We start from the raw sequence: 173,511 nt of genomic DNA, 5'->3' as shown, positions 1-173,511 counted from the left end.
GCAAACTTCCACCGGCAACAAGCAGGTCAGGCCATGGCGGCCTGACTTAAACGAAACAGCCTCCACGAAACCCGGGGCGATTCACTGCGCCAGCTCGGCGAGCACCTGCAGCGCCAGCAACAATCACAGGAGCAGGTGGACAAGCTGCTGCAGCCGTTCCAGGCGCTGGTCGACGATACCGATTTCTGGAACCACAACCTGGATGGCCTGGCGGTATTCGGCGGTCCGGACTTCTTCCAGGTCTATCGCCTGCAACAAGACGTGCCGGAGCTGGCGATAGTTAACGAACGGCCGAACATCCAGCCGCTGCTACGCATCGCCCAGTCAGCCGACCGCTACCAGATCCTCTGCCTGACCCGGGACTCGGTGCGCCTGCTGGAAGGCAACCGCGATGCCCTCGACGAGGTGCCGCTGGCTGCGCAAGTGCCGCGCACCCTGGAGGAAGCCCTCGGCCGAGAACTGACGGACAAGGGCCAGTCCGGCTTTCCCCAAGGCTACAGCCGCGCCAACGAGCGCGGCGACTCGATGCAGACCGAAGCCGGCGGCAGCGGCAAGCAGGCGGAGATCGACAAGGACACCGAGCGCTATTTCCGGGCCGTCGACCGCGCAATCCTCGAGCACCACTCGCGCCCGTCGGGCCTGCCGCTCTTGTTGGCGGCACTGCCGGAGCAACAGGCGCTGTTCCGTCGCCTCAGCCACAACGACCTGCTGCTACCGGACGGCATCGACAGCGGTCCCGGTCTGCTCAGTCTCGAGGAGTTGCGCGAGCGGAGCTGGCAGGTCATGCAACCTCACTCACTGCGGCATCTGGAAGAGCTGATCGAGCAGTATGGCGAGTCCCACGGCCAGGGCCTGGCCAGCGACCAGCTGGAGGAAATCGGTCGGGCCGCGGTGGGCAACCGGATCGCCACCCTGCTGGTGGAGGCCGGCCGGGAGATACCCGGCCACCTCGACCAGGAAGAAGGCGCGACGCAACTTGCCGACCCCCAGGGCATCAGCGCCCCGGACCTGCTCGACGAGCTGAGCGTGTGGGTAATGGAACACGGCGGCGACGTGCTGGTGATTCCCCCGGATCGCATGCCGACGCGTAGCGGCGCGGCGGCAATCTATCGCTTCTAGTCGTTAAAGGCAGGCCGACCGGCGAACCCGGACTGATGGCAGGAGCAGGCCACGTGCGCGGAAACCTGGCGTGCCGGCATGGCCGGCTCCTACCTTCAGCCAGCCCCTGCTATCAACCGCGCCGCCAGCGCTGCTCCAGCCAGAGCAGGTCTTCCGGACGGGTGATCTTCAGGTTGTCCGCGCGGCCCTCGACCAAGCGCGGCGCATGCCCGACCCATTCCATGGCGGACGCCTCGTCGGTGATCGCCACGCCGGCAGCCAGGGCATCGGCGAGCGCGTTCTGCAACGTGGCCAGGCGAAACATCTGAGGCGTATAGGCCTGCCAGATCACCGTGCGGTCGATGGTCTCCCGTACCCGCCCGTCCGCCCCGGCGCGTTTGAGGGTGTCGCGCGCGGGGACCGCCAGCAGGCCGCCAACCGGATCGTCGGCCAGGCAGTGCAACAGGTTGTCCAGATCATGACGCGCCAGGTTCGGCCGCGCGGCATCGTGCACCAGCACCCAGTCCTCGTCACGAGCACCCAGCTCGCTCAGGCGCAACAAACCGGCGAGCACCGAGTCCGCCCGCTCGGCACCGCCCTCGGCGCGCTGGATGCGAGGATCGCCGGCACAGGACAGCGCTGGCCAGTAAGGGTCATCCGGAGCAAGGCAGACCACTAGCCCGTTCAGTCGAGGGTGGTCGAGAAAACAATCGAGGGTATGTTCGAGAATGCTGCGCCCGGCCAGCGGCAGGTACTGCTTGGGCCGGTCGGCACGCATGCGGCTGCCGATGCCGGCAGCGGGAATCACCGCCCAGAAGGCGGGCAGCTCGGCGAGACTCATTCGGCGAGCTGGTAGAGGGTTTCGCCCTCTTTGACCATGCCCAGCTCGTGGCGGGCACGCTCTTCGACGGTTTCCATGCCTTTCTTCAGCTCCAGCACCTCGGCTTCGAGGATGCGATTGCGCTCGAGCAGGCGCTCGTTCTCGCCCTGCTGGTCGGCAATCTGCCGCTTCAATTCGGCGACCTGGGCCAGGCTGCCGTCGCCGACCCACAGGCGATATTGCAAGCCGCCGAGCAGTAGCACCAGCACAACGAACAACCAGTAAGGAGCTTTCGGCATCGAAACACTTCTATTCAGAGGTAGAAAGGGCGGCCAATGCCGCCCCTTTTTACCATCGCTCGCTTAGCCGCGGAACTCGGCACGGCCACGATAGGCGGCCTTTCCGCCCAACTGCTCCTCGATGCGCAGCAGTTGGTTGTACTTGGACACGCGGTCGGAACGGCACAGCGAGCCGGTCTTGATCTGGCCGGCAGACGTGCCTACAGCCAGGTCGGCGATGGTGCTGTCCTCGGTTTCGCCCGAGCGGTGAGAAATCACCGCGGTGTAGCCGGCAGCCTTGGCCATCTGGATGGCTTCGAGGGTCTCGGTCAGCGAACCGATCTGGTTGAACTTGATCAGGATGGAGTTGGCGATCTTCTTGTCGATGCCTTCCTTGAGGATCTTGGTATTGGTGACGAACAGGTCGTCGCCCACCAGCTGTACCTTCTCGCCGATCTTGTCGGTCAGCGCCTTCCAGCCGGCCCAGTCAGACTCGTCCATGCCATCTTCGATGGAGATGATCGGGTAGCGCTGGGTCAACCCGGCCAGGTAGTCGGCGAAACCGTTGGCATCGAATACCTTGCCTTCGCCGGCCAGGTCGTACTTGCCATCCTTGTAGAACTCGGAGGAAGCGCAGTCCAGGGCCAGGGTCACGTCGCTGCCCAGTTTGTAGCCGGCCTTCTCGACGGCCTCGGCGATGGCGGCCAGGGCATCTTCGTTGGACGCCAGGTTGGGCGCGAAGCCACCCTCGTCGCCGACCGCGGTGTTCAGGCCACGTGCCTTCAGCACGGCCTTCAGGTGATGGAAGATTTCGGCGCCCATGCGCAGCGCTTCGGCGAAGTTCTTCGCGCCAACTGGCTGCACCATGAATTCCTGGATGTCGACGTTGTTATCGGCATGCTCGCCACCGTTGATGATGTTCATCATCGGCACCGGCATGGAGTACTGGCCGGGGGTGCCGTTGAGGTCGGCGATGTGCGCGTAGAGCGGCACGCCCTTGGCCTGGGCGGCAGCCTTGGCGGCGGCCAGGGACACGGCAAGGATGGCATTGGCGCCCAGCTTGGCCTTGTTCTCGGTACCGTCCAGCTCGATCATCGCGCGGTCCAGGGCCTTCTGGTCGGCTGCGTCCTTGCCTAGCAGCAGGTCGCGGATCGGCCCGTTGATGTTGGCCACGGCCTTCAGCACGCCCTTGCCCAGGTAGCGGCTCTTGTCGCCATCACGCAGTTCCAGCGCCTCGCGGGAACCAGTGGAGGCACCGGACGGCGCGCAAGCACTGCCGATGATGCCGGTGTCGAGAATTACATCGGCTTCCACGGTGGGGTTGCCACGGGAGTCGAGAACTTCACGACCCTTGATGTCGACGATCTTTGCCATTGTTGTTAGCACTCCAAGGTTTGACGGAAACAGGCGATAGCCGCGTATCGGATCAGGGCACGCCGAACGACCCGCCGACTGACCAGCGAGTCAGAATATGTCCGCGCAGCACTTTACCGGAGAAACCGCCGCTTAGGCAGTCTCGATCGGCGGAAAACTCTTGACCAGGTCATCCAGCTGCTTGAGCTGGCTGAGGAACGGCTCCAGCTTGTCCAGGCGCAGGGCGCAGGGGCCGTCGCACTTGGCGTTGTCCGGGTCCGGATGCGCCTCGAGGAAGAGGCCTGCCAGCCCCTGGCTGAGGCCGGCCTTGGCCAGGTCGGTGACCTGGGCACGACGGCCGCCGGCGGAGTCGGCGCGACCGCCCGGCATCTGCAGGGCATGGGTCACGTCGAAGAATACCGGGTACTCGAACTGCTTCATGATGCCGAAGCCGAGCATGTCCACCACCAGGTTGTTGTAACCGAAGGAGGAGCCGCGCTCGCACAGGATCAGCTGGTCGTTGCCGGCTTCCTCGCACTTCCTGAGGATGTGCTTCATTTCCTGCGGAGCGAGGAATTGCGCTTTCTTGATGTTGATCACCGCGCCGGTCTTGGCCATGGCCACCACCAGGTCGGTCTGCCGCGAGAGGAAGGCCGGCAGCTGGATGATGTCGCACACCTCGGCCACCGGGGCCGCCTGATGCGGTTCGTGCACATCGGTGATCACCGGCACGCCGAAGGTCTTCTTCACTTCCTCGAAGATCTTCATGCCCTCTTCCAGGCCGGGGCCGCGGAAGGAGGAAATGGAGGAGCGGTTGGCCTTGTCGAAGCTGGCTTTGAACACGTAGGGGATGCCGAGCTTTTCGGTGACCCGCATGTAGGCTTCGCAGGCCTGCATGGCCAGGTCTCGGGATTCCAGTACGTTGATGCCGCCGAACAGCACCATCGGCTTGTCATTGGCGATTTCGATATTGCCGACGCGAATAGTCTTCTGGGTCATGCCTTGCGAGCCTTCTGTGCCAGCGCCGCGTTGACGAAGCCGCTGAACAGCGGGTGACCGTCGCGCGGGGTGGAGGTGAACTCGGGGTGGAACTGGCAAGCGACGAACCACGGATGGTCCGGGGCCTCGACCACTTCGACCAACGCGCCGTCGCCGGAGCGGCCGGTGATCTTCAGACCGGCCTCAATCAATTGCGGCAGCAGGTTGTTGTTCACTTCATAGCGATGACGATGACGCTCGACGATCACCTCCTTGGCATAGCAATCGTGCACCTTGGAGCCCGCTTCGAGCTGGCATTCCTGGGCGCCGAGACGCATGGTGCCACCGAGGTCGGAACTCTCGCTGCGCTTCTCCACCTCGCCGGTGGCGTCCTGCCATTCGGTGATCAGGCCGACCACCGGGTGGGTGCTGGACTTGTCGAATTCGGTGGAGTTGGCGTCGGTCCAGCCGAGCACATCGCGGGCGAACTCGATCACCGCGACCTGCATGCCGAGGCAGATGCCGAGGTAGGGAATCTTGTTCTCGCGGGCGTAGCGCACCGTGGCGATCTTGCCTTCCACGCCGCGCAGCCCGAAGCCGCCCGGCACCAGGATGGCGTCGACGCCCTCCAGCAGGCCGGTGCCCTGGTTCTCGATGTCTTCCGAATCGATATAGCGCAGGTTGACCTTGGTGCGGTTCTGGATGCCGGCGTGGCTCATCGCCTCGATCAGCGACTTGTAGGCATCCAGCAGTTCCATGTATTTGCCGACCATGGCGATGGTGACTTCCTGCTCCGGATGCAGCTTGGCATCGACCACCCGATCCCACTCGGAGAGGTCGGCGCCGCCGCATTCCAGGCCGAAGCGCTCGACGACGAAGTCATCCAGGCCCTGGGCATGCAGCACGGACGGAATCTTGTAGATGGTGTCGACGTCTTCGAGGGCGATCACCGCGCGCTCTTCGACGTTGGTGAACAGCGCGATCTTGCGCCGCGAGGACATGTCGATCGGGTGGTCGGAGCGGCAGATCAGCACGTCCGGCTGCAGGCCGATGGAGCGCAGTTCCTTCACCGAGTGCTGGGTCGGCTTGGTCTTGGTCTCACCGGCGGTGGCGATGTAGGGCACCAGGGTCAGGTGCATCAGCATGGCGCGCTTGGCGCCGACTTCCACGCGCAACTGGCGAATGGCCTCGAGGAACGGCTGGGACTCGATGTCGCCGACGGTACCGCCGATTTCCACCAGGGCCACGTCGGCATCGCCGGCACCCTTGATGATGCGGCGCTTGATCTCGTCGGTGATGTGCGGGATCACCTGGATGGTCGCCCCCAGGTAGTCGCCGCGACGCTCGCGACGCAGCACGTCTTCATAGACGCGGCCGGTGGTGAAGTTGTTGTTCTGGGTCATGGTGGTGCGGATGAACCGCTCGTAGTGGCCCAGGTCGAGATCGGTCTCGGCGCCGTCGTGGGTGACGAACACTTCGCCGTGCTGGAACGGGCTCATGGTGCCCGGATCGACGTTGATGTAAGGGTCCAGCTTGAGCATCGTGACCTTCAGGCCCCGCGCCTCCAGGATGGCCGCCAATGATGCCGAGGCGATGCCTTTCCCCAACGAAGAAACAACACCACCCGTGACGAAGATGTAGCGCGTCATAAGAACCCTAGAAGTCTGCGTTTAAGCGGTCAGCGCCGCCGGGGAGAGCGAAGGAGCGATTGCGCACTAGGCGGCAATAGCAAACTCCCACGGACACCTGGAGGGCATCCGCAGAAGCAGTATCAAGACGGGAGCGTAGTCTACCGGAAAGGCGGATTCAGCTCAAACCTTGGTCATTCGTCGGCGGCTGCCAGGCCAGCCGCCAACCCTCCGCGACGGGGCCGTCGAGGCCCGGCAGGTTGGCCACGGCAAGCAATTCCTCGCCGCGATAGAGCAGCGGCAGGCGGTTGCGGGCGAATACCGGCACCCCGTGTTCGTTGAGCAATCGCTTCAGGTCGCGCCGCCCTCGACCTGGCAGACGCAGCGTCTCGCCTCCTTGCCGATAGCGCACGCGCAGCACGCCGCTAGGCACCGGCCCTTCCAGGCTGAGCCGGCCGTTACCGGGCAAGTCGAGCGATTGCGAGGGATCGGCCCAGGCCGGGGGCGCGTGCAGTGGCTGCAGCCAGGCACCGCCGAGCCACCATAACCGCCCGTCGGCTCGCCGCAGCTCCCCCCTCGCCAGCCGCCAAGACGGTGTTGCATCGGGCGCCGCATCGCGTAGATCGCTCCAACCGGCCCAGCGGTCGCTGTCGGGCATGTCGGTCAGCGGCGCCAGCCAGTAACGCAAGGCATTGCGCTGGCGGGCAGCCGACAGTGCAAGTAAGGGTTCGAGCTGCAGAGACGGCAGCGGTAGCCAGGGTGTGGTCGGTGCGGCCTTGGCCGCCGCCAGGTCCAGCTGCGCCAGTTCGCCTAGCAGCTCCTCTGCCTCACGCAGGTGGCCAGCGCTGCGGGTGATGTTGTTCAGCGCCTGCGGCCAGCGCGCCGTCAGCAATGGCAGGACCTGTCGACGCAAATAATTGCGCGAGTATTGACTGTCGGCATTGCTGGGGTCCTCCACCCAGGTTAGCCCTTGTTCGCGGGCGTAGGCCTCAAGCTCGCGGCGCGAACAGGCCAGCAACGGACGCAGCAGGTGCCCGCGACCGAGTGCGCGGCACGCCGGCATGCCGGCCAAGCCACGCACCCCGGCGCCGCGCAGCAACCGGAAGAGCACGGTTTCCGCCTGGTCGTCGCGGTGCTGGGCGGTCAGCAGCAGCTCGCCCTGCCCCAGCACCTCGGCGAACGCCGCATAGCGTGCCTCGCGCGCCGCCCGCTCGAGGCTGGCGCCGGCTGGCACCGCCACCGAACGCACGATGAGCGGCACAGCGAGCCGCTCGCACAGCTCCCGACAATGCCGCGGCCACGCCTCAGCGACAGCCTGCAAGCCATGATGCACATGAATGGCGGAGATGGGCGGCACAGCTTCACGCTGGGCCAGCCGTACCAGCAGATGCAGCAGCACCGTGGAGTCGAGACCGCCCGACAGCGCAACGCGCCAGGCGGATGCTGTGTACCACGGAGAGAGGGATTGCAGCAGGCGGTGTTCGAGGTTCATCACGTGGTGCCAAGCGGCGAGCGCCAGGCCTCAAGCATAGTGCCGGAGATCCTGCGCCCGCAGCTGGCAGGCGAGATCACGCCACGCCGTAGCTCATCAGGCGCTCGTAGCGCTTGGCGAGCAGGCTGTCGGTGTCGAGCTTCTGCAGCTCGTCCAGCTGGCTACGCAGCGCCTGGCGGATCAGCTCGGCGGCGGCGGCAGGATCGCGATGGGCGCCACCCAAGGGCTCGTCGATCACCTTGTCGACGATGCCCAGACCCTTCAGGCGCTCGGCGGTAATGCCCATCGCTTCGGCGGCTTCCGGGGCCTTCTCGGCCGTCTTCCACAGAATGGATGCGCAACCTTCCGGGGAAATCACTGAATAGGTGGCGTACTGCAGCATGTTCAAGCGATCGCATACACCGATGGCCAAGGCGCCGCCGGAGCCGCCCTCGCCGATCACGGTGGCGATGATCGGGGTCTTCAGCCGCGACATCACGCGCAGGTTCCAGGCGATGGCCTCGCTCTGGCCGCGCTCTTCAGCGTCGATGCCGGGGTAGGCGCCGGGGGTGTCGATAAAGGTGAGGATCGGCATCTTGAAGCGCTCGGCCATTTCCATCAGGCGGCAGGCCTTGCGGTAACCTTCGGGACGCGGCATGCCGAAGTTGCGCCGCACCTTCTCGCGCACCTCGCGACCCTTCTGATGACCGATCACCATTACCGGCTGCCCTTCGAGACGAGCCACGCCACCGACGATGGCGGCGTCGTCGGAGAAATGCCGGTCGCCGTGCAGCTCTTCGAACTCGGTGAACAGGTGCTGGATGTAGTCGAGGGTATAGGGACGCTTCGGATGACGCGCCATCTGCGCGATCTGCCAGCTGGTCAGTTCGCCGAAGATGCTCTCGGTGAGGGCGCGGCTCTTGTCCTGCAGGCGGGCAATCTCGTCGCCGATGTTCAGAGAATTGTTATTGCCAACCAGGCGTAGTTCTTCGATCTTGGCTTGCAGGTCGGCGATCGGCTGTTCGAAATCCAGAAAGTTCGGGTTCATAGGCATCCGTTTTGCGTCGACGGCCAAGTGGCCGGGGCTGCTGTTCCGTATGGCGCCCTACCTTACGGGATCGGGCGCCGGGGGTCGAGACTGATGCGGGCCCTTGCCCGTCATCAGCGGTAGTGCAAAAAGACGTTGTCGCGGCCGAACTGGTCACGCAAAGCCTGAATCAAGCCATCGGCCGGGTCGATTCGCCAGTCTTCGCCGAACTGAAGCAAGGCCCGTGCCTCACTGCCCAGGTAATCGAGGGTCAATGGGCACGCCCCGCGATGGCGGCTACACAGCTCCGCCAACCAACGCAGACGGTCGCCCTTCAGCGCATCGTTGGCCACGCGCAGGCGCAAGCTCTCGGCCAGGCCGGTGCGAGCCTCCTCCAGGCTCATCACGCGTTTGGCCCGCAGACGCAGACCACCGGAGAAGTCGTCGTTGCTGACCTCACCCTCCACTACCACCAACGCATCGGTCTGCAGCAATGCCTGGGCGCCGTTGAAGGCGTCGGCGAACAGGGAAGCCTCGATGCGTCCGGAGCGGTCGTCGAGGGTGATGAAGCCCATCTTGTCGCCCTTCTTGTTCTTCATCACCCGGAGGTTGACGATCAGACCGGCAACGGTCTGGGTGTCGCGGGCCGGCTTCAGCTCGACGATGCGCTGCCGGGCAAACCGGCGAATCTCGCCTTCGTATTCGTCGATCGGATGACCGGTGAGGTAGAGGCCGAGGGTTTCCTTTTCGCCGCGCAAGCGCTCTTTCAGCGAGAGTTCCTTGGCCTTGCGGTGATTGGCATAGACGTCCGCCTCGGGCTCGGCGAACAGCCCGCCGAACAGGTCCATGTGGCCGCTGTCGTGGCTGCGCGCGGTCTGCTCCGCCGCCTGGATCGCTTCCTCCATGGCCGCCAGCAGCACCGCGCGATTGAGATCGACGGTCGCCTGGTAGGCCTTCAGTTCGTCCTGGTAGTAGGGCCCGAGGCGGTCCAGCGCACCAGAGCGGATCAACGCCTCGAGCGTGCGCTTGTTGATGCGCTTGAGATCGACGCGGCTGCAGAAGTCGAACAGGTCCTTGAACGGCCCACCGGCGGCACGGCATTCGGCGATGGCTTCCACGGGCCCCTCGCCGACGCCTTTGATCGCCCCCAACCCGTAGACGATGCGGCCATCGTCGTTGACCGTGAACTTGAACTCGGAAGTGTTCACATCCGGCGCATCGATACGCAATTTCATGTGGCGGCACTCCTCGATGAGGATCACCACCTTGTCGGTGTTGTGCATATCCGCCGACAGTACCGCCGCCATGAACGGCGCCGGATGGTGCGCCTTCAGCCAGGCGGTCTGGTAGGAAACCAGGCCATAGGCGGCCGAGTGCGACTTGTTGAAGCCGTAGCCGGCGAACTTCTCCACCAGATCGAAGATGTTGCCCGCCAAGTCCGCATCGATACCATTCTTCGCGCAGCCCTCGATGAAGCCACCGCGCTGCTTGGCCATCTCCTCGGGCTTCTTCTTGCCCATGGCGCGGCGCAGCATGTCGGCACCGCCGAGGGTATAGCCAGCCATCACCTGGGCAATCTGCATCACCTGCTCCTGGTACAGGATGATGCCGTAGGTGGGCTTGAGCACCGGCTCCAGGCCAGCGTACTGGTAGTCCTGATGCGGATAGGAAATCGGCTCGCGACCATGCTTTCGGTTGATGAAGTCGTCCACCATGCCCGACTGCAGCGGGCCGGGGCGGAACAGCGCCACCAGAGCGATCATGTCTTCCAGGCAGTCCGGCTTGAGCTTCTTGATCAGCTCCTTCATGCCACGGGATTCGAGCTGGAACACCGCAGTGGTCTCGGCCTTCTGCAACATGGCGAAGGTCGGCTTGTCGTCCAGCGGAATGAAGTCGATGTTGACCGGCTCCAGGCCCTTCTTGGCCTGTTCGCGGTTGATCGTCTCCATCGCCCACTTGATGATGGTCAGGGTGCGCAGGCCGAGGAAGTCGAACTTCACCAGGCCGGCCTGCTCGACGTCGTCCTTGTCGAACTGGGTCACCAGGCCGCCGCCCTCCTCGTCACAGGCGATCGGCGAGAAGTCGGTGAGCTTGGTCGGCGCGATCACCACGCCGCCGGCGTGCTTGCCGGTGCCACGGGTGATGCCCTCCAGCTTGAGGGACATTTCCCAGATTTCCGCCGCTTCCTCGTCGGTTTTGAGGAAGTCCCGCAGCACCTCTTCCTGCTCGTAGGCTTTTTCCAGGGTCATGCCGACTTCGAAGGGGATCATCTTCGACAGGCGATCGGCCAGCCCATAGGACTTGCCCTGGGCGCGGGCCACGTCGCGCACCACCGCCTTGGCCGCCATGGTGCCGAAGGTGATGATCTGGCTTACCGCGTTGCGGCCGTACTTTTCGGCCACGTAGTCGATCACCCGGTCGCGGCCGTCCATGCAGAAGTCGACGTCGAAGTCGGGCATGGAGACCCGTTCGGGGTTAAGGAAGCGTTCGAACAGCAGGTCATAGGCCAGCGGGTCGAGGTCGGTGATCTTCTGCACGTAGGCCACCAGCGAGCCGGCCCCCGAGCCCCGGCCCGGTCCAACCGGCACGCCGTTGTTCTTGGCCCACTGGATGAAGTCCATCACGATCAGGAAGTAACCGGGAAAGCCCATCTGGATAATGATATCCAGCTCGAAATTCAGCCGGTCGATGTAGACCTGTTTCTTCGCCGCGTAGTCGGGCGTATCCGGGGGCAGCAGGACTTGCAGGCGCTCCTCCAGCCCGTCGAAGGAGACCTTTCGAAAGTACTCGTCCATGGTCATGCCGGCGGGCACCGGGAAGTCGGGCAGGAAGTACTTGCCCAGTTGCACCTCGATGTTGCAACGCTTGGCAATCTCGACGGTGTTTTCCAGCGCCTCGGGAAGGTCGCTGAACAGCTCCCACATTTCCTCGGGGCTCTTCAGGTATTGCTGGTCCGAGTAGAGGCGTAGGCGTCGCGGATCATCGAGGGAACGGCCTTCGCCGATGCATACACGGGTTTCGTGGGCCGCGAAGTCGTCCTGCTTGATGAAACGCACGTCATTGGTCGCCACCAGCGGCGCGCCGACCCTATCCGCCAGGGCCACGGCTGCGTGCAGATGCTCTTCGTCATTGACCCGGTTGGTGCGTTGCACTTCGAGATAGAGGCGATCCGGGAAGACCACCAGCCACTCGCGCAACAACGCCTCGGCGCCGGCCTGGTCGTCGTTGAGCAGCGCGCGACCGATCTCGCCCTCCTTCGAGCCGGACAGGGCGATCAAGCCTTCGGCCGCTTCCTTGACCCAGTCGCGCTGGATGATCACCTGGTCGTTGTGCTGGCCTTCGGTCCAGCCACGGGAGACCAGCTCGGTCAGGTTGCGATAACCCTTGGCATCCATCGCCAGCAGCGTCATGCGGCTCAGCGGGCCGTCCTCGTCCGGGCTCGCCAACCAGATATCGGCGCCGCAGATCGGCTTGATGCCGGCCCCCATGGCCGCCTTGTAGAACTTCACCAGCGCACACATGTTGCTCTGGTCGGTGACCGCCACCGCCGGCATGCCCGCCGCCGCGGTCGCCTTGACCAGTGCCTTGACGCGCACCAGGCCATCGACCAGGGAGTATTCGGTATGCAAACGCAGATGAACGAAGGAGACAGGCATCGGCTGGTCCAAAACGGGAAGCGAGGGCGGATTGTACTGGGGTGAGCGGCAAGCTTGAAGCGTTCAGCGGCAGCCCGGCCGACACGCCGGCCGGGTGGCTCAGACCGCGGCGCTATCGACCACAACTGCGAGGGAGACGCTCTGTTCGACCATCTCGAGCAGATTGCGCACGGGAGCGAACGAACGCCGATGGATCGCGGTCGGCCCCAGGCGCTGCAAGGCGGCAAGATGCTCTGCGGTGGGATAGCCCTTGTGCCCAGCCATGCCATAGCCCGGGTACAGCTGGTCGAGCTCGCGCATCTCGCGGTCGCGGCTGACCTTGGCCAGGATCGAGGCGGCGGCGATGGCCGGCACCCGGGCGTCGCCCTGTACCACGGGCGCCGAGGGCACGGAGAGCTTCGGACAGCGATTGCCGTCGATCAGCGCCAGCCTGGGCGCCACGCTCAGACCCTCGACGGCGCGCTGCATGGCCAGCATGGTGGCGTGCAGGATGTTCAGCCGATCGATTTCTTCCACTTCGGCACGGGCAATGCACCAGGCCAGGGCCTTCTCGCGGATTTCATCGAACAGCAGCTCGCGCCGCGCTTCGGTGAGCTTCTTCGAATCGTTGAGGCCGACAATCGGCCGCGCCGGATCGAGGATCACTGCCGCAGTCACCACCGGCCCGCACAGCGGACCGCGCCCGACTTCGTCGACGCCGGCGACCAGCTCCTCGACCAGGCTGAAATCCAGACCCAGCTGCATCAGGGTCGCCCCGCCACGTCCAGCACCGCCTCGGCGGCCTGGCTGGATGCGTCGCGACGCAGTGCGCGATGGATCACGTCGAAGCCGTGGGTCTGCACTTCCCCACCGCCCAGGAGCGGCGCCAGCAACTGCGCCAGGGCCTCGGGCGTCGCGGCATCCTGCAATAGCTCCGGTACCAGCAATCGCTCGGCAAGCAGGTTGGGCAGGGAAACATAGGGGCTCTTCACCAGCCGCTGCAGGATGCGATAGGTCAGCGGTGCAACGCGGTAGGCCACCACCATCGGCCGCTTGAACAGCAATGCCTCGAGGGTCGCGGTACCCGACGCGATCAACACTGCATCGCAGGCGGCCAGCGCCTCGTGGGACTTGCCGTTGAGCAGGCGAAGCGGCAGGTCGCGGTCGGCCAGCATGCGCTCCAACTGCGCGCGCCGCTCCGGAGTGGCACAAGGCACGACGAACTGCACGCCGGGCCGCAGGCTGCGCAGCCGCTCGGCGGCGTCGAGGAACAGCTCGCCCAGGCGCGCCACCTCACCGCCGCGACTGCCCGGCATCAGCGCCAGAACATAGTTGTCCTGCGGCAGATCCAGGCGCTCCCGTGCGGCAGCCCGATCGGCCTGCACCGGAATGGCATCGGCCAGCGGGTGACCGACAAAGCGCACCGGCACGTTCTGGGCGTCGTAGAACTGCGCCTCGAACGGGAACAGGGTGAGCATCAGGTCGCAGGCTTCACGGATCTTCAATACGCGCTTCTGCCGCCAGGCCCAGACCGACGGGCTGACGTAGTGCACGGTCTTGATGCCGGCACGGCGCAGCTTGAGCTCCAGATCCAGATTGAAGTCGGGTGCATCGATGCCGACGAAGACATCGGGCCTGGCCTCGACCAGGGATTTGAACAGGCGCTTGCGGCGGGACAGCAGCTCGGGCAGGCGACCCAGCACCTCCACCAGCCCCATGACCGCCAGGCGCTCCATCGGAAAATAGGACTGCAGCCCCTCGGCCTGCATGAGCGGACCGCCGACGCCGATGAATTCGACTTCGGCATGCTTGGCCTTGAGGGCTTGCATCAGGCCGGCGCCGAGCACATCCCCGGACGCCTCGCCTGCGACGAGTGCGACGCGCAGTCTACCAGCCATGATCAGCGGGTTATGCCGCGGGTCGACGCCTGCACGGAGTCGCGGAAGATAGCGACTTCCGGGAACTGTGCGGCGGCATCGGCCAGTTCGACCAGCGCCTGCTCGACCGTCAGGCCCTGGCGGTAGACCACCTTGTAGGCGCGACGCAAGGCAGCGATGGCATCGGCACTGAAGCCGCGCCGGCGCATGCCTTCGAAGTTCATGCTGCGTGCCTCGGCCGGGTTGCCGAATACCGTGACGTACGCCGGCACGTCCTTGCCGATGGCTGTTCCCATGCCGGAAAAGCTGTGGGCGCCGATACGGCAGAATTGGTGCACCAGCGTATAGCCGGAGAGAATCGCCCAGTCATCGATGTGCACGTGCCCGGCCAATGCGGTGTTGTTGACCAGGATGCAATGGTTGCCGATCACGCTGTCGTGGCCGATGTGGGCATAGGCCATGATCAGGTTGTGATTGCCCAGGGTGGTTTCCGAGCGATCCTGCACGGTGCCGCGATGGATGGTCACACCCTCGCGGATCACGTTGTGGTCGCCAATCACCAGCCGGGTCGGCTCGCCTTGGTATTTGAGGTCCGGAGTGTCTTCGCCAACCGAGGAAAACTGGTAGATGCGATTGTGCTTACCGATGCGCGTCGGCCCCTTGAGGATCACATGGGGGCCGATGACAGTACCCTCGCCGATTTCCACATCGGGCCCGACGATGGACCAGGGCCCGACTTGAACGTCGTCTGCCAGCTTGGCCGTCGGGTCGATGATCGCGCGAGGGTCGATCAAACTCATAGCTTGCGTTCCGCACAGATGATTTCAGCGGAACAGACTTCCTTGCCGTCTACGCTGGCGACACATTCGAACTTCCAGATGCTGCGCTTGTTGCTCAGGTAGCGGGCCTCAAGGACCAACTGATCCCCCGGCAGTACCGGAGAACGGAAGCGCAGCTTGTCCGAACCGACAAAATAGTAGAGGGTGCCGTCCGAGGGCTTCACACCCATCATCTTGAAACCGAGGATGCCGGCGGCCTGGGCCATCGCTTCGATGATCAGCACGCCCGGCATGATCGGGTGCTGCGGAAAGTGCCCATTGAAAAACGGCTCATTGATGCTGACATTCTTGTAGGCGCGAATGCGCTTGCCTTCAACATCCAGTTCCGCCACACGATCCACCAAGAGGAAAGGGTAGCGATGCGGCAGGTATTCGCGAATCTCGTTAATGTCCATCATGTCCGGGGAAGCCTGTGATTAAGAATGGAGACACGCGACAAGCGCGGGTCACGCATCAGATGAAGCATCCTGGTCGGAGGTCACGGCCGGCAGGCGTTTTTCCAGGGCTTGCAGGCGACGCGCCATATCGTCGAGCTGGCGAATGCGCGCCGCGCTCTTCTTCCACTCTCCGGCAGGCTGCATGGCGGTACCCGACGAGTACGCCCCCGGCTCGCTGATCGAGCGGGTCACCATGGTCATGCCGGTGACGAAGACGTTATCGCAGACCTCGATATGGCCAACCATGCCGACGCCGCCGGCAATCATGCAGTGCTTGCCGATCCTGGTGCTGCCGGAAATGCCGACACAGCCCGCCATCGCGGTGTGATCGCCGACCTGCACGTTGTGCGCGATCATGATCTGGTTGTCCAGCTTCACGCCGTTGCCGATCAGGGTATCGGCCAGGGCACCACGATCGATGGTGGTGTTGGCACCGATCTCGACGTCGTCGCCAATGCAGACACCACCGATCTGGGCAATCTTGCGCCAAGTGCCGCGGTCGTTGGCGAACCCGAAACCTTCGCCGCCAATCACAGCGCCGGACTGGATGACCACTCGCTTGCCGATTCGCACGTCGTGGTAGACGGTGACCCGCGGGGCCAACCAGCCACCCTCGCCAATCCGACTGCGCGCACCGACGACGCAATGAGCACCGATGGTGACACCGGCTTCGATGCATGCACCCGATTCGATCACAGCATAGGGCCCGATACTGGCACTGGCATCGATCTGTGCATCGGCCGCCACCAGCGCCGTCGCGTGCACACCAGCAGTGGCCTGCGGTTTGCGATCGAACAGGTGGGACAGTTCGGCATAGGCCAGATAGGGGTCAGCCACCAGCAGCGCGTCGCCGGCATACGCCCCTGCATCCGCGGCCTTCAGCAGGACCGCACCGGCACGGCTGTCGGCCAGGTACTTGCGATACTGGGGATTCGCCAGGAAAGTCAGCTGATCGGGGCCGGCTTCCTGCAAGGTAGCCAGCCCGCTGATCGCCCTCTCCGCACTGCCCCGCAGGGTGGCGCCCAGGCGCTCGGCCAGCTGGCCGAGGGTAAAGACTGTCGCGGCCATGATCAGCGCAGCTGATTCATGCGCTCGATGACCTGACGGGTGATGTCGAACTGGGGTTTGACATCGATCACCGCACCGCGCTCGAGCACCAGGTCGTATCCGCCCTTCTTGATCACTTCCTCGACCGACTGGTCGAGCTTCGGCTTCAGTTGCTTGAGCATGTCGCGGTCGGCGATGGCCTTGGCTTCGTTGAGTTCCTTGGACTGGAACTGGAAGTCACGGGCCTTTTGCTTGAATTCGAGTTCGAGACGCTCGCGCTCGGCCTGCTGCATCTTCTCCCCGTCCTTGACCAGGCGATCCTGAATGCGCTTGGCATCGCTCTCGAGAGTCTTCAGCTTGTTCAGCTGCGAACCAAACTTCTTCTCCGCATCCACCGCATACTTCTTGGCCGCATCGGATTCCAGCAATGCCATCTGGTAATTCAGCACCGCGATCTTCATCTCGGCAAATGCCGGAGTCACTACCAGAGCCAGGCTGAACAGAGCCAATCGAGTCAACTTACGCACGCTACACTCCTGCAAGAAGCAAGTATTGGCCGACCTTAGAAGGTCTGGCCGAGGGAGAATTGAAACACCTGGGTTTCGGCATCGTCCGGTTTGACGATCGGCATGGCCAGGCTGAAGCTCAACGGGCCGAGCGCGGTGATCCAGGTCAAGCCAAGGCCGACGGAACTGGCCAGCTCGCCAGCATCGATGCCATTGCAGTCGTTGCGCGAACCACAATTGGTATCGAACACGTTACCCACATCCCAGAAGAATGCGGTACGCAGGGAACGCTGGTCCTTGACGAACGGCATCGGGAACAACAGTTCGACCCCGCCCTGCACCAGAACATTGCCACCGAACGGCCGCGGGTCCTGGTCCGGATCGCTGAGCGTGCCGGGGTTGCTGCCGTCGCTCGGCGTGCTGCGAGGGCCGAGGGTGCTGTCCTTGAAGCCACGCACGGAGTTGAAACCGCCCGCGTAGTAGTGCTCGTAGAACGGCAGATCGGAGGTCGAGCCGTAGCTGTCGCCATAGCCCAACTCGGTGTGCAGGCGCAGCGTGTAGTTGTCGCTCAGTGGCTTGAACAGCTGGCCACGGTAATCGAGTTTGTAGAACGACAGGTCGCTACCCGGCACGGTGGTTTCGAATACCAGGCTCTGCGAATGGCCACGGTTGGCCAGCACACCGCGGTTGAGGGTCGACTCGGACCAGCCAGCAGAGGCCTTCAGGTTGAGGTAGCTGTCCCCTTCCTGCTCGAGGAAATCGAAAATCTCGTCGACGGTATAGCGACCGGTGTTGATCGAGTCGTTCTGCACCGTCAGGCCAAAGGTCAGGCGCGATGTCTCGCTGATCGGATAACCGATGCTCAGGCCACCGCCGTAGCTGTCGACCGCGTAGCTGGATACGTCGACATCAAGTTCGTCGTAGTCGGTGCTGCGGTAGAAGGCGTTGTAGCCGAGGCTGACACCATCGACCGTCCAGTAGGGATCGACGAAGCCGAAGTTGTAGCGGGTCTGGTACTCGCTACGGGTCAGGCCGACGCTGACCTTGTTACCGGTACCGAGGAAATTGTTCTGGCTGATCGAGCCGCCAAGGATCAGACCGGCATTCTGCGCGAAGCCGATGCTCGCAGTGATCGAGCCGGAGGGCTGCTCCTCGACGCTGTAGTTGACGTCGATCTGGTCGTCGGTGCCCGGCACCTGCGGCGTTTCGACGTTGACTTCCTTGAAGTAGCCCAGGCGCTCCAGGCGGGCCTTGGATTGATCGATCAGGTAGGTCGACGCCCAGCCACCTTCCATCTGACGCATTTCACGGCGCAGCACCTCGTCTTCGGTCTTGGTATTGCCGCGGAAGTTGATGCGATTGACGTAAGCGCGCTTGCCCGGATCGACCACGAAGGTGATGGCGACGGTATTGTCTTCGTCGTTGGCTTCAGGCACGCCGTTGACGTTGGCGAAGGTATAACCCTCGTTGCCCAGGCGCCGGGTGATCAGCTCGGAGGTGGTGGTCATCACCTTGCGCGAGAACACCTGACCGGGCTGCACCAGCAGCAAGGCGCGAACGTCTTCTTCCGGAACCTTGAGGTCACCGGACAGCTTGACGTCGCTGACGGTAAATTTCTCGCCCTCGTCGACGTTGACGGTGATGTAGACGTGCTTCTTGTCTGGCGTGATGGATACCTGGGTGGAGGAGATATCCATATTGATGTAGCCGCGATCCAGGTAATAGGAGCGCAGGCGCTCCAGGTCACCGGACAGTTTCTCGCGGGCGTACTTGTCGTCGTTCTTGAAGAAGGACAGCCAGTTGGTGGTTTTCAACTCGAACAGCGACAGCAGGTCTTCGTCAGGGAATACCGAGTTGCCGACCACGTTGATGTGCTGGATCGCAGCGACCGTGCCTTCGTTGATATTGATCTTCAACGCTACGCGGTTGCGCGGCTGCGGGATCACTTCGGCCTCAATCTCCGCCGAATAGCGGCCCTGGGCTACATACTGGCGCTGCAGTTCGTTACGCACGCCCTCGAGGGTCGCGCGCTGGAAGATCTCGCCTTCGGAGAGGCCGGACTGGTTCAGGCCCTTGAGCAGGTCTTCTGTGCTGATCGCCTTGTTGCCCTCGATCTCGATGCCGGAAATCGACGGACGCTCGACCACGTTGATCACCAGCACGTCGCCGTCGCGGCCCAGCTGGATATCCTGGAAGAAGCCGGTCTTGAATAGCTCGCGGGTCGCTTCCACCAACTGGCGGTCGTCGATCTGCTCGCCGACGTTCAGGGGCAGCGCCCCGAATACGCTACCGGCGGAAACCCGCTGCAAGCCGTTGACGCGAATATCGGAGATGGTGAAGGACTCGGCGTGAACTTCGGCGATCATCAATGCGGCGAGCGCCACAGGTAGCAGCAGACGTTTCATGAAGTCCTTTCTTATTCCAACTGATAATAAAATCTGCCGCAGAAGCGGCAGATTCGGAACTCAGCGATGCGTTACAGACGGCTTAAATCGTTGACCAGAGCGAGCAACATCACTCCGAGGACCAAGCTGATGCCGATCTGTACCCCCCAAGCCTGCACCCGCTCCGACAAGGGGCGACCACGCGCCCACTCGATCAGATAAAACAGCAGATGCCCCCCATCGAGAACAGGGATAGGCAACAGATTGAGAACCCCCAGGCTTATGCTCAGATAGGCGAGGAAATTCAAAAAGTTCCCCACTCCGGACTGGGCAGAAGCGCCCGCCACTTTAGCAATGGTTATCGGCCCGCTCAAGTTTTTTACCGAGAGCTCGCCGAAGAGCATTTTCTTCAGCGAGTCCAGGGTCAGCAGGCTCATGCTCCAGGTACGCTTGAGTCCCTCCCCCAGGGCTTCCAGGGGGCCGAAGCGCACATCGCGCAGCATTTCGTCAGGCCAGTCGACACCCTGCACACCCGCCCCGAGGTAGCCTCGAAGGGCCTCGCCCTCGCCCCGCGCAGCGAGCGTCAACGGCACCTCGATAACCTGCCCGCTGCGTTCGACCTTGAAGACCACCCGCTTGCCCGGATTGCCCTGGATGCGATCGACGAACTGCTGCCAATCGTCCAGTGCCTCGCCGTCCAGGCTCAGCAACCGGTCGCCGTTGCGCAGCCCGGCGGCGTGCGCCGGACCCTCTTCGTCGAAGCTTGCCAGCAACGGCGGAACCGCCGGGCGCCATGGCTTGATACCCAGCCCGGCGATCGGGTCGGGCTCCGTTGCACCGCGCATCCATTCGTTCAGCGCCAGGCGACGAGGGCTTTCCAACGTGCTGCCCGGCTCGCGCACGCTCAGGTCGAGCGTGCCGCTTTCACCCAATCGCCGGACCAGTTGCAGATTCACCGCCGCCCAGCCACTGGTCGGCTCGCCATCGACCGACACGATCTCCTGGCCCGGCGCCAAGCCACCCTGAGCCGCCAGGCTGCCCGGCTCGACCGAGCCGATGACCGGCCGCACCTGCTGGCTACCCAGCATGGCGAGAATCCAGAAGAACAATATGGCAAGCAGGAAATTGGCAATCGGCCCCGCCGAAACGATGGCGATGCGCTGCCCCACAGGCTTGCGGTTGAATGCTTGGTCAAGCTGCTCGACAGGCACGTCACCCTCGCGCTCGTCCAGCATTTTCACGTAGCCCCCGAGGGGAATGGCTGCAATGACGAATTCGGTACCGCGGCGATCATGCCAACGCAGCAGGGGCGAGCCGAACCCCACGGAAAAACGCAGCACCTTCACGCCACAACGCCGCGCCACCCAAAAGTGGCCGAACTCGTGAAAGGTAACCAGGACACCCAGTGCCACCAGGGTACCCATGAACATATAAAGCAGATTCATCGATTTCCTCCGGACTCAGCGCCCGTGGCGTTCCAGCCATTGCCTGGCAAGGGCTCGCGCTTGGCTGTCGGCCGCCAGCACCACATCGAGGCCTTCGACCGCAGCGGCAGACTGAAGATTCAGTACTTCCGCGATGATACTCGCGATCTCGGGGAAGCGAATACGCCGTTCGAGAAAGGCCGCGACCGCCACTTCGTTGGCTGCGTTCAGCAACGCCGGCGCGGTACCGCCCGCGTCGGCGGCTTGCCGGGCAAGACGCAGGCAAGGGAAACGCTGCTCGTCGGGCGCCTGGAAATCCAGTCGGGCGACCGCGAACAAATCCAGGGGCGCGACGCCGGAGTCGATGCGCTCGGGCCAGGCCAGGGCATGACTGATCGGAGTGCGCATGTCCGGGTTGCCCAACTGCGCCAGCACCGAACCGTCGACATAGTCGACCAGCGAATGGATCACGCTCTGCGGATGGATGACCACTTCCACCTGCGCGGGGCGAGCATCGAACAGCCAACAGGCTTCGATCAGCTCCAGGCCCTTGTTCATCATGCTCGCTGAATCCACCGAAATTTTTCGCCCCATCGCCCAGTTCGGATGGGCGCAGGCCTGCTCGGGAGAAACCTCGGCCAGCTCGGCCAATGGGGTTTCGCGGAACGGCCCGCCGGAGGCGGTGAGCAGTATCCGCCTTACGCCGATGGCGGCCAGGCCATCGCCGTGATTGGAGGGCAGGCACTGGAAGATGGCGTTGTGCTCGCTATCGATCGGCAGCAGGATCGCGCCGCTGCGCTTGACCGCCTGCATGAACAGGGCACCGGACATTACCAGCGCTTCCTTGTTGGCCAGCAACACCTTCTTGCCGGCCTCCACCGCCGCCAAGGTAGGCTTGAGCCCGGCAGCGCCGACAATGGCCGCCATCACCGCATCCACCTCGGGATGGGCCGCCACTTCGCAAAGCCCACCCTCGCCAGCAAGCACACGGGTATTCAGACCAGCCGCAAGCAGGCCGCCTTGCAGGTGGCGAGCCGCTGCTTCGTCGGCAACCACCGCGTAGCGCGGTCGGTATAGCAAGCACAGCGCCTCCAGCTCAGCCAGGCGACTGAAGGCACTGAGGGCGAATACTCGGTAGCGCTCGGGGTGACGAGAAATCACATCCAGGGTGCTGAGGCCGATGGAGCCCGTCGCCCCCAGCACCGTTATCTGCTGCGGCTGGCTCACAGCGTCGCCCAGCCGGCCGCCCAGAGCAGGACGGCAAACAACGGTACCGCGGCGGTCAGGCTATCGATGCGATCGAGCACGCCGCCATGACCGGGCAACAGGCTGCTGCTATCCTTCATCCCGGACTGGCGCTTGAACATGCTCTCGGTGAGATCGCCGATCACCGAGACCAGCACCACCAAGGCTGCACCGCCGAGCGCCAGCACCAGCTCACCCACTGCCCACTGGCGATAGAGGCCGACGCCCAAGGTGATCAGCAGGCTGGCCAACAGGCCGCCGACCAATCCTTCCCAGCTTTTCCCCGGACTGACGCGCGGCGCCAGCTTACGCTTGCCGAACGTCTTGCCGGCGAAATAGGCGCCGATGTCGGCACCCCACACCAGCACCATGACCGCCAGGATCAGCCAGTTACCCAGGGGCCACTGCTTGAGCAGCACCAGGCCCTGCCAGGCCGGCAGCAGGATCAGCAGACCGATGGCCAGGCGACCCGGCGCACCATCCCAGTAGCGACTGCTGTCCGGGTAACCAAGCACCAGGGGAATCGCTGCCAGCCACCAGAGCATGCCCACGCCCAGCACGAAAGGCGCCAATCCCGGCAAGACGTAGAGCACGCCCAGCAAGGCGCCAACCAGCACAGCGTAGGCCACACGCGACGCCTGCCCCTCGACGCCAGCAAGACGCGCCCACTCCCAGGCGGCCAGGACCACCACGGCAGCAATGAACAACGCGAAATACAGCCCCTGCAGGAAGAAGAAGCCACCCAGCGCGATGGGCAGCAGCAGGAGTGCGGTAATGATTCGTTGCTTCAGCATTGAGCCCGAGCCTCGGCTTCCACCTGCTCGCTGGTCTTGCCGAAGCGGCGCTGGCGGGTAGCGAAATTGGCCAGCGCCTTGCGCATGGCGTCGTGTTTGAAGTCCGGCCAGTACAGCTCGGAGAAATACAGCTCGGCATAAGCCAATTGCCAGAGCAGGAAATTGCTGATGCGGTGTTCTCCCCCCGTGCGAATGCACAAATCCGGCAGCGGTAGATCTCCTGTGACCAAGCGGCTCTGCAGCAGTTCAGGCGTGATCTGCTCCGGCTGCAGCCGGCCGGCCTGGACTTCGCGCGCCAATTGCTGCGCGGACTGGGCGATATCCCACTGGCCGCCATAGTTGGCAGCGATCTGCAAAACGAAGCGCTGATGGCCCGCCGTCAACGCCTCGGCCTCCGCCATCGCCGCCTGCAGCTCCGGGTGGAAGCGCGTGCGATCACCGATGATGCGCAGGCGGATATCGTTTTCGTTCAGCTTGCGCGCTTCCCGGCGCAACGCGCCAAGAAACAGCTCCATCAGCGCGCCCACCTCTTCGGCCGGGCGCTGCCAGTTTTCGCTGGAGAAGGCGAACAGGGTCAGCACCTCGACACCGGCCTCCGCACAGACTTCGATCACCGCGCGCACGGCATCCACGCCCGCCTTGTGCCCGGCGACACCGGGCAGCAGGCGCTTGCGAGCCCAGCGATTGTTGCCATCCATGATGATTGCCACATGGCGCGGCACAATCGCCTTGGCGGGCTGTTTCGTCTTATCCATGGAAAAGGTCCCCGCGGCCGTCAGACAGCCATCAGATCGGTTTCCTTGTTCTCGAGCGCCTTGTCGATGTCGCTGACGTACTTGTCGGTGAGCTTCTGCACCTCATCGGCGGCACGGCGCTCTTCGTCTTCGCTGATCTCCTTCTCCTTCACCAGATCCTTGAGCTGGGCCAGCGCATCGCGACGGATATTGCGCACGGCAACCCGGGCGTTTTCCGCTTCCTGGCGCGCCTGCTTGGTGTAGCCCTTGCGGGTTTCCTCGGTAAGCGCCGGCATCGGCACGCGAATGGTGGTGCCAGCGGTGGCCGGATTCAGCCCCAGATCGGAAGTCATGATGGCCTTTTCCACCGCCTGGATCATGCTCTTGTCGAACACGGTCAAGGCCAGGGTGCGGGAATCTTCCGCCACCACGTTAGCCACCTGGCGCAGCGGCGTGTCGCTGCCGTAGTAGGACACCATCACGCTGTCCAGGATGCTGGGATGGGCACGCCCGGTACGGATCTTGGCAAAAGCATGGTCCAGCGATTCCAGGCTCTTCTTCATGCGCTCCTGCGCGTCTTTCTTGATCTCGTTGATCATTCGTTCGACTCCTCGATCAGGGTTCCTTCGGCGCCACCCAAGACAATGTTCAGCAGGGCGCCCGGTTTGTTCATATTGAAGACCCGCAACGGCATCTTGTGGTCGCGGCACAGGCAGATGGCTGTCAAATCCATCACGCCGAGCTTGCGGTCGAGCACGCCGTCGTAGGTCAGACGCTCGAACTTCTCGGCGTTGGGGTCTTTGAAAGGATCAGCAGTGTACACGCCATCGACCTTGGTCGCCTTGAGTACCACATCCGCATCGATTTCGATGGCGCGCAGGCAGGCGGCCGAATCGGTAGTAAAGAAGGGATTGCCGGTGCCGGCGGAGAAGATCACCACTTCGCCGCTTTTTAGGTGGCGCATGGCCTTGCGCCGATCATAGTGGTCGGTCACCCCGACCATGGAGATCGCCGACATCACCAGCGCTGGAATATTCGAGCGCTCCAGGGCATCGCGCATGGCCAGGGCGTTCATCACCGTGGCGAGCATACCCATGTGGTCGCCGGTGACCCGATCCATGCCGGCGGCGGACAACGCGGCACCGCGGAACAGGTTGCCGCCACCGATCACCAGGCCGACCTGCACGCCGATGCCGACCAACTGGCCGACCTCAAGCGCCATGCGGTCGAGCACCTTGGGATCGATGCCGAAGTCTTCGGAGCCCATCAGGGCCTCGCCGCTGAGTTTGAGAAGAATGCGTTTATAGCGAGGTTGACGACCACTCACCTGCTGAGCCATTACCAGTCTCTCCTGCGGCGTTCAGATTCTGTACGGGCTTGTGGCGCCCGCGCTTTGTTCGAGTGACACGCACGGTGTCGACGGGGCTGGGTGCACGCACCGGGAAGCGCCCCAAAAACACCTTCCCAGTTTGACGAAAAGGCCGCACGCGTGAGCGGGCAGCCTCTTCGAAACGACAGTCGTAAGCGCCTTACTGCTTGGTCGCGGCGACCTGGGCAGCAACTTCGGCAGCAAAGTCGACCTCGACCTTCTCGATACCCTCGCCCACTTCGTAGCGCACGAAGGAAACGATCTCGGCACCGGCTTTCTTGGCCAGATCGCCAACCTTGACTTCCGGGTCCTTGACGAAGGGCTGCTCGACCAGGCTAGCCTCGGCGAGGAACTTGCTGATGCGACCCTTGACCATGTTCTCGACGATGTTTTCCGGCTTGCCGGCGATCTTCTCGGCGTTCAGCGCCAGGAAGATTTCCTTCTCCTTGGCCACGGCCTCTTCGGAAACCTGGGACGGGTCGAGGAACTGCGGGTTGCTGGCAGCCACGTGCATGGCGATATCCTTCGCCAGGTCCGGGTTGCCGCCTTTGAGGGCAACCACGACGCCGATGCGATGGCCGTGCAGGTAAGCACCAACCACATCGCCCTCGACGCGGGTCAGGCGACGGATGTTGACGTTCTCACCACACTTGGCAACCAGCGCCAGGCGGGCTTCTTCGCGGGACTCGACCAGCGGAGCGGCGTCGGTCAGCTTCTCGCTGAAGGCCTGATCCAGGCTGCCGGCGACGAACGCCTTGAAGTCGTCCTGCAGGGCCAGGAAGTCGGTCTGCGAGTTGACTTCAATGATCACGGCGGCCTTGTTGTCGTCGGCCACCTTGACGGCGATGGCGCCTTCGGCGGCGATGTTGCCGGCCTTCTTGGCGGCCTTGATGGCACCGGCGGCACGCATGTCGTCGATAGCCTTCTCGATGTCGCCACCGGCGGCGGTCAGCGCCTTCTTGCAATCCATCATGCCCAGGCCGGTACGCTCGCGCAGTTCTTTAACCAGGGCTGCAGTAATCTCTGCCATGTTCGCAATCCTCTTGGATAGGTCTTCAACCATTCCACCCGGCGTGCCGGGCGCTTTCAATTCGAAAGGTGGCAAAAAGGGGGCCTAGCCCCCTTCTTGCGCACCGGGTATCGCTAGATGACTCGACCTCAGCCTTCGGCGGCCTCGGAAGCGGCTTCCTCGACGAACTCGTCAGGACCGCCGGCAGCGTTCTGGCGACCGGACAGCACGGCATCGGCCATGGCGGTCAGGTACAGCTGGACGGCGCGAATGGCGTCGTCGTTACCCGGGATGATGTAGTCAACGCCTTCCGGGCTGCTGTTGGTATCGACGATACCGATGACCGGAATGCCCAGCTTGTTGGCTTCGGTGATGGCAATGCGCTCGTGGTCGACGTCGACGACGAACATGGCATCCGGCAGGCCGCCCATGTCCTTGATGCCGCCCAGGCTGCGATCCAGTTTTTCCAGGTCGCGGGTGCGCATCAGGGCTTCTTTCTTGGTCAGCTTGGCGAAGGTGCCGTCCTGGGATTGGGTTTCCAGGTCACGCAGACGCTTGATGGACGCACGGATGGTCTTGTAGTTGGTCAGCATGCCGCCGAGCCAGCGGTGATCGACGTAGGGCATACCGCAGCGGGTGGCTTCTTCGCGAACGATCTTGCCAGCGGAGCGCTTGGTGCCGACGAAGAGGATCTTGTTCTTCCCGGAAGCCAGCTTCTCGACGAAGCTCAGGGCTTCGTTGAACATCGGCAGGGTCTTTTCCAGGTTGATGATGTGGATCTTGTTGCGCGCGCCGAAAATGTACTTGCCCATTTTCGGGTTCCAGTAGCGGGTCTGGTGGCCGAAGTGCACACCGGCCTTCAGCATATCGCGCATGTTGACTTGGGACATGGTCATTCCTCGATAAGTCGGGTTAGGCCTCCACGCATCCCGATATTCAACCCTTTCGGGCACCCAGAATACCGTGTCGATGCGTGTGCGGATTAAGGCTCGACGGGTGGGGCCCGTTCGAGCGGCGCGTTTTATACCATAAAAGACCACCACGCGCTACAAGCCGCACACCTCGCCACCGGCCAGGGCCGCTCGCCGCTTGTTAGCTTGGCGCTCTAAGCTGTTACCATAACCCCTTTTCCGCCTGCGCCTGAGAGCCCATATGACCGTCAACATCAAGACGCCCGAGGAAATCGAAAAAATGCGCGTGGCCGGCCGCCTGGCCGCCGAAGTGCTGGAGATGATCGGCGAACACGTCAAGCCCGGGGTGACCACCGAGGAACTGGACCGCATCTGTCATGACTATATCGTCGATGTACAGAAGGCCATCCCCGCCCCGCTGAACTATGGCGCCGCCCCTGGGCGCCCCGGCTTTCCCAAGTCGATCTGCACTTCGATCAACCATGTGGTCTGCCACGGCATTCCGAACGAGAAGCCGCTCAAGAACGGCGACATCCTCAACATCGACGTGACCGTGATCAAGGATGGCTACCACGGCGATACCAGCAAGATGTTCATGGTCGGCACCGTGCCGGAATGGGCCGAGCGCCTAGCCAGGATCACCCAAGAGTGCATGTACAAGGGCATCCAGCTGGTGCGCCCGGGCGCCCGCCTGGGGGATATCGGCGAGGTGATCCAGAAGCACGCGGAGAAGAACGGCTTTTCCGTGGTGCGCGAATTCTGCGGCCACGGCATCGGTAAGGTCTTTCATGAGGAACCGCAGGTGCTGCACTATGGCCGCGCCGGTACCGGCGTGGAACTCAAGGAAGGCATGACCTTCACCATCGAGCCGATGATCAACCAGGGCAGGCCGGAAACCAAGGTGCTCGGCGACGGCTGGACCGCCATTACCAAGGACCGCAAGCTTTCCGCACAATGGGAACATACGATCCTGGTCACCGCCGACGGCTACGAAATACTCACCCTGCGCAGCGACGACACCCTGCCGCGCACGTCGGCCTGATCGACCAAGGGAACGAGTACGCCGATTCGCTGAAGATCGTTCGCTCAACCTTATAGAAGGAAGGCCGCACCATGCCGCAGGTGGATCCCGAGCTGTTCGACCGCGGGCAGTTCCAGGCGGAGCTTGCCCTGAAGGCGAGCCCGATTGCCGCCTTCAAGAAGGCCATTCGCCGCGCCCATGAAGTGCTCGACGGACGCTTTGCCGCCGGGCGGGACATTCGCCGCCTGGTGGAAGATCGCGCCTGGGTGGTCGACCAGATCTTGCGCGAGGCGTGGAACCACTTCGACTGGAGCGAAGACGCCGACATCGCCCTGGTGGCGGTCGGCGGCTACGGCCGGGGCGAGCTGCATCCGTACTCGGATATCGACCTGCTGATCCTGCTCGACAACGAGGATCACGAGACCTTTCGCGAATCCATCGAAGGTTTCCTTACCCTGCTCTGGGATATCGGCCTGGAAGTCGGCCAGAGTGTGCGCTCGGTGAGCGAATGCGCCGAGGAAGCCCGCGCCGACCTGACGGTGATCACCAACCTGATGGAAAGCCGCACCATCGCCGGCCCCGAGCGCCTGCGTACACGTATGCTGGAGGTCACCGGCACCGACCAGATGTGGCCGAGCAAGCACTTCTTCCTGGCCAAGCGCGACGAGCAGCGCGCCCGCCATGCCAAGTACAACGACACCGAGTACAACCTGGAACCCAACGTCAAGGGCTCGCCCGGCGGCCTGCGCGACATCCAGACCATCCTGTGGATCGCCCGCCGCCACTTCGGCACCCTCAATTTGCACGCGATGGTCGGCCAAGGCTTTCTCACCGAGAGCGAATATGCCCTGCTCTCCTCCGCCCAGGAGTTCCTCTGGAAGGTGCGCTATGCCCTGCACATGCTCGCCGGTCGCGCCGAGGATCGCCTGCTGTTCGACCACCAGCGCAAGATCGCCAGCCTGCTCGGCTACCAAGGCAGCGATGCCAAGCAGGCCATCGAAGAGTTCATGCAGAAGTACTACCGGGTGGTGATGAGCATTGCCGAGCTCAACGACCTGATTAACCAGCACTTCGAGGAAGTCATCCTGCGTAGCGCCGACAGCGGGCCGACCCAGCCGCTGAACAGCCGCTTCCAGTTGCACGACGGCTATATCGAGGTCACCCACCCGAACGTATTCAAGCGCACCCCGTTCGCCATCCTGGAAATCTTCGTGCTGCTCGCCCAGCACCCCGAGATCAAGGGCGTGCGCGCCGACACCATCCGTCTGCTGCGCGACCACCGGCACCTGATCGACGACGAGTTCCGCCGCGATATCCGCAACACCAGCCTGTTCATCGAACTGTTCAAGTGCCAGGAAGGCATCCACCGCAATCTGCGGCGCATGAACCGTTATGGCATTCTCGGCCGCTACCTGCCGGAGTTCGGCGACATCGTCGGGCAGATGCAGCACGACCTGTTCCACATCTATACCGTGGACGCGCATACCCTCAATGTGATCAAGCACCTGCGCAAGCTGGGCAAGCCCGGCGTCGGCGAGAAGTTCCCGCTGGCCAGCAAGCTCATCGCCAAGCTGCCCAAGCCGGAGCTGATCTACCTCGCCGGGCTGTACCACGACATCGGCAAGGGCCGCGGCGGCGACCACTCGGAACTCGGCGCCGTGGACGCCGAAGCCTTCTGCCAACGCCACCAACTGCCGAACTGGGATAGCCGTCTGGTGGCCTGGCTGGTGCAGAACCACCTGGTGATGTCCACCACAGCCCAGCGCAAGGACCTGTCCGATCCGCAGGTGATCTTCGATTTCGCCCAACAGGTCGGCGACCAGACCCGCCTGGACTACCTTTACGTGCTGACCGTGGCCGACATCAACGCCACCAACCCCAGCCTGTGGAACTCCTGGCGTGCCAGCCTGTTGCGCCAGCTCTACACCGAGACCAAGCGCGCCCTGCGTCGCGGCCTGGAGAACCCGCTGGACCGCGAGGAGCAGATCCGCCAGACCCAGAGCGCCGCCATCGACATCCTGGTGCGCAGCGGCATCGACCAGGACGACGCCGAGCAGCTGTGGAGCCAGCTGGGTGACGACTACTTTCTGCGCCACACCGCCAACGACGTGGTCTGGCACACCGAGGCGATCCTTCAGCATCCAGCTACCCACGACCCGCTGGTGCTGATCAAGGAAACCACCCAGCGCGAATTCGAGGGTGGCACGCAGATCTTCATCTACGCCCAGGACCAGCACGACTTCTTTGCCGTGACCGTGGCAGCCATGTCGCAGTTGAACCTGAATATCCACGATGCGCGCATCATCACTTCGACCAGCCAGTTCACCCTCGACACCTACATCGTGCTGGATGCCGACAACGGCCCGATCGGCGATAACCCGGCGCGCATCAAGGAAATCCGCGAGGGACTGGTCAGCGCCCTGAAGAACCCCGACGACTACCCGACCATCATCCAGCGCCGGGTGCCGCGCCAGCTCAAGCATTTCGCCTTCGCTCCGCAGGTCACCATCCACAACGACGCGCAGCGCCCAGTGACCGTGCTTGAGCTGATCGCACCGGACCGCCCCGGCCTGCTGGCACGCATCGGGCTGATCTTCCTCGAGTTCGACCTGTCGCTGCAGAACGCCAAGATCGCCACCCTCGGCGAGCGCGTAGAGGACGTGTTCTTCGTCACCGACGCCAACAACCAGCCGCTATCCGACCCGGAACTCTGCGCCCGCCTGCAGGATGCGATAGTCACCCAGCTATCCCAGGCCAACGGCGGCGGCGAACCGAAACAGATCGACATCTGAAGCAGCCCCCTGCGGCAAGCTCCGAGCAGCCAGCGACTGGCTAGCCGGATTTGCCGCCGAGGACTCGCAGCCTGGAGTTTGAAACCGATGAACCCTGCACTCGACCAGCTACAGCCCTACCCCTTCGAAAAGCTGCGCGCCTTACTCGCCCACTGCCAGCCGCCCGCGGACAAGCAGCCCATTGCACTGTCCATCGGCGAACCCAAGCACCGCTCGCCGGCGTTCGTCGCCGAGGCGCTGGCGGCCAACCTGGACAAGCTGGCGGTCTATCCGAGCACCCTCGGCCTGCCCGAACTGCGCCAAGCCATCGCCGCCTGGTGCGAGCGGCGCTTCGCCATGCCGAGTGGCTGGCTGGATGCAGCGCGCCACGTGCTGCCGGTGAACGGCACCCGCGAGGCCTTGTTCGCCTTTACCCAAGCGATGATCGACCGCGAGCGCAACGGCCTGGTGGTCAGCCCCAACCCGTTCTACCAGATCTACGAAGGTGCCGCCCTGCTCGCTGGCGCTCAACCGCACTACCTGCCGTGCCTGGCGGAAAATGGTTTCAATCCGGACTTCGCGGCGGTGCCGACGAAGATCTGGCAGCGCTGCCAGATCCTGTTCCTTTGCTCGCCGGGCAATCCCACCGGCGCGCTGGTTCCGCTGGATACCCTGAAGCAGCTGATCGCCCTGGCCGACGAGCACGATTTCGTGATCGCCGCCGACGAATGCTACAGCGAGCTGTATTTCGACGAGCAAAGCCCGCCACCGGGCCTGCTGAGCGCCTGCGCCGAACTCGGCCGCAGCGATTTCAAGCGCTGTGTGGTCTTCCACAGCCTGTCCAAACGCTCCAACCTACCAGGGCTGCGTTCCGGCTTCGTCGCCGGCGACGCGGAGATCCTCAAGCGCTTCCTGCTCTATCGCACTTACCATGGCTGCGCCATGCCAGTGCAAACCCAGCTGGCCAGCATCGCCGCCTGGAACGACGAAGCACACGTTCAGGCCAACCGCACGCTGTATCGCGAGAAGTTCGATGCCGTACTGGAAATACTGTCACCGGTTCTGGAGGTACAGCGTCCAGATGGCGGCTTCTACCTGTGGCCGAAGACGCCGACGGATGACGCCATCTTCACCCGCGATCTGTTCGCCCAGGAGCACGTAACCGTAGTGCCGGGCTCCTACCTGTCGCGGGAAGTCGACGGTTTCAATCCCGGCGCGGGACGCGTACGCATGGCGCTGGTCGCACCGCTGGCCGAATGCGCGGCGGCAGCCGAACGCATCCGCGCTTTCGTCGAACGCCACTGACGACAAGCCCCGACGACACGAGGCCCGCTTCGCAGCGAGCGAGGCGGGCCTCGTCGTTCCCAGCAAAAGGGTCACTGGCTGTGCTTGACCCGCAGGTCGTGGAACACCACCCGCCCGCCCTCGTCGCGCGGCCCCTCGTTATCCAGGGTGTAAACGCCGGCCTTGAAGTAGAACCGCTTATCGGCCCAGGCAGGATCGATCTTGTCCTTGTAGACCACATCGTTGATGCCGATGCGCAAGTCGCCGTTCTTGGCGACGTCGAAGCCGTAGCTGAAGCGGGTATCCAGCGGCATGCCCTTGTAGGACATGACCTCCGGACTTTTCAGATCATCCGGCTTCCTGCGCAACTCCACGGTGACATACCCGGTACCGCGCACCTGCCGATAGATCACCTTCACGAACGGCGTCGGGTTGTCCTTGTTGTGAATCTGGCCAATGACGATGCGCTCGCTGGACGGCACCTGCGTGACGGTCACTGCGGCGCGCAGCTGGTGCAGACCCTCGCGGTAATACCAGTTGCGCTGCTTGCCATTGCTGAATGTCTCGCGCAGCTCGCTGCGCGGATAGGCACTCCCCTTGGTGGTGGTGCCGCTGACCGGGGCCCAGAACACGATGTCCGAACCGGAACGATAGAAATACTGATCGAGATAACCAGCCTTGATCACGCGGGTTTCGATGGTTTGGGAAGGCACCTGTTCGGGAATGGTGAGGTTCCACACGCTCAAATCGATCATTGTCGATATCCGTCATACATGCCTGCACAGCGCGTCCGGCTACTACGTGCAAGCCATTCGAGGAAAGGCGATCACCTGATCGCCCTCACGGTCTCCGCCGCTCAAAGCGTAACGACTTTGACGCCAATTTCATGACCCCATGCCCGACGAGTGACACGCCACTCGTCCGGGAGCCCCCCCCCTGGACACCGCTATTTATGGGATACCCCCAACTCCTGGAACTCTGCACGCCCGCCCTCTTTCGTCGTACCCTGGTTGTCGAGGGTGTATACCCCCGCCTTGAAGTAGAGACGCTGCTTGGCCCAGGTGGAATCGATCCTGGCTTCCTGCACCAGGCTATTGACGGCCACTCGCAGGCCCCCGCTCTTGACGATCTCGATGGCATAGGTGAAGCGCGTATCCAGCGGCATGCCCTGATAGGTCAGGATGGCCGGACTGACCGCATCGCCGGGCTTGTTGCGCAGCTCGACTGTGACGTAGCCGGTACCGCGGGCCACCTGGTAGATCACCTTCAGCAACGGGGCCGGGCTGTCCTTGCTATGGACCTGACCGATGACGATGCGGCCCGTCGAAGGCACCTGCTTGACCATCACCGACGCCCGCAACCTGTGGGTGCCTTCGCTGTAGTACCAGTTGCGCAGCGTGCCGTCGCTGTAGGTCTCGCGCAGTTCGCTGCGCGGATAGTTGCTGCCCTCGGTCGAGGTCCCGGTGACCGGCGCCCAGAAGATGACGCCGGAGTTGGTCCGATAGAAGTACTTGTCCTGGTATCCCGCCTTGACGACTTTGGTTTCAATGACACGGGCAGGTTCTTGCTCGGGAATCGTCAGATTCCAGTGGCTGAGGTCGATCATCTGGCTTGCTTCGATGGATGCCCGCACGAACCGGCGTCCGACTACGAGGTGCGAGCAATGGGTAAAGACGATCACTCTCGACCGCCGCTACGCTCTGGGCGCCGGCGGAGAATAATTATTTTTTGACGTCAAAAAACCATGCAAAGACAAACGGTCCTACCGCTCGTCAACTGCACCCCTGCTTGTCGCCATAATCATGAAATTTGCCATCAAAATCCCACCATTTCGCCATCAAAACACCCCCATGCGCGCCGTAGCCTGGCCACTCCGACCGGCTCGGCGACGCGACGAGCAAGCGCACGCAACCACTCGGCGATGTCGTGGCATAATTCGTTCTTTGCAAGAAATAAGCTCAAGGGCCCAATGACCGTGAACGGTAAAGCGCTACGACTTTTCGGCATCAAAGCGTGCGACACCATGAAGAAAGCCCGGACCTGGCTCGAAGCCCAGGGCCTGGACTACGAATTCCACGATTACAAAACCGCCGGCATCGACCGCGCCAGCCTCACCCGCTGGTGCACCGAGCATGGTTGGGAAACCGTGTTGAATCGCGCCGGCACCACGTTTCGCAAACTGGACGAAGCGCAGAAGGCCGATCTCGACCAGGCCAAGGCCATCGACTTGATGCTCGCCCAGCCGTCGATGATCAAGCGCCCGGTGCTCGACCTCGGCGACCGTACCCTGGTCGGCTTCAAGCCGGACCTGTACGCCGCCAACCTGAACTGACCCATGAACCTCGCGGCCATGCCCTGCCCGTACTCGCGGTTCTGCCGCAGGCGGGTGCCTGGCGCGCGACAACGATCGTCACTGCCTGACTGCGTCTTCCGGCGCACCGCGCGCGACCGGTACCTCTTCCGATCTTTTGCATAGGAATCCACCATGTCACAGTCCCTCTACAGCCTGGCCTTCGGTGTCGGCACCCAGAACCGCCAGGGCGCCTGGCTGGAAGTGTTCTACGCACAGCCGCTGCTGAATCCGAGCGCCGAACTGGTCGCCGCCATCGCACCGCTGCTCGCCTATGCCGGCGGCAACCAGGCCATCGCCTTCAGCACCACCCAGGCGTCCGACCTGGCCAATGCACTCAAGGGCATCGATGCCGCGCAGGGCGCGCTGCTCACCCGCCTGGCCGAAAGCCATCGGCCGCTGGTCGCCACGCTGCTGGCCGAGGATGCCGCACCGACCTCCACGCCAGAGGCCTACCTCAAGCTGCACCTGCTCTCCCACCGCCTGGTCAAGCCCCATGGCCTGAACCTCGGCGGCATCTTCCCGCTGCTGCCGAACGTCGCCTGGACCAGCCAGGGCGCGGTGGACCTGGCCGAACTGGCCGAGCGCCAGCTGGAAGCGCGCCTGAAGGGCGAGCTGCTGGAGGTGTTCTCGGTGGACAAGTTCCCGAAAATGACCGACTACGTGGTGCCGGCCGGCGTGCGCATCGCCGACAGCGCCCGCGTGCGCCTGGGTGCCTACATCGGCGAAGGCACCACGGTGATGCATGAGGGCTTCGTCAACTTCAACGCCGGCACCGCCGGCCCGGGCATGATCGAAGGCCGCGTCTCCGCAGGCGTGTTCGTCGGCAAGGGCTCGGACCTTGGCGGCGGCTGCTCGACCATGGGTACCCTGTCCGGCGGCGGCAACATCGTCATCTCCGTCGGCGAAGGCTGCCTGATCGGCGCCAACGCCGGCATCGGCATTCCGCTGGGCGACCGCAACACCGTGGAGTCCGGCCTGTACGTCACCGCTGGCACCAAGGTGGCGCTGCTCGACGAGCAGAACAACCTGGTGCGGGTGGTCAAGGCGCGCGAACTGGCCGGCCAGCCGGACCTGCTGTTCCGCCGCAACTCGCAGACCGGCGCCGTGGAATGCAAAACCCACAAGTCGGCCATCGAACTCAACGAGGCCCTGCACGCACACAACTAAGAGGAGCGGCGGCAAGCTGCAGGCGACGAGCTGCATGTTGTTTGCAGTCGGCTTGCGGCTTGTGGCTTGAAGAAGCTTATGGCTCTCGACTCGCCCTGGCGTAGCGACTTCCCCGGCATCCTGGCCCTCGAAGGCGATGGCCAGACCTACCTGGACAGCGCCGCCACGGCGCAGAAACCCCAGGCCCTGCTGGACGCACTGCATGGCTATTACGCTGGCGGCGCCGCCAACGTGCATCGCGCCCAGCATCTGCCAGGCGAACGCGCCACCCGTGCCTTCGAGACGACCCGCAGCAAGCTCGCGTGCTGGCTGAACGCGGTCGCGCCGGCAGAAATCGTCTTCACCCACGGCGCCACCGAAGCCTTCAACCTGCTGGCCTACGGGCTGGAGAAGCAGTTCCGGCCCGGCGACCAGATCGTCGTCAGTGCGCTGGAGCACCACGCCAACCTGTTGCCCTGGCAGCAACTGGCACGGCGTCGCAACCTCAAGCTGGTGGTGCTGCCGCTGACTGCCGCCGGCCTGGTCGACCTGGATGCCGCCCGCGAGCTGATCGGCGACAGGACCCGGCTGCTGGCGGTCAGCCAACTGTCCAACGTGCTCGGCCGCTGGCAACCGCTGACCGAGTTGCTGGCGCTGGCCAGGGCCCAGGGCGCGCTGACCGTGGTAGACGGTGCCCAGGGCGCGGTGCATGGACGGCACGACATGCAGGCGCTCGGTTGCGACTTCTACGTGCTGTCCAGCCACAAGCTCTACGGCCCCGACGGCCTCGGCGTGCTCTACGGTCGCAGCCAGGCCCTGGAACGCCTCGCCCACTGGCAATTCGGCGGCGAGATGGTGCGCCTCGCCCACTACCAGAGCGCAGAGTTCCGCGGCGCGCCCCTCGGTTTCGAAGCCGGCACCCCGCCGATTTCCGCGGTGATCGGCCTAGGGGCCAGCCTGGATTACCTGGCCGGCCTGAACGAAGCCGAGGTGGCCGGGCACGAGGCCGCCCTGCATTTGAAACTGCTCGCCGGCCTGGCGGCGCGCGACGGCATTCGCCTGCTCGGCGAGCCGCAGGTCGCGCTGGCCAGCTTCGTCGCCGACGGCATTCACCATGCCGACCTTGCCCACCTGCTGACCGACCAGGGCATCGCCGTCAGGGCCGGCCACCATTGCGCGATGCCGCTGCTCGAGCGCCTCGGCCTGGCCGGTACGCTCAGGGTGTCGCTGGCGCTATACAACGATTTCCACGACCTCGAGCGCTTCTTCGCCGCCCTCGACAAGGCCCTGGAGTTGCTGCGATGAGCCTGCCCTGCGCCGCCCAGGAAGCGCTGAAGGCCTTCGCCGGTTGCGCCGGCTGGGAACAACGGGCCCGTCTGCTGATGCAATGGGGCGAGCGACTGGAACCGCTGCGCGACGAGGAAAAGCAGGCCATCCACCGTGTGCACGGCTGCGAAAGCCAGGTCTGGCTGGTGGGCCAGGTGCAGGACGGGCACTGGCACTTTCGCGCCGATAGCGATGCGCGACTGTTGCGCGGCCTGCTCGCGGCGCTGCTGGCGCGGGTCAATGGATTGAGCGCAGAAGAACTCGAAGCAGTGAACCTGCCCGACTGGTTCGCCCGGCTCGGCCTGGCCCGGCAGCTTTCGCCGTCGCGCAGCAATGGATTGAACGCCGTGCTGGTGCGCATGCGCGAACTGGCGCTCAGCCCCTGAGCCCAGCCGCTCTAAGGCTGCCAGTAGGCGGCGCGCCCCTCGTCAAGGGCACGCTGCAACGCCTGCAACCGACCGTTCTCGCGCAGGGGTTGCAGCGCCTGCTCGAAGGCCTGCAGCAGTGCCTGGCCACGAGCGTCCTTGCGCAACAGCAGGGTCAGCTCGTTCTGTCCGAGCAGGCGTGGGTGGTGTACCAGCCGCAGGCGTTCCGCCTCGTCGAACTGCCGCTGCAACATGCTGTAGCCCACCGCTCGGTCCTGAGGATGCAGATCTGCGCGACCGGCGAGCAGCAAACGCAGCCCGAGATCCTCGCGGCTGTTCTGCAACAGCGTCAGACGCCCGGCGGCACGGGCGTCGTCGAACGCAAAGCCGTAGGAATAGCCCTGGGTCACGGCGATCCGGTAGCGCTCCAGGTCGGCGATGCCCTGCCAATCGAAGTCCAGGTCGCGCCGGTGGAACAGCACTGCCTGGGAGATCGCCAGTGGCTTGGCGCATAGGCTGAACCGGCTGCGCTCGGCGGTGCAGATGTACGGCATGATGCCGTCCAGCTCGCCCCTCTGCAGCAAATGCGCATCCCGTTCCCAGGGGTAGAAGTGGAACTGCACCTGGTAACCGGCCCGAGCGAACGCGGCGCGAATCAGCCTTCCCATGGGGCCGGCATCCTCGCGTTGCGACTCGACATAGGGTGTCCATTCGCCCGTCCCAATGCGTACCAGCCGATCCTCGGCCGCCTCGACAAGCTGGACCGACAGGAGCAACGACACGAAAATGCTGCCGATCAAGCGACCTGGTCTCAACCGCCACCTCCGCCGGAACCCGGCTGCGCCGTAGGTTTTGCCTATCAGTATCGCGGCTTTGGCGCGCGCCGCCAGTCACCCGAGCGACGCCGGCGCCGACTGACCGAGTCAGCCGGTCGATAGACGCTCCGCTGGCCGCCGCGCACCCGCCACCAGCTTGTCCACCGCCCTGGCGGCGGCAACCATGCCGAAGCTGGCGGTGACCATCATGGCGGCGCCGAAGCCGCCGGCGCAGTCCAGCTTCACCCCTTCGCCGACGAAGCTCTTGGCCTGGCAGACGCCACCGTCCGGCTTGGGATAGCGCAACTGCTCGCTGGAGAACACACAGGGCACGCTGTAGTGGCGACCCGGCGTGCGGGAAAAGCCATAGTCGCGGCGCAGCGTCGAGCGCACCTTGGCGGCCAGCGGGTCGTTGAAGGTCTTGTTCAGGTCGGCAACCTGGATCTGCGTGGGATCGATCTGTCCGCCTGCACCGCCCGTGGTGACGATCTGGATCTTGCGCCGCTTGCACCAGGCGATCAGCGCGGCCTTGGCCGGAACGCTATCGATGCAGTCGATCACCGCATCGAGCTGTTCGGTGATGTACTCGGCCATGGTCTCGCGAGTAACGAAGTCGGCGACCGCGTGGACCACACAGGCGGGGTTGATGGCCCGGATGCGCTCAGCCATCACCTCGACCTTGGCCTTGCCGACGGCGCCTTCCAGCGCGTGGATCTGCCGGTTGGTGTTGGTCACGCAGACATCGTCGAGGTCGAACAGCGAAATCTCGCCGACGCCGGAACGGGCCAGCGCCTCGGCGGCCCAGGACCCTACGCCGCCAATGCCGACCACCGCCACATGGGCCGCAGCCAGGCGCGCCAGTCCCGCCTGGCCGTACAGCCGGGCGATACCGCCGAATCGTTCGTCAGTGTTCATGCTCATTACCTCGCGATCAGGCGCGCATTATAGGAACCCCGGCGGCGCCTCCCAAGCGGCATCGCCCCGAACCTCGCGCAGGGGTCGCCGCCCTGCGCCTGGCATGAAACTTACCCCGCCCATGGCTGCCCAACCTCGGCAAGCGACCCTGCCTTGGCGCTCGCTGGAAGGGAGCTAGGCAGGTTTCAAGAGCAAGAGTAGGATGCGCGCCAGCGGCGCTCGCCGTTCCTTATTCCGTTCCGTCCTTGGAACCTGAAATCCAGATGCCTGCACATAAATTCGGAATCAACCTGGTGGTGGTCCTTGCCGTGGCCGCCTTGTTCACTGGCCTGTGGGCGCTCTACAACCGCCCGGTACCGGTACCGGACTGGCCGGAACAGATCGCCGGCTATTCCTTCTCCCCGTTCCGGCTGGACCAGAATCCTCAGCAGAACCGCTATCCGACCGAAGAGCAGATGCTCGAGGACCTGGAGCTGCTCAGCACGCAGACCGACAACGTGCGCACCTATTCGGTGGAGGGCAGCCTGGCGGCCATTCCCCGACTGGCCGAGGAGCTCGGCATGCGCGTCACCCTGGGCATCTGGATCAGCCCGGACAAGGAACGCAACGAGCGGGAGATCGCCAAAGGCATCGAGTTGGCCAACGAATCACGCAGCGTGGTGCGCGTGGTGGTCGGCAACGAGGCGCTGTATCGCGAAGAGGTCACCCCCACGGAACTGATCGGCTACCTCGACCGGGTGCGCGCCGCGGTGAAAGTCCCGGTGACGACCGCCGAGCAATGGCATATCTGGAACCAGTATCCGCAACTGGCCAAGCATGTCGACCTGATCGCCGCGCACGTCCTGCCTTACTGGGAGTTCGTGCCGATGGAAGACTCGCTGGACTTCGTGCTGGAGCGCGCCAAGGAACTCAAGCAGACCTTCCCACGCAAACCCCTGCTGCTCGCCGAGGTCGGCTGGCCGAGCAACGGCCGCATGCGCGGCGGCGCCGATGCCTCCCAGGCGGACCAGGCCATCTACCTGCGCAAGCTGGTCAACAAACTCAATGCCAAGGGCTACAACTACTTCATCATCGAAGCCTTCGATCAGCCGTGGAAGGCCAGCGACGAGGGCTCGGTCGGTGCCTACTGGGGCGTGTACAACGCCGAGCGTCAGCCCAAGTTCGCCTTCGAAGGCCCGGTGGTGGCGGTGCCGCAGTGGCGCGTGCTGGCCGTGGGCGCCGGGGTGCTGGCGCTGCTCGCCCTGGCCCTGCTGCTGATCGACAGCAGCGCACTGCGCCAGCGCGGCCGCACCTTCCTCACCGTGGTGGCGTTCGCTTGCGGCTCGGTACTGGTGTGGATCGGCTATGACTACAGCCAGCAATACAGCACCTGGTTCAGCCTGACCGTCGGGCTGCTGCTGGCACTCGGCGCGCTGGGCGTGAGCATCGTGCTGCTGACCGAAGCCCATGAGCTGGCCGAGGCGGTCTGGACACGCAGCCGCCGACGGCCGTTCCATCCCGTCACCGGCAGCGACGCCTACCGACCCAAGGTCTCGATCCACGTGCCCTGCTACAACGAGCCGCCGGAAATGGTGAAACAGACCCTCAACGCCCTGGCCCGGCTGGATTACCCGGACTTCGAAGTGCTGGTGATCGACAACAACACCAAGGACCCGGCGGTCTGGGAGCCGGTGCGCGACTACTGCGAGGCCCTCGGCCCGCGCTTTCGCTTCTTCCATGTCGCGCCCTTGGCCGGCTTCAAGGGCGGCGCGCTGAACTACGTGCTGGAGCGAACCGCGCCGGATGCCGAGGTGGTGGCGGTGATCGACTCAGACTACTGCGTGAATACCGACTGGCTGAAGCACATGGTGCCGCACTTCGCCGACCCGCGAATCGCCATCGTGCAATCGCCCCAGGACTACCGCGACGACCGCGAATCGCTGTTCAAGAAGCTCTGCTACGCCGAATACCGCGGCTTCTTCCATATCGGCATGGTGACCCGCAACGACCGCGACGCGATCATCCAGCACGGCACCATGACCATGACCCGCAAGAAGGTGCTCGATGAGCTGCGTTGGTCAGGTGACTGCATTACCGAAGACGCCGAGCTGGGCCTGCGCATCTTCGAGCGCGGCTACTCGGCTGCCTACTCCTCGCAGAGCTTCGGCAAAGGTCTGATGCCGGACACCTTCATCGACTTCAAGAAACAGCGCTTTCGCTGGGCCTATGGCGCCATCCAGATCATGAAGAGCCATGGCCGTAGCCTGCTGCTGGGCAAGGGCAGCCAGCTGACCCGCGGCCAGCGCTACCACTTCCTCGCCGGCTGGCTGCCGTGGATCGCCGACGGCCTGAACATTTTCTTCACCATCGGCGCCTTGCTCTGGTCGGCGGCGATGATCATCGTGCCGCAGCGGGTCGACCCGCCGCTGATGATCTTTGCCATTCCGCCGCTGGCGCTGTTCTTCTTCAAGCTGGGCAAGATCCTGTTCCTCTACCAGCGCAGCGTCGGGGTGAGCATGAAGGACGCCGCCAGCGCGGCCCTGGCCGGCCTGGCGTTGTCCCACACCATTGCCAAGGCAGTGCTCTACGGATTCTTCACCCGCGGCATCCCGTTCTTCCGCACACCGAAGATGCGCAGCAACAGCGGCCTGGCAGTGGCCATGGCGGAAGCCCGCGAGGAGCTGTTCGTGATGCTGCTGCTGTGGGGCGCGGCGGCGGGCATCACCCTGGTCGAGGGATTCCCCGGTCTCGACGTGATCTGCTGGGTGGCGGTGTTGCTGGTGCAGTCGCTGCCTTATGCCGCCGCCCTGGCCATGGCTCTGCTGTCTTCATTGCCCAGGGCAGCGGAGCAAACGCAGCCGGCAACCGCCTGACACCCGAGCCGGCGCGACCCCGCCCAGCGCGCAGGTCGCGCGCCCCATCGCCCGCACAGACGGTGAACAAGCAGCACGGGCCGGGACGATACTGGCCCGCGCGGGGGCGCAGGCGAAGCAGCAGCGTTTGCGCACTGCCTACGCGCATTGCGAACCGTCGAATAACCGAGCGCTGCCGTTTGCACGCAGCCTGAAAGGCGCCATTTTGCTTTAACATGGCGAGCTTTCCGCCAGCCGCTTTCGGAGCCGTAATGACCACCGCCGCCCTCTCCCCCACCTTGGAACTCGCTTGCGAGCTGATCCGCCGCCCCTCCGTCACCCCCCTGGACGAGGGCTGCCAGGAGTTGATGATGCGCCGGCTGGCCGAGCTGGGCTTCGCGGTGGAGCCGATGCGTATCGAGGACGTGGACAATTTCTGGGCCCGCCGTGGCGGTGCAGAGGGCCCGGTCCTGTGCTTCGCCGGGCATACCGACGTGGTGCCGACCGGTCCGGAACAGGCCTGGCAGCACCAGCCCTTCGATGCGCTGATCGACGAGCAGGGCATGCTCTGCGGCCGCGGCGCGGCGGACATGAAGGGCAGCCTGGCGGCGATGCTGGTGGCGGTCGAACGCTTCGTCGGCGATCATCCTAACCACCGGGGCGCCATCGCCTTCCTCATCACCAGCGACGAGGAAGGTCCGGCCCACCATGGCACCAAGGCGGTGGTCGAGCGCCTCGCCGCACGCAACGAGCGGCTGGACTGGTGCATCGTCGGCGAGCCGTCGAGCACATCGCTGGTCGGCGATGTGGTGAAGAACGGCCGTCGCGGCTCGCTCGGCGCCAAGCTCATGGTGCGCGGCGTGCAAGGCCATGTGGCCTACCCGCACCTGGCGAAGAACCCGATCCACCTGGCCGCCCCGGCCCTGGCCGAGCTGGCCGCGGAGCACTGGGACGACGGCAACGCGTTCTTCCCGCCGACCAGTTTCCAGGTTTCCAACATTCTCTCCGGTACCGGCGCCACCAACGTGATTCCTGGCGAACTGACCGCCATCTTCAACTTCCGCTTCTCCACCGAGTCCACGGTCGAAGGCTTGCAGCAACGGGTTGCCGCGATTCTCGATAAACATGGCCTGGACTGGCACGTTGAGTGGGCGTTGTCCGGCCTGCCGTTCCTCACCGAACCCGGTGCGCTGCTCGACGCGGTGGCCGCCAGCATCAAGACGGTCACCGGCCGCGATACCACGCCCTCCACCTCCGGCGGCACCTCCGATGGCCGCTTCATCGCCACCCTGGGCAGCCAAGTGGTCGAGCTCGGTCCGGTCAATGCCACCATCCACCAGATCAACGAGCGGGTGCTGGCCAGCGATCTAGACCTGCTGACCGACATCTACTACCAGACCCTCGTGAAGCTGCTCGCCTGATGCTGATCTGCCCGCTCTGCCAGGCGCCGCTGCAGGCGGTCGACAATGGCGTCGCCTGCCCAGCCAACCACCGTTTCGACCGCGCACGCCAGGGTTACCTGAACCTGCTGCCGGTGCAGCACAAGAACAGCCGCGATCCTGGCGACAACGCGGCCATGGTCGAAGCCCGCAGGAGCTTTCTAGAAGGCGGCCACTATGCGCCGCTGGCGCGGCGTCTCGCCGAACTGGCCGCCGAACGCAGCCCGGCGCGCTGGCTGGATATCGGCTGCGGCGAGGGCTACTACACCGCACAACTGGCCGACGCCCTACCCCAGGCCGACGGCTATGCCCTGGACATCTCCCGCGAGGCCATCAAGCGTGCCTGCCGCCGTGCCCCGCGATTGAACTGGTTGGTCGCGAGCATGGCCCGCGTGCCACTGGCCGACGCCAGTTGCCAACTGCTGGCCAGCGTGTTCAGTCCGCTCGACTGGCAGGAAGCCGAACGCCTGCTCGCCCCTGGCGGCGGCCTGCTGCGCATGGGACCGACCCAGGAGCACCTGCTGGAACTGCGTGCCCGCCTGTACGACGAGGTGCGGCCCTACGACGACCGCAAGCATCTGACGCTGATCCCCGACGGCATGCGCCTGGCCCATAGCGAAACCCTGAGCTTCAAGCTGCAACTGGCCAGTGCCGAGGCCCGTGCCGATCTGCTGGCGATGACCCCGCATGGCTGGCGGGCCAGCGCTGAACGTCGTGCGGCAGTCACCTCCGAAGCCTTCGAGGTCACTGTAGCGATTCGCTACGACTGGATCGAAAGAATGCCGTGAGCCGGGATTTTCCCGGCCGACAACCAGGTACAGAATGCTTCACCAGGCCATCACCGGCCGACCGACATTTCACGGGAATTGCCATGCGCCAACCGGATATCGAGATCTACCTGAAGGATGCCGACCACCAAGCCATCACCGGCTGGTTGAGCGAAGCCCTTGGCCCCTGCTCGGACTGGCGACAGAAAGGCCAGACCTACAAGTGCATGGCCGGCGACATACCCGTCACCTGGCTGCCGAAGGCCGTGGGTAAGTGGCATAGCCTGCTGCTGGAAAGCGATGCCACACCCTGGGCCGACGACCTTGCCTGTGCCCGTGCGGCCCATGCCGCTCTGAACGTGGAAGTCCGCTGCGCGCCGGGTGGCTGGCAGGAAGATGAAGGTGTGGAGCAGGCCGACCGCTGGATGCGCGTCAGCGCAGATGGTGAAGAGGAAATCACCTGGCGCACCGACTGACCGCCAGGCATCAACCGCAGAAAGCGAAAGGCCCGTCAGTGACGGGCCTTTTGCCGGGGGTCTTAGACTCTGGCGACGTCTTCCGCCTGCAAGCCCTTCTGACCTTGAATCACCGAAAACTCCACTTGCTGGCCTTCGACCAGGGAGCGGTGCCCCTCGCCGCGGATAGCACGGTAGTGGACGAACACGTCCGGGCCGCTTTCGCGCTGAATGAAGCCATAGCCCTTGGAATCATTGAACCACTTGACGGTTCCGATCTCACGATCAGCCATTACCACTCTCTCCAACTCGCATTGTTTTTATTGCCCCCGGAAGGGCCTCGACGGTTCGGCAAAAACGTTCTTCTTATTTATATCCAACCCCGGCCGAAGCTAACTTGGAGCGGGTATAGGAATCGCGTTCTCAAATTCGACCGCTTCGGCAGTATAAAGCAAGCACTCCGACTGAAAAGCACTTTTTTCCGAAAGCCCGCACGCTTAGTGCCGCAAGGGGTTCAGCCGTTTTCCGGGGCTTCTTTGGCAAGCAGGTCGCGCAACTTCTTGGCTAATGCCTGGTATTGATAAGTCTCCAGGCGATAGGCCCAATCCGCTTTACCGGGCAACTGTTCGGCAGGTATGTCGTGGCGCTTGTCGACAACCAACCAGTACTGTTCGCCCTGTTGATGCAGCGCTCCGTCGAGCTCACCGCCGGAGAACGTCCGCAGGCTGAACTGCAACTTCGGTTTGCCTTCGAAGCGCACCTGCGCCAGCGGCGCGGCATCGGCGAACTCCAACCGGGCGAACAGCGTGGCCATGCCGTTAGCCGCCGCCTCGTAGGCCAGGCTCTTGCCCTTGGGCAGTTGTTTGACCTTGAGGTTGGGCTCGTCCTCGCTGTCGCGATAGAGCGTCAGGCGCTCGCCATCGGCATAGCGCACGTCGAGCGCCTTGACGCTGGCAAAGGGAATGGCGGCGACGCGCCGGTCGAGCCAGGCCAGCTCGTTCTCCGGCACGTCCAGCGTGCGGTCGATCAGCCAGACCTGGTTCTCGCCCGCCAGCCGCACCAGTTGGCCGCTGCCCTGCTGTGCCGGGTTGCCCAGATAGACGCGCAGCGGCGCAGCATCGTCCCGCTCGATGCCGACCAACGTGGCCCGCTCGCCGTCGTCGCCGGTTTCGGCCAGGCCAAGGCGGCCGTGGTACAGCGGGTTTGAGGTCTTAGCCTCGACCTTCTTCGCCTCGGCCAGACCACGCAACAGCGCCACCAGCGGCTCGCCATCCGCCGGATAGCCGGCCTTGGCCGGTACCACCCAGGCGTCGCCCCGGCGCTCGAGGCGCACCGCCGGCTGTCCTGGGCGCTGCACGTCAACGGCGCTGACCTCGCCCAGTTGGCCCTGCAGGCCGGGCAGCAGCGGCGCGCTGGCAGCCGCGTCGGGCTGCCGCTCACGCTGCAGCCAGGCAAAGGTCACGATCAGCACCACGGCGGCCAGCGCCAGCCATATCAGACTCTTGCGTCCCATTTCGCTCTCCTTCTCAACCGCGACGCCGGCGCCACAGCCACAGCGCCAGCACGAGGAATGTCAGCAACAACGGCACCAGGGCGATGTTGACGAACTTCAGCGTGCGCCCCAGCGCCTCGATATCGGCGTTGAGCTGGTAGCGCACTTCGCGCAGCTCCTTGCGGATCTTCAGCTTCTCCTGGATGAACTGCTGCACCGCGGCCTGCTGTTCCGGAGTGAGTTCCAGGGCCTTGGTCGGGTCGTCGCTCTGCTGCAGGGCGGCAAGCTTCTGCTCGGTGTCGGCCAGGCGCTGCTGCAGGGCCTGCTCCTTCTCGCGGAAGCGCACCTCGGCTTCGCGCTGCAGCTCCTCGACCACGTCGAACGGGCGGCTGAAGCGACCGCGGGAGCGAATGCTGATCAATGCATCGGAACCAGCCAGGTTATCCAGCGCATTGATGGCGAAGCCGGCGTTGTCGGCGAACGGCTGCGGAATGCGCTGGCCGAAGAAGTCCTGCACGCGCACCCACATGCGGTCGGTGAGCAGGTCGGTGTCGGCCACGGCGATCACGTTGATCTGCTCGGCTTCCTTCAGGCCGTCCTTGCGTCCTTCGATGCCCTCGGGGAACGCCGACTTGGCCGGGCCGCTGAGGCGCGCGGCAATCGCGTAGCGCTCGCCGGTCGGATCGAGGTCGCGGATCAGCTCTTCCGGGTTACTCAGCATGGCCAGCCGCTGGGCGTCGAACGGCATGGCGTATTCGGAGCTTTGCAGCAGCGGGTGGAAGGTGGTCTTGGCGCCCTCGATGGGTTCGAGGATACCGGCGGTGGCGACCGTCACGCTCTCCAGGCCGGCGGTAGTCACGTCCTGTTGATCCAGCGCGCGCTGCGGCAGGCTCAACCAGGCGGCATGACGTACCGGGCGCTGGCCCTGGCCCATGCTCACGGCCATGGCATAGGACCCGTCGCCAAGCACCTTGGCGGGGAGCAGGCGCACACCCCAGGCCTTGAACAGCGGCTCAAGATCGGAAGACCGCGCGCCGGCCGGCTCGCCGGGCATGTCCATGCCATTGTCGGCCTCGCTGAACGGATCGACGAACACCAGCAGCTTGCCGCCACGCAGCACGAACTGGTCGATGGCGTAGAGCGTCTGCTCGGGCAACTGCTTGGGATGCACCAGCATCAGCACCGACACCTTCTCGGGGATCTGGTCGACGCCGCTCTTCAGGCTCTCTATGGTGAACAACTGGCGAATCTCTTCCATCACCATCCACGGCGGGGTCGGCTGGCGGGCGGCCATATCGAAGCCGCCGTTGAGCTGCAGGCCGGACAGAACACCGACCACCGGCCTCTCGGGCTTGGCCAGGCTCTGCACCAGGCGGCTGATTTCGTATTCGAGGAACTCTTCCTGATCCATCGGGAAGAACGGAATGATCTGCGTATTGTCCAGACTGTTGGTTCCGGCCAGGCCGAAATAGACCTGGTCGCCGCCCTGGTTCAGCGGTACCGCCTGCAGGCCGAACTCGGCGGCCTTGTCCTCGTCCTCGGAGAACGGTTCCGGATCGACGATGTGCAGCTTGATCTTGCCGTCCGCCGCGCGCTCGTAGGCTTTGAGCATTTCCTCCACGCGCTTGGCGTAGTTGCGCAGCACCACCAGGTCCTTGGCGGTCTTGTCGGAGTAGAAGAAGTACAGGTTGATCGGCTCGTCCAGCTCGTTGAGGATGCGCTTGGTGCCGTCGGAAATGGTGTAGAGCTTCTGCTCGGTCAGGTCCAGGCGGGCATCGGTGAAGGCCAGGCTGGACACCATGTTGAAGGCAAGGAACGCCAGGGCGATCAACAGCAGCCCGGCGCCGGAGTACATGAGTTTTTTCATAGGTCAGTCAGCCTTTTTCAAGTCGACCACCACGGCGGTGGCGGCCAGCCAGGCGGCGATCAGGGTGACGAAATAGAGCAGGTCGCGCAGGTCGATCACGCCCTTGCTGATGGCATCGAAGCGAATCAGGAAGCTCAGCGAGGCCACCGCGTCGATCAGCCATTGCGGCGCCCAGGCATTGAACGCATCCAGCACCAGCGGGAAGCCGCTGACGATGAACAGGAAGCACACGCTGACGGTGAGGATGAAGGCGATCACCTGGTTCTTCGCCAGCGCCGACATGCACGAGCCGATGGCCAGGTAGGAGCCGGCCAGCAGCCAGCTACCGAGGTAGGCGGTGAAGATTGCGCCGTTGTCCGGCTCGCCCAGGTAGTTGACGGTGAACACCATCGGGAAGGTCAGCAACAAGGCGATGCCGGCGAAAGCCCAGGCCGCGAGGAACTTGCCCAGCACCGCTTCGGCGCGGGTGATCGGCAGGGTCATCAGCAGCTCGATGGTGCCGGCCTTGCGCTCCTCCGCCCACAGGCGCATGGCGATAGCCGGCACCAGGAACAGGTAGAGCCACGGGTGAAAGTTGAAGAACGGCGCCAGATCGGCCTGGCCACGCTCGTAGAAGCCGCCGAGGTAGAAAGTGAAGACCCCGGACAGCACCAGGAAGATGAGGATGAACACATAGGCCAGCGGCGTGGCGAAGTAGCTGGCCAGCTCGCGCTTGAAGATCACCGACAGCTGCTTCATAGCGCCACCCCCCGGGTCAGGTTACGGAACACTTCGTCCAGTCGGCCGCGCTCCACGTCCAGCTCCTTCACTTTCCAACCGCGTTGATGAATCAGGGCATTGACCTGCGGGAAGATCACCTGGCCGGGCTGCGCCAGCAGGGTCAGGCTATGGTCGATGGGGTTTTCCTCGACCCCCGCGACACCCGGCAGGGCGCTCAGGGCGGCCTGGTCCAGCTCGCCCTCCGCCACCAGGGTCACCGCCTGGTGATAGCGCGAGCGGCTCTCCAGCTCCAGCGGCGTGCCGTCGGCCACCAGCTTGCCATTGGCGATCACCACCGCGCGGGTGCAGACCGCAGTGACTTCTTCGAGGATATGGGTGGAAATGATGACGATCTTGTCCTTGGCCAGGCTCTGGATCAGCCCGCGGACCTGATGCTTCTGGTTGGGGTCGAGGCCGTCGGTGGGCTCGTCGAGGATCAGCACCTTGGGATCGTGCAGGATCGCCTGGGCCAGGCCGACCCGGCGCTTGAAGCCTTTGGACAGGGTCTCGATGGACTGGTCGAGCACCTTCTCCAGTTCCACCTGGGCGACGGCCCGGTCCACCCGCTGGCGCTTCTCGGCACCACGATAACCGCGCACCTCGGCGATGAACTCAAGAAAGCCGCGCACACGCATGTCGCCATAGCAGGGCGCGCCTTCGGGCAGGTAGCCGATCTGCCGTTGAGCCTTGAGCGTGTCGGTCTGGATATCGCAACCGAGAATGCTCGCCGTGCCGGAGGTCGGCGCCAGGAAACCGGTGAGCATCTTCATGGTGGTGGACTTGCCGGCGCCGTTGGGGCCGAGAAATCCCAGCACTTCCCCCTCGCGAACGCTGAAGGACAGCCCGTCCACGGCGGTGTGTTGTGCAAAACGCTTGGTCAGGTTTTTTATTTCGATCATGGCCTCTCACCATTACGGTAAAAGCCCACCCGTTCGCCAGGGCGGCACCGGGCCGGGCCTTCTGCAACGACGCCGGACTATATGGGGATGGCCGAAGCCATTGCAAGGCATTGCAGTTGCAACGCATTTCCACGCCGAGCCCTTGCCAGGCCCTGTCGGCCGGGCGCTGGGGTTTTGCCGGATGTCGACGGATGCGGCACACTAGCGCCCCCGAGCAAATGCTCGTTTTTTCAGTCACAGAATTCGTATGACCCGCTCCCCGTTCCGCCGCCTCGCCTTCGGCAGTCTGCGCCGCCTGCTGTACCTCTGGGTTCGCTCGGAGACCATCAATCAATCGGCCTTCAGCCTCCGGCTCGACCCCGGCAAGCCGGTGTTCTACGTGCTGCAGCAACCATCGATGAGCGACCTGGCGGTGGTGGATACCGAGTGCACCAAGGCCGGGCTGGCGCGGCCGGTGCTGCCGGTGGTGACCGCCGGGCTGGACGAGCCGGCGGCGTTCTTCTACCTGGCGCCGGAAGCCGACTGGTTCGGGCGCCGGCAGGACAAGCGCGGCGTGTCGCCGACCCTGGTGCGCCTGCTCGACGCCATCGGCAAGGACGCAGCCGAGGATGCGCAGATCGTGCCGGTCAGCGTGTTCTGGGGCCAGTCGCCGGATCGCGAGACCAGCCCGTGGAAGCTGCTGTTCGCCGACAGCTGGGCGGTTACCGGGCGTTTGCGGCGCCTGGTCAGCATCCTGATCCTCGGCCGCAAGACCCGCGTGCAGTTCTCCGCACCGATCCATCTGCGCGAGCTGGTCGACCAAGGCAAGGGCGAGGAACGCACCCTGCGCATGGTCAACCGCATCCTGCGCGTGCACTTCCGCAACCAGAAGGCGGCGGTCATCGGTCCGGACCTGTCGCATCGACGCAACCTGGTGAAGGGCCTGGTACGCGGCCCGCTGGTGCGCCAGGCGATTGCCGAGGAGGTCGAACGGGAGAAGATCTCCCCGGAAAAGGCCGAGGCCCAGGCACTGAAATACGGTAACGAGATCGCCTCGGACTTCGCCTATACCGCCATTCGCTTCCTCGAAGTGGTGCTGTCGTGGTTCTGGAACAAGATCTATGACGGCATCAAGGTTCACCATATCGAGCGCGTGCAGGACGTGGTGCATGGCCACGAGGTGATCTATGTGCCCTGCCACCGCAGCCACATCGATTACCTGCTGCTGTCCTACCTGCTGTTCCGCAACGGCCTGACCCCTCCGCACATCGCCGCCGGCATCAACCTCAACATGCCGGTGATCGGCGGTCTGCTGCGCCGCGGCGGCGCCTTCTTCATGCGCCGCACCTTCAAGGGCAACCCGCTTTACACCGCGGTGTTCAACGAATACCTGCACAGCCTGTTCAGCAAGGGCTTCCCGGTGGAGTACTTCGTCGAGGGCGGGCGCTCGCGCACCGGGCGTATGCTGCAGCCGAAGACCGGCATGCTGGCCATCACCCTGCGCAGTTTCCTGCGCTCCTCGCGCCTGCCGATCGTTTTCGTGCCGGTGTACATCGGCTACGAGCGCGTGCTGGAGGGCCGCACCTACCTGGGCGAGCTGCGCGGTGCGGCGAAGAAGAAGGAATCGATCTTCGACATCTTCAAGGTCATCGGCGCGCTCAAGCAGCGCTTCGGCCATGTCTGGGTCAATTTCGGCGAGCCGATCAAGCTCAACGAATTCCTCGACCACGAACAACCGGGCTGGCGCCAGGAAGACCTGGGGCCGCAGTACCGCCCTGCCTGGCTCAACGACACCACCAATCGCCTGGCCGAACGCGTGGCCCAGCACCTGAACGAGGCGGCGGCGATCAACCCGGTCAACCTGGTGGCCCTGGCCCTGCTCTCCACCAGCAAGCTGGCACTGGACGAGAACGCCCTGGCGCGCATCCTCGACCTGTACCTGACACTGCTGCGCCGCGTGCCCTACTCCGAGCACACCACGCTGCCCGAAGGCGACGGCCGCAGCCTGATCGATTACGTGATGAGCATGGACCTGCTCGCCGAGCAGAAGGACGCCCTGGGCAAGATTCTCTACCTGGACGAGCAGAACGCCGTCCTGATGACCTATTACCGCAACAACGTGCTGCACATCTTCGCCCTGCCGGCGCTGCTGGCCTGCTTCTTCCAGAGCAGTGCACGCATGAGCCGCGAACAGATCCTGCGCTATACCAGGGCGCTCTACCCCTACCTGCAGGCCGAACTGTTCATCCGCTACGAGGTGGATGAGCTGGACGCCGTGGTGGACCAGTGGCTGGAAGCCTTCATCGAACAGGGCCTGCTGAAGTTCGAGAACGACGTCTACGTGCGCCCGGCACCCAGCTCGCGGCAATTCGTCCTGCTCACCCTGCTGGCCCGCACCATCGTGCAGACCCTGCAGCGCTTCTACATGGCCACCGCCCTGCTGCTCAACGCCGGGCAGAACGTGCTCTCCGCCGAAGAACTGGAGAACCTCTGCACCGTGATGGCCCAGCGCCTGTCGATCCTGCACGGCCTCAACGCCCCGGAATTCTTCGACAAGAGCCTGTTCCGCCACTTCATCCAGACCCTGCTCGACCAGCGCGTCCTGCGCCAGGACGAAGCCGGCAAGCTCAGCCACCATCCGCTGCTCAGCGAACTGGCCGAAGGCGCCGCCAAGCGCGTACTGCCGGCGGAGATTCGCCTGTCGATTCGCCAGGTGGCAATGGACCAGGCGGAAGAGACGGCAGAGGCAGTCTGATACCCACCGCAAAAACAACCCAGGCCGCGTTTGCGGCCTGGGTCGTTCAACCCGGGATTAGTGCCAGGAAATGGTATCGCCATTAGTGCAGGCGGCATTCTTTTCTAGCCAGCCCCTCGGGATTCATGTTCTTACGGGCCTGCCGTTCTGGTCTTTGCGACCCTCGATGTCCTCTTTCACTGCAAAGCGATAGGTCGCCCGAGAACCGGTGGACGTTCAGCCACAGGGACGATGGCTTCCATACCCGGCAGGCGGTGCACGACAGCAAGCTGATCGAAGGGCGCGGTAACAGCACCAACCCCAACGCGCTGCAGGTCTGGCTCGGCCGACCGGAGCCGACATCGGCTGTTCAAGCTGGCAGCCCTGGCAGACGGCCCCTACCGCCTGCGCGCTATCACCGACGCCGGCCCGGCTCCCTGACCGAGCTGCGGCCGGCGCGGGCTCACGCCGACCGCCTCACGATACCCTTCGATGTGCCATCCGGCAGACGGTTGCCCTGCCGCCGAAAACCAACCTGTTCTTGATGAATCCTTGACGGATTTTTCACCCCCTGCCTTCTACCGTGCTCGCACTGTCACACCGGCCTCCGGGCCGACTCGTCCCTCCCCCTACGAGCACTTTCGGATGAACAAACTGCCTGAAATAACCCTGGCTTTCTGGGTCATGAAAATCTGCGCCACCACGCTGGGTGAAACCGCCGGCGATTTGCTGTCGATGACCCTGAACATAGGCTATGCCCTGAGCACACTGCTATTGCTCAGCGTATTTTTCGCCACGCTGATGGGCCAGCTGGCGACGCGCCGTTACCACCCCGCGCTCTACTGGAGCGTGATCCTGGCCACCAGTACCGCGGGCACCACGCTGTCGGACTTCATGGACCGCACCCTGGGCCTCGGCTACGCCAGCGGCTCGGCCATTCTGCTCGGCCTGTTGCTGACGACGCTGCTGGTCTGGCGCCTGAGCGAGAAGTCCTTGTCGGTCGATCGGATCGCTAGCCGCAAAGGGGAATTGTTCTACTGGGCGACCATCCTGCTCTCCAACACCCTCGGCACCGCGCTGGGCGATTACCTCGCGGACGATTCCGGCCTGGGCTTCGCAGGTGGCGCGGCGCTCATCGGCAGCTTGCTGGCACTGATTGCAGTCCTGCACTGGCGCCGCCTGATGCCGCCCGTGGCGCTGTTCTGGCTGGCCTTCGTGCTGACCCGACCGTTTGGCGCGACGCTGGGCGATTTCCTCAGCAAGACCCATGAACAGGGCGGGCTCGGATTCGGCACCATCGGCTCTTCGGCGGTTCTCGCCGCAGTGCTGGTCGCGCTGGTGGCCTGGGCGATGCGCGGCCATTCCAGACCCGCTGCCAGCATGGCCTGAGCAAACTCGATGACGGTCGGCACCTGACCCGCCACACGTTTCCAACCCGCTCCGCGCGCCGCCAAGCCGGCGCTCCTGCTTCGCCTCGGCTGAGAGATACCGTGCAAACAGACCACTCGAAACATGACGATGCCAACGCCCGGACGCCGGGCACGTCTCATCTGAACCGCTCGATGCTGATCCTGCTGACCGCACTCTGGCTGCTGCTCTGGGACAACCTACCGTTCTGGCGCGTGGTCTGGAACGGGGTCGACGGTTGGCAGAACGACAATTGGCTGTTCCTGCTCAGCCTGCCGTTGTTCGCCTTGCTCTGGATCTATCTGCTGCTCAGTGCGCTGGCCTGGGGACGTGCGACCAAGTGGGTGCTGGGCCTGTCGCTGCTGGTCTGCGCGGCGGCCAGCTACTTCATGAACAGCTACGGCATCGTGATCGACTACGACATGCTGGAGAACGTGCTGCAAACCGACCGCAGCGAAGTGCTGGAGCTGACGAGCTGGCACCTGCTGGCCTGGCTGTTGTGCGCGGGGGTAGCCCCACTGGTGGTATTGAGTCGGTTGCGGGTCTCGCGGCGCGGATGGCGGCGCGAGCTAACCGCCAAGCTGGCCAGCATGCTGCTGGCGCTGGCCTGCCTGCTGGGCATCGTCCTGACGCAATACCAGTCCTATGCCTCGCTGGTGCGCAACCACCGGGAGATCCGCCTGCTGCTGACACCCTCCAACCTGCTGTCTGCCATGCATGGCTATGTACGCCGAAAGCTCCAGACGCCAGACACCTTGCAGGTCACTGGCGCCGATGCCCGGCGGCGCAGTGAAACGGCCACCCGGGACAAACCAAGACTGGCGGTGGTAGTGGTCGGCGAAACGGCACGAGCCGCGAACTTTTCGCTCAACGGCTATGCCCGCGATACCAACCCCGAGCTGAGCAAGGAAGGCGTCATCAGCTTCACCCATGCCAGCTCTTGCGGCACCGCCACTGCCATTTCGGTCCCGTGCATGTTTCTCGACGTCGACCGTAGCGATTACAAGGAGTCGCTGGCGCGCAACCGGGAGGGGCTGCTGGATGTGCTGCAACGCGCCGGCATCAAGGTGCTCTGGCGGGACAACAATTCCGGCTGCAAGGGAGCGTGCGACCGGGTGCCGAGCGAAGACCTCTCGCACGGAAACGTCCCCACCCTGTGCCAGGACGGCGAATGCCATGACGGGATCCTGCTCGACGGTCTCCAGGCCTACCTGGACACTCTCGACGACGATGCGGTGATCGTGCTGCACATGAAAGGCAGCCATGGGCCGGCCTACTTCAAACGCTATCCCACCGACTTCACCAGGTTCTCCCCCGTATGTGACAAGAACGAACTGGACCAATGCACCATCGCCAGCATCGTCAATGCCTACGACAACAGCCTGGCCTATACCGATCACGTTCTGGCGCAGACCATCGAACTGCTCAAGGCCAATGCCCGACGGTTTGACACCGCCATGCTGTACATGTCCGACCATGGCGAATCGCTGGGCGAGAGCGGCATCTACCTGCACGGCCTGCCATATGCCATGGCGCCCAGCGAACAGACGCATATTCCAATGATCCTCTGGTTGTCCCAGGACCTCCAGCAACATGCCAACCTCCCGGCGCGTTGCCTGGAGGGTCTGCGAGACAAACCTTGGTCGCACGACAACCTGTTCCATTCGGTGCTTGGCCTGATGGAGGTGCAGACGTCGGCCTATCGGCCAGCACTCGATTTGTTCAGCCAGTGCCTGGCACCGGAGGGCAAACTCGCGGGCGTGGCAGCGGCACGCCTGTGAAACGACACGGCACCCGCCAAAGAACGGAGCGTTCGCACCGCTTGCGAGCCGGGAATCCGCGGCAATCGCCACCATGCCTTTGCCTTGATCCGGCTCTCCGCTAAGCTCGCAACACCTGTCCCCTCTGGAAGATGCCCGCCATGTTGCGCCTCACCGCCCTGCTCGCCGGCCTGACCCTCTCGGTCAGCGCCTTTGCCCTCTCCCTCGCCGATCTCACCCAGCAGGACGCCACCGGCGGTCTGCGCGATGCCCTGGCGCAGGGGGCGAAAATCGCCGTGCAGCAACTTGGCCGGCCGGGCGGCTTCAGCGCCAATCCGGAAGTGCGCATCGAACTGCCCGGCCAGCTCGGCAAGGTGGCGAAGAAAATGAAGCAATTCGGCATGGGCGCCCAGGTCGAGCAGCTCGAAGCCAGCATGAACCAGGCCGCGGAAGCCGCCGTACCGCAGGCCCAGGCGCTGCTGCTGAACGCGGTGAAGAAGATGACCGTGCAGGACGCCAAGGCCATTCTTGCCGGCGGCCAGGACTCGGCCACCCGCTACCTCGACCGCTCCAGCCGCGAGCAGTTGCGCAGCCAGTTTTTGCCCATCGTCAAACGCGCCACCGACCAGGTCGGCCTGGCCCAGCAGTACAACGCCTTCGCCGGCCAAGCCGCCACATTCGGCGTGATCGACACGAAGAGCGCGAATGTCGAAGGCTATGTGACCGAGCAGGCGCTCGATGGCCTGTTCGAGGTCATTGCCAAGCAAGAAGCGAGCATTCGGCAAAATCCGGCCGGCGCCGCCACCAGCCTGGCGAAGAAAGTATTCGGCGCGCTCTGACGGGAAGCTCCTGCGGAAATGAAAAGCCCGGTCGATTGACCGGGCTTTTTGCGTTTCAGCTTGCGGCAGGCTTCTTCACCCTGAACCAGGCGGCGTAGAGCGCCGGCAGGAACAGCAGGGTCAGTGCGGTGGCAACCACCAGGCCGCCCATGATCGCCACTGCCATCGGCCCGAAGAAGATGCTGCGCGACAGCGGGATCATCGCCAGCACCGAGGCCAGCGCGGTCAGCACGATGGGCCGGAAGCGGCGCACCGTGGCTTCGATGATGGCATGCCAGCGATCCAGCCCGGCCTCGATGTCCTGCTCGATCTGGTCCACTAGGATCACCGAGTTACGCATGATCATGCCCGCCAGGGCGATGGTGCCGAGCATGGCGACGAAGCCGAACGGCTGGCGGAACACCAGCAGGAACAGCGTCACGCCGATCAGGCCCAGCGGCGCGGTCAGGAACACCATGGCCGTGCGCGAGAAGTTCTTCAACTGGGCCATCAGCAGCGTCAGCACCACCACGATGAACAGCGGCACGCCGGCATTCACCGAGGATTGGCCGCGCTGCGAATCCTCCACGGTACCGCCCACCTCGAGCAGGTAGCCATCCGGCAACTCGGCGCGGATCGGTTCGAGGCTCGGCAGGATCTGCTTGACCAGGCTGGCCGGCTGCTCCTTGCCATAGATGTCGGCACGCACCGTCACGCTGGGCAGGCGGTTGTAGTGCCAGATGATGCCTTCCTCGAAGCCGTAGTCGAAGTTGGCGATCTGCGACAACGCGACGCTCTTGCCGCTATCGGTGGGCACCGCCAGGCTCGGCAGCAGCGACAGGTCCTGACGCTCGCGGGGCGTGCCGCGCAGCAGGATCTCGATCAGCTCGTTGCCTTCGCGGTACTGGCTGACACTGGAACCGGACAGCGAACTCTGCAGGAAGCGCGACACGTCGGCGGTGCTCACGCCCAGCGCGCGGGCACGGTCCTGATCGATCTTCAGCTTCACCACCTTGCTCGGCTCTTCCCAGTTCAGGTGCACGTTCACCACGTGGGGGTTCTCGCGCACCTTGTCGGCCACCTTGCGGGCCAGCGCACGGACCTCCTCGATGTGCTCGCCGGAGACGCGGAACTGGATCGGGTAACCCACCGGCGGACCATTCTCCAGGCGGGTGACCCGGCTGCGCAGGCTGGGGAAGTCCTTCTCCAGGCGCTCGATCAGCCAGTTCCGGATGTTCTCGCGGTCCTCGATGGACTTGGCCAGCACCACGAACTGGGCAAAGCTCGCGGCCGGCAACTGCTGGTCCAGCGGCAGGTAGAAGCGCGGCGAACCGGTGCCGACGTAGGCCACGGTATTGTCGATGCCGGGATGGTCCTTGAGCATTGCCTCCAGGCGTTTGACCTGCTCTTCGGTGGCGCGCAGCGAGGCGCCCTCGGCGAGCTTGAGATCGATCATCAGCTCGAGGCGCCCGGACGCCGGGAAGAACTGCTGGGGTACGAAACGGAACAGCACCACCGACGCGACGAAGGCACCGATGGTCAGCAGGATCACGGTCTTGCGCCGCTTGACGCACCACTCGACCACACGTCGGACCCGCTGGTAGAACGGCGTGGCGTAGGGATCGAAGCCCTGTTCGCTGCCGCCATGCTTGGCCGCGTGCAACTTGGCCAGGTCCGGCAGCAACATGGCGCCGAGATAAGGCACGAACACCACCGCGGCGACCCAGGATGCCAGCAGCGCAATGGTCACCACCTGGAAGATCGATCGCGTGTATTCGCCGGTACCGGACTGCGCGGTGGCGATCGGCAGGAAACCGGCGGCGGTGATCAGGGTGCCGGTGAGCATCGGGAAGGCGGTACTGGTCCAGGCATAGCTGGCCGCTTTCAAGCGGTCGAAGCCCTGCTCCATTTTGATCGCCATCATCTCCACGGCGATGATCGCATCGTCCACCAGCAGGCCGAGCGCCAGCACCAGGGCGCCGAGGGAAATCTTGTGCAGGCCGATGTCCAGGTAGTACATGGTGGCGAACGTCATTGCCAGCACCAGCGGGATGGATAGCGCCACCACCAGGCCGGTGCGCACACCCAGGGAGAAGAAGCTCACCAGCAGCACGATGGCCAGCGCCTCCATCAGAACCTGGACGAACTCGCCGACGCCAGCCTTCACCGCGGCCGGCTGGTCGGAGACCTTGCGCAGCTGCATGCCGGCCGGCAGGGTTTCCTGCAGGCGAGCGAACTCGTGCTCCAGCGCCTTGCCCAGCACCAGGATGTCGCCGCCGCTCTTCATCGACACCGCCAGGCCGATGGCATCCTCGCCCATGAAGCGCATGCGCGGGGCGGGCGGGTCGTTGAAGCCGCGATTGACCTCGGCAACGTCACCGATGCGGAAGGTGCGGTCGCCCACGCGAATCGGGAAGTTGCGGATTTCTTCCACCGACTCGAAGCGACCGCTGACGCGCAACTGCACGCGCTCGCTGGGCGTCTCGAAGAAACCGGCGGCAGCCACCGCGTTCTGCTCCTCAAGGGCCTGCTGCACGGCTTGCAACGGCAGTCCGAGGGTGGCCAGCTTGACGTTGGACAGCTCGATCCAGATCTTCTCGTCCTGCAGGCCGAGCAGCTCGACCTTGCCGACGTCCTTGACCCGCTGCAGTTGCAGTTGCAGGCGATCGGCATAGTCCTTGAGCACGGCATAGTCGAATCCGTCGCCGGTCAGGGCATAGATGTTGCCGAAGGTGGTGCCGAATTCGTCATTGAAGAACGGCCCCTGCACACCCTGCGGCAGGGTGTAGCGAATGTCGCTGACCTTCTTGCGGATCTGGTACCAGAGCTCGGGGATATCCTTGGAGTGCATGGAATCGCGGGCCATGAAGGTGACCTGGGACTCGCCCGGCCGGGAGAACGAGAAGATCTTCTCGTACTGGCCGGTTTCCATGAGCTTCTTCTCGATGCGCTCGGTGACCTGGCGGGACACCTCCTCGGCGCTGGCGCCCGGCCACACGGTCCGTACCACCATGGCCTTGAAGGTGAACGGCGGGTCTTCGCTCTGGCCCAGCTTGGAGTAGGACAGTGCGCCGACGATACCCATCAGCAGCATGATGTAGAGCACGATCTGGCGATTGCGCAACGCCCAGGCGGAAAGGTTGAAGCCCATCGGGGTTACTCCTTGGCCGCCAGTTCAACCGCCCGATTGTCGCGGTCCACCGGACGCACCGGCTGGCCCTCGCGCAACACCTGCACACCGGCGGCGACCACCCAGTCATCCGCCTTCAAGCCCTCGAGGACCGGCACGCTCTTCTCGCCGTAGGCGCCGATGCGCACCGGGGTCCGCTTGAGGGTGGAGCTCTGTGGATCGACCACCCAGACATAGGGCGCGCCGGCCTCTGCGGTCAGCGCCGAGAGCGGTACCGACAGCGGTACCTGGCCATCGGCACTGATGAATACCCGCGCGCTCTGTCCCAGCTCGGCCGGTACATCGCCCTCGGTAAAGGCCACGCGGGCGGCGAAGGTGCGCGACTGCTGATCGGCGGCCGGCGACAGTTCGCGAATGCGGCCGGTGAAGCGTTGGTCGGGCTGCGACCAGAGTTCGACGAAGACCTCCTGGCCGACCTTGACGCGCTCGATGCCCTGCTCGGGCAGGCTGATCGACACCTCGCGCTCGCCATCGGCGGCCAGTACGAAGACCGTCTGCCCGGCGGCCACCACCTGCCCCACCTCCAGCATGCGGCGGGAAATCACACCGTCCTGGGGGGCCCGCAAGACGGCATAGCCGGCCTGGTTGTCGGCGACGTTGAACTGGGCGCGAACCTGCTTGAGCTGGGCCTCCGCGGAGCGGAAGCGGTTTTCTGCATTGTCGAACTGCGAGCGGCTGACCAACTGCCGCTCGAGCAGCGTCTTGTAGCGATCGCGCTCGGCGCGCGCCAGCTGCAGGTCGGCCTCGGCGGCAGCCATCTGCGCCCGCGCCGCCTCCAGTTGCAGGCGCACGTCCTGCGGGTCCAGCTCGGCCAGTGCCTGGTCCTTCTTGACCCGGGCACCGACGTCCACCAACCGCTTGCTCACCTTGCCGCCGATGCGGAACGCCAACTCCGGCTCGAAGCGCGCGTGTACCTCGCCGGGAAAGGCATCCATCATCACCCCCGCCGGCTGCGGGTGCACCACCATTGCCGGGCGTACCGGCTGTTGAACGGTCTCGCCATTGCCACAGGCGGCGAGCAGAACGGCAAAGCTAACGGGCACAGCGAGGGGCAGGACATGGCGGAACATGATGAATGACCTTTCGCGGAGAAGGTTTTTGAATATTTATACTGAGCGGTATAGTAAAATTAGCAAACTCACCAGTCCAGTATTAAAACTACGCAGATGTCTAACAAAACATTGCCGCCCAGCGGCCCTGGCCGTCCGAAGGACCCCGCCAAGCGCGAGGCCATACTCGAGGCCGCGAAAATCCTGTTCCTGCGCAACGGTTACGACGGCTGCAGCATGGATGCCATCGCCACGGAAGCCGGGGTCTCCAAGCTCACCGTTTACAGCCACTTCACCGACAAGGAGACGCTGTTCTCCGCGGCGGTAGAGGCCAAGTGCGTGGAGCAGCTGCCCGAGCCGGTGTTCGCCCTGCCGGAGGACGCTCCCATCGAGAAGGTGCTGCTGAATATCGCCCGCGGGTTCAATGCGCTGATCAACAGCCACGAATCGGTGGAGCTGCACCGCGTGATGGTGACCCAGGCCACCCAGAATCCGAAGCTGTCGCAGATGTTCTTCGAGGCCGGCCCGCAACGGGTGCTCAACGAGATGGAAAGCCTGCTGCGCAAGGCCGATCAGAGCGGCAAGCTGCGGGTGCCAGACCCCAACGCGGCGGCTGAGCACTTCTTCAGCCTGGTCAAGGGCGGTGCTCACTTCCGGTTGCTGATCGGCTGCTGCGGGCCGCAGGTGGGAGACGATGCCGAACGGCATGTGCGCGACGTGGTGGAACTGTTCCTGCGGGCCTATCGGGCGGAGTCCATCGACTGAGCGCGGCGCCCGACGTCAGGCGCTCAGCTTCTTCTTCGGATAGATGTCGTAGCGGCTCGACTTGCCTTCCAGGCAGTAGCCCGGCTTCGGCCCGTCGATGATCGGCGCCTTGCGCGGGCGCTTGACCACCACCCGATGACTGGCCAGCACCAGGGCCGCTTCGAGCAGCGCCGGTGCGTCCGCATCGTCACCGACGAAGGGGCGGAACAGGCGCATCTCCTTCTTCACCAGCGCGCTTTTGTCCCGATGGGGAAACATAGGGTCGAGGTAGATCACCTGCGGCACCTCGCCCTGCCAACGGGCCATCAGCTCGATGGCGTTGCCCGTCAGCAGTTGCATGTGCGCGACAATAGGCGCCACCTCGGCGTCCGCCGCGGCGCGGGACAGGCCATCTTCCAGCAGGGCGGCAATCAGCGGCTGGCGTTCGATCAGGCGCACCTCGCAGCCCAACGAGGCCAGCACGAAGGCGTCGCGTCCGAGGCCAGCCGTGGCGTCCAGCACACTCGGGCGAACGCCACTTTGAACTCCCACCGCCTTGGCGATCATCTGCCCGCTGCCGCCACCGAACAGCCGGCGATGGGCCGCTGCCCCCTCGACGAAGTCCACCCGCACCGGCCCTGGCGCCTGCGGCCCCAGCTCCACCAACTGCAGGCCGCTCTCGCCGACCTGCATGGCGAAGTCCGCCTCGCCGCCCACAGGCAACGCGAGACGCTCGGCCCAGTGGGCAGCCGGCTCGGCGTAGGCAGCCCCCAGGGGCTCGGCCCGGATTTTCGGCATAAGCCGTTCAGTACTCATCGGGAAATGTGCTCAAAAAGTATTCAATATGGCCAATAGCCAGCCGATAACCGGGCTAAAGCGGCATTCTGCCAGAGCCGGCGCCACCGAGCCGCAACGAGTTAGCCATGTTCGACGCAATCTCTGCACCCCACGCCCCACCGACGACACATCGCTCGCCAAGCGAAGACCTGGAAGCCGGGCTGCGCGATTCCCTCGACTACCAGATCCTGCGCCGCACCCTGCGGATCGAACAAGAGGAACCTTCGGCCCCGGTCAGTACCGCAGCGAACGAAACGGCTGCCGCCGACAGCCAGGCCATCCAGGCCGCCAGCGAAGCCAGGCGCTTCGAGCAGGTGCTGGTGGAGCAACGCAGGCTGGACGTCAACTTGAACGCCGAGGCACCGCCGCAGAAGAGCGATCCGCTGGTCCTCGACCTGGCCGGCAACGGCTTCGCCACGCGCGGCCTTGGCGATCCGTTGCTGTTCGACCTGAATGCCGACGGTCGCCAGGACCGCATCAGCGCGCCGGCCGGCGACGATGCTCTGTTGGCACTGGATCGCAACGGCAACGGGCGCATCGACGACGGCCGCGAACTGTTCGGCGACCAGCACGGCGCGGCCAACGGTTTCGCCGAACTGGCCCGCTTCGACGATAACGGCGACGGGCGCATCGACCGCCAGGACAGCGTCTTCAATCAACTGCTGCTGCTGCGCTTCGATCGACAGGGTCGGCAATACACCCAGGGCCTGGCGGAGGCCGGGGTCGGCGTCATCCACTTGCAGGCGCAGCAGGTCAAGCAGGCGCTCGGCGCCTACGACGAAATCGCCCAGCTGGGAACCTTCGAGTTCAGCGACGGGCGCCCCGGGCAGGCCGCCGACCTGTTGCTGGCGCACCGTTGAGAGGAAAGGCGAACATCCCAGCGCCCCGATCCACTACCCGGCGCCTAGAGCAACCCGAGTTGCTCGCTTCCCACCAGTTTCGCCGTCGGCAGAGGCGGCAAGCCGGGCAAGCGCTCGCTCAGTTGCGCATGAAAGCGCTGTGCCAATTGAGGAGCCAGGTGATTGTCCGGCGTGTGCAGGAATGCATAGGGCTGCAGCCCCTCCTCGATCCAGGTCGCCACCTTGTCCAGCCAGGGCGCCATGAACGCATCGTTGGCCGCCAGTTCGGGATGACCGATGAACCGTAGTTGCGGATGCCGAGTGAACGCCGCAGGACGAGGCGGCAAGCGCGGCTTCTTCGATTGCGCATGGCACACCGCCGGGTCGTCGGACCGGCAACTGAACAGCGCGCGTGAATCGAGGCAGATGCGCTCGACGCCCAGGTCCCGCAGCAGACGATTCAGGGCACGCTCTTCGTCGCCCTTGGCGAAGAAGGCCGGGTTCCGCACCTCCACGGCAATCGGCATCGACACCGACTGCAGGAACGCCGCCAACTCCGCCAGGCGCGGCGGGCCGAAGCTGGCCGGTAACTGCAGCCAGTAGGGCGAAACCCTGGCCCCCAGGGGCGCGAGCAGTTGCCGGAAGGACTCGACGGCAGGCAGTTGCTCGCGCAGGTCGCCTTCATGACTGATATCACGCGGCAACTTGGCGCAGAAACGGAATGACCCCGGCATCAGCTCGGCCCAGCGCTGCACGGTCTGTGCAGACGGTCGAGCGTAGAAGGTGGTGTTGCCCTCGACCGCATTCAGCACTTGGCTATACAGCGGCAGGAAGTCGCCGCTACGGGCGTCGGGCGGGTAGAGGGCAGCGCGCCAAGCCGGTTCGTTCCAGGAGGGACAACCGAGGTAGTAGGGCAAACTCACTAGGCGTAGAGATCGAGGCCGAGCACTTCCGAAGCGTCCGCCTCGCCGGCGAAACTCGCAGTGCTGCTGTAGCTGGCCAGGGCCTGGGCCACCTGCTTGCTCAGGGCACGCTGTTCGGTGAAATCCTGGGCGCGCACCGGCAAGCGGTCGCCACGGGTTTCGCTGCTGGCGTTGCCGGCTTGCACCCTGCGCAGTTGCGGTGCCTGTTCGAATCCCTGCGTGCTGGACGGGGTGGCCGGCTGGTCGCGGCGCTGCTCAGCCTCGCGCTGGACCTCGCGATAGGGCGTTACCGCAGTGCCCGGGCGGGGGCTGCGGTCCAGCGGAAGGGAGGAAGCGAATCCATCGATGCGCATCGGCGGGGCAAAATCCAGGGTTGGTGTCGGAAACTCTAGCGGCGGCCCATGGGCTTGGCAATTGTGCCACCGCCTCTGACGTCAATTAGTGGACGGAAGGTTATCCCTGCCATCAAGGCGGTCTATCGGGGCTTCAGATCGGGGCTTTCGGCGTTGCCACCTTGTCGCGCAGGTAGACCGGCTGTGCCTGGTCGGCCGGCACGCCTTCGCCGCGCGTCCAGGCAAAATTGGCCAGGGCGAGCAGATCTTCGGCATGGGGCAGCAGGCTGGCGTCCTGGCGGCTCACCGCAACCGCAAGACGCGCTCCGTAGCCCCAGCCCGTGCCGGCGCCGAACCACTCGCCGCCGGCACCGCGAGGCAGGCTTACCTGCTCCGGCGGCAACACGGCCTCGCTGCCGAGAAGGCGCATCTCGCCCTGCTCAAGGGCGTAGCAGCCCCAGTAGACCTCGTCCATGCGCGCGTCGATGGCCGACGCCACCTGCTGCACCGCCTGCTCACGGTAGGCCCGCTGGGCCAGTACCGCCAGGCTCGATACCGGCAGCACCGGACGATCCAGCGCGAACGCCAGCCCTTGCACGACGCCGATGGCAATGCGCACGCCGGTGAAGGCGCCCGGACCGCGGCCGAAGGCGATGGCATCCACCGCAGACAGGGCAACCCCGGCGTCGGCCAGCAGGTCCCGCACCATGGGCAGCAAACGCTGGGCATGCAGCCGCGGGATCACCTCGTAGTGGCTGAGTACCCGCCCCTCATGCAGCAAGGCAACGGAGCAGGCTTCGGTGGCGGTATCCAGGGCCAGCAGTGTGGTCATCGGGCACGATCCGGAACAAAGGGCGGGCATTATACGCGCAGACACGCCCGGTTGGCCGGGCAGAAACAACAACGGCCCGCAGGCGGGCCGTTGTTTCGTCGAGCGCGGGTCAGCTCAGTGCAGCCAGCACCTTGCCGGTGATCTCTTCCACCGAGCCGACGCCGGCGATGCTGCTGTATTTCGGCTTGCCCGCCTCGGCGGCCAGCTTCTGGTAGAAGTCCACCAGCGGCTTGGTCTGCGAGTGATAGACCGACAGGCGATGACGCACGGTTTCTTCCTTGTCGTCGTCGCGCTGGATCAGCTCCTCACCGGTCACATCGTCCTTGCCGGCGACTTTCGGCGGATTGTGCTCGGTATGGTAGACGCGCCCCGAGCCCGGATGCACCCGGCGGCCGGAAAGACGGCCAACGATCTCTTCGTCGTCCACGGCGATTTCCACCACGTTGTCGATCTCGACGCCGGCATCGCGCAGGGCTTCAGCCTGGGGAATGGTGCGCGGGAAACCGTCGAACAGAAAACCCTTGGCACAGTCGGGCTGGGCGATGCGCTCCTTGACCAGGTTGATGATCAGGTCGTCGGACACCAGGCCACCGCTATCCATGACGCTCTTGGCCTTGAGGCCCAACTCGGTGCCGGCCTTGACGGCCGCGCGCAGCATGTCGCCGGTGGAGATTTGCGGAATGCCGAATTTCTCGGTGATGAAGCGGGCCTGAGTTCCTTTGCCGGCTCCGGGCGCCCCCAGCAGAATCACGCGCATCGATGTGCTCCTCAAAAATGACTAGAAAATCGTTGGATTCGCCTCATGGGGCTCATCTCGGAATTCGGTTGTCGGCGGCGCTGTGCGGCCTACAGGGGGCGGGCCACCGGGCCCGACCGAAAGGGTGACCACGATACACAGCGCACCGGTAGCGCACAAGCCACCGAAAGTCTGAGAAAAACCCGCCTCAACCGGTATTGCGCAAGCCCGCCGCGATACCCGCCACGCTCACCAGTAAAGCCTGTTCGAGAGGGCTGTCCATCTGGCTTTCGCGCTGCCTGGAACGGGCCAGGAGTTCGACTTGCAGCAGGTGCAGCGGGTCCAGGTAGGCGTTGCGCACACTGATCGACTCGAGGATCTCCGGGCTATGGCTGAAAAGCTGCGACTGTCCGGTCAGGCCCAGCACGGCCTGGATCGCCTGCGACAATAGGTCGCGCAGATGCTCGCCCAGCGGACGCAATGCCGGCTCGACCAGACGTTCGTCATAGAGCCGGGCAATGCTTTCGTCGGCCTTGGTCAGGACCATTTCCAGCATGTCGATGCGCGTGCGGAAGAATGGCCACTGCTCGCGCATGCGGGACAGCAGCTCTCCTTCGCCCCGCTGCAAGGCATTGGCCAGCGCCGTTTCCCATCCGAGCCAGGCCGGCAGCATCAGCCGGGTCTGGGTCCAGGCGAAGATCCAGGGAATCGCCCGCAGGCTCTCCACCCCGCCCTCGCGACGCTTGGCGGGACGGCTGCCCAGCGGCAGGCGACCGAGTTCCTGCTCCGGCGTGGCCTGGCGGAAGTAGGCGACGAACTGCGGATGCTCGCGCACCACCGCGCGATAAGCCGCCACGCCATCGCTGGCCAGGCGATCCATCAGCGCGCGCCAGGCCGGTTCGGGGGCCGGCGGCGGCAACAGGGTGGCTTCCAGGACGGCCGCCAGGTAAAGGTTGAGGTTCTGTTCGGCAATGCCTGGCAGGCCGAACTTGAAGCGGATCATCTCGCCCTGCTCGGTGGTGCGGAAACGCCCGGCCACCGAACCCGGGGGCTGCGAGAGAATCGCCGCGTGGGCCGGGCCGCCGCCGCGGCCGACGGTACCGCCACGACCGTGAAATAGAAGTAGCTCGACGCCATGGTTGCGACAGGTTTCCACCAAGGCTTCCTGGGCGCGGTACTGCGCCCAGGCGGCGGCGGTGGTGCCGGCGTCCTTGGCCGAGTCGGAATAGCCGATCATCACCTCCTGCGGGCCGTGCAGGCGGGCACGGTAGCCCGGCAGGCCGAGCAGCCGATCGATCGCCGGCCCGGCGTTGTCCAGGTCCGCCAGGGTTTCGAACAGCGGCACCACGCGCATCGGCCGCTGCAGGCCGCACTCCTTGAGCAGCAACTGCACCGCCAGTACGTCGGAAGGCGCACCGGCCATGGAAATCACGTAGGAGCCCAGCGAGGCCGCCGGTGCAGCCGCGACCTCGCGGCAGGTGGCCAGCACTTCGGCGGTTTCCGCCGAAGGCTTGCAGTGGCTCGGCAGCAGCGGTCGGCGATTGTCCAGCTCCCGCAGCAGGAAAGCGACGCGGGCCTCCTCGTCCCACTCGGCATAGCGGCCGAGCCCGAGGTAGTCGGTGATCTCGCTGAGCGCGGCGGCATGCCGGGCGGCATCCTGGCGCACATCGAGACGCACCAGGAACAGCCCGAAGGTGGCCGCGCGGCGCAGGCAATCGAGCAGCGCGCCGTTGGCGATCACGCCCATGCCACAGGCATGCAACGACTGGAAGCACAGTTCCAGCGGTCCGCACAGCTCGCTGTTGTGCTGCAGCACGGCAGCAGGCGGCGGCAAGTCGTCATGCAACGCGGCCTCGGCCCAGGTGCGGGTGGCGCGCAGGCGCTCGCGCAGTTGCTTGAGCAGCGCGCGGTAAGGTTCGGCGCTGTCGCCGACCCGCATCCGCAGCTCTGGGCTGGCGTCCTGCATCGACAGCTCGGAAGCCAGCTGGTCGACATCGCGCAGATACAGGTCGGCGGCCATCCAGCGCGCCAGCAGCAGCACCTCGCGGGTGACTGCCGCGGTGACGTTGGGATTGCCGTCGCGATCACCCCCCATCCAGGAAGCGAACCGCACCGGCGCGGCTTCCAGCGGCAGGCGCAGGCCGGTCGCCTCATGCAGCGCGGCATCGACGCCCCGCAGGAAATTCGGTACCGCCTGCCATAGCGAATGCTCGATGACCGCGAAGCCCCACTTGGCCTCGTCCACCGGCGTCGGCCGGGTGCGACGGATTTCCTCGGTATGCCAGGCCTCGGCGATCAACCGCTGCAAGCGCTGGCGAATACGCTCCTGCTCGGCAGCACTCAGGTCGCTGTGGTCCTGGGCCGCCAGTTGGGCGGCAATCGCATCGTATTTCTGGATCAGCGTGCGCCGCGCGACCTCGGTCGGATGGGCGGTCAGCACCAGTTCGATATCCAGCCGCCCGAGCTGGCGAGCCAGGGCGTCGGCGCCATGGCCGGCGCTCTTCAGGCGATTGAGCAGTTCAGGCAGCACCCGCGCTTCGAACGGCTCCGCCTCGTCGGGAGCGCGGCGGCGGATGCGGTGGTACTGCTCGGCGATGTTGGCCAGGTTGAGGAACTGGTTGAAGGCCCTGGCCACCGGCAGCAGCTCGTCGTCGACCAGCCCGTCGAGGGTTTCGGTGAGTTGCTGCGCCCCCTCCGAGGAGCCGCGTCGGCCGGTCTTGGCGCCTTTGCGAATGCGCTCGATCTTGTCGAGAAATGCCTCGCCGCGCTGCTCGCGAATGCAATCGCCAAGCAACTCGCCGAGCTGATGCACATGTTCGCGCAGACGTGCGTCGATCTCCGCCATGGTTGTCCCTCCCCTGCTCTGAACCATTCCTGGAGTCCCAGGTTCACAGCTAAGAGTGCCCAGCGCGCCGACTTCTTACAAGGGCGCGACGAACGGCCGCCAGGTCGTCATGGGCGCGCTAGGCTGTTATCAGCGGGCCTCAAAAAGACTTGCCGAAGCCAGGATGCTCAACAGCCGCTCACAAAATGGGCAGATGAGGTGTGACATGAAGATTCGCGAACTTATTCGCCATTGGGAACAGAATGCCAAGGGCCGGCTGACCGCCAGCAGCTACAGCATTCATCTGGACGTTGAATCAGCCGCGCGACTGGCGGCGCTGGCCGAGATGTACCCCAAGCGCAACGTCGAAGAGCTGCTCGGGGAGCTGATCGGCGCGGCGCTGGAGGAGCTGGAGGGCAGCCTGCCCTACGTCAAGGGCAGCCAGGTGGTCGCCACCGACGAGCAAGGCGACCCACTGTATGAAGACATCGGCCCCACTCCGCGTTTCCTCGCGTTGTCACGCAAGTATCTGCATGAACTGAGCGCTCGGCACACCGCGTCCAACCACTGAAACTCCCCTCCCGGACCGCCTCTCCACCTGGGCATCGCCTGCCCGGGTGAGGCGTTCGCACGCCTAGCCAACGCAGCGCTGGCACGCCAGTACCTAATTTTTCTGAACAATTGAAGCTGGCCAACGTCACAAAAATAGGTGGCCGCAGGCTCTACCGCTGCGGTTGCATCGATCGTCAACCCCATTGGATGAAGTCCAACGAGCTGAGTCACTGGAGGTGAACCCGATGAAACGTGCTCCGTTTTCGCAGGTCCCGACCCGTTATTTGAAAGCCGTAGCCCTGGTCCTGAGCAGCGCCTTTCTGCTCGCCGGCTGCGCTGGCAACCCGCCGAGCGAACAGATGGCCGTCACCCAGACCCTGGTCCAGGATGCCGAGAGCGCAGGTGCCACTCAATATGCCGCGGTGGCGATGAAATCCGCCCGCGACAACCTGCAGCAGGCCGAACTGGCCTTGCAGAAGGAGGAATACGAAAAAGCCAAGCGACTGGCCGAGAAGGCCGAGTGGGATGCCCGCCTCGCCGAGCAGAAGGCCCTGGCCGCCAAGGCGCAACTGGCGGTGAAGGAGGCCGAACAGGGCATTCAGGACTTGCGCGAAGAAAGCATGCGCAAGACCAGCACCCAGTGAGCAGCGCAGTACGCGCTATTTCGCCCCACTGATGACGAAAGGATGAGAGCCATGCAGATTCCATTGAAAACCCCTGCCCTAATACTGCTGAGCCTGGGTCTGGTCGCCTGTGCCAGCCAACCGAACCAATCCCTGGAACGGGCCCGCAGCAACTATTCCGCCCTGCAAAGCGACCCCCGTGCCACGCAGATGGCTGCCCTGGAAACCAAGAAGGCCGGAGAATTGCTCGATAAAGCGGAGAAGGCCTATCTCGACGACGCCGACGAGGAGCGGGTCGATCACCTCTCCTACCTGGCCAATCGTGGCGTAGAGGTTGCCGAGCAGACCATCCAGCTGCGCACTGCGGAAAGGGAACTGAAAAACGCCTCGACCAAGCGTGCCGAGGCACGCCTGCAGGCCCGCGAGCAGGAAATCCGCCAACTGCAGCAGGAGCTGCAGGCCAAGCAGACCAAGCGCGGTACCTTGGTGACGTTCGGCGACGTGCTGTTCAACCTGGATAGTGCCCAGCTCAAGCCCAATGGCGTGAGAGGCGTTCAGACCCTGGCCGAATTTCTCCAGGAGCATCCGGAGCGCCAGGTCATCGTCGAGGGCTATACCGACAGCACCGGCTCCGACAGCTACAACCAGCAACTGTCCCGGCAGCGTGCCGACGCCGTGCGCATGGCGCTGATCAAGATGGGCGTCGAGCCCGAGCGCATCGTCACCCAGGGCTATGGCGAGAACTATCCGGTGGCCAGCAACGACTCGCCGTCCGGCCGCGCCATGAATCGCCGGGTGGAAGTCACCATTTCCAGGGACGGCGAGGAAGTCGCTCCACGTACCTCGATGGCCTACTGATCTAGGGCCAGGTGGAGCAATAGCGGCACGCCCGAGCCACTCCCGGCTCGGGCTTCTTTTATCCGGCTTGACTCAATGAACGTCGATACCACGCGTCCATCTCCGCCGAGAACGCCACCAGCACGACGCTTTGCAAACTGCTGTCGGGGCGCAGGCTGCGCAACGCATCGACCGCCACTGCAGCCGCCTGCTCCGGCGGGTAACCATAGATGCCGCAACTGATCGCCGGGAAGGCGATGCGAGCGCAGCAATGCTGTTCGGCAAGCGCCAGACTGTTGCGGTAACAGGCGGCCAGCAGCTCGGCCTCCCCATGTCCGCCGCCGCGCCAAACCGGCCCGACGGTGTGGATGACATAGCGGGCGGGCAGGCCAAAACCAGGACTCAGCTTGGCTTCACCGGTCTTGCAGCCGCCGAGCGTGCGGCAGTACTGCGCCAGCTCCGGTCCGGCGGCGCGGTGGATCGCGCCGTCCACGCCGCCACCGCCGAGCAGGCTGGAATTGGCCGCATTGACGATGGCATCCAGCGCCAGACGGGTGATATCACCCTGCCAGACCTCGATCTTCACGGCGCCGCCGGGGTTTCCTGGCCCATGCAGCGCACTGCCTGTTTGCGGTTGTCCACCAGCACGCCAGTGAGCCCCTTCTGCTCGGTATCGAACAGCACCAGCACGCCGTCGATGCACTGCGCCACCTGTGCTGCAGGCTTGAGGGAGACCTTGTAGTCTTCGCCCGGCACCGTCTTGAGCATGGTGAACTCGGAGAGCAACAGGGCATCTTCGGGCTTGGCGATGTGCAGGTAGCCGTAGTGCCAGAGCGCCAGGACGGTGCCGACGATGCTGGCGACTCCGGTGAGAATCAAGGGAATGGGATTGCGTTCGGTCATGGGGCTCACAAATTGCGAAAGGCCTGCGGAAAGGAAGCCGGCAGTCTACGCGGATCGCTCGGCGCTTACCGCGTCGCTGCCCGCCGGCTAGAGAATATTCGCGTAGTCCGCCTCGATGCGATCCAGGCTCAGATGGTTGAGGAAGTTGGAGAAACACATCCAGGCCGACAGCGCATTCAGGTCGCTGAACTGTGGCGGCAGGTACTTCGGCGGCACCACCAGGCCCTCGTCCACCAGCTGGCGCAGGGTGCGCATGTCCTCCAGGGTGGCCTTGCCGCAGAACAGCAGTGGTATCTGCTCCAGCTTGCCCTTGCGCACGGCCAGCTGGATGTAGTTGTAGATAAGGATGAAGCCCTTCAGGTAGGACAGGTCCTTGCTGAACGGCAGGCCGTCCGGCGTCGAACCGCGGAATACCCGGCTGGCGTTGCCGTAGCTGTCTTCCTCGCTGTATTCCTCGGAACGGAAAAACTGGTAGATATCGAGGAAGTCCGCCCCCTCCTCGGCCATGTGGATGGCACGGGTGCGATTGGTCAGCTTGCGCAGACGGCTCGGGTAAGAGGCGAAGGCGATGACCTCCATGAGAATGGCCAAGCCTTCCTGGGTCACGGTGGACGACGGCGGTCCCTTGGAAAGGAAGGTGCAGACCGGCTGGTTCAGGCCATTCAGCGTGGTGCCCACATGCACCAGCCCCTCGTGCACTTCCAGCGCGCGCACGTCACGCTCGTTGAACAGCGCGTCGGTGCGGATCTTGATGTAGTCGGCGCCCGCCGCGGCGTCGGCGACGATGCCATCGGACTCGAATACGCGAATGGTGCCCTCGCCCTCGCCGAATACCTTGTTCAGGCGGGTCTGCAGCATCTCCACCACCTCCTTGGCGGTGAGGGTCTTGGGTTCATCCTTGAGATCGCCGCGGTTGGCAATGTTGTTCAGGTAATCGGACAGCATCAGCCCGAGATCGGCCAGTGTCGGGTCGCCGGCATGGAAGGCGTCGGAGGCGGCCCCGTAGAGGTCCTGGGAAATCAGCCCGAAATCGCCGGTGCCGCGGGCCTCGAGCATGCGGATGACCATGCGGTACTCCTTGCACATGCGCCGCATGATCTGCCCGACCGGGTTGAATTGGCCGAGCTGGCGGGTCACGTCCCGCTCGATGTTCTGGAATTCCTGCTTCTTCGCGCTGGAATCGAAGGCCAGCGGACGGTTCTCGTAATAGGCCCGGTCGATGGCGGGCAGCTTCTTGCCCTTGGCGGCGAAGAAGCCCTGGCGAATGCTCTCGTCCCATTTCACCGCATCGAGCACGCGGATCGGCGTCTGCGCCTCGACGATACGCTCGGAGAGCAGGCGAATGGTCTGCTGATACTCGTCCAGATTCTTGCGATTGCTCATCGGCTCCTCATAAACCAGCCCGTTCGTAGCGCGCCACCTCGATGAAGACATCGGAGTTGGCCGGATCGTCCAGGTAGGAGAATACCTGCTCCAGCGGACTGGTGATCAGAGCACCGTCGCCCTGGGTCGTTTCCACCAGTTCGCCTTTCAGCTCGCCCTGCTCCAGTTCCTGGAGAATGCGGTCGACATCCAGGTTATAGATCACCAGCTCGTTGTCGGCGGTGAGTTCGAAGCCGGCGATGGCGAAATTGCCGCCGAGGGTCTGCGGCAGCCCGGCCGACAGGTACCAGCGGCGTCCGTGATGGGCAACCGTGAAGCTGTACTCCTCGACGCTGGCCAGGTTGTCGGGATCTTCGACGTAGGCCATGGCCTTGTAGACGTTGGTGCCAGCGCGACTGATATCGAGGTAGAGCTGCTCGCCCCATTCGTTCTTGCGCGTCCACTCGCCCAGCAAGGGAATCGGGGCCGCCTCGTTGGCCGGAATGGGATCCTTGAAGCTGACCAGGCATCCGCCAAGCAGCAGGAAGGACAAGGCGACCAGTAGACGCCAGGCTTTCATTTCGCTCTCCTTGTGAGGCTTTCGCGGCAGGGTTGTGCTCGATGTATGCTCATCCAGGCATCCGATACCGGGGTCCCGGGCCTGATATGACAAACCCCGCCGGAGCGGGGTTCGCCAGTAGAACTTTCACAGGCCAAGCACCAGGTGCATATAACGCTTGAGATTGGCCAACATGTCCTCTTTATCCAAGTGTTCGACGCCATCGAGCAGACCCTGATATTCCATCCGCTCGATGATACCCGTCAATACCTTGGCATCCTGCTCGGGCTGCTGCGAACCGAGCACCTGGAAGAAATGGGTGACACCCTGCAAAAGAATGCGCCGGTGGGCCCGCACCAGGTCGTGCAGGCACGGGTTGAGCAAGGCCTCCTGGTGGAAGGCGCGCTCGGCCATCAGCTCGTCGCGGCGAGTCAAGAGCTGGTTACGCACGTACTCCACCGCCAGCCGGGCGATTTCGTCGGCCAGGGTGCGACGCGCCTGGACGCTGCCGTCCAGCTTGCCCACCTGCTCCAGCAGCAGTCCCTCGGTGCTGTCCCAGAAATGCGCCATGTAGGCCGCGCTGCGCTCGACGAACAGGGCGAAGGTGTCGGTGATCAGGTCGTCGATGTCCTTGAAGTAGTAGGTGGTCGCCGACAGCGGCACCTGGGCCTCGGCGGCCACCGCGCGGTGGCGCACCGCGCGCACGCCTTCGCGCACGATGATGCGCAGCGCCGCGTCGAGGATCGCCTGGCGGCGTTGCTCGCTGCCTTGACGGCTAGCCTTGCGACCCTGGTACTGGACACTATCGGCGACGGCGCTGGCCACTTGGGCGGCACCATCTCTGGCTGACGAACTATTCACGACAGGACTTCCTTCGAGCGTGGTGGAACTCAACGCATTGTTGGGTGTTTTAGACCCTCGCGCAATGCGACCTAGACGCGGCGTTACCGGCGGCAGAACTGCTTGGACGCCCGCCGTCGCGTACTGGCCACTTGCCCAAGAGCGCGCGCCAGCCAGCCATGAAAAAGCCGCCCGGAGGCGGCTTTGGCTGGCTCAGAGTTCCGGACGCATATGCGGGAACAGGATCACGTCGCGAATCGACGGCGAGTTGGTCAGCAACATCACCAGGCGATCGATGCCGATGCCCTCCCCCGCGGTCGGCGGCATGCCGTATTCCAGGGCGCGCACGAAGTCGGCATCGAAGTGCATGGCCTCGTCATCGCCGGCATCCTTGTCGGCCACCTGCTGAAGGAAGCGCTCGGCCTGGTCTTCCGCGTCGTTCAGCTCGGAATAGGCGTTGGCGATCTCGCGGCCGCCGATGAACAGCTCGAAGCGGTCGGTCACGCTCGGGTCGTCGTCGCTGCGCCGGGCCAGCGGGGACACCTCGAACGGGTAACGGGTGATGAAATGCGGCTGCTCCAGCTTGTGCTCGACCAGCTCTTCGAAAATCATTACCTGCAGCTTGCCCAAGCCCTCGAAGCCGAGCACCTTGGCGCCGGCCTTCTTGGCGATCTCGCGGGCCTTGTCGATATCGTTGAGGTCGGCAGCGCTGATGTCCGGGTTGTACTTGAGGATGGAATCGAATACCGACAAGCGGGCGAACGGCTCGCCGAAGCGGAACACCTTGTCGCCGTAGGGAACGTCGGTGGTGCCGAGTACCGCCTGGGCCAGCTCGCGGAACAACGCCTCGGTGAGGTCCATGTTGTCTTCGTAGTCGGCGTAGGCCTGGTAGAACTCGAGCATGGTGAACTCGGGGTTGTGCCGGGTCGAAACGCCTTCGTTGCGGAAGTTGCGGTTGATCTCGAAGACCTTCTCGAAGCCGCCGACCACCAGGCGCTTGAGGTACAGCTCCGGCGCAATGCGCAGGAACATCGGCATGTCCAGCGCATTGTGGTGGGTCTCGAACGGCTTGGCCGCGGCGCCACCGGGAATGGTCTGCAGCATCGGCGTTTCCACCTCGAGGAAACCGCGCTCGGCGAGGAAGCGACGGATGTGCGCGATTACCTGCGAACGCACACGGAAGGTCTCGCGGACTTCCTCGTTCATGATCAGGTCGACGTAGCGCTGGCGGTAGCGCTGCTCGGTGTCGGTCAGGCCGTGGAACTTGTCCGGCAACGGGCGCAGGGACTTGGTCAGCAGGCGCACATCGGTCATGTAGACGTACAGGTCGCCCTTGCCGGAGCGGGCCAGGGTGCCCTCGGCGGCGATGATGTCACCCAGGTCCCAGTGCTTGATGGCCTCCAGGGTCTCGGTCGGCAGCGTCTTGCGGTCGACGTAGACCTGCAGGCGCCCGCTGGTGTCCTGGATCACCATGAACGCGCCACGGTTGAGCATGATGCGCCCTGCCACCTTGACCTTGATGCCTGCAGCCTCCAGCTCGTCCTTGCTCTTCTCGGCATAGGTCTTCTGCAGGTCGCCGCACAGGCTGTCGCGGCGGAAGTCGTTGGGGAAGGCATTGCCCTTGGCCCGCTCGGCGGCAAGTTTTTCCTTGCGCAGGGCGATCAGGCTGTTTTCTTCCTCTTGCAGTGCATGCTCGTTCAGCGGTTGTTCGCTCATGGTGGTCTTTTGCCTAACGCTTGTTGCGTGGTGAATGAGGTCGCGAGCGGCCCGTCGCGACCGATGTGGGTCAGAGCCCCTGCTTCAGGCTCGCTTCGATGAACTCGTCGAGGTCGCCGTCGAGCACCGCATCGCAGTTGCTGTTCTCGATGCCCGTACGCAAGTCCTTGATGCGCGACTGGTCGAGCACGTAGGAACGGATCTGGTGGCCCCAACCGATATCCGACTTGGTGTCCTCCAGCGCTTGGGCGGCGGCGTTGCGCTTCATCATTTCCAGTTCGTACAACTTGGCCCGCAGCATCTTCATCGCGGTGTCCTTGTTGGCGTGCTGGGAGCGCTGGTTCTGGCACTGCACCACGGTGTTGGTGGGCACGTGGGTGATGCGCACCGCCGAGTCGGTGGTGTTGACGTGCTGGCCACCAGCGCCGGAGGAGCGATAAGTATCGATGCGCAGGTCGGCCGGATTGATCTCGATGTCGACGTTGTCGTCGATCTCCGGCGAGGCGAACACCGCGGAGAACGAGGTATGGCGGCGGTTGCCGGAGTCGAACGGGCTCTTGCGCACCAGGCGGTGCACGCCAATCTCGGTGCGCAGCCAACCGAAGGCGTATTCGCCCTTGATGTGCACGGTGGCGCTCTTGATACCGGCGACCTCGCCTTCGGAGAGTTCGACGATCTCTGTGTCGAAGCCGCGCTTGTCGGCCCAGCGCAGGTACATGCGCAGCAGCATGTTGGCCCAGTCCTGGGCCTCGGTGCCGCCGGAGCCGGCCTGGATGTCGAGGTAGGCGTTGTTGGCGTCCATCTCGCCGCTGAACATGCGGCGGAATTCCAACTGCTCGAGAATGCCCCGCAGACGCTCGACTTCGACGGCGACGTCGTTCACCGCGCCCTCGTCGTTCTCTTCGGCAGCCATGTCCAGCAGGTCGCGGGAGTCGGCCAGGCCGCTGTTCAGCTCGTCCAGGGTTTCGACGATCTGCGCCAACTGGGCGCGCTCGCGGCCGAGGTTCTGGGCGTACTCCGGATTGTTCCAGACGCTCGGGTCTTCCAGTTCGCGGTTGACTTCGATCAGGCGATCACGCTTGTGATCGTAGTCAAAGATACCCCCGAATGGTCTGGGAGCGTTCGGACAGGTCCTTGATGCTGTTGAGGATCGGGTTGATTTCCATGGGCAGACGGTACTCGCAAGCGAAACTTTCTGAAAAGCCGGCGAGTATAACCCAGTCGGTCGCTGCTGGCAGCCCGCCGAGACCACGGCTGATCAGCGGGCGCTGCAGCCGGCTTCTATACTGAAGCGACCATGCCTCGTTCGAGGTCGCCGGACGATGCCGTCCTATCGTTGGCTCAATCACGCCCTCACCCTGTTCCAGACCCATGCCGTGCTCGGCATGAGCCTGGTGTTGTTGCTGTGCATGAGCGGGCTCAGCGGCTACCTGCTGGTATTGTTCAACCAGCAGATGCAGGTCGCGGCGCTGCGCAACGCCCAGCAGCACACCGCCACTCTCACCGAGTTCCGCAGCCTCTACACCTCGGAAGTGGTGGCACGGGCCCGCCACTATGGCATGGCAGTCACCCACGACTATGAGCAAAATCCCGACGCCATTCCGCTGCCGGCGACCATGACCATGCTGCTCGGCAAGCACCTGGGCAACCAGAGCACCGGAATCCGCGCCCGCCTCTACAGCCCCTATCCGTTCCCCTGGCGCCGGGGGGAGAGCGGCTTGCGCGACGAGTTCGCCCGCCAGGCCTGGGCCGCGTTGCAGGAAGCGCCGGATGCGCCGTTCTACCGGATCGAACGCCAGCCGGAGGGGCTGGTACTGCGCTACGCCACCGCAGACCGCATGCGCCCGGCCTGCGTCGAATGTCACAACAACCATCCGGACTCGCCCCGTCGCGGCTGGCAGGTCGGCGACCTGCGCGGCATCCTGGAAATCGACCAGCCGCTGGACACCGCGGTGACCAACAACACCCGCCCGCTGCTGCTGAAGATGGCTGGCGCGACCCTGGGCATCCTGATCCTGCTGTGCGCCCTGCTTGCGCGGGTGATAAACCACCTGCGTCGCGCTCGCGAGGAAGCGCAATGTCTGAGCCAGGAAATGGAGCTGATCAATCGCGCCCTGCAACGGGAAATCAGTGACCGCCAGCAGGCCGAACGCAACCTGCGCAGCGCCAACGAGGCCCTGCAACTGCTGACCCAGCAGGACCCGCTGACCCAGATCGCCAACCGCCGCTGCTTCGAACACACCCTGGCGCTGGAATGGAAGCGCGCACAGCGGCGCGGCGTACCGCTCAGCCTGATCATGGCCGACATCGACCACTTCAAGGCCTATAACGACCACTATGGCCACCAGGCCGGCGACCACTGCCTGCGCCGGGTCGCCGCCCTGCTGCAGTCCAAGGCGCAGCGACCGAGCGATCTGGTGGCCCGCTACGGCGGCGAGGAATTCGTCATCATCCTGCCAGACACCACCGTGATCGCCGCCCACGCCCTCGCCGAGGCCATACGCCAGGCCGTGGAAGCCCTCAACCTGGAACATGCGGCATCGCCGACCGCCGAACGGGTGACCCTCAGCCTGGGCGTCGCCGGCCAGATCCCCGGCGCCGACAGCCGCGCGGAGCACCTGCTGCACGCCGCCGACCAGGCGCTGTATCGGGCCAAGGCCGCCGGCCGCAATCGCAGCGAAGTGCGAAGCGAATAGCACGAGGCCGCCAAGATGGCGGCCTCGACTGAAGCGTTATCTCATTCCCACTCGATGGTCGCCGGCGGCTTGCTCGATACGTCGTAGGTGACGCGGGAGATACCCTCGATCTCGTTGATGATGCGGTTCGACACGGTCTCCAGCAGCTCGTAGGGCAGGTGCGCCCAGCGCGCGGTCATGAAGTCGATGGTTTCCACCGCGCGCAGGGCGACAACCCAGGCATAGCGGCGGCCGTCACCGACCACACCGACCGATTTCACCGGCTGGAACACCACGAAGGCCTGGCTGACCTTGTGGTACCAGTCGGCCTTGCGCAACTCGCTGATGAAGATGTCGTCGGCACGGCGCAGCAGGTCGGCATATTCCTTCTTCACTTCGCCGAGGATGCGCACGCCCAGGCCAGGGCCCGGGAACGGGTGGCGATAGACCATGTCGTAGGGCAGGCCCAGTTCCAGGCCGATCTTGCGCACCTCGTCCTTGAACAGCTCGCGCAACGGCTCGACCAGCTTGAGGTTCATTTCCTCCGGCAGGCCGCCGACGTTGTGGTGGGACTTGATCACATGGGCCTTGCCGGTCTTGGCGCCGGCCGACTCGATCACGTCGGGATAGATGGTGCCCTGGGCGAGAAACTTGATGTTCTCCAGCTTGGAGGCCTGGGCATCGAACACGTCGATGAAGGTGCGACCGATGATCTTGCGCTTCCTCTCCGGGTCCGCCTCGCCTTCGAGGTTGGCCAGGAACTGCGCCTCGGCATCGGCGCGGATCACCTTGACGCCCATGTTCTCGGCGAACATGGCCATCACCTGGTCGCCCTCGTGCAGGCGCAGCAGGCCGTTGTCGACGAACACGCAGGTCAGTTGATCGCCGATGGCCTTGTGCAGCAGCGCCGCAACCACCGAGGAGTCGACGCCGCCGGACAGGCCGAGCAGCACGTTGGCGCTGCCGACCTGGGCACGCACCTGGGCGATGGCGTCTTCGACGATGTTGGACGGCGTCCACAGCGCCTCGCAGCGGCAGATGTCCAGCAGGAAGCGCGAGAGGATGCGTCCGCCCTGCTTGGTATGGGTCACCTCCGGGTGGAACTGCACACCGTAGTAGCCGCGCTTGTCGTCGGCCATGGCGGCAATCGGGCAGCTCGGCGTGCTGGCGAGGATATGGAAGCCTTCGGGAATCTCGGTGACCTTGTCGCCGTGGCTCATCCACACGTCGAGGCCGAATACGCCATCGTCGTCCACATGGTCTTCGATGCCGTCCAGCAGGCGCGCCTTGCCGACCACATCTACGCGGGCATAGCCGAACTCGCGCACATCCGAGCCTTGGACCTTGCCGCCGAGCTGCTCGGCCATGGTCTGCATGCCGTAGCAGATGCCGAGCACCGGCACGCCGAGATCGAACACCGCCTGCGGCGCGCGCGGGCTGTCGGCGGCGTGCACGGATTCCGGTCCGCCGGCGAGGATGACGCCCTTCGGCGCGAAGGCGCGGATATCCTCGTTGCTCATGTCGAACGGGTGCAGTTCGCAGTACACGCCGATCTCGCGCACGCGGCGGGCGATCAACTGGGTGTATTGCGAGCCGAAGTCGAGGATCAGGACTCGGTGGGCGTGAATATCATGGTGGGCCATGGCCGTCTCTCGTAGCGGAATTCACAAACGACACGGGGCTGAAGAAACAGCCCCGTGATGGATTTACAACCCGGAATCAACCAACACGATAGTTGGGCGCTTCCTTGGTGATCTGCACATCGTGCACATGGGACTCGGCCATGCCGGCGCCGGTGATGCGCACGAACTGCGGCTTGGTGCGCATCTCGTCGACGGTGGCGCAGCCGGTATAGCCCATGGACGCCCGCAGGCCGCCCATCAGCTGGTGCACGATGGCACTCATGGCGCCCTTGTAGGGCACGCGGCCCTCGATGCCTTCGGGCACCAGTTTCTCGGCACCGGCGGAAGAGTCCTGGAAGTAGCGGTCGGAAGAGCCCTGGCTCTGCGCCATCGCACCCAGCGAACCCATACCGCGGTAAGCCTTGTAGGAACGGCCCTGGAACAACTCGACCTCGCCCGGCGCCTCTTCGGTACCGGCCAGCATGGAACCGATCATCACGGCGGAGGCACCGGCGACGATGGCCTTGGACAGGTCGCCGGAGAAGCGGATGCCGCCATCGGCGATCAGCGGAACGCCGGTACCGGCCAATGCGGCCGCGACGTTGGCCACGGCGGAAATCTGCGGTACGCCGACGCCGGCGACGATGCGCGTAGTGCAGATGGAGCCCGGACCGATACCGACCTTGACGGCATCGGCGCCAGCCTCGACCAGCGCCTTGGCAGCGTCGCCGGTGGCGATGTTGCCGCCGATGACCTGTACCTCGGGGAAGTTCTGCTTGACCCAGCGCACGCGGTCGATCACGCCCTTGGAGTGGCCGTGGGCGGTGTCGACGATGATCACGTCGACGCCGGCATGCACCAGCGCCGCCACGCGGTCACCGGTATCGGCGCCGGTGCCGACCGCCGCGCCGACCCGCAGGCGGCCCTGGTCGTCCTTGCTGGCCAGCGGATAGGCCTTGGCCTTCTCGATGTCCTTGACGGTCATCATGCCCTTGAGGTTGAAGGCAGGGTCGACGATCAGCACCTTCTCGATGCGGTGCCGGTGCAGCAGCTCGCGCACGGTTTCCTTGTCGGCGCCTTCCTGCACGGTGACCAGGCGCTCCTTCGGGGTCATCACCTCGCGCACCTTGGCATCCATGCGGTTCTCGAAGCGCACGTCCCGCGAGGTGACGATGCCCACCAGGTCGCCGTTGGACAGTACCGGCACGCCGGAAATGTTGTTCTGCCGGGTCAACTCGAACAGGTCGCCGACCGAGGCATCGGCATCGATGGTGATCGGGTCCTTGACCACGCCGGCCTCGAATTTCTTGACCTTGCGCACCTCGGCAGCCTGCTGCTCGATGGTCATGTTCTTGTGAATGATGCCAATGCCGCCTTCCTGGGCCATGGCAATGGCCAGGCGCGCTTCAGTGACGGTATCCATCGCGGCGGACAGCAGCGGGATGTTCAGCTCGATGCCACGGGTCAGGCGAGTCTTGAGGCTGACGTCCTTGGGCAGGACTTCGGAATAACCAGGAATAAGAAGAACGTCGTCGAAGGTCAGGGCTTCTTGACTGATACGCAGCATGGCGGGGGCTCCCAGACGGGAAAATTGGAAGCGCGCCATTATACCCAGCCAGGGCCCTTCGCTCAATGCGGACTTCAGGCCATCGGCCAACCTGCCTCGTTCTGACCGATGAGTCAACAACGCCATGGACTGCGGCTTTTGCCTTATCATCGCCGCCATGCGCAAAGATCCCTTCGAACGCCTCGGTCTTGATCGCGAGGTTCTCACCGTCAGCCAGCTCAACGGCCGCGCCCGCGTGCTGCTGGAGGACGTATTCGCCCAGGTCTGGGTCGAGGGCGAGATCTCCAATCTCGCCAAGCCGGCGTCCGGCCACATCTACTTCACCCTGAAAGACAGCAACGCCCAGGTGCGTTGCGCGCTGTTCCGGCAGAACGCCCTGCGCGTACGCCAGGCGCTACGCGACGGCCTGGCGGTGCGGGTGCGCGGCAAGGTCTCGCTGTTCGAGGGACGCGGCGACTACCAGCTGATCCTCGACAGCCTCGAACCGGCCGGTGACGGCGCCTTGCGCCTGGCCTTCGAGGCGCTCAAGGAAAAGCTTGGCGCCGAGGGGCTGTTCGCTGTCGAACGCAAGGCTGCGCTGCCTGCCCACCCACGTCGCATCGGCATCGTCAGCTCGCCCACCGGCGCGGTGATTCGCGACATCATCAGCGTGTTCCGCCGCCGCGCGCCGCAGGTCGAGCTGACCCTGATCCCCACCGCCGTGCAGGGCCGCGAGGCGACCGCGCAGATCGTACGAGCGCTGCAACTGGCCGACGCCCAGGGCTTCGATGCACTGATCCTGGCCCGAGGCGGCGGTTCGCTGGAAGACCTCTGGTGCTTCAATGAAGAAGCGGTGGCACGGGCTGTGGACGCCTGCGTGACTCCCATCGTCAGCGCCGTCGGCCATGAGACCGATGTGTCGATTGCCGACTTCGTCGCCGACGTGCGTGCACCGACGCCCTCCGCCGCCGCCGAGCTGCTGGCGCCCCACAGCGGCGACCTGCAACTGCGCCTCGACGGACTGCGCCGCAGCCTGCTGCTGCGCATGCAAGAGCGCCTGCGTCGCGAAGCGTTGCGCCTGGAAGCGCTGCAACGCCGGCTGCGCCATCCGGGCGAGCGCCTGTTGCAGCAGGCGCAGCGTATCGACGACCTGGAGCAGCGCCTGGCCCGCGCCCTCGACCGCAAGCTCTGCGCGCAACGGGAACTGCTGGCACAGCTGGCAACCCGCCTGGCCACTCAGCACCCGGGACGCGGCCTGAAGCTGCTGCGCGAGCGCCTCGACCACCTCAGCGCGCGCCTGCCACGGGCCATGGGCGAAACCCTCAAGGATCGCCGCCAGCAACTGCAGGCCCTGGCGCAGACGCTGAACGCCGTGAGTCCGCTGGCCACGCTCGGTCGCGGCTACGCCATTCTGCTCGACCAACGCGGCCAGGCGATTCGCGCCGCCAGCCAGACCCAGCCAGGCCAGCGCCTGCGCGCCAAGCTCGGCGAGGGCGAACTGGAAGTGCGGGTGGAAGACAACCACCTGACGCCGACTACCCTGCCCTTGCTGTAAGCGCCCAGGCCAGCCTCTACACGCGATGGATGGGCATACGGCCTGCGCCGGGCGCGGGATCTTTCGCCCAGTGCCTATAGCGCGCGATCGAAGAAAGTGTCCAGATGGCATCGCTTCGCGATGCCATCGGCGTAGGCCCGCACCGGCGCAGGCCACTCCAGGTCCCTGACCACACTCAGACAGCGCAGCACCGGAAACAGGTTGATGTCGTCCAGGCGCAGCCGTTCGCGCCCGGCATCCAGATCCACCAGCGCCGGCAGGCGCCGCAGCCGCTCATCGATCTCGCCGACCTTGGCCGGGGTATTGGCCACCGCTTCGGCAAAGTCGCCGATGGTGGTGGCCTTCTTCTTGCGGAAGTGCTCGTAGGCCGCGGGCGTGGCGAATTCGGCCAGGCCTATGCGCGTCCAGCGGGGATAGCCGAGGTACTGCACGGTGGGTAATACGGCATCGATCCAGTCGTTCAACTCGGCGGTGCTGTATTGATCGATCTGCGGCTTTCCATCCAGATGATCGAGGTGGTCGACGATTTCCAGGCTCTCGGCCAGCGGCTCGCCGTCGTCCTTTACCAGGACCGGGACGCTGTGCTTGCCGATCAGCTCGGTGACGGTGCGCTCGTCATCGGCAAGCAACACCTGCTGCTCGGCGTCGATCCGCTTGAGAATGAGGACCATACGCACCTTGGCGCTGAAGGGGCAGTGTTCGTAGTAGTAGAGCTTCATGGGGCCTCCCGGCGTGTTGCGGGTCATCCCCTTGGCAGACCACGGCGCTCGGCGGGCGTTTACCGCTTTTCCCGACGCCCCGATTGAGCGAGCATGGGCGCCCCGCCACCCTGGAACCCATCATGCTGCGCACGCTGGCCCTGCTGCTGTCCCTTTCCCTGCCCTTCGCCGCCCAGGCCGAGGGCTTCATCACTCGCCTGCTGGACAAGCCGGTACCCGGCGGGGTTGCAGTAGTCGACCTCGGCAACGGGGAGGCCGCGCCCAAGGCCAGCTACCGGGAGCGCCCGGTACTGGTGATCAAGGAAGACGGCCGGCACTGGATCGCCATCGTCGGCATTCCGCTGACGGTCAAGCCGGGGCGCGAGCAATTGCAGCTGGCCGATGGCCGTTCACTGCCGTTCCAGGTACGCAGCAAGCACTATCGGGAACAGCGCATCACCCTGAAGAACCAGCGCCAGGTCGACCCGCTGCCCGAGGACCTGAAGCGTATCGAACGTGAGCTCGCCGAGCAGAACCGCGCCTACCGCACCTTCAGCCCCCGCCAACCGAGCAACCTGCTGCTCGACAAGCCTGTTGGCGGCCCGCTCTCCAGCCCCTTCGGCCTGCGCCGATTCTTCAATGACCAGGAGCGCAACCCGCATTCCGGGCTGGACTTCGCGGCGAGCGCCGGGACGGCGGTGAAAAGCCCGGCAGCGGGCCAGGTGATCCTCGTTGGTGACTACTTCTTCAACGGTCGCACGGTGTTCGTCGACCACGGCCAGGGGTTGATCAGCATGTTCTGCCACCTGTCGCAGGTGTCGGTGAAGGTCGGCGACGAATTGCCCCGCGGCGGTGTGCTCGGCAAGGTCGGCAGCACCGGGCGCGCCACCGGGCCGCACCTGCACTGGAACGTCAGCCTCAACGACGCACGGGTCGACCCGGCGATCTTCATCGGCGCCTTCGAACCCTGACCTGCCTGCCGGCACGCTGCACTCAACAACGCCGCTGCCTCGGCATGGCAATGAGGCCAAGCAACGACAGCCCTTCCTGAGGGCGGAAAACCCACCTCCCGCTCACGCAATCGGCCTTGCGCTTTAGCGCGCAGCGAGAAATAAAATCTCGCACAAGCTTTTTATTTAGCTATTCCTGCCATTTTAAAAAACATACTTGCAAGTAAACACCAAGCTTCTTAGGGTTTACAGCATGAACAGCCCACACACCCTCATCCTGCTGCGCCAACACATCTGCCTGCGCCTGGTCAGCCCGCGACTGCGTGGCTAGCCCCTTCCTCCGCGCACCCGTTGGCCCGGCCAGCATGGCCAAGCATTCAAGGATTACCCCATGAGCATGTTGAAACACCCGTCGAAGAAATACCGCGCCTTCCCGCGCATCGATCTGCCGGATCGCCAATGGCCGTCCCGCGTGATCGACAAGGCGCCGACCTGGGCCAGTTCCGATCTGCGCGACGGCAACCAGTCGCTGATCGAGCCGATGGATGCGGCGAAGAAGCAGCGCTTCTTCGACACGCTGGTGAAGGTCGGCCTGAAGGAGATCGAGGTGGCCTTTCCCTCCGCGTCGCAGACCGATTTCGACTTCGTGCGCAACCTGATCGAGAACGGCCACATTCCCGATGACGTGACCATCCAGGTGCTGACCCAGGCCCGCGAGGATCTGATCCGCCGCACCTTCGAGTCCCTGCGCGGCGCGAAGAAGGCCATCGTGCACCTGTACAACGCCACCTCGCCGTCGTTTCGCAAGATCGTCTTCAACCAAGACAAGCAGGGTGTCATCGATATCGCGGTGAACGCCGCCAGGCTGTTCGTCGAGCTGGCCGCCGAGCAACCGGATACCCAGTGGACCTTCCAGTACTCGCCGGAAACCTTCAGCGCCACCGAACTGGACTTCGCCGTGCAGGTCTGCGATGCGGTGCTCGATGTCTGGCAACCGACGCCGGCGCACAAGGTGATCCTTAACCTGCCGGCCACCGTGGAAGTGGCGACGCCGAACGTCTACGCCGACCAGATCGAATGGTTCTGCCGCCACATCAGCCGCCGCGACTCGGTGATCGTCAGCCTGCATACCCACAACGATCGCGGCACCGGGGTAGCGGCCAGCGAGCTGGGCCTGCTGGCCGGTGCTGACCGCGTCGAAGGCTGCCTGTTCGGCAACGGCGAGCGCACCGGCAACGTCGACCTGGTGACCCTGGCGCTGAACCTCTATACCCAAGGCATCGACCCCCGACTGGACTTCTCCGACATCGATGCGGTGCGCAAGGTGGTCGAGGACTGCAACCAACTGCCGGTACACCCGCGCCATCCCTATGTCGGCGACCTGGTGCACACCGCCTTCTCCGGTTCGCACCAGGACGCCATCCGCAAGGGCTTTGCCCAACAACGGCCCGATGCGCCCTGGGAAGTACCCTACCTGCCGATCGACCCGGCCGACATCGGTCGCAGCTACGAAGCGGTGATCCGCGTCAACAGCCAGTCCGGCAAAGGCGGCATCGCCTACCTGCTGGAGCAGGAGTACGGCATCAGCCTGCCGCGGCGCCTGCAGATCGAGTTCAGCCAGGTGGTGCAGAAGGAGACCGATCGCCTCGGCCTGGAAATGAGCGCGGAGCAGATTCACGCCCTGCTGGTGCGCGAATACCTGCAGGCCAACACCCCTTTTGCCCTCAAGGGCCATCGTTTGCAGGAGGAGAACGGCACCAGCGCCGTCGACGTGGAAGTGCTTGACGCCGGTGAAACGCGGCACTGGCGCGGCATCGGCAAGGGCCCGCTGGAAGCCCTGGTGGCCGCGCTGCCGCTGGCGGTGGAAATCATGGATTACAGCGAGCACGCCATCGGCGCCGGCACCAACGCCAAGGCCGCCGCCTACATCGAGATTCGTCTCGACGGCGGGCGCGCCCTGCATGGCGTGGGAATCGACGAGAACCTGACCACGGCGAGCTTCCGCGCCTTGTTCAGCGCGTTGAACCGGGCGCTGGGCCAGGCCGCCGCCCAAGCCGCCTGATTCGCAGCGACAAAAAGAAACCCGCCACCAGGCGGGTTTCTGCTTGTCGTCGAATCGATCACGCGGCGATCAGCAGAATCACCGGCACGAACACGGCGAGCAGCGCCAGCGAGAAGAGCACAGCGATACCCACGGCACGCCAGTTCGAATAGAAGCGCCCTTGGCGGGCCGCGTGGGCGTCCAGCCGCTCTGCCAGCAGGCCTTTGGCGTACAGGTGCATGACCACGATCTGGACGACGGTGAATGGCATGCCAGGCACGTTTTCCGGCAGCACCCAGCCCAGGCCCAGGGTCAGCGCCAGCAGGACGACAGCAATCACCCAGCCATTGGTGGCGGCGTTGTCCAGACGAAATTGGCGCAGGTTATGCGCCAGCACCCAGGCCCCGGCCAAGGGGCTGCCGAAGAAGGTCGCCAGGCCTACGGCGGCCAGGCGGTACAGCGGCTCGCCAGTCGCCGCAATCGGTTCGGCCAGATCGGCAACCGGGGGCTGGAAGGGGTTTTCGGCGTTCGCATCCATTCGATGTTCTCCTCGTCGTTTCAATGCACCCGCAACAAGCGGGCCCGCAGTTTACCGAGGCTGGGCGAGGCCCGAGGGCTCGGCGCGCGAAGGGATGCCGAAACCGTGAAGAGAGTCTCACCGAAGCTGGAAAGCATCCGCATCCAGGTGGGCCGGAAAGCGCTCGCGATAGGCCTCCAGCGCCTCCAGGGACAAGCAAACCCGCTGCACGCCCTGCGCGGCGCCGGCATTTACCAGCGGCTCGCCCTGAAAGTCGAGCACCTGGCTGTCGCCCGCATAGGCGTGGCCCTTGCCGTCCTCGCCGATGCGGTTCACCGCGGCCACGTAGCAGAGGTTCTCGATGGCCCGTGCCGGCAGCAGACGATTCCAGTGCTGGCGACGGGCGGCCGGCCAGTTGGCGGTGTAGAGCAGCAGGTCGGTGCCCTGCGGGTCGCGACTCCAGACCGGGAAGCGCAGGTCGTAGCAGATCAGCGGACGCACGCGCCAGCCCTTGAGCGTCAGCACCACCTGTTCGGTGCCGGCCGCGTAGTGCTTGTGCTCACCGGCCATGCGAAAGAGATGACGCTTATCGTAGTGGGCCAGGCTGCCGTCCGGGCGCGCCCAGAGCAGGCGGTTGCGGTGGCTGCCATCGTCGGCGCGGATGATCAGGCTGCCGGTCACCACCGCTTCCAGCCGCGCCGCCTGCTCGCGCAGCCAGAGCGTGCTCGGGCCGTTCTCCGGCTCGGCCAACTCTTCGGACTGCATGCTGAAGCCGGTGCTGAACATCTCCGGTAGCACGATCAGGTCGGCGCCGCGCGCCTGTTCGAGCAAGGGCTCGAAATGCGTGCGGTTGGCGGCCGGGTCGTGCCAGGCCAGGGTGGTCTGGACCAGGGCCAGTTCGAGATCGGGTTTGTCACTCATCTGAAGGCCTCGCTAACCGTAGGACCGGTGCAACCTGCCAAGGCTCTGGGGGTCGGTTGCACCCGCCCTACACATCTCAGATCACACCGCGCGCAATGACGCGGGTTCATCCGTCCTATACGGAGCGCAGCTTCTCGGCGGCCTGCCGCAAGGTGTCCTCGCGCTTGGCGAAGCAGAAGCGCACCAGGCGCAAATCCTCAGGCGGTCGCTGGTAGAACACCGAGATCGGGATCGCCGCCACTCCATGCTCACGGGTCAGCCATTCGGCCATTTCCACGTCGTTCAGTTCGGGGCGGATCGCCGAATAGTCGGCCAGTTGGAAATAGGTCCCGGCGGTGCGGGCGAAGCGGAAACGCGAGCCGGCCAGCAGGTCGCAGAACAGGTCGCGCTTGGCCTGGTAGAACGCCGGCAGCTCATCGACATGCTCGGGATACTCGGTCATGAAATCGGCCAATGCCCACTGCAGCGGCGTCACGCCACAGAAGCTGACGTATTGGTGGACCTTGCGCAGCTCCGCGCTCAATGCCGGCGGCGCCGCCACGTAGCCGGTCTTCCAGCCGGTGACGTGGTAGGTCTTGCCGAACGAGCTGACCACGAAGGCCCGGGCGTACAGCTCGTCATGGGCCAGCACGCTGGCATGCCGTTCGCCATCGAACACCAGGTGCTCATACACCTCGTCGCTGAGCACGTGGATATCGCGCTGGCGAATCAGGGCGGCCAGGCGATCCAGGTCTTCGCGGGGCATCAGCGTGCCACTGGGATTGTGCGGGCTGTTCAGCACGATCAGCCGGGTGCGCGGACCGATGGCCTCTTCCAGGCGCTGCCAGTCGATGGCGAAATCGGGCAGCGCCAGCGGCACATGCACGCAGCGCCCGCCGGCCAGATCCACCGCAGGCTCATAGCTGTCGTAGCAGGGGTCGAAGACGATCACTTCATCGCCGGGGCGGATCAGCGCCTGGATCGCGCAGAAGATCGCCTGGGTAGCGCCGGGAGTGATGGTCAGTTCGCTATCCGGATCGAGCGTGCGCCCGTAGCAGCGAGCGATCTTTGCCGCCACCTGCTCGCGCAACGCCGGCAGGCCGGTCATCGGTGCGTACTGATTGTGGCCGGCGGCGATATGCCGGCCCACCGCCTCGCGCAATGCCGCCGGGCCGTCGAAATCCGGAAAGCCCTGGGACAGGTTCAGCGCGCCGGTTTCCACGGCGAGCTGCGACATGCGAGTGAAAATGGTGGTGCCGATATTGGGCAACTTGCTGGTCAGCATGTTCTGCGCTGGAAGCCTGCGCTTCCGACCTCCGGATTGGCCACTACTTCTTCTTGTCCCTGCGCTTCTTCTCGGCCTTCTTGTGATGGCTCATCAAGCGGCGCTTCTTGTTCACCTGGCGATCGGTAAGGGTGTTCTTCTTGCCCTCGTAGGGGTTGTCACCCCCCTTGTACTCGATGCGGATCGGCGTGCCGACCAGCTTGAGCACGCGACGGTAGGTGTTTTCCAGATAGCGGCTGTAGGACTTGGGAACCGCCTCGACCTGGTTGCCGTGGATCACGATCAACGGCGGGTTGGCCCCGCCCAGGTGGGCGTAACGCAGCTTGATGCGGCGACCGTTCACCAGCGGCGGCTGGTGCTCCTGCACCGCGTCCTCGAGGATCTGCGTCAGGCGGCTGGTGGGCCAGCGGGTGATGGCCGACTTGAAGGAGGCCTGCACCGACTTGTACAGATGACCGACCCCGGTGCCGTGCTTGGCGGAAATGAAGTGGATATCGGCAAAGTCGACGAAGAACAGCCGACGCTCCAGTTCGGTCTTCACGTAGTCGCGCTCGCCGGGCTCCATGCCGTCCCACTTGTTCAGCGCGATCACCAACGCCCGCCCGGTTTCCAGCACGAAGCCGAGCAGGTTCAGGTCATGCTCGACCACGCCTTCGCGGGCATCCATGACGAAGATCACGACGTTGGCATCCTGGATGGCCTGCAGCGTCTTGACCACCGAGAACTTCTCGACCGCCTCGAAGATCTTGCCGCGGCGCCGCACGCCGGCGGTGTCGATAAGGGTGTATTTCTCGTCGTCGCGCTCGAAGGGAATGTAGATGCTGTCGCGCGTGGTGCCGGCCTGGTCGTAGACGATTACCCGCTCCTCGCCGAGCATGCGGTTGACCAGGGTCGACTTGCCTACGTTGGGCCGGCCGATGATGGCGATCTTGATGCCATCCTTTTCGCTCGGACCGGGAATACGCTTGGCCTCTTCGCCTTCGGCGACCTCGTCGGTCCCCTCCTCGCCTTCGCCCTCCGGCTCGCCGTCGTCATCCTTGGGGAACACGCCAAGCGCCGCCTCCAGCATCTGGGTGATGCCGCGGCCGTGGGCGGCAGCGATGGGGATCGCATCCCCCAGGGCCAGCGGGCTGAACTCGGCGCGCGCAAGATCCGGGTCGATGCTGTCGACCTTGTTGGCGATCAGAAAGGTGCGCTTGTTACGCTTGCGCAGATGCTCGGCAATCATCTGGTCGGCGGCGGTCATGCCGGCGCGCGAATCAACCAGGAACAGCACCGCATCGGCCTCTTCGATCGCCTGCAGCGACTGCTCGGCCATCTTCGCGTCGATGCCTTCCTCGTCGCCGGAGATGCCGCCGGTGTCGACCACGATATAGGTACGTCCCTGCCATTTCGCCTCGCCGTACTGGCGATCACGGGTCAGGCCGGCATATTCCGCGACGATGGCATCGCGAGTCTTGGTCAGTCGGTTGAATAGCGTCGACTTGCCCACATTGGGACGGCCCACCAGGGCGATTACCGGAACCATTGGCTCCTCCAGCAAGAAATCCAAAAATACAAAAAGCCGCTGCCGTAAACGGCAGCGGCCGAACTCATTCGTCCGCAGAGCGAAGGGGCCTCGCGGCCCTGTCGTTCTAGCGAATGGTCAGCGCAACCAGCTTGCCGCCGTTGCCATAGGCATACAGCCAGTCGCCGATCACCAGCGGGCGCGCCCGCAGGCCATCGCTGTCGATGCGGGTCCGCCCGACGAAGCGACCGTCGACCTGACTGAGCAGGTGCAGATAGCCTTCCAGGTCGCCAACCGCCACATAGCTGGAGTACACCTCCGGCGCGGACAATTGGCGACGGGCCAGCGCATCGTTGCTCCACAGCGCCGAAGCGGAACGCTCGTCGATGCCTTCGACGGTACCGTCGGCCTGGCTCACGTAGACACTGCCGAAGCCCTGGGCGACGCCCACGGAACTGGACGCCTGGCGCTGCCACAGCACACGCCCGCTCTCCAGGTCCAGACCGGCGACACGCCCCTGGTAGGTGGCGACATAGAGGGTACCGCCGGAGAGCAGCAGGCCTCCGTCGATATCCACCACCCGCTCCAGCTCCGAACGACCGGAGGGCACCGCGACGCGCTGCTCCCAAACCGGCAGGCCGCGCTGGGTATCGACCGCGATGACCTTGCCACTGGACAGGCCGGCGATCGCCAGGCGATTGGTGACCACCGGGCCACCGGTGCCACGCAGGGTCAGCACCGCCGGGGTATTTTCATAGATCCAGCGCTGGTTGCCGGTATCGGCGTCGAGGGCAATCAGCCGGTCGTCCTGGGTCTGTACCACCACCACGTCGCCATTGGTCGCCGGCGGCGCAAGGACCTCGCTGGTCACCCGGGCGCGCCATTTTTCCTCGCCGGTCGCGGTGTCCAGCGCGATCACTTCGCCCTTCAGGGTGCCAAGCAGGACCAGTCCGTAACCGGCACCCACTGCGCCGGATACCGGCAGCTCGAGGTCCTGCTTCCACTGCACCTTGCCGCTGAAGCGGTCCAGCGCCAGCACCAGGCCCTCGACGTCGGCGACGAAAATGGTATCGCCGTCGACGGCCGGGACCAGCATGTTGAAGGTTTCACCCTGACCGTCGCCGACGGAGCGGCTCCACTCGGTCTTCAGCTCCACTTCCTGGTCGAACTTGTTCAGCTCGGCAGGCGGCAATTCCTTGGTGCTATTGCTGCTGCAACCGACGACCAGAACGGCCAGGGCCAGCAGTGCGGCATTCTTCCAGCGCATCACGTCACGCATCCCCTTTCGCCAGGTCGTCGAGCTTCATTTGCAGACCGCCGATGGCTGCCTCTTCGGACAGCGCGGCCTTGGCCTTGGTGTAGGCCTCGTGCGCCTGCTCGTCACGACCGAGCTGGACCAGCAGGTCGCCCTTGAGCTCTTCGCGTGCCGCCTGGTAGGCCGGCATCGCTTCGCCGTCGAGCAGCGTGAGCCCTTCCTCCGCCTTGCCCTGGGCCGCCAGCACGCGGGCCAGGCGCTGGCGCGCCAACTCCTCGAGATTGACGTCCGCCGGCTTGTCCAGAACGGCCCGCAGCTCGGCAGCGGCATCGTCCAGCTGGCCGGCATCCACCGCCACCTTGGCGGCGAACAAGCGGCCGTACTGGGCGTAGTGAGTGCCGCTGTACTCGCGCTGGAGCTTGTCGGTCAGCTCCGCCACCTTCGCCACGTCCGGCTTGCCGTTCGGCACCAACGCCGTCTCCAGCAATTGCTGGTAGACCATCGATGCACCGTGGGACTGATTGGCCTGGTACTTCTGCCAAGCCTGCCAGCCGAACACGATCACCAGCGCCAATGCGCCACCAGTCAGCAAGGGCTTGCCGTTACGCTTCCACCAATCCTTGATCAGCGCCAGCTCTTCATCTTCAGTACGCGAAACCACCCCAATACTCCTTTACGCTGAATGCTCAAGCCTGAATGCAGGCCGCCAGGCGCTCTGCCAGAGCGTCCCAGGCAATGTTTTGTTGTTCGCCATCGTCGCGCAGCGGCTTGCAACCTACCACGCGACCAGCCAGTTCGTCCTCACCCAGGATGAGGGCGAAGCTGGCGCCGCTTTTGTCGGCCTTCTTGAATTGGCTCTTGAAACTGCCGCCTCCGGCATTGACCAGCAGGCGCAGGCCCGGCAACTCGTCGCGCAAGCGTTCCGCCAACGTCAGCGCCGCCAACTCGGCCGCCTCGCCGAAGGTGCAGATATAGGCATGCGGCGCTGGGTTCAACGCGGACGGCAGCAGCTGCAGGGTTTCCAGCAACAGCACCAGGCGCTCCACCCCCATGGCGAATCCGACACCGGGGGTGGGCTTGCCGCCGAACTGGCCGACCAGCCCGTCGTAACGCCCACCGGCGCAGACCGTGCCCTGGGAGCCGAGCTTGTCGGTGACCCATTCGAATACCGTGCGGCCGTAGTAATCCAGGCCACGCACCAGCTTCGGATTGATTTCGTAGCGAATGCCCACGGCATCCAGGCGCGCCTTGAGGCCCTCGAAGTGCATGCGCGACTCCTCGTCGAGGTAGTCGTGCAGGGTCGGCGCGTCGGCCAGCAGGGCCTGCGTCTGGGCGTTCTTGCTGTCGAGGATGCGCAGCGGGTTGGTGGTCAGGCGGCGCTGGCTGTCCTCGTCGAGCTGGTCGAAGCGCTCCTTGAGATAAGCCACCAGCGCGTCGCGATAGACCGCACGTGCTTCGCTGGAGCCCAGGCTGTTGAGCTGCAGGGTGACTGCATCGCCTAGGCCCAGACGTTTCCACAGGCGCCAGGTGAGCGCGATCAGCTCGGCGTCGACATCCGGCCCGGGCAGGTTGAAGACTTCCGCACCGATCTGGTGGAACTGGCGGTAGCGGCCCTTCTGCGGTTTTTCGTAGCGGAACATCGGCCCGGTGTACCAGAGCTTCTGCACCTGGCCGCCACCGGTCAGGCCGTGCTCCAGCACGGCACGCACGGTGCCGGCGGTGCCTTCGGGGCGCAGGGTCAGCGACTCCTGGTTACGATCGAGAAAGGTGTACATCTCCTTGTCGACCACATCGGTACCTTCACCGATACCCCGGGCGAACAGCTCGGTGAACTCGAGAATGGGCACGCGGATTTCTTTGTAGCCATAGCCGTCGACCAACTGGGCGAAGGTGGTCTCCAGATAGCGCCACGCCGGAGTCTGCTCCGGCAGGATGTCGTTCATGCCACGGATGGCTTGCAGGGACTTGCTCACGAATAGTCCTTAAAAACAGTGTCAGCCACGGGCGATCAACGCCGCATCGGCTTCGGCCTTTTCGGCTGCCTTGCGGCGAATGAGCTGTTCCAGCTCGTCCACCAGATTGTCGTTATTCAGTTTCTGCGCCGGCTTGCCGTCGATATAGATCAGGTTGCTCGGGGTACCGCCGGTCAGGCCGATATGGGCCTCCTTGGCTTCGCCGGGGCCATTGACCACGCAGCCGATCACGGCGACGTCGAGCGGCACCAGCAGGTCCTCGACCCGTTGCTCCAACTCGTTCATGGTCTTGACCACATCGAAGTTCTGCCGCGAGCAACTCGGGCAGGCGATGAAATTGATGCCCCGCGAACGCAGCCGCAGTGATTTGAGGATGTCGAAGCCGACCTTGATCTCCTCCACCGGATCGGCGGCCAGGGAGATGCGGATGGTGTCGCCGATACCCTCGGCGAGCAGCATGCCCAGCCCCACCGCGGACTTCACGGTACCCGAGCGCAAGCCCCCGGCCTCGGTGATGCCGAGGTGGAGTGGCTGCTCGATCTGCGTGGCCAGCAGGCGGTAGGCTTCCACGGCCATGAACACGTCGGACGCCTTGACGCTGACCTTGAAGTCCGGAAAGTTCAGCCGGTCGAGGTGCTCGACATGACGCATGGCCGATTCGACCAACGCTGCCGGCGTCGGCTCGCCATATTTCTTTTGCAGGTCCTTCTCCAGCGACCCGGCATTCACCCCGATGCGAATGGGTATGCCCTTGTCCCGCGCGGCATCGACCACCGCCCGGACCCGGTCCTCGCGACCGATGTTGCCGGGGTTGATGCGCAGGCAGTCGACACCCAGCTCCGCCACCCGCAGGGCGATCTTGTAGTCGAAGTGAATGTCTGCCACCAGCGGCACGCGAACCTGCTGCTTGATCTTGCCGAACGCCTCCGCGGCATCCATGTCCGGAACCGAGACCCGCACGATGTCGGCACCGGCATCTTCCAGCCGGCGAATCTGCGCCACGGTGGCGTCGACGTCGCAGGTATCGGTGTTGGTCATGCTCTGCACGGCAATCGGCGCATCGCCGCCCACCGGCACCGAGCCGACCCAGATCTTGCGCGATTGACGACGTTTAATAGGAGATTCGCAATGCATGGCTAGGCTCTGCTGAAATAGTTCGACGAAGCGCCCGTCGGACACTACCCAGGCTGCGAACGGAAGCCTGCTGGATGTCGGGTCGGACGAATCGCCGTGTGTTTGCCAAGATCAAGCCGCTCCTCGAAGCTGCTACTCGCCCAGTTTCAGGCGCGCGGTTTCGCCGCGAATGTAAGGCGCCACGTCCACCGCCTGGCCGTTGTAACTGACCTGTGCGCCACGCGCATACCCCAGGCGCAACTCCAGCGGCGCCTTGCCAGCCAGCTCGACGCTTTCGCCGGCACGCTTCAATCCGCTCAGCAGCACCTTGCCGTTCGCGTCGGTAATCTGGGTCCAGCAGTTCTCGCTGAACTGCAGATAGATCAGGCCCTCGCCGGGAGCCGCCACCAATGGTGCGGTCGGCGGCTCGGCCACCACCGGGGAGGCCGTGACGGGTTCCTGTTCGGGCGTGGCGGTAGCGGGCATGTCGACAGCGGCCGGTGCTTCGGCGCTGGCGGGCTCGCCCTCGCCGATATCCGCCAGCACGCCGGCGCCCGTGACAGCTTCCTCCGCCTCCGGCGCCACCAGCGGCAACGCCTCATCGACGCGGCTTTCGACGACGGCCTGATCCTCGGGCTCGTCCAGCGGGTGGATCTGGGTGGTGCCATTGGCACTCTGCACTTCCACGTGTTCCATGCCGAGGCTGGCGGTATCGCCGGCACGGCCGGGGGCCTGCTCCTGCCACCAGAGGAAACCCACCGCGCCCAAGGTCACCAGCAGGGCGAAACTGACGAAACGCAGCAGGCCATGGGACAGGCGGGCTGGCTCTTCGATACGGCCCAGGCTGTGCACGCTGCTGCCGCTGGCGTCGGTACCGGTGTACTGGTCGAACTCCATCACCAGGCGATTCTGGTCCATGCCCAGCAACTTGGCGTAGGCGCGGATGTAGCCGCGGGCGAAGGTGTGCCCCGGCAGCCGCTCGAAGGCACCGGCCTCGAGCTGGGTCAGCGCCGTGGTGGTCAGGTTCAGTTGACCGGCCACATCGGCCAGCGACCAGCCGTTGAGCTCGCGGCCCTTGCGCAGCGTCTCGCCGGGATTGGTGCGGCTGGCAGTGACCTCTTCGGGATGCGACGCTTTCATCGTTGCTCCGAAACGTATTGCCGATATTCAGGGGTTCCCGGGTACAGGCGCTTGAGCTGCAGGCCCAGGCTGGCGGCGGTGTCACGGTCTTCGAAGATGGTGGCCAGGCGAGCACCCAGCAACAGGCTGCGGGCAGTCTGGTCGGACAGCTGGCTGAAACTGGCGTAGTAGCCACGGGCAGCCACGTAGTCCTGGCTATCGAAGGCCAGTTGGGCCATCTCCAGCAACGCGCGGGGCTGCCGGCTATTCAGCCGCAGGGAACGGGTGAAATGTTTCTTCGCCAGATCGGGCTTCTTGAGCTGCAGGGCGGCCATGCCCATGTTCTCGAAGACCCGCGAGCGCTCCGGATAGAGATTGTCCTTCGAGGCCTGCTCGTAGCGATCGTAGGCGTCCTGGTAGCGCCCCAGTTCGAAGAGGAAGCTGCCGTAATTGTTCAACAGGCGGGCATCGCCGCTGCGCTGGGCAAGCGCCTGGCGATAGTGCTGGTCCGCCAGTTCGTTTTCCATTTCCATCTGGAACACGTAGGCCAGCGCCGCATGGGCGTCGGCGCTCGACGGGTCGAGCTCCAGGGCCTTTTTCAGCGGGACCTTGGCCCGCTCGGTCTCGCCCTGCTGGACATAACCGATCCCCAACTGCACATAGGCATCGCGGGCTTCGTCACGCCCCTTGCTGGTCTTCATCGGGTCGACATTGCCGGATGAAGCACAAGCGGCCAGCAAGCCGGTGAAAAACATAAGCAGCGCAGCGCGCAGAATCATGGACATCCTCTCTTCAGGTTCTGGGAGCAGCGGTTTGCGGCACATCGGCGTCGCCATTCAGTTGGCGCACGGCGATATAGCGTTCGCTCCGGCGGGTTCGATCCATCACTTGGCCCACCAGTTGCCCACACGCGGCATCGATATCATCGCCCCGCGTGGTGCGCACGGTGACATTGTGGCCGGCCTGATGCAGCAAGTCCTGGAAACGGCGAATGGCGTTGTTGCTCGGCCGTTCGTAACCGGAGAAGGGAAAAGGATTAAACGGAATCAGATTGATCTTGCAAGGTACGTTCTTGAGCAATGCGATCATTTGCGCCGCATGCTCGGGCTGATCGTTGACGTCCTTCAGCAGCGTGTACTCGATGGTCAGCACGCGCTTCTCTCCCAAGCGCGAGATATAGCGCTTGCAAGCATCCAGCACGACCGCCAACGGATACTTCTTGTTGATCGGCACCAGCTGGTTGCGCAGCTCGTCGTTGGGCGCGTGTAACGACAGCGCCAACGATACGTCGATCTGCTCGCCCAGCTTGTCGATCATCGGCGCGACACCGGAAGTCGACAGCGTCACCTTGCGCTTGGAAATGCCGTAGCCGAGGTCGTCCATCATGATGTTCATGGCGGAAACCACGTTATCGAAATTGAGCAATGGCTCGCCCATGCCCATCATCACCACGTTTGTAATCGCGCGATCGATCTTCGCCGGTACGGTGCCGAACGATTTGTTGGCGATCCAGACCTGGCCGATGACTTCGGCGGCGGTCAGATCGCTATTGAAACCTTGCTTGCCGGTGGAGCAGAAGCTGCAGTCCAGCGCACAGCCCGCCTGGGACGAGACACAGAGCGTGCCGCGATTGCCCTGCGGGATATAGACGGTCTCGACACAACTGCCGGACGCCACGCGCACGACCCACTTGCGGGTACCGTCGCTGGAAATGTCCTGGCTGACGACTTCGGGACCGCGAATCTCGGCGCAGCTCTTGAGCTTTTCGCGCAGGGCCTTGCCGAGATTGCTCATGTCGTCGAAGTCCTCGACGCCAAAGTGGTGGATCCACTTCATTACCTGACCGGCACGGAAGCGCTTCTCTCCGATGGACTCGAAGAAGCTTTCCAATTGCGGCTGGGTCAAACCCAGCAGGTTGGTCTTGCCGGTCGATGCAGTCATGGCTTCACCTTCGCACGCTTCGCTCAGCGAATGCGGGCGCAAACCTCGGTAGCCGAGAAGAAGTAGGCGATCTCGCGAGCGGCGGAAGCCTCGGAGTCGGAACCGTGAACGGCGTTTTCATCGATGGAAACGGCGAAATCGGCACGAATGGTGCCCGGAGCCGCTTCCTTCGGGTTGGTGGCGCCCATCAGCTCGCGGTTCTTCAGGACGGCGTCTTCGCCTTCCAGAACCTGAACGATGACCGGGCCGGAGGTCATGAAGGAAACCAGATCCTTGAAGAAGCCACGCTCGCTGTGCTCGGCGTAGAAGCCTGCGGCTTCGCGCTCCGACAGCTGGACCATCTTGGAGGCCACGACACGCAGACCGGCTTTTTCGAAACGCGTGGTGATTTCGCCGATGACGTTCTTGGCGACGGCATCCGGCTTGATGATGGAGAAGGTACGTTGAACAGCCATGGAAAAACTCCAGAAATCGAGGGATTAAAGCGAAAAATTAAACCCGCGAATTATACGCGGGTTCAAGTCAAATGCGTAGGGCGCCATCCACTGCGCCAGTGTGCGGCACTCTACGCCTGGCGCAAGCGCCGCGCGCCACGTGGCGAGCAGACCACTACTCGGCTTCTTCGATCCACGCCGCCTGAATGGCTTCGAGAACCTTTTCGCCGCCACGCTGCGGATCGTCCTGGAAGTCCGGCAGCGCCAGCACCCAGCGATGCAGATCGACGAAGTTGATGTAGCGCGGATCGACATCCGGCTTGCTTTCCACAAGCTCGATGGCGATATCCAGTACATCCGTCCATTTCAGGCTCATGTTCGTTACCTCAGTGTCCTTCGGAAACCTGGTTGATGGTGTACTTGGGTATTTCCACCACCAGATCCTCGTTCGCCACCGCCGCCTGGCAGGACAACCGCGAGGTAGGCTCCAGACCCCAGGCCTTGTCGAGCATGTCGTCTTCCAGCTCGTCGGAAGGCTCCAGCGAGGCGAAGCCCTCGCGAATCACCACGTGGCACGTGGTGCAGGCGCAGGACTTCTCGCAGGCATGCTCGATGTCGATGCCATTGCGCAAGGCGGCATCCAGCACGGTCTCACCCGGCTGCGCTTCTACAACAGCCCCTTCGGGACAATGCTCGGCATGGGGCAGAAAAACGATCTGCGGCATCAGGGTCATTCCTCGATTTCATTCAGGCGACGCCCGGACAGCGCGGCCTTGACGGTGGCGTCCAGGCGGCGTGCGGCAAAGGCGTCGGTAATTTGGCTGAGGCGCTTGGTCTGCTGTTCGATGGCCGAGCCATCGTTACCGCCCATCAGCTCGCGCAACTGGTGCATCTGCGCCTCGATGGCCAGCCGCTCGTCGGCTTCGAGCAAACGCTCGCCATCGACATCCAGCGCCGCCTGCACCGCCTCCAAGAGTCGCTGCGCCTCGACCTGGTGCTCGCGCAGTGCGCGTGCAGCCTTGTCTTCCCCGGCATGCTGGAAGGAGTCGCGCAGCATGCCGGCGATCTCGCCATCGGTCAGCCCATAGGAAGGCTTGACCTGGATGCTCGCCTCGACCCCCGAACCCAGCTCACGGGCGGCGACGCTGAGCAGGCCATCGGCGTCCACTTGGAAGGTCACGCGGATTTTTGCCGCGCCGGCCACCATCGGCGGGATGCCGCGCAGTTCGAAACGCGCCAGCGAGCGGCAGTCACTGATGAGCTCTCGCTCACCCTGCAGCACGTGGATGGCCATGGCTGTCTGCCCATCTTTGTAGGTGGTGAAGTCCTGCGCCCGCGCGACCGGGATGGTGGTATTGCGCGGAATAACCTTTTCCATCAGCCCGCCCATGGTCTCCAACCCCAGGGACAAGGGGATCACGTCGAGCAGCAGCAATTCCTCGCCTTCGCCACGCCGATTGCCGGCCAGGGTATCGGCCTGGATCGCGGCGCCGATGGCGACCACCTGGTCCGGATCGATATCGGTCAGCGGCTCGCGCCCGAACAGCCCGGCCACCGCCTGGCGCACGCGCGGCACCCGGGTCGATCCACCGACCATCACCACGGCTTCCACGTCCGCGATCTCGATGTCGGCATCGCGCAGCGCGCGCCGGCAGGCCTTGAGGCTGCGGGCAATCATCGGCTCGATCAGCGCATCGAACTGCTCGCGACTCAGCGAGCCCTGCCAAGAGCCGTAGTTCAGGGTCACGGAGGACTGCCGGCTGAGCGCTTCCTTGGCCGCACAGGCAGTCTGGAGCAAGCTGCGCTGGGCACCGGGATCGAGGTCCGCGGACAAGCCGGCCTGCTCGATCATCCAACCAGCAATGGCGTGGTCGAAATCATCTCCACCCAGCGCACTGTCACCACCGGTGGCCAGCACCTCGAAGACACCCTTGGTCAGGCGCAGGATGGAAATATCGAAGGTGCCGCCGCCCAGGTCATAGATGGCCACGACGCCCTCAGCCTGCTTGTCCAGCCCATAGGCGACGGCGGCGGCGGTAGGTTCGTTGAGCAGGCGCAGCACGCTCAGGCCGGCCAGCCGCGCTGCATCCTTCGTGGCTTGGCGCTGGGCTTCGTCGAAGTAGGCCGGCACGGTGATCACCGCCCCCACCAGCTCGCCGCCGAGTACCTGTTCGGCGCGCTGGCGCAGGGATTTAAGAATCTCGGCGGAAACCTCCACCGGGCTCTTCGGCCCCTGCACCGTCTCGATGAAAGGCATGTGCGACTCGCCCTCGACGAAGCGGTAGGGAAGCTGCTCGCCCAACTGTTTGACGTCCGCCAGGCCACGCCCCATCAGGCGCTTGACCGACAACACGCTGTTCAGCGGATCGCCCGCCGCGGCAGCCTTGGCGGACTCGCCGATCTCGACACCCTCGGGCAGGTAGCGCACTGCGGACGGCAGGATGACCTGCCCCTGGGCATCGGCCAGCGGCTCGGCCAGGCCGCTACGCAATGCAGCGACCAGCGAATTGGTGGTACCCAGATCGATTCCCACCGCCAGGCGGCGCTGATGGGGCTGAGGGCTCTGTCCGGGCTCGGCAATCTGCAATAAGGCCATGCTGTTCAGGAAATTCTCTGGCGCGCCGTCGGGCCGGCGCGCGGTTAATCGTCGAGGCGCTCTTCCAGCTGGCGCACTTCATGGGAAAGCTTGTCGAGGAACTGCATGCGCCGCACCAGGCGCTCGGCCTCATCTCGACGCGCGGCATCGTCCCAGCAAACCGCGAAGGACTCGTTCAACGCGTCCTGGGCAGCCTTGAGCCGTCGTTTGAAGACCGCCACCCCCTCCAGATCGGCGCTCTCCTGCAACTCCTCCAGCTCTTCGCGCCAGTGCATTTGCTGCATGAGGAATTCAGGGTCCTGCACCGTCGCTTCCAAGGGCAGCTCATGCCCCCCCAGGGAAAGCAGGTAGCGCGCACGCTGCGAAGCATGCCTCAGTGTCTGGTAGGCCTCATTGAGCCCGGCGGCACGCTCCAGTGCCAGCCGCTGCTCGCGCTCGGGCGCATCGGCAAACCGGTCGGGGTGAACGCCTCGGGCAAGTTCTCGATAGCGCTCGGCCAACCGATCGAGATCCAGGCGAAAGCCCGGCTGGAGGTCGAACAGGGCGAAATGGCAAGGCTTACCCACGAGACCCTCAGACGTTGAAGCTTTCGCCGCAACCGCACTCGCCGCGAACGTTCGGATTGTTGAACTTGAAGCCCTCGTTCAGGCCTTCGCGGGTGAAGTCGAGCTCGGTGCCATCCAGATAGGCGAGGCTTTTCGGGTCGATGATCACCTTGACGCCATGGCTTTCGAAAACCTGATCTTCCGCTGCAAGCTCGTCGACGAACTCCAGCACATACGCCAGCCCGGAACAACCGGTCGTGCGCACGCCCAGTCGAATGCCCTCGCCCTTGCCGCGCCCTTCCAGGGAGCGCCGGACATGGCTGGCGGCAGCTTCGGTCATGGTAATGGCCATGGCACCTCCTCGGGATATCAGAGCAAGCCTTTCTTCTGCTTGTAGTCGCGCACGGCCGCCTTGATGGCGTCCTCGGCGAGCACCGAGCAGTGGATCTTCACCGGCGGCAACGCCAACTCTTCGGCGATGGTGGTGTTCTTGATCAACTCGGCCTCGTCCAGCGTGCGCCCCTTCATCCACTCGGTGGCCAGGGAGCTGGAAGCGATCGCCGAACCGCAGCCATAGGTCTTGAACTTGGCGTCTTCAATCACGCCCTGCTCGTTGACCTTGATCTGCAAGCGCATCACGTCGCCACAGGCCGGCGCGCCGACCATGCCAGTACCGACATCGGGGTCCTGGGCGTCGAGCTTGCCGACGTTGCGCGGATTTTCGTAGTGGTCGATGACCTTGTCACTGTATGCCATGGTGCGTTTCCTCTTGACTTCGGAGCGTCAGTGCGCCTGCCACTCGACCTTGGACAGGTCGACGCCCTCTTTGAACATATCCCACAGCGGCGAGAGCTCGCGCAGCTTGGAAACCGCCTCGCGGATCTTCTGTGCGGCGTAGTCGACTTCTTCCTCGGTGGTAAAGCGGCCGAAGGTAAAGCGGATGGAGCTGTGAGCCAGCTCGTCGTTGCGCCCCAGGGCGCGCAGCACGTAGGAAGGCTCCAGGGAGGCCGACGTACAGGCGGAGCCGGACGAAACCGCCAGGTCTTTGAGCGCCATGATCAGCGACTCGCCTTCGACGTAGTTGAAACTCAGGTTGAGGTTGTGCGGCACGCGGGCCGTCAGACTGCCATTGACGTACAGCTCCTCCATATCCTCGACCTGCTTGAAGAAACGCTCGGAAAGCGCACGGATACGCTCGTTCTCCTGGGCCATTTCCTCCTTGGCGATGCGGAAGGCTTCGCCCATGCCGACGATCTGGTGGGTCGCCAGCGTGCCGGAACGCATGCCGCGCTCGTGGCCGCCACCATGGATCATGGCCTCCAGGCGTACCCGTGGCTTGCGCCGCACGAAGAGCGCGCCGATGCCCTTGGGACCGTAGGTCTTGTGGGCGGAGAATGACATCAGGTCGACCTTCATGCGCTCCAGGTCGATTTCCACCTTGCCGGTGGATTGTGCCGCATCGACATGGAACAGGATGCCGCGGGAGCGGGTCAGCTCGCCGATGGCGGCGATGTCGTTGACCGTGCCGATCTCGTTGTTGACGTGCATGATCGACACCAGCACGGTGTCCTCGCGCAGGGCCGCCTCGACCATCGCCGGCGTAATCAGGCCATCTTCGCCCGGCTCGATATAAGTGACTTCGAAACCTTCGCGCTCCAGCTGGCGCGTGGTGTCCAGGACCGCCTTGTGTTCGATCTTGGAGGTAACGATGTGCTTGCCCTTGGAGGCATAGAAGTGCGCCACTCCCTTGATCGCCAAGTTGTCTGACTCGGTCGCACCGGATGTCCAGACGATTTCGCGCGGATCGGCATTGACCAGCTCGGCAACCTGGCGACGGGCATTCTCCACCGCTTCCTCGGCCTTCCAGCCAAACACGTGGGAACGCGAGGCGGGGTTGCCGAAGTTGCCATCCACCAGCAAGCAGTCGCTCATTTTCTGCGCAACACGCGGATCGACCGGCGTGGTAGCTGAATAGTCCAGGTAAATCGGCAATTTCATCGGGCTCTCCTATCGGGCGGGCGCCTGCTCAATCGATGGCGGACGCTTCAATCTTATCCAGCTTGTCCAGATGCGGCGCTCGGCCATTGCAATGGCGCTGGTCCTGGCGCAGCGCAACTTCCTGCACCTCGCGACGGGTAACCAGGTCGGCAAGGCTGATACCGCTGAGGAATTCGTGGATCTGCTGACTCAGGTCGCACCAGAGGTGGTGGGTCAGGCAGGTATCGCCGGAGTGGCAATCGCCCAACCCCTGGCAGCGCGTGGCATCCACCGATTCGTTGACCGCGTCGATCACCTGCGCCACCTGAATCCCCTGCATGTCGCGGGACAACTGATAGCCGCCACCCGGACCACGCACACTGGAAACGAGATTGCTGCGTCGCAACTTGGCGAACAGCTGCTCCAGATAAGACAGGGAAATACCCTGGCGCTCGGAAATATCGGCCAGCGAGACCGGCCCTTGCTGCGCATGCAGCGCCAGATCGAGCATGGCAGTGACGGCGTAACGGCCTTTAGTGGTGAGTCGCATGGCAAATACCGCGGGATCACTGGTTTGGCGCGAGTATGCTATTCCCGAGTATTTAAGTCAACTAAAAGACCTATTGATTTACTCAGGTATAGCCGCGAGGAGGGATGCCCATCATAGCAAAACGCTAGCGGCTGCGCACCCGGCCGCGCGACTCAGGCGGCGCCATCCTCCTCCTTGACGCCGGCAAAATCCTCCTCACGCAGGGCCGGCAAGTCCTTGGCGCAATAGTCGCTGCCGAGAGCCTTGAGCGCAGCGCACATTCCTTCCAACCGATCATCGACCGCCTGCAGGTGGTCGAGCAACTGGCCGATAGCACGAGCCACCGGATCGGGCATGTCCTGCCCGACGCCATAAGCATCGAAGCCGTACTTTTCGGCTATCGCCTGACGCTTGGCCTCTTGCTCGTCGTCCGTCTTGACGATGATCCGCCCCGGAATGCCGACAGCCGTCGCACCAGCCGGCACGGCCTTGGTCACCACCGCATTGGAACCAATCTTGGCACCGGCACCCACGGTAAAGGGACCAAGCACCTTGGCCCCCGCCCCCACCACCACGCCATCTTCCAACGTCGGATGGCGCTTGCCCTTATTCCAGCTGGTGCCACCGAGCGTCACACCTTGATAGAGGGTGACATCCTCGCCGATCTCGGCGGTTTCGCCGATAACGATACCCATACCATGATCAATGAAAAAGCGACGACCGATCTTGGCACCCGGATGAATCTCGATACCGGTGAGCCAGCGACCGAAATTGGAAACGACCCGCGCCAGCCACTTCCAGCCGGCCAACCACAGGGAGTGAGCCAGACGATGCAGCCAGATGGCATGCAGGCCCGGATAGCAGGTGAGGACCTCGAATGCATTGCGAGCCGCCGGATCGCGATGGAATACGCTCTGAATATCTTCTTTGATGCGCTCGAACATCAGTGCTCTCTCCGCTTGTGGGGCTCACCCCTGGCCGCCTTCTGGGTTTCCGTCAGAATGCCGCGCAGTATGTTCATTTCCAACTTGCTGATGCCGGCCCGGCCGTACAGGCGCCGCAGGCGAGCCATCAGGTGACGCGGCTTGGCCGGGTCGAGGAAACCGATATCCACCAGCGTGTTCTGCAAGTGCCCGTAAAAGGACTCCAGGTCGTCGGCGGTCACCGGCTCGGCGTTGAGCATTGCCGTGGTTTCCAGCTTCTCCATCTTGGTCGGCCGCCCCTGGGCCGCCAACCAGGCCATGCGCACCTCGTAGGTCAGCACCTGCACCGCAGTAGCCAGATTCAGCGAGCTGAACTCCGGGTCCGACGGAATGTGCACGTGGTACTGGCAGCGCTGCAACTCCTCATTGGTCAGGCCTGCGTACTCCCGGCCGAACACCAGCGCCACCTCGTACCCCTGCCCCGCCTGCTCGATGGAGGTCGACGCACACTCGCGCGGATCCAGCAGCGGCCAGGGTATGCGACGGTCGCGCGCACTGGTGCCGAGCACCAGACTGCAGCCGGCCACCGCCTCTTCCAGGCTCGCAACCACCCGCGCGGCATCCAGGATATCGCTGGCCCCGGAGGCGCGGGCAACCGCCTCGGAACTGGGGAAATCCTCGGGATCGACCAGTACCAGCTGCGACAATCCCATGTTCTTCATGGCGCGCGCCGCCCCACCGATGTTGCCGGGATGGCTGGTGTTGACCAACACCACGCGAATGTTCTCTAGCAAGGCAAGGCTCCCGATGGACGGCAAGGGCAGCAAATCTTACAGAACCGCTCTAGTGAACGCCACGCGACGCGGGATACGGCGTTGATCACCGAAGCACCGCTTTTCGGCTTTTCTGCTAGAATGGCCGGCTTTCTTTAACGACCCAGGTGAATCCTCCATGCAGCCCATGCTGAATATCGCGCTGCGCGCAGCCCGCAGCGCCGGTGAACTGATCTTCCGCTCCACCGAGCGCCTGGACGTCATCTCGGTCAACGAGAAAGATGCCAAGGACTATGTCAGCGAAGTCGACCGCGCCGCCGAGCAGAGCATTATTACGGCGCTGCGCAAGGCCTACCCGACCCACAGCTTTCTCGGCGAAGAAGGCGGCCTGATTGAGGGCAGCGGCGAAGGCGCCGACTACCAGTGGATCATCGACCCGCTGGACGGCACCACCAACTTCCTGCGCGGCGTGCCGCATTTCGCCGTCAGCATCGCCTGCAAATACCGCGGCCGCCTCGAGCATGCAGTCGTGCTGGACCCGGTGCGCCAGGAAGAATTCACCGCCAGCCGCGGCCGCGGCGCCGCACTGAATGGCCGCCGCCTGCGCGTCAGCCCACGCAAGAGCCTGGAAGGCGCGCTGCTCGGCACAGGGTTTCCGTTTCGCGACAGCCAGCTCGACAACCTGGACAACTACCTGGGCATGTTCCGCAGCCTGGTTGGCCAGACCGCCGGCATCCGCCGCGCCGGCGCCGCCAGCCTGGATCTGGCCTACGTGGCTGCCGGCCGCTACGACGCGTTCTGGGAGTTCGGCCTGTCCGAATGGGACATGGCGGCCGGCGCACTGTTGATCCAGGAAGCCGGCGGACTGGTGAGCGACTTCAGCGGCGGCCATGAATTTCTCGAAAAAGGTCATATCGTGGCAGGCAACACCAAGTGCTTCAAAGCAGTACTGACGGCCATCCAGCCGCACCTTTCGCCATCGCTCAAGCGCTAAGCCTGCCAATACGAAAAAAGCGCCCAAGGGCGCTTTTTTTATTGCTCAGAACCAGAACTTACTGGGCGGCCAGAACCAACCTGCCCTGCTTATCGACCGGGATCTGGCTACCTGGATCGCGATCCATGCGCACCTGCCCCACTTCTCCGTCCAACCGATACTTGACGTCGTAGCCGACCAGCTTCTCGCTGGTATCGGTCACTGTGCTGCAGCGAGTTTCAGTGGTGGTGTAGGTACTGTTGGCCTGCATGTTTTCCTGCACCTTGTTGCCGGCGTAGCCACCGGCCGCAGCCCCGGCCACGGTGGCGATCTTCTTGCCGTTGCCGCCACCAACCTGGTTGCCCAGCACACCACCGGCAACCGCACCGATCAGCGTGCCGGCGATACGGTGCTCATCCTTGACCGGCCGCTGCCGCGTCACGGTCACATCCTTGCACACCTCGCGCGGAGTTCTGATGGTTTCCTTGACCGGCTGCACGGCGATCACTTCGGCGTAATCCGGCCCGCCAACCAGGCTGTAGGTCGCCACCGCACCACCGGCCGTAACGCCTACCGCACCCAATACCGCACCCACCAGCAATGACTTGTTCATACGCACCTCCGACTTCACAGCAGCGGGCGCAACGCCCCTTACCTAGCCTTGGATTCCGCGTCTGGCTTGTGGTTCAGCCAGATGCGGCAAACAGGCGAAAAACGGGATGCCGCTCACACTCATGGACGGTCGTCGACCTGCTCCTCCACTACCGGAGGAATCAGATCGTCTCGGGTCAGCTTGAACCAGATCAGCAGGATGCTGGCGATGTACACCGAGGAATAGGTACCAGCCGATACGCCGATGAACAAAGCAAGGGAGAAGCCCCAGAGGTTTTCCCCGCCGAATACCATCAACGCCAGAATCGCCAACAGGGTGGAGATTGAGGTCGCCATGGTGCGCAGTAGCGTCTGGGTGGTGGAGATGTTGATGTTCTCCACCAGGTCGGCCTTGCGCAGCACTCGGAAGTTTTCCCGGATGCGGTCGAACACTACGATGGTGTCGTTCAACGAATAACCGATGATCGCCAGAACGGCCGCCAGCACCGTGAGATCGAAGGGGATCTGGAAGAAACTGAACACGCCGAGGGTCAGGATCACGTCATGGATCAGCGAAAGAATGGCGCCGAGACTGAACTTCCACTGGAAGCGGAAGGCCACGTACAGCAGGATGCCGCCGAGCGCCAACAGCAGGCCCAGGCCGCCCTGGTCGCGCAGCTCCTCACCCACCGCCGGCCCCACGTACTCGACCCGCTTGACGGTAACCGGATTGCTCTGGTCGACATTCTCCAGCGCCGCCGCCACCTGGCCGCCCAGTTGCGGGTCGTCGCTCTGGATACGCACCAGCACATCGGTAGTGGCACCGAAGCTCTGGACCACCGCATTGGGGTAGCCGCCGGTGCGCAATTGCTCGCGCACCTGGTCCAGCTGGGCAGGCTGCTCATAGCCCAGCTCGATCAGCGTACCGCCGGTGAAATCGAGACCGAAGTTCAGCCCCTTGATCGCCAGGCTGCCGAGGGAAATCAGGGTCAGCACCACGGTCGCAGCGAACGCCAGGTGGCGAACGCCCATGAAGTTGATTACGCGTTTCATCGTGCTAGCCCCTTAAATCCACAGCTTCTTGAGTTCGCGGCCACCGAAGATCAGGTTGACCATGCCGCGGGTGACGATGATGGCGGTGAACATCGAGGTGACGATGCCGAGCGACAGGGTGACCGCAAAGCCTTTCACCGGCCCGGTACCCATGGCGAACAGGATCAAACCGACCAGCAACGTGGTCAGGTTTCCGTCGAGAATCGCCGAGAACGCGCGATCGAAGCCTTCGTGAATGGCACGCTGTATCGACAGGCCATTGTCGATCTCCTCTCGGATACGCGAGAAGATCAACACGTTGGCGTCCACCGCCATGCCCATGGTCAGGACGATACCCGCAATACCTGGCAACGTGAGCGTGGCGCCGAACAGCGACATTGCCGCTACCAGAACCACCATGTTGAACGACAGTGCCACGGTGGCCAGCAGACCGAAGAACTTGTAGATGAGAACGATGAACAGCGCGACGAAGAGGAAGCCCCAGAGCGCGGCCTGAGCGCCAAGCTTGATGTTCTCGGCACCAAGGCTCGGGCCGACGGTGCGCTCCTCGACGAAGTACATCGGCGCCGCCAGGCCACCGGCACGCAACAACAGAGCCAGCTCGGACGCCTCGCCCGGGCCGTCAAGCCCGGTGATGCGGAAGCTGTTGCCCAGCGGCGACTGGATGGTCGCCAGGCTGATGATTTTCTTCTCTTCCTTGAAGCCCTGCACCGGCACCAGCTTCTCGACGCCGTCGACCACTTCCTTGACCTCGCGGGTCACCGGCTTCTGCTCGATGAAGACCACCGCCATGCTGCGGCCGACATTATTACGGGTGGCACGGTTCATCAGCTCGCCGCCGTGGCCGTCGAGCCGAATGTTTACCTGCGGCCGCCCATTCTCGTCGAAGTTGGACTGGGCATCGGTCACCTGGTCGCCGGTAACGATCAGGGTGCGCTCGAGCAGCACGGGCGGCCGGCGCTCTTCGCGAAACTCGAAGCTCTCGGTGGTAGCACGCGTCGCATCCGGTTCGGCCTGCAGGCGGAACTCAAGGTTGGCGGTCTTGCCGAGAATGCTCTTCGCCGTGGCGGTATCCTGCACGCCGGGCAACTCGACGACGATGCGATTGGCGCCCTGGCGCTGCACCAGCGGCTCGGACACACCCAGTTCGTTGACTCGGTTACGCACGGTGGTGAGGTTCTGCTTCAGCGAGTACTCGCGGATCTCGGTGCGCTTGGCCTGACTCAACGCCAAGCGCAAAACGTGCAGGTCGTTGCGCTGCTCGACGCTGACGTCGAAATCGCGGAACTCCTTGCGCACCAGATCGCGAGCCTCTTCCGCGAGCGCCGCATCGGCGAAGCCCAGCTGGATCGCAGCGCCCTGCATCGGCAGGCTGCGATAGCGCACGCGCTCCTTGCGCAGCAGGGTCTTGACCTCGCCCTCGTAGACCTTCAGGCGCGCATCGAGCGCTTTGTCCATGTCCACTTCCATAAGGAAGTGCACACCACCGGAGAGGTCGAGGCCGAGCTTCATCGGTCCGGCACCCAGGTTACGCAGCCATTGAGGCGTGGTCGGCGCCAGGTTGAGTGCCACCACGTAGTCATCGCCCAGGGCGCGACGAACCACGTCCTTGCCTGGCAACTGGTCTTCCATATTGGTCAGCCGCAGCAGGCCGCCGCCTTGCTCGCCGAGGCTGCTGCCCTTGACCTCGATGCCCGCCGCCTCGAGGGCGCGTTCGGCACGCTGGAGATCGGCCTCGGTAATCTGGGTGGCGACGCTCTGGCCGCGAACCTGGATCGCCGGATCGTCCGGGTAGAGATTGGGTGCGGAATAGATAACGCCGATCGTCAGGACCATGATGATCAGCAGGTACTTCCACAGAGGATATTTGTTCAGCATGACGCCGCCCGTTTATGACGCGGGGCGCCTTGCGCGCCCCGTCGAATGTTGTGAACTGTGTCTTGGTGTCAGATGGCTTTCAGCGTGCCCTTGGGCAGCGTGGCGGCAATCGCCACCTTCTGAATCTTCAGCTCGACGGTGTTGGACACCTCGATCACCACGAAGTCGTCGGTCACCTTGGTGACCTTGCCGGCGATGCCGCCGGTGGTTACTACTTCGTCACCCTTTTGCAGACCGCCGATGAGGTTCTTGTGCTCCTTGGCGCGCTTGGCCTGCGGGCGCCAGATCATCAGGTAGAAGATGACCACGAAACCGGCAAGCAAGAAGAACTGCATGTATTCGCCACCCGGAGCGGCTGCGGCCGGAGCGGCGGCATCGGCATAGGCGGCGGGGATCAAAAAGCTCATGTAACACTCCTGTGAGAAAGCAAGAAAGGTTTCGCTCGGATTCAGCCCAGAGGCGGCGTGGGCAGGCCGCGCTTGGCATAGAAGGCATCGACAAAGGCGGCCAATGTACCCTGTTGAATAGCCTCGCGCAAACCAGCCATCAGGCGCTGGTAATGGCGCAAGTTATGGATGGTATTCAGCATGCTGCCGAGCATTTCGCCGCATTTATCCAGATGATGCAGGTAGGCGCGCGAGAAGTGCCGACAGGTGTAGCAATCGCAGCTCGCATCCAGCGGCGAGTCGTCGTGCTTGTGCGCAGAATTGCGGATCTTCAGCACGCCGGTCTCGACGAACAGATGACCGTTGCGCGCATTGCGCGTGGGCATCACGCAGTCGAACATGTCCACGCCGCGACGCACCCCTTCGACCAAGTCTTCCGGCTTGCCCACGCCCATCAGGTAGCGCGGCTTGTCGGCCGGCATCTGCGCAGGTAGGAAATCGAGGACCCGGATCATCTCCTCCTTCGGCTCGCCTACCGACAATCCACCAATGGCCAGGCCATCGAAGCCGATTTCGTCGAGCCCCTCCAGGGAGCGCATGCGCAACTCTTCGTGCATGCCGCCCTGCACGATGCCGAACAATGCCGAGGGATTGTCGCCGTGGGCGAGCTTCGAGCGCTTGGCCCAGCGCAGCGACAACTCCATGGAGCGCTTGGCAACGTCAAAATCCGCCGGATAGGGCGTGCATTCGTCGAAGATCATCACGATGTCCGAGCCCAGCGCACGCTGCACTGCCATGGACTCTTCCGGCCCCATGAAGACCTTGGCGCCATCCACCGGCGAGGCGAAGGTCACGCCCTCCTCCTTGATCTTGCGCAAAGCACCCAGGCTGAACACTTGGAAACCGCCTGAATCGGTGAGGATAGGCCCCTGCCACTGCATGAAATCGTGCAGGTCGCCATGCTTGCGGATCACCTCGGTGCCAGGTCGAAGCCACAGGTGAAAGGTATTGCCGAGAATGATCTGCGCACCGATCGCCTCGATGTCGCGCGGCAGCATGCCCTTGACCGTGCCATAGGTGCCCACCGGCATGAAGGCCGGCGTTTCGACGACTCCGCGGGGAAAGGTAAGGCGCCCACGGCGCGCGCGCCCGTCGGTAGCCAGCAACTGAAAATTCATGAACGACATTAACGATCCTCCGGCCCGCGAGCCGCCGGGTTGCGCGTGATGAACATGGCATCACCGTAGCTGAAGAAGCGATAGCCCTGCTCCACCGCCGCCGCGTAGGCGGCCATGGTCTCGCGGTATCCGGCGAAGGCCGAGACCAGCATCAGCAAGGTGGATTCGGGCAAGTGGAAGTTGGTCACCAGGGCATCGACCACATGGAACGGACGCCCCGGATAAAGAAAGATGTCGGTCTCGCCGCTAAAGGCCTTCAGCTCGCCATCGCGCGCCGCGCTTTCCAGGGAGCGCACGCTGGTGGTACCGACGGCGACCACGCGACCGCCACGGGCGCGGCAGGCAGCGACCGCATCGACCACCGCCCGCTCGACCTCCAGCCACTCCTGGTGCATGTGGTGATCTTCGATACGCTCCACGCGCACCGGTTGGAAGGTACCCGCTCCGACATGCAGCGTGACGAAAGCGGTTTCCACGCCCATCTCGCGGATCGCATCCAACAGCGGCGCATCGAAATGCAGCCCGGCGGTCGGCGCGGCCACCGCACCGGCACGCTCGGCGTAAACGGTCTGATAGCGTTCGCGGTCGGCCGCCTCGTCGGGGCGATCGATATAAGGAGGCAACGGCATATGGCCGACACGCTCCAACAGCGGCAACGCTTCCTCGGCGAAGCGCAGCTCGAACAGCGCCTCGTGCCGGGCCAGCATTTCGGCTTCGCCGCCACCTTCCAGGAAAATCTTCGAGCCGGGCTTGGGCGACTTGCTCGAGCGCACATGGGCCAGCACCCGATGGCTATCCAGCACGCGCTCGACCAGGATCTCCAGCTTGCCGCCGCTGGCCTTCCGGCCGAACAACCGCGCCGGGATCACCCGCGTATTGTTGAAGACCATGAGATCGCCTGGGCGCAGATACTCCAACAGGTCGGCAAAATGCCGATGAGCCAACCCACCGCTCGGTCCATCGAGCACCAACAGCCGACTGGCGCGACGCTCGGCGAGCGGATGACGGGCAATCAGGGTTTCGGGCAGTTCGAAGGAAAAATCGGCAACGCGCATGATGGAGGTCGTCGTGCAGGGGGCGCAAAGCTTACCGGAAATGCCACCAACTGACCACGGACAGCGATTGACCGCGCCCCTCACCCTCCCTATACTGCGCCGCCATTGTGCCTCGGTGGCGGAATCGGTAGACGCGGCGGATTCAAAATCCGTTGCTGGCGACAGCGTGAGAGTTCGAGTCTCTCCCGAGGCACCACAATGCTCCCAGTCCTGGGCGGCACGCGCCAGACGGCGCAGCCAGCTATGCCAGGATCTAACCGCCTCCTCCGGCGGCCTCGTTGCTTCTCGTTTCTCGCTGCTCCCAATGGCCTGGCAAAAGGCCTGCTTTCGCGACCGCAATAAGCGTCGCCGAGCCCGATAAAACCGCATGCTCTGAGGGGTTGGCATTTCCCGCGGAGTTAGCGTAGAGTGTGCCCACTGTGTTTGCATGGGTCGCTGTTGAATCGTGACCTGGTGCAGTAGATCCTACAGATCCGCTACATCCCGCTCGACTTCTCTTACTCTCTGCAACCAGTTCCAGCCCTCGGCCGTGGCCGAGGCTGTCATCAACTTTAGTTCCAAGGAAATAAGACATGTCGAATCGTCAAAACGGCACCGTTAAGTGGTTCAACGACGAGAAGGGCTTCGGCTTCATCACTCCCGAGAGCGGTCCGGATCTGTTCGTGCACTTCCGCGCCATCCAAGGCCAAGGCTTCAAGAGCCTGAAAGAAGGCCAGAAGGTAAGCTTCATCGCCGTGCAGGGCCAGAAAGGCATGCAGGCTGATGAGGTTCAGGTCCTGGCCTGATCTGCGCAGCCGTTTAAAAAGCCCCTGATGGCAACATCAGGGGCTTTTTTGTGCCCGCGTTTTCGTAAACTACCCAACCGATTTCTTCGCCGCGAGCCTGTCATGCCGAAACACCAGCTGCGCCCCCAGGGCGATTTCCCGAATGCCGGCCTGCTCCGCCGGCTGGCAGCCATGTTCTACGACTTCCTGCTCTGCGTGGCCTTGCTGATGGTGGTCACCCTGCTCTACAAGCTGGCACTGATGGGGTTCTACGGTGAAGCCCAGCTCCGACAATTATCCGACGCCGGCGCCCTCGATGGCGACCCCCTGCTTTCCAGCCTGCTACTGCTGACTCTGTTCGCCTTTTTCGCCAAGTTCTGGACCCACAGCGGCCAAACCCTCGGCATGCAGGTGTGGAACATTCGCGTGCAGAACAGCGACGGCAGTGCGATCAGCCTGTGGCAAGCACTGCTGCGCTTCCTGATCGCCATCGCCTCCTGGCTAAGCCTGGGCCTGGGCTTCTTCTGGATACTCTGGGACAAGCGCAAACGCAGCTGGCACGACATGTACTCCGATAGCCAGATCGTGCAGCTACCGAAGAACACCCATAAGAAATAGCAGACGCAAAAAAGCCGGCCCTCGAGCCGGCTTTCCCTTCCCTTACTCAACCGGCGCGACGAAGCAACCAGAAGCCTGCCAGCGCGCACACGCCTGCCGGCAGCAGCACCGCCAGCAGCGGCGAGAAGCCAAACACCAAACTGGATGGGCCGAGCAGGTCCTGGGCAATACGGAATACGAAGCCGACCAGCACCCCGGTGAACACCCGCTGACCGAGGGTAACCGAACGCAGCGGACCGAAGATGAAGGAAATCGCCATCAGCACCAGCGCCATGGTCACCAGCGGCTGCAGCAATTTGGTCCACAGCGCCAGCCAGTATTGGCTGTTGTTCAACCCCTGCTCGGCCAGGTATTGGATGTAGCGCCACAGACCGGTGATCGACAACGCATCCGGTGCCAACACCACGGTATTCAGCAGCTGCGGGTTCAGCTCGATCTCCCAGCGCTCGCTGGCGACCTCGTCGACCTCGGTACTGCGCTCCAGGAAGCGCGTGGTCTTGACGTCCTCGAGCTGCCAGTGGCCGCCCTGATAGAGCGCGCGCCGGGCGAAGCTGGAAGACAGCAGCCGCCGCTGGTCGTCGAAACGATAGCGGGTCACCCCGTAGAGCACGCCATTGGGCTGCACGGCATTGATGTGCACGAACTCATCGCCCTGCCGATGCCAGAGACCATGCCTGGCGCTCTGCGCTTCACCGCCCCCCTGGGCCAGGGCACGATTGGCCTGGGCCAGGTTCTCGGTCCAGGGCGCGACGTACTCTCCGATCAGGATGCCGGCCAGCAACAGCACCAGCATCGGCTTCATCACTGCCCATACGATGCGCCCCACCGACACGCCGGCGGCACGCATGATGGTCAGCTCGCTGCTGCTGGCCAGACTGCCAAGCCCGATCAGGCAACCGATCAACGCCGCCATCGGCAGCATTTCATAGGTGCGTCGCGGCAGGGTCAGCAGCACGTAGGTCAGCGCATCGAGCAAACTGTAGCCACCCTCGATGTCGCCCAACTCGTCGATGAAGGCGAACAGCAGCGCCAGGCCCACGATAATGCCCAGCACCGAGAGGATGGCGAAGAACACACTGGTCCCGATGTAGCGATCCAACTTAACCATGGACCACCTCCCGCGCCGCGCGAAGACCCGCCACTTTGAGACGCAGCGCCTCCCAGTAGAGCAAGACCAAACCGATCAGCAAGAACAACCCGTGCACCCACCAGAGCCCCACCTCCGGCGACAACTTGCCCTTGCTCAGTGCGCCACGCGCCGCAATCAACAAGCTCAGATAAGCCATATACAGCAGCACCGCCGGCAACAGTTTCAGAAAACGCCCCTGGCGCGGATTCACTCGAGACAAGGGCACCGCCAGCAGCGCGACGACGAACACCAGCAGCGGCAGCGACAGGCGCCACTGCAATTCCGCCTGCAGCTTGTGATCGTCGCTACCGAGCAGTTCGCGGGTGGGAATCGCTTCGCGCTCACCGATCTCGGCACTGACTTCCGGCTTGGGCAGCAGCACCCCATAGGTCTCGTACTGGATGGCCCGGTAGTCCGCCGCGCCGGGGTTGCCGTCGTAACGGTAGCCATTCTTCAGGATCAGGTAGCGACTGCCGTCTTCCTGGATTTCCTGGCGACCGGATTCGGCGACCAGCACGGTGATGCCGCGCTCCTTGCCGCTTTCGCGGGACAGGCGCTTCTCGGAAATGAAGATCTTCGACAGTTCGCCGCGGTCTTCCGACAGCTCTTCGCTATAGGTCACCCGAGAACCATCGCGCATGGCCTGGAAGCGGCCGGGAACCAGGGTATCGAATTCGGTCAGCGCCTCCTGCTGGTTGAGGATGCGCGCCACCCCGGCGACGCCCTGCGGCGTCAGACCCATGCTCAGCCATGCCACCATCAGCGCGACCAACGCGGTGGGCGCCAGGGTATAGGCCATCAGCCGCTGCTGGCTCATGCCGGTGGCGGACAGCACGGTGATTTCGCTATCGAGATAGAGCCGGCCATAGGCGAGCAGCACACCGAGGAACAATCCCAGCGGCAGGATCAGCTGGAGGAAGCCTGGCATGCGCAGGCCCATGATCATGAACAGTACGCTCGGATCGAGCACCCCCTGCGCGGCCTGGGCGAGGTACTTGATGAAGCGGCCGCTCATGATGATTACCAGCAGCACGGCACTCACGGCGCTCAAAGTAACCAACAGTTCACGGGACAGATAACGAAAGACAATCAAACCAGACGCTCCAGGGTTGTCAGGCTCAGGCGGCAGCGCTCACACTAGCTGCTTTGTGTGCCGGCCAGCCTCGAAAAATAGCCGGCATTATATCCTTCAAACCCGACTCTTTGTCTTGGGGACATCTCGTCATGGAATTCCTTGTCAAAAGCGCTCGTCCGGAAACCCTGAAAACCGCCACTCTGGTCCTCGCGGTCGGCGAAGGCCGCAAGCTCGGCGACACGGCCAAGGCCGTGGATGCCGCCAGTGGCGGCGCCATCAGCGCACTGCTCAAGCGCGGCGACCTGGCCGGCAAGGTCGGCCAGACCCTGCTGCTGCATAACCTGCCCAACCTCAAGGCAGAGCGCGTATTGCTGGTCGGTTGCGGCAAGGAACGCGAACTGTCCGACCGCCAGTTCCGCAAGGTCGTCGCGGCGGTCTTCGGCGTGCTCAAGGGCTTGGGTGGCAACGATGCCGCGCTGACCCTGCACGAACTGGCGGTGAAAGGCCGCGACGCCTACGGCAAGGCACGTCTGTTGGTGGAAACGCTGGCTGACGGCAGCTACGTTTTTGATCGTTTCAAAAGCCAGAAGAGCGACCCGCGCACCCTGAAGAAAATCGTCCTGCTCAGCGACAAGGCCACCAGCGCCGAGGTCGAGCGCGGTGCGACGCATGCCCAGGCCATCGCCGCCGGCATGGAGCTGACCCGCGACCTTGGCAACCTGCCGCCAAACCTGTGCCACCCAAGCTTTCTCGCCGAGGAAGCCAAAGCGCTGGCCAAGACCCACAAGAGCCTCAAGGTCGAGGTGCTGGATGAGAAGAAGCTCAAGGAACTGGGCATGGGCGCCTTCCTCGCCGTGGCCCAGGGCAGCGAACAGCCGCCGCGACTGATCGTGCTCAACTACCAGGGTGCGAAGAAGGACGACAAGCCCGTGGTCCTGGTGGGCAAGGGCATTACCTTCGATACCGGCGGCATCAGCATCAAGCCCTCGGCCAACATGGACGAGATGAAGTACGACATGTGTGGCGCCGCCAGCGTGCTCGGTACCTTCCGCACCCTGCTGCAACTGGAGCTGCCGATCAACGTGGTCGGCCTGATGGCCTGCGCCGAGAACATGCCCAGCGGCCACGCCACCCGCCCCGGGGACATCGTCACCACCATGAGCGGTCAGACCGTCGAGATTCTCAATACCGACGCAGAAGGTCGCCTGGTGCTGTGTGACACCCTGACCTACGCCGAGCGCTTCAAGCCGCAGGCGGTGATCGACATCGCCACCCTCACCGGCGCCTGCATCGTCGCCCTGGGCAGCAACACCGCCGGCCTGATGAGCAACAACGACGGCCTGGTGAAGGAGCTACTCAAAGCCGGCGAAAGCGCCGACGACCGCGCCTGGCAATTGCCGCTCTTCGACGAATACCAGGAGCAACTGGACAGCCCGTTCGCCGACATCGCCAACATCGGCGGCCCCAAGGCCGGCACCATCACCGCCGGCTGCTTCCTCTCGCGCTTCGCCAAGAACTTCCACTGGGCGCACCTGGATATCGCCGGCACCGCGTGGATCAGCGGCGGCAAGGAAAAGGGCGCCACCGGTCGTCCGGTCCCCATGCTCAGCCAGTTCCTGCTGGAGCGCAGCAAGGCCTGAGCCAAACCACCGGGGCGGACCTATTCGCCCCGGTGACTGTCCACCGATAGACCGAGCCCACTCACCGACCGCCATGACCAAAGTCGATTTCTACATCCTACCCAGCGCCGACCCGGCGGCCCGCCTGGAATTCGCCTGCAAGCTGACCGAAAAGGCCTGGCGCCTGGGCCATCGGGTCTACCTGCACTGCGCCGATGCAGTACAGCGCGAGACCCTGGATGCACGACTGTGGAGCTTCAAGGGCGAAAGCTTCGTCCCCCACGGCAGCGCCGAGGAAGACCAGCAGGCGCCGGTGGCGCTGGGCCTGAGCGAAGACCCCGGCAGCCACTGCGATCTGCTGGTCAACCTGAGTACCCAGGTACCGGCCTTCTTCACTCGATTCGCCCGTGTCGCCGAAGTGGTGGTGGAAGAACCGACCATCCGCCAGGCGGCCAGGGAGAATTTCCGTTTCTACCGAGAAGGCGGCTATCCTTTGCAGGATCACCGCCTGCCCCGCCTCTGAACGCCCCCATGGACAGCCGCAAACCGCCGCAACCACCCGAGCACCTGCTGGACGATCTCGAATCGATCCGCCAACTGCTGGGCCAGGACCACCTCGAACCGCCGCTGCTGACCGATTCGATCGACCCGAACAGCATTCCCCTGCTGTCCGAGATCGTCACGCCGGCGCCGCGCCCGGCCGCGTCTCCGGCCAGACCGCAACCCACTCAAGCGCCGACTGCCACGCCACGCCCGGCACCGCAGGCGACCCCGCCCGCCACCGCCCCGCGCCCGCCGCAGAGCACTGCCCAGGAAATCACTCGGATCGACCGCGAGCTGCGCGCCGCCGGGCAACTGATCCTGCAGGACGTGATCGACGACTTTGTGCCGCAGATCGAAGCCGAGCTGCGCCGCCGCCTGGAAGCACGCCTGGACCGGCTGCTGGCCCAGCGCAAGAAATAAGCCCGGCGCCCTCCTGCGCCAGCTGCCTGCCGCCAGCCATCCAGAACCGTTATACTCCCCGGTTTTTCCGCTCAGCCGCATTAAGGGTCCCGCCGCGCATGGATAAGACCTACCAGCCGCACGCCATCGAAACCTCCTGGTACCAGACCTGGGAGTCGAAGAACTATTTCGCTCCCCAGGGCTCCGGCGAGCCCTACACCATCATGATCCCGCCGCCGAACGTCACCGGCAGCCTGCACATGGGCCATGGTTTCAACAACGCGATCATGGATGCGCTAATCCGCTTCCGTCGCATGCAGGGCCGCAACACCCTGTGGCAGCCGGGCACCGACCACGCAGGCATCGCCACCCAGATGGTGGTGGAACGCCAACTGGCCGCGCAGGGCATCAACCGTCACGATCTCGGTCGCGAGAAGTTCCTGGAGAAGGTCTGGCAGTGGAAGGAAGAGTCCGGTGGCAACATCACCCGCCAGATTCGCCGCCTCGGCTCCTCGGTGGACTGGTCGCGCGAGCGCTTCACCATGGACGACGGCCTGTCCGAGGCGGTGAAGGAGGCCTTCGTACGCCTGCATGAGGACGGCCTGATCTACCGCGGCAAGCGCCTGGTCAACTGGGACACCAAGCTGCACACCGCCATTTCCGACCTGGAAGTGGAGAACCATGACGAGAAGGGCAATCTCTGGCACCTGCGCTATCCGCTGGCCGACGGCTCCACGACCGCCGAGGGAAAGGATTACCTGATCGTCGCCACCACCCGCCCGGAAACCATGCTTGGCGACACCGCCGTGGCCGTGCATCCGGAAGACGAGCGCTACAAGGCACTGATCGGCCAGTTCGTCGAACTGCCGCTGGTGGGCCGGCGCATTCCCATCGTCGCGGATGACTACTGCGACCCCGAGTTCGGCACCGGCTGCGTGAAGATCACCCCGGCCCACGACTTCAACGACTACGAAGTCGGCAAGCGCCACGACCTGCCGCTGATCAACGTGCTCGACAAGAATGCGGCGATACTGGCCAAGGCCCAGGTGTTCAACCTCGACGGCAGCGTCAACGCCGAGGTCGACCCGAGCTTGCCAGAGGAATACGCCGGCCTGGACCGCTTCGAGGCGCGCAAGCGCATCGTCGCCGCCTTCGAGGCCGCCGGCCTGCTGGAAAAGATCGAAGACCACGCGCTGAAAGTGCCGAAGGGCGACCGCTCCGGCACCGTGATCGAGCCTTGGTTGACCGACCAGTGGTACGTCTCCACCAAGCCGCTGGCCGAGAAGGCCATCGCCGTGGTCGAGAGCGGTGAAATCCAGTTCGTACCCAAGCAGTACGAGAACATGTACTTCTCCTGGATGCGCGACATCCAGGACTGGTGCATCAGCCGCCAGCTGTGGTGGGGCCACCGCATTCCGGCCTGGTACGACGAGTTGGGCAATGTCTACGTCGGCCGCGACGAAATGGACGTGCGGCGCAAGCACGGCCTCGGCAACGAAGTGGAACTGGTGCAGGACGAGGACGTACTGGACACCTGGTTCAGCTCCGGCCTGTGGACCTTCTCCACCCTCGGCTGGCCGCAGCAGACCGAGGAACTGAAGACCTTCCACCCCACCGATGTGCTGGTCACCGGCTTCGACATCATCTTCTTCTGGGTCGCCCGGATGATCATGCTGTCCACCCACCTGACCGGGCAGATTCCGTTCAAGACCGTCTACGTCCACGGCCTGGTGCGCGACGGCCAGGGCCAGAAGATGTCCAAGTCCAAGGGCAACGTGCTCGATCCGCTGGACATAGTCGACGGCATCACCCTCGAAGAGCTGCTGGAGAAACGCACCAGCGGCATGATGCAGCCCAAGCTGGCCGAGAAGATCGCCAAGCAGACCAAGGCCGAATTCCCCGAAGGCATCGCCAGCTACGGCACCGATGCCCTGCGCTTCACCTTCTGCTCGCTGGCCACCACCGGCCGCGACGTGAAGTTCGACATGGGCCGCGTCGAGGGTTATCGCAACTTCTGCAACAAGCTTTGGAACGCCGCCAACTTCGTCATCGAGAACACCGATGGCCAGGACACTGGCGTTAACGGTGAAGAAGTCGAGCTGTCCTCGGTCGACCGTTGGATCATCTCCGCGCTGCAACGCACCGAGCAGGAAGTCACCCGTCAGCTCGATGCCTTCCGCTTCGACCTGGCTACCCAGGCGCTCTACGAGTTCGTCTGGGACGAGTACTGCGCCTGGTACCTGGAGCTGGTGAAGCCTGTGCTGTGGGACGAGAACGCACCGATCGAGCGCCAGCGCGGCACTCGCCGCACACTGATCCGTGTGCTGGAAGTGATCCTGCGCCTGGCCCATCCGTTCATGCCGTTCATCACCGAGGAAATCTGGCAGCGCATCAAGGCCCAGGCCGGAGCCAGCGGCGACACGCTCATGCTGCAGACCTGGCCGGTAGCGAACGAGAGCCGCATCGACGCCGCCGCCGAAGGCGACATCGAGTGGGTCAAGCAGTTGATGCTCGGCGTGCGGCAGATTCGCGGCGAGATGAAGATCTCCATGGCCAAGCGCATCGACATCATCGTGCAGAACGCCAATGCCGAAGACCTGCGCCGCCTGGCCGACTTCGAGCCGCTGCTGAACAAGCTGGCCAAGCTGGAATCGGTGCGCGTACTGGCCGCCGGCGAAGAAGCACCGATGTCCGCCACCGCCCTGGTCGGCGAGATGCAGGTGTTGGTGCCGATGGCCGGGTTGATCGACAAGGACGCCGAACTGGCACGCCTGGACAAGGAAATCCAGCGCCTGGACGGCGAGGTCAAGCGGGTCGGCGGCAAGCTGGCCAACGAAGGCTTCGTCGCCAAGGCCCCGGCCGAGGTGCTCGACAAGGAGCGCGCCAAGCTGGCGGAAGCCGAGCAAGCCCTCGGCAAGCTCGCCGAGCAGCGCGAGAAGATCGCCAATCTGTAACCCGTGAAGCCCGCCATCGCAAGATCGCGGGCTTTTTTATGGCCACTGCGCATGGCCAATCACTGCGAGGGAGCCGCTTCTTGTCCAGCATCAAGGCAATGACTCGACCGCTTGCCGATAGTGCCGGCAACGCCAACGGCGCTTTCCACCCGACACGTTGTTGGGCATGCTGCCGCTCACACCTTTTCCATGCATTCAGATTCCAACCATAACTAACCTTCTGACTGGAAATTCAGCCTATGTACGCTTACGCCCTCATGGCACTGGTATTCGTGCTCGGATACCTCTGCATCGCCCTGGAACATCCGCTGAAGATCGACAAGGCCGCCTCGGCATTGTTGACCGCGGTATTGTGCTGGACCCTTCTGGTGCTCGGTGCCGACAGCATATTGCCGCAGATCGGCCACGGTACCGCCGGCGCCTTCGACAATACCCACCATGTGGTCGAGGAGCTGCGCCATCACCTCGGCGAGATTTCCGAGATCCTGTTCTTCCTGATGGGCGCCATGACCATCGTCGAACTGGTCGATGCCCATGAGGGTTTCAAGGTCATCACCGACCGCATCCGCACCAACAAGCGCGTCACCCTGCTGTGGATGGTGGCACTGATCACTTTCTTCCTCTCCGCGGCGCTGGACAACCTGACCACCACCATCGTGATGATCTCGCTGCTGCGCAAGCTGATTTCCGAGCAGCGCGAGCGCTGGTTCTACGCCGGCATCGTGGTGATCGCCGCCAACGCTGGCGGCGCCTGGTCGCCGATCGGCGACGTGACCACCACCATGCTGTGGATCGGCGCCCAGATCAGCACCAGCGGCATCGTCACCAGCCTGATCCTGCCGAGCCTGGTCTGCCTGCTGGTACCGCTGCTGATCCTCAGCTTTACCCTCGGCGGCGAGATCGAAAGGCCGCAGGAAGTGATTCTGGACGAGGAACACCGCGACCCCACCACGCCCTTCGAGCGCAACCTGATCTTCATCCTCGGCATCGGCGCACTGCTGTTCGTGCCGGTATTCAAGACCGTGACCCACCTGCCGCCGTACATGGGCATCCTGCTCGGCCTCGGCGTGCTCTGGGTGGTCACCGAAGTCATCCATCGCGGCAAGAATGACGAAGACAAGCATCCCCTGTCGGTCGTCGGCGTGCTGCGCCGCATCGACACCACCAGCGTGCTGTTCTTCCTCGGCATCTTGCTGGCGGTCTCCAGCCTGGCCAGCGCCGGTCACCTGACCCAGGTCGCCACCGCGCTGCGCGACAGCCTGGGCGACGTCTATGCGATCAACATCGCCATCGGCCTGCTGTCCTCGGTCGTGGACAACGTGCCGCTGGTGGCCGGCGCCATGAAGATGTACCCGCTGGTGAGCCCCGAGGCGCTGGCCATCGCCGGCGACGAAGCCGGCTGGCTGGCCAACTTCGTGGCCGATGGCAAGTTCTGGGAAATGCTCGCCTACTGCGCCGGCACCGGCGGCAGTTGCCTGATCATCGGCTCCGCGGCCGGTGTCGCGGCCATGGGCATGGAGAAGATCAACTTCGTCTGGTACCTGAAGAAGATCAGCCTCCTGGCCTTCGTTGGCTATATCGCCGGCGCCGCCACCTACATCGGCCTAGCCAGCCTGGGTTGAGCAGGCAAACCCGGATGTGCGCCCGCACGGCGCGCTCCGGGCGCCAGGAGTCGAGAAAATGGATGTCAGCAAGACCAGAACCAGCTTCTACCGCCGCCTGTATGTAGCCTGGCTGATCGACAGCGGTCAGGCCCGCAGCGTGCCCGAACTGATGGCCGCCACCGGTATGCCGCGCCGCACCGCCCAGGACACCCTGGCGGCGCTTGCCGAGCTGGATATCGACTGCGCCTTCGCCCAGCAGGCCGGTGAACGCAACAACGCCGGGCACTACCTGATTCGCGACTGGGGGCCGATCGACCCACAGTGGATCGCTGCCCACCAGACGCAGATCAAGTCCATACTAGGCTATCCCTGACGGCGAGGCGGACTATGCGCAGTTCACGTCGACTGCTTCTGGTGGCGCTGTTCCTGCTGGGTGTATTCGTGCTGTTCGAAGCGCTCGGCATTCGCCAACGGTTCAGCCTGGAAGCGCTGCAGCATCTGATCCTGATGCACAAGGTCGTCGGCCTGCTGCTGTTCGTCCTGCTGTTCGCCCTCGGCAACTTGATCCAGATCCCCGGCTGGATCTTCCTCGCCGCCGCGGTGCTGGCCCTCGGGCGCGTCTACGGCGGCGTCGCCACCTACGTGGCGGCCAGCCTGTCCTGCACCTTTACCTTCTTCACCATTCGCTACCTGGGCGGCAACGCCCTGCGCGAACTGGACAACCGCCTGGCCCAGCGCCTGCTCCAGCATCTTGACCGGCACCCGCTGGCCAGCATCGTCGGCCTGCGCGTGCTGTTCCAGACCGTGCCCGCCCTGAACTACAGCCTGGCCCTGTCCGGCGTGCGCTTTCGCGACTATCTGCTCGGCACCCTGCTCGGCCTGCCGCTGCCGATCCTGCTCTATTGCCTGTTCTTCGACTACCTGGCGACCTGGCTGAACATCGGCTGATCGCCAGTTAGCCCGGCAAAGGCACGGCGGCTGTGGGAAAATGCTGCGCCCAGCGTACTACCGACCAGCCAGCCATGCCGCGACCACCCAAGCGCCCTTCCCCGCCCCGCCAGCCAACCGCCAAGGGCAACCTGCATCCGCGCAACCGCCACCAGGGTCGTTACGACTTCCCCGCGCTGATCGAGCGCCACCCGGCGCTTGCGGCGTTCGTCATCCTCAACCCCTATGGCAAGCAGAGTATCGACTTTGCCGACCCGCAGGCGGTCAAGGCGCTGAATCGTGCCCTTCTCAAGGAACACTACGGCATCGAGCACTGGGATATCCCCGAAGCCTATCTGTGCCCGCCGATCCCCGGCCGGGCCGATTACCTGCACGGCCTAGCCGACCTGCTTGCCGAAACATGCGGGGGAGCCATTCCGCGCGGCCCCGCGGTACGGGTACTGGATATCGGGGTCGGTGCCAACTGCATCTACCCGCTGATTGGCCATCGCGAGTATGGCTGGCGCTTCCTCGGCGCCGACATCGACAGCACCGCCCTCGCCTCGGCCCGGGCCATCATCCAGGCCAATCGGCTGGACGACGCCATCGAGCTGCGCCAACAGCCGAATCCCCGCCACATCTTCGAGGGCCTGTTGCAGGCCGACGAGCGCTTCGACCTGACGCTATGCAACCCGCCGTTCCACGCCTCGCTGGATGAGGCCACCCGAGGCAGCCAGCGCAAATGGCGCAACCTCGGCAAGCTCGACCCGAAACGCAAGCTGCCGGTGCTGAACTTCGGCGGCCAGGGCGCCGAGCTCTACTGCGAAGGCGGCGAAGCGGCGTTCGTCAAACGCATGATCGAGGAAAGCCAGGCCTATGCCGGCCAGGTGCAGTGGTTCAGCACCCTGGTGTCCAAGGCCGCCAACCTTCCGGCCGTGCAGGCGACGCTGCGCAAGGTCGGCGCAAAGGACGTACGTACCGTCGAAATGGCCCAGGGGCAGAAGCAGAGCCGCTTCGTGGCCTGGAGCTTTCTTGCCGAAGCAGGAGGACACCGGCTTCGCCAGCCACCCGCCGGACGCCAATGACATCATTTTGATGACATGCGTCGAAATTTCCGTAGCATGTCGCACTCGAACGACCAACTGGCAACAACGACTAATGCTGCACCTCAAATCCCTGACCAATTCCTTCCGCTCCATTGAATTGCAGGGAATTCGCTTCCTGATCGAAAGCGCGCACGCAGACACGGTGCAGCAGGCGTTGGAAGATTTTTTCGCTGCACCGCAAGAATGCCCGACCCTGGATCCCTTGGAGGAAACCCGCGGCGTGTACCTATTGAAAGGGGCCGAGCAATGGGTGCTGAAACATAACCGCCTGGCCAGTTGGAAGAAGCAGTTGAGCAACTACTTCGGCCTGAAGAAGAGCTATGGACTGCACGACCTGACCAACGAGTTCATCAATCTACGTAAGATTCCCGCAGCAGCCGACTTCGTCCCTCAGATCGTCGCGTTCGGTTATCGCACTCGCAGGGGAGTCTTCCTCGAAGAGGAGTTCCTGCTGGTTCGCTATCTACCCGAGCATTGCAATCTCGATGAGCGCTTGAGGCAACACCCCGATCAGGCGCAAGCACTGCTTGAGAAAATCTTCGCGCTGTTCAGTCGTATGCTGGAACTGGACTTCTGCCATCTCGACCCGCATCCGAAGAATATCCTGATCGGTCCCGACGAGCAGCTGCGCCTGATCGACTTCGAATGCTGCGCACATGAGGTCTTGAATCGGGACTTCGCCCTGGGCTTCCTGCACGGCTACTTTTATATCTTCTGGTTCCACCGCTTCATCAGCAAGGACGATTACCACCGCGTCAGCTCCAGCTACCTGAAGCGCGCCCACCCCCATCTCGATGAACGTGTCTTTGAGCCGGTGTATCGCCACTTCCGCGATCACAAGGTTTCGCGGCGGACCCGTTACTCGGCGATGACATCGACCTCTGCCCAAGAGGCGTTCCTTGGAGCCCTACCCAAAGCCTGAGTCTAGAGCGCCTGGCCGCATGCCCCGCCGAAGGATATCCCAGCGCTCCTTTCGCCCGACGACGGCATGCTTTCCGATCTGGAAGAATTGCTCGAAGCGTTGCCGATCCAGCCCCTCATACGCAACCAGCGCTTTCGCCACCAACCGATCGTATCGCTCTTCGCTCAACAGGCGGCTCACGCAGCGTTGGTAGAGGAACCCAAGTTGAAAGCCCAACCCCTCGGCGAAATGATCGGTTGGCCCGATATGGCAATTCTCCAGATCGATGATCCTTAAATCGCGAGGTTTGTCGGGATGCAACATGAAGTTTCCAACCCAAACGTCAAGGTGAAAGACATCCTGGCCATTCAACCTATGGATGAGGGAAATGGCATCGGAAAGAAACAGCTCCACATCCGACTCGGAGCGCTCCAGCCATTCCTCACCATTGACATAGCCCTCTAGATATTCGCTGATCAGGAAGATCTCCTTGACCAACCCCAGCCTCTTCTTTCGATAACCGAACCCTTTGAGGCGCGGCATCGGTAGACCGCGTCGGAACACCTCGCTCGTATTGACCAACTCGGCAACCGGCCAATCGAGACCGCCCTTGCTCCTTGACTTGCCCAAGGTGACTCGCAGTTGTGAGCGTAATCCTTCGATTGCAGAGGTTTTGACGAACAATTTGTGCTGACCTACCTGCAGCGCACGGGCGATTCGTCGCGAGGAATAGCTCCGGTAGTCGCGTTCGGCAATAAGCTTGGCAATGGCCGGCAAGCTATCGCCAACGCTGCGGTCATCGAAATGCAAGACAAGGTCGTCGAAGCAAGCGGTGCGGGGAAAGGCAGGTCGAAAACGTTCCAGGTAATGCATTAGGCATAGGTCAGGCAGCAGCAAACGGACCAAGATAGCAATGTGCCTTCAGCACCTCAACCGTTCCGGCCACCTCCCGTCGAATCTTGGAGCCAAGGTCTCGATCATCGCGCCTGTAGGGCACCTCTAAAAACGCAAGCGAGGCAGTCAGCGCAAGGCAAAAACAGGCGAAAAAGCGGAGTTTACGCGCGGTAAATGAGCATCTTGAGCCTGTTTTAACGCAGCGATGACAACGCAGGTAGTTTTTAGAGGTGCCCTGATGGGCTTCAATGCCTGCCATAACCCCTTGGCCGCCACATGAACTACCATGCATGACTTCAAATGCCAGCCCAGGAGAATTGTTGATGTTTACCAGCGACTATCGTGAGCCGGTCGCCCAACTCCTGGCGCTCGGTAGCCCGATGGACGAGCAAAGCCCACCGGTATACCGGGAATTGGGGTTGAGCGAGGCCGACATCCCGGAACTCTGCCGCCTGGCCCAAGCCGGCAGTCACCGCGCGCCTGAGACCGACGAACGATCAGCCCACGCCTCCATGCATGCCTGGCGTGCACTCGGTCAACTGCGAGCTGAGCAGGCCATCGACAGCTTGATCGCCGAGTTCCAGCATGCCGAGTTAGAGGATTGGTAGCCGGAAGAGCTGCCAGCGGTTTTCGGGCAAATCGGCCCCAGCGCGATTGCATCCCTCGGCGCCTACCTTGCGGATGACACCAATAGCCTCTGGCCTTGCACCACGGCCATGGCTGCCTTGACCGCGATTGCCAAGGGCTTTCCCGAAAGCCGCAACGATTGCATTGCCGTGCTCGGCACGGAACTGGCTCGCCTCGCCGAGCGAGACGTCGTGTTCAACGCCTTCCTGATCTGTGAGCTGCTCAATCTGAAAGCAGTGGAAGCTGCTCCGCTCATCGAACAGGTATTCGCGGCGAATGCGGTCGACCTATCCGTACAGGGTGATTGGGAAGACGTCCAGATCGTACTGGGCTTGCTGGAACGGCGCCTGACGCCGCAGCCGAGCTATCATTCTCCGGGCAGCACGGCCTACGACCTGCCCTGGTATACCCCACCCGCCCTTCCGGTCAAACCTGCCAATGCCCAGGCGAAGAAAGCCAAGCGCAAGCAACAGGCCCTGTCGCGCAACCGCAACCGCAACCGCAAGAAAAAGTAACCGCTTCGCGTTTCGCATATCACAAACCGATTCACTGCCAACCTGGAATCGGCCCTCTGCCCTGTCCACAGCTGAGAGCACGCTGGCCGATATACGGCGGGCGGGAAGGCATTCAGTTCCCGATAGCATCTGCCGATAATCGCGAGAGTCTTCCACCTTCAGAGGATCAGATGGAAACGTCACGCCAGGGCTTCCTCAACCTCTTCGTTCCGCCGGATCTCGACGACCAGGCGCTGCGCCTGCAGAGTCGCACCCTGGCGTTCTTCGCCGTGTGTGGCATCGTCCTCGGCCTGTACAGCGCGCTCAAATGGGGCAAGCTGGGCAACTTCGCGCTGGTCCAAGGCGCCATGCTGATGGTGGTCGGCATGCCGCTGGTGCTGCTGTTCCTTCGCAAAGCCTGGTTACCGGTGCCGCTGGTGACCAACCTGTCGCTGGCCTGCAGCAACGCCTACGCGATGATCCTCGTCTACCAGCTTGGCGGCATTCATTCCCCGCACATCTTCTGGCCGGCAGTGACCATCGTCTTCGCCTACCTGCTGATCGGCGGGCTGAGCGCGTTGATCTGGAGCCTGGTGCAGTTCTGCTATGTGTTCTGGCTGATCTATCTGGACCGTTCCGGCGCCGCCCTGCCGGTGTTCGAGCTGAGTCCGCGGGACGCGTTGGTCAACCAGTATTCCGGCTACCTGTTGCCGCTGGCCACCACCTGGCTGGCCCAGTGGTTCGGCGCCAAGCTGCGCCAGGATGCGCTGCAGGAAGCCCAGCAGAACTGGCTGAGCGCCGATGCCCAGAGCCAGGCGGCAGCAGCCAGCAGCCAGAGCCTGCAGGGCCTGTTGGAAGAGGTGCGGCAATGCGCCGGCGACCTGCTGCAGCTGTCCCAGCAACTGCACCAGACCCTCAGCCACATCCGCCAGCGCTGCCAGAGCATCGACGGCGACGTGCAGAGCCAGGCCGACGCCATGCAGGTGATCGACCAGGCCCTGCTGGAGGTGCTCGGGCAGCTCGCGCAGAGCACCCGGCAGATGCACGAGCTGAGCGGCGACACCCAGAAGAGCACTGCGCAGATGAGCGACTGCGCGCAGCGCATGCAACAGGCGCAATCGAGCATGCAGGCGATCCAGCAGAGCAACCAGCGCATCGCCGAGGCCATGCAGATGATCAGTGCGATTGCCGCGCAGACCAACCTGCTGGCGCTCAACGCGGCCATCGAGGCGGCACGCGCCGGCGAACATGGCCGCGGCTTCGCGGTGGTGGCCGACGAGGTGCGCAGCCTCTCGCAACGCAGCAACCAGACTGCTGATGCGGTGCAGCAGGTACTCGACGAATCCCAGTTGACGGTGGACACCGGCACCCGCGAGGTGGCCGGGGTGAGCGAGGCCCTGGGCCGCAATGCGGCGTTGACCGAGACGCTGTCCGGCGCCATCGTCGAGCACAGCCGGGCCCTGGCCCAGGCCCATGGCCAACTGGAGCGCGTGCGCGCCGACAGCGCCGCGCAGCATGCCGCCAGCCAGCGTCAGCGCGAGGCCAGCAGCGAACTGCTGCAAGCCCAGGAAGCCTTGGTCCAGCTCGGTGAACGACTGGCCTCGGTGGCGCGTCAATTGCACCAGCAAGTGGCCAGCGGCGGCGCTTCAATCGGCCAGGCGGAAGCGCCGGTCCAACGCGCTATAGCCAAGCCCAACGCCCTTGTGCACCCGTAGCTGAACCGGGATGCGCTCCTTGAGCGCTTCCACATGGCTGATCACGCCGATGGTCTTGCCGCTGGCGTTGAGGCTGTCGAGGGCATCCAGCGCCACCTCCAGGGTCTCGCCATCCAGGGTGCCGAAGCCCTCGTCGAGGAACAGCGAGTCGATGCTGGTCTTGTGGCTGACCAGGTCGGACAGCGCCAGGGCGAGCGCCAGGCTGACGAGGAAGCTCTCGCCACCGGACAGGGTGCGGGTATCCCGCGCCACGTCGGCCTGCCAGGTATCCAGCACCTCCAGCTCCAGTTCACCGCCGGCCCTGCGTGCCAGTTGGTAGCGGCCATGCAGGCGTTCCAACTGACGGTTTGCCAGGTAGATCAGGTGATCCAGGGTCAGCCCCTGGGCGAAGCGGCGGAACTTGGCGCCGTCGGCCGAACCGATCAGGCCGTTGAGATGTTGCCAGAGGTCATAGTCGGCCTCCTTGGCCGCGATCTCGGCGAACAGCGCCTGTTGGTTCTGCCGGCGCAGGTCATCGCCTTGCAGTTGCGCGCGGATCTCGCCCTGGCGCTGGCCGAGCTGCCGCAGCTCGGCGTTCAGCCCCTGTAATTGCTCGTCCAGCTGTTGCAGATCGAGTTCACTGAGCGGCGTCGCCTGCAGGGCAGCCAACGTCTGTTCGGCGGACAGTCTCAGGGCCTCGGCGGAGGTGAGCGCCTGCTCCAGTTGGCGCTTGCGCTGCTGCAAGGCACTGCGCTGCTCGTCATCGAGCAGTGCAGCATGGAAGGCTGCCTCGTCGGCAAAGGGGCTCTGCGCCAACGCCTTGGCCCAGGTATCGGCGGCGGTGGCCAGTTGCGCCTGATCCTGCTGTAGCCGCTGCTCGAGATTGCGCAGGGTGCCGGTCAGCTCGTCGGCGCGCTTTTGTGCGGTCGCCAAGTGGCTCTGCGTCTGCCGCAGCGCATCTGGTGCATCGACTACGGCATCGATGGGCGGCAGCGGGCTCAGTTCCAGCGCAGCCCAGCGTTGCTGCCAGTGCGCGGCATCCTGCTCGGCGGCATCGAGCTGTGGTAGCAGTTGCAAGCGTTCCCGCTCCAGCCGTTCGTGCTGCTGCTGGAGCTGCTGCCAGTCCTGCCATTCCCGCTGGCGCTCGCGCAACCACGCTTCGCCGTGCTCCGGTACCTGGTAGCCGAAGGGCGCCAGTGCAGCCGCCAGTTCAGCCTCGCACTGCTGCCGTTGTCCTCGCAGGGCATCCAGCTTTTCGGCACGCTCGGCCTGCTGTTGTCGATGGCTGCGCAACTTCTCTTGGCCCAGTTCAAGCCTGCCGGCGGTGTCGAGGCTGAGCTTTTCCACGGCCTGCCGTGCCGAGCGCGCCTGATCTAGCGCTGTCTTTAGTTGATCCAGCTCGCCCAGCGTGCGCTCGGCCGCGGCGAGCTGGGCCCCGTGCCGCTCGCAGTGGGCAATCAGAGCTCCGTCGTCGGCCAGGCCGATACCGAGCGTCTCGCAGCTCTGCCGCCACTGTTCGGCCTGCCGATCCCGTTCGTGCTGATCCTGTTGCACCTGCTGTTGCTGCTGCTCGATCTGCGCCGCCAGGGCGGCGAGTTCGGCGGCGAGTGTTTGCACCAGGCCGGCGAGCGCTTCCAGCTCGGCCTTCTTGGCATCGAGGGCGCTGGCTGTAGCGGAGCTGTCCAGCGCCTGGTACTCGCCAATCGCCGGATGTTCGTGGGAGCCGCACAACGGACAGGCCTCGCCGGGCTGCAAGGCGGCGCGGTAGGCCTCCAGCGCCTGGATGCGCCGCTCCTGCTCGAGCAGCTTCTCCTTGTCGCGGATCTGCTGTTGCAGATCCTTGTACTGCGCCCGCAGGCTATTCACCTCCTGTTCCTTGGCGGCGTGCTGGCGGCGCTTGTCGGTCAGGGAAGCATCGAGCGTGGCCAGCCGCTCGTCGAGCTGCCGCCGGGACTCGGCGAGCTGTCGCAGCTGCGCCAGCTCGTGGGCTTGGCCATGCAGTCGCTGCCACTCGGCTCGCAAGGCAGCCTCGGTTTGGCCAGCCAACAACGCCTCCAGGCGCGACTGCTGGGCAGTCTCCTGCTGCTGGGCATGGCTCAGGCGGCTGCGCTCGTCGAGCAGCCGTTTTTCCAGCTCATCCAGTTGAACGATGAGCGCGTGTATCGCCTGCTCGTCCTGCTGCTGACGGGTATCGAGTGCGACGATCTCTTCGGCCAAACGCTGGCGCCCGTCGAGCAACTGGCGCCACTCGCCGAGCTGTTCACCCAGTTGGCTGCGCTGCGGGTGTTCGGCCAGTTGCGCGGCGAGCTGCCGCAATTGGCGGTCGATTTCCTCCCGCTGCGCCTGCCGGGCCTCGGCGATCTGCCGGCTCAGTTGGCTGGCCCGCCACAGGCCAGCGCCGACCTGCTGCTCGGCTTGGCGGCGTTCGCTCTGCGCCTGCGCCAAGGTTCGCTCGGTATCATCGAGGGCCAGGCGCGCGCTCTGCCAGGCCTGGTAGGCGGGACGCAGCTTATCCGCCGGCTCGCTGGCGGCCAGCCGCCGCAGCTCCGGCTCGGCGTCGAGCAAAGCCTGCCGGGCCTGCTGCTCCTGTTGTGCGGCGCTGCCCAACTTGGTCTCGGCCGCATTCAGCGCCTCGCGCCAGCGCCGTTGGGCTTGCACATCCGCCAGCCGCGCATGCAGCGTCTGCTCCTGCCCGTTGAGTGCTTCGGCCTCGGCCTGCAAGCGCTCCCGTTGTTCGGCACTGAGCAGCTCCACACCCTCGGCACGGGCGCGCAATTGCTCCAGAGCGGCCTTGACCTCTCGGGTGCGCTCGAACACGCGCTGGGAAATCTGCCCGTAGATGTCGGTGCCGGTCAGCTCTTCCAGCAGCTCGGCGCGCTGGTTGGCGCTGGCCTCCAGGAACGCGGCGAAACCGCCCTGGGCCAGCAGCATGGACTTGGTGAAACGCTCGAAATCGAGGCCGGTGAGCTGCTCGATTTGGCTCGTCTTGTCACCGCTCTTGTTAGCAAGGATGGTCCCTTTTGCGTCGGCCAATTCCACCTTCGGCGCCTGTAGCTCACCGCCCACCTTGTCGCGAGCACGCCGCTGGCTCCAGAACGCACGGTATCGCGCACCTTTAACCTCGAACTCCACCTCCGCCAGGCAGTCGGCTGTATGTCGAGTCATCAACTCGTTTACTTCTTTTGAGACTCGGTTTATGCGCGGCGTGCGGTGGTACAGCGCCAGGCAGATGGCATCCAGCAGGGTGGTCTTGCCGGCGCCGGTAGGACCGGTGATGGCGAACAGGCCGCTGTCCTTGAACGGCTCGGCGGTGAAATCGATCTTCCATTCGCCCTTCAGCGAGTTGAGGTTCTTCAGGCGCAGGCTGAGGATCTTCATGCCTCGCCCTCGCGCAGTTCGCCGAGCACCTGCCGGTAGCGCTCCAGCAGTTGGGTCTTCAGCGGCTCGTCCAGGGGCTCGCCAGCCAGGCGCTGGTCGAACACCTCCTCGGCACTCAACTCGTCCAGCGTCTCCTTCGCCTGGGCGCGCAGGGCAGCCGTGGCGTTGCCACGTTCGCGGCGAACCCGCAGCACTTCCACCGGCAACCCTTCGCAGAGTTTGGCGACGCGCACATGCAGATCGCTCAGATGGGTATCGGCATCGACCACCACCTCCAGCCAAACCGGACGCTCCTCGCTACCCGCCCCGGCCGCTTCGGCAATGGCGGCCTCCAGCTCGGCCAGCGAGCCGCGCAGCGATTGCAGCGGCTGGAAACAGGGCACCGCCAGTGGCGTTACCGCGTGCAGGCCACCAGCATCCAGGTCCACCAGCAGCACTTCCTTCTGCTGGCGCGCCTCGTCGAAAGCCAGCGGGATCGGCGAGCCGCTGTAGCGGACATGCTCCAGCCCGCCGACCTTCTGCGGCCGGTGGATATGGCCGAGGGCGATGTAGTCCGCCGGCGGAAAGGCATTGGTCGGGAAGGCCTCCAGCGCACCGACGTAGATTTCCCGCACCGACTCGCTAGCGCTGGCGCCGACGGTGGTCAGGTGGCCGGTGGCGACGATCGGCAGCGCGCCGCCCAGCTCGGCGCGCTTGGCCTCGGCCAGGGCATACAGCGCCTGATAGTGCCGCTGGATCGCCAGTTGCAGCGATTGCTGCTTGTCCGCCGCGCTCTCCCCGGCCTCGCTGCGCAACACATCGCGCGGGCGGATGAAGGGGATGGCGCAAAGAATCGCGCCGGGTGAGCCGTCGTGGCGGCACAAGACCTGCAACTGCTGCTTGAGATCGTCGCCCACCGCCGGGACCACCACCGTATCGAGGCAAGCCAGCAGGCTGCGGGACTCACCCAGGGTCGCCACCGAATCGTGGTTACCGCCGAGCACCACCAGTTGCGCACCGGTTTCCCGCAGCGCGACGATGAAGCGGTTGTACTGCTCGCGGGCATAGCTGGGCGGCGCGCCGGTGTCGAACACATCGCCGACCACCAGCACCGCGTCCACCTCACAGACACGCACCTGCTCCACCAGCCAGGCGCAAAAGGCCTGGTGCTCGGCCTGGCGGGTCTTGCCCATGAAGTGCTGGCCGAGATGCCAGTCGGAGGTGTGCAGAATGCGCATGTCGCAGCCCTTGAGCCTTGTTTTGACGAAGGCGCATGGTACTGCTTCAACGGATATCCGTGCTGTACGAAGCGCCTGCGTCTATGCGATACCTGCACCCAGCGAACCGCGAGCAAGGAGTCCCACCATGCGCGAAACCGGCGCCATCGACCTGCTGATCTGCGACTGCGACGGTGTACTGATCGACAGCGAAATCATCTCCATCCGCCTGATGCGCGAAGCCCTGGGGCAGCTGTTCCCAGTGGAGGAACTGGAACTGGTGCTGCACGGCACCTTTGGTCTGCAAAGCCGGGACATTCTGCGCAAGGTGGAGCTGCACTTCGACACCCGCCTGCCGGCGGACTTCCACCCGGAACTGCTCAAGCGCGGCGAGCTGACCATTCGTACCGAGGCCAAACCCATCCCCGGCGTGCGCGAAGCCCTGCACGCCATCGACCTGCCGCTGGCCGTCGCCTCCAACGGCCACGCGGAAAACGTCCTGCACGCCCTCGACCTGGCCGGCCTGCGCGAACGCGTGGACATCGGCGTGTTCAGCGCCGAACAGGTCGCCCAACCCAAACCCGCCCCCGACCTCTACCTGCTCGCCGCCCGCACCGCTGGCGTGGCGCCGGAACGCTGCCTGGTGGTAGAAGACAGCCCCACCGGCGTGCGCGCCGCCCTCGCCGCCGGCATGCGGGTGATCGGCTTCCTCGGCGCCAGCCACATCCCACCGGAACATGCGCAGACATTGCGCCAGCTGGGGGTGGAAGAGTTTCTGCATGACATGAGCGAGTTGCCGGGGCTGGTGGAAAGGTTGAGCCGGGGCGCCTGGATCGGAGCCTGATCGCCTCAACGCGTAACGGAGAAATACATGATGGTGTCGGCCGTCGGCTGGTCGACACAATTGCGCTCCGTGCGGAAAGACACCGATTTATCCGCCGCAAAAGCCGCCATCAAAACACTCAAATATTCCTTGGCCATTGGCCGGCTCATCTTGAACGAGAGATAGTCTTTGTTTGCACAGGCCGGAACGTTCTGCACACCCCCTTCTGGATAAATGTAGGCCAATCCTTCCTGCTCCTGAAGGGCGATCTTGGTGATCTTCGCCGTGGTATCGGCCTGCGCCGCAACGGGGAGCAGCCCGGCAAGCAAAATTAACGATATTCTCAACATACTCATTCTTCCCAGCTCCTTATTTTTCCACCGAAACCCATTGCAAGGTTTCCGAAAGACTTTGGTCGGTACAAGTGCCACTGGTACTCAACAGCACTTTCTTATCCGCCACGAACGCACTCAGTATCAGCGCCAGATATTCCTTGGCCATTGGCCGGTTCATCTTGAATGACAGATAGTTGCCATTCGCGCCATGGCACGCCGGAGGATTCTGCACGCCACCTTCCGGATAGACATAAACGAGATTTCCTCCCTCATACATGAGTATCTTGCTGATGCGTGCGGTGGTATCGGCATGGGCTTGTAGCGCCATAGCTGCCATAGCAAGCATCAAATAAAAACTCCAAGTTTTCCTATTCACAAAACCCTCCATTTCGATAAAAAGTTAAAGTACCACGCCGGATTCAGCCCAATACGAACTCAAGGGCGTCACACGCTCAAAATAACAAGTCGTCTAAGGAGTAGACCGCATGCGGATTGCATGCTCGCTTTGAAAGCGGCGCCATAAAAAATTCTTCAGCTTTCTGTTTGATTTTTCCTGGAACCACATGACAAGAAGGCCTCTTGACTTGGTCGCCACTCGGCGGGTTGCGCCTGTGGCCAACCCGAGCTACAAAACTCCTTTAATTTATCCTGATGAAGCACTAGCAACTACTTCATTGCTTGCAAAATTAAAATCACCCCTCTCACGAGAGGAGTGATTTCTGCTCAGCATCCGAATTGGATGTACTTTATTGCCTTGAAATCTCCTGGACTTATCAGCGGCTCTATTTCAATGGGAATAATTTCCGGATTCCGCGACGACAAGAACTTTTTCACAACCGCCTCACCAATCCGTTCCTTTCTTTCATTCAGCAAGGTTATATTAACCCCCACACTAATAGGGCCGGACGCGCTGGCGTTTAGCATTAAAGCCCAAGAATTAAACACGAATAGCGCCTCTTCTACGGTAGCCATCCCTTTCATTATTGACCAACCTTTCCGGCCTTTTGGGCCCAATAATTTAATTCGGATTGCAATACAGCCATTTCTTGAGTATCCCAACCAAACATGCGGCTATGCCTGTTCATAAAGTCACGAACATGCCACTCGCGGAATGCTGTAGCGGCGCCGCCAGCATCCAGAACAGGATCGCCCCAAATTTTCGATTGAGTCCCATGTAGAAACTCTTCTATCAAGGTAAGTTTTTGTGGATTCTCTGAGCGCACTAGAACTGCCATATTACCAGGACCACCCGCAGAAGCATCCGCCCCGGTCATTTCCAGGAATTTGTAGTCGTCCGTTCCGGGCTTGGCCACAAAGACTTGTCTACGAGCAGAGATTGCGCTCATGAGTTCACTGGAAGCAGCTTGAGTTTGCCGGGCTTCCATATTGAACAGGGCGTTAGTACGTGCGCTGTTTGGAACAAAACGCCCGCCCAACCCAAAACTACCGGCCGGCATAGCCTTGGTAGCCAGTGCTCTCAAACCACCTGAAAGACCAGTCATTAAACTGCCAATACCAACCAGCCCATCGCCGTAGCGTTGATCAAGGTTGCTTGGCTTCAAGTAGGGCTGAGCTAAATCCTGCAAAGGCCCCGAGAACGGTATGGCCCAAGGGGCGCTAAGTACCAACGGAAGACTGGCATTCGTTAGCCCCTTCAGTCCGCCGATGGTAGCGTCACCCCAACTTGAGGGGCCGTTCCCACCGAAGGAGTTGAAGAACACCAGGCTCATATTGCTGGTGCTGAGTTCGAACCAGTTTCCGGGCGTACCGATATCCTCCAGCGCATAACCACTCGGGTCCACCCCCGCGAATGGCGAATTGAACCCATACGCATACCGATTGAACATCTGCGCATTGGTCGCGTCCTGGTAGATGATGTCGGCACTGAGGAAGCGGCCCAGGGTCGGGTCGTACACGCGGCCGTTCATATGGATCAGGCCGCTTTCCTGCAGGTGTTCGTGGTCGGTGAAGCCGCGACGGCTTTCCTTCATCGGCGCGGCGGTATCCGACCAGTCGGCGCCGCGCAGGCCGCCGAAGGGGGCGTAGGCCAGGCGTTCCAGGACCTTGCCTTGGGCATCCAGTACCACGTCCACCGAGCCGAGTTGGTCGCGCAGTTGGTACTTCAGGCTGACCGCGCCGCTGGCAACGTCCTTCTGGTGTTGCAAGTAGCTGCCGACGTAGGTGTTCTGCACCGCCTTGCCGGCTTCGATCACTTCTTCGAACTGGCCTTCGTCCAGATAGAAGGTGGTGCGATTGGCGGCTTGCTGGTAGAAGCGGCGCCTTTCAGGGTCGTACTGGAACAGGCTGGTCTGCCCGTCGCTGGCGATGCTCAGCGGTTTGTCGAACACGCTGTAGCCGACTCGGCGACTTGGGCCACTAAGCTGGTTACCGCGGGCATCGTAGCAGTAGGCGCCGGCGTCGCTACTTAGCACCGCGTGCGGGCCGGGCTGGACGATACCGCCCTGGCTCTGGCAAGCAGACTGCTGGGCAGCGGTGTACTGGCCATAGAACAACACGCCCGCTTGCGGATTGCTGGTGAGATTGCCCAGGGCGTCGTAGCTGTAACTGCCGACCAGGGTTTGACCGGCCAGGCTGCGCTGGCTGGTACTCAGCCGCTGAAGGGCGTCGTAGCTGAACTGTTCGCTATAGCCGCGCACGTCACTACGGGACAAGAGCAGGCCGATGGGGTCGTGGCGATAGCGCAATCCCTGTACCTGCCCTTCCGGTCCCTGGCTATCAAGTTCGTCCAGCCAACCACCCGCCTCATCGTAGCGATATTGACTGACCACACCGTTGCCGTAGCTGACTCGGGTAGCCTGACCATGCGCGTTCTGCGCCTCGATAGTGCGCAGCAGCTTGCCATCCGCTGCGTTACCTTCGCCGAGTAAATAGCCATAAGAGTTGTAGCGATGCTGGACGGCGAAGCCGGAAGCCCAGACGGTCTTCAGCGGACGGCTGAAGGCGTCGTAGACATAGCTATCGGAGTAGCCGCGCTGCTGTCCACCAACCTTCAACTCGGTGGAGCGGGCCTGCAAGCGACTGAGGCCATCATAGATGTAGCCCTGTACGAAACTACCGTCCACCTTGTACAGGCCGCTCAGCTTGCCAACGGCCTTTTTGCCCTTGTCATAGTCCCAGTGGGCAGTGTCGATAAGCTGGCTACCCTGGTAGTCCCGACGCTGAGTCAGGCGGCCAAGCAGGTCGTAGTCCTGTTCGACACGCATGCCGGGGCCGGTGGTTTCGCGCAGCAATCCATAGCCGTCGTAGCGGTAGGTCATCGCCCCCGAGTTGGGATCGTGCAGGCCTGTGCGGTTGCCCGCAAGGTCGTAAGTCATCAGCACGGCGGTTCGGGCATTGCCGTTCACTTCCGTTCGGGTGAGATTGCCCGCGCTGTCGTATCCGTAGCGGGTACTGACCGCCAGTAGGCTGCCAGCAGCATTGGTGCTGAGCATTAGGCGGCCGGCCGCGTCCTGTTCGCGCACCTCCACCTGGGTTTGCAGTTGCCCGTCGCGATTGAACTCCCGCGTCTTGCGCACGACGCTACCTCCGCCACTGCGCGCGCTGTATAGGGTAGTGATTGATGCGCCGCTGGCCATTTGCGCATAAATGACCCGGTTCAAGCCGTCATGGCGGAAGCTGTCGGCCTTGGCGTCGCTGCCGGCGTAGTAGGGCTGGGTGGCGTTGGTTCGGTTACCCCAGGCGTCGAAGGCCGAGTCACTATGGATTTCCCGACCATCAAAGCCCTGCTTGGTCTCCCGTAGCTTGCGCCCAAGGCTATCGAAGTGACTGCGCTGATTCGGAGCGCCCTGGCCTGCTGCGCTGGTATGGCTATGCTGGGTCAGTACGCGGTATTTCTCATGGAGCAGGCAGCCGCTGGAGCATCCTTCATAGGTGATGACGGCGAGGCTGCCATCGGCGCCCTGTTGGCGAAGGCTACGGCCGAAGCCGTCATAGACGGAGTTGGAAGTCAGTCCGTTGGCATCCGTTTCGCTCAGCACCCGGCCGGTTCCCACCGCGTAGGTACGAGTGAGCGCATGCCCCAGCGGGTTGACGATGCGCTGCGGGAAGCGCTGGGCCACGTAGTCCATATAGCGAGTGACCCTCGCCGGCCCGCCCTCGGCGGTCACCTTGAGCTGGCTCGGGTTACCTTGGGCGTCGTATTCGTATTCGTGGGTCTGCTGAAGGCCCGCCACTCCGGCAAAATGCACCTCGCGCGCAATGGCCAAGGTACCCGGCACGGGCGTGCGTTGAGTAACGGTCGTTTGCGCAGCCGCCCCGCTGGCCTCCATCACCTGCTCTTCGCGGGTGACGAAACCGAGCAGCCAGGTGGCGGTGTCGTCTTGGTATTGCCGCTTGATCTGGCTGCGCTGTACCCAGGCACCGGCCAAGCTGGGACGCTGCTCGCTGATTTCTTCGAGCAGGTTGCCGGTGGCCTTGTCGTACTGGTACTGCTGACGCGTGGCACCCTGCAGTTGGCCATCGAGTTCGAAGCGCTCTTCACTGACCGTTTTCGGCACCACGAAGCGCAGTTTGCCGTTGACCTCGCTCTGATACTCGATGCTCTTGCGAGTGACCACCTTGCCGTCGATTACCAGGGTTTCTTCGCTCAATGCACCAACATAGGGGAAGTCCTGGCGCAGTTTGCTGGTCGATGTCTGCTTGCGTTCCGGCACTTTACGCGTCACTTGGGCGAAGCCGAGAAAGCCGCGTCCGAGCAGGTCGATGCGGGCATCGCGGTATTCGAACAGCGTTTCATTCAGGCCGCCGATGCCATTGCTCTGCTGGAGCCGGCCGACTGCATAGCGCGGACCGCGCCAGTCGAGCAAGGGGAACTTGGCGTCCTTGCTGCCTTGGTAGAGTGCGCTATCGCTAAGCGGCTGGTAGGTAACGCGGGTCTGGTTATCCAGGCTGTCGGTGACACTGCTGAGCCATTCTGCATGCTGACGGGCCTGGCGGTGCAGACGCCATGAATATCTTCCTTTGCCTTGAGGTGCGGCCAGCAGCAAGTCTTCTTGGCCGTCTCCATTCCAATCGCCGATCAAACTGTGATGGGCACCTGCCAGAGGACCTGCCGGTAAAAACTCACATCTATCTTCAAGAAAGCCAAGTAGAGAAATAAGCCCTGCACGAACTGCAGGAGCCGATACGGCGGCAATCTGTGCCAAAGATTTCTGACGATTCTCAGGAAATTTTTCACACCCCGGAAGCGAAGAGTTGAACTCTTCTTTCGCCTCGACCACAGGAGTGTTTATGTCTATCCGATCAAACCCCACTCCTGTGGATCTAAGTACCTCATAACGCTTCAGCGCACGATTTATATATAGCAGGTCATGTCTTCCGTCCCCATCGTAGTCCAATGGCTTCGGAATATAGTCAGCGTTCTCGCGCCTAATGCTTGCGCTAGAGAAAATGTCAATGGAAGAAATTTCTGTCTTTTGCTGAACAAAATTTGCCACGGATAGCGCCCCTCCCTTGTTCAAATGGAGAACCACTTTTTTGTCGTTTCCGGCAGCGGCAAAGTCCAAGTAACCATCACCATTAACGTCCAGCACGACCGCCCCGTCTACCGGAATGCCCAAATCGATTCTTCCACTTAAGTTCGCCGAACCATGGCGCGAAAGTGGCAGGATCGCATAGGTCTGAACTCCATTTTTCACTATGGTAGTAAGCAGATTCCATTGCCCATCACCATCCTGACTGAATGGCATAAGCCAAGGAGCCCCTTCGCGCGAAACCGTCACGCCAGACAGTCGTTTACTTGCGGTAAAAGTTCCCCCTTTATTCTCATAGACTTGCCAAACCCCGCTCGCAGGCAAGAGTAAATCCGAGAGGCCATCATTATTGAAATCCATGGCAACAGCCTTGGCGGCTGTTACAAAGGTGGGAACCTGCTCTATATCTCCAGAGAAATTGGTCGTTATGGATGCAATGCTGTTAGATGGCCAAGTCACTACATCTTTAGAGCCACCCTTCGCATCCACATATGACCACGCCATTGACCGGGACAGGCCGCCAACCATAGCCCTTAAATAGACAACTCCCTGCTGTCCATCCCCATCCACGTCGATAGGCGAGGCAGTTAAGATCACTGAATTCGCTGGCGGAGTTGCAATTAGAATATTTTCTCCAAGCCCCGACCCGCTCCCAAGAGCAACATAAATTGCAGTTGCTGTCACTGACAGCAGGTCATTTATACCGTCACCATTCCAGTCCATAGGAGTCTCCACGGACAGGAGCCGGCTTCCCATGGGCTTATAGGCCGCAAGTTGCGTTCCATCAACGAAGCGGTTTTCTTGTTTTAGATAGTTAAAACTATTACCCCCTAAACACTGGCGCACGCCATTTTCGATACCGCAGCTTTGTAAATTTGTCACTCGCGGTAAAGACGTACTGGGGCTGTACTCATAACCGATCCGGTACTCGCGTAATGGCGTGCCGTCGGGCGCGTAGGTGGCTACCCGCTCCAGCAGCTTGTCGAGCTTCACTTCGCCACCAAGCGCAAACTGACGAGGCGCATTGCTGCGAGCACGATAGAAGAATTCGATCTTCGCTCCGGCGTAGTCAATGGAGGCGGGAAGCGGCATTCCACCGGAACTCGTATAACTCACGTCCAGCGTGTTGCCGAAACGATCCTGGATATTATCCAACTGCCAGGCCAGCGGCTTTCCGCCGGTCGGGAGGACACGGCTGGTGGCGGTCTTGCCGAGCGTCATGATCCAGCCGTTCTTCGAACGCACTTCGAAATGGGGATCGGCCGCAGAGCCCTTCAGCATTACCTGCGCAAAGGAATCGATTTCCGTGCGATAGATGCTACCCGGCTGCCATTCCGTGCCGGATACCAATTGCAAGCGCTGACCATCGAGACACAATTTGTCCACAGACGAACCGCTAGGCGTACCGCTGTAGCCATCTTGTGCAATGGTCGCCGCGCAGCGATGGATACTGCTTAGGCCGGACAATCCCCAGCCGTGCCCCAGGTAGCCGTCCCGCCCGCCCATCTGATAGCCAATCGACAAGGCTGGCTGCAAACCATTCACGCCGACTGGCAATTCCAATGGCAGGCTGTAGACGAACCGACCATCAAGGGTTACCTGCGCCCCGCCATCGGCCAGCCCCCAGGCGCTGGCCGGCAGGGGAGCGTCGCCAACGGGAACTGCTGCAGGCTGGGAAGGGCGGTAAGGCTGTGCAGTGGCAAATCCGGAAACGCCTGCAAACAATACCTGGCCAGGCACTCCCGGTTTGCTTAGCAACAAATCGGCCTTGCCATCACCATTGAAATCCTTCCATTCAAGTTGGTAACCGCCATCGGCGGAAAACTCGATGCCCAACTGACGCGAGTCGAGCATCTGGGCAACTGAGGGCGTTCCGGTATTGGACAGGGTCAGCAGCAGCCCCTCCTGGCCGGTGGCATCGGGCCGAAGCAGCAGATCGGTGATGCCGTCGCCGTTGAAGTCCCCCGCCACCAGGCTGTAGGGAGCGTCTTTCCAAGCCACCGTCTTGATCTTCGCCGCGTCCGGGGGCGTCAGCACGTTGTATTGCCCACGGGCGTCCTTGAGCAACACGACGTCGTGCTGGCTACGGGGAACGACCAGGGACGTGAGGCCGTTGAGCGGCAGTGCCAGGGGTAAGGGACGTGCCGCCAGATACAGGTCCGGAAGACCGTCGCCGTTGTAATCGCCCTGCAAGACCTTGTGGCTGCTCGCGCTCCACTCGATGGCGAAGGCGTTGAACGACAGGAACATACCAATAAGAACAGCAATACCTTTGAATCGCATAGTGGATCCTAAAAAAGGTGAAAGTCGGCTCAACGCGCCTTGGTCAGCACGGGACGGAGCGATAAAGGGGGTTGCGAGACAACCGCTGCGCAGATGGCAGCAAGGAAGAGACACACTGAAAAAAGCGGCATGAATTTCCATCCTTGGATGACGGCTGCGGTACCCTTCGCTGGGCGCCTATCTATAAGGTCGGGCACGATAGCGAATTGGCGACAACCCGACGCCAAACCTTTGGCTGGAGGTTTTGCCGGAAGGCCCCTTGCTTGCAGTAAACTTCACCGCTTTCCACCACCGTGCCGCGAGCCCGAGCAGCCATGCCCATCCGTCACTGCATCGTCCACCTGATCGACAAGAAACCCGACGGCAGCCCCGCCGTGCTGCACGCCCGCGATTCCGAGCTGGGCGAGTCGCAGGCCATTGAGAATCTGCTGGCCGATCTCAACGAGAGCTACAACGCCAAGCAGGGCAAGGCCTGGGGCTTTTTCCACGAGGAATCCGGGGCCTATCCGTTCAGCGGGTGGCTGGCCCAGTACCTGGAGGGCGAGCGGGACTTCACCGCCTTCAGCCGCCAGGCTGTGGAGCAGTTGCAGAAGCTGATGGAGGAGTCGAACCTGTCCACCGGCGGCCACGTGCTGTTCGCCCACTATCAACAGGGCATGACCGATTACCTGGCGATCGCCCTGCTGCACCACAGCGAGGGGGTGACGGTGACCGAGTCGCTGGAAGTGGCGCCGGCCAAGCACCTGGATCTCGGCCAACTGCACCTCGCCGCGCGCATCAATATCTCCGAGTGGCGCAACAACAAGCAGTCCAAGCAGTACATCTCCTTCATCAAGGGCAAGAACGGCAAGAAGGTGTCGGATTACTTCCGCGACTTCATCGGTTGCCAGGAAGGTGTCGACGCACCGAGCGAGACCCGCACGCTGCTCAAGGCCTTCAGCGATTTCGTCGAGAGCGAGGACCTGGCCGAGGAACAGGCCCGCGAGAAGACCAGCGCGCTGGTCGACTACGCCACTACCCAGGCCAAGCTGGGCGAGCCGATGACGCTGGAGGAGCTGTCCGGGGTGATCGACGAGGACCGCCCGCGGGCCTTCTACGAGCACATTCGCAACAAGGACTACGGCCTGTCGCCGGAGATTCCGCCGGACAAGCGCACCCTCAACCAGTTCCGCCGTTTCACCGGCCGCGCCGAGGGGCTGTCGATCAGCTTCGAGGCGCACCTGCTGGGCTCGAAGATCGAATACGACGAAACCCAGGACACGCTGATCATTCGCAACCTGCCGACCCAGCTGCGCGACCAGCTCAAGCGACGTAAGGACTGAAGCCGGCCCTGCGGTTGGGCTAGAGTCAAAGAAGGCTCACCAGCCACGAGGTGCCGGGTGTGAAGCCACTTCGCAGTCCGCCGAGTGCGGCAACGCGCGGTTGCCGCCGGGCCGCGTACGCGCTCTTGTGTCTCGCCCTGGTATCCAGCGCAGCGGTCCGCGCCTCCGGCGAGCCACCGCCGGAAGCCCTGCGTATGGACGGGGCGCGCTTCGTTGCGGCGAACGCCGAGTTCACTCTGCTGCATGAGATGGGTCACCTGCTGATCGCCGAGTTGGATCTCCCCGTGCTCGGCCGCGAGGAAGATGCCGCCGACCAGTTGGGCTTCATCAGTTTGTTCCTCTCCTCCGGGCGCCAGCGCGACGCTGATTTCTACGCCAAGCTGCTGGACGTCGCCGACTATTGGCGACTGGAATGGCAGCGCGCCAAGCCCGCCGAGGAAGAGGTGCCGACCTGGGCCAGCCACGGCCTCGATGCGCAGCGCTTCTACAATCTGGCGTGTCTGCTCTATGGCAGCGATCCCGATCAGCTTGAGTGGGTGCCCAAGGTCACCGGACTGCCGGTGGAGCGTGCACTCTACTGCGATCAGGAATACAGCCAGGCGCGCAAGGCGCTGGCCTGGGTCGAGCGGCAGCATGGCTACCGGCCCGGCGAGCCGGTGCACCATCGCATCCGGGTAGTCTACGAGGAGCCGAACATGCGCCTGGAAGACGGCCAGAGGCTGCTCGAACAGATCCGTGGTAGCGGCGACATCGATACCATCGCTGCCCATGCCAGCGAGGCATATCGCCTGCCCCGCGACCTGACCTTGCGCCTGATCAGTTGTGGCGCGCCGGACGCTTGGTACAGTCGCACCGGCGGCGAGTTGGTGCTCTGCTACGAGCGGCTCGCCTATTTCCAGACATTGGCAGCCAACCTGGCGCTACTGCGCCAGTCCCTGGCCCATCAATATTGCCTGGCGTGCCCACCCAAGGATTGATCACCGATGCACCACCCGTCCCAGCCAAAGCCCGGTCGACAAGCTGCTCGGGCGCTCGTCACAGGCGTGTTCGTCTGCCTGGTCTTTCTGCTTTGCCGCCTTGCGAGCGCCGCACCGGCGCAAGTGCTGCGCGCGGACGAGGCCCGCTTCGTCACCGCCAACGCCGAGTTCACCCTGCTCCATGAGATGGGTCACCTGTTGATCAGCGAACTCAAGCTGCCGGTGCTCGGCCGCGAGGAAGACGCCGCCGATCAACTGGGCTTCATGGGGCTGTTCCTGCTGCACCAACGCCAGCACGACGACGATTTCTACGCCAAGCTGATCGACGTCGCCGACTACTGGCGCCTGGAAGCGGAGCGCCAGATACCGGGGCAGGAAGAAATCAAGGAATGGGACAGTCACGCGCTCGACTCCCAGCGTTTCTTCAACATCGCCTGCCTGGCTTACGGCAGCGACCCTCGGCGCCTGGAATGGGTGATCGAAGTCACCGGCCTGCCGGACGAGCGGGCTTTCTACTGCCCGGAGGAATACCAGCAGGTGGAATATGCGGTGGACTGGATTCGGCAGAACTTCAGCCATGCGCAGCAGCAGGAGCCTCGCCATCGCATCGGCGTGCGCTACGAACTACCACCGAGCCAGCTCAAAGGCGGCATGGAGCTGCTGGAGAAGATTCGCGCCTCCGGCGAACTGGAAGCAGTGGCGGACAAGGCCAGCCGCACCTTCGACCTGCCGCGCGACCTGACCCTTGTAGTGACGGCCTGCGGCGGCCCGGATGCCTGGTACAACCGCCTCATCGGCGAAGTGTCGCTCTGCTACGAGCGCATCGACCATTTTCGCCAGCTGGCCCGCGAGCTGCCACGCCTGCGCGGCGGAAAATAGCCGCGCGGGCGTAGCCGGACAGGCTTAGCGGGGCTCGATGCGAAAGCCCATGCGCGGGAAATGGACGTGGACGATGCCGGCGCGCTCGTCTTCGCGGCGCAGGATCAGCTCCTCGCGGCCGGCGAACAGGAGTTCGCCTTCCACCGGGTCCACACCGTAGTCGACGGCGGCGACCACTACCCGCTGACCAGGCTGAAAGCCGTTGGGCTCGTTGAAAATTTCTTCCGGCAGTGGCGCCGGGCTGGCTTCATGGGCAATCCCGATGGCCTCGGCGGCGCCGAGTTCGCTGGCAGAACCATGGCCGAAGCCGAGAACGCGGCCGAGCCAGGCAGACACGGAGGGATACTCGTCGACCAGCGGCGCAGTGACCGGCGTGCCCTTGAGGAACCACAGCGGATGAGCCATGGCGAAGTCCGCGACCGAGGGCTCGCCGAACAGGAAGTCGCCGTCCTCGCGGGCCAGTTGCTGCTCCAGGCGCGCCATCAGGCACGGCCACTGATGCTTGGCCTGCTCCAGCGGCAGGCGGCTGGCGTTGCCGCCGCTGAACAAGCCGGCGCGATCCGCCAGAAAGCCCTTGATCGCCTCCGGCGGCAGCTTGCCGAAACGCACGGCCACCGACTCCGGCTGGAAGACCAGGCTTACCGCATGCTGGAACACCACCGAATCGGCCCATTGGGCGAAGCTGGCAACGTTGAACTCCTGGCCCTCGGGAAACAGCGCTGGGGTCGCTTTCTCCGCTTCCAGGCGGCGGGCGATCAGCGCGGTGTCGCAGTAGATATCGGCCCCCACTTGCAGCACCGGAGTCTTGCGGTAGCCCCCGGTCAGCGCCATCAGGTCGGGCTTGGGCATCACCCGCGGAATGATCACCGAGCGCCAGGACAACTGCTTGAAGCCCAGCATCAGGCGTGCTTTTTCGGCGAACGGCGATTCGGGATAGTGGTGCAGGATCAGCTCGTGCATGGCGGTGCTCCGCATCGGGGAAAGCCGCCACTTTACTCGCCCAGCTCATCAGGGCCTACCCGATCAGGATGATGAATCGCTATCAGTCAGCTCGATGATATGGTTGAGAGTCAGCGCTTCCTTGGCGCGCTTGGGCAAGCGCTTGATCGCCCGCTCGCGGCGCAGCGCGGCACCCTTGTCGCTGCAGGCCTCGACATAGACCAGTGCCTGGGCCGGGCTGGAATGGAAGAAGCGCGCGCCCTTGCCGCTTCGATGTTGCTCGAAGCGCCGTTCGGGGTCATCGCTGATGCCGCAATAGAGTGCGCCGTTCAGTGCACGCACCAGGTAGACGAACCAGGGTTTGCTCTGCGCCACGGTCATGGGCGCGACTCGCCGACGGGTGCCTTGGCGCGATCGGGCAACGTCTCTACCCGGTATGCCGAGCCGGCCGCCAGTAGTCGAGAGATTCCGACCGCCAGGCCGTTGGCAGCGCACGTATCGAAGCCGGGAAACTGAACCAGAGCGATCAAAAGTCGCATGTCCTGCGTTGGGTTTGCCGGCGAGCTTAGGGGATAATCCCCCGACCTGCCACACGCGACCTCACCAGGAGCACAACAAGATGCAGATCCAGATCTTCACCACCGGCGGCACTTTCGACAAGGTCTATTACGACGCCCTCTCCGACTTCCAGATTGGTGATCCGATGGCGCCGCAGATCCTTCAGGAAGCCGGTGTGACCTTCGACTTTCAGGTGGAAAGCCTGCTGAAAAAGGACAGCCTGGAACTGACCGACGAAGACCGCCAGCTGATCCGTGCCAAGGTCGCCGCCTGCCCCGCCAGGCACATCCTGATCACCCATGGCACCGACACCATGACCAACACCGCCGAGGTGCTCAAGGATATTCCCGGCAAGGTGATCATCTTCACCGGCGCCATGCAGCCGGCCCGCATGCGCCTGACCGATGCCCCCTTCAACCTCGGCGTGGCCATCGGCGCCCTGCAATGCCTGAACGACGGCATCTACGTGGCCATGAGCGGCCGCATCTTCGAAGCCGGCAAGGTGAAGAAGAACCGCGCCGCCGGCCGCTTCGAGGAAAACGCAGGCTGAGGTCGTCAGGACGGGTCGGGGAGATCGCGCCGAGCCGATATTCCCAACCCACCCTGTGTGGCTTGCAGCCCGAAGGCAACCAGGCATCCCTGCGCTGCCTGCTCCTGGATACCGACCTTCGTCGGCACGACGGGCTTGAGGGAGCCGCGCTACCGCACCACGCCGCGCCCCGCACGATAGGCCGCCAACCCCTTCAGTGCCTGCTTGCGAATCGCCGCCTGCACCGCTGGCATCCATCCCAGCAAAACGCCTTTCATGCCCAGCGCCTGACGCGCCCAGCGCCACAGGTCGAAATGATCGCGGTGCTCGACGATCTTTCCATCGTGAAAGACGAAACGCGCCTGGATGCGATTGACCACGGTTTTGCCGGTCTGGCTGAACAGGTAGGTCGCCACCCAGCGTGCACTGCCGCTGGCGTCATCAGCCTGCACTCCGTCGAAGGTGAGGGAAAAATCCTGTGCGCGGCTGGCCAGCATGCGCCACATGTCGCCAGCTTCCTCGCCGCGCAATTCCTGGAAGACCGGATCACCGAAGACCACGTCTTTGGCATAGCAGGCGCACATGACTTCGGCGTCCAGCCGCTGGAAGGCCTGGTAGAAGCGAGTGATCAGTTCGGCATTGGGATGGTTCATGGTGGGCTCCGCCTGCGGGTGTGCTCGGGAGTCATTATTCGCGGGCCGATAGCCAACGGCGATTGGCGGCATCGACAACTTTGTGTCAATAATCGCCAATCTCATCTTGGTGACCCCATGCTGACCATCGCCCTTTATGTGTGCCCGCAGAGCGTCTGCTCCAGCCTGAGCATGGCGATGGATGCATTCGCCCTGGCCAATCGTCTGGCCGGGCGCAAGTTGTTCGACGTGAAGCGCTGCAGCCTCGACGGCCAGACCGTGGAGCTGGGCTTCGCCAGCGTGCGCATAGATGGCGACCTGCGTCTGGCGGAGCGCGCCGGGCTGCTACTGATACCGGCGACCGGCGACGCCATCGACCAAACCCTCGGCGCCAATGCCGGCTTCCTGCGCTGGTTGGCCACGCGCCCGGCCGAGCAGCAGGTAGCGAGCCTGTGCAGCAGCGCCTTCCTGCTGGCCGCAGCCGGCCTGCTCGATGGCCGACGGGCGACTACCCATTGGGCGCTAGCAGCGGAGTTCCGTCGCCGTTTTCCCCAGGTGCGATTGGATAGCGAGGAACTGCTCACCGAAGACGGCAACCTGTTCTGCTCCGGCGGCGCCCAGGCCGGGCTGGATCTGTGCCTGCATCTGATCGCCCGGCATGCCGGTATCTGGCTGGCACAACGAGTGGCCAGCGCCCTGGTGTTCGACCTGCAGCGTGGCCGCCAAACACGCTTCAGCCCACTGCTGCCGGATACCCGCACCGACGACTCCCTGATCGCGCCGCTGCTCGATTGGCTTGGCGGGCACTATGCCGAACCCGTCGATCTCAAACGCTTGGCCGAGCGCGCGCACTGCTCGCCGCGAACGCTGCTGCGGCGCTTCAAGGCCAGCACCGGGCTGACGCCCAACGACTATTTGCAGCGCCTGCGCATCGGCGCCGCGCAAACCGCCTTGCGCAACCCGGCACGCTCGCTGGAACAGGTCGCCGCCCAGGTCGGCTACGGCGACCGCGCCGCCTTCGCCAAGCGCTTCAAGCAACTCTGCGGGGAAACGCCAGGGGCATTCCGGCGACGATTGCGTGGGGCCCAGGCGGAGCGCCTCTCAGGCGAATAAGCTCGCCCCTGCGACAGCGCGGTGCTCCGGCAGGGGCGAATTCATTCGCTGCCCCGATCGAATAGCGCGACAACAAAAAAGGAGCCCGAGGGCTCCCTTCTTGCTTTGGCGCTACGCCAGCCTCAGTGCAGGATCTGCCCGAGGAACAGCTTGGTGCGCTCGTTCTGCGGGTTGTCGAAGAACGCGTTGGGTTCGTTCTCTTCGACGATCTCGCCCTTGTCCATGAAGATCACCCGATTCGCCACGGTGCGGGCAAAGCCCATCTCGTGGGTCACGCAGAGCATGGTCATGCCGTCTTCGGCCAGGCCGATCATGGTATCCAGCACTTCCTTGACCATTTCCGGATCGAGGGCCGAGGTCGGCTCGTCGAACAGCATGATCTTCGGCTTCATGCACAGCGCGCGGGCAATCGCCACACGCTGCTGCTGACCGCCGGAGAGCTGCCCCGGATACTTGTGGGCCTGCTCCGGGATACGCACGCGCTCGAGGAAATGCATGGCGACTTCCTCGGCCTTGCGCTTGGGCATCTTGCGCACCCACATCGGTGCCAGAGTGCAGTTCTGCAGCACGGTCAGGTGCGGGAAGAGGTTGAAGTGCTGGAACACCATGCCCACTTCGCGGCGGATCGCCTCGATGTGCTTGAGGTCGCTGGTCAGCTCGGTGCCATCGACGACGATGCGGCCCTGCTGGTGTTCTTCCAGGCGGTTGATGCAGCGAATGGTGGTCGACTTGCCGGAGCCCGAGGGGCCGCACAGCACGATGCGCTCGCCCTGCGCCACGTTCAGGTTGATGTCCTTGAGCACGTGGAACTGGCCGTACCACTTGTGCACGCCCTGAAGCTGGATGATGCCTTCGCCGGCGACAGGCTGCTTGCTTGCTTCACTCATGAGTCACTCCTAACGCTTGTGGCCGGTGTCCAGCTTGCGCTCCAGGTGCATGGAGTAGCGGGACATGCTGAAACAGAAAATCCAGAACACCAGGGCGGCAAACACGTAGCCCTCGGTAGCCATGCCCAGCCAGGCCGGGTCGGTGGTGGCTTGTTTGATGCTGTTGAGCAGATCGAACAGGCCGATGATGATCACCAGGCTGGTGTCCTTGAACAGTGCGATGAAGGTGTTGACGATGCCGGGGATGACCAGCTTTAGCGCCTGCGGCAGGATCACCAGGCCCATCATGCGCCAGTAACCCAGGCCCATGGCCGCGGCCGCTTCGTACTGCCCCTTCGGGATCGCCTGCAAACCGCCGCGAACCACTTCGGCGATATAGGCCGACTGGAACAGGATCACGCCGATCAGCGCGCGCAGCAGCTTGTCGAACGACAGCCCCTCGGGCAGGAACAGCGGCAGCATCACCGAGGACATGAACAGCACGGTGATCAACGGCACACCACGCCAGAACTCGATGAAGGTGACGCAGATCACCCGGATCGCCGGCATGTTCGAGCGCCGTCCAAGCGCCAGCAGGATGCCCAGCGGCAACGCACCGACGATGCCCACCGAAGCGATGACCAGGGTCAGCGTCAGGCCGCCCCAGCGGCTGGTCGGCACGTTGACCAGGCCCAGGAAACCGCCGTGCAGCAGCCAGTAGGCCACAAACGGATAGATCACCAGAAAGGCCAGGCCATACATCGCCTTGCGCGGCATCTGCGGAATGAACAGGGGCGCCGCGCCGATGACCACCAGCCAGGCGGCCAGGTCCACCCGCCAGCGCAGTTCGGTCGGATAGAAGCCGTACATGAACTGGCCGATGCGCTGCTTGACGAACACCCAGCAGGCGCCGTCGCCGGTGCAGTCGGCACGGGTGGTGCCCGTCCAGTCGGCGTCCAGGAACGCCCACTGCAATAGCGGCGGTACGACCAGCCAGATCAGGTAGAGCGCGAAGAACGTCAGCAGCGTGTTGAACACGCTGGAAAACAGGTGGGCCCGCATCCAGCCGAGCACACCCACGCTCATCGCTGGCGGCGGCAGATCGGGTTTGAAGCTATGTGTAATGGTCATGCGCTCACCTCACCGCTCGATCAGCGCAATGCGCTTGTTGTACCAGTTCATCAGGATGGAAATGCTGATGCTGATAGCCAGGTACACACTCATGGTGATGGCGATCGTTTCGATCGCCTGGCCAGTCTGGTTGAGCACCGTGCCGGCGAACAACGAGACCATGTCCGGATAACCGATACCGGCCGCCAGCGAGGAGTTCTTGACCAGGTTCAGGTACTGACTGGTCAGCGGCGGAATGATCACGCGCAGGGCCTGCGGAATGATCACCAGGCGCAGCGTGGTGCCACCCTTCAGGCCCAGCGAGCGCGCCGCTTCGGTCTGTCCATGGCTGACCGCCTGGATACCGGAGCGCACGTTCTCGGCGATGAAGGCCGCGGTGTAGATGGTCAGCGCCAGGCCCAGGGCCATCAGCTCGGGAATCACCACCCAGCCGCCACGGAAGTTGAAGCCTTGCAGCGCCGGCACGTTCCAGTCGAACGGGTTGCCGAACAGCAACACGCTCAGGCCCGGCAGGCATACCAGCAACGCCAGGGAAGTCCAGAAGCGCGGGAACGGCTTGCCGGTGGCCTCGAAACGCGCCTTGCCCCAGCGCGTGACCAGGACGACGGCGACGATGGCGGCGGCGAGCATGAGCATGAATGGCCAGAACCCACCGGTGCCTTCCGGTGCCGGCATGTACAGGCCGCGATTGCTGAGGAAGAAGGCATCGCCGATGCTCATGGCCTGCCGTGGGCCGGGCATGGGCAACATGACCGCGAAATACCAGAAGAAGATCTGCAACAACAGCGGGATATTGCGGAAGGTCTCGATATAGACGGTCGCCAGCTTGCTGAGCAGCCAGTTCGGCGAGAGCCGGGCCACGCCGATCAGAAAACCGAGAAGGGTCGCCAACACGATGCCGATACTGGAAACCAACAGCGTGTTCAGCAGTCCGATGACGAACACCCGGCCATAGCTATCGCTTTCGGTGTATTCGATCAGGTGCTGGGCGATACCGAAACCGGCGCTGTTCTGCAGGAAGCCGAAACCGGAGACGATCCCGCGTTGGTCGAGGTTGTGTTGAGTGTTTTGGAACAGATACCAGCCGAACGCCACGACTGAGATAACGGCGATGATCTGAAAGAACCACGCGCGAATCTGCGGATCGGTCCATACCGAGCCGCGGGCACGCGGGGCAGGCGCACTAGTTTGCATAACAGCCCTCATAAAGAATCCCCGGTGGCCGCTGACTGCCAGCCCCGGGGTTTGTTCTTATCGGAACGTTGCCGCCGCCCTGGGGCGGCGGCAACAGACGGTCAGCGCACCGGCGGCGCGTATTGCAGACCACCCTTGTTCCAAAGGGCATTGAGACCACGCTCGATCTTTAGCTCACTGCCGGCACCGACATTGCGCTCGAAGGATTCGGCGTAGTTGCCGACTTGCTTGATGATCTGCACGGCCCAGTCTTTCGGCAGTTTCAGATCCTTGCCGTACTCGCCTTCACCACCCAGCAGGCGGGCAATGTCCGGGTTCTTGGTGTTCTTGGCCATGTCCTCGACGTTCTTCGAGTTCACCCCCAGCTCCTCGGCGTTGAGCATGGCGAACAGCGACCAGCGAGCGATGTTGAACCACTCGTCGTCACCCTGACGTACCACCGGGCCCAGCGGTTCCTTGGAGATGACTTCCGGCAGCACCACGTAGTCGTCCGGCTTGGCCAGCTTGATACGCTGGGCGTACAGCTGGGACTGGTCGGAGGTCAGCACGTCGCAACGACCGGACTCCAGCGACTTGGCGCTCTCGTCGGAAGTATCGTAGGTGATGGGGGTGTACTTCATGCCGTTGGCACGGAAGTAGTCGGAGAGGTTGAGTTCGGTGGTGGTACCGGCCTGGATGCAGACGGTGGCGCCATCGAGTTCCTTGGCGCTGGAAACGCCGAGTTTCTTGTTAACCAGGAAGCCTTGGCCGTCGTAGTAGTTCACGCCGGCGAAGTTCAGACCCATGCCCGCATCGCGGGAGCTGGTCCAGGTGGTGTTGCGCGAGAGCACGTCCACTTCGCCGGACTGCAGAGCGGTGAAACGCTCCTTGGCGGTCAGCGGGCTGTATTTGACCTTGCTGGCGTCGCCGAATACCGCAGCGGCGATGGCGCGGCAAACATCAACGTCGAGGCCCATGTAGTTGCCCTTGGCATCGGCATAGGAGAAGCCCGGCAGACCGTCGCTGATACCGCACTGCACGAAGCCCTTCTTCTGTACCGCATCCAGGGTAGCGCCCGCTTGCGCGAAGCCGCTGACACCGAGCACAGCCGCTGTGGTCAGCACAGCCAGGGTGGATTTCACCATCTTCATTAAAACCTCCAGTTGCTCTTGTTGTGTTTGGAGTCTCGACCCTACCACCGTACCCTTTTGAGGCACGTTCGGCCCTCTCGATGACAGCAGGGACCGACCGGGGGATCAGGCCTAAGGCGAGAGTCTAGTTGGCACAAGTCCGATCAGCCATAAACCCACGCCTCGCCCATTGGTCAAATGGGCTGGAGACGGATAACAGTCGGTCGAACATCGTCTCGTTACCGTCCAACCGCCTGCCAGTGACCGCTCGCGCACCCTTTTCTACGATGCTTGGCGGCCTTCTGGAACCCACCGCGAGGCGGGTTCCTGTCTGTTTGCAACGTGCGCACTACCAACAGTGTTACCGCTGGCGCACTGTGCCATCAGTCCGGGGCTAGCATAGCAAAGCCCGTACCAGAGCCCAGGCGTAGCAACAATACGGACAGGTCAAGCTGAAAACTTGTACCCTTGCGACATCTTTTTCCGATATCCGACACCTGAACGGGAAACCATCCTGCGCAATGGAACACGCGTACAGAATCATGGAGATGTAATGAGCGAACCATTGATCCTTCAGCCCACACATGGTGCAGATGCGTGCGTCATCTGGTTGCACGGTCTGGGGGCCGACCGTTACGACTTTCTGCCGGTAGCCGAGATGCTCCAGGAGCGCCTGCCGAGCACCCGCTTCGTGCTGCCGCAAGCACCCACCCGCCCGGTGACCATCAATGGCGGCTGGGAGATGCCCAGCTGGTACGACATCCTGGCGATGAGCGCGGAATCGCGCGCGGTCGATCGGGAACAGTTGGAAGCCTCCGCGCAGCGGATCATCACCCTGGTCGAACAGCAGCGCGACGGCGGCATCGACCCGGCGCGTATCTTCCTCGCCGGTTTCTCCCAAGGCGGCGCAGTGGTGCTGCACACCGCCTTCCTGCGCTGGCAAGGTCCGCTAGGCGGCGTGCTGGCGCTGTCCACCTATGCACCGAGCTTCAGCGACGACCTGCAACTGTCGGACGCCCAGCAGCGAATCCCGGTGTGCTGCATGCATGGCAGCCATGACGACGTAGTCGCCATGGCGCTCGGTCGCGCGGCACACGACCGCCTCGCTGCCCTTGGCGTGCCGCTCACCTGGCGGCAATATCCGATGGGCCACGAGGTACTGCCCGAGCAGATCCGCGACATCGGCAACTGGCTGACCCAACAACTAGTATCCCATTGAGCCCAAGACCCCACGCCATGACCCAAACCGCCGTCCCCGTCATCGCCTCGCTGCGCGACATCGAACTCATCGAACAAACCCCGCTGGAAGCCCGCGACATGCCGCCCAGCACCTATGAGCTGATCCGCCGCAGCGCCGCGCGCAACCCGGACGCTCCCGCACTGCGCTTCCTCCTGCAAGGCACGGCGGACGAGACGCCCTATCAGTTGAGCTATGCCGAGCTGCTGGCCAAGGTCACCCAGACCGCCAACGCCTTCCACCGCCTCGGCCTGCGGCCGGGCAAGGCAGTCTCCTTCCTGCTGCCGAACCTGCCGCACACCCACTTCACCATCTGGGGCGGCGAGGCCGCCGGCATCGTCAACGCGATCAACCCGCTGCTGGAATCCGAGCACATCGCCGAGCTGGTCCGCGCCTCGAACTCCGAGCTGCTGGTAACCCTGGCGCCCTTCCCCGGCACCGATCTGTGGGACAAGGTCGCCAGCCTGCGCGAGCAGCTGCCGGAGCTGAAAGCCATCATTACCGTGGACATGGCCAACCTGCTGCCGGAGCCGCAGCGTAGCGCCATCAAGGCCCAGCGCGGGGGACTGCCGCAAGGCGTGCTCGACTTCGACGAGCTGATCGCCAGCTGCCCTGCCGACCATCTGGAAAGCGGCCGTGACATACAACCGGAAGACATCGCCTCCTACTTCCACACCGGCGGCACCACCGGCACCCCGAAGCTGGCCCCGCACAGCCACAAGAACGAAGTGGCGATGGCCATGGTCATGTCCTTCCTGCTCGACTTCGGCCCGAGCGATACCACGCTCTGCGGCTTGCCACTGTTCCACGTCAATGGCGTGATGGTCACCGGCCTGGCTCCGCTCTATCGCGGCGCGCAAATCCTCCTGGCCACGCCCCAGGGCTACCGCAACCAGAACCTGATGCAGAACTTCTGGAAGATTATCGAGCGCCACCGGGTCAGCTTCTTCAGCGGCGTGCCGACCATCTACGCCGGCTTGCTGCAATTGCCCAGCGAGGGCCATGACCTCTCCAGCCTGCGCTACGCGCTCTGCGGCGCCGCGCCGATGCCGGTGGAACTGATCCGCCAGTTCGAAGCCAAAACCGGCCTCAAGCTGATCGAAGGCTACGGCCTGACCGAAGGCACCTGCGGCAGTTGCGGCAACCCGCCCGAGGGCGAGCGCCGCCCGGGCTCCATCGGCCTGCGCATGCCCTACTGCGAAGTCAGCATCAAGGTGCTCGACGACAATGGCCAGTTCCTGCGCGATGCGGCGGCGAACGAGATCGGCAATGTCTGCCTGCGCGGCGTCACCGTGTTCAAGGGCTACCTGCAGGAGAGCAAGAACAAGGGCATCTGGGTCGACGGCGACTGGTTCAACACCGGTGACCTGGGCCGCATGGACGCCGACGGCTACATCTGGCTGACCGGGCGCAGCAAAGACCTGATCATTCGCGGCGGCCACAATATCGACCCGCAGATGATCGAGGAAGCGCTGCACAAGCACCCGGCCGTGGCGCTGGCCGCCGCCGTCGGCAAGCCCGACGAGAAGGTAGGCGAGCTGCCGGTGGTCTATGTGCAGCTCAAGCCCGGTGTACAGGTCAGCGAGGCCGAGTTGCTGGCCCACGCCGCGGCCCAGGTTCCGGAGCGGGCCGCGGTGCCCAAGGAAGTCTGGATCATCGATGCCATCCCGCTGACTGCAGTGGGCAAGACCTTCAAGCCGGCCCTGCGCTTCGACGCCATCCGTCGGGTCTTCGAGGAGGTGCTGCAGCCCCTCGATCCGGGCATTCGCGTGGACGTGGTCGCCGACGACCAGCATGGCCAACTGGCACTGATCCACGTGCCGCACACTGCTGCGCATCGACATGAAGAAATTGCGACACGGTTGGCGGGATTCGCCGTGAAAAGCTCGATAATTCCGGACTGAACGGTCAGGGGTGACCGACCGCTGGTCGGTCGCCCCTGCAGCAGAGATTGCCAGGCTCCCGAGGCGGGAATACTGTCAAATCTGGTGCCCGCTGAAGTCGACAGGAAGCGCTTGCGATGCCCTCTTACGCTCACTGCTGTGCGGCGCTGCCATGAAAACGGCACGCTGGCAGGAAAACCTGCAACAGCTCCGGCAATTGCGACTGTTTCACAAGGTCGCCGCCAGCAACCTCAAGCAGTTGCTCAAGGAATTTCGCGCCTGCGAAGTGGACGCCGGGGAAATCCTGCTCTCCCCCTTCAACCGCAACCAGTATCTGTACCTGCTGCTCGAAGGCCAACTCAAGGTCTATCTCGGCTCGCTCGACAACCACGCCATGAGCACGCTGGAACCCGGCGAATGCGCGGGTGAGATCAGCTTCATCGACAACGATCATCCTTGCGCCTACGTGGTGGCGGCCAAGCCATCGCTGGTACTGCGCTTGCACCGGCAGGCACTGATCAGCCTGTTCAACCAGTCGCCGCAGTTGATGCAGAACATGCTGGAGCTGCTGTGCGAACGGGTCCGCGAAGGCAACCAGGTGATTCTCGATACCGAGCAGAACGCCAATGTCGACACCCTCACCGGTGCCTTCAACCGCCGCTGGCTGGAACACGTCTACCAGCGTGAAAGCACCCGCTGTGCCTACAACAGCCAACCGCTGTGCATGCTGATGCTGGATGTCGACCACTTCAAGACCTACAACGACCAGCACGGCCACCTTGCCGGCGACTATGCCCTCTGCATGGTGGCGCATACCCTGCGCAACCAGTTGCGGCCCAAGGACAGCCTGACCCGCTATGGCGGCGAGGAGTTCGTCATCCTGCTGCCGGAGATCGACGCCGACGGCGCTCGCGCCATCGGCCAACGCCTGCGCCAGAGCCTGGAGCAGATCGACACCTTCTACGCGCCGCTGGGCATCCTGCCGGGCGTCACCGTCTCCATCGGCCTGGCGCAGATGCGGGCGCGCGATAGCCTCGAGGCGCTGATCGCCCGAGCCGACAGCGCGCTCTACCAGGCCAAGCAGCAGGGACGCAACTGCCTGTACGGCTAGCCCCCCTACGCCTTCCCAACCGGTTGCGCGACGCGCCCGCCAGCGGACCGAGCCTGCTAGAGTCGCTGCACCCAAACCGCTCGGATGCTACCCATGCGCAAACTCCCGATCGCCCTGTCGCTGCTGGCCGTGATCGCCGTGGCCGTATTCTTCAGCCTGCCTTCGCTGCTCGACCGCGGCCTGAACCGCGTCGGCCAGTCCGCACCAGCCAGCGAGCCGGCCCAGCGACTGCACCAGCAACTGTTCGTCGCCGACCTGCACAACGACGCCCTGCTCTGGCAGCGCGACCTGCTCGAACGGGCCGGCTATGGCCACTCCGACCTGCCACGCCTCTTGGACGGCCATGTTGCCCTGCAGGTATTTTCCACCGTGACCAAGACCCCGCGCGGGCTGAACTACGAGCGCAATGGCGCCGACAGCGACAACATCACCCTGCTGGCCATGGCCCAGCGCTGGCCGCGGGAAACCTGGAGCAGCCTGCTGCAACGCGCGCTCTACCAAGGCCACAAGCTGCAGGAAGCGGTCGCCGCCAGCGACGGCCAACTGGTGCTCATCCTCAGCCGGACCGACTTGCAGCAGTTCATCCGCGTCTGGCAGAAGGACCCGAAGCGTGTCGCCGCCCTGCTGGCCACCGAGGGCCTGCATCCGCTGGAAGGCCGGCTGGAGAATCTCGACCGCCTGTACGACGCGGGCTTTCGCATCGGCGGCCTTACCCATTTCTTCGACAATGAGGTCGGCGGCTCCGCCCACGGCCTGGAAAAAGGCGGACTGACGCCGTTCGGCCGCCAGGTGATCGAGCGCATGCAGGAAAAACGCATGCTGATCGACCTGGCCCACGCCTCCCGCGCGCTGATCGACGACGTGCTGGCCATGGCCAGGCGTCCGCTGCTGGTATCCCATACCGGCGTCGAGGGTACCTGCCCCGGCACGCGCAACCTCAGCGACCGCCACATCAAGGCCATCGCCGCGACCGGCGGGGTGATCGGCATCGGCTACTGGGACACGGCGGTATGCGCCACCTCGGTCGAGGCGATCGTCAAGGCGATTCGCTACACGGCAGACAAGGTCGGCGTCGAGCACGTCGCCCTCGGCTCGGATTTCAACGGCACCGTGCGCACGCCGTTCGACGCCAGCGGCATGGCCAGGTTGACCGACGGCCTGCTTAAGGCCGGCTTCAGCCAGGCGGACATCGCCGCAATCATGGGCGGCAACGTGCAACGGCTGCTCCTCGCCAGCCTTCCCGATTGAAGCGCCCGGCCACAAGAAGCCCGGCTTCTACACCGGGCCGGCTTCTTGCATTACACTGGCGCGCGTACATTCCTTAACCAACGACTGACGAGATAACCGTGCTCAAAGCACTCAAGAAAATTTTTGGCAAGGGCGAGGGCCAATTGCCCGTCGCCGAACCGGCTCCATCCCCCTCCTCCGCGGCAAAGTCCGGCAATGTCGAAAGCGCCGGCCGCAAGGCCAAGGCCCCGCGCCCCGCCGCCGAGGCCAAGGCGCCCGGCGAGCCCGCCGCCAAGGCAGACAAGCCCCGTGGCGACAAACCGAAGAGCGAGAAAAAGCGTCGCGAACGCCCGGCCAAGACCGTGGATACCTGGAAGCTGGAAGACTTCGTGGTCGAACCCCAGGAAGGCAAGACGCGCTTCCACGACTTCAACCTCGACCCCCGCGTGATGCATGCCATTCACGACCTCGGGTTCCCCTACTGCACGCCGATCCAGGCCCAGGTGCTCGGCTTCACGCTCAAGGGCCAGGATGCCATCGGCCGCGCCCAGACCGGCACCGGCAAGACCGCCGCCTTCCTCATCTCGATCATCAGCCAGTTGCTGCAGACCCCGCCGCCGAAAGAGCGTTACATGGGCGAGCCGCGCGCACTGATCATCGCGCCGACCCGCGAACTGGTGGTCCAGATCGCCAACGACGCCATCGGCCTGACCAAGTACAGCGGCCTGAACGTAATGAGCTTCGTCGGCGGTATGGACTTCGACAAGCAGCTCAAGCAGCTGGAAACGCGCTTCTGCGACATCCTGGTGGCCACGCCGGGCCGCCTGCTGGACTTCAACCAGCGCGGCGAAGTGCACCTGGACATGGTCGAGGTGATGGTGCTCGACGAAGCCGACCGCATGCTCGACATGGGCTTCATCCCGCAGGTCCGGCAGATCATCCGGCAGACCCCGATGAAGGGCGAGCGCCAGACCCTGCTATTCTCCGCCACCTTCACCGACGACGTGATGAACCTGGCCAAACAGTGGACGGTCGACCCGGCCATCGTCGAGATCGAACCGGAGAACGTCGCCAGCGAAACCGTCGAGCAGCACGTCTACGCAGTGGCCAGCAGCGACAAGTACAAGCTGCTGTACAACCTGATCACCCAGAACGACTGGAGCCGGGTGATGGTCTTCGCCAACCGCAAGGACGAGGTGCGGCGCATCGAGGAACGCCTGACGCGCGACGGCGTCAGCGCCGTGCAGATGTCCGGAGACGTGCCGCAACACAAGCGCATCCGCGCGCTGGAAGGCTTCCGCGAAGGCAAGATCCGCGTGATGGTCGCCACCGACGTGGCCGGCCGCGGCATTCACGTCGAGGGCATCAGCCACGTGATCAACTTCACCCTGCCGGAAGACCCGGACGACTACGTGCACCGCATCGGCCGCACCGGACGCGCCGGCAGCAGCGGCACCTCCATCAGCTTCGCCGGCGAGGACGACGCCTTCGCCCTGCCGCCGATCGAAGAACTGCTGGGCCGCAAGATCAACTGCGAAATGCCGCCCGACGAGCTGCTCAAGCCGGTGCCGCGCAAGCATTGAGCGCAGTGCGACGGAAAAGGCGAAGCCCAGCTTCGCCTTTTTTTCGCACCGCCAAAGGCCATCCCTTAGAGGCAGCGACGGCGCCGATGCGCCGCCGCTTCTTGCCGGGCGGGCTGGTCGTCGCCCCGGGTAGGTGTCGATGCCCGGCGCTGCGACGTCAACCGCTGAAAGGGAGGACCGCTCATGACCTTCAAGCTCGATGCCGACGACCTGGCCCGCGCAGTTAGCGCCGGTGTACTGCAACCCGGCCAGGACCAAGCCCTGCTGGCCTTCCTGCAGCAGCAACCGGACACCCGCGCCAGCTTCCAGCTCGCCCATATCGCCTTCTACTTCGGCGCGCTGTTGATCATGGGCGCCATGGGCTGGTTGCTCACCGAAGCCTGGATGAGCATCGGCGACGGCGCCCTGCTCGGGTTCAGCCTCGCCTACATCGTCACCTTCACCGTCTGTGCCCGCAGCCTGTGGCAACGCGGCCAGCCGATTCCCGGAGGCCTGCTCGGCGCCGTGGCGGTCAGCCTGACGCCGCTGGCGGTGTTCGCCCTGCAGCGCCTTACCGGCCTGTGGCCGGACGACGACGTCCAAGGCAGCTACCGCGACTACTACCTCTGGGTGCAAAGCGGTTGGCTGGCGATGGAAGCAGCCACCGTGCTGGCCGGCCTGGCGATGCTGCGCCTGTTGCCCTTCCCCTTCATTGTCATGCCGATGGCGCTGGCCCTGTGGTTCATGTCGATGGATCTAAGCGAACTGCTGTATGGCGATGGCTTCGGTTGGGAGCAACGGCGCACGGTATCGCTCTGGTTCGGCCTGGCGCTGCTGTTCGTCAGCCTGTGGGTCGATGGTCGCACCCGTAACGACTTCGCCTTCTGGGGTTATCTGGCCGGCCTGGCGGCGTTCTGGGGCGGGCTGAGTCTGATGGAAAACGACAGCGAACTGGGCAAGGCGTTCTACTGCCTGGTCAACCTGCTGCTGATGGGGCTGGCGGTACTGCTGCGCCGTCCGGTGTTCATGGTTTTCGGTGCCCTGGGCGTGGCCGGTTATCTCGGCCACCTGGCCCAGGAAGTGTTCGCCGACTCACTGTTGTTCCCGGTAGTGCTGAGCCTGATCGGCCTGGGCGTGATCGGCCTCGGCCTGCTCTATCAAAAACATCGCGACCGTCTGACCGCCGGCCTGCGCGCCCGGCTGCCGCAGGCCATGCTGGAATTTCTTCCGGCATTGCGCCGCTAACACACCGGAAGTAACCAAAAGCGAAGCGACACCGCAGCACGCCAACCGCTTCGGCTGGTCAAAGCCAGTACCAGCCCCGGAGGCGCGTTGTATCGCGGAGAAATGCCATGGACTCACAACAACTTGCCGGCTGCCTGAGCTTCGTTCGCGAAGCAGAAAAACTGAAGGATGTGCTGCGCCGCTCCTACACATCCACGGGCCGCCCGGAAAGCACCGCGGAGCACACCTGGCGGTTGTGCCTGATGGCGATGCTCTTCGAAGGCGAGTTTGGCGACATCGACCTCGCCAAACTACTGAAGATCTGCATCGTTCACGACCTGGGGGAAGCCATCAACGGCGATATCCCCGCAGTCGAGCAACGCGACACGCCGAATAAATCGGTTCAGGAACGGGCCGACCTGATGGAGCTGTTGCGCCCACTCGACCCGACCCGCCGCGCGGATATCCTCCAGCTGTGGGACGAATACGAAAACGCCAGCAGCCTCGAAGCGCGCCTGGTCAAGGGCCTGGACAAGCTGGAAACCATCATCCAGCACAACCAGGGCAAGAATCCGCCGGACTTCGACTATCGGTTCAACCTGGCCTACGGGCAGAAGCATATGGCCGCCCACCCGCTGTTCGAGCAGATTCGCCAACTGGTGGACGCGGATACCAGCAAGCACGCCAATGCAACGCAGCGCTGACGGCAGGAGTGCCGAGGCACTGCGGGGCGGCGGGCCACGACGGCTCGCCGCGGCGCTGCTGCTTGTCCAGGCGCTGGGCATTCCGCTGGTGGCCGGGCTGTTCATCGCCCTGGTGGGCGGAAGCCTGCACCAGGGTTGCCTGTGCGTCCATTGGCCGCAGTTGTCCGAAGCCTTCGATCCGCGCCTGGAAATGCTGGTGCTGGCCGTGCCAGGCATGCTGGCCTTCTCGATCACGGCACGCTGGCGCAACCCATGGGGGCGGTATGGCGGCTTCGCCCTCGCGGCGACCGCGACGGCGTACCTGGGCATCGCCTCCTACGCCCAGGCGTTCGGCCTGACCTGGACCTACGGCGAAATCGCCATGGAGCTGTTCGTGCGGCAGCTGCCACTGCTAGGGCTGGCGCTACTGCCTGGCCTGGCGCTGCTCTGGCTGGGCCAGGCCCTCGCTCGACGCACCTAGGCGGCGAGCGCGTTCAGCCCTGGCGCCAGCGCTCGGCGGCACTGTGGTCGCTGGCGCGACCTTCCACCCAGCGCGGGCCGTCCTGGGTGTCCTCCTTCTTCCAGAACGGTGCGCGGGTCTTCAGATAGTCCATCACGAAGTTACAGGCATCGAAGGCTGCCTGGCGGTGGGCGCTGGCAGTGCCGACGAAGACGATCGGCTCGCCCGGTTCCAGGCGACCGATGCGATGGAGGATCTCGATCCGGAGCAACGGCCAACGTTGCTCCGCCTCGATGGCGATCTTTTCCAACGCCTTTTCCGTCATGCCCGGATAGTGCTCGAGAAACATGCCACCCACTTCGCGGCCATCGTTGAAGTCGCGCACGTAGCCAACGAAGCCGACCACCGCGCCGACGCCGACATTGGCAGCATGCAGGGCATTGAGTTCGGTGCCGGGATCGAAAGGCGCCGGCTGGACGCGAATGGCCATGTCAGCCTCCGGTGACCGTGGGGAAGAAGGCGACTTCGTCGCCATCGGCCAAGGCTTCGTCGAGGCTGCACAGCTCCTGGTTGCGCGCGCACATCAGGTTCTGCTCGCCAAGTACCTGCCAGGCGCCACCGCGGGCCAGCAGATGCTGTCGCAGGGCATCCAGCGTGGCGAACTCGCCATCCACCTGTTCGCCATCGAGGCCCAGGGCTTCGCGATATCGGGCGAAATACTGCACATGAATCATTGGGCCTGCTCCACCTTGAAGTGACCGCTCTTGCCGCCGAGTTTTTCCAGCAGGCGCACGCCGTCGATGGTCATGCCCCGGTCCACGGCCTTGCACATGTCGTAGATGGTCAGCGCGGCGACGCTGGCGGCGGTCAGCGCTTCCATTTCCACGCCGGTCTGCCCGGCCAGCTTGCAGCGCGCGACGATATGCACGGCATCGTCGCCGCTGGGCGTGAGTTCGACCTTGATGCTGGTCAGCAATAGCGGATGACAGAGCGGGATCAGCTCGTGGGTCCGCTTCGCCGCCTGGATGCCGGCGATGCGCGCCACGGCGAACACGTCGCCCTTGGGATGGCCGCCGTGCTGAATCATCTGCAGGGTTTCCGGCAGCATGCGCACGTAGGCTTCGGCCACCGCTTCACGGGCCGTCACCGCCTTTTCGGTGACGTCGACCATGTTGGCGCGACCTTGGGAATCGAGATGAGTAAGCATGGGATACAGGTCTGTGGAGGGGGATGGGGCATTGTACACCCGCACTCCAGGCGACGAGCCACAAGCTGCCCGGGGCAGCTTGTGGCCAGTTGCCGCAGCTACATGTGCGCTTCGGCGTACTCGGCCAATACCGAGCGCGGCACCCCTTGCAGGGTGATGTGCACGCCGTGGGGAAAGTCCTTGAAGCGCTCGGTGAGGTAGGTCAGGCCCGAGCTGGTAGCGGACAGGTAGGGCGTATCGATCTGCGCCAGGTTGCCCAGGCAAATCACCTTCGAGCCGCTGCCGGCGCGGGTGATGATGGTCTTCATCTGGTGGGGGGTGAGGTTCTGGCATTCGTCGATGAGGATCAGGCTCTGCTGGAAGCTGCGCCCGCGAATGTAGTTCAGCGATTTGAACTGCAGGGGCACCTTTTGCAGGATGTAGTCGACGCTGCCGTGGGTGTTCTCGTCGTCCATGTGCAGGGCTTCGAGGTTGTCGGTGATGGCGCCGAGCCAGGGTTCCATCTTCTCCGCTTCGGTGCCTGGCAGGAAGCCGATGTCCTCGTCCAGGCCCTGCACGCTGCGGGTGGCGATGATGCGCCGGTAGCGCTTGCTGACCATGGTCTGCTCGATGGCGGCGGCCAGCGCCAGGATGGTCTTGCCGGAGCCGGCTGCGCCGGACAGATTGACCAGGTGGATGTCCGGATCGAGCAGGGCGAACAGTGCCAGGCTCTGGTACACGTCGCGCGGGCGCAGGCCCCAGGCTTCCTGGTGCAGCAGCGGCTCCTGGTGCAGGTCGAGGATGAGCAACTCGCTTTCCCTGATGCCCTTGATCCAGCCGACGAAGCCCTGCTCGTCGAGAATGAATTCGTTGATGTGCACCGCCGGCAGGTTGTCGGTGAGCTGCACCCGGTGCCAGGTCCTACCGTGGTCCTGGCGGGTTTCCACCTTGCTCACCCGGTCCCAGAAGGAGCCCGGCAGGCTGTGGTAGCCGCGCGATAGCAGGTTGACATCGTCCACCAACTGATCGGTGTGGTAGTCCTCTGCAGCGATGCCGCAGGCACGCGCCTTCAGGCGCATGTTGATGTCCTTGGTCACCAGCACCACCGGCATGCCGGCCTTGCGCGACTTCAGTTCCACCAACTGGTTGATGATGCGGTTGTCGTTGAGGTTTTCGGGCAGCCAGGTCACCGGCTCCGCGCACTTGCTCATGAGAATCGACAGGCTGCCGCTGGGGCCACTCTTGCCGCGCTGGATGGGAACGCCCTTCTCCACCTCCTCCGGGGTGGCCTCGCCCAGCACCTGATCGATCAGCCGGATCGCCTGGCGGCACTCGGCGGCCACGGTGTGCTTGCCCGTCTTGAGTTTGTCCAGCTCCTCCAGCACCGTCATCGGTATGGAAACGTGATGTTCCTGGAAATTCAGCAGCGCGTTGGGATCGTGGATCAGGACATTGGTGTCGAGGACATAGAGGGTAGGCTGGGTGGAGCGGACACGTCCGTAATCATCCATACTCGGTCACCTTCTTGTAGTAGCCAAGCGACGGAATGCCGGGGACAGCGCTCCGCCGCGGGGGCCACCGATCTCTCGGACAAGAAGCCGAGGGAGTGCAAGCAGGTATGGGCCAAGGGGCCGCCACCTGTCTGCAGGGTTCGGCGGTCTGTCTTTTAGATACTCCAAAAAAGATGACAGGCGAAAGAATTTTTCAGCTTTCTTAAGTTTATTTGTCACTTCGACGAATAGCGCTTGGCGGCATGCCAGTGCCTCGTTACAGTCGGAAGTCCTACCGGCGTTTTCGCCACGAAAAAACCTCCCTACCCCCTCTCCAGATGTTCGCCCTGGGCGCAGCGATTGACCTCCACGGTCACATGCACCAGCTCGTCGAAATCCGCCAGTGCCGTCTTGTAGCGGTCCGCCGAGCGGCCGCCATGGGTCACCACGCTGACGATGCAGGCGAATTGCGCACGCCCCACTCGCCAGAGGTGCAGGTCGGCCACCTCGGTGTCCGGCTCGCGTTCGATGGCTCGCCGGACCCGCGCCACCAGCGGGCTGTCCATCTCGCGGTCGAGCAGTACCTTGGCGGTCTCCAGCAGCAGTCCCTTGGCCCAGATGCCAATGATCACCGCCCCGACGATGCCCATCAGCGGATCGAGCCAGTTCCAGCCCAGCAGCAGACCGCCGAGCAAGGCGATGATCGCCGCTACCGAGGTCAACGCATCGGTAAGCACATGCAGGAAGGCCGCATCGCGGTTGAGGTCGCGCCCGCCGTGGGCATGGCTGTGATCGCCGTGGTCGTGGTCATCATGGGCATGGCCATGGGCGTGCCCATGCTGGTCGCGCAGCAACCAGGCGGATGCCAGGTTCACCAGCAGGCCGACCACTGCCACCACCAGGGCCATCTCGAAGGCGATTGGCTCCGGCCGCCATAGCCGCCACAGAGATTCGAAGGCCATCATCAGCACCACGCCGACCAGCAGCAGGGCGCTGGCGAAGCCGGCCAGCACCTCGATCTTCCAGGTGCCGAACGCAAAGTGCGGATCGTTGGCATAGCGCCGTGCCAACAGGTAGGCCAGCGCGGCCAAGCCGATGGCAACCATATGCGAGGCCATGTGCCAGCCATCGGCCAACAGCGCCATGGAGTTGAACCAGTAACCGGCGGCGACTTCCACCAGCATGGTCACCCCGGTCAGGGCGACCACCCGCCAGGCTTGGCGCTCGGCGCCCCGCTCCAGCGGGCGGTAATCGTGGGAAGGCTCCCAGCGGGAGTGGTCGCAGTTGTTCATGACAGCTCCTTGAAGAGTTCCTGAACAGACTACAACCCCCGGGCCGCCCCCAGGTCAACACCTCAGCGATAGCTGCGACAGCTCATCCAGCTCACCGCCGAGCCTTCGCTCGCCTGCAATAACCAGGGCAGCGCCACCTGCGCCTTGTTGTGGATGTCATGGAACAGAATCACCCCGCGCCGCCAGAGCAGCATCAATGTCAGCACCCGCTGGCCGGCGGCCTCGGCGCTGACCTTGGCGCTCCAGTCCTGGGAATCGATCTGCCAGAGCGCCACCTGCAACCCCTGGCTGGCGAAGAACGCCTGGCTGTCGGCGCGGCGCTGCCCGTAGGGCGGGCGAAACAGCGGCATCATGTTTTCCGACAGCTCGCGACGCAGCAGTCCGTCGGTGCGCGTCACCGAGTTCTGCCAGTCCTCCCACTGGGCATGGGACTTGTGCTGCCACCCGTGGGAGGCCACGCACTGGCCGGCATAGAGGTCGCGCAGCGCGGTGCCGGAGGTTTTTTCCAGGCGCCCCTGCAGGTTGGCGCCGAGTACGAAGAAGGTACCGCTCAGGCGCTGCTCCCGCAGGTAGGCGGCGAGCTTGTCGGTCGAGCCGCCCACCGGGCTGGGGCCGTCGTCGAAGGTCAGCAGGAATTGCAGGTCAGCCAACTCGTCGCCGTTGCGCTCCTGCTCCGAGAAGCGCTCGATTTCGCTGCTGATGCGCGGGAAAAGCGCGGCCAGGCGCATCTGCTCGCTCAGGTAGCGCTGGTGGAACAGCCGGCTGGCCTCCGACCAGGCGAAATAGGGGGAATCAGGCTCGATGACGAACACCCGCGCCTGTTCACGCAGGCTCTGCACGCTGCCGATGGGCAGGCAGAACGCGCTTTCCGGCGTGCAGCTCTGGCGCGCGTAGCGGTAGTTTTCCAGCAGGCGTTGCCAGAAGCGTTCGCGCACCTGGGCAATGGATTGCAGGTTGGCCGACTTCAGGCCGAGGCGCTGCGTCCAGCCGGTTTCGTCGAGCTTCTCGCTGGCCTCCAGGGCCTGGGCGAAGGTGAGGATTTCCGCCCGCGAGGCGGTATCGAACGCGGCCTGGCTATGCAGTGGCTCCGGCCAGCCGCTGCGGTCCAGGGTGGCGAAAGTGGCGGGACCGGCCGCCTGCGCCGTGGCGCTCAGCAAGCCGAGCGCCAGCAGCAGGGTTCTGAAAGTCATGGGGATTCCTTGAAATGGCAGCGCGCCCCATGGGGCGCGCGCGTGACGATCAATGACGGTCCTTGACCCTGTTGATGGCCTTGTCGTAGACCGGGTTGGCCTTCTGCTCCTTGGCCAGGTGGTAGTGGCGCAGAGCGTCATCGTACTGCTCGGCCTCTTCGTAGATGCGCGCGATGTTGTAGTAGGAGCTGGCACGAACAGTGTTGGCATTGCTGCCGCTGGCCAGGGCGATGGCCTTGCGGTTGGCCCAGATCGCCTCGGCGGTACGCCCGGCCTTCTGATAGGCCAGGCCGAGGTTGCTGTAGGCCTGGCCGAAGTTGGCGTTCAGCTCGATGGCCTGGCGATAGAGTTCGATGGCCTGGTCCAGCTTGCCGGCGTGGTAGGCACGCTCGCCCTGCTTGTTCAGCGCGTCGGCATCGCCACGGGCCTGCTGGCTGGCCGCCTGGCTGGCGATGCTCTGACCTTCAATCTGCAGTGGCTGCAGGATGCCGCCGATGGCCTCGCTGCCGCTCTCGAAGCCTTCCAGGCGGTTGATGTCCTCGAAGTCTCCATTGCCGTTGAGGCGGAACACCGTCCACAGGTTGCCGCGTTTCCCGGTCGGCACGTAATAGGTACGCACCAGCGACTGGCCGACATAGACGAACACCTTGGCCTGACTGTTGGTCAGCGCGTTGGACGAAGGGTTGCTGGCGTTGTTGAAGTCATGCACGGCGTACACGTAGGTTTCGCCGAAGCGCTTCTTCTGCAGGGTGATGGTTTCCGGGCCGTAGCTGTCGACGTCGTCGACATCCAGGTTGGCGTCGTCACCGTTCTTGGCATTGAAGAATATGTGGTTGCCCGGATAGGAAATATGCGAGTCCAGGTCCGCCGGGGCCTCGCCCCAGCTGAGCACCACGCGCAGGCCGTCGAGGTTCTGCATCACTGGGCTGATGGCGTAGGTCATGCCCTTGCACGGGCACTTGGCGACCAGGTTGGAGTAGCCGGGCTTCTTGATGATCAGCAGGCTGGCGGCATCGTCGGGGAACGCACTGGTCAGGGTCACTCGGCCCTGGGCATCGGTCTTGCCGACCACCGTCTGTGCGCCGTTCTTCTGCACCAGCACCTCGGCGTCGGCGATGCGCTGGTCCTTGACTACCGCGCTGAGCACTTCGATGGGGAGCTGTTCGGCCTGGGCGAGCAAGGCGCTGGAGCCCAGCAATAGGGAAACGACGACGCGAGAAAGAGTTCTCACTGCAAACCTCCTTGTCAGAGTGGCAAAACGCAGCCGGTCGGCCGCGGGGGGCGCCATCATAGCCGAAGCGCCGGTCCCGCTGGTGTGACCGGCCGCTGATCTCCTATCGCCACCATAGGTGGTCCTCGACCCGATCGAACCACTGGCAGGCGTTGAAAAACGTAGGCGAGGCAGGCAAGACAAGGCAGGCGAGGAAGCGGAGTTTACGAGCTGTAAATGAGCATTTCGAGCCTGTTTTTAACGCAGTATTGCCAACGCAGGTAGTTTTTCAACGGCCTGCTAGAATCGCCGCCACGCAAGAGGAGACTATGCATGCTGATGGTGATTTCCCCGGCCAAGACCCTCGACTACGAGACGCCGCCGACCACCCCTCGCCACACCCAACCCGAATTTCTCGATCATGCCCAGGAACTGGTCGCCCAACTGCGTGGGATGAGCCCGGCGCAGATCGGCGAATTGATGCACCTCTCGGACAAGCTGGCCGGGCTCAACGCGGCCCGCTATGGCAGCTGGACACCGGCGTTCACGCCGGAAAACGCCAAGCAGGCGCTGCTGGCCTTCAAGGGCGACGTCTACACCGGCATGCAGGCCGAGGATTTCAGCGAGGCGGACTTCGACTTCGCCCAGGACCACCTGCGCATGCTGTCCGGCCTCTACGGGCTGCTGCGCCCGCTGGATCTGATGCAACCCTATCGACTGGAGATGGGCACCAAGCTGGCCAATGCCCGCGGCAAGGACCTCTACGCCTTCTGGGGCGAACGCATCAGTAGCTGGTTGAACGAGGCGCTGGCCGCCCAGGGCGACGACGTGCTGCTCAACCTGGCGTCCAACGAGTATTTCTCGGCGGTCAAGCGCAAGGCACTGCATGGGCGCATCATCGATACCGAGTTCAAGGACCTGAAGAACGGCCAGTACAAGATCATCAGCTTCTATGCGAAGAAGGCGCGCGGCCTGATGGCACGCTACGTGATCAAGGAACGCCTGCGCGATCCGCAGGGATTGAAGGATTTTAACTACCAGGGCTATCGCTACAGTGCCGAGCAATCGAAGGCGGACAACCTGGTTTTCCTGCGCGACACCCCGCAAGACTGACCCTCCCCTACCCTCCCGCTGCACCGGTCTTAGCGGCACGGTGCAGGCCTCTTCTGCCGCTGCGCTGGGTGATCCCGGCGTTTTCGCCGATTTTGCTGGCCGTTGCGCTGGCCGCTTCGCTCGCCGCTGCGCCCGTCGTGGCTTGTAAGCCTTTCGCCATAAATGGCCATTTGCCCCAAAAACTGATGGCCACATGCCGCAAAAATGCCTAACTGCTTGACGCCCAATACCATTTGCGCAAGTGCCATCAAAATACTGGCGCAGATATAAATTATTTAATTTCGATACATTTCACAATCGGGACGAATGGCTGGGAACTAACCAACGCCATCCTCGCTCTCAATCGCGTACTGACCATCACCAACATTCTCAAGTTGGTCATGAAAGTTTAATCGAAGTTATCGGACGAGCTCCGAAGACTAACTATAACTCTATGAATTTCATAGGGTTATTGCGCGCATGAAAGACACTCTTAGCATAGCCAAGGATCGGCGGGGCGCACCCTTCCGGTGCTTCTTCACGTGCACGGAATGCTCATCAAAGAACAAGAACCGAGCCGTGGAAGTGTAGTTGGCAACCACGAAACTTACTAATGCCTGATTACGGTGCACAACTTTGCTTGTACGCCCCAGTAGTGTTCGCGGTGGTTATCTTGACCACCATGTTAATAGCGTGAAATGGACGAGGTGAAGACGATGCGCATCAGCATCTTTGGCTTGGGTTATGTGGGCGCGGTCTGCGCCGGGTGCCTGTCGGCACGGGGCCACGAAGTAATCGGGGTGGACATCTCCGCTGCAAAAATCGACCTGATCAACGCAGGCAAGTCGCCGATCGTCGAGCCGGGCCTGGAAGAGCTGCTCGGCAAGGGCATCAAGTCCGGCCTGCTGCGCGGCACCACCGACGTGGCCGCCGCTGTACGCGACTCGGAACTGAGCATGCTGTGCGTTGGCACGCCGAGCAAGAAGAACGGCGACCTGGAACTGGGCTACATCGAATCGGTATGCCGGGACATCGGCTTCGCCCTGCGCGACAAGCCTGGCCGCCACACCGTGGTGGTGCGCAGCACCGTGTTGCCGGGCACCGTGATGAACGTGGTGGTGCCGATCCTTGAAGACTGCTCCGGCAAGCGCGCCGGCGAAGACTTCGGCGTCGCGGTCAACCCCGAGTTCCTGCGCGAGAGCACTGC

At 63.8% G+C, this 173,511-nt stretch carries 156 protein-coding genes and 1 tRNA gene; 57 read left to right on the top strand and 100 right to left on the bottom strand.

The window, feature by feature from the left end:
• The first annotated feature begins 135 nt into the window (after nucleotides 1-135).
• Nucleotides 136-1,119, top strand: a complete 984-nt coding sequence (locus tag ACWKV7_RS12365; RefSeq protein WP_483857972.1) for a baeRF3 domain-containing protein — start codon at nucleotides 136-138, stop codon at nucleotides 1,117-1,119.
• A gap of 112 nt (nucleotides 1,120-1,231) precedes the next feature.
• On the opposite strand, the gene ispD is transcribed toward ACWKV7_RS12365, so the two are convergent.
• The 23 genes from ispD to rpsB form a co-directional block, all read right to left on the bottom strand.
• Nucleotides 1,232-1,939: a 2-C-methyl-D-erythritol 4-phosphate cytidylyltransferase gene (gene ispD / locus ACWKV7_RS12360; protein ID WP_483857971.1), complete on the bottom strand. Its 708-nt coding sequence runs from the start codon at nucleotides 1,937-1,939 to the stop codon at nucleotides 1,232-1,234.
• Nucleotides 1,936-2,217, bottom strand: a complete 282-nt coding sequence (gene ftsB, locus ACWKV7_RS12355) for a cell division protein FtsB (RefSeq protein ID WP_483857970.1) — start codon at nucleotides 2,215-2,217, stop codon at nucleotides 1,936-1,938. Before ftsB ends, ispD begins: the two co-directional genes overlap by 4 nt.
• A gap of 63 nt (nucleotides 2,218-2,280) precedes the next feature.
• Complete coding sequence (gene eno, locus ACWKV7_RS12350) at nucleotides 2,281-3,570, bottom strand: phosphopyruvate hydratase (RefSeq protein WP_483857969.1); 1,290 nt, start codon at nucleotides 3,568-3,570, stop codon at nucleotides 2,281-2,283.
• Between the two features lie 132 nt (nucleotides 3,571-3,702).
• Nucleotides 3,703-4,548, bottom strand: coding sequence for a 3-deoxy-8-phosphooctulonate synthase (gene kdsA / locus ACWKV7_RS12345; protein ID WP_483857968.1), 846 nt, complete (start codon nucleotides 4,546-4,548; stop codon nucleotides 3,703-3,705).
• Nucleotides 4,545-6,176, bottom strand: coding sequence for a CTP synthase (pyrG, locus tag ACWKV7_RS12340; protein WP_483857967.1), 1,632 nt, complete (start codon nucleotides 6,174-6,176; stop codon nucleotides 4,545-4,547). The genes kdsA and pyrG overlap by 4 nt, the downstream gene beginning before the upstream one ends.
• A 157-nt stretch (nucleotides 6,177-6,333) precedes the next feature.
• Nucleotides 6,334-7,647, bottom strand: a complete 1,314-nt coding sequence (gene tilS / locus ACWKV7_RS12335) for a tRNA lysidine(34) synthetase TilS (RefSeq protein ID WP_483857966.1) — start codon at nucleotides 7,645-7,647, stop codon at nucleotides 6,334-6,336.
• Nucleotides 7,648-7,723: 76 nt separating this feature from the next.
• Nucleotides 7,724-8,674, bottom strand: coding sequence for an acetyl-CoA carboxylase carboxyltransferase subunit alpha (locus tag ACWKV7_RS12330; RefSeq protein ID WP_483857965.1), 951 nt, complete (start codon nucleotides 8,672-8,674; stop codon nucleotides 7,724-7,726).
• A 113-nt stretch (nucleotides 8,675-8,787) separates the two neighbouring features.
• A complete protein-coding gene (gene dnaE, locus ACWKV7_RS12325) occupies nucleotides 8,788-12,309 on the bottom strand; it encodes a DNA polymerase III subunit alpha (RefSeq protein ID WP_483857964.1) in 3,522 nt (1,173 codons plus the stop codon).
• Between the two features lie 99 nt (nucleotides 12,310-12,408).
• Complete coding sequence (rnhB, locus tag ACWKV7_RS12320; RefSeq protein WP_483857963.1) at nucleotides 12,409-13,053, bottom strand: ribonuclease HII; 645 nt, start codon at nucleotides 13,051-13,053, stop codon at nucleotides 12,409-12,411.
• Nucleotides 13,053-14,186 (bottom strand): lipid-A-disaccharide synthase, encoded by a 1,134-nt coding sequence (gene lpxB / locus ACWKV7_RS12315; RefSeq protein WP_483857962.1) that lies wholly within the window; start codon nucleotides 14,184-14,186, stop codon nucleotides 13,053-13,055. The genes rnhB and lpxB overlap by 1 nt, the downstream gene beginning before the upstream one ends.
• Before the next feature lie 2 nt (nucleotides 14,187-14,188).
• Nucleotides 14,189-14,965: an acyl-ACP--UDP-N-acetylglucosamine O-acyltransferase gene (gene lpxA, locus ACWKV7_RS12310; RefSeq protein ID WP_483857961.1), complete on the bottom strand. Its 777-nt coding sequence runs from the start codon at nucleotides 14,963-14,965 to the stop codon at nucleotides 14,189-14,191.
• The gene (gene fabZ / locus ACWKV7_RS12305; RefSeq protein WP_483857960.1) at nucleotides 14,962-15,402 is read right to left on the bottom strand and encodes a 3-hydroxyacyl-ACP dehydratase FabZ; all 441 of its coding nucleotides are present in this window, start codon (nucleotides 15,400-15,402) and stop codon (nucleotides 14,962-14,964) included. The genes lpxA and fabZ overlap by 4 nt, the downstream gene beginning before the upstream one ends.
• Nucleotides 15,403-15,450: 48 nt before the next feature.
• Nucleotides 15,451-16,509, bottom strand: coding sequence for a UDP-3-O-(3-hydroxymyristoyl)glucosamine N-acyltransferase (gene lpxD, locus ACWKV7_RS12300; RefSeq protein ID WP_483857959.1), 1,059 nt, complete (start codon nucleotides 16,507-16,509; stop codon nucleotides 15,451-15,453).
• A gap of 2 nt (nucleotides 16,510-16,511) precedes the next feature.
• Entirely contained in the window at nucleotides 16,512-17,015 is a 504-nt protein-coding gene (locus ACWKV7_RS12295; protein ID WP_483857958.1) for an OmpH/Skp family outer membrane protein, read from the bottom strand.
• Between the two features lie 35 nt (nucleotides 17,016-17,050).
• Nucleotides 17,051-19,399: an outer membrane protein assembly factor BamA gene (gene bamA, locus ACWKV7_RS12290; RefSeq protein WP_483857957.1), complete on the bottom strand. Its 2,349-nt coding sequence runs from the start codon at nucleotides 19,397-19,399 to the stop codon at nucleotides 17,051-17,053.
• 71 nt (nucleotides 19,400-19,470) lie between these two features.
• The gene (gene rseP / locus ACWKV7_RS12285) at nucleotides 19,471-20,823 is read right to left on the bottom strand and encodes a sigma E protease regulator RseP (protein WP_483857956.1); all 1,353 of its coding nucleotides are present in this window, start codon (nucleotides 20,821-20,823) and stop codon (nucleotides 19,471-19,473) included.
• Between the two features lie 15 nt (nucleotides 20,824-20,838).
• Nucleotides 20,839-22,029 carry a 1-deoxy-D-xylulose-5-phosphate reductoisomerase gene (gene ispC / locus ACWKV7_RS12280; protein WP_483857955.1) on the bottom strand — a complete coding sequence of 397 codons (1,191 nt, stop codon included), beginning with the start codon at nucleotides 22,027-22,029 and terminating at the stop codon, nucleotides 20,839-20,841.
• A complete protein-coding gene (locus ACWKV7_RS12275; protein WP_483857954.1) occupies nucleotides 22,026-22,841 on the bottom strand; it encodes a phosphatidate cytidylyltransferase in 816 nt (271 codons plus the stop codon). Before ACWKV7_RS12275 ends, ispC begins: the two co-directional genes overlap by 4 nt.
• Nucleotides 22,835-23,596 (bottom strand): polyprenyl diphosphate synthase, encoded by a 762-nt coding sequence (gene uppS / locus ACWKV7_RS12270; protein WP_483857953.1) that lies wholly within the window; start codon nucleotides 23,594-23,596, stop codon nucleotides 22,835-22,837. Before uppS ends, ACWKV7_RS12275 begins: the two co-directional genes overlap by 7 nt.
• A 20-nt stretch (nucleotides 23,597-23,616) precedes the next feature.
• Nucleotides 23,617-24,174 (bottom strand): ribosome recycling factor, encoded by a 558-nt coding sequence (gene frr / locus ACWKV7_RS12265; protein WP_483857952.1) that lies wholly within the window; start codon nucleotides 24,172-24,174, stop codon nucleotides 23,617-23,619.
• On the bottom strand, nucleotides 24,171-24,914 hold the full coding sequence (pyrH, locus tag ACWKV7_RS12260; RefSeq protein ID WP_483857951.1) for a UMP kinase: 744 nt from the start codon (nucleotides 24,912-24,914) through the stop codon (nucleotides 24,171-24,173). Before pyrH ends, frr begins: the two co-directional genes overlap by 4 nt.
• A 190-nt stretch (nucleotides 24,915-25,104) precedes the next feature.
• Nucleotides 25,105-25,974 carry a translation elongation factor Ts gene (gene tsf / locus ACWKV7_RS12255; RefSeq protein WP_483857950.1) on the bottom strand — a complete coding sequence of 290 codons (870 nt, stop codon included), beginning with the start codon at nucleotides 25,972-25,974 and terminating at the stop codon, nucleotides 25,105-25,107.
• 128 nt (nucleotides 25,975-26,102) lie between these two features.
• Entirely contained in the window at nucleotides 26,103-26,843 is a 741-nt protein-coding gene (rpsB, locus tag ACWKV7_RS12250; RefSeq protein ID WP_483857949.1) for a 30S ribosomal protein S2, read from the bottom strand.
• 262 nt (nucleotides 26,844-27,105) lie between these two features.
• On the opposite strand from rpsB, the gene map reads away from it, so the two are divergent.
• The 3 genes from map (at nucleotide 27,106) to dapC (ending at nucleotide 31,961) form a co-directional block, all read left to right on the top strand.
• Nucleotides 27,106-27,906, top strand: a complete 801-nt coding sequence (gene map / locus ACWKV7_RS12245; RefSeq protein ID WP_483857948.1) for a type I methionyl aminopeptidase — start codon at nucleotides 27,106-27,108, stop codon at nucleotides 27,904-27,906.
• Nucleotides 27,907-27,977: 71 nt separating this feature from the next.
• Complete coding sequence (locus ACWKV7_RS12240; protein WP_483857947.1) at nucleotides 27,978-30,677, top strand: [protein-PII] uridylyltransferase; 2,700 nt, start codon at nucleotides 27,978-27,980, stop codon at nucleotides 30,675-30,677.
• Nucleotides 30,678-30,764: 87 nt separating this feature from the next.
• Nucleotides 30,765-31,961: a succinyldiaminopimelate transaminase gene (gene dapC / locus ACWKV7_RS12235; protein ID WP_483857946.1), complete on the top strand. Its 1,197-nt coding sequence runs from the start codon at nucleotides 30,765-30,767 to the stop codon at nucleotides 31,959-31,961.
• Nucleotides 31,962-32,032: 71 nt separating this feature from the next.
• On the opposite strand, the gene ACWKV7_RS12230 is transcribed toward dapC, so the two are convergent.
• Nucleotides 32,033-32,695, bottom strand: a complete 663-nt coding sequence (locus tag ACWKV7_RS12230) for a polysaccharide lyase family 7 protein (RefSeq protein WP_483857945.1) — start codon at nucleotides 32,693-32,695, stop codon at nucleotides 32,033-32,035.
• Nucleotides 32,696-32,886: 191 nt separating this feature from the next.
• Nucleotides 32,887-33,546, bottom strand: a complete 660-nt coding sequence (locus ACWKV7_RS12225; RefSeq protein ID WP_483857944.1) for a polysaccharide lyase family 7 protein — start codon at nucleotides 33,544-33,546, stop codon at nucleotides 32,887-32,889.
• A gap of 363 nt (nucleotides 33,547-33,909) precedes the next feature.
• Here ACWKV7_RS12225 and ACWKV7_RS12220 point away from each other — a divergent pair, with 363 nt between their 5' ends.
• The 4 genes from ACWKV7_RS12220 (at nucleotide 33,910) to ACWKV7_RS12205 (ending at nucleotide 37,151) form a co-directional block, all read left to right on the top strand.
• Complete coding sequence (locus ACWKV7_RS12220) at nucleotides 33,910-34,272, top strand: ArsC family reductase (protein WP_483857943.1); 363 nt, start codon at nucleotides 33,910-33,912, stop codon at nucleotides 34,270-34,272.
• Between the two features lie 153 nt (nucleotides 34,273-34,425).
• On the top strand, nucleotides 34,426-35,460 hold the full coding sequence (gene dapD, locus ACWKV7_RS12215) for a 2,3,4,5-tetrahydropyridine-2,6-dicarboxylate N-succinyltransferase (RefSeq protein WP_483857942.1): 1,035 nt from the start codon (nucleotides 34,426-34,428) through the stop codon (nucleotides 35,458-35,460).
• Between the two features lie 78 nt (nucleotides 35,461-35,538).
• Complete coding sequence (locus ACWKV7_RS12210) at nucleotides 35,539-36,744, top strand: aminotransferase class V-fold PLP-dependent enzyme (protein ID WP_483857941.1); 1,206 nt, start codon at nucleotides 35,539-35,541, stop codon at nucleotides 36,742-36,744.
• On the top strand, nucleotides 36,741-37,151 hold the full coding sequence (locus tag ACWKV7_RS12205; RefSeq protein WP_483857940.1) for a SufE family protein: 411 nt from the start codon (nucleotides 36,741-36,743) through the stop codon (nucleotides 37,149-37,151). The genes ACWKV7_RS12210 and ACWKV7_RS12205 overlap by 4 nt, the downstream gene beginning before the upstream one ends.
• 11 nt (nucleotides 37,152-37,162) lie before the next feature.
• Here ACWKV7_RS12205 and ACWKV7_RS12200 read toward each other — a convergent pair whose 3' ends face one another.
• Both ACWKV7_RS12200 and tcdA read right to left on the bottom strand, forming a co-directional pair.
• Complete coding sequence (locus ACWKV7_RS12200; RefSeq protein WP_483857939.1) at nucleotides 37,163-37,912, bottom strand: substrate-binding periplasmic protein; 750 nt, start codon at nucleotides 37,910-37,912, stop codon at nucleotides 37,163-37,165.
• Between the two features lie 141 nt (nucleotides 37,913-38,053).
• Entirely contained in the window at nucleotides 38,054-38,860 is an 807-nt protein-coding gene (gene tcdA, locus ACWKV7_RS12195) for a tRNA cyclic N6-threonylcarbamoyladenosine(37) synthase TcdA (protein WP_483857938.1), read from the bottom strand.
• 263 nt (nucleotides 38,861-39,123) lie between these two features.
• On the opposite strand from tcdA, the gene ACWKV7_RS12190 reads away from it, so the two are divergent.
• The 4 genes from ACWKV7_RS12190 to ACWKV7_RS12175 all read left to right on the top strand — a co-directional run bounded on the left by ACWKV7_RS12190 (nucleotide 39,124) and on the right by ACWKV7_RS12175 (nucleotide 44,373).
• On the top strand, nucleotides 39,124-41,712 hold the full coding sequence (locus ACWKV7_RS12190; RefSeq protein WP_483857937.1) for a glycosyltransferase: 2,589 nt from the start codon (nucleotides 39,124-39,126) through the stop codon (nucleotides 41,710-41,712).
• 251 nt (nucleotides 41,713-41,963) lie between these two features.
• Nucleotides 41,964-43,112 carry a succinyl-diaminopimelate desuccinylase gene (gene dapE / locus ACWKV7_RS12185; RefSeq protein WP_483857936.1) on the top strand — a complete coding sequence of 383 codons (1,149 nt, stop codon included), beginning with the start codon at nucleotides 41,964-41,966 and terminating at the stop codon, nucleotides 43,110-43,112.
• Nucleotides 43,112-43,918, top strand: a complete 807-nt coding sequence (locus ACWKV7_RS12180; protein WP_483857935.1) for a putative RNA methyltransferase — start codon at nucleotides 43,112-43,114, stop codon at nucleotides 43,916-43,918. Before dapE ends, ACWKV7_RS12180 begins: the two co-directional genes overlap by 1 nt.
• Nucleotides 43,919-44,001: 83 nt before the next feature.
• Nucleotides 44,002-44,373: a hypothetical protein gene (locus ACWKV7_RS12175; RefSeq protein ID WP_483857934.1), complete on the top strand. Its 372-nt coding sequence runs from the start codon at nucleotides 44,002-44,004 to the stop codon at nucleotides 44,371-44,373.
• Between the two features lie 62 nt (nucleotides 44,374-44,435).
• Here the strand turns inward: ACWKV7_RS12175 and ACWKV7_RS12170 are convergent, their stop codons facing one another.
• The 5 genes from ACWKV7_RS12170 to ACWKV7_RS12150 all read right to left on the bottom strand — a co-directional run bounded on the left by ACWKV7_RS12170 (nucleotide 44,436) and on the right by ACWKV7_RS12150 (nucleotide 49,369).
• Nucleotides 44,436-44,645: a cold-shock protein gene (locus tag ACWKV7_RS12170; protein WP_483857933.1), complete on the bottom strand. Its 210-nt coding sequence runs from the start codon at nucleotides 44,643-44,645 to the stop codon at nucleotides 44,436-44,438.
• Between the two features lie 221 nt (nucleotides 44,646-44,866).
• Nucleotides 44,867-45,865, bottom strand: coding sequence for a DUF4340 domain-containing protein (locus tag ACWKV7_RS12165; protein ID WP_483857932.1), 999 nt, complete (start codon nucleotides 45,863-45,865; stop codon nucleotides 44,867-44,869).
• A gap of 13 nt (nucleotides 45,866-45,878) precedes the next feature.
• On the bottom strand, nucleotides 45,879-47,711 hold the full coding sequence (locus tag ACWKV7_RS12160) for a Gldg family protein (protein WP_483857931.1): 1,833 nt from the start codon (nucleotides 47,709-47,711) through the stop codon (nucleotides 45,879-45,881).
• Nucleotides 47,712-47,714: 3 nt separating this feature from the next.
• Nucleotides 47,715-48,449 (bottom strand): ABC transporter permease subunit, encoded by a 735-nt coding sequence (locus ACWKV7_RS12155; protein ID WP_483857930.1) that lies wholly within the window; start codon nucleotides 48,447-48,449, stop codon nucleotides 47,715-47,717.
• The gene (locus ACWKV7_RS12150) at nucleotides 48,446-49,369 is read right to left on the bottom strand and encodes an ABC transporter ATP-binding protein (protein WP_483857929.1); all 924 of its coding nucleotides are present in this window, start codon (nucleotides 49,367-49,369) and stop codon (nucleotides 48,446-48,448) included. Before ACWKV7_RS12150 ends, ACWKV7_RS12155 begins: the two co-directional genes overlap by 4 nt.
• 247 nt (nucleotides 49,370-49,616) lie before the next feature.
• Here ACWKV7_RS12150 and plsB point away from each other — a divergent pair, with 247 nt between their 5' ends.
• The 4 genes from plsB (at nucleotide 49,617) to ACWKV7_RS12130 (ending at nucleotide 56,088) form a co-directional block, all read left to right on the top strand.
• Entirely contained in the window at nucleotides 49,617-52,103 is a 2,487-nt protein-coding gene (gene plsB / locus ACWKV7_RS12145; protein WP_483857928.1) for a glycerol-3-phosphate 1-O-acyltransferase PlsB, read from the top strand.
• A gap of 624 nt (nucleotides 52,104-52,727) precedes the next feature.
• Entirely contained in the window at nucleotides 52,728-53,471 is a 744-nt protein-coding gene (locus ACWKV7_RS12140; RefSeq protein WP_483857976.1) for a COG4705 family protein, read from the top strand.
• 101 nt (nucleotides 53,472-53,572) lie between these two features.
• The gene (locus tag ACWKV7_RS12135; RefSeq protein WP_483857927.1) at nucleotides 53,573-55,270 is read left to right on the top strand and encodes a phosphoethanolamine transferase; all 1,698 of its coding nucleotides are present in this window, start codon (nucleotides 53,573-53,575) and stop codon (nucleotides 55,268-55,270) included.
• A 140-nt stretch (nucleotides 55,271-55,410) separates the two neighbouring features.
• Entirely contained in the window at nucleotides 55,411-56,088 is a 678-nt protein-coding gene (locus ACWKV7_RS12130) for a DUF4197 domain-containing protein (RefSeq protein WP_483857926.1), read from the top strand.
• 55 nt (nucleotides 56,089-56,143) lie between these two features.
• On the opposite strand, the gene ACWKV7_RS12125 is transcribed toward ACWKV7_RS12130, so the two are convergent.
• Nucleotides 56,144-59,218 carry an efflux RND transporter permease subunit gene (locus ACWKV7_RS12125; protein ID WP_483857925.1) on the bottom strand — a complete coding sequence of 1,025 codons (3,075 nt, stop codon included), beginning with the start codon at nucleotides 59,216-59,218 and terminating at the stop codon, nucleotides 56,144-56,146.
• A gap of 5 nt (nucleotides 59,219-59,223) precedes the next feature.
• On the bottom strand, nucleotides 59,224-60,327 hold the full coding sequence (locus ACWKV7_RS12120) for an efflux RND transporter periplasmic adaptor subunit (protein WP_483857924.1): 1,104 nt from the start codon (nucleotides 60,325-60,327) through the stop codon (nucleotides 59,224-59,226).
• A gap of 96 nt (nucleotides 60,328-60,423) precedes the next feature.
• On the opposite strand from ACWKV7_RS12120, the gene ACWKV7_RS12115 reads away from it, so the two are divergent.
• Entirely contained in the window at nucleotides 60,424-61,071 is a 648-nt protein-coding gene (locus ACWKV7_RS12115) for a TetR/AcrR family transcriptional regulator (protein WP_483857923.1), read from the top strand.
• A 15-nt stretch (nucleotides 61,072-61,086) separates the two neighbouring features.
• Here ACWKV7_RS12115 and ACWKV7_RS12110 read toward each other — a convergent pair whose 3' ends face one another.
• Nucleotides 61,087-61,848: a class I SAM-dependent methyltransferase gene (locus tag ACWKV7_RS12110; RefSeq protein WP_483857922.1), complete on the bottom strand. Its 762-nt coding sequence runs from the start codon at nucleotides 61,846-61,848 to the stop codon at nucleotides 61,087-61,089.
• Between the two features lie 125 nt (nucleotides 61,849-61,973).
• On the opposite strand from ACWKV7_RS12110, the gene ACWKV7_RS12105 reads away from it, so the two are divergent.
• The gene (locus ACWKV7_RS12105; RefSeq protein WP_483857921.1) at nucleotides 61,974-62,747 is read left to right on the top strand and encodes a hypothetical protein; all 774 of its coding nucleotides are present in this window, start codon (nucleotides 61,974-61,976) and stop codon (nucleotides 62,745-62,747) included.
• A 44-nt stretch (nucleotides 62,748-62,791) separates the two neighbouring features.
• Here ACWKV7_RS12105 and ACWKV7_RS12100 read toward each other — a convergent pair whose 3' ends face one another.
• The 5 genes from ACWKV7_RS12100 to ppc form a co-directional block, all read right to left on the bottom strand.
• A complete protein-coding gene (locus ACWKV7_RS12100; RefSeq protein ID WP_483857920.1) occupies nucleotides 62,792-63,649 on the bottom strand; it encodes a DUF72 domain-containing protein in 858 nt (285 codons plus the stop codon).
• A complete protein-coding gene (locus tag ACWKV7_RS12095; protein ID WP_483857919.1) occupies nucleotides 63,649-64,002 on the bottom strand; it encodes a hypothetical protein in 354 nt (117 codons plus the stop codon). Before ACWKV7_RS12095 ends, ACWKV7_RS12100 begins: the two co-directional genes overlap by 1 nt.
• Nucleotides 64,003-64,135: 133 nt before the next feature.
• Nucleotides 64,136-64,813 carry a tRNA (adenosine(37)-N6)-threonylcarbamoyltransferase complex dimerization subunit type 1 TsaB gene (tsaB, locus tag ACWKV7_RS12090; RefSeq protein WP_483857918.1) on the bottom strand — a complete coding sequence of 226 codons (678 nt, stop codon included), beginning with the start codon at nucleotides 64,811-64,813 and terminating at the stop codon, nucleotides 64,136-64,138.
• 109 nt (nucleotides 64,814-64,922) lie between these two features.
• Entirely contained in the window at nucleotides 64,923-65,570 is a 648-nt protein-coding gene (gene adk / locus ACWKV7_RS12085) for an adenylate kinase (RefSeq protein WP_483857917.1), read from the bottom strand.
• Between the two features lie 187 nt (nucleotides 65,571-65,757).
• Nucleotides 65,758-68,394 carry a phosphoenolpyruvate carboxylase gene (gene ppc / locus ACWKV7_RS12080; protein WP_483857916.1) on the bottom strand — a complete coding sequence of 879 codons (2,637 nt, stop codon included), beginning with the start codon at nucleotides 68,392-68,394 and terminating at the stop codon, nucleotides 65,758-65,760.
• 205 nt (nucleotides 68,395-68,599) lie between these two features.
• Here ppc and ACWKV7_RS12075 point away from each other — a divergent pair, with 205 nt between their 5' ends.
• From ACWKV7_RS12075 to lptF (ACWKV7_RS12065), 3 genes are all read left to right on the top strand, one after another.
• Nucleotides 68,600-68,944 (top strand): pilin assembly protein, encoded by a 345-nt coding sequence (locus tag ACWKV7_RS12075; protein WP_483857915.1) that lies wholly within the window; start codon nucleotides 68,600-68,602, stop codon nucleotides 68,942-68,944.
• A gap of 211 nt (nucleotides 68,945-69,155) precedes the next feature.
• Nucleotides 69,156-69,569 carry a DUF4398 domain-containing protein gene (locus ACWKV7_RS12070; RefSeq protein WP_483857975.1) on the top strand — a complete coding sequence of 138 codons (414 nt, stop codon included), beginning with the start codon at nucleotides 69,156-69,158 and terminating at the stop codon, nucleotides 69,567-69,569.
• 51 nt (nucleotides 69,570-69,620) lie between these two features.
• Nucleotides 69,621-70,406, top strand: a complete 786-nt coding sequence (gene lptF / locus ACWKV7_RS12065; protein ID WP_483857914.1) for a lipotoxin F family OmpA-related lipoprotein LptF — start codon at nucleotides 69,621-69,623, stop codon at nucleotides 70,404-70,406.
• Nucleotides 70,407-70,464: 58 nt separating this feature from the next.
• On the opposite strand, the gene ACWKV7_RS12060 is transcribed toward lptF (ACWKV7_RS12065), so the two are convergent.
• The 7 genes from ACWKV7_RS12060 to prfB form a co-directional block, all read right to left on the bottom strand.
• Nucleotides 70,465-70,971 carry an O-acetyl-ADP-ribose deacetylase gene (locus tag ACWKV7_RS12060; RefSeq protein WP_483857913.1) on the bottom strand — a complete coding sequence of 169 codons (507 nt, stop codon included), beginning with the start codon at nucleotides 70,969-70,971 and terminating at the stop codon, nucleotides 70,465-70,467.
• Complete coding sequence (locus ACWKV7_RS12055) at nucleotides 70,968-71,288, bottom strand: PA3694 family proteiin (RefSeq protein WP_483857912.1); 321 nt, start codon at nucleotides 71,286-71,288, stop codon at nucleotides 70,968-70,970. Before ACWKV7_RS12055 ends, ACWKV7_RS12060 begins: the two co-directional genes overlap by 4 nt.
• Before the next feature lie 87 nt (nucleotides 71,289-71,375).
• Nucleotides 71,376-72,671 (bottom strand): flavohemoglobin expression-modulating QEGLA motif protein, encoded by a 1,296-nt coding sequence (locus ACWKV7_RS12050; protein ID WP_483857911.1) that lies wholly within the window; start codon nucleotides 72,669-72,671, stop codon nucleotides 71,376-71,378.
• 7 nt (nucleotides 72,672-72,678) lie between these two features.
• Nucleotides 72,679-73,230, bottom strand: a complete 552-nt coding sequence (locus ACWKV7_RS12045) for a hypothetical protein (RefSeq protein ID WP_483857910.1) — start codon at nucleotides 73,228-73,230, stop codon at nucleotides 72,679-72,681.
• A gap of 126 nt (nucleotides 73,231-73,356) precedes the next feature.
• Nucleotides 73,357-74,070 carry a TetR/AcrR family transcriptional regulator gene (locus ACWKV7_RS12040; protein WP_483857909.1) on the bottom strand — a complete coding sequence of 238 codons (714 nt, stop codon included), beginning with the start codon at nucleotides 74,068-74,070 and terminating at the stop codon, nucleotides 73,357-73,359.
• A gap of 192 nt (nucleotides 74,071-74,262) precedes the next feature.
• Entirely contained in the window at nucleotides 74,263-75,765 is a 1,503-nt protein-coding gene (lysS, locus tag ACWKV7_RS12035; protein ID WP_483857908.1) for a lysine--tRNA ligase, read from the bottom strand.
• Between the two features lie 70 nt (nucleotides 75,766-75,835).
• A protein-coding gene (gene prfB, locus ACWKV7_RS12030; protein ID WP_483857907.1) for a peptide chain release factor 2 occupies nucleotides 75,836-76,931 on the bottom strand; the annotation gives its coding sequence in 2 pieces (ribosomal slippage) (nucleotides 75,836-76,858 and nucleotides 76,860-76,931; 1,095 coding nt in all).
• Nucleotides 76,932-77,087: 156 nt separating this feature from the next.
• Between prfB and ACWKV7_RS12025 the strand changes: the two genes are divergently transcribed.
• A complete protein-coding gene (locus ACWKV7_RS12025; protein WP_483857906.1) occupies nucleotides 77,088-78,461 on the top strand; it encodes a GGDEF domain-containing protein in 1,374 nt (457 codons plus the stop codon).
• Between the two features lie 41 nt (nucleotides 78,462-78,502).
• Here ACWKV7_RS12025 and guaA read toward each other — a convergent pair whose 3' ends face one another.
• Together guaA and guaB are read right to left on the bottom strand one after the other, a co-directional pair.
• Entirely contained in the window at nucleotides 78,503-80,083 is a 1,581-nt protein-coding gene (guaA, locus tag ACWKV7_RS12020; protein WP_483857905.1) for a glutamine-hydrolyzing GMP synthase, read from the bottom strand.
• A gap of 76 nt (nucleotides 80,084-80,159) precedes the next feature.
• The gene (guaB, locus tag ACWKV7_RS12015) at nucleotides 80,160-81,629 is read right to left on the bottom strand and encodes an IMP dehydrogenase (protein ID WP_483857904.1); all 1,470 of its coding nucleotides are present in this window, start codon (nucleotides 81,627-81,629) and stop codon (nucleotides 80,160-80,162) included.
• 157 nt (nucleotides 81,630-81,786) lie between these two features.
• Here guaB and xseA point away from each other — a divergent pair, with 157 nt between their 5' ends.
• Entirely contained in the window at nucleotides 81,787-83,163 is a 1,377-nt protein-coding gene (xseA, locus tag ACWKV7_RS12010) for an exodeoxyribonuclease VII large subunit (RefSeq protein WP_483857903.1), read from the top strand.
• Between the two features lie 74 nt (nucleotides 83,164-83,237).
• Here xseA and grxB read toward each other — a convergent pair whose 3' ends face one another.
• Nucleotides 83,238-83,882 carry a glutaredoxin 2 gene (grxB, locus tag ACWKV7_RS12005; protein ID WP_483857902.1) on the bottom strand — a complete coding sequence of 215 codons (645 nt, stop codon included), beginning with the start codon at nucleotides 83,880-83,882 and terminating at the stop codon, nucleotides 83,238-83,240.
• 122 nt (nucleotides 83,883-84,004) lie between these two features.
• Between grxB and ACWKV7_RS12000 the strand changes: the two genes are divergently transcribed.
• Together ACWKV7_RS12000 and leuA are read left to right on the top strand one after the other, a co-directional pair.
• Nucleotides 84,005-84,832, top strand: a complete 828-nt coding sequence (locus ACWKV7_RS12000; RefSeq protein WP_483857901.1) for a peptidoglycan DD-metalloendopeptidase family protein — start codon at nucleotides 84,005-84,007, stop codon at nucleotides 84,830-84,832.
• A 370-nt stretch (nucleotides 84,833-85,202) separates the two neighbouring features.
• Complete coding sequence (gene leuA / locus ACWKV7_RS11995; RefSeq protein ID WP_483857900.1) at nucleotides 85,203-86,873, top strand: 2-isopropylmalate synthase; 1,671 nt, start codon at nucleotides 85,203-85,205, stop codon at nucleotides 86,871-86,873.
• A 58-nt stretch (nucleotides 86,874-86,931) separates the two neighbouring features.
• On the opposite strand, the gene ACWKV7_RS11990 is transcribed toward leuA, so the two are convergent.
• From ACWKV7_RS11990 to trmJ, 22 genes are all read right to left on the bottom strand, one after another.
• On the bottom strand, nucleotides 86,932-87,390 hold the full coding sequence (locus ACWKV7_RS11990) for a hypothetical protein (protein ID WP_483857899.1): 459 nt from the start codon (nucleotides 87,388-87,390) through the stop codon (nucleotides 86,932-86,934).
• A gap of 117 nt (nucleotides 87,391-87,507) precedes the next feature.
• A complete protein-coding gene (locus ACWKV7_RS11985; protein WP_483857898.1) occupies nucleotides 87,508-88,290 on the bottom strand; it encodes an amidohydrolase in 783 nt (260 codons plus the stop codon).
• A gap of 115 nt (nucleotides 88,291-88,405) precedes the next feature.
• Complete coding sequence (locus tag ACWKV7_RS11980; RefSeq protein ID WP_483857897.1) at nucleotides 88,406-89,554, bottom strand: pyridoxal phosphate-dependent aminotransferase; 1,149 nt, start codon at nucleotides 89,552-89,554, stop codon at nucleotides 88,406-88,408.
• A 43-nt stretch (nucleotides 89,555-89,597) separates the two neighbouring features.
• A complete protein-coding gene (der, locus tag ACWKV7_RS11975) occupies nucleotides 89,598-91,082 on the bottom strand; it encodes a ribosome biogenesis GTPase Der (RefSeq protein WP_483857896.1) in 1,485 nt (494 codons plus the stop codon).
• Between the two features lie 106 nt (nucleotides 91,083-91,188).
• A complete protein-coding gene (bamB, locus tag ACWKV7_RS11970; RefSeq protein WP_483857895.1) occupies nucleotides 91,189-92,340 on the bottom strand; it encodes an outer membrane protein assembly factor BamB in 1,152 nt (383 codons plus the stop codon).
• The gene (locus ACWKV7_RS11965) at nucleotides 92,333-92,977 is read right to left on the bottom strand and encodes a YfgM family protein (RefSeq protein ID WP_483857894.1); all 645 of its coding nucleotides are present in this window, start codon (nucleotides 92,975-92,977) and stop codon (nucleotides 92,333-92,335) included. Before ACWKV7_RS11965 ends, bamB begins: the two co-directional genes overlap by 8 nt.
• A 25-nt stretch (nucleotides 92,978-93,002) precedes the next feature.
• A complete protein-coding gene (gene hisS, locus ACWKV7_RS11960; protein ID WP_483857893.1) occupies nucleotides 93,003-94,289 on the bottom strand; it encodes a histidine--tRNA ligase in 1,287 nt (428 codons plus the stop codon).
• A 21-nt stretch (nucleotides 94,290-94,310) separates the two neighbouring features.
• Entirely contained in the window at nucleotides 94,311-95,423 is a 1,113-nt protein-coding gene (gene ispG, locus ACWKV7_RS11955) for a flavodoxin-dependent (E)-4-hydroxy-3-methylbut-2-enyl-diphosphate synthase (RefSeq protein ID WP_483857892.1), read from the bottom strand.
• Between the two features lie 132 nt (nucleotides 95,424-95,555).
• Nucleotides 95,556-96,542: a RodZ domain-containing protein gene (locus ACWKV7_RS11950; RefSeq protein ID WP_483857891.1), complete on the bottom strand. Its 987-nt coding sequence runs from the start codon at nucleotides 96,540-96,542 to the stop codon at nucleotides 95,556-95,558.
• Entirely contained in the window at nucleotides 96,539-97,300 is a 762-nt protein-coding gene (pilW, locus tag ACWKV7_RS11945; protein ID WP_483857890.1) for a type IV pilus biogenesis/stability protein PilW, read from the bottom strand. The genes ACWKV7_RS11950 and pilW overlap by 4 nt, the downstream gene beginning before the upstream one ends.
• A gap of 13 nt (nucleotides 97,301-97,313) precedes the next feature.
• On the bottom strand, nucleotides 97,314-98,462 hold the full coding sequence (gene rlmN, locus ACWKV7_RS11940; protein ID WP_483857889.1) for a dual-specificity RNA methyltransferase RlmN: 1,149 nt from the start codon (nucleotides 98,460-98,462) through the stop codon (nucleotides 97,314-97,316).
• Between the two features lie 23 nt (nucleotides 98,463-98,485).
• Complete coding sequence (gene ndk / locus ACWKV7_RS11935; protein ID WP_483857888.1) at nucleotides 98,486-98,917, bottom strand: nucleoside-diphosphate kinase; 432 nt, start codon at nucleotides 98,915-98,917, stop codon at nucleotides 98,486-98,488.
• A gap of 154 nt (nucleotides 98,918-99,071) precedes the next feature.
• The gene (gene iscX / locus ACWKV7_RS11930; RefSeq protein ID WP_483857887.1) at nucleotides 99,072-99,272 is read right to left on the bottom strand and encodes a Fe-S cluster assembly protein IscX; all 201 of its coding nucleotides are present in this window, start codon (nucleotides 99,270-99,272) and stop codon (nucleotides 99,072-99,074) included.
• A 10-nt stretch (nucleotides 99,273-99,282) separates the two neighbouring features.
• The gene (gene fdx, locus ACWKV7_RS11925; RefSeq protein ID WP_483857886.1) at nucleotides 99,283-99,621 is read right to left on the bottom strand and encodes an ISC system 2Fe-2S type ferredoxin; all 339 of its coding nucleotides are present in this window, start codon (nucleotides 99,619-99,621) and stop codon (nucleotides 99,283-99,285) included.
• Between the two features lie 5 nt (nucleotides 99,622-99,626).
• A complete protein-coding gene (gene hscA, locus ACWKV7_RS11920; RefSeq protein WP_483857885.1) occupies nucleotides 99,627-101,492 on the bottom strand; it encodes a Fe-S protein assembly chaperone HscA in 1,866 nt (621 codons plus the stop codon).
• 44 nt (nucleotides 101,493-101,536) lie between these two features.
• Nucleotides 101,537-102,058 carry a co-chaperone HscB gene (gene hscB / locus ACWKV7_RS11915; protein WP_483857884.1) on the bottom strand — a complete coding sequence of 174 codons (522 nt, stop codon included), beginning with the start codon at nucleotides 102,056-102,058 and terminating at the stop codon, nucleotides 101,537-101,539.
• 7 nt (nucleotides 102,059-102,065) lie between these two features.
• The gene (gene iscA, locus ACWKV7_RS11910) at nucleotides 102,066-102,389 is read right to left on the bottom strand and encodes an iron-sulfur cluster assembly protein IscA (protein WP_483857883.1); all 324 of its coding nucleotides are present in this window, start codon (nucleotides 102,387-102,389) and stop codon (nucleotides 102,066-102,068) included.
• Nucleotides 102,390-102,406: 17 nt separating this feature from the next.
• On the bottom strand, nucleotides 102,407-102,793 hold the full coding sequence (iscU, locus tag ACWKV7_RS11905) for a Fe-S cluster assembly scaffold IscU (RefSeq protein ID WP_483857882.1): 387 nt from the start codon (nucleotides 102,791-102,793) through the stop codon (nucleotides 102,407-102,409).
• 27 nt (nucleotides 102,794-102,820) lie between these two features.
• A complete protein-coding gene (locus ACWKV7_RS11900; protein ID WP_483857881.1) occupies nucleotides 102,821-104,035 on the bottom strand; it encodes an IscS subfamily cysteine desulfurase in 1,215 nt (404 codons plus the stop codon).
• 28 nt (nucleotides 104,036-104,063) lie between these two features.
• On the bottom strand, nucleotides 104,064-104,564 hold the full coding sequence (iscR, locus tag ACWKV7_RS11895; RefSeq protein WP_483857880.1) for a Fe-S cluster assembly transcriptional regulator IscR: 501 nt from the start codon (nucleotides 104,562-104,564) through the stop codon (nucleotides 104,064-104,066).
• Between the two features lie 152 nt (nucleotides 104,565-104,716).
• A complete protein-coding gene (gene cysE / locus ACWKV7_RS11890; protein ID WP_483857879.1) occupies nucleotides 104,717-105,487 on the bottom strand; it encodes a serine O-acetyltransferase in 771 nt (256 codons plus the stop codon).
• A complete protein-coding gene (gene trmJ / locus ACWKV7_RS11885) occupies nucleotides 105,487-106,260 on the bottom strand; it encodes a tRNA (cytosine(32)/uridine(32)-2'-O)-methyltransferase TrmJ (protein WP_483857878.1) in 774 nt (257 codons plus the stop codon). The genes cysE and trmJ overlap by 1 nt, the downstream gene beginning before the upstream one ends.
• Nucleotides 106,261-106,417: 157 nt before the next feature.
• Here trmJ and suhB point away from each other — a divergent pair, with 157 nt between their 5' ends.
• Nucleotides 106,418-107,233 carry a type III secretion system regulator SuhB gene (suhB, locus tag ACWKV7_RS11880; RefSeq protein WP_483857877.1) on the top strand — a complete coding sequence of 272 codons (816 nt, stop codon included), beginning with the start codon at nucleotides 106,418-106,420 and terminating at the stop codon, nucleotides 107,231-107,233.
• A gap of 58 nt (nucleotides 107,234-107,291) precedes the next feature.
• Here suhB and ACWKV7_RS11875 read toward each other — a convergent pair whose 3' ends face one another.
• From ACWKV7_RS11875 to queA, 6 genes are all read right to left on the bottom strand, one after another.
• Nucleotides 107,292-107,825, bottom strand: a complete 534-nt coding sequence (locus ACWKV7_RS11875) for a glycine zipper 2TM domain-containing protein (protein ID WP_483857876.1) — start codon at nucleotides 107,823-107,825, stop codon at nucleotides 107,292-107,294.
• Between the two features lie 119 nt (nucleotides 107,826-107,944).
• A complete protein-coding gene (gene secF, locus ACWKV7_RS11870; RefSeq protein WP_483857875.1) occupies nucleotides 107,945-108,856 on the bottom strand; it encodes a protein translocase subunit SecF in 912 nt (303 codons plus the stop codon).
• Nucleotides 108,857-108,868: 12 nt separating this feature from the next.
• Nucleotides 108,869-110,734, bottom strand: a complete 1,866-nt coding sequence (gene secD, locus ACWKV7_RS11865) for a protein translocase subunit SecD (RefSeq protein WP_483857874.1) — start codon at nucleotides 110,732-110,734, stop codon at nucleotides 108,869-108,871.
• Between the two features lie 68 nt (nucleotides 110,735-110,802).
• A complete protein-coding gene (gene yajC / locus ACWKV7_RS11860) occupies nucleotides 110,803-111,141 on the bottom strand; it encodes a preprotein translocase subunit YajC (protein WP_483857873.1) in 339 nt (112 codons plus the stop codon).
• A 41-nt stretch (nucleotides 111,142-111,182) separates the two neighbouring features.
• Complete coding sequence (tgt, locus tag ACWKV7_RS11855) at nucleotides 111,183-112,298, bottom strand: tRNA guanosine(34) transglycosylase Tgt (RefSeq protein ID WP_483857974.1); 1,116 nt, start codon at nucleotides 112,296-112,298, stop codon at nucleotides 111,183-111,185.
• A gap of 8 nt (nucleotides 112,299-112,306) precedes the next feature.
• A complete protein-coding gene (queA, locus tag ACWKV7_RS11850; protein ID WP_483857872.1) occupies nucleotides 112,307-113,353 on the bottom strand; it encodes a tRNA preQ1(34) S-adenosylmethionine ribosyltransferase-isomerase QueA in 1,047 nt (348 codons plus the stop codon).
• Nucleotides 113,354-113,462: 109 nt separating this feature from the next.
• On the opposite strand from queA, the gene ACWKV7_RS11845 reads away from it, so the two are divergent.
• The 3 genes from ACWKV7_RS11845 (at nucleotide 113,463) to ACWKV7_RS11835 (ending at nucleotide 114,735) form a co-directional block, all read left to right on the top strand.
• A tRNA-Leu gene (locus ACWKV7_RS11845) sits at nucleotides 113,463-113,549 on the top strand.
• Nucleotides 113,550-113,925: 376 nt separating this feature from the next.
• Complete coding sequence (locus ACWKV7_RS11840) at nucleotides 113,926-114,138, top strand: cold-shock protein (protein WP_483857871.1); 213 nt, start codon at nucleotides 113,926-113,928, stop codon at nucleotides 114,136-114,138.
• A gap of 102 nt (nucleotides 114,139-114,240) precedes the next feature.
• The gene (locus tag ACWKV7_RS11835) at nucleotides 114,241-114,735 is read left to right on the top strand and encodes an RDD family protein (RefSeq protein WP_483857870.1); all 495 of its coding nucleotides are present in this window, start codon (nucleotides 114,241-114,243) and stop codon (nucleotides 114,733-114,735) included.
• 46 nt (nucleotides 114,736-114,781) lie between these two features.
• Here ACWKV7_RS11835 and lptG read toward each other — a convergent pair whose 3' ends face one another.
• Together lptG and lptF (ACWKV7_RS11825) are read right to left on the bottom strand one after the other, a co-directional pair.
• Entirely contained in the window at nucleotides 114,782-115,843 is a 1,062-nt protein-coding gene (gene lptG, locus ACWKV7_RS11830; protein ID WP_483857869.1) for an LPS export ABC transporter permease LptG, read from the bottom strand.
• On the bottom strand, nucleotides 115,836-116,957 hold the full coding sequence (gene lptF / locus ACWKV7_RS11825) for an LPS export ABC transporter permease LptF (RefSeq protein WP_483857868.1): 1,122 nt from the start codon (nucleotides 116,955-116,957) through the stop codon (nucleotides 115,836-115,838). The genes lptG and lptF (ACWKV7_RS11825) overlap by 8 nt, the downstream gene beginning before the upstream one ends.
• Before the next feature lie 131 nt (nucleotides 116,958-117,088).
• On the opposite strand from lptF (ACWKV7_RS11825), the gene ACWKV7_RS11820 reads away from it, so the two are divergent.
• The 9 genes from ACWKV7_RS11820 (at nucleotide 117,089) to ACWKV7_RS11780 (ending at nucleotide 127,013) form a co-directional block, all read left to right on the top strand.
• Nucleotides 117,089-118,579 (top strand): leucyl aminopeptidase, encoded by a 1,491-nt coding sequence (locus tag ACWKV7_RS11820; protein ID WP_483857867.1) that lies wholly within the window; start codon nucleotides 117,089-117,091, stop codon nucleotides 118,577-118,579.
• 73 nt (nucleotides 118,580-118,652) lie between these two features.
• Nucleotides 118,653-119,081 (top strand): DNA polymerase III subunit chi, encoded by a 429-nt coding sequence (locus ACWKV7_RS11815; protein ID WP_483857866.1) that lies wholly within the window; start codon nucleotides 118,653-118,655, stop codon nucleotides 119,079-119,081.
• Nucleotides 119,082-119,089: 8 nt separating this feature from the next.
• Nucleotides 119,090-119,521 carry a DNA polymerase III subunit chi gene (locus ACWKV7_RS11810; protein ID WP_483857865.1) on the top strand — a complete coding sequence of 144 codons (432 nt, stop codon included), beginning with the start codon at nucleotides 119,090-119,092 and terminating at the stop codon, nucleotides 119,519-119,521.
• 98 nt (nucleotides 119,522-119,619) lie between these two features.
• Entirely contained in the window at nucleotides 119,620-122,454 is a 2,835-nt protein-coding gene (locus tag ACWKV7_RS11805; RefSeq protein WP_483857864.1) for a valine--tRNA ligase, read from the top strand.
• A 239-nt stretch (nucleotides 122,455-122,693) separates the two neighbouring features.
• Nucleotides 122,694-124,076 (top strand): sodium:proton antiporter NhaD, encoded by a 1,383-nt coding sequence (nhaD, locus tag ACWKV7_RS11800; protein ID WP_483857863.1) that lies wholly within the window; start codon nucleotides 122,694-122,696, stop codon nucleotides 124,074-124,076.
• Nucleotides 124,077-124,134: 58 nt separating this feature from the next.
• Nucleotides 124,135-124,431, top strand: a complete 297-nt coding sequence (locus ACWKV7_RS11795; protein ID WP_483857862.1) for a winged helix-turn-helix domain-containing protein — start codon at nucleotides 124,135-124,137, stop codon at nucleotides 124,429-124,431.
• 14 nt (nucleotides 124,432-124,445) lie between these two features.
• Nucleotides 124,446-125,006: a VTT domain-containing protein gene (locus ACWKV7_RS11790; RefSeq protein ID WP_483857861.1), complete on the top strand. Its 561-nt coding sequence runs from the start codon at nucleotides 124,446-124,448 to the stop codon at nucleotides 125,004-125,006.
• A gap of 74 nt (nucleotides 125,007-125,080) precedes the next feature.
• Complete coding sequence (gene rlmF, locus ACWKV7_RS11785; protein ID WP_483857860.1) at nucleotides 125,081-126,070, top strand: 23S rRNA (adenine(1618)-N(6))-methyltransferase RlmF; 990 nt, start codon at nucleotides 125,081-125,083, stop codon at nucleotides 126,068-126,070.
• A complete protein-coding gene (locus ACWKV7_RS11780) occupies nucleotides 126,018-127,013 on the top strand; it encodes a lipopolysaccharide kinase InaA family protein (RefSeq protein ID WP_483857859.1) in 996 nt (331 codons plus the stop codon). Before rlmF ends, ACWKV7_RS11780 begins: the two co-directional genes overlap by 53 nt.
• Here the strand turns inward: ACWKV7_RS11780 and ACWKV7_RS11775 are convergent.
• Nucleotides 126,999-127,865 (bottom strand): lipopolysaccharide kinase InaA family protein, encoded by an 867-nt coding sequence (locus ACWKV7_RS11775; RefSeq protein ID WP_483857858.1) that lies wholly within the window; start codon nucleotides 127,863-127,865, stop codon nucleotides 126,999-127,001. The genes ACWKV7_RS11780 and ACWKV7_RS11775 overlap by 15 nt on opposite strands.
• A 344-nt stretch (nucleotides 127,866-128,209) precedes the next feature.
• Between ACWKV7_RS11775 and ACWKV7_RS11770 the strand changes: the two genes are divergently transcribed.
• From ACWKV7_RS11770 to ACWKV7_RS11760, 3 genes are all read left to right on the top strand, one after another.
• Entirely contained in the window at nucleotides 128,210-128,494 is a 285-nt protein-coding gene (locus ACWKV7_RS11770) for a hypothetical protein (RefSeq protein WP_483857857.1), read from the top strand.
• Nucleotides 128,495-128,602: 108 nt separating this feature from the next.
• A complete protein-coding gene (locus ACWKV7_RS11765; protein ID WP_483857856.1) occupies nucleotides 128,603-129,028 on the top strand; it encodes a hypothetical protein in 426 nt (141 codons plus the stop codon).
• A 170-nt stretch (nucleotides 129,029-129,198) separates the two neighbouring features.
• The gene (locus ACWKV7_RS11760; protein WP_483857855.1) at nucleotides 129,199-130,722 is read left to right on the top strand and encodes a methyl-accepting chemotaxis protein; all 1,524 of its coding nucleotides are present in this window, start codon (nucleotides 129,199-129,201) and stop codon (nucleotides 130,720-130,722) included.
• Here the strand turns inward: ACWKV7_RS11760 and ACWKV7_RS11755 are convergent.
• Both ACWKV7_RS11755 and sbcD read right to left on the bottom strand, forming a co-directional pair.
• On the bottom strand, nucleotides 130,654-134,079 hold the full coding sequence (locus tag ACWKV7_RS11755; RefSeq protein ID WP_483857854.1) for an AAA family ATPase: 3,426 nt from the start codon (nucleotides 134,077-134,079) through the stop codon (nucleotides 130,654-130,656). The two genes, ACWKV7_RS11760 and ACWKV7_RS11755, sit on opposite strands and share 69 nt — an antisense overlap.
• Nucleotides 134,076-135,296, bottom strand: coding sequence for an exonuclease subunit SbcD (sbcD, locus tag ACWKV7_RS11750; protein WP_483857853.1), 1,221 nt, complete (start codon nucleotides 135,294-135,296; stop codon nucleotides 134,076-134,078). The genes ACWKV7_RS11755 and sbcD overlap by 4 nt, the downstream gene beginning before the upstream one ends.
• A 127-nt stretch (nucleotides 135,297-135,423) precedes the next feature.
• Between sbcD and ACWKV7_RS11745 the strand changes: the two genes are divergently transcribed.
• The gene (locus tag ACWKV7_RS11745; RefSeq protein ID WP_483857852.1) at nucleotides 135,424-136,119 is read left to right on the top strand and encodes an HAD family hydrolase; all 696 of its coding nucleotides are present in this window, start codon (nucleotides 135,424-135,426) and stop codon (nucleotides 136,117-136,119) included.
• Between the two features lie 5 nt (nucleotides 136,120-136,124).
• Here ACWKV7_RS11745 and ACWKV7_RS11740 read toward each other — a convergent pair whose 3' ends face one another.
• The 3 genes from ACWKV7_RS11740 to ACWKV7_RS11730 form a co-directional block, all read right to left on the bottom strand.
• Nucleotides 136,125-136,454, bottom strand: coding sequence for a hypothetical protein (locus ACWKV7_RS11740; RefSeq protein ID WP_483857851.1), 330 nt, complete (start codon nucleotides 136,452-136,454; stop codon nucleotides 136,125-136,127).
• A 13-nt stretch (nucleotides 136,455-136,467) separates the two neighbouring features.
• Nucleotides 136,468-136,809, bottom strand: a complete 342-nt coding sequence (locus tag ACWKV7_RS11735) for a hypothetical protein (protein WP_483857850.1) — start codon at nucleotides 136,807-136,809, stop codon at nucleotides 136,468-136,470.
• A 604-nt stretch (nucleotides 136,810-137,413) separates the two neighbouring features.
• Nucleotides 137,414-144,208, bottom strand: coding sequence for an FG-GAP-like repeat-containing protein (locus tag ACWKV7_RS11730; RefSeq protein ID WP_483857849.1), 6,795 nt, complete (start codon nucleotides 144,206-144,208; stop codon nucleotides 137,414-137,416).
• Between the two features lie 314 nt (nucleotides 144,209-144,522).
• Here ACWKV7_RS11730 and yejK point away from each other — a divergent pair, with 314 nt between their 5' ends.
• The 3 genes from yejK to ACWKV7_RS11715 all read left to right on the top strand — a co-directional run bounded on the left by yejK (nucleotide 144,523) and on the right by ACWKV7_RS11715 (nucleotide 147,386).
• On the top strand, nucleotides 144,523-145,530 hold the full coding sequence (gene yejK / locus ACWKV7_RS11725; RefSeq protein ID WP_483857848.1) for a nucleoid-associated protein YejK: 1,008 nt from the start codon (nucleotides 144,523-144,525) through the stop codon (nucleotides 145,528-145,530).
• A gap of 194 nt (nucleotides 145,531-145,724) precedes the next feature.
• Nucleotides 145,725-146,507: a DUF4344 domain-containing metallopeptidase gene (locus ACWKV7_RS11720; RefSeq protein ID WP_483857847.1), complete on the top strand. Its 783-nt coding sequence runs from the start codon at nucleotides 145,725-145,727 to the stop codon at nucleotides 146,505-146,507.
• 6 nt (nucleotides 146,508-146,513) lie between these two features.
• Nucleotides 146,514-147,386, top strand: a complete 873-nt coding sequence (locus tag ACWKV7_RS11715; RefSeq protein ID WP_483857846.1) for a DUF4344 domain-containing metallopeptidase — start codon at nucleotides 146,514-146,516, stop codon at nucleotides 147,384-147,386.
• A 24-nt stretch (nucleotides 147,387-147,410) separates the two neighbouring features.
• Here ACWKV7_RS11715 and ACWKV7_RS11710 read toward each other — a convergent pair whose 3' ends face one another.
• Nucleotides 147,411-148,346, bottom strand: coding sequence for a glutathione S-transferase family protein (locus ACWKV7_RS11710; RefSeq protein WP_483857845.1), 936 nt, complete (start codon nucleotides 148,344-148,346; stop codon nucleotides 147,411-147,413).
• A 63-nt stretch (nucleotides 148,347-148,409) separates the two neighbouring features.
• Entirely contained in the window at nucleotides 148,410-148,706 is a 297-nt protein-coding gene (locus tag ACWKV7_RS11705) for a GIY-YIG nuclease family protein (RefSeq protein WP_483857844.1), read from the bottom strand.
• A 238-nt stretch (nucleotides 148,707-148,944) separates the two neighbouring features.
• Between ACWKV7_RS11705 and ACWKV7_RS11700 the strand changes: the two genes are divergently transcribed.
• Nucleotides 148,945-149,433, top strand: coding sequence for an asparaginase domain-containing protein (locus tag ACWKV7_RS11700; protein ID WP_483857843.1), 489 nt, complete (start codon nucleotides 148,945-148,947; stop codon nucleotides 149,431-149,433).
• 149 nt (nucleotides 149,434-149,582) lie between these two features.
• Here ACWKV7_RS11700 and ACWKV7_RS11695 read toward each other — a convergent pair whose 3' ends face one another.
• Nucleotides 149,583-150,065: a nuclear transport factor 2 family protein gene (locus ACWKV7_RS11695; protein ID WP_483857842.1), complete on the bottom strand. Its 483-nt coding sequence runs from the start codon at nucleotides 150,063-150,065 to the stop codon at nucleotides 149,583-149,585.
• Nucleotides 150,066-150,182: 117 nt separating this feature from the next.
• Here ACWKV7_RS11695 and ACWKV7_RS11690 point away from each other — a divergent pair, with 117 nt between their 5' ends.
• Complete coding sequence (locus ACWKV7_RS11690) at nucleotides 150,183-151,157, top strand: GlxA family transcriptional regulator (RefSeq protein ID WP_483857841.1); 975 nt, start codon at nucleotides 150,183-150,185, stop codon at nucleotides 151,155-151,157.
• A 122-nt stretch (nucleotides 151,158-151,279) separates the two neighbouring features.
• Here ACWKV7_RS11690 and ACWKV7_RS11685 read toward each other — a convergent pair whose 3' ends face one another.
• The 4 genes from ACWKV7_RS11685 to ACWKV7_RS11670 all read right to left on the bottom strand — a co-directional run bounded on the left by ACWKV7_RS11685 (nucleotide 151,280) and on the right by ACWKV7_RS11670 (nucleotide 155,478).
• Nucleotides 151,280-152,044 carry an amino acid ABC transporter ATP-binding protein gene (locus ACWKV7_RS11685; protein WP_483857840.1) on the bottom strand — a complete coding sequence of 255 codons (765 nt, stop codon included), beginning with the start codon at nucleotides 152,042-152,044 and terminating at the stop codon, nucleotides 151,280-151,282.
• 9 nt (nucleotides 152,045-152,053) lie between these two features.
• A complete protein-coding gene (locus ACWKV7_RS11680) occupies nucleotides 152,054-153,154 on the bottom strand; it encodes an amino acid ABC transporter permease (RefSeq protein ID WP_483857839.1) in 1,101 nt (366 codons plus the stop codon).
• A 9-nt stretch (nucleotides 153,155-153,163) separates the two neighbouring features.
• Nucleotides 153,164-154,348: an amino acid ABC transporter permease gene (locus ACWKV7_RS11675; protein ID WP_483857838.1), complete on the bottom strand. Its 1,185-nt coding sequence runs from the start codon at nucleotides 154,346-154,348 to the stop codon at nucleotides 153,164-153,166.
• Nucleotides 154,349-154,449: 101 nt separating this feature from the next.
• Nucleotides 154,450-155,478 (bottom strand): amino acid ABC transporter substrate-binding protein, encoded by a 1,029-nt coding sequence (locus ACWKV7_RS11670; protein WP_483857837.1) that lies wholly within the window; start codon nucleotides 155,476-155,478, stop codon nucleotides 154,450-154,452.
• 532 nt (nucleotides 155,479-156,010) lie between these two features.
• Here ACWKV7_RS11670 and ACWKV7_RS11665 point away from each other — a divergent pair.
• The 8 genes from ACWKV7_RS11665 to ACWKV7_RS11630 all read left to right on the top strand — a co-directional run bounded on the left by ACWKV7_RS11665 (nucleotide 156,011) and on the right by ACWKV7_RS11630 (nucleotide 164,865).
• Nucleotides 156,011-156,676 carry an alpha/beta hydrolase gene (locus tag ACWKV7_RS11665; RefSeq protein ID WP_483857836.1) on the top strand — a complete coding sequence of 222 codons (666 nt, stop codon included), beginning with the start codon at nucleotides 156,011-156,013 and terminating at the stop codon, nucleotides 156,674-156,676.
• Nucleotides 156,677-156,693: 17 nt separating this feature from the next.
• Nucleotides 156,694-158,598: an acyl-CoA synthetase gene (locus tag ACWKV7_RS11660; RefSeq protein WP_483857835.1), complete on the top strand. Its 1,905-nt coding sequence runs from the start codon at nucleotides 156,694-156,696 to the stop codon at nucleotides 158,596-158,598.
• 151 nt (nucleotides 158,599-158,749) lie between these two features.
• Entirely contained in the window at nucleotides 158,750-159,688 is a 939-nt protein-coding gene (locus ACWKV7_RS11655) for a GGDEF domain-containing protein (protein WP_483857834.1), read from the top strand.
• 93 nt (nucleotides 159,689-159,781) lie between these two features.
• Nucleotides 159,782-160,936, top strand: a complete 1,155-nt coding sequence (locus ACWKV7_RS11650; RefSeq protein ID WP_483857833.1) for a dipeptidase — start codon at nucleotides 159,782-159,784, stop codon at nucleotides 160,934-160,936.
• A gap of 98 nt (nucleotides 160,937-161,034) precedes the next feature.
• Nucleotides 161,035-162,498 carry an ATP-dependent RNA helicase RhlB gene (rhlB, locus tag ACWKV7_RS11645; protein ID WP_483857832.1) on the top strand — a complete coding sequence of 488 codons (1,464 nt, stop codon included), beginning with the start codon at nucleotides 161,035-161,037 and terminating at the stop codon, nucleotides 162,496-162,498.
• 183 nt (nucleotides 162,499-162,681) lie between these two features.
• Nucleotides 162,682-163,722, top strand: coding sequence for a DUF2157 domain-containing protein (locus ACWKV7_RS11640; protein WP_483857831.1), 1,041 nt, complete (start codon nucleotides 162,682-162,684; stop codon nucleotides 163,720-163,722).
• Nucleotides 163,723-163,829: 107 nt separating this feature from the next.
• Complete coding sequence (locus tag ACWKV7_RS11635) at nucleotides 163,830-164,405, top strand: HD domain-containing protein (RefSeq protein WP_483857830.1); 576 nt, start codon at nucleotides 163,830-163,832, stop codon at nucleotides 164,403-164,405.
• Nucleotides 164,389-164,865 (top strand): hypothetical protein, encoded by a 477-nt coding sequence (locus ACWKV7_RS11630; RefSeq protein ID WP_483857829.1) that lies wholly within the window; start codon nucleotides 164,389-164,391, stop codon nucleotides 164,863-164,865. The genes ACWKV7_RS11635 and ACWKV7_RS11630 overlap by 17 nt, the downstream gene beginning before the upstream one ends.
• 13 nt (nucleotides 164,866-164,878) lie before the next feature.
• Here ACWKV7_RS11630 and moaE read toward each other — a convergent pair whose 3' ends face one another.
• The 7 genes from moaE to ACWKV7_RS11595 all read right to left on the bottom strand — a co-directional run bounded on the left by moaE (nucleotide 164,879) and on the right by ACWKV7_RS11595 (nucleotide 171,200).
• A complete protein-coding gene (moaE, locus tag ACWKV7_RS11625; RefSeq protein ID WP_483857828.1) occupies nucleotides 164,879-165,334 on the bottom strand; it encodes a molybdopterin synthase catalytic subunit MoaE in 456 nt (151 codons plus the stop codon).
• 1 nt (nucleotide 165,335) lies between these two features.
• Complete coding sequence (locus tag ACWKV7_RS11620) at nucleotides 165,336-165,578, bottom strand: MoaD/ThiS family protein (protein WP_483857827.1); 243 nt, start codon at nucleotides 165,576-165,578, stop codon at nucleotides 165,336-165,338.
• Nucleotides 165,575-166,051 (bottom strand): cyclic pyranopterin monophosphate synthase MoaC, encoded by a 477-nt coding sequence (gene moaC / locus ACWKV7_RS11615; RefSeq protein ID WP_483857826.1) that lies wholly within the window; start codon nucleotides 166,049-166,051, stop codon nucleotides 165,575-165,577. Before moaC ends, ACWKV7_RS11620 begins: the two co-directional genes overlap by 4 nt.
• Before the next feature lie 98 nt (nucleotides 166,052-166,149).
• Complete coding sequence (locus tag ACWKV7_RS11610; protein WP_483857825.1) at nucleotides 166,150-167,541, bottom strand: PhoH family protein; 1,392 nt, start codon at nucleotides 167,539-167,541, stop codon at nucleotides 166,150-166,152.
• A gap of 302 nt (nucleotides 167,542-167,843) precedes the next feature.
• Complete coding sequence (gene dmeF / locus ACWKV7_RS11605; RefSeq protein ID WP_483857824.1) at nucleotides 167,844-168,812, bottom strand: CDF family Co(II)/Ni(II) efflux transporter DmeF; 969 nt, start codon at nucleotides 168,810-168,812, stop codon at nucleotides 167,844-167,846.
• A 62-nt stretch (nucleotides 168,813-168,874) separates the two neighbouring features.
• On the bottom strand, nucleotides 168,875-170,002 hold the full coding sequence (locus ACWKV7_RS11600; RefSeq protein WP_483857823.1) for a polysaccharide deacetylase family protein: 1,128 nt from the start codon (nucleotides 170,000-170,002) through the stop codon (nucleotides 168,875-168,877).
• A 49-nt stretch (nucleotides 170,003-170,051) separates the two neighbouring features.
• Nucleotides 170,052-171,200 carry a YfaP family protein gene (locus ACWKV7_RS11595; RefSeq protein ID WP_483857973.1) on the bottom strand — a complete coding sequence of 383 codons (1,149 nt, stop codon included), beginning with the start codon at nucleotides 171,198-171,200 and terminating at the stop codon, nucleotides 170,052-170,054.
• 345 nt (nucleotides 171,201-171,545) lie between these two features.
• Between ACWKV7_RS11595 and yaaA the strand changes: the two genes are divergently transcribed.
• Both yaaA and ACWKV7_RS11585 read left to right on the top strand, forming a co-directional pair.
• Nucleotides 171,546-172,325 carry a peroxide stress protein YaaA gene (yaaA, locus tag ACWKV7_RS11590; protein WP_483857822.1) on the top strand — a complete coding sequence of 260 codons (780 nt, stop codon included), beginning with the start codon at nucleotides 171,546-171,548 and terminating at the stop codon, nucleotides 172,323-172,325.
• 695 nt (nucleotides 172,326-173,020) lie between these two features.
• The coding region (locus ACWKV7_RS11585) for a nucleotide sugar dehydrogenase (protein ID WP_483857821.1) at nucleotides 173,021-173,511 on the top strand (491 nt) is incomplete at its 3' end.

Source organism: Zestomonas ipomoeae, from assembly GCF_057128665.1.
Note: the sequence above shows the minus strand (reverse complement) of the source record. Positions and strands in the feature narration are given on the sequence as shown.

Coding starts and splice junctions, on each gene's coding strand:
- ispD (WP_483857971.1), bottom strand. CDS start 1,939: ATGAGTCTCGCCGAGCTGCCCGCCTTCTGGGCGGTGATTCCCGCTGCC.
- ftsB (WP_483857970.1), bottom strand. CDS start 2,217: ATGCCGAAAGCTCCTTACTGGTTGTTCGTTGTGCTGGTGCTACTGCTC.
- eno (WP_483857969.1), bottom strand. CDS start 3,570: ATGGCAAAGATCGTCGACATCAAGGGTCGTGAAGTTCTCGACTCCCGT.
- kdsA (WP_483857968.1), bottom strand. CDS start 4,548: ATGACCCAGAAGACTATTCGCGTCGGCAATATCGAAATCGCCAATGAC.
- pyrG (WP_483857967.1), bottom strand. CDS start 6,176: ATGACGCGCTACATCTTCGTCACGGGTGGTGTTGTTTCTTCGTTGGGG.
- tilS (WP_483857966.1), bottom strand. CDS start 7,647: ATGAACCTCGAACACCGCCTGCTGCAATCCCTCTCTCCGTGGTACACA.
- ACWKV7_RS12330 (WP_483857965.1), bottom strand. CDS start 8,674: ATGAACCCGAACTTTCTGGATTTCGAACAGCCGATCGCCGACCTGCAA.
- dnaE (WP_483857964.1), bottom strand. CDS start 12,309: ATGCCTGTCTCCTTCGTTCATCTGCGTTTGCATACCGAATACTCCCTG.
- rnhB (WP_483857963.1), bottom strand. CDS start 13,053: ATGCAGCTGGGTCTGGATTTCAGCCTGGTCGAGGAGCTGGTCGCCGGC.
- lpxB (WP_483857962.1), bottom strand. CDS start 14,186: ATGGCTGGTAGACTGCGCGTCGCACTCGTCGCAGGCGAGGCGTCCGGG.
- lpxA (WP_483857961.1), bottom strand. CDS start 14,965: ATGAGTTTGATCGACCCTCGCGCGATCATCGACCCGACGGCCAAGCTG.
- fabZ (WP_483857960.1), bottom strand. CDS start 15,402: ATGATGGACATTAACGAGATTCGCGAATACCTGCCGCATCGCTACCCT.
- lpxD (WP_483857959.1), bottom strand. CDS start 16,509: ATGGCCGCGACAGTCTTTACCCTCGGCCAGCTGGCCGAGCGCCTGGGC.
- bamA (WP_483857957.1), bottom strand. CDS start 19,399: ATGAAACGTCTGCTGCTACCTGTGGCGCTCGCCGCATTGATGATCGCC.
- rseP (WP_483857956.1), bottom strand. CDS start 20,823: ATGAATCTGCTTTATATGTTCATGGGTACCCTGGTGGCACTGGGTGTC.
- ACWKV7_RS12275 (WP_483857954.1), bottom strand. CDS start 22,841: ATGCTGAAGCAACGAATCATTACCGCACTCCTGCTGCTGCCCATCGCG.
- uppS (WP_483857953.1), bottom strand. CDS start 23,596: ATGGATAAGACGAAACAGCCCGCCAAGGCGATTGTGCCGCGCCATGTG.
- frr (WP_483857952.1), bottom strand. CDS start 24,174: ATGATCAACGAGATCAAGAAAGACGCGCAGGAGCGCATGAAGAAGAGC.
- pyrH (WP_483857951.1), bottom strand. CDS start 24,914: ATGGCTCAGCAGGTGAGTGGTCGTCAACCTCGCTATAAACGCATTCTT.
- tsf (WP_483857950.1), bottom strand. CDS start 25,974: ATGGCAGAGATTACTGCAGCCCTGGTTAAAGAACTGCGCGAGCGTACC.
- rpsB (WP_483857949.1), bottom strand. CDS start 26,843: ATGTCCCAAGTCAACATGCGCGATATGCTGAAGGCCGGTGTGCACTTC.
- map (WP_483857948.1), top strand. CDS start 27,106: ATGACCGTCAACATCAAGACGCCCGAGGAAATCGAAAAAATGCGCGTG.
- ACWKV7_RS12240 (WP_483857947.1), top strand. CDS start 27,978: ATGCCGCAGGTGGATCCCGAGCTGTTCGACCGCGGGCAGTTCCAGGCG.
- dapC (WP_483857946.1), top strand. CDS start 30,765: ATGAACCCTGCACTCGACCAGCTACAGCCCTACCCCTTCGAAAAGCTG.
- ACWKV7_RS12230 (WP_483857945.1), bottom strand. CDS start 32,695: ATGATCGATTTGAGCGTGTGGAACCTCACCATTCCCGAACAGGTGCCT.
- ACWKV7_RS12225 (WP_483857944.1), bottom strand. CDS start 33,546: ATGATCGACCTCAGCCACTGGAATCTGACGATTCCCGAGCAAGAACCT.
- ACWKV7_RS12220 (WP_483857943.1), top strand. CDS start 33,910: ATGACCGTGAACGGTAAAGCGCTACGACTTTTCGGCATCAAAGCGTGC.
- dapD (WP_483857942.1), top strand. CDS start 34,426: ATGTCACAGTCCCTCTACAGCCTGGCCTTCGGTGTCGGCACCCAGAAC.
- ACWKV7_RS12210 (WP_483857941.1), top strand. CDS start 35,539: ATGGCTCTCGACTCGCCCTGGCGTAGCGACTTCCCCGGCATCCTGGCC.
- ACWKV7_RS12205 (WP_483857940.1), top strand. CDS start 36,741: ATGAGCCTGCCCTGCGCCGCCCAGGAAGCGCTGAAGGCCTTCGCCGGT.
- tcdA (WP_483857938.1), bottom strand. CDS start 38,860: ATGAACACTGACGAACGATTCGGCGGTATCGCCCGGCTGTACGGCCAG.
- ACWKV7_RS12190 (WP_483857937.1), top strand. CDS start 39,124: ATGCCTGCACATAAATTCGGAATCAACCTGGTGGTGGTCCTTGCCGTG.
- dapE (WP_483857936.1), top strand. CDS start 41,964: ATGACCACCGCCGCCCTCTCCCCCACCTTGGAACTCGCTTGCGAGCTG.
- ACWKV7_RS12180 (WP_483857935.1), top strand. CDS start 43,112: ATGCTGATCTGCCCGCTCTGCCAGGCGCCGCTGCAGGCGGTCGACAAT.
- ACWKV7_RS12175 (WP_483857934.1), top strand. CDS start 44,002: ATGCGCCAACCGGATATCGAGATCTACCTGAAGGATGCCGACCACCAA.
- ACWKV7_RS12170 (WP_483857933.1), bottom strand. CDS start 44,645: ATGGCTGATCGTGAGATCGGAACCGTCAAGTGGTTCAATGATTCCAAG.
- ACWKV7_RS12165 (WP_483857932.1), bottom strand. CDS start 45,865: ATGGGACGCAAGAGTCTGATATGGCTGGCGCTGGCCGCCGTGGTGCTG.
- ACWKV7_RS12160 (WP_483857931.1), bottom strand. CDS start 47,711: ATGAAAAAACTCATGTACTCCGGCGCCGGGCTGCTGTTGATCGCCCTG.
- ACWKV7_RS12155 (WP_483857930.1), bottom strand. CDS start 48,449: ATGAAGCAGCTGTCGGTGATCTTCAAGCGCGAGCTGGCCAGCTACTTC.
- ACWKV7_RS12150 (WP_483857929.1), bottom strand. CDS start 49,369: ATGATCGAAATAAAAAACCTGACCAAGCGTTTTGCACAACACACCGCC.
- plsB (WP_483857928.1), top strand. CDS start 49,617: ATGACCCGCTCCCCGTTCCGCCGCCTCGCCTTCGGCAGTCTGCGCCGC.
- ACWKV7_RS12140 (WP_483857976.1), top strand. CDS start 52,728: ATGAACAAACTGCCTGAAATAACCCTGGCTTTCTGGGTCATGAAAATC.
- ACWKV7_RS12130 (WP_483857926.1), top strand. CDS start 55,411: ATGTTGCGCCTCACCGCCCTGCTCGCCGGCCTGACCCTCTCGGTCAGC.
- ACWKV7_RS12125 (WP_483857925.1), bottom strand. CDS start 59,218: ATGGGCTTCAACCTTTCCGCCTGGGCGTTGCGCAATCGCCAGATCGTG.
- ACWKV7_RS12120 (WP_483857924.1), bottom strand. CDS start 60,327: ATGTTCCGCCATGTCCTGCCCCTCGCTGTGCCCGTTAGCTTTGCCGTT.
- ACWKV7_RS12115 (WP_483857923.1), top strand. CDS start 60,424: ATGTCTAACAAAACATTGCCGCCCAGCGGCCCTGGCCGTCCGAAGGAC.
- ACWKV7_RS12110 (WP_483857922.1), bottom strand. CDS start 61,848: ATGCCGAAAATCCGGGCCGAGCCCCTGGGGGCTGCCTACGCCGAGCCG.
- ACWKV7_RS12105 (WP_483857921.1), top strand. CDS start 61,974: ATGTTCGACGCAATCTCTGCACCCCACGCCCCACCGACGACACATCGC.
- ACWKV7_RS12095 (WP_483857919.1), bottom strand. CDS start 64,002: ATGCGCATCGATGGATTCGCTTCCTCCCTTCCGCTGGACCGCAGCCCC.
- tsaB (WP_483857918.1), bottom strand. CDS start 64,813: ATGACCACACTGCTGGCCCTGGATACCGCCACCGAAGCCTGCTCCGTT.
- adk (WP_483857917.1), bottom strand. CDS start 65,570: ATGCGCGTGATTCTGCTGGGGGCGCCCGGAGCCGGCAAAGGAACTCAG.
- ppc (WP_483857916.1), bottom strand. CDS start 68,394: ATGGCGGAGATCGACGCACGTCTGCGCGAACATGTGCATCAGCTCGGC.
- ACWKV7_RS12075 (WP_483857915.1), top strand. CDS start 68,600: ATGAAGATTCGCGAACTTATTCGCCATTGGGAACAGAATGCCAAGGGC.
- lptF (WP_483857914.1), top strand. CDS start 69,621: ATGCAGATTCCATTGAAAACCCCTGCCCTAATACTGCTGAGCCTGGGT.
- ACWKV7_RS12055 (WP_483857912.1), bottom strand. CDS start 71,288: ATGACCGAACGCAATCCCATTCCCTTGATTCTCACCGGAGTCGCCAGC.
- ACWKV7_RS12050 (WP_483857911.1), bottom strand. CDS start 72,671: ATGAGCAATCGCAAGAATCTGGACGAGTATCAGCAGACCATTCGCCTG.
- ACWKV7_RS12045 (WP_483857910.1), bottom strand. CDS start 73,230: ATGAAAGCCTGGCGTCTACTGGTCGCCTTGTCCTTCCTGCTGCTTGGC.
- lysS (WP_483857908.1), bottom strand. CDS start 75,765: ATGAGCGAACAACCGCTGAACGAGCATGCACTGCAAGAGGAAGAAAAC.
- ACWKV7_RS12025 (WP_483857906.1), top strand. CDS start 77,088: ATGCCGTCCTATCGTTGGCTCAATCACGCCCTCACCCTGTTCCAGACC.
- guaA (WP_483857905.1), bottom strand. CDS start 80,083: ATGGCCCACCATGATATTCACGCCCACCGAGTCCTGATCCTCGACTTC.
- guaB (WP_483857904.1), bottom strand. CDS start 81,629: ATGCTGCGTATCAGTCAAGAAGCCCTGACCTTCGACGACGTTCTTCTT.
- xseA (WP_483857903.1), top strand. CDS start 81,787: ATGCGCAAAGATCCCTTCGAACGCCTCGGTCTTGATCGCGAGGTTCTC.
- grxB (WP_483857902.1), bottom strand. CDS start 83,882: ATGAAGCTCTACTACTACGAACACTGCCCCTTCAGCGCCAAGGTGCGT.
- ACWKV7_RS12000 (WP_483857901.1), top strand. CDS start 84,005: ATGCTGCGCACGCTGGCCCTGCTGCTGTCCCTTTCCCTGCCCTTCGCC.
- leuA (WP_483857900.1), top strand. CDS start 85,203: ATGAGCATGTTGAAACACCCGTCGAAGAAATACCGCGCCTTCCCGCGC.
- ACWKV7_RS11990 (WP_483857899.1), bottom strand. CDS start 87,390: ATGGATGCGAACGCCGAAAACCCCTTCCAGCCCCCGGTTGCCGATCTG.
- ACWKV7_RS11985 (WP_483857898.1), bottom strand. CDS start 88,290: ATGAGTGACAAACCCGATCTCGAACTGGCCCTGGTCCAGACCACCCTG.
- ACWKV7_RS11980 (WP_483857897.1), bottom strand. CDS start 89,554: ATGCTGACCAGCAAGTTGCCCAATATCGGCACCACCATTTTCACTCGC.
- der (WP_483857896.1), bottom strand. CDS start 91,082: ATGGTTCCGGTAATCGCCCTGGTGGGCCGTCCCAATGTGGGCAAGTCG.
- bamB (WP_483857895.1), bottom strand. CDS start 92,340: ATGCGTGACGTGATGCGCTGGAAGAATGCCGCACTGCTGGCCCTGGCC.
- ispG (WP_483857892.1), bottom strand. CDS start 95,423: ATGCATTGCGAATCTCCTATTAAACGTCGTCAATCGCGCAAGATCTGG.
- ACWKV7_RS11950 (WP_483857891.1), bottom strand. CDS start 96,542: ATGAAAGCGTCGCATCCCGAAGAGGTCACTGCCAGCCGCACCAATCCC.
- pilW (WP_483857890.1), bottom strand. CDS start 97,300: ATGATTCTGCGCGCTGCGCTGCTTATGTTTTTCACCGGCTTGCTGGCC.
- rlmN (WP_483857889.1), bottom strand. CDS start 98,462: ATGACTGCATCGACCGGCAAGACCAACCTGCTGGGTTTGACCCAGCCG.
- ndk (WP_483857888.1), bottom strand. CDS start 98,917: ATGGCTGTTCAACGTACCTTCTCCATCATCAAGCCGGATGCCGTCGCC.
- iscX (WP_483857887.1), bottom strand. CDS start 99,272: ATGAGCCTGAAATGGACGGATGTACTGGATATCGCCATCGAGCTTGTG.
- fdx (WP_483857886.1), bottom strand. CDS start 99,621: ATGCCGCAGATCGTTTTTCTGCCCCATGCCGAGCATTGTCCCGAAGGG.
- hscA (WP_483857885.1), bottom strand. CDS start 101,492: ATGGCCTTATTGCAGATTGCCGAGCCCGGACAGAGCCCTCAGCCCCAT.
- iscA (WP_483857883.1), bottom strand. CDS start 102,389: ATGGCCATTACCATGACCGAAGCTGCCGCCAGCCATGTCCGGCGCTCC.
- iscU (WP_483857882.1), bottom strand. CDS start 102,793: ATGGCATACAGTGACAAGGTCATCGACCACTACGAAAATCCGCGCAAC.
- ACWKV7_RS11900 (WP_483857881.1), bottom strand. CDS start 104,035: ATGAAATTGCCGATTTACCTGGACTATTCAGCTACCACGCCGGTCGAT.
- iscR (WP_483857880.1), bottom strand. CDS start 104,564: ATGCGACTCACCACTAAAGGCCGTTACGCCGTCACTGCCATGCTCGAT.
- cysE (WP_483857879.1), bottom strand. CDS start 105,487: ATGTTCGAGCGCATCAAAGAAGATATTCAGAGCGTATTCCATCGCGAT.
- suhB (WP_483857877.1), top strand. CDS start 106,418: ATGCAGCCCATGCTGAATATCGCGCTGCGCGCAGCCCGCAGCGCCGGT.
- ACWKV7_RS11875 (WP_483857876.1), bottom strand. CDS start 107,825: ATGAACAAGTCATTGCTGGTGGGTGCGGTATTGGGTGCGGTAGGCGTT.
- secF (WP_483857875.1), bottom strand. CDS start 108,856: ATGAAACGCGTAATCAACTTCATGGGCGTTCGCCACCTGGCGTTCGCT.
- secD (WP_483857874.1), bottom strand. CDS start 110,734: ATGCTGAACAAATATCCTCTGTGGAAGTACCTGCTGATCATCATGGTC.
- yajC (WP_483857873.1), bottom strand. CDS start 111,141: ATGAGCTTTTTGATCCCCGCCGCCTATGCCGATGCCGCCGCTCCGGCC.
- tgt (WP_483857974.1), bottom strand. CDS start 112,298: ATGAATTTTCAGTTGCTGGCTACCGACGGGCGCGCGCGCCGTGGGCGC.
- queA (WP_483857872.1), bottom strand. CDS start 113,353: ATGCGCGTTGCCGATTTTTCCTTCGAACTGCCCGAAACCCTGATTGCC.
- ACWKV7_RS11840 (WP_483857871.1), top strand. CDS start 113,926: ATGTCGAATCGTCAAAACGGCACCGTTAAGTGGTTCAACGACGAGAAG.
- ACWKV7_RS11835 (WP_483857870.1), top strand. CDS start 114,241: ATGCCGAAACACCAGCTGCGCCCCCAGGGCGATTTCCCGAATGCCGGC.
- lptG (WP_483857869.1), bottom strand. CDS start 115,843: ATGGTTAAGTTGGATCGCTACATCGGGACCAGTGTGTTCTTCGCCATC.
- ACWKV7_RS11820 (WP_483857867.1), top strand. CDS start 117,089: ATGGAATTCCTTGTCAAAAGCGCTCGTCCGGAAACCCTGAAAACCGCC.
- ACWKV7_RS11815 (WP_483857866.1), top strand. CDS start 118,653: ATGACCAAAGTCGATTTCTACATCCTACCCAGCGCCGACCCGGCGGCC.
- ACWKV7_RS11810 (WP_483857865.1), top strand. CDS start 119,090: ATGGACAGCCGCAAACCGCCGCAACCACCCGAGCACCTGCTGGACGAT.
- ACWKV7_RS11805 (WP_483857864.1), top strand. CDS start 119,620: ATGGATAAGACCTACCAGCCGCACGCCATCGAAACCTCCTGGTACCAG.
- nhaD (WP_483857863.1), top strand. CDS start 122,694: ATGTACGCTTACGCCCTCATGGCACTGGTATTCGTGCTCGGATACCTC.
- ACWKV7_RS11795 (WP_483857862.1), top strand. CDS start 124,135: ATGGATGTCAGCAAGACCAGAACCAGCTTCTACCGCCGCCTGTATGTA.
- ACWKV7_RS11790 (WP_483857861.1), top strand. CDS start 124,446: ATGCGCAGTTCACGTCGACTGCTTCTGGTGGCGCTGTTCCTGCTGGGT.
- rlmF (WP_483857860.1), top strand. CDS start 125,081: ATGCCGCGACCACCCAAGCGCCCTTCCCCGCCCCGCCAGCCAACCGCC.
- ACWKV7_RS11775 (WP_483857858.1), bottom strand. CDS start 127,865: ATGCATTACCTGGAACGTTTTCGACCTGCCTTTCCCCGCACCGCTTGC.
- ACWKV7_RS11770 (WP_483857857.1), top strand. CDS start 128,210: ATGTTTACCAGCGACTATCGTGAGCCGGTCGCCCAACTCCTGGCGCTC.
- ACWKV7_RS11765 (WP_483857856.1), top strand. CDS start 128,603: ATGGCTGCCTTGACCGCGATTGCCAAGGGCTTTCCCGAAAGCCGCAAC.
- ACWKV7_RS11760 (WP_483857855.1), top strand. CDS start 129,199: ATGGAAACGTCACGCCAGGGCTTCCTCAACCTCTTCGTTCCGCCGGAT.
- ACWKV7_RS11755 (WP_483857854.1), bottom strand. CDS start 134,079: ATGAAGATCCTCAGCCTGCGCCTGAAGAACCTCAACTCGCTGAAGGGC.
- sbcD (WP_483857853.1), bottom strand. CDS start 135,296: ATGCGCATTCTGCACACCTCCGACTGGCATCTCGGCCAGCACTTCATG.
- ACWKV7_RS11745 (WP_483857852.1), top strand. CDS start 135,424: ATGCGCGAAACCGGCGCCATCGACCTGCTGATCTGCGACTGCGACGGT.
- ACWKV7_RS11740 (WP_483857851.1), bottom strand. CDS start 136,454: ATGAGTATGTTGAGAATATCGTTAATTTTGCTTGCCGGGCTGCTCCCC.
- ACWKV7_RS11730 (WP_483857849.1), bottom strand. CDS start 144,208: ATGCGATTCAAAGGTATTGCTGTTCTTATTGGTATGTTCCTGTCGTTC.
- yejK (WP_483857848.1), top strand. CDS start 144,523: ATGCCCATCCGTCACTGCATCGTCCACCTGATCGACAAGAAACCCGAC.
- ACWKV7_RS11720 (WP_483857847.1), top strand. CDS start 145,725: ATGGACGGGGCGCGCTTCGTTGCGGCGAACGCCGAGTTCACTCTGCTG.
- ACWKV7_RS11715 (WP_483857846.1), top strand. CDS start 146,514: ATGCACCACCCGTCCCAGCCAAAGCCCGGTCGACAAGCTGCTCGGGCG.
- ACWKV7_RS11710 (WP_483857845.1), bottom strand. CDS start 148,346: ATGCACGAGCTGATCCTGCACCACTATCCCGAATCGCCGTTCGCCGAA.
- ACWKV7_RS11705 (WP_483857844.1), bottom strand. CDS start 148,706: ATGACCGTGGCGCAGAGCAAACCCTGGTTCGTCTACCTGGTGCGTGCA.
- ACWKV7_RS11700 (WP_483857843.1), top strand. CDS start 148,945: ATGCAGATCCAGATCTTCACCACCGGCGGCACTTTCGACAAGGTCTAT.
- ACWKV7_RS11695 (WP_483857842.1), bottom strand. CDS start 150,065: ATGAACCATCCCAATGCCGAACTGATCACTCGCTTCTACCAGGCCTTC.
- ACWKV7_RS11690 (WP_483857841.1), top strand. CDS start 150,183: ATGCTGACCATCGCCCTTTATGTGTGCCCGCAGAGCGTCTGCTCCAGC.
- ACWKV7_RS11685 (WP_483857840.1), bottom strand. CDS start 152,044: ATGAGTGAAGCAAGCAAGCAGCCTGTCGCCGGCGAAGGCATCATCCAG.
- ACWKV7_RS11680 (WP_483857839.1), bottom strand. CDS start 153,154: ATGACCATTACACATAGCTTCAAACCCGATCTGCCGCCGCCAGCGATG.
- ACWKV7_RS11675 (WP_483857838.1), bottom strand. CDS start 154,348: ATGCAAACTAGTGCGCCTGCCCCGCGTGCCCGCGGCTCGGTATGGACC.
- ACWKV7_RS11670 (WP_483857837.1), bottom strand. CDS start 155,478: ATGAAGATGGTGAAATCCACCCTGGCTGTGCTGACCACAGCGGCTGTG.
- ACWKV7_RS11665 (WP_483857836.1), top strand. CDS start 156,011: ATGAGCGAACCATTGATCCTTCAGCCCACACATGGTGCAGATGCGTGC.
- ACWKV7_RS11660 (WP_483857835.1), top strand. CDS start 156,694: ATGACCCAAACCGCCGTCCCCGTCATCGCCTCGCTGCGCGACATCGAA.
- ACWKV7_RS11655 (WP_483857834.1), top strand. CDS start 158,750: ATGAAAACGGCACGCTGGCAGGAAAACCTGCAACAGCTCCGGCAATTG.
- ACWKV7_RS11650 (WP_483857833.1), top strand. CDS start 159,782: ATGCGCAAACTCCCGATCGCCCTGTCGCTGCTGGCCGTGATCGCCGTG.
- ACWKV7_RS11640 (WP_483857831.1), top strand. CDS start 162,682: ATGACCTTCAAGCTCGATGCCGACGACCTGGCCCGCGCAGTTAGCGCC.
- ACWKV7_RS11635 (WP_483857830.1), top strand. CDS start 163,830: ATGGACTCACAACAACTTGCCGGCTGCCTGAGCTTCGTTCGCGAAGCA.
- ACWKV7_RS11630 (WP_483857829.1), top strand. CDS start 164,389: ATGCAACGCAGCGCTGACGGCAGGAGTGCCGAGGCACTGCGGGGCGGC.
- moaE (WP_483857828.1), bottom strand. CDS start 165,334: ATGGCCATTCGCGTCCAGCCGGCGCCTTTCGATCCCGGCACCGAACTC.
- ACWKV7_RS11620 (WP_483857827.1), bottom strand. CDS start 165,578: ATGATTCATGTGCAGTATTTCGCCCGATATCGCGAAGCCCTGGGCCTC.
- moaC (WP_483857826.1), bottom strand. CDS start 166,051: ATGCTTACTCATCTCGATTCCCAAGGTCGCGCCAACATGGTCGACGTC.
- ACWKV7_RS11610 (WP_483857825.1), bottom strand. CDS start 167,541: ATGGATGATTACGGACGTGTCCGCTCCACCCAGCCTACCCTCTATGTC.
- dmeF (WP_483857824.1), bottom strand. CDS start 168,812: ATGAACAACTGCGACCACTCCCGCTGGGAGCCTTCCCACGATTACCGC.
- ACWKV7_RS11600 (WP_483857823.1), bottom strand. CDS start 170,002: ATGACTTTCAGAACCCTGCTGCTGGCGCTCGGCTTGCTGAGCGCCACG.
- yaaA (WP_483857822.1), top strand. CDS start 171,546: ATGCTGATGGTGATTTCCCCGGCCAAGACCCTCGACTACGAGACGCCG.